The sequence below is a fragment of the Lapillicoccus jejuensis genome, assembly GCF_006715055.1.
Lineage (GTDB): Bacteria > Actinomycetota > Actinomycetes > Actinomycetales > Dermatophilaceae > Lapillicoccus > Lapillicoccus jejuensis.
On sequence record NZ_VFMN01000001.1, the window covers coordinates 4048697 to 4275019 of the forward strand.

The 226323-nt window shown below is 74.1% G+C and carries 213 protein-coding genes, 3 tRNA genes, 1 other RNA gene and 6 pseudogenes (2 of these 223 only partly in view); 97 read left to right on the forward strand and 126 right to left on the reverse strand.

Translation table 11 applies throughout. The features are described from left to right. The 4 genes in view from FB458_RS18740 to FB458_RS18755 are tightly spaced (at most 6 nt apart) and all read right to left on the reverse strand, a layout consistent with a single transcriptional unit that may run on beyond the window. Positions 1–757, reverse strand: partial view of an ROK family glucokinase gene (locus FB458_RS18740; protein ID WP_141849836.1) — the 5' portion only. Its footprint begins 242 nt before the window's first position; the window shows 757 of its 999 coding nt (coding positions 1–757); it begins with the start codon at positions 755–757; its stop codon lies beyond the left edge, outside the window. Beyond that, a complete protein-coding gene (locus FB458_RS21480; protein WP_170185751.1) occupies positions 754–1215 on the reverse strand; it encodes a hypothetical protein in 462 nt (153 codons plus the stop codon). The genes FB458_RS18740 and FB458_RS21480 overlap by 4 nt, the downstream gene beginning before the upstream one ends. Then, complete coding sequence (locus tag FB458_RS18750) at positions 1208–2455, reverse strand: ArsA family ATPase (protein ID WP_141849838.1); 1248 nt, start codon at positions 2453–2455, stop codon at positions 1208–1210. Before FB458_RS18750 ends, FB458_RS21480 begins: the two co-directional genes overlap by 8 nt. 6 nt (positions 2456–2461) lie before the next feature. Next, positions 2462–2905 carry an SRPBCC family protein gene (locus tag FB458_RS18755; protein WP_141849839.1) on the reverse strand — a complete coding sequence of 148 codons (444 nt, stop codon included), beginning with the start codon at positions 2903–2905 and terminating at the stop codon, positions 2462–2464. Positions 2906–3013: 108 nt separating this feature from the next. On the opposite strand from FB458_RS18755, the gene FB458_RS18760 reads away from it, so the two are divergent. Then, positions 3014–4813 (forward strand): AMP-dependent synthetase/ligase, encoded by a 1800-nt coding sequence (locus FB458_RS18760; RefSeq protein ID WP_141849840.1) that lies wholly within the window; start codon positions 3014–3016, stop codon positions 4811–4813. Here FB458_RS18760 and FB458_RS18765 read toward each other — a convergent pair. From FB458_RS18765 to FB458_RS18775, 3 genes are read right to left on the reverse strand one after another with little or no spacing between them, the layout of a single operon-like run. Continuing rightward, positions 4792–5325 (reverse strand): NUDIX hydrolase, encoded by a 534-nt coding sequence (locus FB458_RS18765; RefSeq protein ID WP_141849841.1) that lies wholly within the window; start codon positions 5323–5325, stop codon positions 4792–4794. The genes FB458_RS18760 and FB458_RS18765 overlap by 22 nt on opposite strands. Further along, a complete protein-coding gene (locus FB458_RS21485; protein ID WP_170185752.1) occupies positions 5322–6641 on the reverse strand; it encodes a hypothetical protein in 1320 nt (439 codons plus the stop codon). Before FB458_RS21485 ends, FB458_RS18765 begins: the two co-directional genes overlap by 4 nt. A 37-nt stretch (positions 6642–6678) precedes the next feature. Continuing rightward, positions 6679–6930, reverse strand: coding sequence for a hypothetical protein (locus FB458_RS18775; protein ID WP_211356093.1), 252 nt, complete (start codon positions 6928–6930; stop codon positions 6679–6681). A gap of 175 nt (positions 6931–7105) precedes the next feature. Here FB458_RS18775 and FB458_RS18780 point away from each other — a divergent pair, with 175 nt between their 5' ends. Continuing rightward, positions 7106–8848 (forward strand): DEDD exonuclease domain-containing protein, encoded by a 1743-nt coding sequence (locus FB458_RS18780; protein ID WP_141849842.1) that lies wholly within the window; start codon positions 7106–7108, stop codon positions 8846–8848. A 9-nt stretch (positions 8849–8857) separates the two neighbouring features. After that, complete coding sequence (locus FB458_RS18785) at positions 8858–9145, forward strand: Lrp/AsnC family transcriptional regulator (protein WP_141849843.1); 288 nt, start codon at positions 8858–8860, stop codon at positions 9143–9145. 3 nt (positions 9146–9148) lie between these two features. Here the strand turns inward: FB458_RS18785 and trpD are convergent, their stop codons facing one another. Both trpD and FB458_RS18795 read right to left on the reverse strand, forming a co-directional pair. After that, positions 9149–10204 (reverse strand): anthranilate phosphoribosyltransferase, encoded by a 1056-nt coding sequence (gene trpD, locus FB458_RS18790; protein WP_141849844.1) that lies wholly within the window; start codon positions 10202–10204, stop codon positions 9149–9151. Between the two features lie 7 nt (positions 10205–10211). Then, the gene (locus tag FB458_RS18795) at positions 10212–10688 is read right to left on the reverse strand and encodes a response regulator (RefSeq protein WP_246061375.1); all 477 of its coding nucleotides are present in this window, start codon (positions 10686–10688) and stop codon (positions 10212–10214) included. A gap of 183 nt (positions 10689–10871) precedes the next feature. Here FB458_RS18795 and ctaE point away from each other — a divergent pair, with 183 nt between their 5' ends. From ctaE to qcrB, 4 genes are all read left to right on the forward strand, one after another. Then, entirely contained in the window at positions 10872–11504 is a 633-nt protein-coding gene (ctaE, locus tag FB458_RS18800) for an aa3-type cytochrome oxidase subunit III (RefSeq protein ID WP_484177335.1), read from the forward strand. A gap of 10 nt (positions 11505–11514) precedes the next feature. Beyond that, the gene (gene qcrC, locus FB458_RS18805) at positions 11515–12300 is read left to right on the forward strand and encodes a cytochrome bc1 complex diheme cytochrome c subunit (protein ID WP_141849845.1); all 786 of its coding nucleotides are present in this window, start codon (positions 11515–11517) and stop codon (positions 12298–12300) included. A gap of 106 nt (positions 12301–12406) precedes the next feature. After that, the gene (qcrA, locus tag FB458_RS18810) at positions 12407–13495 is read left to right on the forward strand and encodes a cytochrome bc1 complex Rieske iron-sulfur subunit (protein ID WP_141849846.1); all 1089 of its coding nucleotides are present in this window, start codon (positions 12407–12409) and stop codon (positions 13493–13495) included. Continuing rightward, positions 13495–15258, forward strand: a complete 1764-nt coding sequence (qcrB, locus tag FB458_RS18815) for a cytochrome bc1 complex cytochrome b subunit (RefSeq protein WP_141849847.1) — start codon at positions 13495–13497, stop codon at positions 15256–15258. Before qcrA ends, qcrB begins: the two co-directional genes overlap by 1 nt. Positions 15259–15563: 305 nt before the next feature. On the opposite strand, the gene FB458_RS18820 is transcribed toward qcrB, so the two are convergent. Beyond that, positions 15564–16400, reverse strand: a complete 837-nt coding sequence (locus FB458_RS18820) for an inositol monophosphatase family protein (protein WP_141849848.1) — start codon at positions 16398–16400, stop codon at positions 15564–15566. Positions 16401–16469: 69 nt separating this feature from the next. On the opposite strand from FB458_RS18820, the gene FB458_RS18825 reads away from it, so the two are divergent. Both FB458_RS18825 and FB458_RS18830 read left to right on the forward strand, forming a co-directional pair. Beyond that, the gene (locus FB458_RS18825; protein WP_425460859.1) at positions 16470–16829 is read left to right on the forward strand and encodes a metallopeptidase family protein; all 360 of its coding nucleotides are present in this window, start codon (positions 16470–16472) and stop codon (positions 16827–16829) included. 59 nt (positions 16830–16888) lie between these two features. Continuing rightward, positions 16889–17323, forward strand: coding sequence for a DMP19 family protein (locus FB458_RS18830; RefSeq protein WP_141849849.1), 435 nt, complete (start codon positions 16889–16891; stop codon positions 17321–17323). Positions 17324–17464: 141 nt separating this feature from the next. Here the strand turns inward: FB458_RS18830 and ctaF are convergent, their stop codons facing one another. The 3 genes from ctaF to ctaC are packed head-to-tail and all read right to left on the reverse strand — an operon-like array spanning position 17465 to position 20531. Continuing rightward, the gene (gene ctaF, locus FB458_RS18835) at positions 17465–17875 is read right to left on the reverse strand and encodes an aa3-type cytochrome oxidase subunit IV (RefSeq protein WP_141849850.1); all 411 of its coding nucleotides are present in this window, start codon (positions 17873–17875) and stop codon (positions 17465–17467) included. Next, positions 17872–19614 (reverse strand): aa3-type cytochrome oxidase subunit I, encoded by a 1743-nt coding sequence (ctaD, locus tag FB458_RS18840; RefSeq protein WP_141849851.1) that lies wholly within the window; start codon positions 19612–19614, stop codon positions 17872–17874. The genes ctaF and ctaD overlap by 4 nt, the downstream gene beginning before the upstream one ends. Then, entirely contained in the window at positions 19614–20531 is a 918-nt protein-coding gene (gene ctaC, locus FB458_RS18845) for an aa3-type cytochrome oxidase subunit II (protein ID WP_425460860.1), read from the reverse strand. Before ctaC ends, ctaD begins: the two co-directional genes overlap by 1 nt. A gap of 98 nt (positions 20532–20629) precedes the next feature. Between ctaC and FB458_RS18850 the strand changes: the two genes are divergently transcribed. Together FB458_RS18850 and FB458_RS18855 are read left to right on the forward strand one after the other, a co-directional pair. Beyond that, complete coding sequence (locus FB458_RS18850) at positions 20630–21844, forward strand: aminotransferase class V-fold PLP-dependent enzyme (protein ID WP_141849852.1); 1215 nt, start codon at positions 20630–20632, stop codon at positions 21842–21844. Beyond that, on the forward strand, positions 21841–22092 hold the full coding sequence (locus FB458_RS18855; RefSeq protein ID WP_246061379.1) for a sulfurtransferase TusA family protein: 252 nt from the start codon (positions 21841–21843) through the stop codon (positions 22090–22092). Before FB458_RS18850 ends, FB458_RS18855 begins: the two co-directional genes overlap by 4 nt. Before the next feature lie 3 nt (positions 22093–22095). Here the strand turns inward: FB458_RS18855 and aat are convergent, their stop codons facing one another. The 5 genes from aat to FB458_RS18880 form a co-directional block, all read right to left on the reverse strand. Beyond that, positions 22096–22773: a leucyl/phenylalanyl-tRNA--protein transferase gene (gene aat / locus FB458_RS18860; RefSeq protein WP_141849853.1), complete on the reverse strand. Its 678-nt coding sequence runs from the start codon at positions 22771–22773 to the stop codon at positions 22096–22098. Positions 22774–22792: 19 nt separating this feature from the next. Further along, complete coding sequence (locus FB458_RS18865; RefSeq protein WP_141849854.1) at positions 22793–23779, reverse strand: carbohydrate kinase family protein; 987 nt, start codon at positions 23777–23779, stop codon at positions 22793–22795. 79 nt (positions 23780–23858) lie between these two features. Then, positions 23859–24230 carry an iron-sulfur cluster insertion protein ErpA gene (erpA, locus tag FB458_RS18870; RefSeq protein ID WP_141849855.1) on the reverse strand — a complete coding sequence of 124 codons (372 nt, stop codon included), beginning with the start codon at positions 24228–24230 and terminating at the stop codon, positions 23859–23861. 123 nt (positions 24231–24353) lie between these two features. Beyond that, complete coding sequence (locus FB458_RS18875; RefSeq protein WP_141849856.1) at positions 24354–25523, reverse strand: glycerate kinase family protein; 1170 nt, start codon at positions 25521–25523, stop codon at positions 24354–24356. 34 nt (positions 25524–25557) lie between these two features. Next, positions 25558–26742: an alpha/beta hydrolase gene (locus FB458_RS18880; RefSeq protein WP_141849857.1), complete on the reverse strand. Its 1185-nt coding sequence runs from the start codon at positions 26740–26742 to the stop codon at positions 25558–25560. Between the two features lie 80 nt (positions 26743–26822). Here FB458_RS18880 and nadA point away from each other — a divergent pair, with 80 nt between their 5' ends. Together nadA and FB458_RS18890 are read left to right on the forward strand one after the other, a co-directional pair. After that, entirely contained in the window at positions 26823–28037 is a 1215-nt protein-coding gene (gene nadA, locus FB458_RS18885) for a quinolinate synthase NadA (RefSeq protein WP_141849858.1), read from the forward strand. After that, positions 28030–28776: a metallophosphoesterase family protein gene (locus tag FB458_RS18890; protein ID WP_141849859.1), complete on the forward strand. Its 747-nt coding sequence runs from the start codon at positions 28030–28032 to the stop codon at positions 28774–28776. Before nadA ends, FB458_RS18890 begins: the two co-directional genes overlap by 8 nt. 28 nt (positions 28777–28804) lie before the next feature. Here FB458_RS18890 and FB458_RS18895 read toward each other — a convergent pair whose 3' ends face one another. Together FB458_RS18895 and FB458_RS18900 are read right to left on the reverse strand one after the other, a co-directional pair. Further along, a complete protein-coding gene (locus FB458_RS18895; RefSeq protein ID WP_141849860.1) occupies positions 28805–30046 on the reverse strand; it encodes a saccharopine dehydrogenase family protein in 1242 nt (413 codons plus the stop codon). Beyond that, complete coding sequence (locus tag FB458_RS18900; protein WP_281286116.1) at positions 30039–31436, reverse strand: dipeptidase; 1398 nt, start codon at positions 31434–31436, stop codon at positions 30039–30041. Before FB458_RS18900 ends, FB458_RS18895 begins: the two co-directional genes overlap by 8 nt. A gap of 111 nt (positions 31437–31547) precedes the next feature. On the opposite strand from FB458_RS18900, the gene FB458_RS18905 reads away from it, so the two are divergent. Both FB458_RS18905 and FB458_RS18910 read left to right on the forward strand, forming a co-directional pair. Then, positions 31548–32126, forward strand: a complete 579-nt coding sequence (locus tag FB458_RS18905; RefSeq protein ID WP_141849861.1) for a DUF3043 domain-containing protein — start codon at positions 31548–31550, stop codon at positions 32124–32126. An 18-nt stretch (positions 32127–32144) separates the two neighbouring features. After that, complete coding sequence (locus FB458_RS18910; protein WP_141849862.1) at positions 32145–32750, forward strand: hypothetical protein; 606 nt, start codon at positions 32145–32147, stop codon at positions 32748–32750. A gap of 6 nt (positions 32751–32756) precedes the next feature. Here the strand turns inward: FB458_RS18910 and FB458_RS18915 are convergent, their stop codons facing one another. The 5 genes from FB458_RS18915 to gcvT form a co-directional block, all read right to left on the reverse strand. Then, a complete protein-coding gene (locus FB458_RS18915; protein ID WP_141849863.1) occupies positions 32757–34094 on the reverse strand; it encodes a serine hydrolase domain-containing protein in 1338 nt (445 codons plus the stop codon). Positions 34095–34144: 50 nt separating this feature from the next. Beyond that, the gene (locus FB458_RS18920) at positions 34145–35653 is read right to left on the reverse strand and encodes a DHA2 family efflux MFS transporter permease subunit (protein ID WP_211356094.1); all 1509 of its coding nucleotides are present in this window, start codon (positions 35651–35653) and stop codon (positions 34145–34147) included. Between the two features lie 84 nt (positions 35654–35737). Further along, on the reverse strand, positions 35738–36211 hold the full coding sequence (locus tag FB458_RS18925) for a hypothetical protein (protein WP_141849864.1): 474 nt from the start codon (positions 36209–36211) through the stop codon (positions 35738–35740). An 8-nt stretch (positions 36212–36219) separates the two neighbouring features. Then, positions 36220–36429 carry a hypothetical protein gene (locus tag FB458_RS18930; protein WP_141849865.1) on the reverse strand — a complete coding sequence of 70 codons (210 nt, stop codon included), beginning with the start codon at positions 36427–36429 and terminating at the stop codon, positions 36220–36222. A gap of 31 nt (positions 36430–36460) precedes the next feature. After that, positions 36461–37570, reverse strand: coding sequence for a glycine cleavage system aminomethyltransferase GcvT (gene gcvT / locus FB458_RS18935; protein WP_141849866.1), 1110 nt, complete (start codon positions 37568–37570; stop codon positions 36461–36463). Between the two features lie 55 nt (positions 37571–37625). Between gcvT and FB458_RS18940 the strand changes: the two genes are divergently transcribed. Together FB458_RS18940 and FB458_RS18945 are read left to right on the forward strand one after the other, a co-directional pair. Next, on the forward strand, positions 37626–39206 hold the full coding sequence (locus FB458_RS18940) for a leucyl aminopeptidase (protein WP_141849867.1): 1581 nt from the start codon (positions 37626–37628) through the stop codon (positions 39204–39206). A 135-nt stretch (positions 39207–39341) separates the two neighbouring features. After that, a complete protein-coding gene (locus FB458_RS18945) occupies positions 39342–40007 on the forward strand; it encodes a response regulator transcription factor (protein ID WP_141849868.1) in 666 nt (221 codons plus the stop codon). Positions 40008–40078: 71 nt separating this feature from the next. Here FB458_RS18945 and FB458_RS18950 read toward each other — a convergent pair whose 3' ends face one another. The 4 genes from FB458_RS18950 to FB458_RS18965 form a co-directional block, all read right to left on the reverse strand. After that, the gene (locus FB458_RS18950; protein ID WP_141849869.1) at positions 40079–40279 is read right to left on the reverse strand and encodes a DUF5302 domain-containing protein; all 201 of its coding nucleotides are present in this window, start codon (positions 40277–40279) and stop codon (positions 40079–40081) included. Positions 40280–40281: 2 nt separating this feature from the next. Next, positions 40282–40626 carry a hypothetical protein gene (locus FB458_RS18955; protein ID WP_141849870.1) on the reverse strand — a complete coding sequence of 115 codons (345 nt, stop codon included), beginning with the start codon at positions 40624–40626 and terminating at the stop codon, positions 40282–40284. A gap of 28 nt (positions 40627–40654) precedes the next feature. Continuing rightward, positions 40655–40867 carry a hypothetical protein gene (locus tag FB458_RS18960; RefSeq protein WP_141849871.1) on the reverse strand — a complete coding sequence of 71 codons (213 nt, stop codon included), beginning with the start codon at positions 40865–40867 and terminating at the stop codon, positions 40655–40657. Between the two features lie 150 nt (positions 40868–41017). Then, complete coding sequence (locus tag FB458_RS18965; RefSeq protein WP_141849872.1) at positions 41018–41395, reverse strand: hypothetical protein; 378 nt, start codon at positions 41393–41395, stop codon at positions 41018–41020. Positions 41396–41475: 80 nt separating this feature from the next. On the opposite strand from FB458_RS18965, the gene FB458_RS18970 reads away from it, so the two are divergent. From FB458_RS18970 to FB458_RS18985, 4 genes are all read left to right on the forward strand, one after another. Next, positions 41476–41775: a hypothetical protein gene (locus tag FB458_RS18970; protein ID WP_141849873.1), complete on the forward strand. Its 300-nt coding sequence runs from the start codon at positions 41476–41478 to the stop codon at positions 41773–41775. A 135-nt stretch (positions 41776–41910) separates the two neighbouring features. Then, the gene (gene lpdA / locus FB458_RS18975) at positions 41911–43290 is read left to right on the forward strand and encodes a dihydrolipoyl dehydrogenase (RefSeq protein ID WP_141849874.1); all 1380 of its coding nucleotides are present in this window, start codon (positions 41911–41913) and stop codon (positions 43288–43290) included. A 154-nt stretch (positions 43291–43444) separates the two neighbouring features. Then, complete coding sequence (gene sucB / locus FB458_RS18980; protein ID WP_141849875.1) at positions 43445–45394, forward strand: 2-oxoglutarate dehydrogenase, E2 component, dihydrolipoamide succinyltransferase; 1950 nt, start codon at positions 43445–43447, stop codon at positions 45392–45394. A gap of 32 nt (positions 45395–45426) precedes the next feature. Then, complete coding sequence (locus tag FB458_RS18985) at positions 45427–46326, forward strand: TIGR01777 family oxidoreductase (protein ID WP_141849876.1); 900 nt, start codon at positions 45427–45429, stop codon at positions 46324–46326. Between the two features lie 69 nt (positions 46327–46395). Here FB458_RS18985 and FB458_RS18990 read toward each other — a convergent pair whose 3' ends face one another. Together FB458_RS18990 and FB458_RS18995 are read right to left on the reverse strand one after the other, a co-directional pair. Further along, positions 46396–46899 carry a hypothetical protein gene (locus tag FB458_RS18990; protein ID WP_141849877.1) on the reverse strand — a complete coding sequence of 168 codons (504 nt, stop codon included), beginning with the start codon at positions 46897–46899 and terminating at the stop codon, positions 46396–46398. Between the two features lie 93 nt (positions 46900–46992). Further along, positions 46993–47769 (reverse strand): hypothetical protein, encoded by a 777-nt coding sequence (locus FB458_RS18995; RefSeq protein WP_141849878.1) that lies wholly within the window; start codon positions 47767–47769, stop codon positions 46993–46995. Between the two features lie 191 nt (positions 47770–47960). Here FB458_RS18995 and lipB point away from each other — a divergent pair, with 191 nt between their 5' ends. The 3 genes from lipB to FB458_RS19010 are packed head-to-tail and all read left to right on the forward strand — an operon-like array spanning position 47961 to position 50448. Next, positions 47961–48683, forward strand: coding sequence for a lipoyl(octanoyl) transferase LipB (gene lipB, locus FB458_RS19000; RefSeq protein WP_141849879.1), 723 nt, complete (start codon positions 47961–47963; stop codon positions 48681–48683). After that, on the forward strand, positions 48680–49702 hold the full coding sequence (gene lipA / locus FB458_RS19005) for a lipoyl synthase (RefSeq protein ID WP_141849880.1): 1023 nt from the start codon (positions 48680–48682) through the stop codon (positions 49700–49702). The genes lipB and lipA overlap by 4 nt, the downstream gene beginning before the upstream one ends. 5 nt (positions 49703–49707) lie before the next feature. Beyond that, the gene (locus FB458_RS19010; protein WP_141849881.1) at positions 49708–50448 is read left to right on the forward strand and encodes a DUF4191 domain-containing protein; all 741 of its coding nucleotides are present in this window, start codon (positions 49708–49710) and stop codon (positions 50446–50448) included. A gap of 107 nt (positions 50449–50555) precedes the next feature. Here the strand turns inward: FB458_RS19010 and FB458_RS19015 are convergent, their stop codons facing one another. From FB458_RS19015 to FB458_RS19025, 3 genes are all read right to left on the reverse strand, one after another. Further along, the gene (locus FB458_RS19015) at positions 50556–52685 is read right to left on the reverse strand and encodes a SpoIID/LytB domain-containing protein (protein WP_141849882.1); all 2130 of its coding nucleotides are present in this window, start codon (positions 52683–52685) and stop codon (positions 50556–50558) included. Between the two features lie 156 nt (positions 52686–52841). Next, positions 52842–53711, reverse strand: a complete 870-nt coding sequence (locus FB458_RS19020; RefSeq protein ID WP_141849883.1) for a hypothetical protein — start codon at positions 53709–53711, stop codon at positions 52842–52844. After that, on the reverse strand, positions 53708–54214 hold the full coding sequence (locus FB458_RS19025) for an RDD family protein (protein ID WP_246061381.1): 507 nt from the start codon (positions 54212–54214) through the stop codon (positions 53708–53710). The genes FB458_RS19020 and FB458_RS19025 overlap by 4 nt, the downstream gene beginning before the upstream one ends. Positions 54215–54467: 253 nt before the next feature. Here FB458_RS19025 and glnA point away from each other — a divergent pair, with 253 nt between their 5' ends. Further along, positions 54468–55892, forward strand: a complete 1425-nt coding sequence (gene glnA / locus FB458_RS19030; protein WP_141849885.1) for a type I glutamate--ammonia ligase — start codon at positions 54468–54470, stop codon at positions 55890–55892. A gap of 175 nt (positions 55893–56067) precedes the next feature. Here glnA and FB458_RS21680 read toward each other — a convergent pair whose 3' ends face one another. Further along, a complete protein-coding gene (locus FB458_RS21680; RefSeq protein WP_211356095.1) occupies positions 56068–56334 on the reverse strand; it encodes a hypothetical protein in 267 nt (88 codons plus the stop codon). A gap of 28 nt (positions 56335–56362) precedes the next feature. Beyond that, positions 56363–57019, reverse strand: a complete 657-nt coding sequence (locus FB458_RS19035; protein WP_211356096.1) for a helix-turn-helix domain-containing protein — start codon at positions 57017–57019, stop codon at positions 56363–56365. Between the two features lie 1856 nt (positions 57020–58875). Between FB458_RS19035 and FB458_RS22290 the strand changes: the two genes are divergently transcribed. Next, the gene (locus FB458_RS22290; RefSeq protein WP_425460879.1) at positions 58876–60183 is read left to right on the forward strand and encodes a toprim domain-containing protein; all 1308 of its coding nucleotides are present in this window, start codon (positions 58876–58878) and stop codon (positions 60181–60183) included. Positions 60184–60192: 9 nt separating this feature from the next. Here the strand turns inward: FB458_RS22290 and FB458_RS19045 are convergent. Next, a pseudogene (locus tag FB458_RS19045) lies at positions 60193–61474 on the reverse strand (IS256 family transposase). Positions 61475–61832: 358 nt separating this feature from the next. On the opposite strand from FB458_RS19045, the gene FB458_RS21490 reads away from it, so the two are divergent. Continuing rightward, positions 61833–61970, forward strand: a complete 138-nt coding sequence (locus tag FB458_RS21490) for a hypothetical protein (RefSeq protein ID WP_170185753.1) — start codon at positions 61833–61835, stop codon at positions 61968–61970. Positions 61971–62355: 385 nt separating this feature from the next. Further along, entirely contained in the window at positions 62356–63429 is a 1074-nt protein-coding gene (locus FB458_RS19050; RefSeq protein ID WP_141849886.1) for a sodium:calcium antiporter, read from the forward strand. 96 nt (positions 63430–63525) lie between these two features. Here the strand turns inward: FB458_RS19050 and FB458_RS19055 are convergent, their stop codons facing one another. From FB458_RS19055 to FB458_RS19080, 5 genes and pseudogenes are all read right to left on the reverse strand, one after another. Continuing rightward, a complete protein-coding gene (locus FB458_RS19055; RefSeq protein ID WP_170185754.1) occupies positions 63526–64107 on the reverse strand; it encodes a MarR family winged helix-turn-helix transcriptional regulator in 582 nt (193 codons plus the stop codon). Positions 64108–64197: 90 nt separating this feature from the next. Continuing rightward, a pseudogene (locus tag FB458_RS19060) lies at positions 64198–65484 on the reverse strand (IS256 family transposase). Between the two features lie 199 nt (positions 65485–65683). Continuing rightward, entirely contained in the window at positions 65684–66256 is a 573-nt protein-coding gene (locus FB458_RS19065) for an O-methyltransferase (RefSeq protein ID WP_141849888.1), read from the reverse strand. 359 nt (positions 66257–66615) lie between these two features. Next, positions 66616–67632, reverse strand: coding sequence for an alpha/beta hydrolase (locus FB458_RS19075; RefSeq protein WP_342778072.1), 1017 nt, complete (start codon positions 67630–67632; stop codon positions 66616–66618). Further along, complete coding sequence (locus tag FB458_RS19080) at positions 67629–68525, reverse strand: LysR family transcriptional regulator (RefSeq protein WP_170185756.1); 897 nt, start codon at positions 68523–68525, stop codon at positions 67629–67631. The genes FB458_RS19075 and FB458_RS19080 overlap by 4 nt, the downstream gene beginning before the upstream one ends. A 366-nt stretch (positions 68526–68891) precedes the next feature. On the opposite strand from FB458_RS19080, the pseudogene FB458_RS19085 reads away from it, so the two are divergent. After that, a pseudogene (locus FB458_RS19085) lies at positions 68892–69119 on the forward strand (IS1634 family transposase); the annotation flags it as partial. Between the two features lie 138 nt (positions 69120–69257). Continuing rightward, positions 69258–69791, forward strand: a complete 534-nt coding sequence (locus FB458_RS19090; protein ID WP_141849891.1) for a cytochrome P450 family protein — start codon at positions 69258–69260, stop codon at positions 69789–69791. 47 nt (positions 69792–69838) lie between these two features. Here the strand turns inward: FB458_RS19090 and FB458_RS21495 are convergent, their stop codons facing one another. Then, the gene (locus tag FB458_RS21495) at positions 69839–71050 is read right to left on the reverse strand and encodes a cytochrome P450 family protein (protein WP_170185757.1); all 1212 of its coding nucleotides are present in this window, start codon (positions 71048–71050) and stop codon (positions 69839–69841) included. A gap of 755 nt (positions 71051–71805) precedes the next feature. Between FB458_RS21495 and FB458_RS19100 the strand changes: the two genes are divergently transcribed. After that, entirely contained in the window at positions 71806–72165 is a 360-nt protein-coding gene (locus FB458_RS19100; RefSeq protein WP_170185758.1) for an ANTAR domain-containing response regulator, read from the forward strand. A 383-nt stretch (positions 72166–72548) separates the two neighbouring features. On the opposite strand, the pseudogene istB reads toward FB458_RS19100, so the two are convergent. The 5 genes and pseudogenes from istB to FB458_RS19125 form a co-directional block, all read right to left on the reverse strand. Next, positions 72549–73359 (reverse strand): annotated as a pseudogene (istB, locus tag FB458_RS19105) (IS21-like element helper ATPase IstB). Further along, positions 73359–74607: pseudogene (gene istA / locus FB458_RS19110) on the reverse strand (IS21 family transposase). Before istA ends, istB begins: the two co-directional pseudogenes overlap by 1 nt. 99 nt (positions 74608–74706) lie before the next feature. After that, entirely contained in the window at positions 74707–75873 is a 1167-nt protein-coding gene (locus FB458_RS19115) for a beta-carotene 15,15'-dioxygenase, Brp/Blh family (protein WP_141849893.1), read from the reverse strand. Positions 75874–76077: 204 nt separating this feature from the next. After that, positions 76078–76986 carry a bacteriorhodopsin gene (locus FB458_RS19120; protein ID WP_170185759.1) on the reverse strand — a complete coding sequence of 303 codons (909 nt, stop codon included), beginning with the start codon at positions 76984–76986 and terminating at the stop codon, positions 76078–76080. Between the two features lie 212 nt (positions 76987–77198). Beyond that, positions 77199–77774: a MarR family winged helix-turn-helix transcriptional regulator gene (locus FB458_RS19125; protein ID WP_141849895.1), complete on the reverse strand. Its 576-nt coding sequence runs from the start codon at positions 77772–77774 to the stop codon at positions 77199–77201. Positions 77775–78213: 439 nt separating this feature from the next. Between FB458_RS19125 and FB458_RS19135 the strand changes: the two genes are divergently transcribed. The 5 genes from FB458_RS19135 to FB458_RS19155 are packed head-to-tail and all read left to right on the forward strand — an operon-like array spanning position 78214 to position 84126. Next, positions 78214–80031: a thiamine pyrophosphate-requiring protein gene (locus FB458_RS19135; RefSeq protein ID WP_141849896.1), complete on the forward strand. Its 1818-nt coding sequence runs from the start codon at positions 78214–78216 to the stop codon at positions 80029–80031. Positions 80032–80083: 52 nt separating this feature from the next. Next, complete coding sequence (locus FB458_RS19140) at positions 80084–80593, forward strand: hypothetical protein (protein ID WP_211356097.1); 510 nt, start codon at positions 80084–80086, stop codon at positions 80591–80593. After that, positions 80590–81315: a gluconate 2-dehydrogenase subunit 3 family protein gene (locus FB458_RS19145; protein WP_141849897.1), complete on the forward strand. Its 726-nt coding sequence runs from the start codon at positions 80590–80592 to the stop codon at positions 81313–81315. The genes FB458_RS19140 and FB458_RS19145 overlap by 4 nt, the downstream gene beginning before the upstream one ends. Before the next feature lie 4 nt (positions 81316–81319). Beyond that, complete coding sequence (locus FB458_RS19150) at positions 81320–83029, forward strand: GMC family oxidoreductase (RefSeq protein ID WP_246061383.1); 1710 nt, start codon at positions 81320–81322, stop codon at positions 83027–83029. 50 nt (positions 83030–83079) lie between these two features. Further along, entirely contained in the window at positions 83080–84126 is a 1047-nt protein-coding gene (locus FB458_RS19155; protein ID WP_211356098.1) for an enolase C-terminal domain-like protein, read from the forward strand. 138 nt (positions 84127–84264) lie between these two features. On the opposite strand, the gene FB458_RS19160 is transcribed toward FB458_RS19155, so the two are convergent. From FB458_RS19160 to FB458_RS19170, 3 genes are read right to left on the reverse strand one after another with little or no spacing between them, the layout of a single operon-like run. Then, positions 84265–86037, reverse strand: a complete 1773-nt coding sequence (locus FB458_RS19160) for a glycoside hydrolase family 15 protein (protein ID WP_141849899.1) — start codon at positions 86035–86037, stop codon at positions 84265–84267. Beyond that, a complete protein-coding gene (locus FB458_RS19165) occupies positions 86034–86495 on the reverse strand; it encodes a hypothetical protein (protein WP_141849900.1) in 462 nt (153 codons plus the stop codon). Before FB458_RS19165 ends, FB458_RS19160 begins: the two co-directional genes overlap by 4 nt. A gap of 59 nt (positions 86496–86554) precedes the next feature. Beyond that, positions 86555–87577: an SDR family oxidoreductase gene (locus tag FB458_RS19170; RefSeq protein WP_141849901.1), complete on the reverse strand. Its 1023-nt coding sequence runs from the start codon at positions 87575–87577 to the stop codon at positions 86555–86557. 26 nt (positions 87578–87603) lie between these two features. Between FB458_RS19170 and FB458_RS19175 the strand changes: the two are divergent. The 6 genes and pseudogenes from FB458_RS19175 to FB458_RS19205 all read left to right on the forward strand — a co-directional run bounded on the left by FB458_RS19175 (position 87604) and on the right by FB458_RS19205 (position 92890). Continuing rightward, positions 87604–88775: pseudogene (locus FB458_RS19175) on the forward strand (IS3 family transposase). 324 nt (positions 88776–89099) lie between these two features. Continuing rightward, complete coding sequence (locus tag FB458_RS19185) at positions 89100–90260, forward strand: tyrosine-type recombinase/integrase (RefSeq protein WP_141849903.1); 1161 nt, start codon at positions 89100–89102, stop codon at positions 90258–90260. A gap of 251 nt (positions 90261–90511) precedes the next feature. Beyond that, entirely contained in the window at positions 90512–90832 is a 321-nt protein-coding gene (locus FB458_RS19190) for a hypothetical protein (protein WP_141849904.1), read from the forward strand. Beyond that, positions 90829–92262, forward strand: a complete 1434-nt coding sequence (locus FB458_RS19195; RefSeq protein WP_170185760.1) for a methyl-accepting chemotaxis protein — start codon at positions 90829–90831, stop codon at positions 92260–92262. The genes FB458_RS19190 and FB458_RS19195 overlap by 4 nt, the downstream gene beginning before the upstream one ends. Then, entirely contained in the window at positions 92259–92489 is a 231-nt protein-coding gene (locus FB458_RS19200; RefSeq protein WP_141849906.1) for a methyl-accepting chemotaxis protein, read from the forward strand. The genes FB458_RS19195 and FB458_RS19200 overlap by 4 nt, the downstream gene beginning before the upstream one ends. Positions 92490–92563: 74 nt before the next feature. Beyond that, positions 92564–92890, forward strand: coding sequence for a hypothetical protein (locus FB458_RS19205; protein WP_211356099.1), 327 nt, complete (start codon positions 92564–92566; stop codon positions 92888–92890). A gap of 47 nt (positions 92891–92937) precedes the next feature. Here the strand turns inward: FB458_RS19205 and FB458_RS19210 are convergent, their stop codons facing one another. The 8 genes from FB458_RS19210 to FB458_RS19245 form a co-directional block, all read right to left on the reverse strand. Beyond that, positions 92938–93246, reverse strand: coding sequence for a WhiB family transcriptional regulator (locus tag FB458_RS19210; protein WP_141849907.1), 309 nt, complete (start codon positions 93244–93246; stop codon positions 92938–92940). Then, entirely contained in the window at positions 93243–93539 is a 297-nt protein-coding gene (locus FB458_RS19215; RefSeq protein ID WP_246061384.1) for a WhiB family transcriptional regulator, read from the reverse strand. Before FB458_RS19215 ends, FB458_RS19210 begins: the two co-directional genes overlap by 4 nt. Positions 93540–93983: 444 nt before the next feature. Further along, positions 93984–94589, reverse strand: a complete 606-nt coding sequence (locus tag FB458_RS19220; RefSeq protein WP_141849909.1) for a DUF4126 domain-containing protein — start codon at positions 94587–94589, stop codon at positions 93984–93986. 25 nt (positions 94590–94614) lie between these two features. Further along, complete coding sequence (locus FB458_RS19225; RefSeq protein WP_170185761.1) at positions 94615–95871, reverse strand: MFS transporter; 1257 nt, start codon at positions 95869–95871, stop codon at positions 94615–94617. A gap of 82 nt (positions 95872–95953) precedes the next feature. Then, a complete protein-coding gene (locus FB458_RS19230) occupies positions 95954–98977 on the reverse strand; it encodes a bifunctional [glutamine synthetase] adenylyltransferase/[glutamine synthetase]-adenylyl-L-tyrosine phosphorylase (RefSeq protein ID WP_141849911.1) in 3024 nt (1007 codons plus the stop codon). Beyond that, positions 98974–100311, reverse strand: a complete 1338-nt coding sequence (locus FB458_RS19235; RefSeq protein WP_141849912.1) for a glutamine synthetase family protein — start codon at positions 100309–100311, stop codon at positions 98974–98976. The genes FB458_RS19230 and FB458_RS19235 overlap by 4 nt, the downstream gene beginning before the upstream one ends. A 4-nt stretch (positions 100312–100315) precedes the next feature. After that, positions 100316–101911 (reverse strand): phytoene desaturase family protein, encoded by a 1596-nt coding sequence (locus tag FB458_RS19240; RefSeq protein WP_141849913.1) that lies wholly within the window; start codon positions 101909–101911, stop codon positions 100316–100318. A 73-nt stretch (positions 101912–101984) separates the two neighbouring features. Continuing rightward, on the reverse strand, positions 101985–104219 hold the full coding sequence (locus FB458_RS19245; protein ID WP_246061385.1) for an immune inhibitor A domain-containing protein: 2235 nt from the start codon (positions 104217–104219) through the stop codon (positions 101985–101987). A gap of 384 nt (positions 104220–104603) precedes the next feature. On the opposite strand from FB458_RS19245, the gene panB reads away from it, so the two are divergent. After that, complete coding sequence (gene panB, locus FB458_RS19250) at positions 104604–105497, forward strand: 3-methyl-2-oxobutanoate hydroxymethyltransferase (RefSeq protein WP_141849914.1); 894 nt, start codon at positions 104604–104606, stop codon at positions 105495–105497. Here panB and FB458_RS19255 read toward each other — a convergent pair. Genes FB458_RS19255 through FB458_RS19275 form a run of 5 tightly spaced genes read right to left on the reverse strand, consistent with a single transcriptional unit; the run spans position 105487 to position 110934 of the window. Then, positions 105487–106875 carry a dipeptidase gene (locus tag FB458_RS19255; protein ID WP_141849915.1) on the reverse strand — a complete coding sequence of 463 codons (1389 nt, stop codon included), beginning with the start codon at positions 106873–106875 and terminating at the stop codon, positions 105487–105489. The two genes, panB and FB458_RS19255, sit on opposite strands and share 11 nt — an antisense overlap. Continuing rightward, positions 106872–107594, reverse strand: coding sequence for an esterase family protein (locus FB458_RS19260; RefSeq protein WP_141849916.1), 723 nt, complete (start codon positions 107592–107594; stop codon positions 106872–106874). Before FB458_RS19260 ends, FB458_RS19255 begins: the two co-directional genes overlap by 4 nt. Before the next feature lie 3 nt (positions 107595–107597). Beyond that, the gene (locus tag FB458_RS19265; protein ID WP_141849917.1) at positions 107598–108761 is read right to left on the reverse strand and encodes an alpha/beta hydrolase; all 1164 of its coding nucleotides are present in this window, start codon (positions 108759–108761) and stop codon (positions 107598–107600) included. After that, positions 108758–109708: a type 1 glutamine amidotransferase family protein gene (locus tag FB458_RS19270; RefSeq protein ID WP_141849918.1), complete on the reverse strand. Its 951-nt coding sequence runs from the start codon at positions 109706–109708 to the stop codon at positions 108758–108760. The genes FB458_RS19265 and FB458_RS19270 overlap by 4 nt, the downstream gene beginning before the upstream one ends. 8 nt (positions 109709–109716) lie before the next feature. Next, positions 109717–110934 (reverse strand): ATP-grasp domain-containing protein, encoded by a 1218-nt coding sequence (locus FB458_RS19275; RefSeq protein WP_141849919.1) that lies wholly within the window; start codon positions 110932–110934, stop codon positions 109717–109719. 153 nt (positions 110935–111087) lie between these two features. Between FB458_RS19275 and FB458_RS19280 the strand changes: the two genes are divergently transcribed. Both FB458_RS19280 and FB458_RS19285 read left to right on the forward strand, forming a co-directional pair. Next, the gene (locus FB458_RS19280) at positions 111088–112551 is read left to right on the forward strand and encodes a hypothetical protein (RefSeq protein ID WP_141849920.1); all 1464 of its coding nucleotides are present in this window, start codon (positions 111088–111090) and stop codon (positions 112549–112551) included. Between the two features lie 210 nt (positions 112552–112761). Then, positions 112762–114228 carry a hypothetical protein gene (locus FB458_RS19285; protein WP_141849921.1) on the forward strand — a complete coding sequence of 489 codons (1467 nt, stop codon included), beginning with the start codon at positions 112762–112764 and terminating at the stop codon, positions 114226–114228. 6 nt (positions 114229–114234) lie between these two features. On the opposite strand, the gene FB458_RS19290 is transcribed toward FB458_RS19285, so the two are convergent. After that, entirely contained in the window at positions 114235–114447 is a 213-nt protein-coding gene (locus tag FB458_RS19290; protein ID WP_141849922.1) for a methionine aminopeptidase, read from the reverse strand. 203 nt (positions 114448–114650) lie between these two features. On the opposite strand from FB458_RS19290, the gene ppgK reads away from it, so the two are divergent. Continuing rightward, entirely contained in the window at positions 114651–115436 is a 786-nt protein-coding gene (gene ppgK, locus FB458_RS19295; RefSeq protein ID WP_141849923.1) for a polyphosphate--glucose phosphotransferase, read from the forward strand. Positions 115437–115457: 21 nt separating this feature from the next. Here ppgK and FB458_RS19300 read toward each other — a convergent pair whose 3' ends face one another. Then, entirely contained in the window at positions 115458–116120 is a 663-nt protein-coding gene (locus tag FB458_RS19300; RefSeq protein WP_141849924.1) for an MBL fold metallo-hydrolase, read from the reverse strand. Positions 116121–116182: 62 nt separating this feature from the next. Between FB458_RS19300 and FB458_RS19305 the strand changes: the two genes are divergently transcribed. Continuing rightward, the gene (locus FB458_RS19305) at positions 116183–117187 is read left to right on the forward strand and encodes a molybdopterin-dependent oxidoreductase (protein ID WP_141849925.1); all 1005 of its coding nucleotides are present in this window, start codon (positions 116183–116185) and stop codon (positions 117185–117187) included. A 70-nt stretch (positions 117188–117257) separates the two neighbouring features. Here FB458_RS19305 and FB458_RS19310 read toward each other — a convergent pair whose 3' ends face one another. Next, complete coding sequence (locus tag FB458_RS19310; protein ID WP_141849926.1) at positions 117258–118208, reverse strand: LysR family transcriptional regulator; 951 nt, start codon at positions 118206–118208, stop codon at positions 117258–117260. A gap of 147 nt (positions 118209–118355) precedes the next feature. On the opposite strand from FB458_RS19310, the gene FB458_RS19315 reads away from it, so the two are divergent. Then, positions 118356–119501 (forward strand): PrpF domain-containing protein, encoded by a 1146-nt coding sequence (locus FB458_RS19315; protein ID WP_141849927.1) that lies wholly within the window; start codon positions 118356–118358, stop codon positions 119499–119501. Positions 119502–119571: 70 nt separating this feature from the next. Further along, positions 119572–120882, forward strand: coding sequence for a C4-dicarboxylate transporter DctA (dctA, locus tag FB458_RS19320; protein WP_141849928.1), 1311 nt, complete (start codon positions 119572–119574; stop codon positions 120880–120882). 29 nt (positions 120883–120911) lie between these two features. Here dctA and FB458_RS19325 read toward each other — a convergent pair whose 3' ends face one another. From FB458_RS19325 to rnpB, 3 genes are all read right to left on the reverse strand, one after another. Beyond that, positions 120912–121190, reverse strand: coding sequence for a hypothetical protein (locus tag FB458_RS19325; RefSeq protein ID WP_141849929.1), 279 nt, complete (start codon positions 121188–121190; stop codon positions 120912–120914). Between the two features lie 788 nt (positions 121191–121978). Then, complete coding sequence (locus FB458_RS19330) at positions 121979–122266, reverse strand: hypothetical protein (RefSeq protein ID WP_141849930.1); 288 nt, start codon at positions 122264–122266, stop codon at positions 121979–121981. Between the two features lie 442 nt (positions 122267–122708). Beyond that, positions 122709–123100: RNase P RNA component class A (gene rnpB, locus FB458_RS19335), an RNA gene on the reverse strand. A gap of 51 nt (positions 123101–123151) precedes the next feature. Here rnpB and FB458_RS19340 point away from each other — a divergent pair. Continuing rightward, a complete protein-coding gene (locus tag FB458_RS19340; protein WP_141849931.1) occupies positions 123152–123925 on the forward strand; it encodes a fructosamine kinase family protein in 774 nt (257 codons plus the stop codon). Between the two features lie 4 nt (positions 123926–123929). Here FB458_RS19340 and FB458_RS19345 read toward each other — a convergent pair whose 3' ends face one another. Continuing rightward, positions 123930–125393: an RNB domain-containing ribonuclease gene (locus FB458_RS19345; RefSeq protein ID WP_141849932.1), complete on the reverse strand. Its 1464-nt coding sequence runs from the start codon at positions 125391–125393 to the stop codon at positions 123930–123932. A 38-nt stretch (positions 125394–125431) separates the two neighbouring features. On the opposite strand from FB458_RS19345, the gene FB458_RS19350 reads away from it, so the two are divergent. Together FB458_RS19350 and FB458_RS19355 are read left to right on the forward strand one after the other, a co-directional pair. Next, positions 125432–126178 carry a YaaA family protein gene (locus FB458_RS19350; RefSeq protein ID WP_141849933.1) on the forward strand — a complete coding sequence of 249 codons (747 nt, stop codon included), beginning with the start codon at positions 125432–125434 and terminating at the stop codon, positions 126176–126178. Further along, the gene (locus tag FB458_RS19355; protein ID WP_246061386.1) at positions 126172–127272 is read left to right on the forward strand and encodes an SLC13 family permease; all 1101 of its coding nucleotides are present in this window, start codon (positions 126172–126174) and stop codon (positions 127270–127272) included. Before FB458_RS19350 ends, FB458_RS19355 begins: the two co-directional genes overlap by 7 nt. 59 nt (positions 127273–127331) lie before the next feature. Here FB458_RS19355 and FB458_RS19360 read toward each other — a convergent pair whose 3' ends face one another. The 7 genes from FB458_RS19360 to FB458_RS19390 all read right to left on the reverse strand — a co-directional run bounded on the left by FB458_RS19360 (position 127332) and on the right by FB458_RS19390 (position 134772). Next, a complete protein-coding gene (locus tag FB458_RS19360; RefSeq protein WP_141849934.1) occupies positions 127332–128012 on the reverse strand; it encodes an HNH endonuclease signature motif containing protein in 681 nt (226 codons plus the stop codon). Positions 128013–128110: 98 nt separating this feature from the next. Then, complete coding sequence (locus FB458_RS19365) at positions 128111–130066, reverse strand: DUF222 domain-containing protein (RefSeq protein ID WP_141849935.1); 1956 nt, start codon at positions 130064–130066, stop codon at positions 128111–128113. 325 nt (positions 130067–130391) lie between these two features. Next, positions 130392–131588 (reverse strand): O-succinylhomoserine sulfhydrylase, encoded by a 1197-nt coding sequence (locus FB458_RS19370; protein WP_141849936.1) that lies wholly within the window; start codon positions 131586–131588, stop codon positions 130392–130394. Beyond that, the gene (locus FB458_RS19375; RefSeq protein ID WP_141849937.1) at positions 131588–132001 is read right to left on the reverse strand and encodes a rhodanese-like domain-containing protein; all 414 of its coding nucleotides are present in this window, start codon (positions 131999–132001) and stop codon (positions 131588–131590) included. The genes FB458_RS19370 and FB458_RS19375 overlap by 1 nt, the downstream gene beginning before the upstream one ends. Positions 132002–132061: 60 nt before the next feature. Then, entirely contained in the window at positions 132062–132808 is a 747-nt protein-coding gene (locus tag FB458_RS19380) for a zinc ribbon domain-containing protein (protein ID WP_141849938.1), read from the reverse strand. Between the two features lie 8 nt (positions 132809–132816). Next, positions 132817–133695 (reverse strand): Nif3-like dinuclear metal center hexameric protein, encoded by an 879-nt coding sequence (locus tag FB458_RS19385; RefSeq protein ID WP_141849939.1) that lies wholly within the window; start codon positions 133693–133695, stop codon positions 132817–132819. 33 nt (positions 133696–133728) lie between these two features. After that, positions 133729–134772, reverse strand: a complete 1044-nt coding sequence (locus tag FB458_RS19390) for a DNA topoisomerase IB (protein ID WP_141849940.1) — start codon at positions 134770–134772, stop codon at positions 133729–133731. 115 nt (positions 134773–134887) lie between these two features. Between FB458_RS19390 and FB458_RS22110 the strand changes: the two genes are divergently transcribed. Both FB458_RS22110 and FB458_RS19400 read left to right on the forward strand, forming a co-directional pair. Next, positions 134888–135178: a BatC protein gene (locus tag FB458_RS22110; RefSeq protein WP_211356100.1), complete on the forward strand. Its 291-nt coding sequence runs from the start codon at positions 134888–134890 to the stop codon at positions 135176–135178. After that, the gene (locus FB458_RS19400) at positions 135179–136456 is read left to right on the forward strand and encodes a cupin domain-containing protein (RefSeq protein WP_141849942.1); all 1278 of its coding nucleotides are present in this window, start codon (positions 135179–135181) and stop codon (positions 136454–136456) included. It abuts the gene before it with no gap. A gap of 6 nt (positions 136457–136462) precedes the next feature. Here FB458_RS19400 and FB458_RS19405 read toward each other — a convergent pair whose 3' ends face one another. Next, complete coding sequence (locus FB458_RS19405; protein ID WP_141849943.1) at positions 136463–137260, reverse strand: PIG-L deacetylase family protein; 798 nt, start codon at positions 137258–137260, stop codon at positions 136463–136465. Between the two features lie 220 nt (positions 137261–137480). Here FB458_RS19405 and FB458_RS19410 point away from each other — a divergent pair, with 220 nt between their 5' ends. After that, a complete protein-coding gene (locus tag FB458_RS19410) occupies positions 137481–138206 on the forward strand; it encodes a cobalamin B12-binding domain-containing protein (RefSeq protein WP_141849944.1) in 726 nt (241 codons plus the stop codon). Positions 138207–138249: 43 nt separating this feature from the next. Here the strand turns inward: FB458_RS19410 and FB458_RS19415 are convergent, their stop codons facing one another. Continuing rightward, on the reverse strand, positions 138250–139641 hold the full coding sequence (locus FB458_RS19415; RefSeq protein WP_246061394.1) for a glucose-6-phosphate dehydrogenase: 1392 nt from the start codon (positions 139639–139641) through the stop codon (positions 138250–138252). Between the two features lie 94 nt (positions 139642–139735). Between FB458_RS19415 and FB458_RS19420 the strand changes: the two genes are divergently transcribed. Genes FB458_RS19420 through FB458_RS19430 form a run of 3 tightly spaced genes read left to right on the forward strand, consistent with a single transcriptional unit; the run spans position 139736 to position 143907 of the window. Continuing rightward, positions 139736–141277 carry a GGDEF domain-containing protein gene (locus tag FB458_RS19420; protein ID WP_141849945.1) on the forward strand — a complete coding sequence of 514 codons (1542 nt, stop codon included), beginning with the start codon at positions 139736–139738 and terminating at the stop codon, positions 141275–141277. A gap of 18 nt (positions 141278–141295) precedes the next feature. Next, the gene (locus FB458_RS19425; protein WP_141849946.1) at positions 141296–142318 is read left to right on the forward strand and encodes an aldo/keto reductase; all 1023 of its coding nucleotides are present in this window, start codon (positions 141296–141298) and stop codon (positions 142316–142318) included. A gap of 26 nt (positions 142319–142344) precedes the next feature. Further along, the gene (locus tag FB458_RS19430; RefSeq protein ID WP_141849947.1) at positions 142345–143907 is read left to right on the forward strand and encodes a GGDEF domain-containing protein; all 1563 of its coding nucleotides are present in this window, start codon (positions 142345–142347) and stop codon (positions 143905–143907) included. Positions 143908–143951: 44 nt separating this feature from the next. Here the strand turns inward: FB458_RS19430 and FB458_RS19435 are convergent. The 3 genes from FB458_RS19435 to FB458_RS19445 form a co-directional block, all read right to left on the reverse strand. Continuing rightward, positions 143952–144024 (reverse strand) — tRNA-Val (locus tag FB458_RS19435). Continuing rightward, positions 144015–144596: a peroxiredoxin gene (locus FB458_RS19440; RefSeq protein WP_342778073.1), complete on the reverse strand. Its 582-nt coding sequence runs from the start codon at positions 144594–144596 to the stop codon at positions 144015–144017. Before FB458_RS19440 ends, FB458_RS19435 begins: the two co-directional genes overlap by 10 nt. Next, positions 144593–145021, reverse strand: coding sequence for a DUF3052 domain-containing protein (locus FB458_RS19445; RefSeq protein WP_141849948.1), 429 nt, complete (start codon positions 145019–145021; stop codon positions 144593–144595). The genes FB458_RS19440 and FB458_RS19445 overlap by 4 nt, the downstream gene beginning before the upstream one ends. A gap of 125 nt (positions 145022–145146) precedes the next feature. On the opposite strand from FB458_RS19445, the gene fdhD reads away from it, so the two are divergent. Together fdhD and aceE are read left to right on the forward strand one after the other, a co-directional pair. Continuing rightward, the gene (gene fdhD, locus FB458_RS19450; RefSeq protein ID WP_141849949.1) at positions 145147–146013 is read left to right on the forward strand and encodes a formate dehydrogenase accessory sulfurtransferase FdhD; all 867 of its coding nucleotides are present in this window, start codon (positions 145147–145149) and stop codon (positions 146011–146013) included. A gap of 91 nt (positions 146014–146104) precedes the next feature. Further along, on the forward strand, positions 146105–148870 hold the full coding sequence (gene aceE / locus FB458_RS19455) for a pyruvate dehydrogenase (acetyl-transferring), homodimeric type (RefSeq protein WP_141849950.1): 2766 nt from the start codon (positions 146105–146107) through the stop codon (positions 148868–148870). An 88-nt stretch (positions 148871–148958) separates the two neighbouring features. Here aceE and FB458_RS19460 read toward each other — a convergent pair whose 3' ends face one another. Next, positions 148959–150104: a glycerophosphodiester phosphodiesterase gene (locus FB458_RS19460; RefSeq protein WP_141849951.1), complete on the reverse strand. Its 1146-nt coding sequence runs from the start codon at positions 150102–150104 to the stop codon at positions 148959–148961. Between the two features lie 151 nt (positions 150105–150255). On the opposite strand from FB458_RS19460, the gene FB458_RS21970 reads away from it, so the two are divergent. Genes FB458_RS21970 through FB458_RS19495 form a run of 7 tightly spaced genes read left to right on the forward strand, consistent with a single transcriptional unit; the run spans position 150256 to position 159218 of the window. Then, on the forward strand, positions 150256–153345 hold the full coding sequence (locus FB458_RS21970) for an FtsX-like permease family protein (RefSeq protein WP_141849952.1): 3090 nt from the start codon (positions 150256–150258) through the stop codon (positions 153343–153345). Between the two features lie 11 nt (positions 153346–153356). Continuing rightward, positions 153357–154247 carry an ABC transporter ATP-binding protein gene (locus tag FB458_RS21975; RefSeq protein WP_141849953.1) on the forward strand — a complete coding sequence of 297 codons (891 nt, stop codon included), beginning with the start codon at positions 153357–153359 and terminating at the stop codon, positions 154245–154247. Next, the gene (locus FB458_RS19475) at positions 154240–154917 is read left to right on the forward strand and encodes an ABC transporter ATP-binding protein (RefSeq protein ID WP_141849954.1); all 678 of its coding nucleotides are present in this window, start codon (positions 154240–154242) and stop codon (positions 154915–154917) included. The genes FB458_RS21975 and FB458_RS19475 overlap by 8 nt, the downstream gene beginning before the upstream one ends. A 10-nt stretch (positions 154918–154927) precedes the next feature. Continuing rightward, complete coding sequence (argG, locus tag FB458_RS19480; RefSeq protein ID WP_141849955.1) at positions 154928–156361, forward strand: argininosuccinate synthase; 1434 nt, start codon at positions 154928–154930, stop codon at positions 156359–156361. Then, positions 156345–157898, forward strand: coding sequence for an amidohydrolase (locus FB458_RS19485; RefSeq protein ID WP_141849956.1), 1554 nt, complete (start codon positions 156345–156347; stop codon positions 157896–157898). The genes argG and FB458_RS19485 overlap by 17 nt, the downstream gene beginning before the upstream one ends. Positions 157899–157947: 49 nt before the next feature. Then, entirely contained in the window at positions 157948–158778 is an 831-nt protein-coding gene (locus FB458_RS19490; RefSeq protein ID WP_141849957.1) for a hypothetical protein, read from the forward strand. Further along, positions 158775–159218, forward strand: a complete 444-nt coding sequence (locus tag FB458_RS19495) for a LemA family protein (protein WP_141849958.1) — start codon at positions 158775–158777, stop codon at positions 159216–159218. Before FB458_RS19490 ends, FB458_RS19495 begins: the two co-directional genes overlap by 4 nt. Positions 159219–159251: 33 nt before the next feature. On the opposite strand, the gene FB458_RS19500 is transcribed toward FB458_RS19495, so the two are convergent. After that, positions 159252–159608 carry a hypothetical protein gene (locus FB458_RS19500; protein WP_141849959.1) on the reverse strand — a complete coding sequence of 119 codons (357 nt, stop codon included), beginning with the start codon at positions 159606–159608 and terminating at the stop codon, positions 159252–159254. A gap of 68 nt (positions 159609–159676) precedes the next feature. On the opposite strand from FB458_RS19500, the gene FB458_RS19505 reads away from it, so the two are divergent. The 6 genes from FB458_RS19505 to FB458_RS19530 all read left to right on the forward strand — a co-directional run bounded on the left by FB458_RS19505 (position 159677) and on the right by FB458_RS19530 (position 165386). After that, on the forward strand, positions 159677–161041 hold the full coding sequence (locus tag FB458_RS19505; protein WP_246061395.1) for a PucR family transcriptional regulator: 1365 nt from the start codon (positions 159677–159679) through the stop codon (positions 161039–161041). Between the two features lie 3 nt (positions 161042–161044). Then, entirely contained in the window at positions 161045–161962 is a 918-nt protein-coding gene (locus tag FB458_RS19510; protein ID WP_141849960.1) for an ACP S-malonyltransferase, read from the forward strand. Positions 161963–161993: 31 nt separating this feature from the next. Beyond that, positions 161994–163037 (forward strand): beta-ketoacyl-ACP synthase III, encoded by a 1044-nt coding sequence (locus FB458_RS19515; protein ID WP_141849961.1) that lies wholly within the window; start codon positions 161994–161996, stop codon positions 163035–163037. 90 nt (positions 163038–163127) lie between these two features. Then, positions 163128–163376 carry an acyl carrier protein gene (locus FB458_RS19520; RefSeq protein WP_141849962.1) on the forward strand — a complete coding sequence of 83 codons (249 nt, stop codon included), beginning with the start codon at positions 163128–163130 and terminating at the stop codon, positions 163374–163376. A 115-nt stretch (positions 163377–163491) separates the two neighbouring features. Beyond that, entirely contained in the window at positions 163492–164760 is a 1269-nt protein-coding gene (locus tag FB458_RS19525; RefSeq protein ID WP_141849963.1) for a beta-ketoacyl-[acyl-carrier-protein] synthase family protein, read from the forward strand. A gap of 5 nt (positions 164761–164765) precedes the next feature. Further along, complete coding sequence (locus tag FB458_RS19530) at positions 164766–165386, forward strand: ribonuclease H family protein (protein WP_141849964.1); 621 nt, start codon at positions 164766–164768, stop codon at positions 165384–165386. Position 165387: 1 nt separating this feature from the next. On the opposite strand, the gene FB458_RS19535 is transcribed toward FB458_RS19530, so the two are convergent. The 5 genes from FB458_RS19535 to FB458_RS19555 all read right to left on the reverse strand — a co-directional run bounded on the left by FB458_RS19535 (position 165388) and on the right by FB458_RS19555 (position 171319). Further along, complete coding sequence (locus tag FB458_RS19535; RefSeq protein WP_141849965.1) at positions 165388–165897, reverse strand: DUF3145 domain-containing protein; 510 nt, start codon at positions 165895–165897, stop codon at positions 165388–165390. Positions 165898–166096: 199 nt separating this feature from the next. Then, a complete protein-coding gene (locus FB458_RS19540; protein WP_141849966.1) occupies positions 166097–167539 on the reverse strand; it encodes a right-handed parallel beta-helix repeat-containing protein in 1443 nt (480 codons plus the stop codon). A 1-nt stretch (position 167540) separates the two neighbouring features. After that, positions 167541–168941 carry a right-handed parallel beta-helix repeat-containing protein gene (locus FB458_RS19545; RefSeq protein ID WP_141849967.1) on the reverse strand — a complete coding sequence of 467 codons (1401 nt, stop codon included), beginning with the start codon at positions 168939–168941 and terminating at the stop codon, positions 167541–167543. A 338-nt stretch (positions 168942–169279) separates the two neighbouring features. Continuing rightward, positions 169280–169353 (reverse strand) — tRNA-Ile (locus tag FB458_RS19550). A 40-nt stretch (positions 169354–169393) separates the two neighbouring features. Beyond that, positions 169394–171319 (reverse strand): glycoside hydrolase family 15 protein, encoded by a 1926-nt coding sequence (locus FB458_RS19555; protein WP_141849968.1) that lies wholly within the window; start codon positions 171317–171319, stop codon positions 169394–169396. A 231-nt stretch (positions 171320–171550) separates the two neighbouring features. Between FB458_RS19555 and FB458_RS19560 the strand changes: the two genes are divergently transcribed. The 5 genes from FB458_RS19560 to FB458_RS19580 all read left to right on the forward strand — a co-directional run bounded on the left by FB458_RS19560 (position 171551) and on the right by FB458_RS19580 (position 175250). Continuing rightward, positions 171551–172279, forward strand: a complete 729-nt coding sequence (locus tag FB458_RS19560; protein WP_141850723.1) for an amino acid ABC transporter ATP-binding protein — start codon at positions 171551–171553, stop codon at positions 172277–172279. Positions 172280–172347: 68 nt separating this feature from the next. Next, positions 172348–173202, forward strand: coding sequence for a glutamate ABC transporter substrate-binding protein (locus FB458_RS19565; RefSeq protein WP_141849969.1), 855 nt, complete (start codon positions 172348–172350; stop codon positions 173200–173202). A 30-nt stretch (positions 173203–173232) separates the two neighbouring features. After that, complete coding sequence (locus tag FB458_RS19570) at positions 173233–173895, forward strand: amino acid ABC transporter permease (protein ID WP_141849970.1); 663 nt, start codon at positions 173233–173235, stop codon at positions 173893–173895. Beyond that, positions 173892–174812, forward strand: a complete 921-nt coding sequence (locus FB458_RS19575; protein ID WP_141849971.1) for an amino acid ABC transporter permease — start codon at positions 173892–173894, stop codon at positions 174810–174812. The genes FB458_RS19570 and FB458_RS19575 overlap by 4 nt, the downstream gene beginning before the upstream one ends. A gap of 24 nt (positions 174813–174836) precedes the next feature. Beyond that, positions 174837–175250 carry a histone-like nucleoid-structuring protein Lsr2 gene (locus FB458_RS19580; protein ID WP_141849972.1) on the forward strand — a complete coding sequence of 138 codons (414 nt, stop codon included), beginning with the start codon at positions 174837–174839 and terminating at the stop codon, positions 175248–175250. A gap of 72 nt (positions 175251–175322) precedes the next feature. On the opposite strand, the gene FB458_RS19585 is transcribed toward FB458_RS19580, so the two are convergent. The 4 genes from FB458_RS19585 to FB458_RS19600 all read right to left on the reverse strand — a co-directional run bounded on the left by FB458_RS19585 (position 175323) and on the right by FB458_RS19600 (position 178761). After that, a tRNA-Asn gene (locus FB458_RS19585) sits at positions 175323–175395 on the reverse strand. A gap of 85 nt (positions 175396–175480) precedes the next feature. Next, the gene (locus FB458_RS19590) at positions 175481–176074 is read right to left on the reverse strand and encodes a hypothetical protein (protein ID WP_246061397.1); all 594 of its coding nucleotides are present in this window, start codon (positions 176072–176074) and stop codon (positions 175481–175483) included. A 2-nt stretch (positions 176075–176076) separates the two neighbouring features. Continuing rightward, entirely contained in the window at positions 176077–178032 is a 1956-nt protein-coding gene (dnaG, locus tag FB458_RS19595; protein ID WP_141849973.1) for a DNA primase, read from the reverse strand. Positions 178033–178131: 99 nt separating this feature from the next. Then, positions 178132–178761 carry a TetR/AcrR family transcriptional regulator gene (locus FB458_RS19600; RefSeq protein ID WP_141849974.1) on the reverse strand — a complete coding sequence of 210 codons (630 nt, stop codon included), beginning with the start codon at positions 178759–178761 and terminating at the stop codon, positions 178132–178134. A gap of 128 nt (positions 178762–178889) precedes the next feature. Here FB458_RS19600 and FB458_RS19605 point away from each other — a divergent pair, with 128 nt between their 5' ends. Beyond that, positions 178890–180386: an MFS transporter gene (locus tag FB458_RS19605; RefSeq protein ID WP_141849975.1), complete on the forward strand. Its 1497-nt coding sequence runs from the start codon at positions 178890–178892 to the stop codon at positions 180384–180386. Positions 180387–180429: 43 nt separating this feature from the next. After that, entirely contained in the window at positions 180430–181362 is a 933-nt protein-coding gene (locus FB458_RS19610; protein ID WP_246061405.1) for a 5,10-methylenetetrahydrofolate reductase, read from the forward strand. A 1-nt stretch (position 181363) separates the two neighbouring features. On the opposite strand, the gene FB458_RS19615 is transcribed toward FB458_RS19610, so the two are convergent. From FB458_RS19615 to FB458_RS19670, 12 genes are all read right to left on the reverse strand, one after another. Beyond that, entirely contained in the window at positions 181364–182026 is a 663-nt protein-coding gene (locus FB458_RS19615; protein WP_141849976.1) for an N-acetyltransferase, read from the reverse strand. A 1-nt stretch (position 182027) separates the two neighbouring features. Continuing rightward, complete coding sequence (locus tag FB458_RS19620; RefSeq protein WP_141849977.1) at positions 182028–183311, reverse strand: deoxyguanosinetriphosphate triphosphohydrolase; 1284 nt, start codon at positions 183309–183311, stop codon at positions 182028–182030. Between the two features lie 98 nt (positions 183312–183409). Beyond that, a complete protein-coding gene (locus tag FB458_RS19625) occupies positions 183410–183949 on the reverse strand; it encodes a DUF3806 domain-containing protein (RefSeq protein WP_141849978.1) in 540 nt (179 codons plus the stop codon). Positions 183950–183954: 5 nt separating this feature from the next. Then, entirely contained in the window at positions 183955–185163 is a 1209-nt protein-coding gene (locus FB458_RS19630; protein ID WP_141849979.1) for a PQQ-dependent sugar dehydrogenase, read from the reverse strand. After that, entirely contained in the window at positions 185160–185831 is a 672-nt protein-coding gene (locus tag FB458_RS19635; protein ID WP_141849980.1) for a YdeI/OmpD-associated family protein, read from the reverse strand. Before FB458_RS19635 ends, FB458_RS19630 begins: the two co-directional genes overlap by 4 nt. Before the next feature lie 15 nt (positions 185832–185846). Further along, positions 185847–187019 carry a tRNA dihydrouridine synthase DusB gene (dusB, locus tag FB458_RS19640; RefSeq protein WP_141849981.1) on the reverse strand — a complete coding sequence of 391 codons (1173 nt, stop codon included), beginning with the start codon at positions 187017–187019 and terminating at the stop codon, positions 185847–185849. Continuing rightward, complete coding sequence (locus FB458_RS19645) at positions 187016–187780, reverse strand: alpha/beta fold hydrolase (protein WP_246061407.1); 765 nt, start codon at positions 187778–187780, stop codon at positions 187016–187018. Before FB458_RS19645 ends, dusB begins: the two co-directional genes overlap by 4 nt. Positions 187781–187784: 4 nt before the next feature. Further along, entirely contained in the window at positions 187785–188393 is a 609-nt protein-coding gene (locus FB458_RS19650) for a response regulator transcription factor (protein WP_141849982.1), read from the reverse strand. Then, positions 188390–189667, reverse strand: a complete 1278-nt coding sequence (locus FB458_RS19655) for a sensor histidine kinase (RefSeq protein ID WP_211356101.1) — start codon at positions 189665–189667, stop codon at positions 188390–188392. The genes FB458_RS19650 and FB458_RS19655 overlap by 4 nt, the downstream gene beginning before the upstream one ends. A 22-nt stretch (positions 189668–189689) precedes the next feature. After that, positions 189690–190499: an ABC transporter permease gene (locus FB458_RS19660; protein ID WP_141849983.1), complete on the reverse strand. Its 810-nt coding sequence runs from the start codon at positions 190497–190499 to the stop codon at positions 189690–189692. Further along, positions 190496–191464, reverse strand: coding sequence for an ABC transporter ATP-binding protein (locus tag FB458_RS19665; RefSeq protein ID WP_141849984.1), 969 nt, complete (start codon positions 191462–191464; stop codon positions 190496–190498). Before FB458_RS19665 ends, FB458_RS19660 begins: the two co-directional genes overlap by 4 nt. A 106-nt stretch (positions 191465–191570) precedes the next feature. Further along, the gene (locus FB458_RS19670) at positions 191571–192977 is read right to left on the reverse strand and encodes a glycine--tRNA ligase (RefSeq protein ID WP_141849985.1); all 1407 of its coding nucleotides are present in this window, start codon (positions 192975–192977) and stop codon (positions 191571–191573) included. 93 nt (positions 192978–193070) lie between these two features. Here FB458_RS19670 and FB458_RS19675 point away from each other — a divergent pair, with 93 nt between their 5' ends. The 6 genes from FB458_RS19675 to FB458_RS19700 all read left to right on the forward strand — a co-directional run bounded on the left by FB458_RS19675 (position 193071) and on the right by FB458_RS19700 (position 197733). After that, entirely contained in the window at positions 193071–193406 is a 336-nt protein-coding gene (locus FB458_RS19675) for a DUF6703 family protein (protein WP_141849986.1), read from the forward strand. Between the two features lie 47 nt (positions 193407–193453). Next, positions 193454–194395 (forward strand): metal ABC transporter substrate-binding protein, encoded by a 942-nt coding sequence (locus FB458_RS19680; RefSeq protein WP_141849987.1) that lies wholly within the window; start codon positions 193454–193456, stop codon positions 194393–194395. Next, positions 194392–195231 carry a metal ABC transporter ATP-binding protein gene (locus FB458_RS19685; RefSeq protein WP_141849988.1) on the forward strand — a complete coding sequence of 280 codons (840 nt, stop codon included), beginning with the start codon at positions 194392–194394 and terminating at the stop codon, positions 195229–195231. Before FB458_RS19680 ends, FB458_RS19685 begins: the two co-directional genes overlap by 4 nt. After that, a complete protein-coding gene (locus tag FB458_RS19690) occupies positions 195224–196234 on the forward strand; it encodes a metal ABC transporter permease (protein WP_141849989.1) in 1011 nt (336 codons plus the stop codon). Before FB458_RS19685 ends, FB458_RS19690 begins: the two co-directional genes overlap by 8 nt. Next, complete coding sequence (locus FB458_RS19695; RefSeq protein ID WP_141849990.1) at positions 196231–196629, forward strand: Fur family transcriptional regulator; 399 nt, start codon at positions 196231–196233, stop codon at positions 196627–196629. The genes FB458_RS19690 and FB458_RS19695 overlap by 4 nt, the downstream gene beginning before the upstream one ends. A 114-nt stretch (positions 196630–196743) precedes the next feature. Continuing rightward, on the forward strand, positions 196744–197733 hold the full coding sequence (locus tag FB458_RS19700) for a helix-turn-helix domain-containing protein (RefSeq protein WP_141849991.1): 990 nt from the start codon (positions 196744–196746) through the stop codon (positions 197731–197733). 1 nt (position 197734) lies between these two features. Here the strand turns inward: FB458_RS19700 and FB458_RS19705 are convergent, their stop codons facing one another. The 3 genes from FB458_RS19705 to recO are packed head-to-tail and all read right to left on the reverse strand — an operon-like array spanning position 197735 to position 200868. Beyond that, positions 197735–199258 carry a dihydrolipoyl dehydrogenase family protein gene (locus FB458_RS19705; protein WP_141849992.1) on the reverse strand — a complete coding sequence of 508 codons (1524 nt, stop codon included), beginning with the start codon at positions 199256–199258 and terminating at the stop codon, positions 197735–197737. Between the two features lie 9 nt (positions 199259–199267). Continuing rightward, positions 199268–200086 carry an isoprenyl transferase gene (locus FB458_RS19710; RefSeq protein WP_141849993.1) on the reverse strand — a complete coding sequence of 273 codons (819 nt, stop codon included), beginning with the start codon at positions 200084–200086 and terminating at the stop codon, positions 199268–199270. Further along, positions 200083–200868: a DNA repair protein RecO gene (recO, locus tag FB458_RS19715; RefSeq protein ID WP_141849994.1), complete on the reverse strand. Its 786-nt coding sequence runs from the start codon at positions 200866–200868 to the stop codon at positions 200083–200085. Before recO ends, FB458_RS19710 begins: the two co-directional genes overlap by 4 nt. A gap of 98 nt (positions 200869–200966) precedes the next feature. Here recO and FB458_RS19720 point away from each other — a divergent pair, with 98 nt between their 5' ends. After that, positions 200967–201599, forward strand: a complete 633-nt coding sequence (locus FB458_RS19720) for an alpha-ketoglutarate-dependent dioxygenase AlkB (RefSeq protein WP_141849995.1) — start codon at positions 200967–200969, stop codon at positions 201597–201599. 22 nt (positions 201600–201621) lie between these two features. On the opposite strand, the gene FB458_RS19725 is transcribed toward FB458_RS19720, so the two are convergent. Next, positions 201622–202287 carry a response regulator transcription factor gene (locus tag FB458_RS19725; RefSeq protein WP_211356102.1) on the reverse strand — a complete coding sequence of 222 codons (666 nt, stop codon included), beginning with the start codon at positions 202285–202287 and terminating at the stop codon, positions 201622–201624. A 132-nt stretch (positions 202288–202419) separates the two neighbouring features. Between FB458_RS19725 and FB458_RS21500 the strand changes: the two genes are divergently transcribed. Next, positions 202420–202791 carry a hypothetical protein gene (locus FB458_RS21500; protein ID WP_170185763.1) on the forward strand — a complete coding sequence of 124 codons (372 nt, stop codon included), beginning with the start codon at positions 202420–202422 and terminating at the stop codon, positions 202789–202791. Between the two features lie 19 nt (positions 202792–202810). Here FB458_RS21500 and FB458_RS19730 read toward each other — a convergent pair whose 3' ends face one another. The 6 genes from FB458_RS19730 to FB458_RS19755 form a co-directional block, all read right to left on the reverse strand. After that, complete coding sequence (locus FB458_RS19730; RefSeq protein WP_141849996.1) at positions 202811–204118, reverse strand: sensor histidine kinase; 1308 nt, start codon at positions 204116–204118, stop codon at positions 202811–202813. A gap of 43 nt (positions 204119–204161) precedes the next feature. Beyond that, entirely contained in the window at positions 204162–204734 is a 573-nt protein-coding gene (locus tag FB458_RS21505) for a DUF2231 domain-containing protein (RefSeq protein WP_170185764.1), read from the reverse strand. Between the two features lie 10 nt (positions 204735–204744). Further along, a complete protein-coding gene (locus tag FB458_RS19740) occupies positions 204745–205125 on the reverse strand; it encodes a DUF2200 domain-containing protein (RefSeq protein WP_141849997.1) in 381 nt (126 codons plus the stop codon). Position 205126: 1 nt separating this feature from the next. Next, complete coding sequence (locus FB458_RS19745; RefSeq protein WP_141849998.1) at positions 205127–206167, reverse strand: lactonase family protein; 1041 nt, start codon at positions 206165–206167, stop codon at positions 205127–205129. After that, complete coding sequence (leuA, locus tag FB458_RS19750) at positions 206164–207918, reverse strand: 2-isopropylmalate synthase (RefSeq protein ID WP_141850729.1); 1755 nt, start codon at positions 207916–207918, stop codon at positions 206164–206166. The genes FB458_RS19745 and leuA overlap by 4 nt, the downstream gene beginning before the upstream one ends. A gap of 142 nt (positions 207919–208060) precedes the next feature. Continuing rightward, the gene (locus FB458_RS19755; protein ID WP_141849999.1) at positions 208061–209542 is read right to left on the reverse strand and encodes a serine hydrolase domain-containing protein; all 1482 of its coding nucleotides are present in this window, start codon (positions 209540–209542) and stop codon (positions 208061–208063) included. 38 nt (positions 209543–209580) lie between these two features. Here FB458_RS19755 and FB458_RS21690 point away from each other — a divergent pair, with 38 nt between their 5' ends. The 4 genes from FB458_RS21690 to FB458_RS19775 are packed head-to-tail and all read left to right on the forward strand — an operon-like array spanning position 209581 to position 213225. After that, on the forward strand, positions 209581–210333 hold the full coding sequence (locus FB458_RS21690; protein ID WP_211356103.1) for a DUF1707 SHOCT-like domain-containing protein: 753 nt from the start codon (positions 209581–209583) through the stop codon (positions 210331–210333). A 46-nt stretch (positions 210334–210379) separates the two neighbouring features. Then, entirely contained in the window at positions 210380–211501 is a 1122-nt protein-coding gene (locus tag FB458_RS19765) for a M4 family metallopeptidase (protein ID WP_141850000.1), read from the forward strand. A gap of 31 nt (positions 211502–211532) precedes the next feature. Further along, the gene (locus tag FB458_RS19770; RefSeq protein WP_141850001.1) at positions 211533–212807 is read left to right on the forward strand and encodes an MFS transporter; all 1275 of its coding nucleotides are present in this window, start codon (positions 211533–211535) and stop codon (positions 212805–212807) included. A 25-nt stretch (positions 212808–212832) separates the two neighbouring features. After that, a complete protein-coding gene (locus FB458_RS19775) occupies positions 212833–213225 on the forward strand; it encodes a DUF1304 domain-containing protein (protein WP_141850002.1) in 393 nt (130 codons plus the stop codon). A gap of 31 nt (positions 213226–213256) precedes the next feature. Here the strand turns inward: FB458_RS19775 and FB458_RS21510 are convergent, their stop codons facing one another. From FB458_RS21510 to FB458_RS19815, 7 genes are all read right to left on the reverse strand, one after another. Continuing rightward, on the reverse strand, positions 213257–214123 hold the full coding sequence (locus FB458_RS21510) for a hypothetical protein (RefSeq protein WP_170185765.1): 867 nt from the start codon (positions 214121–214123) through the stop codon (positions 213257–213259). 93 nt (positions 214124–214216) lie between these two features. Continuing rightward, on the reverse strand, positions 214217–215143 hold the full coding sequence (gene era, locus FB458_RS19790) for a GTPase Era (RefSeq protein ID WP_141850005.1): 927 nt from the start codon (positions 215141–215143) through the stop codon (positions 214217–214219). Further along, entirely contained in the window at positions 215133–216458 is a 1326-nt protein-coding gene (locus FB458_RS19795) for a hemolysin family protein (protein WP_141850006.1), read from the reverse strand. Before FB458_RS19795 ends, era begins: the two co-directional genes overlap by 11 nt. Before the next feature lie 11 nt (positions 216459–216469). Next, a complete protein-coding gene (gene ybeY, locus FB458_RS19800; protein WP_141850007.1) occupies positions 216470–216946 on the reverse strand; it encodes an rRNA maturation RNase YbeY in 477 nt (158 codons plus the stop codon). A 20-nt stretch (positions 216947–216966) separates the two neighbouring features. Beyond that, positions 216967–218052 (reverse strand): PhoH family protein, encoded by a 1086-nt coding sequence (locus FB458_RS19805; protein ID WP_141850008.1) that lies wholly within the window; start codon positions 218050–218052, stop codon positions 216967–216969. Positions 218053–218071: 19 nt separating this feature from the next. Next, a complete protein-coding gene (locus FB458_RS19810) occupies positions 218072–218434 on the reverse strand; it encodes a histidine triad nucleotide-binding protein (RefSeq protein ID WP_141850009.1) in 363 nt (120 codons plus the stop codon). A 20-nt stretch (positions 218435–218454) separates the two neighbouring features. Then, entirely contained in the window at positions 218455–219327 is an 873-nt protein-coding gene (locus FB458_RS19815; RefSeq protein WP_141850010.1) for an oxidoreductase, read from the reverse strand. A 112-nt stretch (positions 219328–219439) separates the two neighbouring features. Here FB458_RS19815 and FB458_RS19820 point away from each other — a divergent pair, with 112 nt between their 5' ends. The 3 genes from FB458_RS19820 to FB458_RS19830 are packed head-to-tail and all read left to right on the forward strand — an operon-like array spanning position 219440 to position 221922. Next, positions 219440–220270, forward strand: coding sequence for a helix-turn-helix domain-containing protein (locus FB458_RS19820; protein ID WP_246061408.1), 831 nt, complete (start codon positions 219440–219442; stop codon positions 220268–220270). Positions 220271–220327: 57 nt separating this feature from the next. Beyond that, positions 220328–220873: an RNA polymerase sigma factor gene (locus FB458_RS19825; protein WP_141850012.1), complete on the forward strand. Its 546-nt coding sequence runs from the start codon at positions 220328–220330 to the stop codon at positions 220871–220873. Next, on the forward strand, positions 220870–221922 hold the full coding sequence (locus FB458_RS19830) for a Gmad2 immunoglobulin-like domain-containing protein (RefSeq protein WP_141850013.1): 1053 nt from the start codon (positions 220870–220872) through the stop codon (positions 221920–221922). Before FB458_RS19825 ends, FB458_RS19830 begins: the two co-directional genes overlap by 4 nt. Positions 221923–221938: 16 nt before the next feature. On the opposite strand, the gene FB458_RS19835 is transcribed toward FB458_RS19830, so the two are convergent. From FB458_RS19835 to hrcA, 3 genes are read right to left on the reverse strand one after another with little or no spacing between them, the layout of a single operon-like run. Beyond that, the gene (locus tag FB458_RS19835) at positions 221939–222685 is read right to left on the reverse strand and encodes a 16S rRNA (uracil(1498)-N(3))-methyltransferase (protein ID WP_141850014.1); all 747 of its coding nucleotides are present in this window, start codon (positions 222683–222685) and stop codon (positions 221939–221941) included. A 21-nt stretch (positions 222686–222706) separates the two neighbouring features. Beyond that, a complete protein-coding gene (gene dnaJ, locus FB458_RS19840; protein ID WP_141850015.1) occupies positions 222707–223840 on the reverse strand; it encodes a molecular chaperone DnaJ in 1134 nt (377 codons plus the stop codon). Between the two features lie 46 nt (positions 223841–223886). Next, a complete protein-coding gene (hrcA, locus tag FB458_RS19845) occupies positions 223887–224921 on the reverse strand; it encodes a heat-inducible transcriptional repressor HrcA (protein ID WP_141850016.1) in 1035 nt (344 codons plus the stop codon). Between the two features lie 159 nt (positions 224922–225080). Between hrcA and FB458_RS19850 the strand changes: the two genes are divergently transcribed. Together FB458_RS19850 and FB458_RS19855 are read left to right on the forward strand one after the other, a co-directional pair. Then, entirely contained in the window at positions 225081–225983 is a 903-nt protein-coding gene (locus tag FB458_RS19850) for a DUF3097 domain-containing protein (protein WP_211356105.1), read from the forward strand. A 120-nt stretch (positions 225984–226103) separates the two neighbouring features. Then, positions 226104–226323 carry the 5' portion of a DUF4870 domain-containing protein gene (locus tag FB458_RS19855; RefSeq protein ID WP_141850017.1) on the forward strand. Its footprint extends 188 nt past the window's final position, so the window shows 220 of its 408 coding nt (coding positions 1–220); it begins with the start codon at positions 226104–226106; its stop codon lies beyond the right edge, outside the window.

Sequence of the window (226323 nt, forward strand, 5' to 3'; positions counted from 1 at the left end):
CGAGCCAGTGGCCGATCTCGGCGAGCAGCTCGACGGCGGTGGGGTCCCCGGCCTGCGCGGCCGCGGTGATCCCCGGCCCGGTGAGGGCGGAGGGGTCGCCGCCGACGCCGGCCAGCAGGTCGTTGGCCACGGGCGAGCGGGCGGCGATGAGGCCGCGCGCCTCGCGCACGAGCGCGTTGCCGCTGGCGTACTGCTCCCAGCAGCCGCGGTTGCCGCACTCGCAGCGCAGGCCGTTGGGCACGACCTGCATGTGCCCGAACTCGCCGGCGATGCCGTAGCGACCGCGCTGCACCCGGCCGTCGATGACGATGCCGCCGCCGATGCCCGTGCCGAGGTTGACGATCATCGTGTGCGTCTCGCCGCGCGCGGCGCCGAACTTCCACTCCGCCCACGCCGCGGCGTTGGCGTCGTTGTCGACGGTGATCGGGACGTTGACCCGGCGGGCGAGGTTCTCCTGCAACGGCTCGTGGCGCCACGACAGGTGCGGGGCGAAGACGACGGTGCGCCGGTCGGCCGCGACGAACCCGGCGGCGCCGATGCCGACCGCCACCACCCGCTCGCGCCCGACCGCGGCGAACAGCTCCTCGACGACGGCGACGATCGTGTCCTCGACGACGTCCGGCGAGGTCGAGCGGTGCGGGGTGTCGCGGCGGGCGCGGCGCGAGACGGTGCCGTCGGCGGCGACGACGCCACCCGCGACCTTGGTCCCGCCGATGTCGATGCCGATGGCGAGGTCGGCGCCGGGCGCGCTGGTCATCGGGTGGGCTCCTCGTGGTCGTCGTCGTGGTCGTCGTCGTGCTCGTCGTCGTGCTCGTCGAGGGGGATGTCCTCGACGTCGGGGCCGGGCCGCGGCGGTGGCGCGGCCTGCTCGGTCCGGCGCGAGGCGGCCACCTCGCGCAGCGACTCGGTGAGCATCGCCGCGAGGTCCGCGAGCCGGTCGACGGTCTCGGGACGCACCGAGCGCGCGACCCGCAGCAGCTGGCACACCGGGCACAGGTGGCAGACGCTCGCCGGGTCGGCCGCCGCGGCGGCGTCGTGGGGACCGTCGTGGGTCGCCTCCGGGGGCGGGTCGCCCTCCGGGTCGCCATCCTGGTGGCCCGGAGGGGCGTCGTACGGCGGCCCGGGGCGGGCGGGGTCGGTGCCCGCGCCCCCGAGGAGGGCGTCGAGCAGCCGCGCGGTCTCCTCGGCCACGCTGCCGACGCCGCCCTCAGCCACGCGTGCCGCCCGCTGCGGCCAGGCTCGCCGGCCAGGCCCCCGGGGTCGGGGTGAAGCGCACCCGCAACGTGCCGTCGCGCACGGCCGCACCGCGCACCGTGCACCGGGTGAGGACGGCGGGTAGCGCGAGGACCCGGCGGTGCCCGCCGACGGAGACGAGCAGCTCGGCGTCGCGGCGCTTGAGGTCGACGTCGCCGCGGTCGGCCAGCGGCAGGTCGAGCGAGAGGACGAACTCCTCCCCCATCCGCTTGACGGCCAGGCCGTGGCGCGGGACGGGCGAGAGCAGCGCCTGCGGGTCGACCCCGCCGGCCGCGGCGAGCTCGGCGAGGGCGTCCGGACCGACGGGCTCGCGGGCGAGGTACGGCGTCGTCGTGACGGGCACCCCGGCGAACGACTCCGCCACCTCGCGCAGCCCCTCCTGCTGGGCGGCGTTCCACCCCGCCAGCCACGGGTCGGGCGCGCCACCCGTCCGGGCGGCGCGCTGCGCGTCCGGCAGGAGCCGGTTGACGACGACCCCGTCGACCGCGACGCCGTACAGCGACAACGAGGTCCAGGTGCGGCGCGACTCGGCGACGACCACCCGCTCGGGCGTCGTCACGAGGCGGACCGAGGCCTGCTGCCCGGTGAGCAGCCGCTGCACCTCGCGCATCCGCTGGAGCCACCCGCGCACCGTCTCGACGACCTCGGGACCGGGCAGCGGGACCCCGGCGGCCGCCGTCGCCGCCGGTCGCAGGGTGCGCAGCAGCCCCCGCTGCGCGGGCAGCAGCCGCTCGAGGTGCCACGCGAGCGCCTCGGGCAGCGCGAGCAGCCGCAGCGTCTCGGCCGTCGGCGCGCAGTCGACGACGACCAGGTCGTGCTCGCCCGATCCGGCGTGCTCGTGCAGCGCGAGGAGCGCGGCGACCTCGTCGGCGCCGGGCAGGGCGGTCAGCTCGTCGGCGACGACCGGGTCGACCCCGACGCTGTCGAGGACGCGCAGCAGGTAGTCCTGCACGAGCCGCCAGGACGGGTCCAGGGTGCGGCCGGCGCTCGCGTGCAGCGCCCGCAGCCGCGGCTCGACGTCGACCGGCCCGGTGGCCGGCGCGTCCGGCAGCGGCACCCCCAGCGCGTCGCCGAGCGAGTGCGCCGCGTCGGTCGACAGCACGAGCGTGCGCAGCCCCGCGCGGGCGGCGGCCACCGCGGTGGCGGCGGCGGTCGTCGTCTTGCCGACGCCGCCCTTGCCCGTGAAGAGGACGATGCGCACCGGCGGTCAGGCCTCGACGTGCTTCTTGAGCTCCTTGAGGGCCGTCTCGACGATGACCTTCTCCGCCTTGCGCTTGAGCATCCCGAGCATGGGGATGTTGAGGTCGACCGCGAGCCGGTAGGTGACCCGGGTGCCGGCGTCGTCGGCGTCGAGGGTGTAGGAGCCGTTCATGCTCTTGAGGACCGTGGCGCGCACGAGCTGCCAGGAGACGACGCCGGTGCCGTCCTCGGCGACCTCCCAGTCGTAGTCGAGGACGTAGGTGTCCTTGATGACGCCCGCGTCGAGGACGAACTCGACCTGGTCGGCCCACCCGTCGCCCTCCTCGGACAGGACGGTGACCTTCTTGACGTCGCCGGCCCACGACGGGTACGCCGGGAAGTCGGCGATCGCGTCGAGGACGCGGCCGGGGTCGGCCGCGATCTGGATCGAGGACTCGGTGCGGTCGGCCATGCGGGGAAGGCTACCCGGCCGCCGGCGACGATCCGGGGGCGGACCTTACCCATCGGTACAGTGGCCCCGCCCCACCTCGCCGTTCCCGTCCCGCAGGAAGAAGACCTCGTGCCCGACACCGTCGTCGCCCCGCTCGCGCCCCCGACCACGGAAGGCAACCTCGCGCTGACGGTCGTGCGCAACGCCACCGAGCAGCCGCACGCCGTGGTCTTCGCGCAGCGGGCGGGCGAGGGCTGGGCCGACGTCACGGCGGCGCAGTTCCGCCGCGACGTCGACGCGCTGGCCAAGGGCCTCGTCGCCGCGGGTGTCGGGGTGGGCGACCGCGTGGGCCTGATGTCGCGCACCCGTTACGAGTGGACGCTCGTCGACTACGCGGTGTGGACCGCCGGGGCGGTGACGGTGCCGATCTACGAGACGTCCTCGCCGGACCAGGTCGCGTGGATCCTCCAGGACTCCGGCGCCCGCGCGGTCGTCGTCGAGACCGAGCAGCACGCGGCGGCGGTCGCGCAGGTGCGCGACCGGGTCGAGGGCCTGCAGGACGTGTGGTCCATCGACGGCGGCGGCCTCGACGAGCTCGTCGCCGCCGGCCGCGAGGTGCCCGACGACGACCTCGAGGCGCGGCGGCGCAGCACCGACCGGACCTCGCTGGCGACGATCATCTACACCTCGGGGACGACCGGGCGCCCGAAGGGGTGCGAGCTGACCCACGGCAACTTCAAGGACCTGGCCGAGAACGCGCAGCGCAAGCTCGAGCAGGTCGTCGAGGCCGAGGGCGCCTCGACGCTGCTCTTCCTGCCGCTGGCGCACGTCTTCGCCCGCTTCATCCAGGTGCTGTGCGTCGAGGCCGGCGCGCGGATGGGGCACTCGGCCGACATCAAGACGCTGCTGCCGGACTTCGCCAGCTTCCGGCCGACCTTCATCCTCGCCGTCCCGCGGGTGTTCGAGAAGGTCTACAACTCGGCCGAGCAGACGGCGACCGGCGACGGCAAGGGGGCGATCTTCGCCCGCGCCGCGGCGACGGCGATCGCGTGGAGCGAGGCGCAGGACACCGGTGGCCCGGGGCTGCTGCTGCGGGGGCAGCACAAGGTCTTCGACCTGCTCGTCTACGGGAAGCTGCGGGCGGCGCTCGGCGGCCGGGTGCAGTACGCCGTCTCGGGCGGCGCCCCGCTCGGCACCCGTCTCGGCCACTTCTTCCGCGGCATCGGGGTCGTCGTCCTCGAGGGCTACGGCCTCACCGAGACGACCGCGCCGGCGACGGTCAACACCCCGGAGCGGGTCAAGATCGGCACGGTCGGCCGCCCGCTGCCGGGCGTGGGCATCCGGATCGCCGACGACGGCGAGGTGCTCATTCAGGGCGTCAACGTCTTCGCCCGCTACCACGACAACCCGGAGGCGACCGCGGACGCGGTGCGCGACGGGTGGTTCCATACCGGCGACCTCGGCGAGGTCGACGCCGACGGCTTCCTGCGGATCACGGGGCGCAAGAAGGAGATCCTCGTGACGGCGGGCGGCAAGAACGTTGCGCCGGCGGTGCTCGAGGACCGGCTGCGCGCCCACCCCCTCGTCTCCCAGTGCATGGTCGTCGGCGACGGCAAGCCGTTCATCGCGGCGCTCGTCACCCTCGACGAGGAGATGCTGCCGAGCTGGGCCAAGAACCACGGCAAGCCCGGGCTGAGCCTCGACGCCGCCCGCACCGACCCGGACGTCCGCGCCGAGATCGGGCAGGCCGTGGCCGACGCGAACACGGCGGTGAGCAAGGCCGAGTCGATCCGCAAGTTCGTCATCCTCCCGGGCGACTTCACCGAGGAGAGCGGGCACCTCACGCCGTCGCTCAAGCTCAAGCGCAACCTCGTCATGCGCGACTTCGGCGACGAGGTCGAGGAGCTCTACGCGGGCGGGCGCGACTGACCGGTCGCGCTCGCGCGGACCGCCCGCCACCGCGCGACGACCTCGGCGACCGCGTCCGGGGCGGGGAACACCGGCTCACCCAACGCGGCGAGCCCGTCCAGCGGGACCCAGCGCACCTCGAGGGTGGCCGCTCGCTCGACGTCGTCCACGCCGAGGAAGCGCGGCGTGGTCCGGGGCACGACGGCCACCCAGACGTCCTGGTGCTGCTCGATGACGACGCCGTCGAAGGGGAACGCGACGTCGTGGGGCAGGAACGGCCCGTCCACCTCGGCCGTGTCGAGGTCGAGACCGACCTCCTCGCGCGCCTCGCGGACGGCGGCCTCCCGCGGCCCCTCCCCCGCGTCGACGCCGCCACCGACGGTGAACCAGTACGGCGCCTCGGGTCGGCGCGGGTCGCAGCCGCGGATGAGCAGGACGTGGGTGAGGTCCTCGTCGAGGAGCAGCAGGCGGGCGGCGCGGCGTCGTACCACCGGGGTGGGCGGGTCGTGGGGCGTCCCTGCGGCGGTGGTCATCCGGCCGACCGTCGCACGTCGGCGGCCCACGCGGCGACGAACGCGTCCTGGGTCTGGGCGAGGACCCGCGGGAAGGCGGTGCGGACGACCGCCTGCGGCTGCGCGGCGGTGGCGGCGTCGACCGCGAGCCCGCCGGCGACCGCGCGGTAGAAGGCGACGAGCCGGTCCTGGCCGTGCTGCTCGGCGAGGAAACGCACGGCCAGCCAGGCCGCGTTGTAGACCGGGCCGATGGCGTCGCGCGTGGGGTCGAAGGCGCCGTCGTCGGGCAGCGCCGGGGCCGTCCCCGCCCTCACCTGGGCGAGGTACGGCGCCGCGACGACGCTCGGGGCGAGCCGCACCGTGGAGTAGCCGACGTAGTCCGCGAAGCCCTCCGACAGCCAGGTCGGCACCGTCCGCGTCGTCGAGCCGCGGACCGTGACGTGGGTCAGCTCGTGGGTGAGCACGACCCGACGGCCGTCGGGGGTCAGGCCGTCGAACGCGGTCGGGTTGACGTAGACCCGGTCCGTCGCCGCCGGCTGCCCCGCCACGAGGGGGCCGTCGGTCACGGCCGCCACCTGGTCCAGACCCGCGGCGTCGTCGCGCTGCAGCTGGGCGACGAGGCCGGCGGTGTCGGCGGGCGCGACGACGACGGCGGGCCGGGCCGAGCCCCAGACGGCCGCGATCCGGCTGTGGGCGGCGTCGGCGAGCGCGAGGTACTCGCGCAGCCGGGCCTCGGGGGCGCTGCCGACGACGAGGGTCGAGGGCGAGCGCAGCACCGTGAGCGGGCTGAGGTCCCACGGCTGCGCCGGCCCCGCCGACGCGACGTCCGCGAGCCGCCACCCCTCGGGGGTCCGCGTGACGACGTACGACGTCGGCACGCTGCGCAGCCCGGTGTCGTAGCCGGTGAGGCGGTAGCGCAGGTCGACCTGGACGACGACGGCGTCGGCGCCGTACGCGGCCCGCTGGCCGCTGGTCAGCGGCGGGCCGAGCTCGACCGACCCCGCCCCGTAGTCGCCGACCGGCAACCGGCGCATCCGGTCGAACAGCGCCGCCTGGGCCGCCGCGAAGGGCCGGGTGAGGTCGGCGACGGAGGCCAGCCAGGCCCGCTCGTCGCCGGCGGCGAGGGCGGCGCCACGCTGCCGGACGAGGGCGGCGACGGCGGCGCGCTGCTCGTCGGCGAGGCGGGTCGGCTCGGCGCTGCTGTCGGCCGCGGACGCCGTCCTCCCGGACCCGGGGACCGTCGCCGTCCCGCTCGTGCAGCCGCCGGCGACGAGGGCCAGGAGCAGGACGAGGGCCGCGAGGGGCGCCGTCCGTCGTCCCGTGCCCCGCCCCGTCACGCCGGGATCGTACGGCGGCGCGCTGGGGCTCCCGCGCTCAGCCGACCGCGCGGCGGCCCGGGTCGCGCTGACGGCGGGCGGTGAGCGTCGCCGCGTACCCCGCGTCGACGAGGCCCGCACGGACGAACACGTCGACGGCGCGCCGTTCGGCGTCGTCGAGCGGCAGCTCGTCCGGCGCCAGACCCGCCGCGGGCGGCGGGCCGAGCGCGGTGACGACGCACTCGTCGCACCGCACGTGCCGGACGGGACAGGTGTCGCAGTCGATGACCAGGGGGGTCGCAGCGCGCACGTCGCCTCCTTCTTCGGGTGGTTCCCGGGTCCCCGGGTGGGGTGGCGACGACGCTAGGGGCGACCACCGACAGCCCTCCCCGACAGCCCTCCCCCGGCACCCCGACAGACCCCGGACCCGCGGCGACCGGGCGCGCCTGAGCGGCCCTGTCGGTGGCCCCGTCTACCGTCGCGGCATGCAGGTGGTCCAGGGCACGCTCGACGAGCTGGGGACGTCGTTGGCCGACGTCACCTTCGTCGTCGTCGACCTCGAGACCACGGGCGGCAGCGCCTCCGCGTCGGCGATCACCGAGGTGGGTGCGGTCAAGGTCCGCGGCGGCGAGGTGCTCGGCGAGTTCCAGACCCTCGTGCGCCCGAGCGAGCCGATCCCCGCCTTCATCCAGGTGCTCACCGGGATCACCGACGCGATGGTCGCCGGGGCGCCGCGCATCGAGTCGGTCCTGCCGGCCTTCCTCGAGTTCGCCCGCGACAGCGTGCTGGTCGCGCACAACGCCGGGTTCGACATCTCCTTCCTCAAGGCCGCCGCGGCGGCGACCGGCCACGAGTGGCCGGGGTTCCGGGTCGTCGACACGGTCCACCTGGCCCGGCAGCTGGTGAGCCGCGACGAGTGCCGCAACCACAAGCTCTCCTCGCTCGCGGTCCTCTTCGGCGCGACCACGACCCCCGACCACCGGGCGCTGCACGACGCCCGCGCGACCGTCGACGTCCTGCACGGGCTGCTCGAGCGGGTGGGCAACCTCGGGGTCCACACCCTCGAGGAGCTGCGCAGCTACACCTCGCGGGTCACCCCGGCCCAGCGCCGCAAGCGGTTCCTCGCCGACGCGCTCCCCAGCGCGCCCGGGGTCTACGTCTTCCAGGACGCCGCCGGCCGCCCGCTCTACGTCGGCACGTCGCGCGACATCCGGACCCGGGCCCGCAGCTACTTCACCGCCTCCGAGCAGCGCACCCGCATGGCCGAGATGGTGGGGCTGGCGACGAGCATCCGGCCCATCGTGTGCCCGACGACGCTCGAGGCCCAGGTGCGCGAGCTGCGCCTCATCGCGGCCTACAAGCCCCGTTACAACCGCCGCTCGCGCTTCCCGGAGAAGGCCCTGTGGGTCAAGCTCACCGTCGAGCCGTTCCCGCGGCTGTCGATCGTGCGGCAGGTCCTCGCCGACGGCGCGCGCTACGTCGGCCCCTTCCGCACCCGGCTCGCGGCCGAGGCCGCGGTCGCGGCCGTGCACGAGGTCGTGCCGTTGCGCCAGTGCACGGCACGGCTGGGGTTGCGCGGCACCGGCTCGGAGTGCGCCCTCGCCGGCATGGGCCGGTGCGGCGCCCCGTGCTCCGGGCGGCAGAGCGTCGAGGAGTACGCGCAGGTCGTCGAGGAGGCCGCCGGTCTGCTCACCGGCGACGCGCGGCCCGTCACGGGGCGGCTGCGACGGCGGATGGGCGAGCTGTCCGCCCAGGAGCGCTACGAGGACGCCGGCACCGTCCGCGACCGGCTGCTGCACCTCGTGCGGGGGGCCGCCCGGGCGCAGCGGATCGCACCCCTGGCCGCCAGTCCCGAGCTGGTCGCCGCGCGGCGCGCCGAGCGCGGCGGCTGGGAGCTGGTCTGCGTGCGTCACGGGCGCCTCGCCGGCACCGGCGTCAGCCCCGCAGGCGCCGACCCCCTCCCGTACGTCGCCACGCTGCGCGCCACCGCGGAGGTCGTGCAGGCCCCCGTCGGGCCCGTCCCGGCCGCGTCCGCCGAGGAGACCGAGCTGGTGCTGCGCTGGCTCGAGGAGCCCGGCACCCGGATCGTCGAGCTCGACGGCACCTGGTCGTGCCCGGTGGGCGGGGCCGCGGGCCTGCGGGCGGTGCTCGAGCCCGCCGCCCGCGGCGACGTCGTCCCGTTCGACGACGACCCGGCTCCGGCACCCGCCCAGCGCGCCACCGCCTAGGCTGACGGCGTGATCACCGCCATCGTCCTCATCTCGTGCGACGTCGACCGGATCCCGGAGGTGGCGCAGGAGATCGCCGACCTCGAGGGCGTCACCGAGGTCTACTCGGTGACCGGTGGGGCCGACCTCATCGCGATGATCCGGGTGCGTCAGCACGAGGCCCTGGCCGACGTCATCGCCGACCGCCTCAGCAAGGTCGAGGGCGTCGTCGGCACCGAGACGCACATCGCCTTCCGCACCTACTCGCGGCACGACCTCGAGGCGGCCTTCAGCCTCGGCCTCGAGGGCGGCGACTGACCGCTAGGAGCGGGTGACGTCGACCCAGCGCTGCAGGAGGGTCGCCGCCGCCCCCGAGTCGACCGCGTGCTCGGCGCGGTCCATGCCCGCGCGGACGTCCGCGTGCAGGTCCTCGTCGCGGTCGCCGCGGTCCTCGCCGGTCAGCGCGAGGGCCAGCCCGGCGTTGAGGACGACCGCGTCGCGCACCGGTCCGCGGGCGCCGGCGAAGACCTCGCGCACGACCTGGGCGTTGTGGGCCGCGTCGCCCCCGCGCAGCGCGTCGGTCGGGCTGACCGGCAGCCCGAGGCGGGCCGGGTCCAGACGGGCCTCGCGGACCGTGCCACCGCGCACCCACCACACGGACGACGTCGTCTCGAGCGTCAGCTCGTCGAGGCCGTCGTCCCCGCGGAACACCGCGGCGTCGCGCCCCCGTTCGGCGAAGACGCCGGCGACGACCGGGGCCATCCGGCGGTCGGCGACCCCGACGGCGGCGTACGTGGGCTGGGCGGGGTTGGTGAGCGGGCCGAGGAAGTTGAAGGCCGTGCCGATGCCGAGCGCCCCGCGGGCCTCGGCCGCGTGCCGGAAGGACGGGTGGAACACCTGCGCGAAGCAGAAGGTGATCCCCGCCTCCCGGGCGACCTGCGCGACCCGGGCGACCGGCAGCCGCAGGTCGACGCCGAGGGCCTCGAGGACGTCGGCGGAGCCGGAGGACGACGACGCCGCGCGGTTGCCGTGCTTGACGACCGTGACGCCCGCCGCCGCGCAGACCATCGCCGCGGTGGTCGAGATGTTGACGGTGTGCCGGCGGTCCCCGCCGGTGCCGACGATGTCGAGGCTGGGGCCGGGCACCTCGATGCGGTGCGCGTGCTCGAGCATCGTGGCGGCGATGCCGCGCATCTCCTCGGTGCTCTCGCCCTTGGTGCGCAGCCCCATGAGGAAGCCCGCGACCTGGGCGGAGCTGGCCTCGCCGGACATGATGCGGTCCATCACCCACGCGGCCGCGTCGGCGTCGAGGTCCTCCCGTGCGACGAGGGTGGCGAAGACGTCGGGCCAGGTACGGGGCGAGCCGGCCGTCGTCACCCCGCGGTCACCCGCGCCGGACGGCGGACCGGCGCGCCAGCTCGGCCACGGCGCGGCACAGGGCGACCGGGTCGAGCGGGTGCGGCACGGCGAGGTCGGCCTGCGACCACGCCGCGAGCCAGCCGTCCTGGGGGCGACCGGTGAGGACGAGGACGGGCGGGCAGTCGAAGATCTCGTTCTTCAGCTGCTTGGTCAGCCCCAGCCCACCGATGGGCGAGGACTCCCCGTCGAGGACGAGGACGTCGAGCCCGCCCTCCTCGACGGCCTCGACGACGGCGGCCGGGGTGGCGACCTCGCGCCAGCCCACGACCTCCACGTCCTTGGCCGGCCGCCGGCCGACCCCCACCCGGACGGCGTCGCGGGTCGCCACGTCGTCGCTGAAGAGCAGGACCCGCACCTGGACCGGGCCGGCGGCGCCGGCCGTCGCCGCGGGGGTGCCGGAGGGGACCTCGGAGGACGTCGGGGAGACCGGGGCTGCAGCCATGGCGGCGATGCTACCGGTGGGGGGACCCACCCTCATGGGCGGCTCCGAGGCGGGACCGAGGAGACGAACAGGTCACGACCCGACGATGGGCGGGGGGTCGCCTCCTCGCTGTCGGACCGAGGAGGCATACTTCTGGGCGTGGCGACAGCAGCAGCGACTACGAGCTCCCCCCCGCACGGAGGAGTGTCCCGACCCGACATGGTGTCGGTCGGCACCATCGTCTGGCTCTCCAGCGAGCTGATGTTCTTCGCGGGGCTCTTCGCGATGTACTTCCAGATCCGTTCGCTCTCGCCCGAGCTGTGGGCCGAGCACACCGCCAAGCTCAACGTGCCGTTCGCCTCGGTCAACTGCGCCGTGCTGGTCATCTCCTCCGTGTGGTGCCAGCTGGGCGTCTGGAAGGCCGAGGCCGGCCAGCCCAAGCGCACCGGCAAGCTGTGGCAGGTCGGCTTCCTCGACGGCCTGCGCCGCTCCGGCGGCAGCAAGCCCTCGTGGGGCATGCGCGAGTGGTACGTCGTCACCTACCTCTTCGGCGCCTTCTTCATCGCCGGGCAGGTCTTCGAGTACGCCGAGCTGACCTCGGAGAACATCACGCTCTCCTCCGACCGTTACGGCTCGGTCTTCTACCTCACCACCGGCTTCCACGGCATGCACGTGACCGGCGGTCTCATCGCCTTCCTGCTCATCATCGGGCGCACCTTCACGACCAAGCGGTACAGCCACGCGCAGGCCCTCGGGGCCGTCGTGACCTCGTACTACTGGCACTTCGTCGACGTCGTGTGGATCGCGCTGTTCGCCACGATCTACCTGCTCAAGTGAGGACCGACTCGTGAACGCTCTGGCCGCCCGTCGCCGCCACCCCGCCGCGATCGCCATCCTCCTGCTGCTCGGCCTCGTCGCCGTCGGCGGTGCCTACTCGCTGCTCGCCCCCCGTCAGGCCGACGCCTCCGTCGTCGCCGCCGGCGACCTGAGCAAGGGCAAGGCCCTGTTCCTGGCCAACTGCGCCACCTGCCACGGCATGAACGCGCAGGGCTCGAGCGCCGGACCGACGCTCGTCGGCGTCGGCGCCGCGTCGGTCGACTTCCAGGTCGGCACCGGCCGCATGCCGCTCGCCGGACCCAACGTCCAGGCCCAGCGCAACGACAACGTCAAGTTCTCGCAGGAGGAGATCCAGGACATGGCGGCGTACGTCGCCTCCCTGGCCCCCGGCCCAGCCGTCCCGAACTCGGAGTACACCGAGGGGCAGAACGCGGACGTCGCCCGCGGTGGCGAGCTCTTCCGGGTCAACTGCGCGATGTGCCACAACTACGCCGGGTCCGGCGGTGCCTTGACCCGCGGCAAGTACGCGCCGTCGCTCAAGGGCGTCGAGGGCAAGTACATCTACGAGGCGATGGTCACGGGCCCGCAGTCGATGCCGGTCTTCAACGACGCCAACATCTCCCCGGAGAACAAGAACGACATCATCGCCTACCTGCAGGCCACGCAGGAGGAGCAGAAGGTCGGCGGCATGGACCTGGGCAACCTAGGTCCGGTGTCCGAGGGCCTGTTCATCTGGGTCTTCGGCCTCGGCATCATGCTCGGCTGCGCGTTCTGGCTCGGCCAGAAGGCGGCGTGAGCACCGTCCCCGCGCCGGTGACGAAGACCACCGCGCTCCTGCGGCTGCCCTGGGCCGCACCTTTTGGCACACTGGTAGGCAACGACTCGACGGGATCGAGCACTTCATGAACGAACACAGCACCAGCGACGCGTCCACCGACGTCGTGCGCCTGGACGAGGGCCACCACGAGGGCACCGGCGGTCTTCCGGAGCGTTTCGAGAACCCCGGTCTGCCGCCGCACGTCCACCGCCTGTCCGACGACAGCGAGGGTGGCGCCAAGCGCGCCGAGCGCCAGGTCGCCACGATGTTCGGCCTGTCGATGCTGGCCACCCTGCTCTTCATCGTGGCCTACTTCGCCATCGACCGGACCGCCTCGATCTACCTTCCGGGCATCGGCAAGGCCAACGCCCTCAACGTCAGCCTCGGCGTGACGATGGGCCTGTCCCTCTTCCTCATCGGCGCCGGCGCCGTGCACTGGGCCAAGACGCTCATGCCCGACACCGAGATCGTCGAGGAGCGGCACGTCCAGCGCTCCGACGACGCGACCCGCGACAAGGCCGTCGGCATCGTCCTCGAGGGCGGGGAGAAGGCCCAGCTGGGCCGTCGCCCGCTCATCAAGGCCTCGATGAGTGGGGCGCTGGGGCTGTTCGCCCTCCCCTTCGTCGTCCAGGTCGCCGGCTCGCTCGGCAACCCGACGACGGCCCTGTCGGGGCTGCGCTCCACGCTGTGGGACGCCGCCACCGCCCAGAAGCCGATGCGCCTGGTCCGCGACCCCGAGGGGACGCCGGTCAAGGCCGAGGACGTCACGATCGGCTCGGTGTTCCACATCCTCCCGGAGAACATCAAGGACTCCGAGCACGTGCTCGAGGACAAGGGCAAGGCCGCGGTCCTGCTCATGCGTCTCGACCCGTCGCAGTTCATGCCCGGCCACGCCGGCGACAAGTCCCAGTCCTGGGGCTACCAGGGCATCATCGCCTACTCCAAGATCTGCACCCACGTGGGCTGCCCCGTGGGTCTGTACGAGCAGCAGACGCACCACCTGCTCTGCCCGTGCCACCAGTCGACGTTCGACGCCACCAACGACATGAACGTCATCTTCGGTCCGGCCAAGAGGCCGCTGCCGCAGCTGAAGATCACCGTCGACGACGAGGGCTACCTCGTCGCCCCGCAGGGCTTCCAGGAGCCCGTCGGACCGAGTTTCTGGGAGCGCTGATGACCACCACAGCAGACCCGCGGACCGCAGCGTCGCTGCGCGAGGGCGACCAGGGCCCGAGCGACACCGTCGTCAGCGACGGTGCGCGCAAGGCCGGAGGGGTCGCCGGTTGGCTGGACGACCGCACGGGAGCCGCCAAGCTGGGCGCCTTCCTGCTCAAGAAGGTCTTCCCCGACCACTGGTCGTTCATGCTGGGCGAGATCGCGATGTACTCGATGATCATCTGCCTGCTGTCCGGCACCTTCCTCACCTTCTGGTACGTGCCGAGCGCGGGTCAGGTCGTGTACGACGGGTCGTACCTGCCGCTGCAGGGGGTGACCGTCTCCGACGCCTACCGCTCGACGCTCGACATCTCGTTCGACATCCGCGGTGGTCTGCTCATCCGGCAGATCCACCACTGGGCCGCGCTCATGTTCATCGTCGCGGTGACCGTGCACATGTTCCGGGTGTTCTTCACCGGGGCGTTCCGCAAGCCGCGCGAGATCAACTGGGTCATCGGCACGATCCTGTCGATGCTCTCCCTCATCGAGGGCTTCGCCGGCTACTCCCTTCCGGACGACCTGCTCTCCGGCACCGGCCTGCGGGCCGCCGAGGGGTTCATGCAGTCGATCCCGATCGTGGGCAGCTACATCGCCTACATGGTCTTCGACGGACCGTTCCCCGGCGAGGCGATCATCCCGCGCCTGTACTCCGTCCACATCCTGCTGCTGCCGGCGATCCTCGTCGGTCTGTTCACCGCCCACATCCTGCTCGTGCTCATCCACAAGCACACGCAGTACCCGGGGCCTGGCCGGACGCAGAACAACGTCGTGGGCTACCCGCTCATGCCGGTCTACATGGCCAAGGCCGGTGGCTTCTTCTTCATGGTCTTCGGGGTCATCGCGCTCATCGCCGCGCTGGTGACGATCAACCCGATCTGGGCCTACGGCCCGTACGACCCCTCCCCCGTCACCGCCGGCTCCCAGCCGGACTGGTACATGGGCTTCGCTGACGGCGCCCTGCGCCTCATCCCGGGGTGGTTCGAGTTCGTGGCCTTCGACCGCACGTGGAGCATGAACGTCTTCGTCGGCGCCATCCTGCTCATCCCGGTGCTGTTCGGCATCGCGGGCGCGTACCCCTTCATCGAGTCGTGGGTCACCGGTGACCAGCGCGAGCACCACCTCCTCGACCGCCCGCGCAACGCCCCGACCCGCACGGGTCTCGGCGTCATGGCGATCAGCTTCTACCTCATCCTCTTCTTCGCCTCCGGCAACGACCTCATGGCGATCAAGCTGCACCTGTCGATCAACGACCTGACCAACATCTTCCGGGTCAGCCTGCTCGTGGTGCCGCCGCTCGCCTTCTGGGTGACCAAGCGGATCTGCCTCAGCCTGCAGCGCCACGACCGCGAGACGGTCCTGCACGGTCGGGAGAGCGGCACGATCATCCGCACCCCCGAGGGCCGGTTCTTCGAGAAGCACGACGAGCTGGACCCGTTCGAGCGCTGGACCCTCGTCCAGCACGACGCCGTCCACCCGCTCGCCCTCGAGTCCGGCACCGACGGCAACGGCGTCGCCAGCCCGGCGGCGCGCAAGGACCGCCTGCGCGCCAAGCTGTCCCACTTCTACTTCAAGGACGTGGTCCAGCCCGTCACGCCGGCCGAGCTGGCCGCCGCGCACGCCCACGGCGAGCACGAGGCCCTGCCGAGCGCCGAGCCGGAGCGCGAGGCGCTCCCGGCCAGCGAGCGCGAGGTCGTCAAGCGGCAGCGCGAGGAGAACCTCTGATCGCCTGCTGAGCAGCCTCGGGAAGGCCCCGGAGTCCTCACGGACCCCGGGGCCTTCCCGCGTCCCCGTCCACGCGCAGCGTCCGCATCGGTGGGCCACTGGTGTCCCATTGCTGCGGACGTCCCGCCTCACCCACCACCGCTGCGCCCGCGCTTCCGAGGCACCGGTGCCGACGCAGGACACCCGGACGTCAGAGAACGTGGTAGCCGCAGCCGCCGACTCCTCGGACGTACGACGCCACGACCTGGCCAGCGTCCGAGACGGCGGCTGTCCCCGCCGCCAGGATCTCGGACGCTGCCGGCGGGTCAGGACGACGTCAGGGCGGCGCTGAGCTCCTCCACGGCCGTCGGGGAGCCGGCGAGGTGCCAGCGGCGGCCACGGTGCTCCAGGACGTGCGTGCGACCACCGGCACCGAGGACGAGGGCGTGGCCGGGATACCAGTCCCAGTCGAGGACGGAGTGCTGCGCCCACACCCCGAGGCGGCCGGTCGCCACCGAGGCCAGGTCGACCGACGACGAGCCGAGCATGCGCACGGTGGCCACCCGCGAGGTCATGGCCAACCACGGCTCACGCAGGTCGTCCCGGTGGATCGCCGTCGGGTGCAGGTAGGTGCCGAATCCGCAGTGCGCGGCGGGCCGGTCCTCGACCCGGTCCACCGGCCGCCCGTCGAGCGTCGTGGGCAGGTCGGGACCACCCAGCCAGGTCTCTCCTGACACCGGCTGGTGCACGGCCCCCAGGACGGCCGCCCCGTCGGCCCCGCGCAGGGCCAGGGCGCTGCACCAGTAGCCGGCGCCGGAGTAGAAGTTGTACGTCCCGTCCACGGGGTCGACGACCCACGTGCGGCCGGAGCGGCTGGCGCGCGAGGCCCCCTCCTCCCCCACGAGCCCGTCGTCCGGCCGGGCACGGGCCAGGGCGCGCGTGACGAAGGCCTCCGCCGCGCGGTCGGCGGCCGTGACGATGTCGGAGACCGACGTCTTGCGCTCGGCCTCCAGGCCGCCCGCCCGCAGGTCCGCCGCGAGCCGTCCGGCCCGCTGCACGAGCGCGACGGCGAGGTCGGCGTCCGGGAGACCCGGGTCCACCCCCTGCACGAGGTCGCTGAGGTCGGGCAGGTCGTCGGCGGCGCGCGCACTCGTCTCGCTCACCCCGCGAGCCTAGGACCGTCAGGGTGCCCGTCCGGACCCGGCCCGATCCCCGCGTGCGAGAGTGGCCCGGTGGATCACCTGCGCCTCAGCGACGCCGAGTTCGAGGACGCGGTGGGCGACGCCCTCGACCTCATCCCCGACGAGCTGGCGCGGCTCATGCGCAACGTCGCCGTCCTCGTCGAGGACGAGCCGTCGTCGGACGACCCCGAGCTGCTCGGCCTGTACGAGGGCACGCCGCTCACCGCGCGCGACTCCTGGTGGGACGCCGGCTCCATGCCCGACCGGATTACCGTCTACCAGGGGCCTCTGCAGCGGATGTGCACGACGCGGGACGAGCTGCTCGACGAGATCGCCGTCACCGTCGTCCACGAGGTCGCCCACCACTTCGGCATCGACGACGACCGCCTGCACGAGCTCGGCTGGGGCTGACGGCCGCCTGAGCCACCGTCTACTCGCGACGGAGCACCCTGGCGATAGCCTCTGCGGCCATGACGGGTGACCCCTGGGCGGTGTACGAGCGTCTGTCTCAGCGTGACGGTTCACGGCTGACCCCCGACGAACGACGGCTGGTGGCTCTCGCCGCGGCACGCGCCGAGGTCAACAACGGCGGGTTACACCAGTACTTCGTCAACTCGTCCGGCGACCTCGTCATCGACGCGATCGATGCTGCACGGTGCGCAGGTGTTCCGAAGCTGGAGGCGCTCCTTCGTCGCGCTGTGGAGATCCTCGACCTCGAGGACCCAGGTGATCGATCGCGTCGTCAGGACCGCCTCATCGACCACATGGACGACGAGGCTTTCTCCGCGCTCGACGAGGCGTACTACGCGCTGGAGGTCGAGGTCGACCTCGACCAGGCGATGGCGCGGCTCGCAGCTGCCTGTGAGGTCGACCCTGGGTCACCCGTGACGCACAGCCGCCGGTGACGGCGAACGGCGTCGGGGGCGTCGTACGTCCGCACCGCCGTGGCACCGGTGCCTGCGCCGTGCGGACGCGAGGGCCTGGACGACGCGGACGGCGCCCGCCCCCTCGAGGGGGCGGGCGCCGTCGTGCGGGCAGGTGTCGCGTCAGTTCGCGTACTCGCCCTTGAAGTGCTCGAAGGTCCAGCCGCAGATCGACACGATGCCGATACCCATGCCGATGATGACGATCCACCAGCCCACGGCGAGGCCGAGGAAGATGACCGCGGCCGACAGGCCGAGCCACAGCGGCCACCACGAATACGGGGTGAAGAAGCCGTAGTCGCCCTCGTGGTCGGCGATCTCTCCGGCCGGGTTGTCCTCGGGACGGTCGGAGAACTGCCGCGCGGTCACCCGCAGGTAGAAGTAGATGAGCAGCGACAGCAGGGCCGTGAGGATCAGCGCGATGAAGCCGACGAGGTCGTCGCCGCCGTACGCGTGCTCCCAGAAGTAGTAGATCGGGCCCAGCGGGATGAAGAAGATGCCCAGGTACAGGAACATCTTGTACTCGACCTTCATCGGGTCACGTTCTCCTCACCGAGGTCGGCCGCCCCCATGACCGAGATCAGCGTGCCGGGGTCGGGCGCGGGCCCGTCCACCGGGGCGTGCTCGGGGTGGTGCAGGTCGAACGCGGGGCGCTCGGACCGGATCCGGGGCATGGTGTCGAAGTTGTGCCGCGGCGGCGGGCACGAGGTGGCCCACTCCAGCGAGCCGCCGTACCCCCAGGGGTCGTCGGTCTCGACCATCGGGGCGTACCGCCACGTCTTCCACACGTTGTAGAGGAAGGGCAGCGTCGACGCGCCGAGGACGAAGGCGCCCACGGTGGAGACGATGTTGAGGGCCTGGAACCCCTCCTGCGGCATGTAGTCGGCGTACCGGCGGGCCATGCCGTCGATGCCGAGCAGGTGCTGCACGAGGAACGTCGTGTGGAAGCCGATGAAGAGCATCCAGAAGTGCAGCTTGCCCAGCTTCTCGTCGAGCATCCGCCCGGTGAGCTTCGGCCACCAGAAGTAGAAGCCGGAGAACATCGCGAACACGACCGTGCCGAACACCGTGTAGTGGAAGTGCGCGACGACGAAGTACGAGTCGGACAGATGGAAGTCCAGCGCCGGCGAGGACAGGATGACGCCGGTCAGCCCGCCGAAGAGGAACGTGACGATGAAGCCGATGGCCCAGACGATCGGGGTCTCGAAGGTCAGCGACCCGCCCCACATCGTGCCGATCCAGTTGAAGAACTTCACGCCCGTCGGGACCGCGATGAGCATCGTCATGATCGCGAAGAACGGCAGCAGCACCTGGCCGGTGACGTACATGTGGTGGGCCCACACCGACACCGAGAGCGCCGCGATCGCGATGGTCGCGAAGACCAGCGTCTTGTAGCCGAAGAGCGGCTTGCGCGAGAAGACCGGGATGACCTCGGAGATGATCCCGAAGAACGGCAGCGCGATGATGTAGACCTCGGGGTGGCCGAAGAACCAGAACAGGTGCTGCCAGAGCATCACCCCACCGGACTCCGGCTCGAAGACGTGTGCCCCGAACCGCCGGTCCGCGCCGAGCGCGAACAGCGCCGCCGCGAGCACCGGGAAGGCGATGATCACCAGCAGGGACGTGATGAGCACCGTCCAGGTGAACAGCGGCATCCGGAACATCGTCATGCCCGGCGCACGCATGCAGATGATCGTCGTGATGAAGTTGACGGCGCCGAGGATGGTGCCGAAACCACCGAGCGCGAGACCGAAGACCCACAGGTCGCCGCCGACACCGGGGCTGTACGTGCTGTCCGAGAGCGGCGCGTAGGCGAACCACCCGAACGCGGCCGCCCCGGACGGGGTCAGCAGGCTGCCGCCGGCGATGAGGCCGCCGAAGAGGTACAGCCAGTAGGCGAACATGTTCAGCCGCGGGAACGCCACGTCGGGCGCGCCGATCTGCAGCGGCATGATCGCGTTGGCGAACCCGGCGAACAGCGGCGTCGCGAAGAGCAGCAGCATGATCGTGCCGTGCATCGTGAACAGCTGGTTGTACTGCTCCGGGTTGTCCACGATCTGCAGGCCCGGCGCCGCGAGCTCGGCGCGGATGAGCAGCGCCATGATCCCGCCGACGAGGAACCAGATGAACGAGGTGATGAAGTAGAGGTTGCCGATGACCTTGTGGTCGGTCGTGGTGATCCACTTGACCACGGTCTGGCCCGGCAGCACCCGGGGGCGGGAGCGGACCCGCTCACCCGTCGAGTACTGGGCGGTGGGGATCGTCGTCGCCATCAGTTGCTCCCGCTCGGGGTGGGGATGAGGTCCTGGTCCTTGGGGTTGACCTGCTCGCGGTTGAGCGTGTTGGGCAGCTGGCCCGACTGGCCGAGGTCGCGCAGCTTCTGCATCTGCGAGTCGTACTCGTTCTGGGAGACGACCTTGACGACGAAGAGCATCTGCGAGTGGTACGCCCCGCAGAGCTCGGCGCACTTGCCCTGGAAGGTGCCCTCCTGGGTGGGCACGACCTGGAAGCGGTTTGTCCGCCCCGGAAGCATGTCCATCTTTTGGAGGAAGGCCGGCACCCAGAACGAGTGGATGACGTCGCGCGCGTTGAGGATGAACTCGACCCGCTTGTTCACCGGCAGGTACAGCACCGGCATCGCGTTCTCCGGGGCCCCCGTGCTCGGGTTCAGCTCGGTCTGCACACCCGACTCGTAGGTGTTCGCCGTGACGTAGTTGAAGTCCCAGCTCCACTGCTTGGCCACGACGTTGACCTGGATGTCGGGCTTCTTCGAGACGTCGATGAGCGCCGACTCGTCGCGCGCCGTGTAGTAGAAGAGCACCGCGACCATGAAGACGGGCAAGATCGTGTAGAGCATCTCGATCGGCACGTTGTAACGCAGCTGGGGCGGCAGGCCGACCTCGTCCTTCTTGCGCCGGTACCGCACCATCACGTAGATGGTCAGGCCCCAGACGATGGCGCCCACGACGAGCGCGGCGATCCACGTCCCGATCCACAGGGACGTCACGCGGCCCGTCTCGGAGGTCACCTGACCGCCGTTCGACCCCTCGGGGAGCCAGCCGCTGGAGGCGCTGCCCGTGCTGCTGGCGCAGCCGCCCAGGAGGACCAGCCCCGCGAGGACCATGCCCGCCGCGACCAGCCGCCGCCACGGCCGGCCGAGCTTCTCGTCGTGCCTACGCAAGGGGTGCACCTTCCGACATCACTGCGTGTTTCTTACCCCGGACACAGTACCTTCCTCGCTCGTCCATCGGTCGGTGGGGGCGGCGCGGCGACGGTTACGGTTCGGTGGTGCCGCCGACCGACCACCGCCCGCACGACGGGTCACCCGAGCGGGTCCTCCTCGACGCCACGCCCGGCCCCCTCCACCCGGCCGCCCGGGAGACCCTGCTCGCCGCCCTCGACGCCGGCTGGGCGGACCCTCGTCGCCGCCACCGCGAGGGCCGTACGGCGCGCCGGCTGCTCGACACCGCGCGCGAGGTCCTCGCCGGTGGTCTCGGGGTCCGACCCCCCGAGCTGAGCCTGCTCCCGGGCGGCCCACCGGCCCTCACCGCCGGTCTCGAGGGGCTGCGGCACGCCCGCCGCCGGTCCGGGACCCGGGTCGTGCTCTCCGCCGTCGAGCACTCCGCGCTGCTCGCCCCCGCCCGGGCGCACGCCGCGGCCGCGGGCGACCCCGACCTCGTCGCCGAGGTCCCCGTCGACCGGGCGGGCCGGGTCGACCTGGCCGCCTGGGCGGCCGCCGTCGCCCACCCGGGCACCGCCGCCGCGGCCCTGCAGGCCGCCAACCAGGAGGTCGGCACCCGGCAGCCGCTGGCCCCGGCCCGCGCGGCGGGGGCGTCGTACGGCGTCCCCCTGCTCGTCGACGCCACCGCCTGCCTCGGGCGCGACGCGCCACCCCCCGCCGGGGCGTACGACGTCCTCGTCGGCGACGCCCGCTCGTGGGGCGGACCCACCGGGGTGGGGCTGCTCGTCGTCCCGGAGCGGACCCGGTGGCGCCGTCCCGGTCCGCCGACCGACGTCGAGCACGGGCGCACCGACGTCGAGCCGTCGCTGCCCCTCGTCCTCGCCGCCGCCGAGGCGTGGCGGCAGGCCGAGCACGACCGCGCCGCGGAGGCCGCCGCCGCGGCCGCGCTCGTCGACCGGATCCGGGCCGCCGCGGCCGCCGTGCCCGACGTCGAGGTCGTCGGCGACCCCGTCGACCGGCTCCCCCACGTCGTGACCTTCAGCGCCCTGCTCGTCGACGGCGAGGTCCTCGTCGACGAGCTCGACCGCGCCGGCGTCGCCGTGGCGTCCGGGTCGGCCTGCACCGCCTCGACGCTCGAGCCCAGCCACGTCCTCGTCGCGATGGGCGTCCTCACCCACGGCAACGTCCGGGTCACCCTGCCCCTCGCCGCCACGCTCCCCGGCGGCGACGCCGAGCGCGAGCGGGGCGTCGACGCGTTCTGCGCGCTGCTCCCCCGGGTCGTCGACGCGGTCCGCGAGCGCCTCGGGACGCGCTCGCTGTGAGCGCCGACGCCGCTGTGGGTCCCGACGCCGAGGTCGACGCGCGCGGCCAGCGCTGCCCGCTGCCGGTCATCCGCCTGGCCCGCGCCGCCGCCGACCTCGGCCCCGGCGCGCTCGTCCGGGTCCTCGCCACCGACCCCGCCGCCGCGACCGACGTCCCCGCCTTCTGCCGGATGCGCGGCCACGCCCTCGTGGCGACGCAGGACGCGGGGGACGGGGCGACGGCGTACGACGTGCGGGTGGGGGGCTGACCCTCAGCGCCAGGGTGCGGGCAGCGGCGCGGTCAGCGCGTCCGCGAGCAGCGCGAGGTACTCCCCCCGCGGCACCTCGGTGACCCCGAGCGACGCGAGGTGGTCCGTGCGCCACTGCACGTCGACCAGCCGGCGCGGGTCGCCGTCGGCGCGCAGCAGCTCGACGAGCGCCACGAGGGCGACCTTGGAGGCGTCGGTCGCGCGGTGGAACATCGACTCGCCGGCGAAGAGCCCGCCGACGGCGACGCCGTACAGCCCGCCGACGAGCGCACCACCCGGCTCCCACACCTCGACGCTGTGCGCCCAGCCGAGCGCGTGCAGCCGCCCGTACGCCGCCGCGACCTCCCGGGTGATCCACCGGCCCGTCCGCGACGGGTCGGCGCAGGCGGCGACGACGTCGCCGAAGGCGGTGTCCACCCGGACCTCGAACCGTCGCTCCGCCTTGCGCAGCGACCGGCTCACCCGCAGGTCGGGCAGCCGCAGCACCCCGCGCGGGTCCGGCGACCACCAGCCCATCGGCGGGCGGCCCTGGCGCCCCAGCCCCATGGGGAAGACCCCGCCGGCGTAGGCCGCGAGCAGCGTCCCGGGCTCGAGGTCGGCGCCGGTGCCGACGAGGTCGTCCTGCGGCTGGGCGCGGGTCAGGTCGAAGTGCCAGCGGGACGGCGGCGGGACGACCGGCACGGGGCGGACGAGGTCGTCGTCAGGGACGCGGGCAGCGCACGACGGGCGCGATGTCGGCGGCGGACGCGGCGCCGTACGACTCCTCGAGCCGGGCGAGCAGGTCGGCCTGACCGAGGTGGTACTCCTGCGTGCCGACCGTCTCGATGACGTAGGTCGCGAGCATCGAGCCGAGCTCGGCGCAGCGCACGAGGTCGAGGTCGCCGGCCAGGCCGACGAGGAACCCGGCGCGGAAGGCGTCGCCGACGCCGGTCGGGTCGGCCTTGCGGACCTCGCGGGCCACCGGCACCGAGAGCACGTCCTCGCCCTTGCGGTGGATGGTCACGCCGTCGCTGCCGCGGGTGATGACGCGGGTGCCGACCCGCTCCTCGATCTCCGCGGCCGTCCAGCCGGTCTTCTGCTCGGTGAGGTGGGCCTCGTACTCGTTGGTGAAGAGGTACGTCGCCCCGTCGACCAGCCGCCGGATCGTCTCGCCGTCGGCGAAGGCCAGCTGCTGCGAGGGGTCGGCGACGAACGGGATACCGCGCGAGCGGCACTCCTGGGTGTGTCGCAGCATCGCCTCCGGGTCGTTGGCGCCGACGAGGACGAGGTCCAGGCCGCCGACGCGGGCGGCGACCGGACCGAGCTCGATCTGGCGGGCCTCGGACATCGCGCCGGCGTAGAACGTCGCGATCTGGGCCATGTCGTCGTCGGTGGTGCACACGAACCGGGCCGTGTGCCGGCTCTCCGAGACGTGCACCGACGCGCAGTCGACGCCGTGCCGCTCGAGCCAGCTGCGGTAGTCGGCGAAGTCCTCGCCCACCGCGCCCACGAGCAGCGGCTGCGCGCCCAGACCGGCCATCCCGAAGGCGATGTTGGCCGCCACCCCGCCGCGGCGGATCTCGAGGTCCTCGGCGAGGAAGGACAGCGAGATCTTGTCCAGCTGCTCGACGACGAGGGAGTCGGCGAACCGACCTCGGAAGGTCATCAGGTGGTCGGTCGCGATGGACCCGGTGACGGCGATCTTCACCCCGTGAACCTACCCGAGACGCGCGACGGGCCCGGCCACCGCGAGGTGGTCGGGCCCGTCGGGACGGTCCGGGTACGACTCAGCTGAAGCTGTCGCCGCAGGCGCAGGAGCTGCCCGCGTTGGGGTTGTCGATCGTGAAGCCCTGCTTCTCGATGGTGTCGGCGAAGTCGATGGTCGCGCCCTCGAGGTAGGGGGCGGACATCCGGTCGACGACGACCTCGACGCCGTCGTAGTCCTTGACGAGGTCGCCGTCGAGGGTGCGCTCGTCGAAGTACAGCTGGTAGATCAGGCCCGAGCAGCCGCCGGGCTGGACGCCGACGCGCAGTCGCAGGTCGTCGCGGCCCTCCTGCTCGAGCAGGCTCTTGACCTTGGCGGCGGCGACGTCGGTGACCTGCACACCGTGGGTGGCGGTCTCGGGGGTGCTCGTCGCGGTCTGGTCCTGGACGCTCATGCGGTGTTCCTCACGTCTGGGGTGTGGAGGTCGGTCGTGGTGCTCAACCTCGCGGGGACGGGATGTGTTCCCCCGTCCCCAGCAGGATACGTCGCCCCGGGGACGGCCCCACCCGGTGTCCGCTCAGGACCCGGGCGACCAGGTGCCGGCGACCCGCGCGGCGCGAACGGTGAGCGAGCGGGCGGGGTCGGCGAGGGTGGCGGCGAGGTCGCGGGGCCGCTCGGCGACGGCGTACGTGCCCGAGAGGCCAGCGGCCATCGCCTCGCGCCGCCCGACCGACACCTGGCCGGCGAGGACGATCGAGGGCACGCCGGCCGCGAGCGCGGCCTGCGCCACGTGCGAGACGACGCGCCCGCGCAGGCTGCGCCAGCCGAACGACCCCTCCCCCGTGACGACGAGGTCGGCGGCCGCCACCCGGGCCGGCAGCCCGAGCTCGTCGGCGACGAGCGCGGCCCCGTCGGCGTACCGCGCCCCGAGCACGTGCAGGGCCCAGCCGACGCCGCCGCCGGCCCCGGCCCCGGGCGCCTTCTCGGGTCGCAGCGCGGCGCCCGTCAGCAGGTCGGTGCGCGCCGGCCGCGCCCGGCGCACGAGGTCGGCGAGGTGCCCGAAGGCGCGCTCGAGCTCCTGCGCCTGCGCGGGGGTCGCCCCCCGCTCCTCGGCCTCCGTCGCGCTCGTGCCCTGCAACCCGAGCAGCGGCAGGTCGGCGGCGGTGGCGAGGACCAGCTCGGTGCCCGCGAGCCGTCGTACGGCGTCGTCGAGGCCGCCGAGGTCGTCCGCGGTCACGTCGCCGAGGGCGAGGCCGCCTCGGCCCAGCCGCTCGGGGCGACCGGCCCCGAGCGCCGCGAGCAGGCCCGCCCCCGCGTCGTGCACGGCACTGGCCCCCACGCCGACGACGACCCGGCGGGCGCCGGTGTCGACCGCGGCGGCGAGCAGGTCGCCCACCCCGGCCGACGAGAGCAGGTCGGGCCGGCGGTGCCCCGCCCCCACGAGGTGCGGACCGAGCGCCTGGGCGGTCTCGACCCAGGCCGTGCGCGGCCGCCCCGGCGCCTCGTCGACGACGAGGACGGCGGCGGGCACGGGGGTGCCGAGGGGGTCGCGGACGGTGAGGGCGAGCAGCTCCCCGCCGAGCGCGGCGGTGAGCACGTCGAGCAGGCCCTCGCCCCCGTCGGACAGCGGCAGGACGTCGACCTCGTCGTGGGCCGCCCCGGCGAGCCAGCCGGTCCGCATCGCCTCCCCCGCCTCGGTGGCGCTGAGGGTGCCGGCGAAGCGGTCGGGGGCGAGGAGCACGCGCACGTCGTCATCGTCGCACCCCGGGACCGGGCCGGGGTCAGGAGGACGTGGGCCCGGCCGTCGGTGACGGGGACCCGCCGCCGGCCCACCCGGGGACCGTCGCGGCGAGCCAGGCGAGCGCCGTCGGCAGCGCGTCGAGCCACACCGACATCCGGTGCCCGGAGTCGCCCTGGACGACCGACGTGACCGACAGCGGGGCCCGGGCGGCGGCGAGGAACCGCCGGGTGGTGGGGTACGACGTCCCGTCCGAGCGGCTCGTGAAGACCCACATCGCGACCGGCGGCGGGCGCGTGGCCGCCAGAGCCTCGAGGTCGTAGCCCGCGGCGGCGGCGCTGCTCGGCGCGAACGGCGCGTACGACGGGTCGAAGAGGGGCTGGAAGTAGCCGCCGAGGACGAGGGCGCTGCCGAAGGTCGACGGGTGGCGCATCGTCAGCACGGCCGCGCACCAGCCGCCCATCGAGTAGCCCAGCGTCGTCCAGGAGGCCCGGTCGGTCCGCAGCCGCAGGTGCGCCTCGAGGAAGGACGGCACGTCCTGCGCGAGGAAGGTCTCGACGGCGGGCCGGCCGTGACCGCCGTCGACGCACTCGGTGTCGCGACCGGTGGGGATCTCCAGCTGCGGGGAGGCGATGACCGCGCGCGCCAGGGTGCCGGAGGCCGTGAGGCCGTCGACGATGGCCGGCATGCTCGTCGAGTCGAACCACGTGGTCGGCGTCGCCGGGTAGCCCGCGAGGGCGTATACCACCGGGTAGGAGCGCCCGGCGGTCGCCGGCTGCTCGTAGTCCGCGGGCAGGAGGACGGCGACGCGGCCGGTGAGGCCCGAGGCGGCCCCGTGGACGGTGAAGAGCTGGCGCCGGCGGCCCGGGTCGGGCAGGGCGGGTCGGCGCAGGTCGACCGTCGTCGGGGTGCCCGAGGGCGTGGCGCCGGGGACCGGGTCGCGCAGCGCCTGGCCGGGCGCCGCCCCGGCGGCGGCCTGGTCGACGGCGCCCGAGCGGCCGAGCAGGTCCGACCAGCTGGCGTAGAAGCCGTACTGGTCGTTGAGGGCGACCCCGGCGACGAGGAGCACGAGGGCGGCGACGAGCAGGTGCAGCCCCAGGCGGGCCGTGAACCCGCGCAGGGTGCGCCGGGTGCGCGACGACAGCAGCGCCGCGGCGAGCAGGCCGACGACGGCGAGGGCGACGGCGAGCCCGAGGACGAGGGGGCTGTCGATGGCGAGGGGACCCACGGCGCGGACCGTACGGCGCCGCGTCAGGCCCCGGCTGCGGCGGTGCTGCACGCCCGCTGGGACGGCCTACGATCCTGGGCGTGACCTCGGCACCGTCCCGGCCCCGTCCCTCGCTGCTGCCCCTGCTCCCGCTCGGGCAGGGCCACGACCTCGCCTCGGAGCGCGGGGTGGAGTGCCCCGGCGACCTGCCCCCGACGTCCGACGCGTCGCTCGTCGAGCGGGCCCGGCGGGCCAAGGCGGCGCTCGGGGACCGCGTCTTCGTCCTCGGCCACCACTACCAGCGCGACGAGGTCATCGACTTCGCCGACGTCACCGGGGACAGCTTCAAGCTGGCCCAGCAGGCGGCCGCGCGGCCGCAGGCGCCGTACGTCGTCTTCTGCGGGGTGCACTTCATGGCCGAGTCGGCCGACATCCTCACCGCCGACGACCAGCAGGTCGTCCTGCCCGACCTCGCCGCCGGCTGCTCGATGGCCGACATGGCGGCGACGGCGCAGGTGGAGGACGCCTGGGACGACCTCGCCGAGCTGCTCGGCGAGGACGCGCTCGCGTCGGTGACGCCGGTGACGTACATGAACTCCTCGGCCGCCATCAAGGCCTTCACCGGCCGGCACGAGGGGACCATCTGCACCTCGAGCAACGCGGCGACGGCGCTGCGGTGGGCCTTCGAGCGCACCGGCGGCGTCGACGGCCCGGGCAAGGTGCTCTTCCTGCCCGACCAGCACCTGGGGCGCAACACGTGGGTGCGCGACCTCGGCGGGTCGCTCGACGACTGCGTCGTCTGGGACCCGCACCGCCCCATGGGCGGCCTGACCCGCGAGCAGGTGCGGGCGGCCCGGATGATCCTGTGGCGCGGGCACTGCTCGGTGCACGGCCGCTTCACCACCGAGGCCGTCGAGCAGGCGCGCGCCGAGATCCCCGGGGTGCGGGTCATCGTCCACCCCGAGTGCCGGTACGACGTCTGCGAGCTCGCCGACGAGATCGGTTCGACCGAGAGGATCATCGCCACGATCGCCGCGGCCCCGGCCGGGACGTCGTGGGTCGTCGGGACCGAGCTCAACCTCGTGAACCGTCTCCGGCAGATGTTTCCCGAGCAGCGGATCGCCTTCCTGGAGAAGAACGTCTGCTACTGCTCGACGATGAACCGGATCGACCTGCCGCACCTGGTCTGGGCGCTCGAGTCGCTCGTCGAGGGCCGCGTGGTCAACCGGATCCAGGTCGACCCCGACGTCGCGCACTGGGCGCGGGTCGCGCTGAGTCGCATGCTGTCGTTGCCGGGGCCCACCTCGCGTGACTGACCGACTGGCCGTCATCTCCGACGTCCACGGCAACCTCACGGCGCTGCGGGCGGTCCTCGACGACGTCGCGGCGCGGGGGGTGACCCGGGTGGTCAGCCTCGGCGACACCGTCGGCAAGGGCCCGCGCGGCTCGGCCTGCGTCGCCCTCACCCGGGCCTCGTGCGAGGCGGCCGTGCACGGCAACTGGGAGGCCTTCCTGCTCATGCTCGAGCAGGAGCCGACCGGGGAGGCCCGCTGGTGGCTCGACGAGCTGACCGAGGACGACCGGGCCTGGTCGCGGGCGCTGCCCTTCCACCACGACCTGCGGCTCAGCGGCCGGCTCGTGCGGCTCGTCCACGCCAACACCGACGACGTCTTCCACCGGTTGCACGGCGACCACACGTGGGACGACTTCCGTGCCGCCTTCGTGCCCGCCGGCGCCACGGCAGGGCTCGAGCCCCCCGACGTCGTGGGCTACGGCGACATCCACGGCACCTACCTGCAGTCCGACGAGAACCGCACCCTGTTCAACGTCGGCAGCGTCGGCAACCCGCTGGACGGGCAGACCGCGTCGTACGCCCTGCTCGAGGGGGTGCCGGGGTCGACGTCCTGGAGCGACCCGTTCTCGGTCGCCTTCTGTCGCGTCGAGTACGACGTCGAGGCCGAGCTCGCGGTCGCCGCGGCCAGCGGCATGCCGCAGCAGGCCCAGTGGGCCACCGAGCTGCGCACCGGGGTCTACCGCGGGGCGCACGAGGGCTGAACGGCGCTGCCGCCGTGGGGCGCTCGCGTCAGTCGGTGTCGACCGTCATCGTGAAGCCGCGGGTGCGCAGCCGCTCGACGAGCGTCGCCCCGAGGGCCACCGCGGGGGTCAGCACTCCCCCGCCGCTCGCCGGCGGGTCGAGGGCCAGCGCGAGGGTCGACTCGGCGAGCATGACCGACGTCGCGGCGTAGCCGGGGTCGCCCTTCGCGGCGACGACGGCGGTGTAGCGCCGCCCGGTGTCGGTCGTGGTGCGCGCCTCGACCCGGAACCGCCCGGCGGCGCGGGCCCGCTCGTCGGGGCCCTCACCCGGGTCGGGCAGGAGCCGGTCGACGAGGCTGCGGCTGGCGCCGTGGCCCATCGCCGCCATCGTGGCGCCGAGGCCCGCGGTCACGCCGTACGCCGTCAGGCGGGCCTTGGTGCCGGTGCCGAAGGCCATCGCCTCGCGGTAGCGGAAGTGCTCGCCGTAGGCGTGCCCCAGCAGCGCGTCGCTGCGGCGCACGATGCGGGTGTTGTACGGCGCCATGACGAACGGCGCCGTCCACTGCCCGGTCCGGTCGTCGCGGTACGGCGTCATGAGGTCCCGGTGCGCCTTCGCGGCCTCGCCCCGCGGTTCCGCGGAGCGGTCGGGGCTGAGGGCGAACGGGTCGAGGACGACCCGGCGGCGCTCCCGGTCCTCGGCGACGGCCTCGAGCTGGGCGCGCATCGAGTCGATGGTGCCGCCGGAGAAGCCGCCGCGCAGGCGGGTGACGAGCAGCGTGGTGTCGCGCAGGCCCCCGGCCCCGTCGATGCGGGCGCGGCGGTGCAGCATCCACACGGCGAGGTCGCTCGGGACCGAGTCGAAGCCGCACGAGGTGACGATCCGTGCCCCCGAGGCCACGGCGGCCTCGTGGCAGGTGTCGACGAGGTCGCGGACGTAGAGCACCTCGCCGGTGAGGTCGGCGTAGTGCGTGCCCGCCAGGGCGCACGCGGTGGCGAGCGGCGTGCCGTAGCGCGCGTAGGGCCCGACGGTGGTGACGACGACGCGCGTCGAGAGGGCCAGCGCCCCGACCTGGTCCTCGCGGCCGGCGTCGGCGACGACGAGCGGCCAGCTCCGCGCCCGCTCGGGCAGGCCCGCCCGGACCGCCTCGAGCCGCTCGCGGCTGCGGCCGGCGAGCGCGACCTTGAGGCCGTCGGGGGCGTGCTCAGCCAGGTCGGCGGCCAGCAGCCGCCCGACGAAGCCGGTGGCGCCGTAGACGACGACGTCGTGCTCGCGCGGGTGCCCCTCAGCCACGGGTGGTCCCGAGGGCCCCGAGCCGGGCCAGCAGCAGCGCCTCGGCCTGGCAGACCCGCTCGAACTCGCCGAGGTGCAGCGACTCGTCGGCGCCGTGGGCGCGGCTGTCGGGGTCCTCGACCCCGGTGACGAGGATGCCGGCGTCGGGGAACTTCGCGGCGAAGTGGGCGACGAACGGGATCGAGCCGCCGACGCCGATGTCGACCGGCTGCACGCCCCACGCGTCGGCGAACGCGGCCCGGGCCTGGTCGTAGACGGGGCCGTCGGCGTCGGCGGAGAAGCCGGGGCCCTCGTCGTCGAGGGTGACCTCGAGCCGGGCGCCCCACGGGACGTGCCGCTCGAGGTGGTCGCGCAGCAGGCGGTAGGCGTCCTGGGGGTCCTCGTCCGGGGCGATCCGCATCGACACCTTGGCCGAGGCGGTCGGGACGAGGGTGTTGGAGGCGGTCTCGACGCTGGGGGCGTTGAACCCGATCGTCGTCGCCGACGGCTTGGTCCACAGCCGGTCGAGGATCGGGCCGGTGCCGATCGTGCTCACCCCGTCGAGCAGGCCGGACTCGGCGCGCAGCCGGTCCTCGTCGTAGTCGAGCGGGGCGGCGGAGCCGGCCTTGAGACCGGCGACCGCGAGGTCGCCCTGCTCGTCGTGCAGGGTGGCGAGCAGCCGGATGAGCGTTGTCACGGCGTCGGGGACGGCGCCGCCGAACATGCCCGAGTGGACGCCGTGGTCGAGCGTCGTCACCCGGACGACGACGCGGATCATGCCGCGCAGGGTCGTCGTGAGGGCCGGCTCGCCGATGTCCCAGTTGCCGGAGTCGGCGAGCACGATGGCGTCGGCGCGCAGCCGCTCGCCGTGCTTGTCGAGGATGGTCAGGAGGGAGTCGCTGCCGACCTCCTCCTCGCCCTCGACGAAGACGGTGACGCCGACGGGCAGCGACCCGTCGTGGGCGCGCAGCGCGGCGACGTGGGCCATGACCCCGGCCTTGTCGTCGGCGGCGCCGCGTCCGTAGAGCCGCCCGTCGCGCTCGGTCGGCTCGAAAGGCGGCGAGGCCCAGTCCTCGTCGCGGCCGGGCGGCTGCACGTCGTGGTGGGCGTAGAGCATGACGGTCGGCGAGCCCTCGGGGCCGTCGGCGTGGGCGATGACGGCCGGGCGGCCGCCCTCGCGGACGATCTCGACGTCGAGGCCCTCGGCGGCGAGCAGCGCGGCCACGGCCTCGGCGCTCGCGTCGACGTGGGCCTGGTCGAAGGAGCCGAGCGAGACGCTGGGGATGCGCACCAGCGCCTCGAGGTCGGCCCGCACGGCCGGCATGAGCGCGGTGACGCGCTCCTTGACGGCGGCGATCTCGGCGGGGCTCAGCACGTCGTGCGTCGGGCGAGTGGTCACGTCGTCGGTCACGGGGCTCGACCCTACCGGCGCGGCGCGCCCGGCCCCGGGGGTGGGGCCGGGCGGGCGCGTGGGCGTGGCCGGGCGTACGGGGCGTCGTACGGGAGACCGTAGGCTGACCCCGTGTTCGGCCGGAAGAAGACCCTCCAGGACGACCTGCAGCAGCAGGCGTCCGACGCGCGCCCCGGGGCGAAGAACCGACCCACGCCCAAGCGGCGCGACCAGGAGGCGCTCAACCGCCGTCCGCTGGTCGTCACCGACCGCAAGCGGGCGCGCTCGGTGGACCGGGAGAAGCGACGCGAGGCCTACGCCAAGCAGCGACAGGCCATGGTCACCGGCGACGACGCCCACCTGCCCCCGCGCGACAAGGGTCCGGAGCGGCGCTACATCCGCGACTACGTCGACGCCCGCTGGAGCGTCGGCGAGATCCTCCTCCCGGTCATGCTGCTCGTCCTGCTGCTCTCGCTCGTCCCGGCCGTCGCGGCCCGGCTCACGACGTTCGTCCTCGTCTACGGCCTGCTCGCCGTCGCCGTCGTCGACTCGGTCGTCATGTGGCGGCGCGTGAAGAAGAAGCTGGTCGCGAAGTTCGGCGCCGACAAGGTCCCCACCGGCGCGGCGATGTACACCGTCATGCGCTCGTTCCAGCTGCGCCCGACCCGGATGCCGAAGCCGCAGGTCAAGCGGGGTCAGTTCCCCTCCTGACCGCTAGGGTCCGGCCCCATGGCGCTGACCCCGGAGGACTTCCACGCCCGCGCGCTCGCCGCGGCCGACGCCGACGGGCGGCTGACCGTCGGGCGGATGACCGAGTGGGACGTCAGCCCGTTCGAGCGCGAGGGCCTGCGGGTCAGCCCGCTGCGCCCGCCCGAGCTGCCCGAGCCGGAGCGCCACGGCGAGGACCCGGCCGACTGCCGGTCCTGCCGGCGACGCGACGACGGGATCTGGCGCGACGAGCACTGGAGGCTCGGCCGGCTCGGCGGCGTCGGCGTCCCGCTCGCGCTCATGCTGCACACGCGTGACCACCACGACCTCGCCGACCTGCCGGACGAGCGCGCCGCCGAGCACGGGGTCCTGCTCACCCACCTCGCGCGACACGTGGAGGCGCTGCCCGGCGTCGCCCGCGCCCACGTCGCCCGGTGGGGCGACGGGAGCGCGCACCTGCACACCTGGGTCTTCGCCCGCCCCGAGGGACAGCGACAGCTGCTCGGCTCGTGGCTCGTCGTGTGGGACGACCTGCTCCCGCCCTATCCCGAGGACGTGGGGCAGGCCGACGCCGAGCGGGTCGCCGACGCGCTCGTGGCGTCGTACGGCGGCGCCCGCACCGCCTGAGCGGTCCTACAGGTCGGCGAACGCGAGCGGGGCGCGGGTGACGGCGTACGTCGCGAAGTAGAGCTTGCGCAGGTCGCCCTCCTCGTCGCGGACGATCTCGAGCAGCTCGCCGCGCTCGCGGCCCTCGACGGCCCGGAAGGCGACGTCCGACTCGCGCACGAACCGGGTCTCGCCGAGCGGACCGCCGCCGGGCACGACCATCCACAGGTCGCCCTCGCGGACCTCGAGCCGCAGCTCCTCGCCCTCGCTCCACCAGATGCCGAGCAGCTCCTCGAGGTCCTCGTCGCGGCGCTCGGGGACCCACGGCTCGGGCAGGGCGGGCAGGGCGTCGAGGACGGCGACGGCGAGGTCGGCGGCGAGGGTGCTCGGCTCGGCGCGTGAGGAGCCGTTGGCCGACACGACGGCGCCGACCTTGTCGGCACGGTGGACCTTGAGGCCGGTGAGGAAGCCCGGCATGGCCCCGCCGTGGCCGACGAGCAGCCGCTCTCCGCGCCGGGTGGTGTCGAAGCCGAGGCCGTAGGCCCGCGTCCACGCGTCGGTGTCGACCATGATCAGCGGCCGGCACATCTCGGCCACGGTCTCCGGGGCGAGGACGGCCGGGTCGGGGTCGGCGACGAAGGCGGCGTAGCGGGCCAGGTCGGCGATCGTGGACCACAGACCGCCCAGCGGCGCGGTCGCCTTGAGGTCGAAGACCGGCTCCTGCGTCGCCGTCCCGGCGAACGGGTGCACCTGGTAGCCGATCGCGCGGTCCTTGGCCGGCGTCAGCCCGGTACGGGACATCCCGAGCGGCTTGAGGATCCGCTGCGTGACGACCTTCTCCCACGGACCCTCGACCTCCTCGACGACCTGGCCGAGCAGGGCGTAGGCGAGGTTGGAGTAGTGGAAGGCGACGTGGGGCCCGAGCACCCGCTCGGCCTCGTCGAGCTCGCGGCGCAGCCGCGCGGCGTCCGGCGCCTCGAGGCTCTCCCACAGGTAGCCCGCCGGCTCGCGCTGCAGACCGGAGGCGTGGGCGAGCATCTGCCGCACCGTGACCGGGGCGTGCTTCGTGCGCGGCAGCCAGGTGCCGAGCGGGGCGTCGAGGTCGAGCTTGCCCTCGTCGCGCAGCATGAGGACGAGCAGCGCGGTGAAGGTCTTGGTGATCGAGCCGATCATGAACTGGGTGTCGTCGGTCCCCGGCTTGGCCGGGTCGAGCCGGGCCGAGCCGACGTGCGTCGACCACACCAGCCGGCCCTCGCGGACCACCCCCGCGGACACCCCCGGCACCCGCCACTCGCGCTGGGCCGACCGGACCCGGCGCTCGAGGTCGCGGACGAGGGGCTCGGGCAGCGCGGGAGCGGACGACATGGTCCCGATCGTAGGGTGACCCGGCACGGCCTCCCGACGACCCCTGCGGCTCAGGCGGGAGCGTCCTGCAGCGCCACGGGCTCGACCGGCGCGGCGGGCTCCGCCGGGCCGCCACCGTGCGCTCCGCCGAGCGGCCGCGCCGGCACGACGACGGCGAGCGCGACGACGAGGACGCTGACCGCCGCCCCGACCGCGAAGCCCCACTGGACGCCGCCGCCGAGCGCGTCGACCGGCGACGCGCCGGCGGCGGCCAGGCTCGCCGACCGCGCCGACAGCACGGTGACGACGACGGCGGTGCCGATGGCCGCGGCGACCTGCTGCAGCGTGCCGAGGACGGCACTGCCGTGGGAGTACAGCGACGAGGGCAGCGCGGACAGGCCCACGGTGAAGAGCGGGGTGAAGAGGAAGGCCAGCCCGAGGCTCATGACGACGTGCAGCCCCACGACCCACCAGGCGGGGGTCTGGGCGTCGACCCGGGAGAGCCCGATCAGGGCCACCAGCAGCGCCACCGACCCCGGGACGACGAGGGGGCGCGCGCCGTACCGGTCGAAGAGCGACCCGACCGCCGGGCCGAGGACGCCCATCGCCACGCCGCCCGGCATCATCATCAGCCCGGTCTGCAGGACGCCGTACCCGTGCACGTTCTGCAGGTAGAGCGGCAGGGTGATCATCGCGCCCATCATGGCCATGAACGAGACGCACATGACGACGAGCGGGACGGTGAAGGCGCGGTAGCGCAGCGTGCGCAGGTCGAGCAGCGGGCCGCCGCGTCGCTGCAACGACACCTGCCGCCACCCGAAGAGGCCGAGGGCGACGAGACCGACCGCGACGGCGACCCCCGGCGGCACCACCCCGGCGTCGGAGCCGTCGGCCCCGAGCTGGCTCAGGCCGTAGACGAAGGCGCCGAACCCCAGCGCGGTCTGCGCGACCGAGAGCGCGTCGATGCGGCTGACCCGGGGCTCCCCCACGTCGACGAGCAGCCGCAGGCCGACGACGAGCATGGCGGCCGCGACGGGCAGGGTGACGGCGAAGACGAGGCGCCACGAGCCGAGCTGGAGGATGAGCCCGGACACGGCCGGGCCGAGCGCCGGCGCGACGGCCATGGCCAGCGTGACGTTGCCCATGACCTTGCCGCGGTGCTGCGGCGCGACGATCGTCATGAGGGTCGTCATGAGCAGCGGCAGCATGACCGCGGTGCCGCTCGCCTGGACGACACGGGCGAGCAGGAGGACGGGGAAGGCCCACGCCGCGGTCGCGAGCGCCGTGCCGGCGAGGAACAGCCCCATGGCGAGCGTGAACACCGTCCGGGTGCGGACCCGCTGCAGGAACCACCCCGTCACCGGGATGACGACGGCCATCGAGAGCATGAACGCTGTCGAGAGCCACTGGGCGTCGCGCGCCGAGACGGCGAAGTGCGCCATCAGCCGCGGGATCGCGTTGACCATGATCGTCTCGTTGAGGATGACGACGAAGGTCGCGGCGACGAGGATGCTGAGGATCGAGCGCACCCGGGCGGGGCTCACCGGCTCGGCGGTCGTCGGGGTCGGGTGGGCGGCCACAGGTCGTCCTCCGGTGCTCGTGGGTGGTGGTGCTCGTCTCGGTCGGCACGAGGCTAGGGGCCCCCACCGACACCGGTCGAACCCTTAACGCCCGGACCCCTCCGAGCCTTCCGAGCCTTCTGAGCCTTCCGGACCGTCCGTTCCCTCCGCACCGGCCGGGACGTCGTCCCAGCCCAGCCGCAGCCGCAGCAGCTGGTCGAGCGCGACCGACTCGCCGTCCCGGCCGCCGCGTCCGGTCTGCAGTTGCGGCGGGACGGGGTCGAGGGCCACCCGGCGCCACCGGCCGAAGCGCTGCGGGGCGACGACGAGCTGGTAGTAGCCGCCGTCCTCGGAGACCGCGAGCGCCTTGTCGGCCCGCAGGTACCACCCGCGGACGCCGGTGCGGTAGCGCCCGGACCCCGACCACGGCCGCGCGGTCAGCTCCTGGCTCGGCACACCGAGCTCGCGCACCCGCGCGACGAACGCGTCGAGCAGCACCTGCGCGCGCCTGGCCTCCGCGGCCTCCGCGGCCGCCTGCGCGCGCACGTGGTACGCCGCCGCGTCCCCCGGCTCTGTCATCCCGACCGCTACTGCGTCGGGTGCAGGCTCATCGGCCCGTAGACCACGGCGCCGTCCTCGTGCAGCGTCACCGCGTCGACCCCGGCGTCGAGCAGCCCGCGCCACTCCTCGCCGAGCCACGACTCGGCCTCGCTCTGCGTCGGGAAGACCTGCCCGCCGAGATCGGACCCGGCCGGTGCGCCCTGCGCGTCCAGCAGCGCCCACGTCCAGTCGCTCATGCCGTCAGGCTCTCACGCAGCGTCGTGGAGGTCACGAGGTGCGGGTCTGCACCTGGACGAACGGCGGCTTCGTCACGACGGCGGGGACCTCGCGGCCGCGCACGTCGACGACGACCCGGTCGCCCTCGGCGACGGTCGGCGGCAGCAGCGCGAGCGCGATGCCCTGGCGACGCGTCGGCGAGAACGTCCCCGACGTCACCTCGCCCGCGGGGACCCCGTCGACGACGACGGGGCAGTGGGCGCGCGGGATCCCGCGGCCCTCGACGACGAGCCCCCACGACACCCGCCGCGGTCCGGCCGCCTTCTCGGCGACGAGCGCGTCGCGGCCCCAGAAGGCCTCCTTCTTCCACCCCACGGCCCAGCCCGCGCGCGCCTGCACAGGCGTGATGTCGAGCGAGAAGTCCTGGCCGTGCAGCGGGTAGCCCATCTCGGTGCGCAGGGTGTCCCGCGCCCCGAGCCCGCACGGCAGACCGCCGTACGGCGCCGCGGCCTGCAGCAGCGCGTCCCACAGCGCCGCCGCGCCGTCCCACGCCGGGAGGAGCTCGTAGCCCTTCTCGCCCGTGTAGCCGGTGCGGCAGACGATGAGCGGCGCGCCCTGCCAGTCGACCTCGGCGAAGGACATGTAGTCGTGCGTCGTCGGCAGACCGAGCGCCGCGAGGACCTCCTCGCTGCGCGGCCCCTGGACGGCGAGGACGCCGTACGAGCGGTGCAGGTCCTCCACCTGCAGACCGTCGGGCAGCGCGGCGGCGACGCGGCGCACGACCTCGGCGGTGTTGGCGGCGTTGGGGATGAGGAAGACGTCCTCCTCGCTGCGCACGTAGGCGATGAGGTCGTCGACGACGCCGCCGGTCTCGTCGCAGCACAGCGTGTACTGCGCCCGGCCCGGCCCGATCCGGCGCAGGTCGTTGGTGAAGAACGTGTTGACGACGTCGACGGCGCCGGGCCCCGTGACCCGCGCCTTGCCGAGGTGGCTGACGTCGAAGACGCCGACGCCCTCGCGGACGGCGGTGTGCTCGCGCACGACCCCGCCGCCGGGGTACTCGATCGGCATCTCCCAGCCGCCGAAGTCGGCCAGCTTCGCCCCGAGGGCGACGTGGCGGTCGTGCAGGGGGGAACGCAGCAGCGCGGCGGGCTCGGCCATGGCGACAACCTAGTCGGCTCCGCCTCCGGTCCGGCCCGCGGTTAGGTTGAGGACCATGCCCGCGACCCGGACCACCCGCTCGTCCCGTCCGTCCCGCCGCCGCACCCCGGCGCCCGCGCTGCCGACCTCACCGTCGGTCCCGGTCACCGCCGGCGAGAGGGCGCCCGCCACCGCGAAGGCCGACGCCCTCCTCGTGCCGCTGCGCCCGGGACCCGACGGACCGACGCCGTACGGCGCCCTGCCCCTGCCGGACGAGGTGGTCGCCCACCTGCGCACCGCGGCGGTCGCGCTCGGCGCCACCGGCCGCGCCGAGGAGCTGACCCGGGTGCCCGCCGTCCCCGGCGTCACCGCCCCGGTCGTGGTCCTCGTCGGCCTCGGCGAGCGCCCCTCGCCCGAGACGGTCCGGCGCGCGGTCGGCGCGGCCGTCCGCCCGCTGTCCGGCAAGGACGCCGTCGCGGTCCTCGCCCCGACACCGGACCTGGCCGGCGCCGCCGCCGAGGGCGCCCTGCTCGGCGCCTACACCGTGCCGCGGCTGACGAGCGGCTCCGCGCCGCAGCCGGTCAAGGAGGTCGCGCTGCTGACCGCCGGCGCCCGCAGCACCGTCGTGCGGGCCGTGGTCGCCCGCGCCGAGGCGCTCGCCGAGGGGGTGCGCTGGTGCCGCGACCTGGTCAACACCCCACCGAACCTGCTCTACCCGCGGACCTTCGCCGAGACCGTGGCCGAGCGGTTCGCCGGCACCGGCGTCGAGGTCGAGGTGCTCGACGACGAGGCCCTGCGCGCCGGGGGGTTCGGCGGCATCGTCGGCGTCGGCCAGGGCTCGTCCCGGCCGCCGCGGATCGTCCGGCTCCGCCACGCCCCGGCCGCCGGCCGCGGCCGGAGGAAGGCCGACGGGGACCGGGTGGCGCTGGTGGGCAAGGGGATCACGTTCGACTCCGGTGGCCTGTCGATCAAGCCGCGCACCTCGATGCCGGACATGAAGAGCGACATGTCGGGGGCGGCCGCCGTCGCCGGCACGGTCCTGGCCGCCGCCCGGCTCGACCTGCCGGTCGCCGTCACCGGCTACCTCGCGCTCGCCGAGAACATGCCCGGCGGCAACGCCCAGCGGGCCTCCGACGTCGTGACGATGCGCGGCGGCACGACGGTCGAGGTCATCGATCCCGACGCCGAGGGCCGGATGGTCCTCGCCGACGCGATGGTCCTCGCCGGCGAGCACGGCGCCGACCTCATGGTCGACGTCGCGACGCTGACCGGCGTGCAGGCCTCGGCCCTGGAGCGGATCGGTGCGGTCATGGCCAACGACGCCGCCTTCCGCGAGCGGGTGCTCGCCGCCGCGGACGCCGCCGGCGAGGAGATGTGGCCGATGCCGCTGCCCGACCACCTGCGCCCCTCGCTCGACTCCCCCGTCGCCGACCTCAAGCACAAGGGCGGCAACCTCGGCGGCATGCTCACCGCCGGCCTGTTCCTCCAGGAGTTCGTCCCCGGTCGCGGCGACGGCGAGCCCGGCATCCCGTGGGCGCACCTCGACATCGCCGGACCGGCCTTCGGCCCGGGCGCCTGGGGCTGCACCCCCGAGGGCGGGACGGGGTACGCCGTCCGCACCCTCCTCGCGCTGCTGGAGGACGTCGCCGCCCGCTGAGCCGGGCCCGGACCGTCGGCCGGACCGTGTTGCGCAGGGGTCACCTGCCGTCAACCGGCCCTGGCGGGGACCCCCGACGCGTCATACTGCGAACGACTCGCAGAGCGGTCGACCGACGGGGGGGGTGGGACAGGGGTGGACGAGCTCGCGCGACCGGCGCGCGGCGCGACCAGGGTGCTCGTCGTCGACGACCACCGGATGATGGCCGACGCCATCGCCCTCGCGGTGGCCGGGCAGCCCGACCTCGAGTGCGTCGGGATCGCCGTCGACCTGGCGTCGGCCCTCGACGAGGTCGAGCGGTCGGCGCCCGACGTCGTCGTCATGGACCTGCGGCTCGGGCGCGACGACGGCCTCGAGGCCACCACCCGGGTGCTGGCCCAGCGGCCCGGGCTGCGCGTCGTCGTCCTCACCGCCTACGTCAACGCGGGCCTGCTGCTGCGGGTCGCCGACGCCGGCGGGGTGGCGCTGCTGCCGAAGGACGGCGTGCTCGACGACCTCCTCACCGCCATCCGCACCGCCGGCCCGGGACGCTTCTTCGCCCCCGCCGAGCTGCTGCGCACGATGGCGCGCGCCGCCTCCGACGTCGAGGACACCCGGCGGATGCTCACCCCGCGCGAGCTGGACGTCCTCGCCCTGCTCGCCCGGGGGTACGACGCCACGACCGCCGCCCGGGCGCTCGGCATCTCGGTCCAGACGTGCCGCAGCTACATCAAGAGCATCCTCGCCAAGCTGCAGACGCACACCCAGCTCGAGGCCGTCGTCGCGGCGCTCCGGCTGGGGCTGGTCCACCTCGACGCCTGAGCGAGGCCACCCCGGGTCGGGGTGGGGGTCGGGTCGGCTCGGGGTCGGGTCGGCTCGGGGTCGGCTCGGGCTCAGCCGCCGGACTTGCGGCGGAACATCTGCTGGCCCTTGGCCGGCCCGTGCGAGTCGTGGATGGCCCCCGACTCACCGCCGTCGGAGACGTCCTTGCCGCCGTGCGCCTTCTTGGCGTCTAGGGCGGCGCGGAACTTCGCCTTCATCTCCTCCGACGGGCCCGCCTTGGCCTTCTTCGCTGCCTTCGGCTTCTCGGCCATCGTCATCCACCCTTCTTGCGCTGCCTGGTGTTCCACTCGCGCATCCGGCCGGGGTAGCCGGTGAGCAGGACGTCGTACACGGGGATGCCGAGCGACTGGGCCAGCTCGAAAGCGGCCTTGCGCGACCCCACCGCGCGCCGCGTCCACTCGCCGTCCGTGGCGATGAGGATGAGGCTCTCGGCGCTGACGTTGGTCGCCGGCTCGACGTACCCTTCCACGCCACGGCGGGTGTCCGCGAACTCTTTGAGGTGCGCCTTGACCGCGGCGCGGTCGACCGCCATCTGCGGGCCGTCGGTGCGTCGGGGGTCACCGGTGGTCCGCCGGCGGAGCCGGTCGAGCAATCCCATGTCGTGAAGATATACGTGCCACGCGCCGCTACAGTTCCGCCATGCGGGTCAGGGGGACCACGCCGGCGGGAGCCGGCACGCGGCTGGGCGCGCCGATCCAGCTGGCGGCGTTCAGCGCCGCCGTGGCGCTCGTGGCCGGGCTGGCCACCGTGATGGCGACCGACCGCGACCCGACCGCGGCCACCACGGCGGCGGCCCGCGCGACGGCCGGGTCCGCCGGATCGACCAGCGGGTCCGCCACCCGGGTCGCGCTCGACCCCGCCTGCCTCGCCACCGGGGACTCCCCGACGGGCGCCCGCGTGCCCGACCACGACCCCTACGGCACCTCGCTCACCGAGTACGGCGAGCACGCGCGGGTCGCCCGCCTGTACGGCGTCAACGCCGGTCACCTCTACCCGCTGGACGGGCTCACCGGTGTGCGGCCCTGCGACGAGCAGCTGTGGCGGGTGGCCGAGACGGTGGGTGGGGCGACGCTGGCCTCGCAGGTCGACCAGCTGCTCCTCGTCCAGGACGCCGACGCCGCGCTGACCGACACCACCGACACGTCGCAGGCGGACGGCGCGGTCCTCGGCGAGGTCACGCCGCTGCTGCTGTGGCCGCAGACCGCGTCCCAGCACCGGGTCGTCGACGCCGCGCACTGGCGGCTCACCCTCGCGCCGTACGGCGTCGACACCGAGACGGTCACCGGCACGGTCGCGCACGAGATGGGGCACGTGCTCTCGGTCGGGTCGGGGCAGGTCGACCAGACGCCCCCCGCCGGCTGCTTCACGTGGGTCCTCTACAGCGGGTGCGCGCGGGCGGGCGGGATCGTCGACCGGTGGCTGAGCGCCCAGTGGCCCGACCCGCTAAATGGGCGACTGGGACAAGACCGTGGGCCGGGCCGACCTCGGGACGCAGGAGGGTCAGCGGGTGCTCGAGCGCTTCCTCGACGCGCACCCCGACACGTTCGTCGACGACTACGCCGCCACCGACCCCACCGAGGACTTCGCCGAGACCTTCGCGGTCTGGTGCGCCCTCGGGGAGGACGGGGCGGACGGCTCGCACCCGGTCGACCAGCGCCTGCACGACATCGCCTCCGACCCGTCCGTGACGAGCGTCGCGGGGCCCGGCTGCGCGCGGATCCGGCAGGGGCTCGCCGACGCGTCCTGACCTGTCGACGGCGCCGCGCACCCGCAGTGGGAGGATGTGCGCCGCAGGCCCGGCGACGACGCGACCCGTCGTGCGCGGGCACGTCCCGACCCCGCCCGCGACCGGGTGCGGTCCCGTCCGAGGGAGACCCCCACGATGCCCGCTGATGAGCAGACCCCGTACGACGTCGTCGTCCTCGGAGGGGGCAGCGGCGGCTACGCCTGCGCGCTGCGCGCGGTGCAGCTCGGCCTCAGCGTCGCGCTGGTCGAGCAGGACCTGCTCGGCGGCACGTGCCTGCACCGCGGCTGCATCCCGACCAAGGCGATGCTGCACGCCGCCGAGGTCGCCGACGCCACCCGCGAGAGCGAGCGCTTCGGGGTCCGCGCGAGCCTCGAGGGCATCGACATGGCCGGCGTCAACTCCTACAAGGACGGCGTCGTCGCCCGGCTGCACAAGGGTCTGCAGGGGCTGGTCAGGGCCGGCGGGGTCGAGTACGTCCAGGGGCGCGGCCGGCTCGTCGCGCCGGACACCGTGCAGGTCGGGGACCGCCGCGTCGTCGGCCGGCACGTCGTCCTCGCGACCGGCTCGTACGCCCGCACGCTGCCCGGGCTCGAGATCGGCGGACCGGTGATGACGAGCGAGGAGGCCCTGCGCCTCGACCACGTCCCGGGCCGGGTCGTCGTCCTCGGCGGCGGGGTCATCGGGGTCGAGTTCGCCTCCGTGATGCGCTCGTTCGGCTCCGAGGTCACGGTCGTCGAGGCGCTGCCGCGGCTGGTCGCCGCCGAGGACGAGGCGTGCAGCAAGCAGCTGGAGCGCGCCTTCCGCAAGCGCGGCATCACCGTGCGCACCGGCGCGCGGTTCGCGTCGGCGACGCCGTCGGGTGACGGCGTCACCGTCGCGCTCGAGGACGGCACGACCCTCGAGGCCGACCTCCTGCTGGTCGCCGTCGGCCGCGGCCCGGCGACCGCCGACCAGGGCTACGAGGAGGTCGGCGTCGCCCTGGACCGCGGCTTCGTCACGACCGACGAGCGGCTGCGCACGAACGTCCCCGGCGTCTTCGCCGTCGGCGACATCGTCCCGGGCCTGCAGCTGGCGCACCGCGGCTTCGCCCAGGGCATCTTCGTCGCCGAGGAGATCGCCGGGCTCTCCCCCGCCGTCATCGACGAGGAGGGCATCCCCCGGGTCACCTACTGCGACCCCGAGGTCGCCTCGGTCGGCCTCACCGAGGCCGCGGCCCGCGAGCGGTACGGCGACGTGCAGGCGGTCGAGTACAACCTCGGGGGCAACGGCAAGTCGCAGATCCTCGGGACGCAGGGCTTCGTCAAGCTCGTCCGGCGGACCGACGGGCCGGTCGTGGGGGTGCACCTGGTCGGGGCCCGGATGGGCGAGCAGATCGGCGAGGCGCAGCTCGTCGTGAACTGGGAGGCGTTCCCCGAGGACGTGGCCGCCCTCGTGCACGCCCACCCCACCCAGAACGAGGCGCTCGGCGAGGCGCACCTCGCCCTCGCCGGCAAGCCGCTGCACGGGCACGCCTGACCGCTCGGCCGACCCGGCGACCGCTCGCGGCGTGTCCGGGCCGGGCCGGGACGACACGCGCCCGGCAAACGTGACAGGCTCGGACCCGACGCCGTGCGCGGCCCTGCTGCGCCGACCACGCCGAAGCCGCTGAACCCGAAGGAGACCCCCTCTCATGTCCGAACGCGTGACCATGCCGGCCCTCGGTGAGTCCGTCACCGAGGGCACCGTCACCCGCTGGCTGAAGAACGTCGGCGACGAGGTCGCCGTCGACGAGCCGCTCCTCGAGGTCTCGACGGACAAGGTCGACACCGAGATCCCCTCGCCCGTGGCGGGCACGCTGCAGGAGATCCTCGCGCAGGAGGACGACACCGTCCCCGTCGGCGCGGACCTCGCGGTCATCGGCGACGGCCCCGCGGGCGACGGCGCGGGCTCGGGCGGGGACGCGCAGCCGGAGCCGGCGCAGGACCAGCAGCAGGACCAGCAGCAGGACCAGCAGCAGGACGAGGAGCCGCCGCTCGCGACGGCCACCCCGTCGACGGACCAGCCGATCGACGAGCAGACCTCCGAGCCGGAGGCGAGCGGGTCGGGTGGCTCCGGCGGCTCGGGCTCGTCCGGTGGCTCGGGCGGTGGGCAGACGGTCGTCATGCCGGCGCTCGGCGAGTCGGTCACCGAGGGCACGGTCACCCGCTGGCTGAAGTCCGAGGGCGACCAGGTCGAGGTCGACGAGCCGCTCCTCGAGGTCTCCACGGACAAGGTCGACACCGAGATCCCCTCGCCCTTCGCGGGCACGCTGAGCAAGATCCTCGTCGCCGAGGACGACACCGTGCCGGTCGGCGGCGAGCTGGCCGTCATCGGCGGCGAGTCGGGCGGCGCTGAGCAGGCCCCCGCACAGGAGGCCCCGAAGCAGGAGGCCCCGAAGCAGGAGGCCCCGAAGCAGGAGGCCCCGAAGCAGGAGGCCCCGAAGCAGGAGGCCCCCACGCAGGAGGCTCCGAAGGCGGAGCCGCCGGCGACCGGACAGGCCCCCGAGTCCCCCGCCCCCCAGGGCAGCGCCGGCCCGGAGAGCGACGCGTCCGCCACCGCCCCGCAGGCCCCCGCCTCGACCTCGAGCGCGCCCGCGGCCCCCGCCCAGGGCGGATCGGACGACGACGGGTCGCCGTACGTCACCCCGCTCGTGCGCAAGCTCGCGGCCCAGCACGGCGTGGACCTGTCCTCGCTGACCGGCACCGGCATCGGCGGACGGATCCGCAAGCAGGACGTGCTGGAGGCGGCAGAGAAGGCGAAGGCCCCCGAGCCGGCCCCCGCGGCACCGACCCCCGCTCCGGCGCAGTCGTCGCCCGCCTCCCCGGCCCCGCCGGCGGCGTCCGCGGCCGCCTCGCCCGCCGCGGGCGGGTCGAGCAGCGTCGGGGTCTCGCCGAAGCGCGGCACGACCGAGAAGATGTCGCGGCTGCGCAAGGTCATCGCCCAGCGGATGGTCGAGTCCCTGCAGGTCTCGGCCCAGCTGACGACCGTCGTCGAGGTCGACCTGACGAAGATCGCCCGCATCCGCGCCCGGGCCAAGGGCGAGTTCGAGGCCCGCGAGGGCGTCAAGCTCAGCTACCTGCCCTTCCTCGCGCTGGCGGCGATCGAGGCGCTCAAGGTGCACCCGGTCGTCAACGCGAGCGTCGAGGGCGACGAGATCCGCTACCACGCGGCCGAGCACCTCGGCGTGGCCGTCGACACCGACAAGGGCCTCATCGTCCCGGTGGTCAAGAACGCCGGCGACCTCAACATCGCGGGCATCGCCCGGGCCATCGCCGACCTGGCCGAGCGGACCCGCACCAACAAGATCCTCCCCGACGAGCTGTCCGGCGGGACGTTCACCATCACCAACACCGGCAGCCGCGGGGCGCTGTTCGACACCCCGATCATCAACCAGCCGCAGGTCGCCATCCTCGGCACCGGTGCGCTGGTCAAGCGGCCCGTCGTCGTCACCGACGCCGACGGTGGCGAGACGATCGCCATCCGCTCGATGATGTACCTGGCCCTCTCCTACGACCACCGGATCGTCGACGGCGCCGACGCCGCCCGCTTCCTCGAGACGATGAAGAGGCGGCTGGAGGAGGGCGACTTCCAGGCCCTCTGACGGGTCGCCACCGACCCGAGGGGAACACCAGCATGAGCGGACAGCGCGTCGTCGTGACCGGGGCCAGCGGCCTCATCGGCGGCGCGCTGTCCGCGTCCCTGCGCGAGCGCGGCGACGACGTCGTGCACCTCGTGCGGCGCCCGCCGCGCACCACCGGCGAGGTGCAGTGGGACCCCGACTCGCGGAACCTCGACCCGCAGGTCCTCGACGGGGTCGACGCGGTCGTCCACCTCGCCGGCGCCGGCGTCGGCGACAAGCGGTGGACGCCGTCGTACCAGCAGACCATCCTGCGCTCGCGGGTCGACTCGACCACGGCGGTGGCCGGCGCGGTCGCCGCGCACGGTGACCGGGTCCGGCTGGTCAGCGGGGCGGCGGTCGGCATCTACGGCAGCGACCGGGGCGACGAGGTCCTCACCGAGACCAGCGAGTCGGGTCACGGCTTCCTCGCCGACGTCGTGCGCGCGTGGGAGGCCGCGACGGCTCCAGCCGTCGAGGCGGGCGCGGCGGTCGCCACCATCCGCACAGGCCTCGTCATGGGCCCGGAGTCGCAGGCCTTCGCCCCCCTGGTGAAGCTCGGCCGGTTCGGCCTGGCCGGGCCGCTCGGCTCGGGTCGGCAGTGGTGGCCCTGGATCACGCTCACCGACGAGGTGCGGGCCATCGAGCACCTCATCGACCACCCCGAGGTCACCGGCCCGGTCAACCTCGTCGGACCCGACCCGCAGCGGCAGGGCGACGTCGCCAAGGAGATCGGCCGCCAGCTGCACCGCCCGGCCGTGCTGCCCGCCCCGACCTTCGCGCTGCGCCTCGTCCTCGGCGGGTTCGCCGACGACGTCGTCGGCAGCCAGCGCGCGCTGCCCGAGGTGCTCACCGGCTCCGGCTTCGAGTTCCGCCACGCCACGCTGACCGCCGCCGTCGCCGACCTGCTGTCCTGACGCAGAGCGGCAGCGCGCGGGAGGCGACCGGCCCGGTCGTCCCCCGCGCGCCCCGTCCCCCGCCCGGCCTCAGATCGGCGCCTTGGTGCAGAAGACGTCGAAGTCGATCGTCACCCCGGACGGTGCCCCGCCCGGCCACAGCAGGGTCCAGAAGTACTCGCCGTAGTTGGTGTCCCAGCGCGGGCCCTCGCCGACGATCTTCACGCCGGCCTGGCCGACGCCGTTGACCGACCACCCGCCGGCCCGGGGGACGAAGCCGACCCCGCAGCCGTAGTGGAAGAAGACACCACCCGACCCGGCGGGCAGCGCGTAGGTGAACTTGCCCTGCCAGCCGTTGCGTCCGGCGACGGCGGGTGAGGCGGCGGCCTGACGCACCTGGGGGGACCCGGCGGCCTGGGCCCCGGTCTGGGCGACGGTGAGCAGCCCCCCGACGGAGACGGCCGCGACGGCGAGCGCCGCCAGGCCGGCGCGCCGGGCGCGCCGACGTCGGTCGGGCGGCGCCGGGACGGTCGGGGTGGTCGCGGTGGACGGGTCGACCCGGTCGGTGTCGGCGTGCGGTGCGGGAGCGGTCATGGTCGTGCCTCCTCGTGCGGTGGTGCCGGGAAGCGCCCGGCGGACCTCAGGAGGACCGGCGGCCCGCGCCGCAGATACCTGCTCCTGCGCGGCTCAGCCGGAGCCGGTCACCTCCGCCAGCCGCCACCCGGTCGTGCCGCGCTCGAGCACGTAGCGCCACGCGGTGCCGTCCGAGCCGGCCTGCGGCGTGCGGGTCCCGTCCGCCCCCACCAGCTCGTACGCCGACCGCGCGACCCGGGCCCGCAGCACCAGCCGGTCACCCGTCCGGCTCAGGACGACGACCTCGTGCGCGGCGAATCCGAGACCGTCGTACGCCTGGCGCGCGGCCAGCAGCCGGCGCAGGAGGGCGGCGTCGGCCGTCTGCACGCTGGACCCGACGCGCTCGGCCCGGGTCAGCAGCGCGGGGTCGCGCGCCCGCAGGGCGGCCGCCCGCGCGTCGAGCAGCCCCTGCAGCACCCGCCCGGGCGAGGCGCCTCCCTGGGTGTCCGGAGGGACCCCGGCGACGACCGCCCGGCCCGGCGCCTCCGTGCTCGCCGCGGCCGGCACCGCGACCGGCGCCCCCGCTCCCGCGGCGTCACCGGGCGCCGGCCGGGAGGCGCCCGACGGACCCCACCACGAGGCGAGCACGAGCAGCAGGCCGGACAGCACGGCCGTGGACACCACGAGGACGGCCAGCCGCCCCCGCGCGGTGCGCGGGGCGCCCGGGCCACCGGTGCGGCCGGCGCCGCGGCGCCACCGGTCCTGCTCGCGCCGCTCCCGCCGGGTGAGCGGCCGCAGCGGCGGCGGCGCCGCCCGGCGGGCCGTGCGCGCCTCCAGGACCGGCCTCTCCTCGTGCGCCCCCGGTCCGCCGGCCGACGTCGGTGCCGTCATCGCCCCTCCCACCCCTCCACCCGCCTGCGGGCTCTCCTGCCGTCCATGCTGGCAGCAGCGCACCGACCGCCGCGGGCGTCATCCACAGGCTCCCCTCCACCCCGTGGCCCATCGCCGGGTGGGGCGCCGGGTCGGGCGCCGGGGTGGGGGACGCGTCGGGGGACGTCGGTGCCGCGGCGTAGCCTGGACGCATGCGGTTCGAGCACCTCGGTTTCGCGCCCGACGTCGTGGACTACCACGTCGCCTGGGAGCACCAGCGAGCCGTGCACGCCCGGGTCGTGGCCGGCGAGCTGCCCGACACCGTCCTGCTCCTGGAGCACGCGGCGGTCTACACGGCGGGCAAGCGGACCGAGCCGCACGAGCGACCGTGGGACGGCACCCCCGTCGTCGACGTCGACCGGGGCGGCAAGATCACGTGGCACGGACCGGGCCAGCTCGTCGGGTACCCCATCGTGCGGCTGCCCGCGCCCATCGACGTCGTCGCCCACGTCCGCACGCTCGAGGAGATGATGATCCGCGTCTGCGCCGACCTCGGCGTCACCGCCGGTCGCCGTCCGGGCGACAGCGGCACCTGGGTCCTCGCCGACGGGCGCGGCCCGGACCGGAAGATCGGCGCCATCGGCATCCGGGTGAGCCGTCAGGTGACGATGCACGGCTTCGCGCTCAACGCCGATCCCGACCTGTCGTGGGCCGACGTCATCGTGCCCTGCGGCATCGCCGACGCGGGCGTGACCTCGCTCTCGCGCGAGCTGGGCCGCGACGTCACCGTCGCCGAGCTCCGCCCGCTCGTCGAGCGCCACCTCGCCGACCTGCTCGACCCCTACGCCGCGGAGGTGGCTCGCCGTACGGCGTCGCGCCCCGCCACCCCCGGCTCCCCCGCCTCCACCCCCGTCCCGACCGGAGTGTCCGCATGACCATCGCCCCCGAGGGCCGCCGCCTGCTGCGCGTCGAGGCCCGCAACAACGAGACCCCGATCGAGCGCAAGCCGGAGTGGATCCGCACGACCGCCAAGATGGGGCCGGCCTACACCGAGCTGCACTCGATGGTGAAGTCGGAGGGGCTGCACACGGTCTGCCAGGAGGCGGGCTGCCCCAACATCTTCGAGTGCTGGGAGGACAAGGAGGCGACGTTCCTCATCGGCGGCGACACCTGCACCCGCCGGTGCGACTTCTGCGACATCGCCTCCGGCCGCCCCCAGCCGCTCGACCCGGGCGAGCCGCTCAAGGTCGCCGAGTCGGTGCGGCGGATGGGGCTGCGCTACTCGACCGTCACCGGCGTCGCCCGCGACGACCAGCCCGACGGCGCCGCCTCGCTCTACGCCGAGACCATCCGCCAGATCCACGCGCTCAACCCGAACACCGGGGTCGAGATCCTCCCGCCCGACTTCGGCGCCAAGCCCGAGCTCGTCGGGCAGGTGTTCGACGCGCGGCCCGAGGTCTTCGCCCACAACCTCGAGACGGTGCCGCGGATCTTCAAGCAGATCCGCCCCGCCTTCACCTACGAGAAGTCGCTGCGCGTGCTGTCGATGGCCCGCGAGGCCGAGCTGGTGACCAAGAGCAACCTCATCCTCGGCATGGGCGAGACCGACACGGAGATCGAGGAGGCCATCCGCGACCTGCACGGGGCGGGCTGCGACATCCTCACGATCACGCAGTACCTGCGCCCGTCGACGCTGCACCACCCGGTCGACCGCTGGGTCAAGCCGGAGGAGTTCGTGCACTGGTCGCAGCTGGCCGAGGAGATCGGCTTCAAGGGCGTCATGGCCGGGCCGCTCGTCCGCTCGTCGTACCGCGCGGGTCGTCTGTGGGCGACCGCGATGCGGCGCTGGGGCCGGCCGATCCCGGAGCACCTGGCCCACCTGGCGGAGGCGGCGCAGTCGCCGGCGCGGCAGGAGGCCGCGTCGCTGGTGGCCGCCCGCGCGGCCGTATCCTGACCCCCATGGCCAAGGACGCGAAGGACCCGCAGGACGCCGGCACGGCGAAGAAGCCCGGACGGTTCGCCCAGCTGCGGCAGATCTTCGACGCCGCCCGCCAGGTCGACCCGAGGATCACCTGGTGGATGCTCGGGGCCTTCCTCGTCACGGTCGCCGTCGTCACCGGCATCGGCGCCCTGCTCGGCCACTGGCTCTACGCGCTCTTCCTCGGCATCCTCTTCGGCCTGCTCGCCGCCCTGGTGACGATGAGCCGGCGGGCCGAGAAGGCGGCGTACCGGCAGATCGAGGGTCAGGTGGGCGCGGCGTCGGCGGCCCTCACCTCGCTGCGCCGCGGCTGGTTCTACGACCGCGAGCCGGTCGCCGCCGACGCGCAGAAGCCGGGGGACCTGTCCGGCGCCGCGCTGGTCTACCGCGCGACCGGGCGCCCCGGCATCGTCCTCGTCGGCGAGGGGCCGCGGGCCCGCGTCGCCAAGCTGCTCGCCGCCGAGCGCAAGCGCGTCGAGCGCGTCGCGCCGGGCGTGCCCGTCACCCTCGTGCGGGTCGGTGACGGCGACGACGAGATCCCGCTGACCAAGCTGGTCGGTCGGGTCCAGCGCCTCAAGCCGGTCCTCACCAAGGACGAGGTGTCGGTCGTCAACAAGCGCCTCAAGGCGCTCGGCGGCATGCGCCCGCCGCTGCCGAAGGGCGTCGACCCCTCGCGTGCGGCCAAGCAGCGCATGGACCGCCGCGCCCTGCGCGGTCGCTGACACCGAGGTCGACCCGGGCTCGCCCCGGGCTCGACCTACCCGCCACACAGCGACGGCCCGCCGCCCCCTCACGGGGTGCGGCGGGCCGTGTGCTCGTGCAGGACCGCTCAGCCGAGGAGCGGCGTGAAACCGGGGTAGGACGCCGCCGCGATCGGCGTCGCCACGTGCAGGTCGAAGGCCGAGTAGCCCGACGACCCGGTGAGGGTGTGCACCTCGACCCGGCCCGACCCGGTCCCGGAGACCGGGACGAAGGCGAGGTCGGGGGTCGAGGAGCCCGACGGCAGCAGGAGGAAGCGGGCGCTGGTCGACGAGGTGTAGCCGAGCGGCAGCACGCGGTGCTCACCCCAGCCGCCCCAGCCGCTGGCGGCGGTCATCCGGTGCAGCTCGGTCTGGCCGGAGCCGGTGGGCGCGCCCTGCGCGACCCACACGAGGTCGCCGGTGCCGGGGACGACGAGGAAGGTCGAGGCCCGGAGCGCCACCCCCGCCGAGAGCGCGGTCGCCGCGTGGACGGTCCACCCGGTGTAGCCGGTGCCCACGCCGAGGCAGTGCAGCTCGGTGCGACGCGAGGCGGTGCCGCCGACGACGACGAGGCAGACGTCACCGGGGTTGGCCCCCGCGACGACCGTGATGGACGCGTCCGCGGTGAACGCGGGGAACGGGGTGACGGCCCGGGTCGGCGTCCGGTAGCCGGAGGCCGAGGTGAAGGTCGTCACCTCCATCCGACCGGTCGAGGACCCGGAGGTGCGCACGGCGATGAGGTCGGGGTGCGTCCCGTCCGTACGACGCCCCGGCAGGAAGCGCCACTGCGTCAGGTCGATGCCGCCGAGGGCGGCGGTGACGACGGGACCGGCCTGGACGTACGACGACGAGCCGAGCACCGTGCGCAGCCCGACGGCGTACCCCGCCCCGCCCGACCACGAGACGCCGAGGATGTCGGGCCGCTGACCGGAGGTGGTGAAGTAGGTCGAGCGCAGCCCGAGGGCGGCCTGCAGGGTGTCGCCGCTGACGGTGACCGAGCCGGCCGTGCCGCGCACCGAGGCGGAGGTGATGCGTCCGCCCCACGTGCCGGCGCCGTCGCGGCTGAGCACCTGCAGTCCCTGGAAGGTCCCGATCGAGGGCCACCGGGCCTGCATCGTCGAGGCGCTCACCGTCGTCGACCACGAGTCGTTCGGGTTGGCGGCGGTGGCGTCCCACGGGTCCGGCTGGGCGACGAGGTACGGCGTCCCGCCGGCCGAGTTCCAGCCGCCCGTCGAGGCGCTGAACTGGGTGAAGGCGGGCTGCCCCTGGTAGCGCAGGGCGCTGCCGGCCGTCGCCGCGATGGCGGCGTCGGTCGAGCCGTAGTAGCCGCGCGCCTGGTAGACCTGGCAGGCCGTGGAGTCGCAGATGTCGTAGGCCGAGGACTGCGGGTGGGCCATCTGCCAGGCGGCGTACGACCGGGCCGCGACGGCCTGCGCGCCGAGGGCGGCGCCCGGCCAGGAGGCCGGGGACTCGTGCGGGACGACGCCGCGCAGGTACTGCTCCATGGGGATCGCCGCGACCGGCACGACCCGGCCGGACAGGACGACCCCGCGCAGCTCGCCGGGGATCGCGCCGACCCGGCCGCTGACCGTGCCCCAGGCGTTGACGACGCCCGTCGAGGCGTTGGTGATGTTGACCTGCGGGGAGGCCGGGCCCCAGGCGGTCCACGCGCCCTTGGCGCTGAGGTACTTCAGCTGCGCGTAGCCGGAGCCGACGGAGGCGACGACGAACGCCGAGACCGCCGAGCCGTCGGCCGCGGTGGTCGGCAGGCCCATGAGGGTGGTGTGGGCGGCGCCGTAGGTCACGCGCAGGCCGGCCGCGGCGCCGAAGGCGACCTGGCCGAGGTCGCTGCTGACGTTGACCCGGATCGTCGGGTTGCCGATCGGGGTCAACGTGGTGCCGGGGTAGTAGTGGGTGACGATCTGCTGCCAGGTCACCCCCTGCGTGGCGGCGCCGTACGCGCCCCACTGGGACATGCCGTGGCCGTGGCCGAAGCCCTTGCCGGTGACGGTGATCGAGGGGGCGGCGGTGGCCGTCGCGACGGCGGTCGGCGCGGCGGCGGGCAGGGCACCGGGGGTGGCCGCGGGGAGGGCGGCCGCGGCGCCGGAGGCGGCGGGCAGGACGGTGAGCAGGCTGGCGCAGAGGAGGGCCGCGGTGCCGACGACGGGACGTCGTGGGGACGGCATGCGACGGCCCGTGCGCGTGGGGAGGGCGGGCATGCGGCACACCCTGTCACAGGACTCCCTCGCGCAACATGGGGCGAGGGCACCACATCTGGCGCGGCACCGTGCGACACGCCGGTGATGGCGTCGGAATTGTCCGTTCGGACGAGGTCTGTCCCATCCGGCCGGCCCCCCGTCGCAGGCCGGCGGCGTTCAGGCCCGGGCGAGCCCCACGAGGTGGGCGGCGAGCGCCTCGAGCACTCGGGGGTGCTCCCCCACGTCGGGGGCGACGGCGTCGACCGCGGCGACGACGCCGATGCCGTCGTGGTCGACGAGGCGCACCCGCACCACGTCGACCCGGGCGGGGGCCACCTGCAGCGCCGCGAGCGCGGCGCGCAGGTCGGCCGAGCGGTCCCCGTCCTCGGCCCGACCCGCGTCGGCCGGCGCCACCAGCGCTCCGCCGACGAGCACGAGCGAGCGCGGCGAGGTGGCCCGGGGCTGGACGACGACGTCCGCCGTGGCGGCGAGCAGGGCCGCGTGCTCGAGGACGGCCGGGTCGTCGCGGCGGCCGGTCAGCGCGGCCGGCGGCGACCCGCCGCCGGGCCCGTCCCCCCCGCCCTCGTCCTCGGCCCCGGTGGCCACGGCCGAGGAGACGACGAGCTCCTCCCACGGGCACTCGGCCAGCTGGTCGAGGACGTCGTCCGACGCGGCCGGGACGACGCGGGTCGGCAGCACCGGCACGCCGCGGGAGCCGAGCTCGGTGAGGTGGCCGCGGTGCACGGCCCAGCGCAGGAGGTCGGCGGGGTTGGCCAGCCGGGTCACCCGCTCGGCGGCGGCCCAGGCGAGCAGGTCGGCGAGGTGCCCGGCCTCCCCCAGCGGGGGGCGCAGGACGAGGACGCCGTACGACGCCGCGTCGGCGGCCGCGAGCGCGGCGGACGGGTCGGCGTCGGGGTCCCACCCGAGACGCCCGACGCTCGCGCCCGCCGCCTCGAGGGCGGCCTCGAGGGGGTCGGGGGCGTCGACGGCGTGCGCGGCGGTGACGAGCCCGACGCGCGGCGCGGCCCCGGGAGCCGTCGTGGTCACCGGCCACCGCCGTCCGCGCCGTCCGCGCCGTCGGGGGCGCTCGCGCGGCCGCCGGTGCGCAGCAGCATCGTCCCGGCGGCCTTGTCGTGCAGGCCGCGTCCGTCGCGGTCCCAGACCAGGGCCGGCACCGCGATGCACAGCAGGACCGAGCGCACGACGACCGGCAGCAGGCCCGGGCGGCCCCCGTCGAGCCGGCGGAGCTGGAGGCCGACGAGCCGCTGACCGAAGGTCGAGCCGAGCGTGGCGAGCAGCACGACGTTCTCGACGAGCAGGACGAGCAGCGGACGCAGCCCGTCGCTGCCGTCCCCGTCGCCGTAGCGGAAGCCGAGCACGAGGCTCGCGACGAGCAGGCACATCGCCCAGTCGACGAGCAGCGCGACGAGTCGCCGGCCGAAGCGGCCGAGCGAGCCGGGTCCCTCGCGGGGCAGCCCGAGCCGGGCCCCCGCGTAGTCGTCCGGCCCCGTGCTCGTGCGCGCCCGGGGTCCGTCCAGCCACGACCCCACGTCTCGACGGTCCACCATCTCGGCCTCCGGTCTCTGGTCGGTCTCGGGTCGGGTCGGTCCGCGGGTCGGTCCGCGGGTCGGTCGTGCCCGTGCGCTCCCGCGCGAACCACGGAAACATGTGGGCCGTCCCCGTTACACCGCGGAAACACCGGGGTGATGGTCGGGAAACCGGGTCTCGCTAGGGTCCTGCACGAAGTATGAACGGCCCGCGACCTTCCCGTCCCCGCGGGGCCGTCCCACACCAGGAGGTTGGATGTTCAGCACGCCGGAAGAGGTCCTCGGGTTCATCAAGAACGAGGACGTGAAGTTCGTCGACATCCGGTTCTGCGACCTGCCGGGCATCATGCAGCACTTCAACGTGCCGGCCCAGAGCGTCGACGTCGACTTCTTCACCAACGGTCAGGCGTTCGACGGCAGCTCGATCCGCGGGTTCCAGGCCATCCACGAGTCCGACATGAAGCTCATCCCGGACGTCAAGTCCGCGTTCGTCGACCCGTTCCGCGCCGAGAAGACGCTGGTGATGAACTTCTCCATCGTCGACCCGTTCACCGACGAGCCCTACAGCCGCGACCCGCGCAACATCGCGGCCAAGGCGGAGGCGTACCTGAAGTCGACCGGCATCGCCGACACCGCGTACTTCGGCGCCGAGGCGGAGTTCTACGTCTTCGACGACGTCCGCTTCCAGACGACGCAGAACTCCGGCTTCTACTACATCGACTCCGAGGAGGCGGCCTGGAACTCGGGCCGCGTCGAGGAGGGCGGCAACCAGGGCTACAAGACCCGCTACAAGGGTGGCTACTTCCCCGTCTCCCCCTCGGACCGCTTCGCCGACCTGCGCGACCGGATCTGCCTCAACCTCGACGAGGTCGGTCTCGACGTCGAGCGCGCCCACCACGAGGTCGGCACCGCGGGCCAGCAGGAGATCAACTACAAGTTCTCCACGCTGCTCGGCGCCGGCGACGACATGATGAAGTTCAAGTACATCGTCAAGAACACGGTGTTCGAGGTCGGCAAGACGGCCACCTTCATGCCGAAGCCGCTCTTCGGCGACAACGGCTCGGGCATGCACACCCACCAGTCGCTGTGGAAGAACGGCGAGCCGCTGTTCTACGCCGAGTCGGGGTACGGCGGCCTGTCCGACCTGGCCCGCTGGTACATCGGCGGTCTGCTGCGCCACGCCCCCTCGCTCCTGGCCTTCACCAACCCGACGGTCAACTCGTACCACCGGCTCGTGCCCGGGTACGAGGCGCCGGTCAACCTCGTCTACTCGGCCCGCAACCGCTCGGCCTGCGTGCGCATCCCGATCGCCGGGACCTCGCCGAAGGCCAAGCGCATCGAGTTCCGCATCCCGGACCCGAGCAGCAACCCGTACCTGTCCTTCGCCGCCCAGCTGATGGCCGGCCTCGACGGCATCAAGAACCGCATCGAGCCCCCGGAGCCGGTCGACAAGGACCTCTACGAGCTGCCGCCGGAGGAGCACGCCAACATCGCCCAGGTCCCCGGGTCGCTCCCGGCCGTCCTCGACGCCCTCGAGGCCGACCACGAGTTCCTCACCCAGGGTGACGTCTTCACCTCGGACCTCATCGAGACCTGGATCGACTACAAGCGGGCCAACGAGGTGGACCCGATCCGCTTCCGCCCGCACCCGCACGAGTTCGAGATGTACTACGACATCTAATGGCCGGGTGTCGGTGACCTGCATCAAGTGACCGAAACGCCGCCTGACCTGCGTAAACGTCTCTCGACGTTTGCCAGCGTCAGGCGGCGTTTCGCGTCAGTGTGTGCCATCGATGTGCCATCGTTGCGTTAGGCGACCATTTTTGTCAGGACATGACTCGCCGATCCATTCACCGTCACGTCAGAGCCGACGGCCCGCGGTAGTAGTCCCGGCCGAGGCGGACCCGGTTGACCCACCCCACCGCGGGCGGGATCGGCGGCAGCGGGAGCATGCCTGCCCGGTCGGCGTCGAGCAGGTCGACGGGGCGGGCCCGGGTCGTGCGGACTATCCGGGTGTTCGCCTTGGTCAGCCAGTCGGTCAGCTGGGTGTTGAAGTCGGCCGGCGACGCGAAGGTGCGCCCGGGCATGAAGGAGGTCTCGAGGTAGCCGTTGCGGCGTTCCACGATGCCCTAAGACTCCGGATCATGTTGATCAGCACGGCTTGAGCCGCACCAGCGTCGTGGCCAGGGTGCCGGTGAACTCGCCGACGCCGTCGGCGTGCCGCTTCCCCCGGCCGATGCCGGACTCGTTGTCCCAGATCAGTCGGCGAGGAACGCGACCCAGGCCCTCGATCAGGGTCCGCATGCCTAGCAGCAGGTCCTCGGTGCGCCGCGTCGGCAGCATCCGCGCGAGTGTGAACCGGGAGTGGGCGCACGTCATCACCAGGACCGGCAGCAGCGAGCTCGCCCCGTCCTCGAGAGCGATCTTCTTCGGCGGGAACCACAGGTCGCACTGGGCGGCGTCGCCGGCCAGCCACGTCAGCCGGTCCGTCGGGTCCACCAGCCGGTGCTCCGGCCGCAGCCGGCGCACATGCTCGCGGAACCACGTGATCGACCCGGTCCACCCGACTCGCTCCGCGATCACCGTGGCCGGCATGTCCGGCGTGGCCGCGAGCAGCTGACGCACCGCCGGTTCGAACGGAGTGAACGCTGTCGGCACGGCCGGGCGGCCGTACTTCGGCGGCCCGGCCGATGCGACCGCCCGCGCCACCGTCGACCGTCCCACGCCCAGGTCCCGCGCGACCTGCCGCTGCGGCAGCCCGTCCGCGACCAGCCGCCGGATCAGAGCCCAGTCCTCCACCGAGATCACCCACCCAATCTGTCGGGGTGGCCTCATTTTCGACCGTCGCTATGGCCTCGTTTTCGACCGTCGCCGACACACGTCGGCAACGCGGCACTCACGTCATCCGCGCCGTGGCTCAATCGAACGTTCTGTGACATGTTCGACCCGGCACACATCGGACGTAGCGGTTATCGTGATGAGTGAGTCAGGGTTTCACTCTGGCTCCAAGGTCGGGGCCTCGCCCCCGCTCGCGCCGCACCCACCCCCACGGCGCCAGAGGCGTGGGCGCCTGGGCTCGAGGCCCCGCCCTTGACGCCTCGGCCACGCACTCCCTTGTGGCGACGGGTGCAGCGAGGCCGGCGGCTGCCGACCCCTCGGTAGCCGCCGGCCCTCGCGAATGTCGGCCCTCCCCGGCGACATCCGTGCGCCTCCCCCGAGGCGCCTGCTTTGAAGATAGCCCTCCGGGGTGCGCCGTGGAGGAGCGCAGGGCAATAGTGCCTTTCTCCGGTTTGCGACATCACTACGAGACAGCGGGAAGGACCTGAGGACTGCTGCTGGGGTGGGCTGTCATTCTCAACCCACCCCAGCAGGAGTCCGCCGTCGGTCCGCCGCGCCCCATTGCACGACCATGACCGACCGGACTCACCTACCCCCGCAGCGTTGGTGACCGCATCCTCCTCCACATTGGCCGCATCACGACAGTCTTGTTCCGCAAGGCAAAGGGTTATAGGCTGCCGATCGATGGCGCTCCGCACTGCCCTCCCGAGCCCTGCGGGGCGCCACACCCCGAGATGGGGGTTGCGGTCGTGCAGCAGGGTCACTGACCGCTATTGCGGGTGTCGGCGACAGGCTCCGTCGACTCACACCCCAGCCCCACTCCGAGCGACGGGTCCAAGAGCGACACTGGCTGCCCACAACTCGTGTCGCAAACACGCCTGAGACAGAACGACGTTCTGACTCGGGGTAGACACATGTAAGCGCTTAGACTCGTCACGGTCCAAGCCTCCCCCCGGCTGGGCCAGCGACCGGAGCTTCGCCCTCGAGCGAGCGTCCAACCCCAGACCGCTCACTCGGTCCGGCTTGAGGCACCAGTCGCCGCGCGGGCACACCCGTGCACCGGGGGCTGGCGCACCCTCCCAGATCCGCCGGCCCCCGGTTCCTCCCCGGGCCATCCTCGTCGGCCTTCGCTGCTCCCCAGCATGTGCCAAGGCCATCCGGACGCTCCGCACAGTACGCCCTGTCAACGGCTACAAGCCACCACCCTGTGGGGTGTGCTCGAGGATCCATCTCGACAGGCCGACCGACCCCGCCAGAGGTTTACTGGTCTAGGCGAGCCTGTCCCTCGCCACCAGACAGTCCGGGCCTCGCCTGACGCCGACTCCCGTCCCCAGCGAGCCGGGCGCATCCCCCGAAGCGAGGCCCTGACTGCCTCCCCATCGCCCTGCCGATCTCCGCGAATGCCGCCAGGTCCGCAAGGAGCGTGCCTAAGGTCACGAGCAGGCGCCCGCGGCCCCGTCCCCCGACCGTCGCGGGCGCCGCACACCCCCGCCGCCTCGAAGCGGAGACGAGTCGGCCCACTTCGGCCGCGAGGGGTCGCGCAGCTCAGGTCGGGGTCGTGGGACGGACGCAGCACGAGACGAATCGGCGAATCCGCACCCGACCCTCGTGCGAAAGCCGGCGGTCCTTGGCAGCGGCTCCCAGCCCTGACGAGTGAGCGCGGCGTAGAAGTCGCCATCGCTGGCGAACGTCTGAACGAGCTCACCACGGGCAAACGTTGACGGTGCATCCTGATCCCACACCTCGATGAGCGTCGTGGAGGAACGCACCTGCCGACTGAACCGGCGCCAGACGGCCTGGCCAAGCAGGCCTCTACTGGCCGACTCATCGACGTCTTTCGCGACCGCCTCGTCCTGCCCATCCAGGCCGCCATCCCACGCCACCTCCAACACCTAGGCTCCTCGCAGCCGCAGGTCGTCGGGTTCGTCGGCCGGCGCCACCCCGAGCACGACCGGCTCGAGTCGGGCACCGACGGCGCGATCAAGGCCGGACCGAAGTACCTCAACACCGGCGAGACCGTCCTGTTCGCCAAGGGCGACCAGCTCTACGGCCTCGCCGAGCACGCCGATCGCCTGGCCGGCGGCGCCACGCCGGTCATCGTCGAAGGACCCATCGACGCCCTCGCTGTCACCCTGGCCAGCCCCGGCAGCTCCGGCCAACAGGGACACGTGGGTCTGGCGCAGCTCGGAACCGCGCTGACCGACACCCAGACCGACTCGCTGCTGCCCTACCTACAGACCAACGCCCACCAGAACGGCACGACACCGGTCGTAGCTACCGACGCGGACCGCGCCGGCCAGGCCGCAGCCGCCAAGGACTACTGGATCCTCACCGCCCGCGGCGCCGACCCAACCCACCTCAACCTTCCCGCCGGTCACGACCCCGCCAGCCTCCTGCGCGCCGAAGGCACAGCTGCTCTCGCCGACCGGCTCACACACTCGACCCGGCCTCTGGCGGGAATCCTCATCGAGGAACGACTCAACACTCTCCCCCCGGCCGAGGCGCTGCCGCAGGCGGCTGCTGTCATCGCCGCCAGCCACCCCACCACTTGGCGCCGCCGCGCCACCGTCGTTGCGGACCGGCTCCACATGCCCGTCACCGTCGCCGTTACAGAGCTCGTCACCCACGCAGGCCGCTGGGACAGCGACCGGCACCAGGCCCTCCAGACGCAGCTGCAGCACACGCGGGACCTCGCCACGCGCCCGGCTGAACCGAGGGAGCTGCCGGCGACGCACCTGTGGCACCACTGGCACGGCAGGTCGACCCCGCCCTCGTCCGCAACGCGGCGTGGCCCCAACTGGCCCAACCGTGCGCCGACGCCGCCTCCGCCGGCTACGACATCCCGACCTTACTCCAAGAGGTTCGTGCCCCAGAGCCCCTCGAAACCCAAAGTCTCAGCCGGGACCGGCGCACCCGGCTCGTCGCCGACGTCGACCCCGCCCCGGCCGCATACCTCCCCGCACTCCAAACCCACCCCCAGAGGCCTCAAAGCCCAGGCCGCGGTCCGCTCACGAACCAGCCTCGCCGGGCACGGCCGCCGTCGCCGAGCTCGGCCTCAACGGCACGGGACATCACCCCCGACCGATAGCGATGACTTATTCACGAGGTGTCTGTCCGACGAACGGTGTAACTGACGTTCATGGTTAGAGGTTCTCGGCGGCCGGCATGTGGTCGGCGAAGGTGATGGTGAAGGCGTTCAGGGCCGGCTTCCAGCGAGTGACCCATCGTGCCTGGCCGGTGCCCTTGGGTCCAGGGACCGGGTGATCAGGTACAGCGTCTTGAGCCCGGCCTGCTCGGTCGGGAAGTGGCCCTTGGTCGTCACGGCCCGCCGGTAGCGGGCGTTCAGCGACTCGATCGCGTTCGTCGGACAGAGGACCTTGCGGATCTCGAGGTCGTAGTCGAGGAACGGGATGAACTCCTCCCACGCGGAGCGCCGCAGCTGCGGGACCACGGGTAGGCCTTGCCCCACTTCTCCTCTAGGTACTCCAGCGCCTCGAGCGCAGCGGCCGCGCTGACGGCGGTGTAGATCGGTTTCCGGTCGATCGCGAGCTGGGGCCAGTACCGCTTGGAGGCGTACCGGAACGTCCCGCGGATCAGGTGGATGATGCAGGCTTGGACGATCGCCTGCGGGAACACCGCGTTGACGGAGTCCGGCAGACCTTTCAGGCCGTCACAGACGACGAAGAAGACGTCGCGGACGCCGCGGTTCTTCAGGTCGGCCAGGACACTCATCCAGAACTTCGCGGACTCTCCGCCGCCATGTCCGGCCCACAGGCCGAGGACGTCGCGGTGGCCGTCCAGGTCGACCCCGATCGCGGCGTAGAACGGCTGGTTGCCGACCTGCCCGTCGCGGACCTTCACACAGATCGCATCGATGAACACCGCCGCGTACACGGGCAGCAGCGGCCCGGAAGTCCAGGCCTGCATGTCCTCGAGCACGCGGTCGGTGATCCGCGAGACGGTGTCCTTCGACACCGACGCCCCGTACACCTCGGCGAAGTGGGCGCTGATCTCACCGGTGGTCAACCCCTTGGCGTACAGCGAGATCACGACCTTGTCGACGTCCGTGAGGCGGCGCTGCCGCTTCGCGACGATGACCGGGTCGAAGGTGCCGTCCCGGTCCCGCGGGACGACGATCTCCACCTCGCCGGCGTTGTCCGTGAGGACCGTCTTCGTGCGGACCCCGTTGCGGGAGTTGCCGTGGTTTCGACCTTCGACGGCGTGTTTCTCGTAGCCGAGGTGCTCGTTCATTTCCTCGTCGAGCGCGGTCTCGAGGACGGTCTTGGTCAACGCCTTGAGCAGCCCGCCCGGGCCGGTCAAGGCGATTCCGCCGCCGCGGGCGGACTTGACCAGCTCGCGGGCCGCGGCCAGCTCCTGCTGCGAGGGCGAGGTGCCCTTCCTCGCCGCGTCCTTCGGTGGGCTCACGTCCACCAGTGTCCCGACGTCCTCGTCCTTCTTGGCGGACCTCTCGCTGGCGCTCTCGGTGGTGTCGATGCCTCGGTCATCATCAGACCCTTCTCGCTGACTCCGTCAGCGCGTTGGGCCAGTTACACCGTTCGCAGGACAGTCCCGCCCGTGTCCTCACGGACGACGCCGTCCAGGGGGCCCCCTCGACCAGGGGCGAAGCTACCTGCTGACCGGGACGCAGCCGCCGTCCTTCCCGCAGGTCGCCGCAGTCCTCACCGAGGAGCTCGGGCGGCGGGTGCGCTACCTCCACGTCCCGGGTCCGCTGGTTTACCTCGGGGCGCGCGCCAAGGGCGTCGCCCATCCCGAGGCTCGCGGGATGGCCGACCAGTTCGCGGTGGTCGTCCGACGCGGACTCGACGGCGTCCGCGTCTACTCCCCGGACCTGGAGGACCTGATCGAACGCCCTGCGATCGACCTGAAAACCTATGTGCGGACGGCACCCGGGCCCGGTTGACCTGAACGCCTGCAAGGCGTGTGGCGCCATGCGTCAACATCAACGCCCTGTGGCGAGATCTGTACTTCGTCTTCCCTCGATGAGGCTTCACGAACCAGCGCACCCGTGCGCAGCGAAGTGGGCCGGGAATGACGCAGCCTGGGTCCGCGTCGACAGTCCTGTCATCCCGGTTCGGGCGTCGACCTGTCTGTTCAGGGATGGCTGGCATCGCCCCGGGCAGGGTAAGCAAGAGTCAGCATCCTGTGTAGAACACCCGCCAGCGCGTCGCCTGCCGCGGCCACGTGCCGGTCACCGCGGTCTCGTCACCTACTTTGGGCGACGTTCACGTGGCGCCGGGCACGCCGGTGGCGGGCACGGCGGCACCCACGTATGAAGGAAGGTCCACATGCAGACCCTGGGGCTCCCCGTCCTGCTCATCATCTTTGGCGGGGCGGCGGCCGCCATCTGGGCGGCAGGAGTGCAGCTCTCGCGGTACACCGATGTGCTGTCCCAGCGCCTTCACCTTGGCTCGGCGCTTGGTGGTCTCATCCTGCTCGCGATTGCGACGAACCTGCCGGAGATCGCCATTGTGGCTACTGCGTCGATCAGTGGCCATGTGGGGGTCGCGGTGGGCAATATCCTGGGGGGTATCGCCATCCAGACGGTCGTCCTGGTCATTCTCGACGCGGTCGGCGTGCGTGGCGCGCGCCCGTTGACCTACCGCGCCGCGTCCCTGGTGCTCGTTCTCGAGGCATTGCTCGTCGTGGCGGTGCTCGGGGTCGTCATCGCTTCGACGCAGCTACCCCAGGACCTCGTGCGCTGGCGGCTTGCCCCGGGCTCCCTCCTTATCGCGGTGTTGTGGATCGTCGGGCTTGTCCTGCTGAGCCGCGCCAGCCGTGCGCTGCCCTGGCACGAGCAGGGCGAACCTCCGGACGGGCAGCGGCACCCGCGAGGGCACCGCCGAACGCAGACCGAGCAGCAGGCCAGTCAAAGCGGGGTGTCCACGACCCGCGCTGCACTGATCTTCACCACTGCTGCGGTGGTCACTCTCGTCGCGGGCGTGGTCTTGGAGCGCAGTGGGGACGCGGTCGCGACCCAGGTCCACCTGTCCGGGGTGCTGTTCGGCGCCACGGTCCTCGCCGCGGCGACCTCGTTGCCCGAGGTGTCAACTGGCCTGACCTCGGTGAAGGCCGAGGACTTCCAGCTCGCCGTCAGCGACATCTTCGGCGGTAATGCCTTTTTGCCGGTGCTGTTCGTCCTCGCGACGCTCCTGTCCGGGCAAAGCGTCCTGCCGCACGCTCGCGATACCGACATCTACCTCACGGCAATGGCCGTCGTGCTCACTCTTATCTACGCCGCCGGTCTGCTGTTCCGGCCGCACCGTCGGATAGCGAGGATGGGGATCGACTCCCTCGTCGTCCTGGTGCTGTACCTGGTCGGGCTTGCTGGCCTCTTCGCGATCGCCGGCTCGACCAGCTGAGCCAGCACCAGGCCTTCGACGCCGTCGCATCGTGGGCATGAAGGACACTGGGCATCAGGCTTTGCCGCCGACTGCGCGACCTCACACCGCTGAGGTTCACCGGGTACGTCGCGGACGGTCGGCTAGGGGCGTGAGCTGTGTGAGGTGAGCGCTGCAACGATCCAGAAGTTCGATCCACTGGTCGATAGCGTCCGCAAGATGGGCTGCTTCGTGGGCCGAGAGGCTGCACGTGGCCTGGTCCAGCAAGGACAAACAGTCGACGACTGCGCCGGCGCGAGGGCCGTCGAGAACGACCAAGGTTTTTCTGCGGTCGTGGTCGTGACGGGCCCGCGTGACATAACCCTTCTTCTCCAGGCGATCTGCGATGCCGGTGATGACGCTCGACCCCATGCATGTCGCGTCCGCGACCCGCCCAACAGTCAACGGCCCCTGCGTTGCCAGGAGCATCAGCACGTGCACCTCGGTCAGCGGACAACCTAAGTTAAGGGCCACCGCGAGCTGGTACCTGCTCAGGCGCACGTCCATGCGATGGAAGGATCCGAAGGGACCCTTCGGTGCGGCCCTCGCGGATGCGCTCGTCATCGACGGTGCCGCCTCAGCCTCATCCTCAGCCTCCGGCGCCCGCGGCGCCTTGACGCCACCCTCGATGAGTCCAGGCGCATGAACGGGTTCGATCACCGCTCCAGCATGACGTGCCGCAGGAGGCGCAGCCATTTCGATGGGTCAAGTCCCTTGAGGTGGTGTAGCGGCGCGTGATCATGCTGGGTGTCAGGCAGTGAGGGCGGGCATCACCTCGGCCTCAATCTCGCTGCTGGTGGTGTCGATCGTGGTGAGTCGGCAGCGGTGGAGGACCTCGAGGCCGAGGTAGCGGCGGCCCTCGGCCCACTCGTCGGTCTGCTCGGCGAGGACGGCGCCGACGAGGCGGGCGACGGCCTCGCGGTTGGGGAAGATGGCGACTGAGTCGGTGCGGCGTCGGATCTCTCGGTTGAGGCGCTCGGCCGGGTTGTTGGACCAGATCTGGGTCCACACGTCCTTGGGGAAGCCGGTGAAGGCCAGGATGTCGGCTTGGGCCGCGTCCAGGTGCTGGTGGACCTCGGGCAGCTTGCCGTCGACGTAGTCGAGCAACCGGTCGAACTGGGCGTGCACCGCGGCCCGGCCGGGCTGGTCGTATCGCCAGGGCACGCTGTGCAGCATCGCTTTCACGGCCGGCCACATGCTCTTCGGGGTGACGCCCATGAGATTGGCGGCGTAGTGGGTGCGGCACCGCTGCCAGCTGGCCCCGGGTAGGTTCGCTGCGACCGCTTCGACCAGGCCGGCGTGGGCGTCGCTGGTGACGAGCTTGACCCCGCCCAGGCCGCGGGCGACGAGGTCGGCGAAGAACTCGTTCCTGCTATCATCACGCCGCGCCGGTCTAGGCTGTCGCGACACGCATGCCGAGGACCTCGCGGTGGCCGTCGCCGTGTAGATGGGGGTGACGCCGGTCGCGACGAGGACGACGGCGTTGACGACGCGGCCGCCCTCGCGGACCTTCATGGTCAGAGCGTCAGCGGCGAGGAACGTGAACGGGCCAGCGGTGTCGAGTGGCCGGTGACGGAACTGCTCGACGTGCTCGTCGAGGTCGGCGGCCATCCGCGAGACCTGCGACTTGGACAGTGAGTCGATCCCGAGGGTCTTGACCACCTTGTCCATCCGTCGGGTGCTCACTCCGGCGAGGTAGCAGTCCGCGACCACCGTGATCAGCGCGGTCTCGGCCCGCTTGCGCCGCTCGAGGAGCCACTCGGGGAAGTAGGTTCCTTTGCGCAGCTTGGGGATCGCGACGTCGAGGGTCCCGACGCGGGTGTCATGTCATCAGCAGGTCGCGGTGCCGATACCCGTTGCGCTGCGCGGCACGAGTGGTCGAAGGGCGCCCGTACTCGGCTCCGACAACAGCGTCGGCGTCCGCGGACAGCAGCGCGTTGATGATGGTCGAAGCAGCGACCGCATCAGGTCGGGGCTGGCTTCGGACAGGGCCTCGCCGAGCACGCCGGCAGGGTCGACAATGTGGGCAGCGGTCACCGTGATGGTCCGTTCGAGAGATCTGTGGAAGGTGAACTCGAAGGATCACGCGGTGACCGCGCCCACGTCCACGACCATCTCGACGTCGACGACGGGGTCTGCCACCACGCGCTACCCCACTATCGGGGACTCAACTTTTCGATGCCTCTGAAACCCCGACGTGCCGGTGATGGGCTGCTGCCTTGCGTCAGTTCGTCCATCAGCGGCGGCGGGCCACGGCCAGATCCTCGACGAACGCGGCGTGCCATGCCGGATTGATCGACAGGTCGGCACGGAACCCGCCGCCGAAGAGGTCGAGGTTGGTGGCCACCAGTGTGCCGTCGGGGGCCAGTCGGGTTGCGATCGTGGGGAGCAGGTCGGGCGGCGGCGCGTAGCCGTCGAAGAACGCGAGGTCGTATGTCGAATCCAGCTCGGGCATCAGGTCAGCGAACTCCCCTTGGCGCACCGTGACCACTCCCCATGGAGCGGCCTGCGCGATCATGTCGCGGGCCAGCTGGACATGCACCGGGTCGGCTTCGAGGGTGTCGACCCGCGCTCCACCAGCAGCCCACCAGCAGGCGGTGTAGCCGAGGGCGGTGCCCAGTTCGAGCACGCGGATGGGGCGCAGAGCGTCCCTGAGAGCACCGAGGATGCTGCCATCCTGGTAGGGGTAGGCCCAGCATCCGTGCTGTGCACGGTGTTGATCGGTGGCGTCGTGGATCCACCGGTAGGGGTCGGTGCGGTCCCGCTGGGTGAGGCCGCCGACAAGGTCGCTGAGCGGCGGCCGGCTCATCGCGTCGCACCGCGCGGGCGCGGCAGCGGCCGGTGTCCCGGACGGCGGCGGCCAGCTATGGCCTTGGAGCCTGCGTGAGGGTCAACCCTGACGCGTGGTCGCCGCGCGGAGCTGGCCTGCCCCAGACGTCGGCCGCGACAACGTCGACGGGGGCAACGGGGGCAACCAGGGCAACGGCGGCAACCAGGGCAACGGCGGCGGCGGTCGGGAACGTGGTCAATCCCGCCCGGGGGTGTGGAAGCTTACCGCCGGGCACGCCGGGCACGCCGGGCACGCCGGGCACGCCGGGCACGCCGGGCACGCCGGCACGCCGGGCACGCCGGGCACGCCGGGTATGAGGCCCACGAGGGGTGGCGTCCTCACTGATGTTGTTGGAACCAGGCCGCGGCCAAGGCGGCGGCGCTGTCGATGACGACCGGGTCGTCGTAGTACTGGAAGTGCGTGGTGCCTCCCTGCCAGACCAGGTGCTTGTCGATGCCTGGCACGGCGGCGAAGTGGCGTCGGGCGGAGTCGGGGCCATCGCTGAGGTCGGCGTGCACCATCAGCAGCGGTGTCTGCAGGTCTGCGGCGGCGGACATCGACTCGAACTCGAGGTACGGCACGTCACTCATCAAGGCGTATCGGTTCTCCCACAGGCCGCGGTCGGCCCACCCGTGGTACCAGTCCCAGATCATTCGCCATGGCAGGGCCACGTCCGTGCGCTCGGGGTCGACGATCGGCCCGTAGTCGACCTCACCGGTGCGCTCGTACCGGGCCAGGGCCTGCGCGCCGCGTGCGTGCCGAATCTGCAGGTGGTCGCGGACCTCGCTGCGGCTGATGTGCCCGTTCGCGAGGGTCTCGCCGCCGGCCAGGTCGATGTCGTTGTCGGCGTCACGGTAATGGCCGCTGATGGCCGCGATGGCCGTGACTCGTGGGTCGTCCACCGCCAGCCGCAGCATCTCCGACGCTCCTTCGCAGACCCCGAGCACGGCCAGACGGGCCGCATCGACCTCGGGCCGGGACTGCAGGAAGTCCAACGCAGCACGGGCGTCCGCGACCTTGGCCAGCGGCACCTCGTGCCGGCGCGGCAGCCCGTCGCTGGCGCCGTGGGTGGCCGCATCGAAGGCCAGGGCCACCAGCCCCTGGGAGGCCAGCCGGGTGGCGTACTGCACCGGCGCCTGCTCCTTGACGTAGCAGTACGGACCGAGGACGGGGACCGCCGGGGTCGGTGCCTCAATGTCTAACGGTACGTAGAGATTGCCGCGCAACGTCGTATCGCCGCTGGGAAAGCTGACGGCCTCGACGCGGTACCGCCCGCGATGGCTTGGTTGTGTCGGAGTCACCGCACCATGGAACGCCCCCGCGGCGACCCTAGTCCAAGACCAGCTGCCGATCACGATTGGCTATCGGCGCGGGCCTCGGCGACCTGGAGGCGCAGTGTTTCGAGCATCCCGTCGGGAATGGCGGCCGTCCCAGGTCGGCGGACGGCGACCAGGACAAGCTCGTCGGCGGGCGCGTCAGTCGGCCGCGTCGTCAAGCCGGGGCCGACCCGCGACCACGGCGAGGCGAACGTCAGCCCGATCCCCGCCTCGACCAGCGCGAGCTGCCCGGACAGCGTCGTCGCTTCGGCGACGACGCTCACCGCCAGGCCGCGGACCCGGAACCGGTCGATCATGTCCTCGCGGTACTGCCGTGACGCCGACGGCATCACCCAGGTACGGGCGGCCAGCGCGGCCCACGGCAGCTGCGCGTGGGCGGCGAGCTCGTCGTCGTCGCGCAGGGCCACAAGGACAGGACGAGTGTCCAGCACGTCGACCTGGAGACCGTCGAGCGACGTCGGATCCGCCGGGCTATAGCAGAACACCACGTCGAGCTCACCGCCGTGCAACCGCTGCGCCAAGAGGGAGAGAGACCCCTCAGCGAGCTCGACGCCGGCGACGTCGGCCTTCCAGGACGCGACGAGTAGCGGCGCGAGCCGGTCGGTGAGCGAGGACAACAGCCCGACCCGCAGGCGCCGCGGGCCGTGGTGCCGAACGCGGAATTTCGAGACGGCCTCGTCCAGGCCACGCAGCGCAGGGCCCGCCGACTTCACCAGGTCCCGCCCCGCCGCGGTGAGCTCCACCCGGCCAGGGCGACGGTGGAACAGCACGCACCCCAGGTCTCGTTCCAGCCGCGACACCTGCTGACTGACCGACGGCTGCGAGATCCGCAGCCGCTGCGCCGCACGACCGAAATGCAAGGTGTCGGCAACCGCCAGGAACACCCGCAGGCGATGAGGACTGATCTCCACCTGATCAGTGTCGCGCGCCCCGATCACCGGACACCGCCGGCCACGAGGCGCCGACCAGAGACGTCGTCCCCCCACCCTCGGGACGGCGTTCTCAGCCGTCAGCACGCGGGACTGGGCAGGAGGAGCGGTGGGCCTCGAGAGCGGGCCTCGGCCGCTTCCTGACCGAGGCCCCATCTCCCGCGCCAGGACCCCACCAACCGGTGATTCATAGCTGAGGTGATGTCGGCTTGGCTCTCGGGAAGCCAGCCGCCACCAGCATGAAGGACCTGCGCTGTCAGCTTCAACCGTCGAACGGCCACATGCCGACAGTGCGTGGACCGACACCCTCCTCACGGTTCATCCACGTCGAGAAGGCACCCGGAGAACCTCGACGAGGCGGCGTTGGCCCGGACGCGACGACTGGTCGGGCTCAAAGGCTACGTCTCGAACTTCCCCGTCACGCTCATGCCCGCCGCTGAGGTGCTGGCCAGCTATCACGAGCTGTGGCACGTCGAGGCGTCGTTCCGGATGAGCAAGACCGACCTGGGGGCGCGGCCGATTTTCCACCACACCCGCGACGCGATCGAGGCGCACCTGACCATCGTCATCGCCGCCTCAGGTTGACATTCTCAACCTCTTCGTCCCGGCATTGAAAGGATTGTCGCGACATTCGCTCAGCCCGATTCGAGGCCGCCTGTTTCGGGGGCCACTACCCGGGCGTTTGTGAGCCTGAGCCCCGGGTAGCGAGCGACCATGCCGTTCGCGCCTCGTGCCGCCGCCCGCGCCGCCCGCGCCGCCCACCGCGCCGTGCGCACGGACTTTGCCCTCCTCCTCGCGGTCCGCGGCTACGAGGGGATGGCCGCGGCCTGGCGGCACGATCCGGAGGCGACGGCGCTGCCGATGCGCTTCCTCGGGAAGCCGGCGGCCCTCGTGCGCGGTGCCGACGGTGCTCGCACCTTTTACGACACCAACCTCTTCGCCCGCACCGGCGCCGTGCCAGCGATTATCGCGCGGCCGCTCTTCGGCCGCGGAGCAGTGCACGGCCTCGACGGCGACCCGCACCGGTTCCGCAAGGCAGTGTTCCTCGAGGTGCTCAACCACTCATCCGTCGCAGCCCTCGCGCAGGTGACCGCCGCCCAGTGGCGTCGTACGGTCTCCTCCTGGGAAGCCGGTTCTCGGCATGACGTCTTCACGGAGGCGGTGGCCGCCCTCGGCCGAGGCGCGTTCGAATGGAGCGGTTCAGCGGTGCGCCCCGACGACGTCGACGCGTGGTCTGTCGCCGGGTGATCCGGCCGCGCACACTCCCGACGCCAACTATCCCCGAGCGCCCGAGGTCATACCTGCGGCGAAAGGCTCCCAGGCGCTTTCCAGGTCGTGTGCACGCCTGCGGTCAGGAGGACGCCGTCGGTGGGGGCGGGCCGCACCCAGGTGGCCCGGATCCGCGCGCGGGCGGAGGCCGACAGCTCGCCGTACCGCTCGCTCCCCGTCGTGGGCGGGGGGACCTTATGGAACGCCTCGACGAGGACGGTGCGCCCCGCCGCGTCGAGGTGCGGCAGTAGGGCGGGCAGCTCGACGTCGGTCTGGGCCCGGAAGTGCGACTCGGCCGTCTCGGCGAGGAGACCGGCCTGGACGAGGTCGACGCCGTCGGCGGGGCTGACCGTCTGCAGCTGCTCGGTCTGCTGCTGCAGCAGCGCGCACTCGGCCAGGCTCGCCTCGACCGCCCGGCGGGCGCCCTCGTCGCCGGTAACGAGCGGGAACAGCTCGTGGTGCAGCGCGTCGTGGACGGCGAGCAGCCACAGGGCCGGCGCGAGCGGGTCGGTGGGCGCCGGGTCGCGCTGCAACCTGTCGAGCGCTTCGAGGACGCGGCGGTGGTCGGCGGCGACGGCGTCGAGCACGGTGGCGTCGTCGGGTGCTCCCCCGCGCCGCGGGTCGGGGTGCCGGTCCACGTGCGGGTCCGTGCGGTGGTCGTGACGGGGGTCGGGCTGCGGGGGCGGCACGGTCTCCTCCGGGAGGGTCGTCACGGCGACGCCGGTCGGCGCCTCCGTGTCCAGGTGGGGGTCGGGGTAGGGGCCGGGGTGGGGGTCTGCGGTGGCCTGCCCCAGAGGTCGGCGCACCCGCAGCCGTGGGCCGTTCCTCGGGCGGGTTGGCATGGTCCGCAGCCCGTAGCCGGCCGGACCGTCGAGGTCGGCCTCAAGGTCGGCCAGCGTGCGGACGGCGTCGGCCAGCAGCAGGACGGTGACCGGCTCGCCGGGGCAGCGGTGCCCGTGGGCCGGGTCGCCGCCCCCCTGGGGTACGAGGTCGAAGAGGCCGGGGGCGTGCTCGCGGAAGCGGTCCGGGTCGAGCACGCCGGGGCGCGGGTAGCGGCTCGGCAGGTGGTCGGTCCCGTAGACGTCAAGGACGAGCCGTTCCCCCCGGTGCAGCGTCGGGCCGTCGGGGCCGAGCCGTACGTCGCGCCGGGCGATCGCGGCGAGCGCGGGGACGAAGGGGCACAGCCGGCGCAGCTCATGGGCCAGCGGGCCGATGGCCGAACGCTCCGTCTGGTTCACGATCGTCAGGACCGGCTCGACGTCGAGAGTAGCGTCTACAGGCCCTTGAGCAGGTGCACCGCCCCCGGCCTGCTGGTCACGACGCGGACACCGACCTGGCCGGAAAGATGACAAGCCCACGCCTCGAAGGCGGCCGTCTTCTCGTGCTGGCCCTGGAAAAACTGCGGGTCGTGTCGGCGAACGAGTCGTGGGGCGTGCCTCTGGACCCCGACGTGGCGGGAGTGGGCTGCTGACTTGCATCAGTTCGTCCATCAGCGGCGGCGGGCCACGGCCAAGTCCTCAACGACGCGGCGTGCCATGCCGGATCGGTCGACAGCTTCAACCGTCGAACGGCCACACGTCGACAGTGGATAAGGAACCGACCCCCCGTGGATGCAGACGATGGTGACCGGGTCATCCGAACCGGCGTGACCGAGGCACAGCGGTCCTTACGCCGGGCGGTACTGACGCCGGCGGTGGCCACTTCTGTCGGCGGCGGCCGGTTCAGCAGGGGCGGTAGAGCGCGTAAGACGGGGATGACGGGGGTGACGGCGATGACTGGGGTGATGGGGATGACCCGGTCCGGCGATCGACCGCACAGGTGGCGCCTCCTCAGCCGCAATCACTATCGTGGGCGGAAAACGGAATCCGCCTGTGTCGAGCAGTGGGCACCTGGTCTTGCGGATCTGGGCCTGAGCTGAGGAGCAATGACCCGTTCATCTTCATCGCGTTCTCGCCGGCGACAGCTCGCGCACATCCCTTTATCGTCGGCCACCGTGGAATCGTTGAGCACGCCGGCACAAGGGGTAGACCCGGGATCTACGGTCGCCTCCGGGTCGACCGGTCTGCCCCACCCAGCCGAACCCCCGCTCAAGAGCCGCGCAGAGCTGGAAAACGAGAACGCTGGGCTGAAGATCGCGCTGACGACCAACCGTCAGATCGGGGCGGCGGTAGGGATCCTCATGGTGCAGCGTGGCCTGTGTTACGACGAGGCGTTCGCCGAACTACGGCAGGCGAGCCAGCGCACCAACCGGCCTCTACGCGAACTGGCTGAGGAGCTGGTCTCCACGGGAGTGCTGGACGACCGTCGTGGAGCCGGTCGCTCCTGGGGTCCGGCGGGGCCACCTGCGCCGTGAGCCCCAGCACGGCACCTCACGCCCCCAGCACGGCACCCCACGCCCCCAGCGGGTACCTTCACCCACCTCACACACCACCCATGGTTCACGCGGGACGCGGCAGCGAGATGCTGCTCACGACGAGCGCCGCCGTGGCCCTGCTGCGAGCCTGACGACCGACCCGGTCAAGCCACAGGTCATGCCCCGGTTATGCCCCGGTTATGCCCCGGTTAGGCCCTAGGTCATGTACCAGGTCATGCCCCAGTCGTGCGCCAGCGCCTAGGAACGAAGGACGGCGTCAAGCCCAGGTGGGCCCGGGTGACCAAAACCCGGTGAGCCTGTCGACAACGGGCGAATGTGAGGCCGTTCCGACGTTCGAAAACGAGGCCACCTGTTCGTGTTGCTTAGTGTGCCGCGTCTTGGGTCTTGATGCTCGGCAGGGTGTCGATGCCGCGGTTGCGGAGGCGGTAGCTGGCGCCCTTGAGGGTCAGGACGTCGGCGTGGTGCACGACGCGGTCGATCATGGCGGCGGCGACGACCTGGTCGCCGAAAACGCCGCCCCAGCCGCTGAAGGGCAGGTTGCTGGTCAGGATCAGCGACGCGTGTTCGTAGCGGCTGCTGACGAGCTGGAAGAAGAGGTTCGCGGCGTCCTGCTCGAAGGGGAGGTAACCGACCTCGTCGACGATGATCAGGCCGTAGCGGCGCAGCCGGGCCAGCTCGTTCGCGAGCCGGCCGATGCGGTGTGCGTCGCCAAGGCGGGTGACCCAGTCGGTGGCCGTGGCGAACAGGACGCGGTGGCCGTGGTGCGCGGCCACGATGCCGAGACCGGTGGCCAGGTGGATCTTGCCGGTGCCGGGAGGGCCGAGCAGGACCACGTTGCGGGCCTCGGTCAGGAACGCCCCGGACGCCAGGGACCCGACCTGTTGCCGGACGCTGGGTTGCGCGTCCCAGTCAAACTCCTCGAGGGTCTTGCGGGCCGAGAACCCGGCGGCCCGGATCCGCAGCTGCGCCGGAGGCGTTGCGGGCGGCGACCTCTCGCTCGAGCACCGCAGCGAGGTACTCCTCGTGGGTCCACCCGGCGTCACGGGCGTGGTCCGCGAGCCGGCCCGCCGCTTCAAGGATCCGAGGGGCCTTGAGCGCCGAGGCCAGATAGGTGAGCTGCTTGACCGCCTCTGGTTGGGAGCTGGCCTGAGCGATGGTCTTGGCTGCAGGCATCACGCCACCTGCCCGTCGCTGACGTCCGCCAAGCCGAACGCGCGGTCGTACTCGGCCAAGTCCCGCACCAGCTCATCGCCTGACTCGAGCGAGTCGCGGGGGTCGGCCGCCCGGGGTCGCTGGTACTGCTCCCGCAACGCCTTTGCGGCGGCCACATGGGCGGGGTCGGTGACGGTCCGTCCCCGCGCCCACGCACGGTCGTGGGAGGCGACCAGCCGTCCCTCGTGGGTGACGGTGACCTGGTCGAGATCGGCGCGGACGTCGACGAAACGGCCGATGGCGCCGGGGTCGACGGAGTAGTCGCTGGAGTCGACCCGCACGTAGTAGTCCCGGCCGAGGCGGACCCGGTTGACCCACCCCACCGCGGGCGGGATCGGCGGCAGCGGGAGCATGCCTGCCCGGTCGGCGTCGAGCAGGTCGACGGGGCGGGCCCGGGTCGTGCGGACTATCCGGGTGTTCGCCTTGGTCAGCCAGTCGGTCAGCTGGGTGTTGAAGTCGGCCGGCGACGCGAAGGTGCGCCCGGGCATGAAGGAGGTCTCGAGGTAGCCGTTGCGGCGTTCCACGATGCCCTAAGACTCCGGATCATGTTGATCAGCACGGCTTGAGCCGCACCAGCGTCGTGGCCAGGGTGCCGGTGAACTCGCCGACGCCGTCGGCGTGCCGCTTCCCCCGGCCGATGCCGGACTCGTTGTCCCAGATCAGTCGGCGAGGAACGCGACCCAGGCCCTCGATCAGGGTCCGCATGCCTAGCAGCAGGTCCTCGGTGCGCCGCGTCGGCAGCATCCGCGCGAGTGTGAACCGGGAGTGGGCGCACGTCATCACCAGGACCGGCAGCAGCGAGCTCGCCCCGTCCTCGAGAGCGATCTTCTTCGGCGGGAACCACAGGTCGCACTGGGCGGCGTCGCCGGCCAGCCACGTCAGCCGGTCCGTCGGGTCCACCAGCCGGTGCTCCGGCCGCAGCCGGCGCACATGCTCGCGGAACCACGTGATCGACCCGGTCCACCCGACTCGCTCCGCGATCACCGTGGCCGGCATGTCCGGCGTGGCCGCGAGCAGCTGACGCACCGCCGGTTCGAACGGAGTGAACGCTGTCGGCACGGCCGGGCGGCCGTACTTCGGCGGCCCGGCCGATGCGACCGCCCGCGCCACCGTCGACCGTCCCACGCCCAGGTCCCGCGCGACCTGCCGCTGCGGCAGCCCGTCCGCGACCAGCCGCCGGATCAGAGCCCAGTCCTCCACCGAGATCACCCACCCAATCTGTCGGGGTGGCCTCATTTTCGACCGTCGCTATGGCCTCGTTTTCGACCGTCGCCGACAGAGACCGTAACGTTGGCGCCCTGAGTGCGGTCACGTCACGCGATCCCGACGGTCCCGACGGTCCCGACGGCCAAGACGGCGGGAGCGGCCGCGGATGGTGCGGATATCCATCCAGGCCACGATGATCAGGTGCGGCACGGTCAGGGCGAGAAGGCCCGCCACCACGGGACCAACCAGCCCCTGGTGCTGGTAGGCGATGACGTACACGATGACGATCATGGTAAGCGCGACCAGGCTGGGAAGAGTGGCCTGTCGCACAAACCGGATGATGGGCTGGACTAGTCGTCCTGCAGCCAGGTCACGGCCGTTGGCGGGATCTACCGCGATCATGCGGGCGGTGTGTCGTAGGCCGTGCCAGGCGCCGAAGTACACCCCGAATGCCACCATGGGCGGCGCGACGGCAAACAGTGCACCCAGGAGCGGCGCCTCGAGGGCGGCAAGCCAGCGGCGGCGGCGAGCCGCGATGAGCGTCGAAACGGCCGTGGCACACAGCGCTGCGATGAAGAACGCCTCACGTGTTGACGGGCGGGGCGGCGTGAGGTGCGGCGCGATTGTCGTCAACGCAGGGTCTGCCTGAACCGGCCAGAAAAGCAGGGGCCCGGTGACGACGAACGCTCCGTGCGAGACCACGTCGCACATCACGACGACCAAGGCCGCGGCAGTGGCAAACCTGCGCCGCCACCCGCTACACCGCCCGTGCCGACCTCTAGGGCCAGCCCCATCTGCAGCAGCCCCAGCCATCACGTCGCCAAGGCCAAAGTGCAGGACCGAAAGGACCAAAAGAATAGGCAGGAGCAGAGAACCGACTTCCCGCAGGCCCCACCATGTGGTGACCGCTACAGCGAGGTACCCGGCCAGCAGAAGTCCGAGCAAGACATGGGGCATCCAACACGACCACGTCCGTGGCAACAGAGTCCGTCGCAACAGAGTCCGCCACGGCGGCGAGCCACCAGATCGCCGGCCGTCGCGCCGATCGAGCGGGACGCTCGCTGTGACGGTGGCCGTGGCTGCGTCGGCGGGCGGGTTATTCCCCAGCTTGCCAGGTGTGGCCGTCCAGAACGGTACGAGGTGGTCGACCGCGCCGTGCGGCAGACCAAGCAAGAACCCCACCACGAGGATCTCCGGGGCCACCGCCGCGACGCCATGAGGAGCCGCCGCCGCGATCACCACGGTCGCGGCGACGGCCCCGACCGACACCAGCTGGACCCGAGCTGCCAAACCCCGTCGGACCCAGACCCGGACCCCGGCCCGGGACTTACGTCGCCGGGGCGCGAAGAGCGCTACGCGTCCGATCATCTCTAGGCCGCCTGTTGTTCGCTCGTCCGGTGGTCCCGGGGTCCGGTGGTCCGGTGGTCCGGAGGTCCGGTGGTCCGGAGGTCCGGAGGTCCGGAGGTCCGGAGGTCAGGTGCGGGGCTGCTTGCCTCGACGCGGCGGGAGGGAGTCGGCCGTCGGGTGGGGCGTATCCGTGGCCGCTTCCACGACCCGTTCGGCGGACATGGATGCGGCGGTGACCAGCACGGGCTGGGCTCCGGCGGCCAGCTTGACCGAGGACACCCAGATGTCCTCGGGGTGGGCACCCTCCCCGGTGTTCATGTCGTCGGCGGTGCGCACCTTGGCGACCTTGTGGATCATGGCTCCGAAACCGGCCTTGGCCGCGATGTCGGCAGCGCAGAACCCAACCTGGATGATCGTGGTCGCGGTGCCACCGGAGGTCCAGTTGTGGATGCCGTAGGCGATGGGGTACCACACCCACACCAACAACAGCAGGAACACCGCGTTGCGGTATCCAAGGTAGGCGACCGGGCTCATCCCCTCGTGAGAGGCGCGCAGCACCCCCAGCAGGACGACGTACAACAGCGCGAAGAAGACAGTCGAGATGATGCCCCACAGCAGCATCGCCGAGGAGCTGGTGCCGTTGCCGATGACGCCCGCCCCCAGGTAGCCGGTAAAGATCATCAAGAACGCGGCCGACATGGCGACGAGCCGGGTCTGACGGGCGCGGCCGCCGGTCAGGGTGGAGACAGCCAGAGCTTCGACCATGAGCAGCGGGACCGTGACGGACCAGTCCATGTACCGCGGCAGGTAGCTGTTGACCGACTCCGCTGTCGGCACGTATTGGCCACCGCTCAGCTGATAGCCGGAGTCGAACTTCAACGCCAGGAACACGTAAGACAAGAACGCGACCCCGCAGATGCACATCGAGGCATACAGGGCAGGCCGGTACCGCGAGGACACCTCGCCGGCCGAGACCCACGTCTTCACAAACTGGGCGAACAGGGCGAGACCGGCGACGACCAGCGAGTAGAACACCAGCTGATACTGCGGTTGGCTGAGCGACACGTTCCACGGGGCGGTCACATCAAGAGGGACAGACACCTTGTACTCCAAGAGGGGAAGGAACACTGACATTCCACTAATACCCTCACTACACAAACTTTGCACCCTGCAAACACTGATGACGAGCCCACCCGCATCCCCGGGACGAAGATCCCGGGCAACGATCGGGACAGCGGCTCCGCGCGTCAGCCAGGCTCGCCACCCCAGGCCTGCCACCCCAAAGCGGACGGGTCGGCCACGTTGGGGACACCCGGCCCGAGGGCACCGCTGGCGTTGGCGAAGGCACGTAGGCTGCGTGCCAGTTCCTTGCGGGCCGTGGGGCTCATGCTGGCGAGGATCGGTGCGATGGCCTGGCGACGGGCCTGCGTGACCTGATCGACGATGTGGCGTCCTGACGGGGTCAACGCCACCCGCAGGACGCGCCGGTCCTCGGTGTTCTCCTGCCGGGTCAGCAGGCCTTTGCGGACCAGCCGGTCACACATCCGGCTCGCGCGAGTGATGTGTAGACCCATGAGCCGTGCGAGGTCTCCAAGGCTGGCGACGTCACGAGAGGCCAGGAGGACCAGGATGCGCAGCTGCACCAGATTGACCTCACTGGCGACCGCCGTCACCGACAGCGCGGAGATCGCGACCAGAGAGCGACACGCAGCCAGGACGGCCTCGACGTCCTGGGCAACCGGGTCAGCACTGGCCTGTGCGTCCTGACTCGGGGCGTCGGCCTGACCAGCGCGGCCCCTGCCTGGCGGGACCTCCGTGGGCATCGCGTGACGCGACCCCACCCGGGATCCCACCCGGGACCCCTGCCCTGACCCCTGCCCTGACCCCTGCCGCGGAGTCTGCCCTGGCCCCTGCCGTGACGTCGGTGGAGACGTCGGTGGAGACGTCGGCGGGGACGTCGGCGGGGACGTCGGCGGGGGCTGTCGCCGGGGTTTCTGCTTCTCACGCAGGGATTTTGCGGAGGCTGCCGACGAGGTGGTTCCTGCTGGGGCGTCACGGCGTCGCGTCGGCATGGCGGCAGCGTAGACGGATCATGGCCGACCCGTGGCGATGTCGGTGGTGATCGGCCAGCGTCATTTTCGACGAGGAACCATTGCGTGGCGCAACGGTTGCGTGTAGACCGGAACAGGTCGGGTTCCTCCTGCGGCGCGACTCTGCGCCGCGGGACCGACGCGGGGGCGTATCGGATCGAGAGGACAGGCCATGGCCGACACGGTCGCCGATTTCCTGCTGCACCGGCTGCGTCAGTGGGGGGTGAGGCAGGTCTTCGGGTATCCCGGTGACGGGATCAACGGGCTGCTGGCCGCGTGGGGCCGCGCCGACGACGACCCGCAGTTCGTCCAGGCGCGGCATGAGGAGATGGCGGCCTTCGAGGCCGTCGGGTTCGCCAAGTTCTCCGGTCAGGTCGGTGTGTGTGTCGCGACGAGCGGGCCGGGGGCGGTGCACCTGCTCAACGGCCTGTACGACGCCAAGCTCGACCACGTCCCGGTCGTCGCGATCGTGGGCCAGACGGAGCGTTCGGCCATGGGCGGGTCGTACCAGCAGGAGATCGACCTGCTGACGCTGTTCAAGGACGTGTGCAGCGACTACGTGCAGATGTGCACCGTGCCGCAGCAGCTGCCCAACCTGCTCGACCGGGCAATCCGCGTGGCCGCCTCGGAGCATGCACCGACGTGCATCATCGTCCCCTCTGACGTCCTCGAGCTGACCTACGAGGCCCCGGGTCACGAGTTCAAACAGGTCCCCTCGAGCATCGGCGCGACGAGCGCCACCGTCCGGCCCGACGACGACGCCGTGGCGCGGGCGGCCGAGATCCTCAACGCGGGTGAGAAGGTCGCCCTTCTTGTCGGACAGGGCGCCCGGGGCTGCGTCGAGGAGCTGACCCAGGTCGCCGACCTGCTCGGCGCCGGCGCCGCCAAGGCGCTGCTGGGCAAGGACGTGCTGTCCGACGACCTGCCCTGGGTGACCGGCTCCATCGGCCTGCTGGGCACCACCGCGTCGTACCACCTGATGATGGACTGCGACACCCTGCTGACGGTCGGGTCCAACTTCCCGTACACCCAGTTCCTGCCGCCCCTGGACCAGGCCCGTGCCATCCAGATCGACCGGTCGGCCAAGTGGATCGGGATGCGCTACCCCTACGAGCTCAACCTCGTCGGGGACGCCAAGGTGACGCTCCAGGCCCTCATCCCGCTGCTGCGACGCAAGGACGACCGCAGCTGGCGCGAAGGGGTTGAGTCGAACGTCGCGGACTGGTGGTCGACGATCGAGCGACAGGCCACGATCGGCGCCGACCCCGTCAACCCGCTGACCATCTTCCACGAGCTGTCCACCCGTATGCCGACCAATGCGATCATCGCCGCCGACTCCGGCAGCGCCGCCAACTGGTACGCCCGGGTCCTGCGCTTCCGCGGTGACGTGCGCGGCTCCCTGTCCGGCACGCTGGCCACGATGGGCCCCGGCGTCCCCTACGCCATCGGGGCCAAATGGGCCCACCCCGACCGACCGACCATCGCCTTCGTCGGCGACGGCGCCATGCAGATGAACGGGCTCGCCGAGCTCATCACGATCAAGCACTACTGGCAGCAGTGGGCCGATCCCCGACTGGTCGTGGCGGTCCTGCACAACAACGACCTCAACCAGGTGACGTGGGAGATGCGGGCGATGGAGGGCGCGCCGAAGTTCGCCCCGTCGCAGACCCTGCCCGACGTCGACTACGCCGCCTTTGCCCGCTCCCTCGGGCTCGCCGGCGTCACCGTCACCGACGCCGCCGGTCTCGGACCGGCCTGGGACGCAGCCCTGTCGGCGGACCGCCCCACCGTCATCGACGTCCACTGCGACCCCAACGTCCCGCCCATCCCGCCGCACGCGACGGCCGACCAGGTCACGTCGCTGGCCGGCGCTGTGCTGCACGGCGATGAAGACGCCTGGAGCTTCGCCCGCCAGGGCCTGAAACAGAAGGTCCAGCAATACCTGCCCGACCTCCCCCACCTGCCCCACAGCCGACGGAAGGAGTCCTGAGGTGCCCACCTCTTTGCCCGCTGCCTTCGGTGCGCCCGCCGGCCTCGAGCACATGGCCGACACCGTCATCGAGACGGTCGTGGCGGACATCCGCTCCGGTCGCTTCGAACGCACACTCGCGGCCCTGACGGCCGCGGGCGCCGCGGTCACCGCAGCGGAGATCTACCTTTCGCACGACGGCGCCAGCTTCGGCAACAAGCTCATGTGGTGGCCGATCGCGGTCGTCCCCACCGCCATCCCGGCCGGGATCGCCGCCGTGGTGTCGCCCCGCGCGGCTCACACCGTGCTGCCCCTGGCCTCGGCAGCCATCGTCGTCAACGGCCTGCAGGGGACCTACCTGCACTGGCGCGGTATCCGGCAACGCCCAGGAGGTCTGACCCGCTACAACCTCGAGGCCGGGCCCCCACCGTTCGCGCCGCTGCTGGCCTCTCTCGTCGGCGGGATGGGCCTGCTCGCCGCGGTCCTGCGGCGTGAGTCGTTCACGACCGGCCGCGCACCGACGTCAGGCCCCCTGCGGATTCTCGCCGCCCTGCCGGTCCTGCCGCACCGGTGGCGGCGGTGACGTACCGCAGCCCTCGCCAGCGCGCTGTCACACCGCAGGCCCGTGGCCGGTTCGGCGACTTCGACGTGCTCTCCAGCGTGGGCCAGTGGGACGACGTCACCGCCGGTGTGGTCCTCGGCCGTCTCGCACTTCCGGGCGAGCTGGCGTTCTTCACCCCTGGCGAGGTGGCGATCGCCGCGCCGCTGCTTGACCTGCTGCTCGCTCAGGACGGCGAACCGCGGATCCCCGTCCTCGCCCTGATCGACCAGCGCCTCGCCGTCGGCGAGACCGACGGCTGGCACTACGACGACCTGCCGGAGGACGCGCAGGCCTGGCGCGCCACCCTGAGCGCCCTCGACGACGACGCCCGGTCCGGCCCGACCGGTCGGCCCTTCGCCGAGCTCCCCTCCCCCGCCCAGGCCGTCCTCGTCCAGAGCGTCCATGACCTCGCGAACACGGTGCACCCGGACCCGGGCCAACCAGGCCGATGGCACGAGTGGCCCGCCCAGCAGGTCTGGAGCCTATGGACCCGCTACGCCTGCACCGCGTTCTACTCCCACCCGTGGGCGTGGAACGAGATCGGGTTCCCGGGGCCGGCCTACCCGCGCGGCTACCTGCATGCCGGCGTCGGAGACCGTGAACGGTGGGAGCGGGCCGACCGCGTGGACCGCGACCCCACCACGTTCGCGCAGCGCGTCGAGGCCGCTCGTCGCGAGCATGACCGGCTGCGTGGAGGTGGGTGACCCCGTGAGACCCGCGAACGTCCTCGGCATCGGGACCCGCACCGACGAGCGTGCGGTGCGCAGCCGCAACGACTCGGCGTGGCTGCTGCCCACCGACGGCTCTCGCACCAACCATCGGCTGCGCGAGGACATGCGCCGCTTCGACGACGAGGACGAGGTCGACCTCGTCGTCGTCGGTGCCGGAGCAGGCGGATCGGTGCTCACCCAGCGACTGGCACGCGCCGGCTGGCGCGTGGTGTGCCTCGACGCGGGACCGTTCTGGGACCCCGACCGGGACTGGGTCAGCGACGAACGCGGCTCCCACACGCTCTATTGGACCGAACCCCGCCAGATCGGCGGGTCCGACCCGGTCCCGCTGGGTTCGAACAACTCCGGTCGCGGGGTCGGTGGGTCGATGGTGCACTACGCCGGCTACACCCCCCGGTTCCACCCCTCCGACTTTCGTACCATGTCGCAGGACGGCGTCGGCGCCGACTGGCCCTTCGGGTACGAGGAGCTGAGGCCCTTCTACGAGGCGATCGAGCACGAGCTGCCCGTCGCCGGGCAGGACTGGCCCTGGGGTGACCCGCACACCTACCCCCACCACCCGCACCCGGTCGGTGGGAACGGCGAGATCTTCCTTCGCGGGGCCAAGGCGGCCGGCATCGAGGCCCGGGTCGGGCCGGTCGCCATCGCCAACGGACGCTTCGGCCACCGGCCCCACTGCATCTACCGGGGCTTCTGCCTGCAGGGGTGCAAGGTCAACGCCAAAGCCAGCCCGCTCATCACCCACGTCCCCGACGCCCTCGCCCACGGGGCCGAGATCCGCCCCGACAGCCACGTCACTCGGGTGCTCGTCGACGACCGCACGGGCACGGACCCCGTCGCCACCGGCGTGGAGTACCTAGGCGCCGGGCGGCTACATCGCCAACGGGCCCGCGCCGTGGCCGTCTGCGGCTACTCCATCGAAACACCGCGGCTGCTGCTGCTCTCCGCGACCAGCCGATTTCCCCGCGGGCTGGGTAACGACCACGATCAGGTCGGGCGCTACCTCATGGTCCAAGGCGCGCCTCAGACCGCCGGCCGGTTCGAGGACGAGATCCGGATGTACAAGGCCCCACCACCTGAGGTGTCGTCCGAGCAGTTCTACGAGACCGACCCGACCAAGCCCTACCGCCGCGGCTGGTCGATCCAGACCGTCAGCCCGCTGCCCATCACGTGGGCCGAGCACGTCGCGGCGCAGGGGCACTGGGGGGCCCCGCTGCGCGAGTACATGCGCGACTACGTCCACTGGGCCACGCTCGGCGCCCTGTGCGAGTACCTGCCACAGCCCGATAACCGCGTCACCCTTGCCGATGAGAAGGATCGGCACGGGTTGCCGGTCGCGCACTTCGCGTACTCGCAGTGCGAGAACGACCGGCTACTCACCAAGGCCGCCACCGCGTCCATGGAGGCCGTCCTGCGGGCGGCCGGCGCCAGTGAGGTCATGACGATCGACCGGTACGCCCACCTCGTCGGAGGTGCGCGGCTTGCGGCCCGAGCCGAGGACGGGGTCGTGGACGCGGACCACCGCGTCTTCGGCGTCCCCAACCTCTACGTCGTCGACGGCAGCACCCTGCCGACGCAAGGTTCGGCGAACCCCGCCCTGACCGTCATGGCCCTCGCCGCCCGCGCGGCTGACCGGCTCACCCGGCGCGCCCGACGTGGCCTCACGGAACACCAGACACGCTCGTGACGTGGGACAACAGGTCGGGTGGACCGCCCATCGCCCGTGTCCGAACACTGGTGCGCACCTTCCCCACCCCCGAGCCGGAGGCCGACGGAACCTTGGAGTGGTCGGCGACCACCGCCGTCGTCGTCCTGCTCGAGGCCGGCGACCACATCGGACTCGGCCTGACCTACTCCTCCCCCGCAGCCGAGGCGGTGATCCAGCACCACCTCGCCGACATCGTGCGCGGATCTGACGCACTGGCCGTCGCCGCGGACTGGGAGGCGATGCACCGGGCGGGGCGCAACCTGGGCACCCGGGGCCTGTTCGCCCACGCCCTGTCGGCCGTGGACATCGCCCGCTGGGACCTCGCCGCGCGCGTGCTCGGCACCAACGTCGCGGCACTGGCCGGCGGCGCCATCCGCGGCAGCATCCCGTTCTACGGTTCGGGCGGGTTCACCACCCTCGACGACACCCAGCTCGCCGACCAGGTCGACAGCTGGCTGCGGGACGGGGCGACGCGCGTCAAGATCAAGATCGGCGAGTCGTGGGGGACCCGGATCGACCGTGACCTGTCCCGCGTACATCGGCTCGCCGCCCTCGTCGGCCCCGGGGTGGCGATGATGGTCGACGCGAACGGCGGCTACTCCCCCGGCCAAGCCCGCCGCGTGGGGTTAGCTCTTGACGACCTCGGCGTCGACTGGTTCGAAGAGCCGGTCAGCAGCGACGCCGTCTCCTCCCTTAACCTCGTCCGACTCAGTGTGCGCTGCGACGTCACCGCCGGCGAGTACGCCGCGGACCTGTACGACATCGCCGCTCTCCTGCCGGTCGTCGACTGCCTCCAGCTGGACGCGACCCGCTGTGGCGGCTACACAGGATTTTTGCGCGGCGCCGCGCTGGCCGCATCATCAGGCCTGCAGGTCTCGGCGCACTGTGCCCCGGCAGTGCACGCGCCGATCGCCACTGCCGTGCCGAACCTGCGCCACGTCGAGTACTTCGTCGACCACGCCCGACTCGAGCCGCAGCTGATGGACGGCGTCGCGACCGCCGCCGACGGCGTCCTCACCCCGTCGGCGGGGAACGGTCACGGCCTGACCCTACGGCGGCCGGCAGCCACGCCCTGACGCGCGCGTGGTATCCCGGATCAGGCGCTCGGCCGGGGGTGGAATGCCCGAGGGGTGCCGCTCGGGGGTTTCCAACGCTCGGGCTGCCGGTGAGAGAGCCGGTCAGAGTGCCGGTCACGGCGCAGGTCACGGCGCAGGTCACGGCGCGCCGGCCGCTCGCCCCCGTCCCGTGCGCCCCAGACGAAGACCGCATTCGATCAGCAGGGCGTGGACGAACCCCTGTGGCAGGTTCGCTCGCATCTGCCGCTGCCGCACGTCGAACTCTTCGGACAGTAGCCCGGCCGGCCCTGCGGCTGCGCGCTGGCGCTCGAACCATCGGAAGGCCTCCACCTCGTCACCGGCCGCTAGCTGGGCGAGCGACATCGCGAACCCGCACAGCAAGAACGCGCCTTCGGCCTGCCCTAGGGGCTCCTGGTCGGCGGCGTAACGGTAGACGTAGCCGTCCTGGACCAGCTGGTCGGTGACCGCCGCCAGCGTGGCGACGGAGCGTTGGTCGTCGGCGGGCAGCGCGCCGCGCACCACGGCCATGAGCAGGGCCGCGTCCACACCCGGCCGGTCGGGAGCCTGACGCCACGAACCGTCCGCGTTGAGGCAACGCGTCGACGTCTCAGCCAGGATGCCGTCCGCAAGGGTCAGCAGCCGAGGCGCGTCGCTCGTGGCGACGTGCCCCGCCACCGCCCGCAAACCGGCCACGCAGGCCAGCCGTGAGTGGGTCCACCAGTCGTCGACCAGCTCCCACACTCCCGCGTCCGGCTCGCGCCACCGCTGCTCGACAAGGTCGGTGAGCACAGAGACGGCCTGTACGTCCTCGCTGCCCAGGTGGTCATGCCGACCTGACGCGGCGTACAGCTGCATCAGCTCACCACACATGTCGAGCTGGAACTGGCCGCGCACCCAGTTGCCGACCACGACCTGGCCACCGGGGTAACCGGGCAGGTCGAGTGTCTCCTCGTGCGGCGGCAGGCGCCCGTCGAGCCGGTACGCCGGCGCGAGCAGGGGTCCGTGCTCGAGAACCTTCGCGGTGGTGAAGGCGACGGCCTCGTCCAGCAGCGGATCAGGACCTGACACCGCGACGGCCTGACCGGCGTACGCCTGGTCACGCAACCACACGTAGCGGTAGTCGTAGTTACGGCCTGCCGCCGCCCGCTCCGGCAACCCCACGGTCGCGGCGGCCACCATCCCACCGCCCGGCGCGGTGAGCCCACGCAGCCCGGCGTACCCGTGGCGCGTGTCCCGTGGCGCCGCGCTGTCCTGATGCGCCGGGACCGTGTCACGCCACCACCGCTGCGTCGCCGACCACAGATGCTGCGCCGGGACAGGCTCGGGCGGGGGACGGTCCGACAGCTCGAGCACCAGGTCGTGACGGCCACCGGCGGGCACCTCGAGCCGCAGCCGCAGCGACCCGTCCCGCGTGCGTCGTGCGTGAGCGGCGCCCTGCCAGCGCACGTGCAGGGCGCCGCAGCGCCATGTCCAAGCCGCCGCCCCGTCGCGCTCTGGCCTGCCCAACGAAGGCGACGCGCGACCGAAGTCAGGAGCCACGTCGAGGACGACGTCGACGACGACCCGGTGCTCGCCCGCCTCCACCCGACGCAGCAGCGTGACCCGATGTGGATCCGCGGGCGTGGCCAGCGCCTCGCGACACTCGATGCGCGTGCTCGTGGTCGTCCACCGGCTGCGCCACACCAACGTGCCCGGCTCGTAGTACCCACCCCACACGAAGGGGTCGCGCGGGGTCACCGCGTAGACCCCAGGCCCGCCGAGGAGGTCGGCGAACACGGCGCCCGAGTCCCAGGCCGGCGCGCACAGCCAGGCGATCTCACCTCGCGGCCCGATCAGCGCCCCACGGTGGCCGTCAGCGAGAAACGCGTACTGCCGCAGGGTGTGCGGGGGAAACGTGGGTCGCGCGCTCATGACGGTGCCGCCACGGGTGTGGACGGCTGGTCGTGGAGCGGCGCCCAGGCCCATACCGAGGCCCATACCGAGGCCCATGCCGAGGCCCAGTGCGCCGCCCACAGCGAGGCCGGAGACGGCGAGGCCAGAGACGGCGAGGCCGGCGACGACGAGGCCCGGCGCAGCGAGGCCAGGAGCAGGGAGGCACTCGCCGCCGCGACGAGCGCGGACACGGTTGCCGGGCCACGGCGTCGGCGGTCGACGGCGGCCAGTCCCACCATCGACAGCGCATGCAGGACCTCGACGAGGACCGCTGCGCTTCGTCCGGTGTCGGGTCGCAGCAGGTACAGCGCGCCCTGGGCCACCTCACGGGCGCCGAGCACGCGGACGGCGGTGCGATCCACCGGGTCCGGGGTCGACCCGGACACCGCGCGCCACACGCGCGCTCCCTTGAACACCAAGACCGCGCCCCAGACCACGCTGCCGACGTCAACGGCCCGCCCCCATCCCCGGGGACCGACTGGTCGGGCCGCGGCCATCACTGCCCACGGACGTTCGGACGGCCCGCCGTTCGGCGCCGCAGGGCGAACAGGCTCATCACCGCCCCGAGCAGGGCCGTGCCCAGCGGGGCGTAGTGGTGGGAGACCCACTGCTGGGCGCTGCGTTCGTGCGCCTGCGCGCCGAAGTCGCGGCCGGAGCGGCCGTCGGCCGGGTCCCACAAGTTGACCGGGCCGGCTGAAGCATCCTGACCGGTCTGCTGCGACGAAAAGCCGGTCCGCGCCAGGTACCAGTCCAGCAGCCCAGGGACCAGCGCGTTGGCGGCCAGCGTCGCGGCCGTGCTGGCCCCCTCCCAGTACTCCCGACGCCGCGGATGCGCCGCCGCGTACACCACAGCGCGGGCCGCGACCTCGGGCTGGTAGATCGGCGGGACCGGCTGCGGCTGCTTGGGCAGCCGGTTGAGAACCCACGAGAACTGCGGGGTGTTGACCGCCGGCATCTGCACCATCGTCACGCGGACCGGGCTGCGCTCATGCAACAGCTCGCAGCGCAGCGACTCGTGGAATCCCTGCAGCGCATGCTTGGCGCCGCAGTACGCCGTCTGCAGGGGGATGCCCCGGTAGGCCAGCGCCGACCCCACGTGCACAATCACGCCACGCCCCCGCTGCTTCATCCGCGGCAGGACCGCCATCGTCGACCACACGTAACCCAGATACGACACCTCCGTGGCACGCCGGTACTCCCGCGGGGTGATGTCGTCAAACCGCGCAAACACGGACGAGAAGGCGACGTTGACCCAGACGTCGATCGGCCCCAGCTCGGCCTCCACCCGGTCCACCGCCGCCCGCACACCCTCCGGGTCCGCCACATCGACCGGGACCGTGAGGGCCTCCACCCCCAAGGACCGCACCTCCCGCGCCGCCGCGTCCAAACCGGCCTCACCACGAGCCAGCAACGCCACCCGGTCCCCCCGCCGAGCGAACTCCACCGCGGTGGCCCGACCGATACCACCGCTGGCCCGGGACTGCTGACGGTTTGGTTGACATCTGATCTGTGGCGACATCGGTCGCCGCTGGAAGGATGTCGAGCATGCCTGCTGCACACCCCAAGGAGTTCCGCGACGACGTCGTCGCGGTCGCTCGCCGCGGTGACGCCCCGATCGCCGAAGTCGCCAAGGACTTCGGGATCAGCGAATCCTGCCTACGCAATTGGCTGAAGACCGCGGACGTCGAGGACGGTGTCCGTCCGGGCATGACCCGGCAGGATTCTGACGAGCTGCGCGAGCTCAAACGTCGAAACCGGTTGCTCGAACAGGAGAACGAGGTCCTGCGCCGAGCGGCGGCCTACCTCTCCCAAGCGAACCTGAGGCTGGGTCACCACCCAAAATGAGGTACCCGCTGGTCCTTGATCTCGCTGCTGACGGGATCCCCGTAGCGGTGACCTGCCGGGTTCGGAAGTTCTCGCGTCAAGCCTTCTATGCCTGGTGCCGGGCACCGGTCAGCGATCACGATCTCGTCGACGCCTACGCCACGAACGCCGCGTTCGACGTCCACGCCGACGACCCCGGCTTTGGGTACCGCTTCATCGCGGATGAGCTCGACGACGCCGGGCACGCCGTCTCGGAGCGGCGGGTGTGGCGGCTGTGCTCGCAGGCCGGAATCGTCTCCCTCCACGCCCGCAAACGGGGAAAGTCCCGCCGGCCAGGGCCACCGGTGCACGACGACCTCGTCGAACGTGACTTCACCGCCGAGCACCCCAACCGGTTGTGGCTGACCGACATCACCGAGCACTCCACCCGTGAGGGCAAGCTCTACCTGTGCGCGGTCAAGGACGCCTGGTCGCGCCGGATCGTCGGCTATGCCATCGACGACCGGATGACCTCCCACCTCGCCGTCGACGCCCTGACCATGGCCGTCACCCGCCGCGGCGGGGACCAGGCCGTGGCCGGCTGCGTGGTCCACAGCGACCGAGGGTCCCAATTCCGGTCGCGGCGATTCGTCCACGAACTCGAGCGTCGTCACCTGCTCGGGTCGATGGGACGCGTCGCCTCCAGCGCCGACAACGCCGCGATGGAGAGCTTCTTCGCGCTCCTACAGAAGAACGTCCTCGACAGCCGCCGCTGGACCACCCGCCATGAGCTACGCCTGGCGATCGTCACCTGGATCGAGAGGACCTACCACCGCCGACGTCGACAACGCCCCCTCGGCAAGCTCACGCCCATCGAGTTTGAGACCATCTACGCAGCCGCTCACGCGGCCTGAACCACCACACCCCGAGTGTCAACCGGATCGTCAGCAGTCCCCTCCCTTGCTGGGAGTAGATGAGGTGTCACAGCTGCTCGGCATACCAAAGGCCACGTTGTACAAGTGGCACTCTCTGAGTACTCGTCAAGTACCGCAGGGGCCACGCGCCTTCCGAGTAGGGCGATACTTGCGTTACACGTTGGACGACGTGAGGGCGTACATCGTGCTGTGTCAGGGGAACAGCGCGTGACCTTGGCCAGCTTTGCTCATACGCTGACTGGGAGGTCCAGTCTGGCCGAGTCTTACCAGGTGGGCGCGGGTGGCACGTGAGGTGGCGTGGCGATGGCGAGTGTGACCAGCAGGGTAGGGCGAGACGGCAAAGCCCGCTACGACGTCCGGTTTCGCGATCCCAACGGTGTTCAGCGCAAGCGGTCGTTTGCTCGCAAGCGCGACGCGGTGGACTATGCGGCGTCGGTGGGGACGGACAAGCTCAGAGGCGCGTACGTCGACCGCAACGCGGGGCGCGAGACGTTCCGCACCTTCGCTGACCGGTGGCTCGCCGCGCAAATGTTCGCTCCCTCAACTCGAACCCGTGTGGCGTCCGACTTGCGCAATCACATCTACCCCACCCTGGGCGATAAGCCTCTATCGGCAATCAAGCCGAGCACGGTGCAGGCGTGGGCCCGTTCGTTGTCCTCGTTGGCACCGAACACCCAGCACCAGATCTTCGGCTACGTCGGCACGATCCTGTCCGCGGCAGTCGACGACCAGTTGGTGACACGGAATGCGGCTCGTACGCCTTCGGTTCGGCGACCGCGCAAGGATAAGACCAGGATCAGGCCCTGGCCCAGGGAGCGTGTTCCTGTGCTGGCTCAGGCACTCCCGGACCGGTACGCGGTGGTCGTGGCCATCGGGGCTGGCTTGGGACTGCGGCAGGGTGAGATCTTCGGCCTGGCCTTCGAGGACGTCGACTTCCTGAGGCGAGAAGTCACCGTGCGACGCCAGGTGCAGCTTGCCGACTCCCAGCTGGTGTTCGCGCCGCCGAAGTATGGCAAGGAACGGACCATCCCCCTCGCCCCCCACGTCGCCGACGCCTTGGCCGCCCACGTGGCCCGGATCCCACCACTGCAGTGCACATTGCCTTGGGTCGAGCCTGCCGGTCGGCTCGAAGCGGCCTCGCTGATCTGCTCGACTCGTGAGCACAAGCCCATCAACCGCAACTACTTCAACACGGTGTGGCGGAAGGCGCTCATCCGCATCGGCGTGACCCCGACTCGCCAGGACGGCTGCCACGCACTACGGCACCTCTTCGCCTCGGTTCTGCTCGACGCCGGAGAGTCCATCAAGGTGGTCTCCGAGTACCTGGGCCACAGCGACCCGGGTTTCACACTGCGGACGTATACGCACGTCATGCCGGACACTCGGGCGCGGTCGCTGCGCGCCATCGATGCAGTGTTCGCCACGAACAGTGCCATGGATGTGCCATCCGACCGTCTCGCGTAGACATCGATGCAGGTCAGAGGCCCCAAGACGGTGGATCGATGCTGTACTACGACATCTGAGCCGGCGCGCGGTACGGCGCCCCTCGCGGAGGCCGCGACCCCACCAGGGTCGCGGCCTTCGTCGTCTCCGCCCCGACCTGGGAGGCCCGACCTGGGAGTCCCCTGGACGCTTCGACGAAATGGGTCGCACCCGCAACCATCGCCCCCTACATTTCGGGCGGCCGATCACCGTCGTCGAAAAGAGCACCACCCATGCGCGTCCGCGCCCTCGACGCCGCCCTCGCGGTGGCCACCGCCTCGAGCGGTCTCCTGGCGGCCACCGGCCCCGCCTCCGACTCCCCCACCGCCGCGACCAGCGCCATGACCGTGGAGGGCGCCGACGGCGCGTTCCTGCTGGGCGCCCGCCAGAGCCTGGTGTCCACCGGCGCCCGTACAGCCCGGAGTCAGGTCGGACGTCCGGCGAACATCTCAGGTGTCGAGCGGATGCGCCGATGGCTCGGGCGGAGCGCGCCGTCGGCTCCACCGGGCGCCCCGACCCTGGCCGCCCTCCCACGAGAGGACCTCTCCCGGTGACCCTGACCCCCTCGACCCACCCGTCCGGCACGCGCGGCTCGCGAGCCGCCCGCTGGTACGGCGACCGCAGCCTGCGCACCAAGGTCATCGCCGCCGTCGGCGTCGTGGGTCTGCTGACCGTCGTCCTGTCGGTCGTGGCCGGCCTGGGCTTCCGGGCGCAGCAGGAGCAGACCGGGGAGGTCGCCGAGGACGTCGTCCTCGTGCACGACGCCATGCAGGCGAAGTTCCGCACCGCCGACTTCGCGGGCTGGCAGACGGGCTACGCCTTCGACGTCAACCGCGGCGTCAAGGACGCGGCGTCCGACACGGTCGGGCAGCGCGCGGAGTTCGTCCGGTCCACCACGGCGTTCCACGACGACCTGCGCCGACTCGACGTGCCCGAGCTGACCCCCGCCGACCGGGCCCTCCTGCAGGACGCGACGACGCAGTTCGCCCGGTTCCTCGCCATCGACGACCGCATCGTGTCGGGCTACCGCCGCGGCACCGCTGCCGACGTGCGGGCCTCCAACGACCTGGCCAGCGGCGCCTCGCTCGACGTCTTCGGCAAGCTCGCCACGGACACCGACCGGCTCGCGACGTCGGTCAGCACGCACAGCTCCGCCACCGCGACGCAGGCGCACGACGTCGCCGGCCGGTACGCGGTCGTCATCCCGCTGGTCGGGGGCCTCGGCCTGCTCGTGGCGCTCGGCGCCGCCGCGGCCATCGCGGCCTCGGTCACCCGGCCCGTGCGCCGGGTGCTCGCCGTGCTCGACCGGGTCGCCGAGGGCGACCTCACGGTCTCCGCCGGCGTGACGACCCGCGACGAGGTCGGCCGGATGGCCACGGCCCTCGACGTCGTCACCTCGTCGCTGCGCGGGACGATCACGGCCGCCGCGACCTCGGCCCACGCGGTCGCCCAGGCCAGCACGGTGCTCGCCTCGACCTCCGACGAGATCGCCGTCGCCCTGGAGCAGACCTCGACGCAGGCCGGGCTCGTCGCGAGCGCCGCGGAGCAGGTGTCCTCCAGCGTGCAGACGGTCGCGGCCGGGTCCGAGGAGATGGGCTCCTCCATCCTCGAGATCGCGCGCAGCGCCTCCGAGGCCGCCCAGGTCGCCGCGCAGGCGGTGGCCGCCGCCGCGACCACGACCGCCACGGTGAGCAAGCTCGGCGACTCCTCGTCCGAGATCGGCGCCGTCATCAAGACCATCACCGCGATCGCCGAGCAGACCAACCTCCTCGCCCTCAACGCGACGATCGAGGCGGCGCGCGCCGGTGACGCCGGCAAGGGGTTCTCCGTCGTCGCCCACGAGGTGAAGGACCTGGCCCAGGAGACGGCCAAGGCCACCCAGGACATCTCCCTGCGGGTCCAGGCCACCCAGGCCGACACGAGGGGGCGGTCAGCGCCATCGGCGAGATCTCCGACGTCATCGCCCGGATCAGCGACCACGTGACGACCATCGCCGCGGCGGTGGAGGAGCAGAGCGCGACGAGCGCCGAGATCGGGCGCTACGTGGGCGAGGCGGCGCCCGGCAGCCACGGCATCGCCACCACGGTCGGCGGCGTCGCCACCGCGGTGCGGTCGTCGACCGACCGCGTCGGCGAGACCCGGCGCGCGGCCACCGAGCTGGCCCGCATGTCGAGCGAGCTGTCCGAGCAGGTCGGTCGCTTCCGCTACTGAGCCGGGACGTCCCGCGCACGCCGCGGCCGGCGGATCATTCCCCTGATCGAACACCCGTTCGATATCCTGGGGTGGTGGTCGACGTCCCCCGCCGTGCGCTCGCCCGGCCGCGCAGCCTGGCCCCGGAGCAGTTCGCGGCCGAGGCCATCACCCGCGCGACCGGGCGGATCCCGGTGCGGGCCTGGGTGCTCTGGGAGACCGGCACCGAGGAGCTCCTCGACGCGGTGGCGACGGCCTGGACCTCGCGCGCCGTGCTCGTCGCCTGGGGCGCCCCGCCGCACCAGCACGAGGCCTGGGTGTGGGCCGGGGCCGTGACCCGGGTCGCGCCACCCGCGACCCCGTCCGCACCCCGGCCCGGACAGCGGAACGCCCCGGTCGAGGGGCGGCGACCGGGGCGGTGACGCGCTCCGCTGGGGTGTGCGGTCGGGGCGCGCGGAGGAGGGGAGGTCTAGCCGGCGATCCCGAGGAGGATCGCCTCGCGCTCGGCGGGGGTGGTGCCACCCCAGACGCCGTGCGTCTCGGGCACCCGCAGGGCGTGGCCGAGGCAGTCGCGGACCACGGGACAGCCGCCGCAGATGTCGCGGGCGGCCTGGAGCGCGTCGCGGGGCTCACCCCACGCGCGCCGTCCCCCCGGTGCGGCATCGTCGTCGGCCGCCTCGAAGACCGCGGCGGACTCGGGGCCGGCGCAGGCGGCGAGCTCGCGCCAGTCGTCCTGCGCGGCCTGTCGCCACGCGGTGAGCGACCCGACGACGCTCACGCTGCGGTCCCGGTGGCGGCCGCCGGACGCAGCAGCAGGCGCTGGCGCTCGGCGGCGGTGGTGCCACCCCAGATGCCGTAGTTCTCCGGGACGGCCAGCGCGTGCTCGAGGCACTCGCGGATGACGGGGCACCCGGAGCACAGCTCCTTGGCGTCGCGGGTGCGGCTGACGCGGCGCTTCTGCGTCTGGTCGCGGTCGTCGGTGAAGAACTTCTCCGAGTCCATGCCGCGGCAGTGGCCGGCCTCCTGCCAGGAGTAGGCCTCGAGACGTGCCGGCGGGAGCTGGAGACTCACCCGTGCAGTCATGTCGATCTCCGTTCAAGTGGTGCGGACCCGGGCGCTCCCTGCCGGGTGTGACTTGAACTTACGCCAAACTTGCGCAGGAAGCCAGTCCCTTGCGCAAGTTTCTTGGTGGATGCGCGATGACATCGCGCACGATTGGTCCTACGGGCGAGGCACTATCCCGATATCGCTGTCGCACAACGGAATTCGGCTCCGTCACGGATGGCGCAGCTCGTCGCTGGGGCACGAGATCCCCCATCGGACATGTCGGGAACGACCGTGGAACGAGCAGACGCGACACCGAGGCACCCGCGCGACGCGCACCGAACCGGTGCAGAACCGGTGCAGAACCCGCGCACCGAACCTGTGCAGATCCCAGGATCCCTGTGAACTTGCGCAACGAGGTCGGGGTGAACCTGCGCAGTGAACCCGCGCAGCGAACCTGCGCAGGCGGGGTCAGTCGCGGGGCGTCACCCCGGCCCGGGCGCGCCGCCGACGACGGCGTCGCCGCGCGGACCGCAGCCGCCGGGCCAGCAGGACCAGCCCGACGAGCAGGACGACGACGAGCACCGGGGCCAGGATCGCCACGAGCGACAGACCGACCGACGCGACGTCCTCGATCGTGGACACGACCGGGGCCCCGACCCCCGCCGTACCGGCGTTGACCACCGGCCGGGCCGCCGTCTTCCCGGTGTGCACGAGGGCGGCGACGACGACGCCGAGCAGGACGGCGACCCAGGAGTGCTCCTGCATCCACGCGGAGTGGTCGAGCCGGTCGGCCGCGGCGGTGGCGCTGGCCACGAGCCCGCCCACGGCCGGGCGGACGGCCGTCTGGACCGCGTCGTTGACGCTGTCGACGACGGGGACCTTGTCGAGGACGACCTCGGCCGCGAGCAGGACCGCGCCCACGCCGATCGCCCACCAGCTGGACATCCAGCCGTACCCGGCCGGCAGCGCGACGAGGTCGGTGAACCGGGCCAGCAGCGCCAGCGCGAGGAAGGGGATCCAGGGGTTGAGCCCGGCGGCCGCGGACAGACCCATCCCGGTGAGGACCGCGATCATCGACGGAGTCTAGGTCGAGCCGGCCTCAGGGCGCCCCGTCGAACGCCTCGGTCACCGCGTCGAGGATCCTCTGCCGGGGCCACGTGCCCGCGAGCAGCACCGTGGCCCCCAGCCCGACGACGGCGGCCATGGTCACCGCCGCGGGCGCGGTGGTGACCTCGGTGAGCCAGCCCACGAGCAGGTAGACCGCGCCGGTCAGCCCGACGGACAGCGCCCCGACCAGCCCGAAGATCGTCGCGCGCCGCGCGGGCGGGCTGAGGACGGCGAAGCTCGTCTGCAGCGGCAGCATGAAGGCCTGCAGGCAGCCGCTGACGAACCACAGCCCCCACACGACGGCGTACGGCGGTGTGAAGGCCGTGAAGAGCAGCGGCACCGGCATGAGCAGCGCCATGGGGACGAGCCGGCGATGGGCGACCTGCGGGGCCCACCGGCTGACGACGACGATGCCGAGGGCGGCGCCGGCGATGGGCGCGGCCATGAGCAGGCCACCGCCCGGACCGCCGCGCGCGTAGGCGATGGCGGCCGCCTCGGGGGCGACGATCCCGAGCACCGCCGCGAGCGAGAGCAGCGTCAGCCGGGCCAGCACGGTGTCGTGCCGCACGGTGCGCACGCCCACGAGGAGGCGGCCGAAGGCGCCGCCGTGGTGCTCGTCGTCGACGCGCGGCGAGCCGCGCGGGACGACCGCGAGGACGACCGCGGCGACGACGAGGAACGTGAGCAGGTCGAGCAGGAGGCTGGTCGGCACCCCCACGAGCGCGATGAACACGGCGCCGAGCGCGAGCCCCACGGCCTGGTTGGTCTGGTCGAGCAGCTCGCTCAACCCCATGACGCGCACGAACTGCCGCCGGTCGGGGACGAGCTCGACCCACATCACCCGCGACGCCGACGCGGCCGGGCCACCGGCGAGCTGCAGCAGCGCCATCGCCCCGAGGAGCAGCGGCAGCGGCGCGACGGTGTCGACGGCGGCGATGAGCACGACGACGAGCAGGGCGCGCACCAGGGCCATGACGGCGAGGACCGAGCGGTGGTGGAACCGGTCGGCGAGCGGGCTGAGCAGCGTGCTGCCGAGGATGGTCGGGACGTAGCTCACGGCGAGCGTCGTCGCGGTCGCGAGCGGGGAGTGGGTCCGGGTGAAGACGACGGACGCGACGGCGAGGCGGGCGACGTAGTCGCCCCAGGTCGACAGCGCCGTCGCGAGGAGGATCGGCAGGACCCCCGGCACCCGCACGACCTCGCGCCACGAGGGCACGGCGGTCTGCTCGACCCGGTCGACCTCCCCCACCGTCATCCCTTCTCCGGGCCCCCTGCCGGGACCGTTCCGTGCTCACCGTCCACCCCGCACCGCCGTCCGAGCGGTGCCGGGGTCAGTCGGCGTAGAAGCTCTGCTCCATGACCGTGCGACACCGTCGGGCGGCGCGCAGGTAGTCATCTTCCAGGGTCGTGCCCTCTCCCGCACCCCGACCCACGATGCGACCCACCCCGTCGGCGTCGCGCAGGTCGCTCGGCACGGACTCGACCGGGCGACCCCGCCACAGCACGGAGGCCCGACGCAGACCGGTCGCGAGCTCCCACGCCGCCCGCAGGTCGTCGGCGGCCGCGGGCGTCAGCAGCCCGGCGCCCCGGGCCGCCTCGAGCGCCTCGACCGTGTCGGTCGTGCGCAGCCCCTCGACCCGGCCGGCGTGCCGCAGCTGGAGCAGCTGGACGGTCCACTCGACGTCGGTGATCCCGCCCAGCCCGAGCTTGAGGTGGGTCCGGCGGTCCGCTCCCCGCGGCAGCCGCTCGGCCTCCACCCGCGCCTTCATCAGCCGGATGTCGCGCACCTGCGCGGCGCTCACGCCGTCGGCGCGGTGGCGCAGCGGGTCGATCACGGCGAGGACGTCGCGGGCGAGGTCCGGGTCGCCGGCCACCGGCCGGGCCCGCAGGAGCGCCTGGAGCTCCCAGGTCTGCGCCCACCGGTGGAAGTAGGCCTCGTACGACGCCAGCGACCGCACCAGCGGCCCCGCCTTGCCCTCCGGTCGCAGGTCCGCGTCGACCCCGAGGGCCGGGTCGGGGCCGGCCTCGCCGAGGTAGCGGCGCAGGTCCTGCACGACGTGCAGCGCCCGGGCCTGCGCGTCCTCGTCGGCGACGCCCTCGTGGGCCCGGTGCACGACGACGACGTCGGCGTCGCTGGCGTAGCCCATCCCCCGGCCGCCGAGGCTGCCCATCCCGATGACGACGAGGTCGGTACCGAGCGGGCCGCCCACCTTGTCCTCGACGTGCCGCACGACCGCCTCGAGCGAGACCTGGAGCGTGGCCTCGGCGAGGTCGGTGAGCGCGTGCCCCACCTGCTCGACGTCGAGCAGGCCGTTGAGGTGCGCGAAGGCGATCCGCAGCAGCTCGTGCCGGCGGATGCCGCGCACCGCGAGGACCGCCGCGTCCGGCTCGCTCTTGCGCCCCGCGGCGCTGCGCATCGTCAGGCCGAGCTGCTCGACCGTGCGGGGCACCAGGCCGCGGTCGTCGCCGAGGATGGCGACGCTCTCGGGCGAGCGCGCGAGCAGGTCGGCGACGTAGCGGCTGCGGCCGAGGACCCGGGCCAGCCGCTCGGCGGCACGGCCCTCGTCGCGCAGCATCTTGAGGTACCACGGGATCGTGCCGAGGTCCTCGCTCACCCGGCGGAAGGCGAGCAGGCCGGCGTCGGGGTCGGCCTCGTCGGCCAGCCAGCCGAGCATCACCGGCAGCAGCGCGCGCTGGATCGCCGCCCGGCGCGAGACGCCGGTGGTGAGCGCCTCGATGTGCCGCAGCGCCCCGGCGGGGTCGAGGAAGCCGAGCGCGTTGAGCCGCTCGCGGGCCTGCTCGGGGGTCAGCGTCCCGTCGACGGTGCGCATCCGCGCCGCGGCCGCCAGCAGCGGACGGTAGAACAGCCGCTCGTGCAGCCGGCGCACCTCCCGCGACCGGGAGGCGCGCAGCTCGACGACGCCCTTGGCCGCGTCGGAGCGCAGCCCCACCGAGCGGCCGAGCCGGCGCAGGTCGGTCTCGCTCGTCGGCATGAGGTGCGTCCGCCGCAGGTGGTGCAGCTGGATGCGGTGCTCGAGGGTCCGCAGCACCCGGTAGGCCTCGTCGAGGGTCGCCGCGTCGTCGCGGCCGACGTACCCGCCCTTGGCCAGCGAGGAGAGCGCCTCGAGCGTCGTCGCCGACCGCAGCGAGGGGTCGGTGCGCCCGTGCACGAGCTGGAGCAGCTGGACGGCGAACTCGACGTCGCGCAGCCCGCCCCGGCCCAGCTTGAGCTGCCGCTCGGCCTCGGCCTTCGGGACGTGCTCCTCGACGCGGCGGCGCATGGCCCGGACGTCCTCGACGAAGTTCGGTCGGGCCGAGGCCTCCCAGACCAGCGGCCGGATGGCGTCGAGGTAGCGCCGGGCCACCTCCCGGTCGCCGGCGCTCGGGTAGGCCTTGAGCAGGGCCTGGAACTCCCACGTCTTGGCCCAGCGCTCGTAGTAGGCGCGGTGGCTCGCGACGGTGCGCACGAGCGGACCCTGCTTGCCCTCGGGACGCAGCGCGGCGTCGACGGGCCACAGCGTGCCCTCGGCGGTGACCGCCGAGCAGGCCCGGACCAGCCCGGCCGCGAGCGCGGCACCGACCTGGACGGCCCGCTCCTCCCCCACCCCGTCGGCGGGCTCGACGACGAAGACGACGTCGACGTCGGAGACGTAGTTGAGCTCTCCCCCACCGGTCTTGCCCATGCCGATGACCGCCAGCCGGCAGTCCGCGTGACCGTCGCCGTACTCCTCGCGCGAGATCGCGAGGGCCGCCTCGAGGGCCGCCTCGGCCAGCCAGGCCAGCCACTCGGCGACGGTCGGCAGGGCGGCGACCGGGTCGGGCGAGGTGAGGTCGAGCGCGGTGACGGCGAGCAGCCGCCGGCGGTAGGCGACCCGCAGGGCGTCGTACGGCGACCGGTCGCCGCGGCCGGCGGGCGAGACGGCCTCGAGCAGCGCCTGCCGCAGCCCCTCCGCCGTCGGTGGCTCGGCCTCGGAGACGTCGCGCCAGTGCTCGGGGTGGTGGGCCAGGTGGTCGACGAGCGCGGTGGAGCCGCCGAGGACGGCGACGAGGCGGTCGCGGGCGGGCCCGCGGCGCCGCAGCGTCGCGACGACCTCGCGGCGCTCGACGTCCTCGGCCTCGCCGGGCGAGGACGGGATGTCGCGCAGCGCCTCGAGGACGCGGACCAGGCCGAGGAGGGCGAGGTCGGGCTCCGCCGCGCGGCTCAGCGCCTCGACGAGCCCGTCCTCGAAGACCTCGTCCATCGGGTCGAGGAGTCCGGCGAGGACCGGCTCCCGCAGCAGCCGCTCGGAGCGCTCGGGGTCGGCGAACCCGAGCCGCGCGAGCTGGGCCCCGGGGCTGCTGACGCGCGGCGTCACAGGCTGGGCAGGTAGCGGTCGAGCTCGAACTGCGTGACCTGGTGGCGGTAGTCGAGCCACTCCTTGCGCTTGTTGCGCAGGAAGAAGTCGAAGACGTGCTCGCCGAGGGTCTCGGCGACGAGGTCGGACCGCTCCATGACCTCGAGGGCCCGCCCCAGCGAGCTCGGCAGCGGGTCGACGCCCATGGCCAGCCGTTCCGCGTCGGTGAGGCCCCACACGTCGTCCTCGGTCTCCGGCGGCAGCTCGTACTCCTCCTCGATCCCCTTGAGGCCGGCACGCAGCAGCACGGCGAAGGCGAGGTAGGGGTTGGCGGCCGGGTCGAGCGAGCGGACCTCGACGCGGCTGCTCTGGCCCTTGTTGGGCTTGTACATGGGGATCCGCACCATGGCCGAGCGGTTGTTGTGCCCCCAGGTCAGGTGCGCCGGCGCCTCGCCGCCGCCCCACAGCCGCTTGTAGGAGTTGACCCACTGGTTGGTCACGGCGGTGATCTCGGCGCCGTGCCGCAGCAGGCCGGCGATGAACTGCCGGCCCACCGTGCTGAGGCTGTACGGCGCCCCGGCCTCGTAGAAGGCGTTGGTGTCGCCCTCGAAGAGGCTGAGGTGCGTGTGCATCCCCGAGCCGGGGTGCCCGCTGAACGGCTTCGGCATGAAGGTCGCGACGATCCCCTGCTCGAGCGCGACCTCCTTGACGACGGTGCGGAAGGTCATGATGTTGTCGGCCGTCGACAACGCGTCGGCGTAGCGCAGGTCGATCTCGTTCTGCCCGGGCGCGCCCTCGTGGTGCGAGAACTCGACCGAGATGCCCATGCTCTCGAGCATCGTGATCGCCGCGCGGCGGAAGTCGTGGCCGGTGCCGTGGGGGACGTGGTCGAAGTAGCCGGCGTCGTCGACCGGGACGGGCTGCGCGCCGGGGACGTGCGGGTGGCGCAGCAGGAAGAACTCGATCTCCGGGTGGGTGTAGAAGGTGAAGCCCATCTCGCCGGCCTTGGTCAGCGCGCGCTGCAGCACGTGCCGCGGGTCGGCCGGCGCGGGCGACCCGTCGGGCATGAGCAGGTCGCAGAACATCCGCGCCGTGCCGGGGTTCTCACCGCGCCACGGCAGGACCTGGAAGGTCGACGGGTCGGGCTTGGCCAGCATGTCCGCCTCGTAGACCCGCGACAGGCCCTCGATGACCGAGCCGTCGAAGCCGATGCCCTCGGAGAAGGCCCCCTCGAGCTCGGCCGGCGCCACCGCGACCGACTTGAGGGTGCCGAGCACGTCGGTGAACCAGAGCCGCACGAAGCGGATGTCGCGCTCCTCGATGGTGCGCAGCACGAACTCTTCCTGACGGTCCATGGCGTCATCCTGCCGTATCGCCGAGGACCGCCATCGCGGCGTTGTGCCCACCGATCCCGGAGACCCCGCCGCCGCGCCGGGCGCCGGCGCCGGCGAGGACGACGCGCTCGTACGGCGTCCCCACCCCCCAGGTGCCGACCTCGTCGGCCCGCTCCGCCCAGGGCCAGCTCAGAGGACCGTGGAAGATGTGCCCGCCCGGCAGGGACAGGTCGGCCTCGAGGTCGACGGGGGTGCGCACCTCGAGGGCGGGCCGGCCGTCGGCGTCGCGCAGCAGCAGCGGCTCGACGGGCTCGCCGAGGACGCCGTCGAGGGCGGCGAGGACGGCCCGCAGCGCCTCGTCGCGGCGACCCTCGGGGTCGGCCGCGAACAGCCGGGCCGGCATGTGCAGCCCGAAGAGGGTGATCGTCTGCGCGTCGGTGGCGGCGAGGTCCGGACCGAGGATCGAGCGGTCGGACAGGGTGTGGCAGTAGATCTCGCACGGGCCGGCGGGCACCCCGCCCGCGGCGGCGACGTCGTACGCGCGCTGGAGCTGGGTCATCGTCTCGGCGACGTGGAACGTGCCGGAGAAGGCGGCGACCGGGTCGACACCGGGGTCGGCCAGGCGGGGCAGCCGGGAGAGGAGCAGGTTGACCTTGAGCTGGGCCCCCTCGGGCGCCGGGCCGGTCGAGACCGGGGCCGCGCCGGTCGCGGCGAGCAGCCGGTCGAGGACGGCCGGCGCGCAGCCCGCGAGCACCCGACCGCGGGCCGAGCGGCCCCCGCCGTCCTGCTCCCAGGTCACCTCGCCGTCCGGGTCCACCGCCGTCACCCGCGCGCCGGTCACGAGGTCCGCGCCGGCCGCCGACGCCGCCCGGGCCAGGGCCCCGGTCACCGCGCCCATCCCGCCGACGGGCACGTCCCAGTCGCCCGTGCCGCCGCCGACCAGGTGGTAGAGGAAGCAGACGTTCTGCTGCAGACCGGGGTCGTCGAGGTCGGCGAAGGTGCCGATGAGCCCGTCGGTCGCGACGACGCCCCGGACGAGGTCGTCGCGGAAGGTCTCGCGCAGCAGCGCGCCGAGCGGGCGCCCGGCGAGGGTGTCGAGCCACGCGACGAGGTCGTCCCGGCCACCCTCGCCGACGAGGGCGCGCAGCCCGTCCAGGTCGCGCAGCGGCTCGAGCACCGTCGGCCACAGCCGTCGCGCCAGCTCGGTCGTCCTCCCGTAGAACTCTTCCCACGCATCGAACTCGCTGTCGCCGCCGGTGACGGCGCGGAACGAGGCCCGGGTCGCCTCGCGGTCCCCGGTGTCGACGAGCAGCCCGCGCCGCGGGTCGCCGGGCACCGGGGTGTAGCTGGAGTAGCGGCGTCGCACGAGGCGCACGTCGAGCTCGAGGTCGGTGACGACCTGCCGCGGCAGGAGCGAGACGAGGTAGGAGTAGCGCGACAGGCGGGCGTCGAGGCCGTCGAAGGCCTGCGCCGAGACGGCCGCCCCGCCGACGTGGTCGGCCTGCTCGAGGAGCAGGACGCGCCGCCCGGCGCGGGCGAGGTAGGCCGCGGCGGTCAGGCCGTTGTGGCCCCCACCCACGACGACGTCGTCGTACCGGTCCTTCGGGGCGTCGCTGCTCACGCCCGGGAGCCTACGGCGAAGCCCCCGGGACCGTGGGGTCCCGGGGGCTCCGTACGCCGATCGGCTCAGACCGTCACTTGGCGCCCTGCTGCGCGAAACGCACCTGGAGCCACATGTCCTGGCCGCTGACCGAGGTGCGGGCGACGGTGATCTTCGTGCCCGTCCCGGCCACCTTGACCGACCCACCCGGGTTGGCCGCGTCCCAGTAGCGCTCCGGGTCGGTGTCGTTGAACGTCGGGATGCCCGGGCGGGCCCCCAGCGTCTTGGCGACGCCGTTGTGGTGGAACGTCACCGCGTCGGTCTGCTCGAGGCCGAAGGTGGCGTCGAACGGCTGGCGACGGTTGCCCAGCTTGAAGCCGTCGGAGAAGACGACGGACTTCGGACGGGCGTCGACCGGGAGGACGAGGCCACCACCGGGGTGCTTCGAGGTGTTGTTGTCGGTGAACTCACCGTCGACGTACCAGACCAGCAGGCCGTTCTGGTAGGGGAAGCGCTCGACCCAGTCGGGACGGGTGCTCCACCCGAAGTTGTACGGGCCCGTCTGCAGCGTCTTGTCGTAGCCGCTGTAGACCCGGTTCTCCGCGAGGTAGAAGTGCTCGACCTGCTTGGAGGTGCTGCCGCCCATCCGGGTGAAGCCGACGGCGGTCCAGCCGTTGGTGCCCGACTCGACGTCGTCGCTGAGGACGGTGGTGCCGTCGACGACGACCTTGAGGTCGTCGAGGAACGGGCCGTCCTCGTGGACGCCGCCGTCGGTGTTGTAGCGGAAGCGGAACTGGATGTCCTTGCCGGCCCAGGCGCCGAGGTCCCAGGTCCTCTCGGCCCAGGCCGCGGTCCCGTCCATCGCCGGGCCGACCTGGTCCCAGGTGGCCCCGCCGTCGGCCGAGGCCTCGGCGTACAGGAAGTCGTAGTCCTTCTCGGTGTCGAGCTGGAGCCACGCCGAGACCGAGGCGCTCCTGGCGCCCGTGAGGTCGATGTCGCGGGTCAGCGTCGAGTTGAGGTTGTCGGCCGAGCCGCCCCACCACTCGGAGGTGCCCGAGTGCGGCGTGTTGTAGCTCGTCGTCACGGTCTTCTTCGGCAGCGTGACCATGAGGGCCTGCGGCGTGGTCGCGCCGTCCCGGTCGGCCGGGCCGATCTTCACGTCGCGGTCGTAGCCGTGCTGGACGGTCTGGTAGTCGAGCCAACCGAGCTGCATCTTCTCCCACGGGCCCATGTAGCCCGGGGTGGTGCCGATCGAGTCGACGCCCTTGTTGAGCCACGAGCCGGCCGACATCAGCGTCCAGAAGCCGGTGCCGTTGTCACCGCCCTGGGTGTCGTAGAGGTCCGGCAGGCCGAGGTCGTGACCGAACTCGTGCGTGAAGACGCCGAGGCCGCCGTTCTCCGGCTCGGTCGTGTAGTCGCCGATCCAGATGCCGGTGTCACCGATCTGCACGCCACCGAGCTTGTTGCCCTCGGGGCCGGTGCGACCCTGGCCGTTGGAGTACGCGTACCAGCGGTGCGACCAGATGGCGTCGGTGCCCTGCTTGCCGCCGCCGGCCTCCTCGCCCTCACCGGCGTGGATCGCCTGGAAGTGGTCGATGTAGCCGTCGGGTCGGTTGTAGACCCCGTCGCCCTTGCTGTCGTAGCGGTCGACCTGGTCGAACTGCTGCAGGTACGCCTTGATCTCGGCCGTCGTCTTGCCCTTGGCCTTCTCGGCCGCGAACCACGCCTGGGCGGTGTCGTTGATGTAGGACCAGTAGCCGTCCGACTGCGGCACGGTGTTGCTGCCGTAGCGGGCCTCGTTGTAGGGGACGGTCACCCAGTCGGAGACGTCGCCCTTGGCGAGGAACCGTCCGTTGGACTGCTTGGCGTAGAAGTCCTTGAAGGACTGCCCGGTGTCGCCGAACATCATGTTCTCGTAGTGCGCCCGGTCGAAGTTCTTCGTCCAGTACGTCGAGTTGTCGTCGGTCGCGCCGCCGTCCCAGCGGCGGTCCGGCGCGGCGATCTGGTTGTGCACCGGGCCGGGCGCGGAGCTCTGGCCCGTCATCGTCTTGTCGCCGAAGTCGGTGAGGACGGTGAAGATCGCCTCCTCCCGGTCGACCGGGTAGGACACGTAGCGGTCCTGGGTCTGCTTGCCCTGGGCGTCCTTGCCGCCCTTGAGCGCGATGACGCGGTCGCCGCCGCGCGTGGTCAGCTTGGCCTCACCCGTGGCGAGCTTCTTGACCGCCTCGGCGCGGACCGCCGCCTGCTTCTCGGCCAGCGGGTTGGGCAGGTTGTCGCTGCGTGCGGTGGAGCTCGCCGCGTCGGGGTCCGCCGCCGCCGGTGCGCTCACTGCCGGAGCCTGCAGCGTCGCGAAGGCGACCGCCGTCACGGCGACGCCCGACACCACCCTCCAGTGCCAGTTGCTCAATGTTCCTCCATGTCAGGGATGTCCCGAAGTCCCGCAAGGGTTCCGGCCCGTGTGCTGTCGCGCCGCCGGTGTGGGCGCGCAACGGAACCTAGGCGGGAAACCGTTCGATGGAAAGAAATTTGACGACCTAGTGTCATTCTTTACTCATTTTTTACTCAGGCCGCATTCAGGATCGGCGCGTTGCAGATCACCTCAGAACCGGGCGACGTGTCGTGCCGACCGGTCGTCGGACGACGAATTCCTGAGGTCCCCCTGGGAGGTCACCGGCACGTCCCCCCGACCGGGGCGGCTCACTAGGCTGACGGCGTGCCGCCGCAGCCCTCCGACACCCCGCCCGCCGAGCCGGAGGCGGCGCCGTACGGCGTCGTTCGCGAGGCCGGCTACCCCACGGCGGCGACCGGCGGTCGGGTGCGCACCACCCACCTGCGCCGGTGGAAGCAGGAGGGCCGGCGCTGGGCGATGCTCACCGCCTACGACCGCTTCTCGGCCGAGGTCTTCGACGAGGCCGGCATCCCCGTCCTGCTCGTCGGCGACTCGGCCGCGAACGTCGTCTACGGGATGGCGAGCACGGTCCCGGTGACCGTCGACGAGCTGCTGCCCCTCGTGCGCGCGGTGAGCCGGTGCGCCCCGCGGGCCCTCGTCGTCGCCGACCTGCCCTTCGGCTCGTACGGCGCCTCGCCCGAGCAGGGCGCGGCCACCGCCACCCGCTTCCTCAAGGAGGGTCTGGCCCACGCGGTCAAGCTCGAGGGCGGGGCCGACATGGCGCCGACCGTCGCGCTGCTGGTGCGGCTCGGGATCCCGGTCATGGCCCACCTCGGCTTCACCCCGCAGAGCGAGCACGCGCTCGGCGGCTACCGGGTCCAGGGCCGCGGCGACGGCGCGGACCGGCTGCTCGCCGACGCCCGCGCCCTGCAGGACGCGGGCGCCTTCGCCGTCGTGCTCGAGATGGTGCCCGCGAGCGTCGCGGCGCGGGTCACCGAGTCGCTGGAGATCCCCACGGTCGGGATCGGCGCCGGGGCGGGCTGCGACGCGCAGGTGCTGGTGTGGCAGGACATGGCCGGGCTCGGCGGCCCCGGCGGGCCGCGCTTCGTCAAGCGGTACGCCGACCTGCGCACGCCGCTGCTGCAGGCCGCGCGCGACTACGCCACCGAGGTCGCCGAGGGCACCTTCCCCGGCCCGGAGCACACCTTCAGCGAGTGACGCCCGCCGCCGCGTCCTGGGCCGCCTCCTCGGTCCCGCCCAGCCGCCGCAGGAACAGCGCCTCGGCGAGCGCGGCCCGCCGCAGCTCGTCGGGGTGGACCGACTCGCCCGGCGAGTGGATCCGGCAGGCCGGCTCCTCGACCCCGCAGACGAGCACCTCCGCGCCGGGCAGGACCTCGGCGAGCGCGGTGGTCAGCGGGATGGAGCCGCCCTGCCCGGCGTGCACGGCGTCGACGCCGTAGGCCTCGCGCATCGCGTCCTCGAGCGCCCGCAGCGCCGGCCCGTCGGTCCGGGCGGCGAAGGGCCGCCCCAGGGTCATCGGCTGCACCTGCACCTGCGCCCCCCAGGGCGCGCGCCGCTCCAGGTGCGCGACGAGCAGCCGCTGCGCGGCGGCCGCGTCGGTGCCGGGCGGCACGCGCAGGTTGACGACCGCCCGCGCCTGGCCCTGGATCGCGGCGGTGACGCCGGCGACGGGCGGCGCGTCGAGGGCGAGCACCGTGGCGACCGGCCGCGCCCACACCAGGTCGGCCGGCTCGCCGCGCCCGAGCAGGCCGACCCCGGGCAGGACGCCGGCGTCGGCGCGGAACCGCGCGACGTCGTACGGCGCCCCGTCCCAGCGCCCGTCGGCGTCGAGGCCGTCGACCGTCGTCTCGCCGTCGTCGTCGCGCAGGGTGCCCAGCAGCCGCACCATGGCGGCCAGCGCGTCGGGGGCCGGGCCGCCGAGGGCACCGGAGTGCACCGGGCCGGCGAGGGTGCGCAGGGTGACCAGGACGCTGCCGGTGCCCCGCAGGCTGGTCGTCACCGTCGGCGTCCCGAGGGCGACGTTGCCGGCGTCGGCGACGACGACGACGTCGGCCGCGAAGAGCGACGGGTCGGCGGCGAGCAGCCGCTCCAGCCCTCCCGTCGAGGCCTCCTCCGAGCCCTCGCACACGACGCGCAGGCCCACGGGGACGCCGCCCGGATCCGCCTCGCGCAGCGCGCGCAGGGCGGTGAGGTGCATGACGAGGTTGCCCTTGCAGTCGGCCGATCCCCGCCCGTACCAACGCCCGTCGTGCTCGGTGAGGGTCCACGGGTCGTCGCGCCAGTCGTCGAGGTCACCCGGCGGCTGGACGTCGTAGTGGCTGTAGAGCAGCACGGTCGGCGCGCCGGGAGGGCCCGCGACCGACCCGACGACGGCGGCGCTCCCGTCGTCGGTCGGCACCGTGCGGGCGTCGTCGACGCCGACCTCGCGCAGGAGCGCGACGACCGCGGCGGCCGCCTCGGCGCACGCCTCGGCGTGCTGCCCGTCGTGCACCGACGCCCACGCGACGAGGGCGGCGAGGTCCTCGCGGGCGCGGCCCATCAGCCCGGCCACGACGCCGGCCAGGTCCTCGCTCACAGCAGCTGCGGCAGGTAGGTCGGCAGCATCTCCCGCCAGGTCGGCCAGTCGTGGTCCCGGTGCGGGCCCCAGTCGTCGACGCGGTTGGGGATCCCCTTCTCCCCCAGCACGTTCGCCAGCCGCCACGACTCGCCGATGTCCTCCCACCGGCCGGTGCCGGCGGCGAGGAGCAGGAACCGCGAGCGCAGCACGTCGAGGTCCTCCCCGTGCAGGCCGGGGAGGAACTGCAGCGGCGAGGCGTAGTACAGGTCGTCGTTCGACTCGCCGAGGAAGGCCTGCAGGTCGTAGGTGCCGCTCATGCCGAGCGCGGCGCGGAAGTGCCGGGGGAAGCGGGCGACCATGGCGACGGCGTTGAACGCGCCGATCGACGCGCCGGCGGTGACGAGGTCGACGGGGCCGCCGCAGTCCATGTGGACGGCCGGCACCACCTCGTGCTCGACGGCCCGGTGGAAGGCGTTGAAGAGCCACATCCGGTGCGCCGGGTCTCCCTCGCGCCGGGCCAGCGCACGACCGGCGAGGCTGTCGACGCTGTAGACCTTGACCGCGCCGGCCTCGACGAGGTGGCCGATGCTGTCGAGCAGGCCCATCCGCTCGACCTCCTCGGCGTCGCCGCCGGCCGTGGGGAAGAGCAGCAGGGGCGTCCCGTAGTGGCCCCACCGGGCCAGCGTGAGGTCCTGGTAGAGGCGCGGGGACCACCAGCGCTCGACGGCCTTGTCCATGGCCTACTCGTACACGAACTTCTGCTCACCCGGGTAGACCCAGGTCAGCGCGTCGCGCAGCCGGTCGCGCCAGTTCTCCCAGTTGTGCCCGTCGCGGGCCTCGGCGTAGCGCACCTGCGTGCCGACGTCGCGGAAGGTCTGCACCATCGAGCGGTTCGGGGTGATGAGCGGCTCGTAGACGCCGCAGGTCTGGTGGATCCGCTCGACGACCCGCCGTGGGCGGGCGCGGTAGGCGTTGACGAACCTCACGACGGGGTCGAAGGCGGGTCCGCCGCCGTGGTCGTCGCCGATGTCGGTGAAGACCATCGAGGCGGACTGCAGCACGAGCGCCCCGAACTCGCCCGGGTAGCGCACGGCGGTCGACAGCGAGGCGATCCCGCCGAAGCTGCTGCCGAGCAGCGTGCGGGCCCGCGGCGCGTCGACGAGCGGCAGCTGCTCGCCGAGGAAGGGGACGAGCTCGCGGGCGACGAACCGGGCGTGCGGCGCGTGGTTCGCGTACTCGACGAGGCGGTCCCCCGGCGGGACGAAGGCGACGACGAGCGACTCGACCTCGTCGCGGTGCACGAGGTTGTCCAGGACGGTGCGGGCGGCGGCGTAGTCGAGGTAGTCGTAGCCGTCGTGGACGACGAGCAGCGGGTAGCGCCGGGTGCGCCGGAAGCGTGCCGGCAGGTAGACGGCCAGCTCCTGCTCGCGGCGCAGCGCCCGGCTGCGCAGCCGCATCCCGACGACCTCGCCGGGACGGGCCTCGGGGTCGGGACGGGTCCAGTCCGGGACGACGTACCCCGTCGCGGCGCAGACCGAGCTGGCGCCGAAGGGGCCGTGCGCGACGCGGGGGTTGAGCGGGTCCTGGAGGTACTCCTCGCGGTGCCCGCCGCGGACCGTCTCGTACTGGTACTCCACGCGCGAGCCCTCGGGCAGCTCGATGCTCACCCACCACAGGTCGGTGCGCGGCATGCGCTTGAGCCGCAACGGGTCCGGCAGCCCGACGACGCGGTGCCGGACCATGACCTCGTCGGCCTCGCCCCGCCACACGAAGGTCGCGAAGCGGCCCTCCACGACGGGGACGGTGCGCCGGGCGAGGAAGCGGTCGACCGACGCGACGGGGTCGGCGCCGGCGGCGACGCGCTCGCGCAGCCGGTTGACCGCGAGCTTGCGGGGGCGGCTCACGCGGCCTCCCCGACGACGCCCACGGCGCCCTCCGGGGTAAGCACCCGGGTGCCCGGGGGCAGGGCCCCGTCCCCCGCCACCTCGACGCGGGCGCCGTCGTCGAGCAGGACGCACGTCGCGTCGGCGAACCGGCGCACGAGGGTGGCCACCCGCTCGGGGTCGTCGAGCCGTAGCCGGCGCCGGGCGTGGGGCAGGACGACGAGGCCCGGCGCCCGCCGCAGCCCGCGGTCCCAGACCTGCGCCCCGGCGAAGCCGACCGGGTCCTGGTCGCCGACCCGGTCCTGGAAGAGGACGACGCGCTCGGTCATCGCCATCGCCCCGCCGGACCACGCGACGACGTGCTGCTCGGGGCGCGGCCGCACCCGGAACAGCCGCAGCAGCCGGACCAGCTCGCCGACGTGGCCGCCGGCCACCGCGAGGACCGGGGCGTCGGCGAGCAGCCGCTCGACCTCCTCCTGGTGGCGGCGCAGGACGTCGCTGCGCTCGAGCACCCCGCTCGCGACGAGCTCGCCGTAGAGCTGGCCGACGGCGTCGAGGAACCACGTGTCGAGGTCGCGCAGCGCCCGGACGGCGTCGGCGACCCCGGAGGAGCGCACGTCGGGTCGGGCCGCGGCGCGCCGGAGGTCGTCCAGGGCGTCGAGCGCGTGCGCGAGCCGCCGCTCGTACAGGGCGGAGAGCTCGTGCTGGGCGGTGCGCAGGACGACCACCGCCTCGGCGAGCGCGGGGTCCGCCTCGACGACCTCGGCCGCGCGGGCGAACAGGCGCAGCATGCTCCCTCGACCGCCGAGCACCTCCTGGAGCTCGCCGTCGTCGGCCTCGCGCTCCTGCCAGCCGGCGTTGACGACGGCGACCGGGCCGTCGGGGGCGACCTGCTGGACGACGGTGCCGGCGGTGAGCAGGAAGCGCTGCGGGCCGAGCAGGACGGTGCGGCCCGGGGTGGGGGTCACGGGTCGGCTCAACCGGCGTGGACGCGCACGGTGCGGCCCACGTCGTCGAGCATCCCGCGCAGGGCGTCGTAGTCGGGGTGGCGCAGCCGCATCCACGCGTTGGCCATGTATCCCGCCTCGACCGGCTGGGTGGGCGTGCCGGGGTGGGGCAGGTGCTCGTCGAGCAGCCACTCGCCGTAGCGGGCGCGGACCTCGTCGACGCCGCTGTAGCCGTGGACGACGCCGTCGGCCTCGGGCCGCAGCGCGACGATGCCCGCGGCGCAGCGCCGCGACAGGGCGCGGTCGGGCGCGCCGTGGACGAGGACGTGCGCCCACTCGCGGTAGACGTCGACGTCGTTGGCGGCGGAGTAGAGGTCCCAGGCCCCGACCCCCGGCGGGCGGCAGCCGATCTCGCTGAAGCGCAGGCCCTTCTCGCCGAGGAACCACTCCATGTGGGTCGCCGACGTCGTGATGCCGAGGGCGGCGATGACCTTCGCGCCGAGCTCGCGCACCTCGCCGTAGAAGGGGGCGGTGTCGATCCGGTTGGTCGTGAGGAACTGCGGGCTGATCCACCGCTCCCGCATCGCCTCGAGGACGTTCGGGTAGTAGTGCGTGGCCCAGTCGTGGACGACGTGCCCGTCGTGGGCGATGGTGTCGTAGAAGCCCTCGTGGCCCTCGACGAACTCCTCCACGGCGATCGACCCGGCGTCGCCGAAGGCGACCATGGCCGCCTCGAGCTCGGCGTCCGACCCGACCCGGACGGTGCCCTGCGCACCGGCCCCGGCGCGCGGCTTGAGCACGAGCGGGTAGCCGGTGGCGGCGGCGAAGGCGCGCACCTCGTCCGGTGTCGACGCGGCCGTGGACGCCGCCGTCGGGACGCCCGCCTCGCGCAGCGCCTGCTTCATCGACGGCTTGTCGCGGCACAGCCAGGTCGTGCGCACCGACGTCCCCGGGATGCCGCGCCGCTCGCGCACCGCCGCCGCCGTCAGCTGGTGGCTCTCGATGGTCGACTCCAGCCGGTCGACCCACAGCCGCTCCTGCGCCCACGCGACGGCCGCGTCCAGCTGCGTCTCGTCGGTGACGTTCGCCACGCGGTAGTACCCGCGCATCCACGAGCGCAGCTCGTCGTCGAGGTGCTCCTGCGGGGACTCGCCGACCCCTATCACGGTCGCCCCGACCTCGGCCAGCGCCCGGACGAAACGTCGCTGGTTGGCGGGGAACGCCGGCTCGACGAAGACGAAGTTCACCCGAACGACCCTAGTGCGGCCCGGGGGGCGCTTTCTACGCTCGCCGCGGACCACGGTCCCCTCCCCTCCCTCCCCTGCACGTCACCCTCACCTCCTCTGCCTCGGAGCCTGCCCATGCCCCGCCCCACGTCACTGCCCGCTGCCCTCCACCGGGTGCCGACCTCCCTGCGGCGGCTCGCCGGGGTCGGCGTGCTCGCCGCCGCCCTCGTCGCGGGCGGCGCCGTCGCCGCCCCGGCCGCCCCGGTCGCCCCGGTCGCCCCGGCGGCCGTGACGACGGCCGTCCCCGACGGGTCCTACGTGCCGCTCACCCCGGTCCGGCTCGTCGACACCCGCAGCGGTCTCGGCACCCCGAGGGCGCGCCTGGACGGCGGGCGGACGATCACCCCGACCCTCGCCGGCCGGGGCGGTCTGCCCGCCGCCGCGTCGGTCGGCGCCGTCGTCGTCAACCTCACCGTCGTCGGCGCGACCGCCCCCACCTACGTCACCCTCTTCCCCTCCGACGGTGCGCGGCCCGGCACCTCGTCGACCAACGTCGCCGGGCCCGCGCCCGTCGCGACGTCGGCGACCGTGCGGCTGTCCGCCGCCGGCGCGCTGGCCGTCTACAACGCCGCGGGCAGCCTCGACGTGATCGTCGACGTCGTCGGCTACTACGCGCAGAGCACGCCGACGACGCCGTACGGCGGCCTGACGACCCTCACGCCGTACCGCAAGCTCGACTCGCGCACCGCCGCCCCCGGCGAGTGCTCGGGACCCTTCACGAACGACGCCGGCTGCTGGCTCAGCTTCGACTACCTCGACGACCAGGGGAACACCGCCCCGATCAACGACCAGGTCACGGCCTACGTCGTCAACGTCACCGCGACGGGCGCCACCGGCGACGGCTACGTCGTCGCCTGGGACGGGAACGACGTGACGAGCACCCCCGGAGTCTCGACCCTCAACTTCCGCGCGGGCACGACGGTGGCCAACCTCGCGGTGGTCCCGCGCGGCACCAACGACCAGCCGAGCAGCCGCTTCCACGGCAAGCCGTGGATCTACCTGCGCACGCGCCTCCCCGGCGGCGGCGGGGTCCAGGTCGTCGTGGACGTCGTCGGTCTGATGACCCGTCGGGGCGCGCCCGGCGCGGACGACGCACGCTTCGTCCCGCTCACCGCACCCACCCGCGTCGTCGACAGCCGGGTCACGGCGCTCGGCGGGCCGACGCCGTTCGGCCCCGCCGAGACGCGCCCGCAGAGCGGCGCCCCCGTCGTCGACGCCCGCACCAGCGCCCTCGCCGGCAGCCTCACCCTCGTGCGGCCGACCGCGTCGACGTACCTCACCGTCTTCCCCTCCCCGGGCGTCCGCCCGCAGGCGAGCGCGGTCAACGCGGCCGCCGGCGCGGTCGTCACCAACGGCGCCCTCGTCGCCCTGGCGTACCCGCCGCGGGCCCCGTCGGCGACGACGTCGTTCGCGCTCTACAACGCGTCCGGCAGCACGCACGTCGTGCTCGACGTCACGGGGACCTTCGAGGTGGCCGCCACGACCGCGGCCCGGGCGGTCGCCGGCGGGGCCGCCCCGGCCCACGCCGACGGCGCCACCGACGGGGGGTCGGCCCTCGGGGCACCGGCGTCGCGCTGAGCACCCCCGCGCCGGTCGGTCCCGCTCGAGCGCCGTCCGGTCGGCGCGCCTCGTCCGCACGACGGAGTCGGGGCGAACCGCCGGACGGCGGCGACGGGATCACCTATGGTGGCGGAGCCCGGCACCCGCCGCACGTGCTCGCGAGGCGCTCGTGCCGGGCCCGACCGGGCGCGACCGTGCCCGGCCCCGCGACCGAAGGCCGCCGTACCGATGCCCGTGACCCCCGCCGCGCCCCGCCGCGCCCGCTCCGCCCGACGCGCCGCCCTGGCCGCCCTCGCGGCCACCGTCGTCGCCGGCGTGGTCGGTGCGGCACCCGCCCGGGCCATGGTCGACGTCGCCGACGGGACGACCGGGGCCACCGCCACCACCGGCTCCGCCCCCGCCGGGAGCGCGCTCGCGGCGGCGCCGGGCACCGCCGTGGCGGCCGCCACCGCCGGGGACGGCTCGTTCGTCCCCGTCCCCGCGGCCCGGATCGTCGACACCCGCACCGGTCTCGGTGCGCCGCGCGCCAAGGTCGGCCCCGGCGGCACCGTGACGACGAAGGTCACCGGCCGCGCCGGCGTCCCGGCGACCGGCGTCAGCGCGGTCGTCGTCAACCTCACGGTCACCAACGTCACCGCCCCCGGCTACGTCTCGCTCTACCCCGCCGGGGTCCCCCGCCCGACCGCCTCCTCGATCAACTTCCCCGCCGGCTACACGGGGGCGAACCTCGTCACCGTCCGGGTCCCCGACTCGGGCACCCTCGCGGGCTCGCTGGCCGCCTACAACCTCTCGGGCTCGCTCGACCTCGTCCTCGACGTCGTCGGCTACTACTCCTCGGCCACGACGACGTACGGCGGCTACTCCCCCGTGCCGCCGCAGCGGGCCTACGACACCCGGACCGACATCGAGCGCAGCAGCTTCCCCATGGAGCACCGCGAGTTCCGCGAGATCGGCTGGGACTTCGGAGCCCTCGACGGCGAGGTCACGGCGCTGGCGGTCAACATCACCGTCGCCAGGGCGAGCGCCGGCGGCTACGTCACCGCGTGGAGCGGCAGCGGGACCAAGCCCGGCACGTCGTCGGTCAACTTCCGGCCGGGCGTCGACGTCGCCAACTTCGCCATCGTGCAGCGCGGCACCGTCACCGCCCCGGGCGGTGCGCAGGTGCCCTCGGCGCGCTTCGACCTGTGGTCCCTCGGCGGCAACGCCGCCGTCATCGTCGACCTCGTCGGCGCCTACACGACCAAGGGCCACGGGGACGACGCGCGCTTCGTCCCGCTCAGCTCGCCGACGCGCATCCTCGACACGCGGGTGTCCGGTCAGGGCGCACCGGCCATCACGCAGGGCCAGACCCGGGCGTTCTCCGCCCGCTCCGTGGCGACGAGCAGCACCCTGGCGCTGGCCGCCAACCTCACCCTCGTCAACCCGGGCGACTCGACCTACCTCACGGCCTGGCCGTCCGGTGGCCCCAGGCCGACGGTCAGCTCGGTCAACGGCAACGCTCACGCGGTCGTCGCCAACGGCGCGCTCATCGGCCTCAGCTCCCCGACGGCGACCGCCCCGACCCTGCCGAGCGCCTACAACCTCTACAACTACCGCAACACGGCCAACGCGGTGCTCGACGTCGCCGGCCTGTTCGTCACGCCGCCGGCGCCGACCACGGGGTCGATCGCCGCGCCGTCGCGCGTCGGGGGCTGAGCGCCCTCAGTCCTCGAGGTCCTCGTCCGTGATCCCGGCGCCGCCGCGGGCGTTCCAGTCGCGGTCCTCGGCGTCCCACTGCTCGGTGCGCTCGCGCGCGCTCTGCAGGGCGCGGGAGGCCTCGTCCTGGCTGGCGTAGGGACCCATGACGTGGGCGCCCTGGCTCTTGGTCTCGTCGGTCTCGACCTGGCCGCTGTCGACGTTGTACCAGTACTGCACGGGGGCTCCTCGGGGACGCGGGCGGACGGGACGCCGGGGCACCGGCGCCACCGCGACTCCACCGCATCGCGGCGGGGCGCGCAAGTGTCGCCCCACCGGCGCGGGACGGTCCCGGGCTGCAAGGATGGGCCCGCCCCGGCGGGGCGCGGGCACGGACCCGGGGCGCGGTCAGGCGCCCGGGCGCGGAGACGGAGGCGGAGCAGATGAGCAAGAAGCACGGTCACCCGCTCGGGATCGATGTGGGCGGCAGCGGGATCAAGGGCGCGCCGGTCGACCTGGACCAGGGCGCGTTCGCGGCCAAGCGGCTGAAGATCCTCACCCCGAAGCCGGCGACCCCGGAGGCCGTCATCGAGGTCATCGGGCAGATCGTCGAGCACTTCGCCGACGAGGTCGGTGACGCCCCGATCGGGGTGACCGTGCCCGCCGTCGTCACGCACGGCACGGTGCGCTCCGCCGCCAACATCGACCGGACCTGGATCGACTTCGACGGCGAGCGGGCGATGGAGAAGGCCCTCGGCCGTGACGTCACCCTCGTCAACGACGCCGACGCCGCGGGGTACGCCGAGCTGCACTACGGCGCCGCCTCGAAGGAGGACGGCCTGGTCATCCTCACCACGCTCGGCACCGGCATCGGCAGTGCGCTGCTCTACGACAACATGCTCGTGCCGAACAGCGAGCTGGGGCACCTCGAGATCGACGGGTACGACGCCGAGAAGCGCGCCGCCTCCTCGATCAAGGACATCGAGGGGCTGACCTACCCGCAGTACGCCGAGCGCCTGCAGCGCTACTACGAGGTCGTCGAGGCGCTCTTCTCCCCCGACCTGTTCGTCGTCGGCGGCGGGGTCTCCAAGGACGCGGCGGAGTTCCTGCCGCTGCTCAAGCTGCGCACCCCGATCATCCCCGCCGTCCTGCAGAACAAGGCGGGCATCATCGGCGCCGCGCGGCTGGCCGCCGAGGCGGCCGGCACCTGGCTGCCCGCGAAGGACTGACCGCAGGACCGTCCGGCGCCGTCACACCTCGTGGGCGGCGCCGTCGGACAGGTCGAGCACCCGCAGCCCGCCGCCCTCGCGCGCCCCGAAGCGGGACACGTGGTCGAGGTAGAGCCCGACGCCCACGTCGGACAGCAGCGCCTGGTGGATCGGCGTGATGGTCGCCGGCGCGACCCGGCGGACGAAGTCGATCGTCTCGGCCACCTTGGCCCACGGCGCGCTGAGCGGCACGGCGAGGACGTCGACCTGCCCCGGCTCGCCATCGTACGCGTCGCCCGGGTGGTAGAGGCTGGGCTCGTCCGCAGCGCGCAGCACGACCCCGACGTTGGTGCAGCGCGGGACGCCGTCGTGGTTGACCGCGTGCAGCTCGCCGACGGCGTGCACCGTCGCGCCGGCGACGGCGTGCGCGTCGCCCCCGACGAGGGTGCGCACGGGCCCGTGGCCGTGCTCCTCGAGCAGGGCGGCGCTCTGCGGGTCGGCGAGCAGCACCGCGTCCGGGTTGGCCGAGAGGAGCGCGGGCAGCCGGTCGAGGTCGAGGTGGTCGGCGTGCTGGTGGGTCACGACGACGGCGTCGAGGCCGCTCAGGTCGTCCAGCCCGGTGCAGAAGGTGCCGGGGTCGACCAGGACGCGCGCCCCGCCCGTCTCGACGAGCAGGCCGGCGTGTCCGAGGTGGGTGAGTCGCATGACCCCACGCTAGGCGCAGCGGGTCGTCCGTGCGGGGGGCCGGGGCGACGTACGGTGGCGGGATGGGCCGCTGGAGCAACCTCGCGCTGGCCTGGCTCGTGCCGCTGGCGGTGCTCACCGGGTTCGTCACCTTCGCGGTGGGCGACGCCGGCGCGCTGCCGGCGGCGGTGCTGCACGGCGCGACCGCCCTCGCGGTCCTCGCGCTGGTGCCGTGGAAGTCGGCCGTCGTCCGGCGCGGCCTGCGCCGCGCCCGCCCGGGGCGCAGCACCTCGCTCGTCCTCACGGCGCTGACCCTGCTCGCGCTCGCGACCGGCGTCCTGCACGTGCTCGGCGTCCTCGGCGACGGGCTGCCCGTCACGGTCATGCAGGCGCACGTCGGCGCCGGGCTGGTGGCCGTCGCGTTCGTCGTCGCCCACGCCCACGACCGGCGGGTGCGCGCCCGCCGCGAGGACGCGCTGTCGCGGCGCGGCGCCCTGCGCGTCGGTGGCGTGCTGCTGGCCGGCGCCGCCGGGAGCGCGGCCCTGCTCACCGGCGGGGCCGGGGTGGCGGCCGCCGGCACCCGGCGGTCGACCGGGTCGTTCCGGCTCGACCCGGACACGCCGCAGGCGCTGCCCGCTACGACGTGGCTGCTCGACACCGTGCCGGCGGTGGACGAGGCGACGTGGCGGCTCACGGTGGTCGCCGGCGGCCGCGAGCGCGCCTGGTCGGTGGCCGACCTCGCGCCGTACGACGACGCGGTGACCGCGGTGCTGGACTGCACGAGCGGGTGGTGGAGCCGGCAGACCTGGCAGGGGGTGCGGCTGGCCCGGCTGCTCCCGCCGGGGACGAGCACGTCGAGCGGGACGGTGCTCGTCACCAGCGTCACCGGCTACTCCCGCCGGCTGCCGCTCACCGACGACCTGCTCCTCGCCCGCCGGGTGGGGGGACGGGACCTCGCCCCCGGCACCGGCTGGCCGGCACGGCTCGTCGTCCCGGGCCGCCGGGGCCACCACTGGGTCAAGTGGGTGCAGCGGGTCGAGGTCGTCGACGGCCCGTGGTGGGCCCAGACGCCGCTGCCCTGGCGCTGAGGCACGCTCCACCCGGCGGACCGCCCCCGGCGGGATGCCGCCAAAGTGCGGCGCGGCCGCGGTCCCTCACCTAGCGTGGCGCCTGCGTGCCGGCCGGGGATCCCCGAGTCAACCGGTCGGCACGCCCCACCCGCGCGACCTCGCGGCAGACGACGACCGCTTCCTGCGCCGCGGGGCTGAGCCGGGAGTGCGCGAGCCAGGCGAGCACGACCCGCCGCGCGGGCGCGGCGGTGAGCGGCACGGCGACGACGTCCGGGCGCAGGGCGCTCAGCGCGAGCCGGGGCGCCAGGGCGATCCCGATGCCGGCGGCGACCATGCCCTGGGTCTCCTGGTAGTCGTTGGCGGCGAAGGCCACCTGCGGCTCGAAGCCCGCCGAGCGGCACACCCGGCGCAGGACGTCGGCGACCGGGTGCTCGTCGCGGACCACCCACTGCTGGTCGCGCAGGCCGTCCACGCGGACCGAGCGACGGCCGGCGAGCGGGTGGTCGCGCGGGACGAGCAGCAGGGTCGGGTCGCTCGTCAGGGTGGCGACGCCCAGGTCGGGATCGTCGATGCGCTGCCACGGGTAGTCCCACAGCAGGGTGAGCTCGACGGCGCGCCGCTTGACCGCGTCGACGAGGCCGTCACGGCGGGCGCTGACGACCGTGACGTCGACGTCGGGGTGGCGGGCCCGGAAGGCGAGCACGACGTCGGGGACGAGCGAGGCGCCGACGGTGGGGAAGGTGCCGAGGCGCAGCTTGCCCCGGCGCAGCCCGGCGAACTCGTCCATCTCCGCCCGCGCCGCGTCGAGGGTGCGGTCGAGGTCGTCGGCGTAGCGCAGCAGCGCCTGACCGGCCTCGGTGAGCACGACCCCGCGCGGGTGGCGCTCGACGAGCGGGACGCCGACCTCGTGCTCGAGCTTCGAGACCTGTTGCGAGACAGCGGAGGTCGTGAAGGACAGCCGCGCCGCGGCGGCCCCGAGCGAGCCGGCGCGCGCCACCTCGCGCAGGACGTGCAGTCGTCGCAGGTCGAGGCCGGCCATGGGGCAGGACCCTACCCTGACTTAAGCAGAAGTCGACCGAGGTCGACATTCCTGTGATTGTGCTGAAGTCGGGGCGACGCCATCGTGGGACGGGTCAGGCACCGCGGCCCTCACCGCGGCGCACCCAGCGGGTGGAGGGAGTGGGCCGTGCAGCTGCGAGGCCACTGGTACCGGGGCGGCACGAGCAAGTGCTGGCTCTTCGACGCCGACGAGGTGGCGCGGCACGCGCCGACCCGCGACGCCGTACGGCGGCTGCTGGCCGACGCCTTCGGCGCCTCGGACGCCCGGCAGCTCGACGGCGTCGGCGGGGGCACGTCGACGACGTCCAAGGCCGCCGTCGTCTCCCCCACGCCCAGCGGGCCGGCCGACCTGGACTACCTCTTCGCGCAGGTCGGCATCGGCGACCCGACCGTCGAGCTCGGCTCCAACTGCGGCAACTGCGCCACCGCCATCGCCCTGTACGCCGTCCAGCACGGCCTGGTCCCGCTCGGCGAGGTCGTCACCCGGGTGCGGATGCGCAACCTCAACACCGGCGCCGTCCTCACGGGCACGGTGGCGACGCCGCGCCGCCGCGCGCCCCTCTCGGGGTCGGCCACGGTGCCCGGCAGCGCGGCCCCGGGCGTGCCCGTCCGGCTCTCGTTCCACGCCCCGTGGGGCGGCACGACGGGCGTGACGCTGCCGACGGGGCAGTCGGCGCAGGACCTGGCCGTCGGGGGCCGCACCCTCCCCGCGACGATGGTCGACGCCGGCGCCCCCGCCGTCCTCGTGCCCGCCGCCGCGGCCGGGGTCGACCTGTCCGTCATGCAGGGTCCGATGAGCGCCGAGCTCCCCCTGCTGCTCCAGGTCCGCGCCGCCGCCGGCCTGGCGATGGGCCTGCGCGGCCCCGCGGACCCGCCGCAGCACGCCGTACCGAAGGTCGGTGTCGTCGCTCCCCCGCAGCGGTACGTCGCCGCGGACGGCTCGGTCGTCGAGGCGGCCGACCACGACCTGCGGGTGCGGATGGTCTCCATGCTCGCCCCGCACCCCGCCATCGGGCTCACCTCGGCCGTCGCCGTCGCCGTGGCCGCCGCCCGGCCGGGCTCGGTCGTCGCGCGGGAGCGGGGCCGGACCGCGGCGTCGTCCGCGACCCGGCTGCGGCTCGGCACCCCCGCCGGGGTCGTCGCCACCGAGGTCGTCACCGACGCCGACGGCCGGGTCGTCGAGGTCGTCCTCGACCGCGCCGCCCGGCATCTGGCCACCGCCGACATCGAGGTGGCCGCGGACGCCGCGGCCGCCCTCGCCCGCACCGCCTGACCCGCGCCGTTCGCCCCATCCCACCCCGCGCCCTGTCATCGTGGACGGGCCGACCCAGGAGAGCTGTTCGATGAAGATCAAGACCATCCTCGGGCACCTGTACGTCCAGGTCCTGCTCGCCGTGGCCCTCGGCGTCCTCGTGGGGTCCCTGTGGCCCGACCTCGGCGCCCAGCTCAAGCCGCTCGGCGACGCCTTCGTCGCCCTGGTGACGTTCATGATCGCGCCGATCGTGTTCTGCACCATCGTCTCCGGCATCACCTCGATGAAGGACACGACGAAGGTCGGCCCGACCCTGCTGCGGTCGCTCGGCCTGTTCTACGTCCTCACCGCGCTCGCCCTCGCGCTCGGGCTGGGCTCGGTCCTGCTCCTCCACCCCGGGTCCGGGATGCACGTCGACCCCGCCCACCTCGACCCGCGCGTCGCGGCGAAGTACGCGAGCCAGGTCCACGACAACACCGTCGTCGGTTTCCTCATGAGCATCATCCCGACGTCCTTCGTGGGCGCCTTCGCCGACGGCGAGGTGCTGCCCGTGCTGTTCCTCGCCCTGCTGTGCGGCTTCGCGTTCGCCAGGCTGGGGACGCAGGGCCAGGTCGCCCTCGACGTCGTGAACAGCCTGGGGAGGATGTTCTTCACCGTCTTCGGCTTCCTCATGCGGGTCGCCCCGATCGGCGCGTTCGGCGCGATGGCCTTCACCGTCGGCAAGTACGGCGCGCACTCGATCGGCAACCTCGGTCTGCTCATCCTCAGCTTCTACGCGGCGTGCCTCGCGTTCGTCGTCATCGGCCTCGGGACGCTGGCCCGGCTCACCGGCGTCAGCCTGTGGCGGGTCCTGCGCTACTTCCGCGACGAGATCCTCGTCGTGCTGGCGACGTCGTCCAGCGAGCCGGTCCTCCCGCGGCTGATGGAAAAGCTCGAGCGGCTCGGCTGCGACCGCGGCGTCGTCGGTCTCGTCGTCCCGACCGGCTACTCGTTCAACCTCACCGGCACCGCCGTCTACCTCACGCTGGCGTCGATGTTCATCGCCCAAGCCACCGACACCCACCTCGGGTGGCAGCAGATCCTCCTCATGCTCGGCATGATGCTGCTGACCTCCAAGGGCGCGGCCGGGGTGACCGGCAGCGGGTTCGTCGCCCTCGTCGCCACCCTCAGCGTCATGCCGACCCTGCCGCTCGCCGGGGTCGCGCTCATCGTCGGCATCGACCGGTTCATGAGCGAGGCGCGGGCCCTGACGAGCACGGTGTGCAACATCGTCTGCTGCCTCGCGGTCGCCCGGTGGCAGAAGGCGCTCGACCTGTCGGTGCTGCGCGCCGAGCTGCAGCAGGGGTACGTCGCCCCGGCCGTCGAGCCGCGCGTCCTCGTCGCCCCGGTGCCGACGCACTGAGGCACCGGCACCCCTCGTCGTCCCCGGTCTCAGTCGAGGTCGGGGACGACGTGCAGGTGGCGCAGCCGGCGCCCGGTGGGCGGCTCGGGGAGCACGACCGCCGGCGGCTGGTGGACGCGGGTCGGCGGGTCCCACGGCGCGCGGCGGGTGACGGAGACGCGGACCGGGACCCGGATGTGGCCGCGCTGGATGGCGACCCCGATCACCGACGGCGTGACGCCGTACCGCTGGGCGATCCGCCGCCGCGACCAGCCGCGGCGGAGCAGCTCGCCCGCTTCGCGGTAGTTGATGGGGGGTTCGACCGGCATAAGGACGAGTGAAGCATGACCGAACGGATGATGCAGGCGGTTCGGTGGTTCTGCGCTCGCCCTGTCGTCGTCCTGTCGTCGTCATGTCGTGGTCGGGGGATGAGCCGGTCGGTACGCCGGGCTCCGCTCCCCCACCGGGCAGCCGTCGTCCCCGGCATCGCCAGCTGGCGGTCCACGACGACGACGTGGACCTGCACCCGGTCGGCCGTCAGCGCGCGCCCCTCCCCCGGGCCGCGGCCCGGCGCCGGCGATCAGCCAGACCAGACCCTGCAGGTGCGGCGCCATCGCCTCCGCGATCGCGCTCACCTGGGCGACGGTCAGCGGCGTCACCGGCCGCGGCTCGACCTTGGGCAGCCGAGTCCGCACGCACGGGCTGCGCGGGATCAGCTGGTCGTCGACGGCCGCGGCGAACACCGCACGGACGTAGACGCAGAGCACTCGCCGCGCGGCGGGCCCGAGCGACGTCGCGCCGGACACGAGGTTCTGCACGTCGGTCGGGGTCGACCGGTCGCTGTGCGAGCTCGCCGAGCTGACCGGCCTCACCCAGACCGCGATCCGCCGCGCCCTCGACCAGGCCGGCGTCCCCCGCCGAGGCCGCGGCGCCCAGGTCGTGCACGACCGACTCGACACCGGGGGCAGGCACGCTCCCCATTGAGCACCCACCCCCGGCCCATCCACCGGGCTCTTCACTTCGACCTCACTGCCCCGGAACGAGCCGAGGCGTCGAGACCGGACCGTCTCAACGTACGCGCACGGCCGCCCCACCGATAGGGGCGTTGCGACCGCAGCTACTCAGGTCCCGGGAAGGCGTCCTCCTCGAACCACACGATGACTCGTCGTTGGGCCTCTGGCTCGAGCCGGTCGGCGATCGAGTCCGCGACTTGCCCCGTGCGCACTCCCTTCACGGCACAGACGTGAATGTGCACTGCGTCTGGCAGCACCCGGATGCCTGCCACCCGGCGCGACGGCAGGTAGGTCGCGATCTCACCGAAGGTGCCTGGGTAGAGGCTGACGACGCCAGGGACGCCGAGCGCCAAGTCGCGCAGGCGTTCGGCAAGGTCGTCCGCCTGATCCATCTCTGCGTACTATCCAGTCGGGTCGGTGGTCAAGCCCTTCCTGGCAGGTACGTAGCCTCGACGTCAGGGCTCAGCGCGCGAGCTACCGCCTCTGCGACTGGACCCCCGGCGCCGGCCCGGTCGAGGCGTGGCTGACCCGATGGGCCGAGCACGGCTGGGTGCCCGAGTGGCCCCCGCCGAACGCCGGCGTCGAGGTCGTGGTCGGCGGCGCGCGTCGGGTCGTCCGCTGGGCCATGGTCCGGACAGGCACCTTCGCCGACTCCGGGGCCGATCAGCGCGCCGATCAGCGCGCCGATCCTGGTCCCGATCTGGTCCCTCCCAGCTCGACCAGGTCCCTCCTCGGTCCCTCCACCGACCGACACGAACTGACGCCGACTGACATGGATTCCGAGCACCAACGAGCAGGTCAGAGCCCCGAGGGGCCTGCCTGAGCGTGGTTCGGGGGATGAGCCGGTCGGTACGCCGGGTTCTGTCCCGCGTCCCGTCGCCGGGAGCGCGGTGGCGACCATCCATCTCGACCGGCCATCGCTGACCGGTTCCAGCGTCCTACCCGCAGGCTCGGGCGGGCCGCCCTCGAACGCCTGCTGTCTGGACTTGCTCCAGGTGGGGTTTACCGAGCCGCCCCCGTCACCGGGGGCGCTGGTGGTCTCTTACACCACCGTTTCACCCTTACCGCCGGACCTCGCGGTCCGGAGGCGGTCTGTTCTCTGTGGCACTGTCCCGCGGATCACTCCGGGTGGCTGTTGGCCACCACCTCGCCCTGTGGAGCCCGGACGTTCCTCGGCAGGCCCGCCCCTCGCGGGACGGTCCTGACGCGGCCGCCTGACCGGCTCATCCGCGGCCCAGTCTAGGGGGACGGGCCGGGCGGCAGGTTACGGTGCACCCGTGCCGGCGCCCACCTTCCGCAAGGCGCACTCCGCCGCGCCCCCGGGCTACTTCCGGTGGGAGGCCGCCGGTCTGCGCTGGCTCGCCGCGGCCCACGACGGCGTGCCGGTCGTGCGGGTGCTGCGCGCCGACGACCGCGGGCTCGACCTCGAGCGGCTGACCCCGGGCCACGCAGGCCTCCCGGCCGCCGAGGAGCTGGGTCGGCGCCTCGCCGCCACCCACGCCGCCGGCGCCCCGCGGTGGGGCGCCCCGCCCGTCGGCTGGTCCGGGGACGGGTGGTACGGCCCGCTCGCCGAGACGCTGCCGCTGGGGCTCGCCCCGGCCGCGACCTGGGGCGAGCTCGTCGCCGACCAGCGCGTGCTTCCGCTGCTGGCCGAGGGCCGCCGCCGCGGGGTGTACGACGACGCCGACGCCCGCCTCCTCGAGCGGCTCGCCGACCGGCTGCGCGACGGTCTCGCCGCGACCGACGACACCCCGGCGCGGCTGCACGGCGACCTGTGGTCGGGCAACGTCGTGTGGACCTCCGGCGGGGCCGTGCTCGTCGACCCCGCGGCGCACGGCGGGCACCGGGAGGCGGACCTGGCGATGCTGGCGCTGTTCGGGGCGCCGTACCTCGAGCGGGTGCTCGCCGCCTACGACGAGGCGGTCCCGCTGGCCGACGGCTGGCGCGAGCGGGTCACCCTGCACCAGCTGCACCCGCTCATGCTGCACGCGTGCGTGTTCGGCGGGGCGTACGTCGAGCAGAGCCTCGAGGTCGCGCGCGCCTGGGCGTGAGGGGTCAGGACGTGACCTCGAGGGCGACCTTCCCGGTGGTGACGTCGGCGCCGGTGCAGCGCACGGTGACCCGGTCGCCGAGGTCGGCGCGGCCCGCCGGGTCGGCGGCGTCGCCGAGGATCGCCGGGTCGCTCAGCTGGACGACGACGCGGCCCTCCTTGCGGTCGACCACGGAGGCCGGAAAGGTCTGTCCCACCCGCGGGCCCATGACGGCCGCCTCGACCGCGTCGGTGCAGGCCCGCTCGACCGCCGACGCGCGCTGGTCGGCGCCGCGCATGATGCCGGGCAGCTCGGGCAGCGCCTCGCGCACCCAGGCCGGGACCTCCTCGCCGGCGGCGAGCGCCGCGCAGACGACGAGACCGAAACGGTCGACCAGGCGGCGCAGCGGCGCGGTGACGTGCGCGTACGGCGCCGCGACGGCCGCGTGCTCCTGCTGCGTCGGGAGCTCCCCGTCGAACGGGGTGTACCCGGCGCCGCGGAACAGGCTCGTCGCCTCGTGGACGAGGGCCAGGTGGCGGGGGTCGGCGAGGTCGAGGCGCCGCAGCAGCTCACCGTACGGGAGGTCGGTGGGCCAGTCGGCGCCCAGCGCCGCGGCCTGGCGGCGGAAGCGGGCCAGGGCGGCGCCGTCGGGGGCCGGCATGGTGCGCAGCAGGCCGACGCGGCCGTCGAGCATGATCCGCGCCGCGACCATGCCGGTCATGAGGCTGAGCTGGGCGTTCCAGTCCTCGGCGGGGACGGGCGGGCGGAAGGTGACGGTGTAACCGCCGTCGTCGCGCTGGTCGACCTGCTGCTCGGGCAGCGGGAGGCTGGCGCCGCCGCGGGCGCGCTCGAGGGCGATCCGCCGCTCCCCCACCTGCTTGAGCAGGACGAGCCGCTCGTCGGCGGTGCCCGCGTCGACGTCGTGCTGGACCTGGGCGTAGTCGAGCCGGTCGGTGCTGCGGACCCGGGCGCGGTACAGGTCGTGAGCGGTGACCTCGCCGGTGGCGTCGAGGCGCAGGTCCCAGACGAAGGCGGAGCGCACCTGCCCCGGCAGCAGGCTCGCGGCGTCCTCGCTGAGCCGCGGCGGGTGCAGCGGGGCGCGCTCGTCGGGGCAGTAGACGGTCGTCCCGCGGCGGCGGGCCTCGACGTCGATGGCCCCGCCGGGGCGGACGACGGCGGGGACGTCGGCGATGGCGTAGCGCACCCGGTGGCCGTCGCCGTCGCGCTCGATGTGCAGGGCCTGGTCGAGGTCCATCGAGCCCGGCGGGTCGATGGTGCAGAACGGGACCGCGGTCTCGTCGCGGTCGGGCAGCGCGACGTGGGCGGCCGCGTCGTCGGCCTCGGCGAGGACCTCCGGCGGGAAGGCCTCGGGGACGTGCTGCTCGGCGCGGACGGCGGCGAAGCGGGCCACCAGCGCGGCCACGTCCTCGACGTCGACGGTCGCCGGGACCGGGGTCGTGGTGCGGTACCGCCAGACGCGCGAGGCCATGACGGCACTCTAGGTCGGCCCCACTACTGTTGCCGCTCGTGCTCGTCCTCCTGCCGCCCTCGGAGGGCAAGACCGCAGCGCGCCGGGGCAAGCCGCTCGACCTCGCGTCGCTCTCCTTCCCCGAGCTGACGGGCACCCGGTCCGCGGTCCTCGAGGCCCTCGCGCAGGTCAGCGCGCGGCCGGACGCCCTCTCGGCGCTCGGGGTGCCCCCGGGGCTGGCGGCGGAGGTCGAGCGCAACACCCGGCTCGCGACGGAGCCGACGGCCACGGCCGGCACGGTCTACAGCGGGGTCCTGTACGACGCCCTCGACCTGGCCTGCCTCGACACGGCCGCCCGCCGTCGCGCGGGTCGGTGGCTCGTCGTGGTCTCGGGGCTCTTCGGGGCGCTGCGGGTGGGCGACCGGATCCCGGCGTACCGGCTGTCGATGGCCGCCCGGCTGCCCGGGGTGGGACCGTTGGCGGGCGCGTGGCGCGAGCCCCTGGCGCAGGTGCTGCCCGCCGCGGCGGGCCGGGGCGTCGTCGTCGACTGCCGCAGCTCGACGTACGTCTCCGCGTGGACGCCGCAGGGGCCGCTGGCGCGGCGCTGGGTCGCCGTGAAGGTGCCGGGGGCGACGCACCAGGCCAAGCACATCCGCGGGCTCGTCGCCCGGCACCTGCTGGAGGCGGGTGTCGACGTACGGACGCCCGGGACACTGGCGCAGGTCGTCGGGCAGGCTTTCGACGTGCGCATGCAGGAGCCGGTCCGGGCCGGGCAGCCGTGGGTCCTCGAGGTGGGTCGGTGCTGAGCGGGGCCGAGCTGTCCGACCTCGCGGGGCGCGTCGTCCCGGTGCTCGGGTTCCTCGTCGCCATCACGGTCGTCGCCGAGATCGCCGACCTCGCCGGGGTGTTCGACGTCGCCGCGCACTGGGCGGCGCGCGCCGGGCGGGGGCGGGTGTGGGTGCTGTGGCTGCTGGTCGTCGGGCTCGCCTGCGTGGCGACCATCGTCCTCAGCCTCGACACCACGGCGGTGCTGCTGACCCCGGTCGCGGTCACCGTCGCGCGCCAGGTCGGGGTCCCGCCGCTGCCGTTCGCGATGGCGACGCTGTGGCTGGCCAACACCGGGTCGCTGCTGCTGCCCGTCTCGAACCTCACCAACCTCCTCGCCCTGCACCGGCTCGACGTCCTGGGGGTGGGGCACTCGGGGTACCTGCGCACGGCGTGGGCTCCCGCTCTGGCCGCCATCGTCGCGACGGTGCTCGTGCTCGCCGTGCGGCACCGACGCGCCCTCACCGGCCGGTACGACGCCCCGTCCGCGCCGGAGCCGCACGACCGGGTGCTGCTCGTCGTCGCGGGGGCGTGCTGCGTGCTGCTCGGGCCGGCCTTCGTCGCCGGTCTGACGCCGTGGATACCGTCGACGATCGCGGCGGTCGTGCTGGTCATCACCACGATGGTGCGGGACCGCTCGCTGCTGCGGCGGGTGTCCGTGCCCTGGAAGATGGTCATCGGGGTGAGCGTGCTGTTCCTCGTCGTGCAGCTCGCCCTCGACCACGGGCTGAAGGACCTGCTGGCCCACCTGGTCGGGACCGGGAACGGGGCCGGCGCGCTGTTCCGGGTCGGGGCCGTGGGCGCGCTCGCCGCGAACCTCGTCAACAACCTGCCGGCGTACCTGGCGCTGGAGTCGGTCTCGTCCGACACGGTGGGTCGGCTCTTCGCGCTGCTCATCGGCGTCAACGTCGGTCCCCTCGTCACGGTGTGGGCGTCGCTCGCGACGCTGCTGTGGCGGCAGCGGTGCCGGTCGGCCGGGCTGGAGGTGAAGGCGGCGTACCTCGCGCGGGAGGGTCTGCTGTGCGCGGTCGTCGCCGTCGGCGCCGCGGTCGGCGCGCTCGTCCTCGTCGCCTGAGGTCAGGGGCACGGTCGCCGAGTCCCCGTCTCCCGAGTCCCCGTCTCCCGGCTCGTGCGTCAGGCGGCGCGGTCGGTGGGTCGGTCGGGGTGGGTGTCGTAGGTGTGGCCCAGGGGTGAGGTCCAGGTGCAGGTGCCGTCGGGGTGCAGGTCGTACCGCCAGGGGGTGTGGGTCTTGAGGCGGTGGTGGCCGGTGCAGAGGGCGGCGAGGTTGGTGGCGGTGGTGGGTCCGGTCGGGTAGGGCTGGACGTGGTCGAGCTGGCAGCGGGTGGCGGTGGTGGTGCAGCCGGGGAAGCGGCAGTGGCCGTCGCGGGCGCGGACGGCGCGGGCCAGGGCGGCGCCGGGTCGGTAGGTGGTGGGGTCGTGGGTGGTCAGGGTGTCGGTGTCGGGGTGGCAGCCGTGCAGGCGCAGGCGGGTGTCGGGGTCGGCGAGGAGCCGGACGATGGCGTCGGGCAGCAGGACCCCGACGCGGGGGTGCTCGACCCCGATCACCCACGGCAGCAGCGAGGACGGATCTGCCGTCGGTGGCCGAGGGGCGGACGCCGTCGGGGGCGCCGGTGTCGCCAGGTGGTGCGGGTCGGGCTCCGTCCCCGGGGAGGTGGGACGGTCATCGACCAGCTGCAGGTGACGTCGGGCTCGGATGACGGGCATGCCGTGGACGAGGACGAGGTGCTCCTCGGGCTCCAGGAACGGGCTGTGGCGCAGCACCGCCTGGACGCGGGCGACCAGGTCGCTGCGCACGTGGTGCAGGCGGTCCGGCGCGCGGTCAGCAACGGGCTCAGCGACCAGCTCGACCGGGCAACCCCCTTTCTCGGCGACACGCTCGGCGTCCGGCTCGGTCAGGCAGTCCACACTGTCGGCGTCCGGCTCCACGAGCGGCACGGCAGCCGGATCGACCGGGCGATCCAACGGCTCGGAGACCGGCTCGGAGACCGGCTCGCAGACCGGCTCGGAGACCGGCTCAACCGGTCGATCTTCGTTCTCGATGATCGGCTCGGCGTCCGGCTCGGCGTCCGGCTCGGCGTCCGGCTCGGCGCGGCGTCCGGCTCGGCGTCCGGCTCGGCGTCCGGCTCGGCGTCCGGCTCGGCGTCCGGCTCGGCGTCCGGCTCGGCGTCCGGCTCGGCGTCCGGCTCGGCGTCCGGCTCGGCGTCCGGCTCGGCGTCCGGCTCGGCGTCCGGCTCGGCGTCCGGCTCGGCGTCCGGCTCGGCGTCCGGCTCGGCGTCCGGCTCGGCGTCCGGCTCGGCGTCCGGCTCGGCGTCCGGCTCGGCGTCCGGCTCGGCGTCCGGCTCGGCGTCCGGCTCGGCGTCCGGCTCGGCGTCCGGCTCGGCGTCCGGCTCGGCGTCCGGCTCGGCGTCCGGCTCGGCGTCCGGCTCGGCGTCCGGCTCGGCGTCCGGCTCGGCGTCCGGCTCGGCGTCCGGCTCGGCGTCCGGCTCGGCGTCCGGCTCGGCGTCCGGCTCGGCGTCCGGCTCGGCGTCCGGCTCGGCGTCCGGCTCGGCGTCCGGCTCGGCGTCCGGCTCGGCGTCCGGCTCGGCGTCCGGCTCGGCGTCCGGCTCGGCGTCCGGCTCGGCGTCCGGCTCGGCGTCCGGCTCGGCGTCCGGCTCGGCGTCCGGCTCGGCGTCCGGCTCGGCGTCCGGCTCGGCGTCCGGCTCGGCGTCCGGCTCGGCGTCCGGCTCGGCGTCCGGCTCGGCGTCCGGTTGGGCGTCCGGCTCGGCGGTGGGCCACTCCGTGAGCGGCAGTGTGAGGTCGACGGTGGTGGTGACCGTGGCCTGGCCCAGGACCAGCGCCACGAGCGCGTCGGCCCGAGCGGCTTCGACACCGCGCCGACGCGGACGGGTCCCGTCGTCCGCCTCCGCCCGCGGCCCGTCGTCTCCCACCTGGTCTCCCACCTGGTCGGGGTCGCGGAGCCGGGACGAGGCGGCGGTCTCGTCGGCGCGCAGGATCTCATCCGCCAGCGCGTCGATCACCGCCCACATCGCCAACGAGTCCTCGCTTCGCAGCACCGCCGACCACGACGACACCCCCGGCTCCAGCCCGGCCCGCACCCGCACGTGCCGGCCCTCGAGCGCCGCCGCCGTGTGCCGGCGCAGACCGTCCGGGTCGACGTCCGCGGCGACCTGAGCGACCCGCTGCCGCAGCGCCGGCGTGGCCAGGTCCGGCAGCCGCCGCCGGTAGCGCCGCTTCCCCAGCCCCGGGTGCACCGCGACCAGGTCGAACTCCCCCCGCTTGTTCACCGCGACCAGCTGCGCCTGCCCGGCCACCACCCGCGCATGGTGCCCCGACAGCCGCCCGGCCCGGGCCAACGCGAACGTCTCCGGCAACGACCCGACCAGCATCCGCGCGTCCTCGAGCACGCCCTCGGTCGCCCGGGGCGACAGCTGCAGCACCGGCAGCAACGTCGCCGCCGTGTCCTCGTGCGCGGACAGCGCTCCCCGCAGCCGCTGCGGAGCGCCGTCCAGCCCCCGCTCGCGCCGGTCCGCCGCCCACTGCTCCTCCAGCGCCTCGACCGCCTCCTCGTCCCGCCGCGCGAGCGCCTCGATCGCCGCGACCTGCGCCGCGTCGACCACCGCCGACAACCGTCGGCACAGCTCCACCACCGCCACCGCCGACAACCGTCGGCACAGCTCCACCACCGCCACCGCCTCCCCCGACGGCAGCGCCAGGAGCTCCCTGTCGCCCAACGCGCCGAGACCGGCCGCCACCGACCACGGGGATAGCGCACCGTCGGCGACGTCCTGAGCCATGGTCGAGAAGGCGGCGCGCTCGTCAGCGCACTGCTCGCGCTCCTTGCGTGTCACCGCCTCCAGCATGGTTCCTCCGTCGCTAGTTCGAACTGGTGTTCGAATTCTACGCGCTGGAGACGTTCCGGACAAGGGTGCGACGCAGCCCTGGGGACAACGCCTTCGACGGCGCGCTCACCGCCAGGCGGCCATCCGTCTGCTCGATGTGGGCCGCGAACAGCCCCACCTCAGTACAGCGATCTGCGCGCTCCGGGCGATGCGTCCGCACCGACCAGGCATCCGCACCGACCAGGCACCGGTGCCGCGTCCGTGCGGACGCAACCCACCGCGACGCGTCGTCCGTCCGCACCGACCAGGCACCGGTGCCGCGTCGGTGCGGACGTCAGACCGCGCGCAGCGCGCGCTCGAGGTCGTCGACGAGGTCCTGCGGGTCCTCCAGCCCGACGGACACCCGGATCGTCCCGTCGGTGATCCCGACGGCCGCGCGGGCCTCCGGGGACAACCGCCGGTGCGTCGTCGTCGCGGGGTGGGTGACCATCGACTTGGCGTCGCCGAGGTTGTTGGAGATGTCGATGACCTCCAGCGCGTTCATGAAGCGGAACGCCTCCGCCTTGCCGCCGTCGAGGAAGAACGTCACGACCGTCCCTCCCCCGGTCATCTGCGCCCGGGCCAGCTCGTGCTGCGGGTGAGACGGCAGCCACGGGTAGAGCACCCGCGTCACCGCCGGGTGCGCCTCGAGCGCCTCGGCCACCCGCAACGCCGCGGCGGCCTGCCGCTCGACGCGCAGCGACAGCGTCTCCAGACCCTTGACCAGGGTCCACGCGCTGAACGGCGACATCGACGGCCCGGTGTGCCGCATGAGGTTCTTCACCGGTCCCCCGACGAAGTCCGCCGGCCCGAGCACCGCCCCGCCGAGCACCCGCCCCTGGCCGTCGATGTGCTTCGTCGCCGAGTAGACGACGATGTCCGCGCCCTGCTCCATCGGCCGGCTGAACACCGGCGTCCCGAAGACGTTGTCGACGACCACCTTCGCGCCGGCCGCGTGCGCGAGCCGCGACACCGCCGCGACGTCGACGAGCTCCTGCATCGGGTTGCTCGGCGTCTCGAAGAACACCGCGGTCGTCGGCTCGGCCAGCGCCGCGCGCCACTGCTCGAGGTCGGACCCGTCGACGAGGACGGTCTCGACCCCCCAGCGCGGCAGGATCTCGTCGACGATGACGAAGCACGAGCCGAAGAGCGCCCGGGACGACACCAGTCGGTCGCCCTTCCCGAGCAGCGCCGCGAGCGCGACGAAGACCGCCGCCATCCCGGACGCCGTCGCGTAGCAGGCCTCGGCGCCCTCGAGCAGCCGCAGCCGCTCCTCGAACATCGCGACGGTCGGGTTGCCGTACCGGCTGTAGACGAACCGGTCGACCTCCTCCGTGAACGCCGCCTCGGCGTCCTCGGCGGTCGCGTAGACGAACCCGCTGGTGAGGAAGAGCGCCTCGGAGGTCTCCTCGAAGCCGCTGCGGGTCAGCCCGCCGCGCACCGCCAGCGTGTCGGGCCGCAGCCCCCGTACGGCGTCGTCGGCGCCGGCCATCAGCCCTGCCTCCAGGGCAGCCCGGCGACCTTCCAGCCCGACACGGTGCGGTGCCCGGCCGGGTCGTGCGGCCCCTCGAAGCCCTCGAGCACGTTGTACGACGCCGCGAACCCGGCCGCCGTCGCCGCCTCCGCCGCCGCGACCGACCGCACCCCGGAGCGGCACAGGAAGTAGAGCGGCGCGTCCTCGCCGACCCCGGCCGCCCGCAGCTCGTCGAGGAAGGACGGGTTCGGTGCCCCGTCCGGGAAGCGCACCCACTCGACCGTGACGACCGGCTTGCCGACGTCGCCGAGGTCGGGCAGACCGACGTACGTCCACTCGGCCCGGGTCCGGACGTCGACGAGGACGGCCTGCGGATCGGACCGGAGGGCGTCGTACGCCTCCTGCGGGGTCACGTCACCGGCGTAGCTCATGCCCTCGAGGATAGGGACGCCGTCCGGCACCCGAGACGACGAGTCCGCGCCGTGGACGCGTCAGGCCGGCAGGCCGCTCTCGGCGGTGCGGACCATGATCCGCCCGCACTCCTCGCACCGCACGACGTCGTCGGCCGCCGCCCCGGCGATCCGGTTGAGGTCGACCTGGTTGAGCTCGAGCCGACAGCCGCCGCACCGGCGCTGGGTCAGCTCGGCGGCCCCGACGCCGCCGCTGGAGCGGCGCACCTTCTCGTAGAGGGCGACGAGGTCGTCCGGCAGCTCCGGCGCGATCCCCGCCCGGCGCTCCTGCACCTGCTGCTCCTCGGCGGCCAGCGTGCCGAGGGCGGCGTCGCGCGCCTGCTCCAGCTCCGTGAGCGAGCCGGTGAGGTCGGCGCGGGACGCCTCGAGGACGGCGGCCCGCGAGGCCAGCTCCTCGGCCCGCTCCATCACCTCCAGCTCCTCGTCCTCGAGCTCGCTCTGCCGGCGGCCGAGCGACTCCAGCTCGTGCTGGAGCGCCTGCAGGTCCTTGGCGGTCCCGGTCCCGGCGTCGAGCCGCGCCTGGTTGCGGGCGGCGCGGTCGCGGACGAGTTGCACGTCGGCCTCCGCCTTCTCGACCTCGCGCTGGACGTCGCTGACGGCCGCCTTCGCCGCGGCCAGGTCGAGGTCGAGGTCCTCCCCCTTGGCCTTCAGCAGGGCGATGTCCTTCAGCTGCGGCAGGGTCGCCCGGGCGTGCGCGATCTGGTCGAGCCGGGTGTCGACGGCCTGCAGGTCGAGCAGCCTGCGCTGGAGGGCGGGGTCGGCCTTCACACCGGTCCTTACGTGTCGAGTGCGGCGTCGTCGCAGGCCGCGTTGGCCCCGACGACGAAGGTCCACGGCTCGGTCCGCAGGCGGGAGACGTGGGTCTCGACCCTATCCCCCAGCTCGGCCCGCAGCTGCCGCTCCGCCTGCTCCAGCCACACCGACTCGCTGGCCCAGTGGCCGGCGTCGACGAGGAACGGCCGGCCGCCGCGGGTCTGCTCGCGCTCCTCCAGCACCGGGTGGTGACGCAGGTCGGCGGTGACGTAGACGTCGGCCCCACTGCGTCGCACCACCTCGAAGCGGTCGTCGCCCGACCCGCCGACGACGGCGACCCGCCGTACCTCGGCGTCCGGGTCACCGCTGACCCGTAGCCCGCCGACCGTCGCCGGCAGCGCCGCCGCGAGCGCCTCGACGAAGGCCCGGAGCGTCACGGGGGAGGCCAGCTCGCCGACGCGTCCCAGCACGAGCGGCTCGCGCTCGGTCCACGGCTCGAGCGGCTGCGGGTCGAGCACCCCGCACGCCCGGGCCAGGGCGTCGCAGACCCCCGGCTCGGCGACGTCGGCGCTCGTGTGGGCGCAGTAGAGCGCGAGGTCGCCGACGACCGCCCGGGTCACCGTCTCCCCCTTCGCGCTCGCGGTGGCGACCGAGTGGATCCCGCGCAGCAGCAACGGGTGGTGGGTCAGCAGCAGGTCGGCGCCGGCCTCGACGGCCTCGGCCACGACGGCCAGCGTCGGGTCGACGGCGAGGTGCACCCGGCGCACCGGCTGGGCCAGGTCGCCGGTCACGAGCCCGACGGCGTCCCACGACTGCGCGGTCGACGGCGGCCACAGCCGCTCGACGACCTCCACGACCTCACCGAGGGTGTACGCCGCCCCGTCGGCCCCTGTCCCGTTCACGTCTCCGACCCTGCCACACCGGACCGACAGCGCTCAGCGCACGCCCCGCTCGAGCAGCCGCAGCACCGACCGCTCGAGCGCCGACCGCCCCCGGGTCGCCGCGAGCTCGCCCCGCTCGAGCCGGGCGATGTCGGCCTTGGTGAGGTTGCGCCGTAGGGCCGCCTGGATGGTCCGGCCGACGGCGAAGGCGTCGAGCACCCCGGGGTCGACGTACGACGCCCGGGCGACGGACACGGTGTTGCCGAGGTGCTCGGCGACCATGGCGATCGCCTCGCGCTCGGCCTTGCGGCGCTCCCGCTCCGAGACCGGCGGCGGCGTGACCCGGGCGAGGGCGGCGGCCGCGGTCACCGTGGCCGCCCAGGTCCGCAGGTCCTTGACGGTGAAGTCCTCGCCCGCGAGCCGCTTGAAGCCCTCGTTGATGTCGGAGCCGTGCAGGTCGTGCCAGCCGCCGGCGTCCTCCCACCGCATGAGGTGCTCGCCCGGCTGCTGCTTGCGCTTGAGCGAGCGCACCAGTGCGGCGAGCGGTGGGTCGGTGAGGTCGGCCTCGCGGTGCTGGCCCGACTTGGCCGGGTAGGAGAACCGGACGACCTCGCCGGACACCCGCACGTGCTCGGGCAGCAGCGTCGCGATGCCGTGCGAGCCGTTGGTCTCCTCGTACTCCTCCCCACCGGTGCGGAACATCCCGGCGTCGAGCATCCGCAGCGCCCCCGCGACGACGCGCTGCTTGGTCAGCCCGCGCCCGCGCAGGTCGCGGGTCACCGACGCCCGCACCTCGGGCAGCTCGCGGGCGAGGCGCCGTACCCGCTCGTGCTTGGCCTGGTCGCGCTGCTCGCGCCAGGCCTGGTGGTAGAGGTACTGCCGCCGGCCCTTGACGTCCGTCCCCACGGCCTGGATGTGGCCGTTGGGGTGCGGGCTGATCCACACCTCCTGCCAGGCGGGCGGCACGACGAGCGCGCTGATGCGCTCCTTGGTCGCCGGGTCGACGAGGGTGCCGTCGACGCCGACGTACGAGAAGCCCTTGCCGCGCCGCACGCGAGAGATGCCCGGTCCGTGGGGGTCGCTGCGCCGCAGTCGCATGCCCGCGTCCTACCCCGCGCGGAGCGGACGGGAAACGCCGCGTGGGGAACCCACCGGCTGGGTACGGGCGGGTCGGCACACCCGTGCCGCCACTTCGATGACGAGGAGAGCCGCGATGACCGACATCACCGACCCGATGGACGAAGGCACCGCCGACGGCGGGGCGAACCCGGCCGGCCACGACGGCGGCGCCGACGGCGGCGCGGGCGAGGGCACCGCGGACGGCGGGGCGAACCCGGCCGGCCACGACGGCGGCGCCGACGGCGGCGCGGGCGAGGGCACCGCGGACGGCGGGGCCAACCCGGCCGGCCACGACGGCGGCGCCGACGGCGGCGCGGGCGAGGGCACCGCGGACGGCGGGGCCAACCCGGCCGGCCACGACGGCGGCGCCGACGGCGGCGCCTGAGTGTCCGCTCCCACGAGCACCGGGGTGTCCGTCCGTCAGGGCGGGCACCCCGCGCTCGAGCGCCTGCTGTCGGTGCCCGTCGACGAGTTCGCGACCCGCTGCTGGGGTCGCGAGCCGCTGCTGTCCACGGCGGCCGAGCGCGGCGCCGCGGGGCGGGGCGACACCTTCCTCGACCTGCTCAGCCCCGCTGCGGTCGACGAGCTGGTCTCGCAGCGCGGGCTGCGCACCCCGTTCCTGAGGGTCGCGCGGGGCGGGACGACGTACGCCGACCGGCAGTTCACCGACGGCGGCGGCGTGGGCGCCGCGATCGCCGACCAGGTCAGCGACGACAAGCTGCTCCACCTCTTCGCCGAGGGCGCGACCCTCGTCCTGCAGGGCCTGCACCGCTCCTGGCCCGCCGTCACCGCCTTCTCCCAGCAGCTGGCCGAGGACCTCGGCCACCCGGTGCAGGCCAACGCGTACGTCACCCCGCCGCAGAGCACGGGGTTCAGCGACCACTACGACGTCCACGACGTCTTCGTCCTGCAGGTGTCGGGCGAGAAGCGCTGGCGCATCCACGCGCCCGTGCACCCGCTCCCCCACCGCGACGAGCCGTGGACCGACCACAAGGCCGCCGTCGAGGCCGCGGCCACGACCCCCCCGGTCATCGAGGCGACCCTGCGCCCCGGCGACTGCCTCTACCTCCCGCGCGGCTACCTGCACGCCGCCACTGCGCTCGGTGGGGTGAGCACGCACCTCACCCTCGGCGTGCACGCCTGGACCGGCCGGCACCTCGCCGACGAGCTCGTCGCCCAGGCCGTACGACGCGCCGCCACCGGCCGCGCCCTGCGCGAGCCCCTGCCGCTCGCCGTCGACCTCGGCGACGCCGACGAGCTGCGCCCGCACGTCGAGCAGGTGCGCGACGAGCTGGTCGAGACGCTGCGGACGATGTCGGGCGCCGACCTCGCCGCGGCGCTGGCCCGCACCGTGCGCCGGACCCAGCGGGCGGCCCCGGTCGGACCGCTCGCGCAGACCGAGGCGGCGCGCGCGCTGGCCGACGACGCGGTCCCGGGCCACGACGCGCCCATCGCGCTCGCGCTCCGTGCCCACCTCCAGGCGCGTCTCGTCACCGCCGAGAACGGCCTGCGGCTGGTCAGCCGCGCGGCGCCCGTCGACCTGTCCGACGCCGAGGTCGACGCCGTACGGCGGCTCCTGGCCGAGCGGGTCGCCGACGTCGGGTCGCTGGGGCGGGACCTCGCCCGCCGCCTGCTGCTCGCCGGGGTCGTCGTCCCCGGCTGAGGACTCCTAGGCGGCGGCCGGGTCGAGGAACCAGCCCGTGACCATGCCCTCGGGACGGCCCGGCTCGAGGTAGAACTCCTCGCCGAAGGCGATGGCGAAGACGGCCGGGGGCATCTGCAGCATCATCGCGACGTCGGTCTGGCTGGCGTGGCAGGCCAGCGCCTCCCGCTTGCGGGGGACGTCGTCGCCCAGCTCGAGACGCCAGTGCAGCTCGGCCTCGGGCGTGCCCATCGGGTTGCCGTCGTCGCCGGCCCCGTCGGGGTCGAAGCCGTCCATCCCGGCCTCGACGGCCATCGCGTGCAGCGCGCGCATCCGGTCGCGGTTCATCGTCGCCTCGAGGTAGCGCGGCGCGCGCCGCGCGAGCTCGGCGGCCCGCTTCGTCACCCGGTGGACCATGACGTGGTCGGGGTGGCCGTAGCCGCCGTGCCAGTCGTACCCGACGACGACGTCGGCGTCCTCCTCGTCGAGGACGTCGGCGAGGCGCCGCGCGGCCTGCTCGAGGTCGGCCCGGGCGAAGGCCCCGTCGGCGGCGTTCTGCTCCCAGCCCGTCATGCCGGAGTCGGCGTACCCCAGCCACACCAGCCGGGCCGCGCCGGTCACGCGCGCCGACGCCTCGGCCTCCGCGCGCCGTCGCTGGACGACGGTCTCGCCCGGGGCCAGGTCGTCCGGGACGGCGCCGTGGTCGCCGTTGGTCGCGTAGACGACGACGACGCGGTGCCCCTCCCGGGTCGCCCGCAGCATCGCGCCGGCGGTGCCGCTGCCCTCGTCGTCGGGGTGGGCGTGGACGAAGACCAGAGTGCTCACCACCCGATCATGTCAGTGACCGCCGACACCCCCTCCCCGTTCGCCCCCCCTCCGACCGGCGGGTTGTGTAGCGCCCACCCAGAGGGGTATGTCCCCGGTACGGAGTCAGATGGTCTCCCGGGTGGCCCCTGTCCGAGCTCCGGCGGTTTCAGCACGCGAGACCGCCGGAGTGCCCGGGCCGGAGGCGGCGGATCTCACGCCGGGATGAGAGACTGCACCGGTGAGCGATGTTGTGCAGGGCAACGGTCGCGGGGACGACACCGTGGCCGACGACGGCATCGACTGGGACGACCACGCCGGCCGCGGCCTGGAGATCGTCACCCGTCTGCACGCCCTGCTCGACGTCGACGACACGCCGTCCGCCGGGCGGCTCGTCGACGAGGTCCTCTCGCGCATGGAGCTCGCCGACGCCGTCTCGTCGGTGCTCATGCCGTTCCTGCGGCACGTCGGCGCCCGGTGGGAGAGCGGCCAGCTCAGCGTCGCCCAGGAGCACTGGGCGAGCCAGCTGGTGCGCAACCGGCTCGCCGGCCTCTGGGACCGGGTGAGCGTGACCGACGGCCCGGTCGCGCTCGTCGCCTGCCCTCCCGGTGAGCGGCACGACATCGCCCCCCTCGCCTTCTGCGTCCTGCTCGCACACGCCGGCTGGCAGGCCCGCTTCTACGGCGCCGACACCCCGCTGCCGGACCTCGCCGCCGTCGCCGCGCGGGTGCGGCCCGACGTCGTCGTCCTCGCCGCGTCGCGCCGCTCGGCCTTCCTCGCCCGCGCGCAGGAGGTGCGGCGGCTCGCGCTCGACCACACCGTCGCCATCGCCGGCAGCGGCGCCAGCGCGCAGGTGGCCGCCGAGCTGGACGCCCACTGGCTCGGGCACGACGTCGCGGACGGCGTCGCCGAGGCCTCCCGGCTCGTGCGTCGGGCCGACGCGGCCCGCCCCGGCGCCGCGAGCTAGGCCCGCGGCGCCCGGCTCCCCTCAGCCCTCGTCAGCCCCCTCGTCAGCCCTCGTCGGCGAGCCAGCCGACGTCGCCCGTGAGGGCCCGCGCGGCCGCCGGTCCCGTGCTCCCCGGCGCGTACGGCGTCGGGTCGGGCATCTGCTCGAGCACCCGCGCCACGGCACCCCACGCGGCGTCGAGCCCGGCGCTGCTCGTGAAGAGCGAGCGGTCGCCCTCGACGACGTCGTGCAGCAGGGCGACGTACGGCGGCAGCGCGGCGCCCTCGGCGACCTGACCCAGGTCGAGCACCGTGCGGGTGCGGGTGAGCGAGAGGTCGGGGCCCGGCTCCTTGACGACGAACCGCGCCTCGATCGCCCCGGACCCCTTGAGCGAGAACTGCAGGACGCCCTGCCCGGGGATGTGGGTCAGCGGCCCCTCCGGCTTGCGCATGACGAGGCTGACGACCTGCGCGTCGGTGCCGAGCATCTTGCCGCTGCGCAGGACGAAGGGCACCCCCCGCCACCGGTCGGTGTCGACCCACAGCCGCACGGCGGCGAAGGTGTCGGTGCGCGAGTCGTCGGGGACGTCGTCGAGGTCGCGGTAGCCCTCGTACTGGCCGAGGACGAGCTCCTCGGGGTCGAGCGGGCGGAACGCCGCCAGCACCGACTCGCGCGCGTCCTGCAGGTCCTCGGCGCGCATGCTGGCCGGCGGCTCCATGGCCACCTCGGCGGCGACCTGGAAGAGGTGGGTGACGATCATGTCCTTGAACGCCCCTGTGGCGTCGTAGAACTCGGCGCGGTCCGCCACGTCGAGCTTCTCCGGGACGTCGATCTGCACCTGCTCCACGGCGTCCGCGCACCAGCTGCGCCCGACGAGCTGGTTGCCGAAGCGCAGCACGTGCAGGTTCTGCGTCGCTTCCTTTCCGAGGAAGTGGTCGATCCGGTAGACCTGTTCCTCGTCCATCGTCGAGTGCACGAGCTCGTCGAGCTCGTGGAAGCTCTCGGGCGAGGTGCCGAAGGGCTTCTCGTAGACCACGCGCGAGCCCTCGACGAGGTCGTGCTCGGCGAGGCCCTCGGTGACCTTGCGGAAGGCGCTGGGCGGGATGGCGAGGTAGTGCACGTAGCGCGCCTCGCCCAGGTCGGCCTCCGCCTCGTGGAGGACGTCGAGCAGGCTGCCGGGGTCGCTCTTCTCGAACCCGCCGCCGGCGAAGCGCAGGTGGGTGGTGAAGTCGTCCCACTCCGGGCCGGAGGGGTCGCCACCGCCGAACTCGGTGAGGACCTCCTTGACGTGCTGGTGGAAGTCCTCGTGGGAGACGTCACCGCGGCCGTTGCCGACCAGCCGCCACCGGTCGGGCATCAGCCCGCGGGTGTGCAGCTCGTGGAAGGCCGGGATGACCATCCGCTTGGCCAGGTCGCCGGTGGCACCGAACAGGACGAAGACGAGGGCGTCGCTCACGGACCGACCCGTACCCCGTCCGCGTGATCCTGCACCGCGCGACCGGGACGAAGGTCCCTCGACAAATGACCGTTTTGTCCGTTGTACTACGGGAATGACTCCGCGCCCCTCACCCGCGGGGACGACGCGCAGCCCGACCGTGCCCGTCTCCACCCCGCCACCGGCCGTCCTCGTCGCGCTCGCCCTGTCGGCCGTGACCGCGCTGGCCCTGCTGGTGCGGCTGGAGCCCGGCGGGCCGGTCGTCGCGCGGTTGGTCGACGACCTGGCGCAGGCCGTGGCCGCGACCGCGGCCGCCGTGTGCTGCGGGCGCCGGGCCCACCGCTCGACCCGGGCCACGGCCCCGACGTGGTGGTGCTACGCCGCCGCGACCGGTGCGTGGGCGATCGGGCAGTACGCGTGGACCTACCACGAGGCGGTGGCCCGGGGACCGGGCCGCTTCCCGTCGCTGTCGGACGTCTGCTTCCTGCTCTTCCCCCTCCTCGGCGCCGCGGGGCTGCTGCGGTGGCCGCTCGCCGACGGCCGCGACCCCCTGCGCCGGCGGGCCCTGCTGGACGGGGTCCTCGTCGCGGCAGCCCTCTTCGTCGTGGCCTGGAGCGTGAGCGCGGGCGGCCCGACGGGCGCCGGTGCGGACCTGCTGGCCTCCGGGGCGGCGCTCGTCGCACCCGGTGCGGACCTCGTCCACCTCAGCCTCGCGGTGGCCGTGCTCTCGCACACCCGACGCGGACGGTCTGGGCTCGGGGTGCTCGTCGCGGCCCTCGTGGGCCTGTGGGCCACCGACTGGGCGTTCGCGCTGCTGGTCACCACCGGACGGAACGGGACCGGGTCGCTGGTCGACCTCGGGTGGCTCGCCACGATGCTGCTCGTCGCCGCGGCCGCGGCGCGCACCGCGACGGATCGCCCCCCGCGCGCCGACGAGCCGCCGATGGCCTCGACGGGCTGCGCCCTGCTGCCCTACGCGGCGGCCACCGTCGGGCTGGCCGTCGCCCTCGGCGACCGGCTCGCCGGTCGCGACGACCGGGTGACGACCGCGGCGGCGGCCGTCGTCGTCGCCGCGCTCCTGGTCCGCCAGCTGCTCGCCGTCCTCGACCACCGCACCCTCCTGCGCCGGGTCCTCGCGGCCCGGGACGAGCTGGAGCACCGGGCCCTGCACGACCCGCTGACCGGGCTCGCCAACCGCTCGCTCCTCGACCGTCGGCTGCGGGAGGGGCTGGGTCACCACCGCCGCGACCGGCGGGGGCTCTGCCTGCTCTACGTCGACCTCGACGACTTCAAGGAGGTCAACGACGACCACGGCCACGAGGCCGGCGACCTCGTCCTGCAGCAGGTCGCCGTACGGCTGCGCGAGGCCGTGCGGTCGACGGACACCGTCGCCCGCCTCGGCGGGGACGAGTTCGCCGTCCTGCTCGTGGAGGCCGACGACCCGTCCGAGGTGGCCGGCCGCATCGCCACCGCCCTCGCCGAGCCGGTCCTCGTCGGAGCGACCCGGGTGTCCCTCGGGGCGAGCATCGGCAGCACCATCGTCACCGCGGACGAGCCGACGCCGACCGCGCAGACGCTGCTGCGGCGGGCGGACCGGGCGATGTACGACGTCAAGCGCGCCGTCCGCCGGGTCGCCGCCACCGCCTCGCTCGGGTAGCCGGTGTTGACTGGACGGGTGCGCTACGTCGAGTCCGTCCCCACCGCGAAGCCGATCAGCGTCATCGGCCTCGGCACCTGGCAGTTCGGCTCGCGCGAGTGGGGGTACGGCGACGCCTACGCCGACACCCGCGCGCGGGCCATCGTCCGGCGCGCCCTCGAGCTCGGCGTCACGCTCGTCGACACCGCCGAGGCCTACGCCTTCGGGCGCAGCGAGCGCATCCTCGGCGAGGCCCTCGGGGAGGACCGCGAGCGCGCCTACGTCGCGACCAAGATCCTCCCCGTGCTGCCCACCGCCCCGGTCGTGCAGCAGCGCGCGGTGGCGAGCGCGGCACGGCTCGGCGTGCAGCGGATCGACCTCTACCAGGTGCACCAGCCGAACCCGGTCGTCCACGACGGCACGACGATGCGCGGGATGGCCGCGCTGCAGCGGGTCGGGCTCGTGGGCGACGTCGGCGTCTCGAACTACTCCCTGGCCCGGTGGCAGCAGGCCGAGGGCGCCCTCGGCGGACGGGTCCTCAGCAACCAGGTGCAGTACTCGCTCGTCGACCGCCGCCCGGAGCGCGAGCTGCTCCCCTGGGCCCGGGCCGCCGGCCGGCTCGTCATCGCCTACAGCCCCCTCGGCCAGGGGCTGCTCTCCGGCCGGTACGACGCCACCCACCGCCCGGGCAACGGGGTGCGCCGCTACAACCCGATGTTCCTCCCGGAGAACCTCGAGCGGGCGCAGCCGCTGGTGCGGGTGCTGCGCGAGGTCGCCGACGCCCACGACGTCACCCCCAGCCAGGTCGCCCTCGCCTGGGTGGTGCACGACCCGCACGTCGTCGCCATCCCCGGGGCGAGCAGCGTCGAGCAGCTCGAGGCCAACGCGGCGGCCGCGGACCTGCGGCTGCCCGAGGACGAGGTGACCGAGCTCGGGCGCGCCTCGGACCGCCTCGACCTGCTCACCGGCGGGGCGACGCTGCGGCCGATGCTGCGCACCCTCCTCCGACGGGACTCAACGACTCGTCCGTTCAGTCACTTTCGCCCCGATATACACGTTTGACGTCGGATGTGCTCTTCACTAGGGGGATGACACAGCGCAGCATGCGCGCGGGAGCGGTGACCGGGCTCGTCCTGCTCGTCTTCGTGGCCCTCGTGCGGCTGCAGCCCGGCGGCCCCGACGTCGCCCGGGCCGTCGACGACCTCGCCCAGGTCGTCGCCGCGCTGCTCGCCGCCGCCGCCTGCGCCGTGCGCGCGTGCCGCTCGAGCGAGCGGGAGTCCAACTCCTGGGGCTGGCTCGCGGCGGCCTGCCTGGCCTGGGGGCTCGGCGAGTGCCTGTGGGCCTGGTACGAGCTCGTGCTGCGCCGGGACACCCCGTTCCCGTCCCCCGCCGACGCCGGTTTCCTGCTCTTCCCCGTGCTGGCCGCCGTCGGCCTGCTGAGCTGGCCGTCGGCCGTCCTGCACGGCACGACCCGGTGGCGGACCCTGCTCGACGGCGCGCTGGTGGCCGGCGCCCTGCTCATCCTCAGCTGGGGCACCGCGCTCGGCACCACCGTGCGCGCCGACGGCACCGGCAGCTTCGGCTACGCCGTCTCGCTCAGCTACCCGCTCGGCGACCTCGTGCTGCTCACCCTCGCTCTCGTCATCCTCTCGCACGCCCGGCACGCGCGGGCCGGCCTCGGGCTCGTCGTCCTCGGCCTCGTGCTGCTGTGCGTGGCCGACAGCGGCTTCGCCTACCTCACGGCGGTCGACGGCTACACCACCGGGTCGTGGGTCGACGCGGGGTGGGTCGGCGGCTTCCTGCTGCTGGCCGCCGCGGCCCACCTGCACACGGCGCCCGGCCGGGAGGTGCTGCGTCCCGGCCCGGCGCGGATGGAGTCCACCCCGCGCGCCCTGCTGCCCTACGTCCCGGCCGGCGTCGGCCTCAGCGTCGCGCTCGCCGGGCAGTTCGGCGGGCGCCGCGACCCGGTGACCCTCGGGGCGGCGACGGTCGTCATCGCCGCGCTGCTGGCCCGTCAGCTGCTCGCCGTGCTCGACAACCGCGCCCTGCTCGTCCAGGTCCTCGCGGCCCAGCACGAGCTGGAGCACCAGGCGTTCCACGACCCACTCACCGGGCTGGCCAACCGCGCGCTCTTCGGCGAGCGGCTGCGGCACGGCCTCGAGCTGCACCGGCGCGACCACCGGGCGCTCAGCCTGCTCTACGTCGACCTGGACAACTTCAAGGGCGTCAACGACACCCTCGGCCACGACGCCGGCGACCTCGTCCTGCAGGACGTGGCCGTGCGGCTGCAGGCCGTCACCCGCACCGGGGACACCGTCGCCCGGCTGGGCGGCGACGAGTTCGCCGTCCTCCTCGAGGACGGCGGCAACCCGCACGACGTCGCGTCGCGGATCGTCGACGCCTTCCACGAGCCGGTCCCCTTCGGGTCGGCGTACGTGCCGATCGGGGCGAGCATCGGCATCGCCGCCGTCGGCCACGACGAGGAGACGCCCTCGATGGAGGCGCTGCTCCAGCGCGCCGACCACGCGATGTACGACGCCAAGCGCGCCGGCAAGGCGGCCGCCCCCACCCGCGGCGAGCACGTCCCGCACGCCGGCGCCCGGCACGCCGTCGCCGCGCTCACCGCGCGCGTGCGCTGGACGGTCGGCTGACGCGCGGCGTCGGCGCGGCGTCGATCAGCCGTCAGGGGGTCGGGTGGGCCCGGCCGGGATCGAACCGACGACAGCCGCGGTGTAAACGCGGTGCTCTACCAGCTGAGCTACAGGCCCGCGGCCCGCGCGGGCAGGCCGGCGGACAGTGTGGCAGACCCGCCGGTGGACGCGGGCGCCGAGTCCCCGGCCGCCTCGGCCCGCATCACCGTCACCGCCTCGCGCAGGCCCCCGAAGTCGCGCTGGCGGCCGGCCTCGTTGACCTGCGTCCAGCGCACGACCCCGTCCCGGCCGACGAGGAACGTGCCCCGGACTGCGAAGCCGGTGGTGGGGGCGAAGACGCCGTACGAGCGGGCGACCGCGCCGTGCGGCCAGAAGTCCGACAGGAGCGGGAAGAAGTAGCCCTCGAGGTCGGCCCAGACCCGCAGCGAGTAGATCGAGTCGCAGGAGACGGTGACGACCGTGAGGTCGTCGGCCTCGAAGTCGCCCAGCCGGTCGCGGATCTCGCGCAGCTCGCTCGTGCAGATCCCGGAGAACGCGAAGGGGTAGAACACGACGACGACCGCCCGGTCCGCGAGCAGGTCGGCGAGCCGCGTCGGCGTGCCGTGCTGGTCGACGAGGGTGAAGTCGGGCGCGCGCTCCCCGACGGCCAGGGGCTCGACGCCCTCGGGCAGGAACGCGGTTCCGGTCACCGCCGGGCCCCCTTGGGCGAGACGAGGCGGACGGCGAGCCAGTCGGGCGAGACGTTGGCGACACCGGCGGTGTGCAGCCCGGCGGTGACGGCGGACTCCTCGACGTCGCTGGCCTGCACGGCGCCCTCGCGGTCGGCCCGCGGGGTGAGCAGGACGATGAAGCCCTCGTCGGCCAGGTTGGTCAGGCAGTCCACGAGGGTGTCGACGAGGTCGCCGTCTCCGTCGCGGAACCACAGCAGGACGGCCTCGGCGACGTCGCCGTAGTCCTCGTCCTCGAGGTCGCTGCCGACGACGTCCTCGACCGCGTAGCGCAGGTCGTTGTCGGCGTCCTCGTCCCAGCCGAGCTCCTGCACCACCTGGCCGGGGGCGAAGCCGAGCCGCCGCAGCCCGGCGTCGAGCGGGGCCGCCTCGGCGGTCGGGGTCACGACGCCCTCCTCAGGGGTCCGGTCTACGGCTGGTGCGGTCACGGGGAGCCTGTTCCCCGTGCGGGACACGGTAGTCGACGCCACCGACGCCTCGCAGTCGTCGGGGGGCCACCTACAGTGACGGGATGGGACGCGTGACGAGCCGGACCCGGGCGGTGCGGGTCGAGGTCGCCGCGCAGGGCCCGGCGCAGCACCGCGACCGGGTCGAGACCCTGGCGGTCGAGGCGCCGATGCAGGTCCGGGTCGACGGGGAGCCGCTGTCGGTGACGATGCGCACCCCCGGTGACGACTTCGACCTCACCATCGGCTTCCTGCTGTCCGAGGGCGTCATCACCGGCGCGCAGGACGTGCGCACCCTCATGCACTGCCAGGACGAGGACGAGAGCGGCTCCCCCACCTTCAACGTCGTCGACGTCGCCCTCGCCGACGGGGTGGCACGCCCGGGCGCCGCGTCCGCGCGCCGGACGGTCACCTCGAGCGCGTGCGGGGTGTGCGGGACCGCGAGCATCGACGCCGTGCGCACCACCGGCCGGTACGACGTCGCCGCCGACCCGGTGCGCGTCGACCCGCAGGTCGTCGCCGCGCTGCCCGACGCGCTGCGGGCGCAGCAGAAGGTCTTCGAGCGCACCGGCGCCGTCCACGCGGCCGGGCTGTTCACCGCGGACGGCGAGGTGCTCTGCGTGCGCGAGGACGTCGGGCGCCACAACGCCGTCGACAAGGTCCTGGGCTGGGCCGCCCGCGAGGGACGGCTGCCGCTCACCGGGCACCTGCTCGCCGTCAGCAGCCGCGCGGGGTTCGAGCTGGTCCAGAAGGCGTACGTCGCCGGGGTGCCGGTGCTCGCCGCCGTGTCGGCCCCGACCTCGCTGGCCGTCGACCTCGCCGCCGACACCGGGCTGACGCTGCTCGGCTTCGTCCGGCCCCCGCGGCTGACCGTCTACGCCGGCGCGCACCGGGTCGCGGGTCCGCCGGGGGTCTCAGGGACCGGTCAGTAGCCCCGCCGGTTGTGACCGGGGGCACCTGCGGGTGGAGGATGGCTGGGAGAAGCCCTCGGCCCACCCATGGCCGACACGAAAGGACTGCGACGTGGCTGCACCGGACGCCTCCGGACCCATCCTCAACGGCATCCCCACCCAGCTCCCGGACACCGACCCCGAGGAGACCGCGGAGTGGCTCGAGTCGCTCGACGCCGTCCTCGACGAGTCGGGACGCACGCGGGCGCGCTACATCATGCTCAAGCTGCTCGAGCGGGCGCGCGAGATGCAGGTCGGGGTGCCGTCGCTGACGGCGACCGACTACATCAACACCATCGGCCCCGAGCAGGAGCCGTGGTTCCCCGGTGACGAGGAGGTCGAGCGCGAGTACCGCCGCTGGCTGCGGTGGAACGCCGCGATCATGGTCCACCGGGCGCAGGCGCCCGGCGTCGGCGTCGGGGGTCACATCTCGACGTACGCCTCCGCCGCGACGCTCTACGAGGTCGGGCTCAACCACTTCTTCCGCGGCCACGACCACCCGGGCGGCGGCGACCAGGTCTTCTTCCAGGGCCACGCCTCCCCCGGCATGTACGCCCGCGCCTACCTCGAGGGCCGCCTCGAGGAGGCCGACCTCGACGGCTTCCGCCAGGAGAAGAGCCACCTCGTCGACGGCCGCATCCGCGCGCTGCCGTCCTACCCGCACCCGCGCCTCGCGCCGGAGTTCTGGCAGTTCCCGACGGTGTCGATGGGCATCGGCCCGATGAACGCGATCTACCAGGCGCAGTTCAACAAGTACCTGCACGGGCGCGGGATCAAGGACACCAGCCAGCAGCACGTGTGGGCCTTCCTCGGCGACGGCGAGATGGACGAGCCGGAGTCGCGCGGCCTGCTGCAGCTGGCGGCCAGCGAGGAGCTCGACAACCTCACCTTCGTCGTCAACTGCAACCTGCAGCGCCTCGACGGCCCGGTCCGCGGCAACGGCAAGATCGTCCAGGAGCTCGAGGCGTTCTTCCGCGGCGCGGGCTGGAACGTCATCAAGGTCGTCTGGGGCCGCGGGTGGGACCCGCTGCTCGCCGCCGACCGCGACGGCGCGCTCATCCACGTGATGAACTCGACGAGCGACGGCGACTACCAGACCTTCCGGGCCAACGACGGCGCCTACGTGCGCGAGCACTTCTTCGGCCGCGACCCGCGCACCCGCAAGATGGTCGAGTCGTGGTCCGACGAGGACGTCTGGTGGAAGCTCAAGCGCGGTGGCCACGACTACCGCAAGGTCTACGCCGCCTACAAGGCCGCGACGGAGCACACCGGCCAGCCGACGGTGATCCTCGCCAAGACGATCAAGGGCTACGGCCTGGGCAAGCACTTCGCGGGCCGCAACGCGACCCACCAGATGAAGAAGCTGACCCTCGACGACCTCAAGACGTTCCGCGACGAGCTGCGCATCCCCATCTCCGACGCCCAGCTCGAGGCCGACCCGTACCACCCCCCGTACTACCACCCGGGCGACGACCACCCGGCGATCCAGTACCTGCGCGAGCGCCGCGCCGCCCTCGGTGGCGGCGTCCCCTCGCGCCGGGTCCAGCACGAGAGCCTCAAGCTGCCGGGCGACGACGCCTACGCCCAGCTGAAGAAGGGCTCGGGCAAGCAGGAGATCGCCACGACGATGGCGTTCGTCCGGCTGCTCAAGGACCTCATGCGGGACAAGGAGTTCGGCAAGCGCGTCGTGCCGATCATCCCCGACGAGGCGCGCACCTTCGGGATGGACTCGTTCTTCCCGACGGCGAAGATCTACAACCCGCACGGGCAGAACTACACCCCGGTCGACGCCGAGCTCATGCTGGCCTACCGCGAGTCGACGTCGGGCCAGATCCTCCACCTCGGCATCAACGAGGCCGGGTCGGTCGCCGCCTTCACCGCCGCCGGGTCGTCGTACGCGACGCACGGTGAGCCGATGGTGCCGGTCTACGTCTTCTACTCGATGTTCGGGTTCCAGCGCACCGGCGACAGCATCTGGGCGGCCGCCGACCAGATGGCCCGCGGCTTCCTCATCGGCGCCACCGCCGGCCGGACGACGCTCACCGGTGAGGGCCTGCAGCACGCCGACGGCCACTCGCCGCTGCTCGCCTCGACCAACCCGGCCGTCGTCGCCTACGACCCGGCCTACGGCTACGAGATCGCGCACATCGTCCAGGACGGCCTGCGGCGGATGTACGGCGACCAGCCCGAGAACGTCATCTACTACCTCACCGTCTACAACGAGCCCATCGTCCAGCCCAAGGAGCCGGAGCACGTCGACCGCGAGGGCATCCTGCGCGGGATGCACCTGCTCAAGCCGGCGGACACCGACGGCTGGGAGCACCAGCCGGCCCGGGCGCAGCTGCTCGCCTCCGGCGTCGGGGTGGCGTGGGCGCTCGAGGCGCAGGAGCTGCTGGCCAAGGACTTCGGCGTCGCCGCCGACGTCTGGTCGGTGACGTCGTGGAGCGAGCTGCGCCGCGACGGGCTCGCCTGCGACGAGGCCGAGTTCCTCACCCCGGACGCGCCGGCGCGCACCCCGTGGGTGACGGCCAAGCTGCAGGACGCCCCCGGCCCGGTGCTCGCGGTGTCGGACTACATGCGCGCGGTGCAGGACCAGATCGCGCCGTACGTGCCGGGCGACTTCGTCTCGCTCGGCGCCGACGGGTTCGGCTTCTCCGACACCCGCGCCGCCGCCCGCCGCTTCTTCCACATCGACGGGCCCTCGCTCGCCGTGCGGACGCTGCAGCAGCTGGCCAAGCGCGGCGAGGTCCCGGCCGACTGGGCGGCCAAGGCCGCCGGGATGTACCGGCTCGACGACGTCACCGCCGGCACCTCCGGCAACGCGGGCGGCGACGCCTGAGCCGCACCACCGGCACGCCGTACGACGACGCGACCCCCGCCCGGGCTCCGGGCGGGGGTCGCGTCGTGCATGGATGCTTCCGGAGCAGCTACTTCCCGGCGAGGAACTGCTGGCGCGCGACGAGGCAGATGTCGGGCTGGTCGCAGAACAGCCCGTCGACCCCGACGCGCAGGAACGCGACGTCCTCGTCGATCGCCCTCCCGTAGTCGCTCGGCACGGTGCCGACCTGCAGGTCGGTGGGCAGGAAGACGTTCTCCGCGCGGAAGGTGTACGGCGTGACGGTCAGCCCGAACCGGTGCGCGCGGGCGACGAGGCCGGTGTCCTGGCCGAGCGAGCCGTCGGCGGTGCGGGCGATGACCTGGTTCTTGTCGGGGCCGATCGACTGGACGGTCTGCGCGAGCGTGGCCATCCCGCGGGGGGAGAGCAGCTGGGCGTAGGTCTTCGTGTCGCCGAACCCCTTGCCCGTGGTGCTCGTGAGGAGGACCTCCTTGGCCCGGAACCGGTAGAGGCTGCGCAGCAGCTGCAGGTTGTTCAGCTCGAAGGACTGCACGACGATCGGCGCGGTCGGCCGGTCCAGCCCGTACTTCCGTACGAGGGTGACCAGGCCGGGCTCGAGCGGGAGGCCCAGGGCACGGAAGTAGGTGGGGTGCTTGGTCTCCGGGATGATCCCGATGGTGCGGTGCAGCTCCTGCTCGAGCCGGGCGCGCAGCGCGAACACCTCGTCGAGCGTGGGGATCGGGAACAGGCCGTCGTACAGCGTGTTGTGCTGGCGGTACTGCGGGAGCCGCTCCTTCGCGCGCAGGGTGCGCAGCTCGGCGAGGGTGAAGTCCTCGGTGAACCAGCCGGTCGTCGCGACGCCGTCGAGCTGCTTGGTCGTGCGCCGCGTGGCGAACTCGGGGTGGTCGGCGACGTCGGTCGTCCCCGAGATCTCCGGCTCGTGGCGCACGACGAGGACGCCGTCCTTCGTCGACACGACGTCGGGCTCGATGAGGTCCGCGCCCATCCGGGCCGCGAGCTCGTACGACGCGAGGGTGTGCTCGGGGCGGTAGCCGGACGCCCCGCGGTGGCCGATGACGAGGGGTGAGCCGAGGGGGGCCCTCGCGGCCGGGGTGACCGTCGCCGCCCCGGCGGGCGCGGCGTGGACGGTGGTGGAGGTGAGCAGCGGCAGGGTGAGGCCGGCGCCGACCGCGAGGGTGAGCGCGGCCCGCAGGAGCCGTCGGGTGGGGTGGGTCATGCCTGAGACTCTCCTGGGTCGGGCCTGGGCGCCAGGTGGACGCGAGATGAGCGTCGGGCGGCGACCCGGCGAACGGCGGGACGTGGCAGGGTGGGCCCCGTCCCCGGGCGGTCGCCGGGGACGTGCGACAGCGGGAAGGGGGGCGCGCGAGGTGTGGGCTGCGATCCGCTACCGGCGTGCCCAGGCCCTCGGGTTGGCGCTGCTCACCGCCCTCGTCACGGCGAGCGCGGTCTTCGCGGCGCTCTACGAGCGCGCGCTCGAGCAGTCGCTGCTGCGCGAGGGCCTGCTGCGCCAGGGCGTCGCCGCCACCGCCGTCACCCTCGACAGCCAGTCCAGCGTCGCCGCGAACCCCTCACCCACCCAGGTCCGCTCGCTCTTCCCGACCTCGCTGGCCGGGCTCTTCGACGGCGGGAGCGACCTGTGGACCGGGCACGTCTCGGTGGACGGGCGCAGCGGCACCGCGTCGGTCGCGGTGTACGGCCCGCAGGACACCTGCCGCGGGCTGCGGCTCGTCACCGGTCGCTGCCCGTCGGCCGCCTTCGAGGTCCTCGTCAGCGCCGACGAGGCCCGCCTGCAGGGCTACCGGACCGGCCAGCGGATCAGCGCCCCCGAGGAGGTCCCGACGGTCGGGCGGGGTCCCGGCTTCGCGGCGCCCTTCACCGTCGTCGGCACCTACACCCAGCTCGACGACCCCGGCCACTGGCTGGGGATCGGGCTCACCGGCCGCGCCGGTCGGACCGACGGCACCCCGGCCGACAACCCCCTCATGGACGCGTGGGTGACGCCGGAGGCGACGTTCGCCACCGGCTGGCTCTCGCCGCGCCTCACCGTCGCCTACCTGCTCGACCGGGACCGGGTCGACCTGGCCTCGCTGCCCCGGGTGGCGCCGGAGGTCGCCCGCGCGAGCGCGGTGGCCACGGCGTCCACGCCGCCGGTGCTGCTGACGACCCGCGTCGACGACCTCGCCGCGTCGGTCGCCGAGGGGCAGCGCCAGGCCCGGGTCATCGTCCCGCTCGTCGTCGGCCAGCTCGTGCTGCTCGCCGTCGTCGTGCTCGGGCTGGTCGCCGCCTCGGCGGTCGAGCAGCGCCGCCCCGAGGTCGCCCTGGTCCGGCTGCGCGGGGAGGGTGGGCGCGGCGCCGCCCGTCGGCTGCTCGCCGAGCTCGGCACGGTGGCGGCCCTCGGCGTGCCGCTCGGTGTGCTGGCCGCGTTCGCGCTGGACGAGGTGGCCCGCCGGACCTGGCTCACCCCCGGGGTGCCCTTCGAGGTGCCGTGGACGGTCTGGCCGGCGGCCGCGGGCTCGCTGCTCGTCGCCGTCCTCGCGCTCGCCGTCGTCGTCCGGCCCACCGTCCGCGAGCCGGTCGCGACGCTGCTGCGCCGGGTGCCGCCGCGGCGGCGCGGATGGGCCGTCGGGCTCACGGACGCCGTCGTCGTCACGGTCGCCGTGGCCGGGGTCGCCTCGGTCGTCACCGGCAACGTCTCCGGCCCCCTCGTCCTGCTCACCCCCACCCTGCTGGCCCTGGCCGCGGGGCTGCTCCTCGCGCACGTCCTCGTCCCCGCCGCCGCCGCGCTCGGCGCCGCGTTCGTGCGCCGGGGCCGGGTCGCGGGCGCGGTGACGGCGCTGCAGGTGGCCCGTCGGCCCGCCGTACGGCGCGTCGTCACGATCATCACCGTCGCCACCGCCCTCGCCGTGTTCGCCGCCGACGCCGTCGTCGTCGGCCAGCGCAACCGCACCGACCGGGCCCAGGTCGAGGTGGGCGCCACCCGCACCCTCGCCACCGACGCGAGCCGGCTGTCCCCCCTGCTGGCCGCCGTGCGCGCCGCCGACCCCTCCGGCCGCCACGCCACCGCCGTCGTCGTCGTCCCCCAGGGCGACCCGGACGCGGTGACGACGATGGCCGTGCAGCCGGCGTCGTTCGTCCGGGTGGCCCGCTTCCCGCGCACCCCCGGGGCCTTCGACTGGGCCGACGTGTCGCGGCCGCTGCCCGCCCAGCCGACGCTGGTCGGCCGGCGGCTCGCCGTCACCGTCGACCACGTCGCCCTCTCCGCGATCGGGGCGCAGGACCCGTCCGGCTCCCAGCCGGTCGACCCGGCCGGCCTCGGGCTCGACCTGTCGGCGACCGTGCTCTACCCGGGCAACGCCCCGGTGACCGCCGACCTCGGGACGGTGCCCGTCGCCGGCCCCGGACCGGTCACCCTCGCCACCGACCTCGGCTGCGCGGGGACGTGCCGGTTGGCCGGCTTCGTGCTCCAGCCGAGCCGGACCGCCCCGCTCGTGCTGTCCGGCCGCCTCACCGTCGCGTCGGTGACGATGGACGGCACACCGGTCGACCTCGGTGCGGCGTCCGGCTGGGTGGGGTCGGGCACGCCCGACCCGGACACCCGCGCGTCGTACGCCGCCCCGCAGGGCCCCGACGGCGGCGCCGGCCTGGGGATGCAGCTGTCCACCGACGGCGACCAGGTGCGGGTCGACACCGAGGCCGCCGGTGCCCCCGTCCCGGCGCTGCTGCTCGGCGGGCTGCCCCCGGGCTCCACCGGGCAGCAGTTCACCGCCGCCGGTCTCGACGGGCTGACGACCGGCATGGTCCGCGCCGCCGACGTCCCCTACGCCCCCGGTGGCGGGGCCCACGAGGCGCTGGTCGACCTCGACCGGCTCGCCGCCCGCACCGACCAGGTCTCCGCGCCAGGCACCGCGTCGGTGTGGGTGACCGACGCGGCCACCGAGCAGCGCGTGCGGGCCGCGCTCGCCGCCCGCGGGGTCGCCGTGACCGGCACCGAGGACCTCGCCGACCGGCAGGCCCTGTACGACGCCTCGGCGTCGGCGTGGGGGCTGCAGATGGCGCTCGTCATCGGCGTCGTCGCGCTGCTCGTCGCCGGCCTCGTCCTCGTCCTCGTCGCCGCCGCGTCGGCGCGGACCCGCTCGCGCGACCTCGGCGCGCTGCGGCTCGCCGGGGTGCCCGCGCGGACCCTCGCCGTCGTCGCCCCGGCCGAGCAGGTCACCGTCGTCCTCGTCGGGGTCGTGGCGGGTCTGCTCTGCGGGCTCGTCGGGGCCCACCTGGCCGTGCCCCTCGTGCCGTTCTTCACCGTGCCCTCGACGGTCCTGCCGGTCGACACGGCCGTCGCCGTCCTCCCGGTGCTGCTCGTCACCGCCGGCGGGCTGCTCCTGCTGCTGCTCGTCGGGCTCGGCGTCGCCTCCCGGCAGGTGCGCGCGGCGACGGTCGACCGGGTCCGGGACCAGCTGTGAGGGGGGCCACGGTGCGCGAGGGTCCGCAGGCCCCGTCGGAGCGTCGCGGGGGCCTCGCGGTCACGACCCGCGGGCTCGTGCACATCTACCGCTCCGAGGGGCACGACGTCGCGGCGCTCTCCGGGGTCGACCTCACGGTGCGCGAGGGCGAGGTCGTCGGGCTGCTCGGGCCCTCCGGGGCGGGCAAGTCGACGCTGCTCACCCTCTTCGGCGGCCTGCTGCGACCCAGCGCGGGCACGCTGCACGTCGGCCCGCACGACCTCGGCCGGCTCGACGAGGCCGCCCTCGACCGCTACCGCGCGACCGAGGTCGGCGTCGTCCTGCAGGGCGCCGCCCGCAACCTGCTGCCCTACCTCACCGCCCGGCAGAACGTCGAGCTCGCGCAGCGCGCCGCCCGCGCCGCCGGTCGCGTGCTGCCCCCGGCGGCCGAGGTGCTCGCGCTCGTCGGGCTGCGCCGCCGTGCGAGCACCCCGCTGGAGCGGCTCACCCCTGGCCAGCTCCAGCTCACCGCGCTCGCCGTCGCCGTCGCCGCCCACCCCGGGCTGCTGCTCGGCGACGAGCCGACCAGCCAGCTCGACCACGGCGCGCGCGACGAGGTCCTCGACGCCATCCGCGAGGTCAACCGCCAGGTCGGCACGACCGTCGTCATCGTCACCCACGACGCCGAGGTCGCGGCCCGGCTGCCGCGCACGGTGACCATCCGCGACGGCCGGGTCGGCGGCGAGGGCCGCAGCGGCGAGGAGTACGCCGTCGTCGCGGCCGACGGCTCCCTCCCGCTGCCGCCGCCGGCGTTGCTGGCCCTCCCGCCCGGCACGCTCGTGCGGGTGCACGAGGACGAGGACGGGTGGCGGCTGCAGGCCGCCGACCACCCGGTCGAGCACGAGGAGGAGCCCGGTGGCTGAGGCGCCCGCAGAGCCCGCGCAGGTCGCGGTCCGGGGGCTGCGGGTCGCGTACGGCGGGGTCGTGGCCCTCGACGGCGTCGACCTCGACGCCCGCGCCGGGCAGGTCCTGGCCGTCACCGGCCCGTCGGGGGCGGGGAAGTCGACGCTGCTGTGGGCGCTCGCCGGGGCCGCGCGCCCGGCCGCCGGCACGGTGACGGTGGACGGCGAGCCGGTCGCGGACCGCGACGCCGCCGTCGCCCGCGGGGTGGGGATCGTGCCGCAGGGCAACGGCCTGGCCACCGTCCTCACCGCGCGCGAGAACGTCCTGCTCCCGCTGCTGGCGACCGGCGTCGCCGCGGACGACGCGGGGCGTCGTACGGACGCGGTGCTCGACGCCGTCGGCCTCGGGGAGTCCGGCGGCCACCTCGTCGAGGAGCTCTCCGGCGGGCAGCAGCAACGGGTCGCCGTCGCGCGCGGGCTCGCTGCCCGCTCGCGCGTCCTGCTCGCCGACGAACCGACCTCCGAGCTCGACCACATCAACCGCGAGCGCGTCCTCGCGCTGCTGCGCGCCGAGGCCGACCGGGGCGCCGTCGTCGTCATGGCCACCCACGACCCGGAGGCCGCCGAGCAGGCCGACGGGGAGGTCCGGCTCGACGAGGGGCGGCTCACGGTGGTGCGCTCCCCGCAATAGGCTGTCGGCCGTGTCCAAGGTCCTCACCTCCCTGCCCGTCGGCGAGCGCGTCGGCATCGCCTTCTCCGGAGGGCTCGACACCTCCGTCGCCGTCGCGTGGATGCGCGACAAGGGCGCGGTGCCGTGCACCTACACGGCCGACCTCGGCCAGTACGACGAGCCCGACATCGCCGGCGTCCCCGGCCGCGCGGCGCAGTACGGCGCCGAGCTGTCCCGGCTCGTCGACTGCAAGCCGGCGCTCGTCGAGGAGGGGCTGTCGGCCATCGCCTGCGGCGCGTTCCACGTCCGCTCGGGCGGGAGGACGTACTTCAACACGACCCCGCTCGGGCGCGTCGTCACCGGCACGCTGCTCGTGCGCGCGATGCACGAGGACGGCGTCTCGATCTGGGGCGACGGGTCGACGTACAAGGGCAACGACATCGAGCGGTTCTACCGCTACGGCCTGCTGGCCAACCCGGGGCTGCGCATCTACAAGCCGTGGCTCGACGCCGACTTCGTCACCGAGCTCGGCGGGCGCAAGGAGATGAGCGAGTGGCTCGTCGCCCACGACCTGCCCTACCGCGACTCGACCGAGAAGGCGTACTCCACCGACGCCAACATGCTCGGCGCCACCCACGAGGCCAAGACCCTCGAGCACCTCGACGTCTCGCTCGAGACGGTCGAGCCGATCATGGGCGTGCGCTACTGGGACCCGGCCGTCGAGATCGCGACCGAGGACGTGACGATCGGCTTCGAGCAGGGCCGGCCGGTCTCGATCGACGGGCGCACCTTCGACTCCGACGTCGCCCTCGTCCACGAGGCCAACGTCGTCGGTGGCCGCCACGGCCTCGGCATGAGCGACCAGATCGAGAACCGGATCATCGAGGCCAAGAGCCGTGGCATCTACGAGGCGCCGGCCATGGCGCTGCTGCACGTCGCCTACGAGCGGCTGCTCAACGCGATCCACAACGAGGACACCCTGGCGACCTACCACGCCGAGGGCCGCCGGCTCGGTCGCCTGCTGTACGAAGGCCGCTGGCTCGACCCGCAGTCGCTCATGCTCCGCGAGTCGCTGCAGCGCTGGGTCGCCTCCGCGGTCACCGGGACGGTGACGCTGCGGCTGCGCCGCGGGGAGGACTACACGGTGCTCGACACGACCGGCCCGCACTTCAGCTACCACCCGGACAAGCTGTCGATGGAGCGCACCGAGGACGCCGCCTTCGGCCCGGTCGACCGGATCGGCCAGCTGACGATGCGCAACCTCGACATCGCCGACACCCGCTCCAAGCTCGAGCTGTACGCCGCCCAGGGGCAGCTGACCGGCGGGCACACCGCCGAGCTCGTCGGCGAGCTCCAGCAGGGCGGCGCGGCCTCGATCGCGGCGGGTGCCACCAGCGACCCGGAGACCGCCGAGGCCGTCGACGAGGCCCAGGAGCGCAGCTCCTTCGATGCCGGCACCGACTGACGCGGGGGCGCCGCTGCTCCTGCGGTCGGCCTGGCTCGTGCCGGTGGGGGCGCCCGTCGCCACCTCGGAACCGGTCGACGTGCTCGTCGAGGGCGGGCGCGTCACCGCCGTCGGGGTCGGGCTGCGCGCCCCGGCCACCGGCCGGGTCGTCGAGGCGGACGGTCGGTGGCTGCTGCCCGGGCTGTGGGACCACCACGTCCACCTCGACCAGTGGGCGCGGACCGCGGCGCGGCTCGACGTGTCGGGCACCGGGTCGCCGTACGACGTCCTGGAGAAGGTGGCCGCCGCGCTCCCCCGGCACCCGGCGGGCCAGGCGCTCGTCGGCTACGGCTACCGCTCCGGCGGCTGGGACGTCGCCCCGTCGACGGCCGCGCTCGACGCGGTCGCCGGCGAGCGGCTCGTCGTCCTCGTCGCGGGCGACGGCCACAACGGCTGGCTGTCCTCGGCGGCGCAGCGCTTCCTCGGGCTCGCCCCGTGCGCCGGCGCGCTCGACGAGGACGACTGGTTCGCCGTGTGGTCGCGGCTGGCCGAGCTCCCCGGCGCGGGTGAGGAGGCCCGGCGGGGGCTCGTCGCGGCGGTCGAGGACGCGGCGGCGCGCGGGGTCGTCGGGATCGTCGACATGGAGCTGGGCACCTCCCCCGAGGAGTGGGTCGCGCGCGTCGAGTCCGGCGTCGACCGGCTGCGGGTGCGCACGTCGGTCTACCGCGAGCACCTGCCGGCCGCCTACGCCCGCGGCCTGCGGACCGGCGACCCGGCGCCCGGTGGGCGGGGCCTGGTGACGATGGGACCGTTCAAGATCATCAGCGACGGCAGCCTGGCCACCCGCACGGCGCACTGCCACGAGCCGTACCCGGCGCGCCCCGGCGGTGAGCCGGGCGGCGGCGCCCACCCGGCGGCGCCGTACGGCAAGCAGAACGTCGACGGCGGCGATCTCACCGCGCTGCTGCGCGAGGTGACCGACCACGGGCTGCGCGCCGCGGTGCACGTCATCGGCGACGCCGCCGCGCAGATCGCGCTCGACGCCTTCGCCGCGTCGGGGGCGCGCGGGTCGCTCGAGCACGCGCAGCTGCTGCCCCCCGGGGCGGCCGCCGCGATGGCGCGGCTCGGGCTCGTCGCGAGCGTGCAGCCGGCGCACCTGCTCGACGACCGCGACCTCACGACGGCGATCTGGCCGGGGCGCGAGGACCGCTGCTTCATGCTGCGCACGCTGCTCGACGCCGGGGTCACCCTCGCGCTCGGCTCGGACGCCCCGGTCGCCCGGCTCGACCCGTGGCTGGCCATGGCCGCCGCGGTGCACCGCACCGCCGACGCCCGCGAGCCGTGGGTCCCGGCCGAGCAGCTCACCGCGGCCGAGGCGCTCGCCGCGAGCACCGACGGGGCGGGGACGGTCGGCGTGGGCTCGCGCGGCGACCTCGTCCTCGTCGACGCGGACCCGCTCGCCGGCGAGGACCCGGCCACCTCCGCCGCGGTGCTGCGCGGCACGCGGGTGGCGCTCACCGTGGTCGGCGGGCGCGTCACGCACGACGCGACGGGGTGAGCGCGCCGAAACGCACCGCGACGGGCACGTCGTACGGCATCCTCCCGACATGGACCAGCCCTTCGACCCCGGTGGCCTCGACCCGAGCGGTTCCGGCCTGCCCGGGTCGGGGATGCCCGGACCGGGCCTGTTCATCGGGCTGTTCGTCGTCCTCACCGTGGTCGCCGCCGTGGTCGCCGTCGTGTCCGCGAAGCGGCGCCGGCAGCAGCTCGAGCAGCGCGCCGCCTGGGCCGCCGAGCGCGGCTGGCGCTTCGAGGCCGACGCTCAGCCGCTCGTCGACGCCTGGGGCGGCGAGCCCTTCGGGCGCGGGCTGCGCCGCCGCGCGCAGGCGCACGTCACGGGCGGCTACCGGGGCGTGCCCTTCTCGGCGTTCGAGTACCGCTACGAGACCGAGAGCCACGGGACCGACAGCGAGGGGCGGCCGACGACGACGCGGCACGTGCACCGGTTCGACGTCGCCGTGCTGCGGCTCGGGTCGCGGCTGCCCGACCTCGAGCTGGCGCCGGAGACCGCGTTCTCCCGGGTCGTCGACGCGGTCACCGGCCGCGACATCGCGCTGGAGTGGGAGCGCTTCAACCGGTCCTACCGGCTGACCTGCGCGGACCGGAAGCTCGCCATGGACCTGTTCTCCCCCCGGACGATGGAGCACCTGCTCACACACGGGCCGGTGCGGCTGCGGATCACCCGCGGTGACGCGCTCGTCTGGCGGCCGACCCGCACCGAGACCGTGACGCCGTGGGGGCCCGGCGACCCGGCCGTGCCGCTCGAGTCGTCGTCCGCGCCGCTCGACGTCGTCCTCACCCTGCTGCGCGGCGTGCCGGACTTCGTCTGGCAGGACCGCGGCGGGCTGCCCCCGGCGCTGGCGGGCGCCCGCTGGTGACCGCAGCGCTTCTCGCCGCTCTGCTCGTGGTCGCGGGGCTGGCGTGGCTGGGGGCGCACCGGCGGTTCGTCCGGCAGCGCCAGCACGTCGCCGAGTCGGCCCGCGACGTCGACGTCGAGCTGCGCCGCCGGCACGACCTCGTGCCCGCGCTGGTGCGGGTCGTCGAGGCGCACGCCGCGCACGAGCGGGCGCTGCTGACTCTGCTGGTCGCCGAGCAGGGGGCGCTGGCCGGGCCGGTCGACCGGGTCGGCGAGACCAACCCGGCGCTGGCCGCCGACGCCGCGTTCGCCGAGCTGCGCCGCCGGCTGCACGACACCGAGGAGCGGCTCGCGGCCGCCCGTCGGGTCCACGCCGACAACGTCCGGGCGTACGACGACCGGGTCCGCACCTTCCCGACGAGCCTCGTCGCGCGGGTGGGCGGGTTCGGCGCGGTCGGCTGAGCGCGCCCCGGCCGAGCGACCGCGGGCCCGCCGTCAGCGATCGCGACAGGCGCGCATCCGTTGGAAAGCCGGGTTCTCCAGGTCGTCGGGGAAGATCGGGTCGAACCCGTGCAGCCACGTCCACATGACCCGGTTCTCGCCGTTGCCCGGGGCGTGGGCGAGCCCGGGCTGGGGCGTCTCGAGGGCGACGGCGGCCAGGCGGTCGCGCCCCGCACGGCGGTGCGCCTCGTCGACGACGTCGAGGACATCGCCGATGACGCCGAACGTCTCGCGCGGCCACTCGGTCAGCGGTCCGTCGGTCTCGGTGATGAGCACGACCCGGTGCAGCGGGCGCCGCTCGGCGCTGGCCAGCGGGCGGGTGTCGGTGATGATCTCGAGGTCCCCCTGCATGAGAGCGGACCATAGCGAACGAGCCGCGCACCCGCCCCTTGTCGGCGTCGTACAAATACACTCGGGCCGTGACGTCGGCGAGCGCCCCGCAGACCCGTCTGGGGACGGCGACCCGGCGCCGGCTCGAGGGCGGTGCGGGCGCGCTGACGGCGGCGGCCCTGCGCCGGATGGAGGCCGACCACGGGTGGTACCGCGCGCTCGGCGCCGAGGACCGCTCGTGGCTGACCCTCGTCGTCCAGGCTGCCGTGTCCTCGTTCCTCACCTGGCTCCAGGACGACGCCGTCGGGGACGCGAGCCCGCGCGACCCGGTGATGCGCGAGGTCTTCGCCGAGGCCCCGCGCGAGCTGACCCGGGCGATCAACCTGGCGCAGACCCTCGAGCTCGTCCGGACCGTCGTCGACGTCGTCGAGCACGAGGTGGCGTCGTACGCCGGCCGCACCGACGAGCGCACGCTGCGCGAGGCGGTGCTGCGCTACTCGCGCGAGGTCGCCTTCGGCGCCGCCGAGGTGTACGCCGCCGCCGCGGAGTCGCGCGGCGCGTGGGACGCCCGGCTCGAGGCGCTCGTCGTCGACGCCGTCGTCCGCGGCGAGGCCGACGACTCGATGCAGAGCCGCGCCACCGCGCTCGGCTGGGGGTCGGTGCAGGGCGTCGCGGTCGTCGCAGGTTCCCCCGCCCGGGACGTCGGCGCCGCGGCCGCGGTCGACGCCGTACGGCGGGCCGCCGCCCGGGAGGGGGTCGAGGCGCTCGCCGCGCTGCAGCGCCGCCGGCTCGTCGTCATCCTCGGGGGGCTGCGGCCCCCGGCCACGGCCGGGCCGGAGGGGACGGCGGCGCGGCCGGCGACCGTCGTCGCCGCGCTGGCCGAGCACTTCGGCGAGGGTCCGGTCGTCCTCGGGCCGACCGTGCCCCACCTGTTCGCCGCGGGCCGCTCGGCGCGGGCCGCCCTCAGCGGGCTGGCCGCCGTGGCGGCCTGGCCCGCGGCGCCGCGCCCCGTGCTCGCCGACGACCTGCTGCCCGAGCGGGTCCTCGGCGGCGACGGGCCGGCGCGCCGCACCCTGGTCAACCGCGTCCACCACCCGCTCGCGCAGCACCCGGCGCTGCTGGCGACGGCGACCGAGTTCCTCGAGCAGGGTCGCTCGCTGGAGGCGACGGCCCGGGCTCTCTACGTCCACCCCAACACGGTGCGGTACCGGCTGGGGCGGGTCGCGGCGCTCGTCGGGTACGACCTCACGACCCCCCGGGAGGCCCTCGCCGTGCAGGTCGCCCTGGCCGTGGGCCGGCTGGCCGAGCCCGAGCCGCGGCCGTGGCGCAGCGGTGTGACCCCGCGCGGCGCCGCCGGCCCACCGACGACGCGTTTGGAGGATTCCTCCAACGGTCACCCGGAAGATTCGTGGGCTTCGGTGCCGCCGGACGAGGGGCCGACCGGCGAGGCTTGATCCGTGCTCGCCATCGTCTGCCCCGGCCAGGGCTCCCAGACCCCCGGCTTCCTCACCCCGTGGCTCGAGCTGGACGGGCTGCGCGACCGGCTCGCCGGCTGGTCCGACGCCCTCGGCACCGACCTCGTCGCCCACGGCACGACGTCGGACGCCGAGACGATCAAGGACACCGCCGTCGCCCAGCCGCTCATCGTCGCCGCCGGGCTGCTCACCGCGGACGCGCTGGGAGCGAGCGACCGCGCCGGGGTGCTCGCCGGCCACTCGGTCGGCGAGTTCACCGCCGCCGCCCTCGCCGGGGTGCTCACCGAGCAGGACGCCGTCCGGCTCGTCGGTGTCCGCGGCCGCGCGATGGCGCAGGCCAGCGCGCTCACCCCGACCGGCATGAGCGCCGTCCTCGGCGGCGACCCCGACGAGGTCGCGGCCGCCCTCGAGCGGCACGGCCTCACGCCGGCCAACGCCAACGGCGCCGGCCAGACCGTCGCCGCCGGCACCATGGGGCAGCTCGCGGCGCTGGCCGCCGACCCGCCGACCCGGGCACGGGTGATCCCGCTGTCGGTCGCCGGCGCGTTCCACACCCACCACATGGCCCCCGCCGTCGACGCCCTGCGCGACGCCGCCGCCGAGGTCACCCCGGCCGACCCGCGCACGACCCTGCTCTCCAACCGCGACGGCGCCGCCGTCGGGAGCGGCAGCGACGCGCTCGAGCGACTGGTCTCGCAGGTGAGCAACCCGGTCCGCTGGGACCTCACCATGGCGACCCTGCTCGAGCTCGGCGTCACCGGCCTGCTCGAGCTGGCCCCCGCAGGCACCCTCACCGGCATCGCCAAGCGCGCCATGAAGGGCGTCGAGCTCGTCGCCCTCAAGACCCCCGACGACCTCGACGCCGCGCGCGCCCTCGTCGCCGCCCACGCGGGCTCCTGAGCCCGACCCCATCACCGAGGACGGACCGACCATGACCGAGACCGCCACCCCGCGCACCCCGCGCGCCCCCAAGGGCACCGGCGTCCTCGCCGGCTCCGACGGCGCCCGCCACGCCCGGATCCTCGGCGTCGGCGGCTACCGCCCGGAGCGGGTCGTGCCGAACTCCGAGCTCGTCGAGCGGATCGACTCCTCCGACGAGTGGATCCGCGAGCGCTCCGGCATCGTCACCCGGCGGTTCGCCGCCCGCGACGAGTCGGTCGTCGACATGGCCGAGCACGCCGCCCGTGACGCGCTCGCCGCCGCCGGGATCGACCCCTCCCAGCTCGGCGCCGTGGTCGTCGCCTCGGTCACCCACCTCATGGTCACCCCGGGAGCCGCGCCGATGCTCGCCGACCGGCTCGGCGTGCAGTGCGCCGCGTTCGACATCTCGGCCGCCTGCGCCGGCTACTGCTACGGCATCTCGGTCGCCAGCGACATGGTCCGCGGCGGCAGCGCCGAGTACGTCCTCGTCGTCGGGGTCGAGAAGCTCTCGGACTTCACCGACTTCGACGACCGCGGCAGCGCGTTCATCTTCGGCGACGGGGCGGGCGCGGCGGTCGTCGGCCCGAGCGACACCCCCGGCATCGGCCCGACGGTGTGGGGGTCGGCCGGCGACAAGTGGCAGGCCATCCAGCAGCGCGACCCGTTCGTCGACGGCGACGGCGCGCCGCTGCAGGACCGCCCGGTCCTCACGATGGCCGGGCAGACGGTCTTCCGCTGGGCCGTGTGGGGCATGGCCCCCGTCGCGCGCGAGGCGATCGAGAAGGCCGGCATCACCATCGACGACCTCGACGCCTTCATCCCGCACCAGGCGAACATGCGGATCATCGACGCGATGATCAAGCAGCTCGGTCTGCCGGCGGACATCCCCGTGGCCCGCGACATCGCAGAGACGGCGAACACGTCGGCCGCCTCCATCCCGCTCGCCACCGAGCGGATGCTGCGCGAGGGCGTGGCGCCGCACGGCGGCCTGGCCCTGCAGATCGGCTTCGGCGCCGGCCTGGTCTACGCGGCCCAGGTCGTCGTCCTGCCGTAGGGTCGCGACGACCCCCACCCAACCCCCGCGCCCCGCGCGGGTCCGGCCGGGACACCCCCGGCGGACACCACGAAACCCAAGGAGTGCCCCATGGCGCAGAGCGAGCAGGAGATCCTCGAGGGTCTGGCCGAGATCGTCAACGAGGAGACCGGCATCGACACCGACGAGGTGCAGCCGGCCAAGTCCTTCACCGACGACCTCGACATCGACTCGCTGTCGATGATGACCATCGTCGTCAACGCCGAGGAGAAGTTCGGCGTGCGCATCCCCGACGACGAGGTCAAGAACCTCAAGACCGTGCAGGACGCCGTCAGCTTCATCGCCAACGCGCAGGGCTGAGCCCCGCACGACGCCGTACGACGCCGTACGACGGGCCGTCCCGGACCCACGGGGCGGCCCGTCGCGCGTGCCGGGTGACTCGCCGGTAGCCCGTCGCCCGCCCTAGGCTGCCCGCATGAGCGCGACGTCCTCCCTCCCGCCCGAGCAGCGCATCGTCGTCACCGGTGTCGGCGCCACGACCCCGCTGGGGGGCACCGCTCCCGAGACCTGGGAGGGCGTGCTGGCCGGGCGCTCCGGCATCACCCCCCTCGAGATGGACTGGGTGAGCAAGTACGAGCTCCCCGTCACCTTCGCCGGGCAGCTCGCCGTCAAGCCGTCCGAGGTGCTCGCCAAGGTCGAGACCCGAAGGCTCGACCCGACGTCGCAGTACGCCCTCATCGCCGCCCGCGAGGCGTGGGCCGACGCCGGCGCCCCCGAGGTCGACCCGGAGCGGCTCGCCGTCGCGGTCGGCTCCGGCATCGGCGGCGTGTGGACGCTGCTCGACGCCTGGGACACGCTGCGCGAGAAGGGCCCCCGCCGGGTCTACCCGCTCGCCGTGCCCATGCTCATGCCCAACGGCCCGGCCGCCGCGGTCTCGCTCGACCTCAAGGCCCGCGCCGGCGCGCACACCCCGGTCAGCGCCTGCGCCTCAGGCGCCGAGGCGATGGCCCTCGGCGCGTCGATGCTGCGCTCCGGCCGCGCCGACATGGTCGTCGCCGGCGGCACCGAGGCGGCCATCCACGCGCTGCCCATCGCCGGCTTCGCCGCGATGCAGGCCCTGTCGACCCGCAACGACGAGCCCACGCTCGCCTCCCGCCCGTACGACGTCGCCCGCGACGGCTTCGTCCTCGCCGAGGGCGCCGCGGTCGTCGTCCTCGAGACCCTCGCCCACGCGCAGGCCCGCGGCGCCACCGTGTACGCCGAGCTCGCGGGGGTCGGCATGTCCGCCGACGCCCACCACGTCACCGCCCCCGAGCCCGAGGGCGCCGGCGCGAGCCGCGCCATCCTCGAGGCGCTCGAGCAGGCCGGGATGCAGCCGGGCGAGCTGTCGGCGATCAACGCCCACGCCACCTCGACCCCGGTCGGCGACGTGGCCGAGGCCAACGCGATCCGCCGCGCCCTCGGCGACGCCGCCACCTCGGTCCCCGTCAGCGCGACGAAGTCGATGACCGGTCACCTGCTCGGCGCCGCCGGGTCCCTCGAGGCCGTCCTGTCGATCTACTCCGTGCGCGACCGGCTCGCCCCGGCGACGATCAACATCGACGAGCTCGACGAGCAGATCCCGCTCGACGTCGTCCGCGGCGAGCACCGCCCGCTCGGTGACGGCGACGCCCCGGTCAGCGTCCTGGACAACTCGTTCGGCTTCGGCGGCCACAACGTGGCGCTGCTCTTCCGCACCGTCTGAGGACCATGCCCTTCCCCGCCAAGTACGCCGGCACCTGCAAGGTCTGCTCCCGCCCCATCGCCGTCGGCGAGCCCATCACGTCCGCGAGCTCGGGGAAGGGCTACGTCCACGAGGGCTGCGCCCAGGGGGCGCTCGACCTCGGGCTCGGTGAGCGCAGCACCCCGACCGCCGCCGCCCCAGCAGCACCGGCGACGGTCGACGGCGACGTCCTGCGGGTGTGGACCGACGGCGCCTGCTCGGGCAACCCCGGCCCCGGCGGCTGGGCGTGGGCGACCCAGGACGGCCGGCAGGGCAGCGGCGGCGCCGCGCACACGACGAACCAGCGCATGGAGATCCAGGCCGCGTCCGAGGCGGTGCGGACCCTGACCCAGCGCCCGATCCTCGTCGTCAGCGACTCGACGTACGTCGTCAACTGCTTCCGCAACCGCTGGTGGCAGGGCTGGCTGGCCAAGGGCTGGGTCAACGCGAGCAAGAAGCCGGTCGCCAACCGCGACCTGTGGGAGCCGCTCATCGCCGAGTACCAGCGCGGCGGCATCGACTTCACCTGGGTCAAGGGGCACAGCGGCGACCCGATGAACGACCTCGTCGACCAGCTCGCCGTCGAGGCCGGCCGCGCCCAGCGCTGACTCAGCCGACCTTGTGCAGCCAGCGCACCGGCGCGCCGTCGCCGGCGTGCCGGAACGGCTCGAGCTCGTCGTCCCAGTCGGTCCCGAGGACTTCGTCGAGCGCCTCGGCGAGCGCTCGTGGGTCGTGACCCGCGGCCCGCAGCGCCTCGCGCAGCCGGTCCTCCGGGACGACGACGTCGCCGCTGGCGGCGGTCCAGGCGTGGTGGATACCCAGGCGGGGGGTGTGCGACCAGCGCGAGCCGTCGACACCGGGCGAGGGCTCCTCGGTGACCTCGTAGCGCAGGTCGTCCCAGCCGCGCAGCGCGCTGGCGAGACGGGCGCCGGTGCCGGGCGCCCCGGTCCAGCTGAGCTCGGCCCGCACCAGGCGCGCCGCAGCCGGCTGCGGGGTCCAGTCGAGCTGGACCCGCGAGCCGAGGACCGACTCGAGCGCCCACCCGATGTGCGGGCACAGCGCGGTCGGGGCGGAGTGCACGAACACCACGCCCCGGCTGACCGATGCGGTCGGCGACATCCTGGACCTCCTGGGTGTGCGAGGGACGTCTTCCCCACGACCCGTGCACCGGTGGCCCTGCTGCGCCGTCCCGCCGCGAGGCGGGACCCTTATGTCGTTGTGGTCCCAGTCTGCCTCATCCGCCCCGACGACACCAGGGGCACCACCGGGACCGAGGTCCCGATGGTGCCCCTGGGGCGTCGTACGGCGGTCCGCCGCCTCAGCAGCCGGCGAGGCTGGCCGTCACGGTGTCCCCCGGCGGGGTGGACGAGCCGTCCCAGGTGTTGCCGGCGCTGGCCCAGTAGCCGAGGACGTTCCGGTTCAGCTGCACCGTGCCGACCTGGTCGGCGGTGAACGTGCCGCCGCCCATCGCCCCGACCTGGACGCCCACCGGGGCGCCCTGGACGAGGTTGCAGCTCGTGGTCGTGTCGAACGAGCTGGTGTCGCGCGAGGGGACCGTCAGCTTGCTGTCCTCCATGCGGTAGCTGAAGGCGGCGACCCGAGCGTTGCGGGCGAGGTTGTTGCGCCACACGTTGCCCCAGCCGGACATCTGCTCGTTGAAGGCGATGTCGACCGACGCGACCCGGTTCTCCGCGAGGAGGTTCCACGAGGCGTCCTGGTCGGTGGTGATGCCGCGACCATTGGCCGGCAGGTCCCGCACGATGTTGCCGACGACGGCGTTGTAGTCCGAGCCGTTGCCGAGGCGGATGCCTTCCTGCATGTAGTGGCTGTACGTCGACGCGGCCACCCGGGTGACGAGGTTGCCGGTGACGACGTTGCCGTTGGAGTAGTTCGCCAGCCAGATGCCCGGGCCGGTCCCGCAGGCGACGTCCTTGACGACGTTGCCGCTGAGGACCGAGTAGGACACCAGCCGGCCGAAGATGCCCTTACGGGTGACGAGGTTGTCGATGAGCTGGACGTCGGTCGAGACCCCGAGCGACTGCCCGAGGGTGGACTCGAACCAGTGCTCCTGGCCGCGGGCGGCGACCGCGTCACGGGATGCGGTCCCTGGCGCCGAACGGCGGGTGCGCCAGTCGCCGAGGCGGATCGCCCTGGCCTGCCAGTTCTGGACGGCGTCGGCGTTCTGCGAGGCGATCTTCAGGCCGCCGTCGATGACCAGACCCTGGAGCACGACGTGGCTGGCCCCGCCGGTGACGGACACCGTGCGGTCCTCGTCCGGCCCGCCGGCGCCGCAGGAGCGCATGTGCAGGCTCGCCGTGAGGGTGACCCCCCCGGTGGCCGGGGCCACGACGACCGGGTGCGCCTGGGTGCCGGACACCGAGACGGTGAACGGGCCGGTGTAGGTGCCCTTGGCGAGCGAGATCCGGTCGCCCGGGCGGGCGGCCTTGAGCGCGGCGGTGAGGCCGGCGCTCGTCGAGACCGGCACCACCCGCAGCGGCGGGGTGGCGGGGTCGGCGTACCCCGTGGCCCCGGTCGTGCCGGCCTGGGAGGCCGGGGGAACGGCGCCCACGCGGGCGACGGGGGCGGTGACCTGGTCGACGGTGTCGACCCAGGTGGCCGAGCCGGGGCCGGTGGCCGTGGGCGCGCCGGCCGGAGCCGGGGCGGCCGCCGGGGCGGAGGTGGCGCCCGCGAGGGCGCCACCGGTGGTCAGCGCGAGCAGCGCGGCGCCGGTCAGCAGCCGTCGGGACAGGTGGGTGCGCACGTCAGCAGCCGTTCAGGTCGGGCTGGGTGACGCCCGTCTTCGGGGCGGTCGGGGCGCCGTTCCAGGTGTTGCCGGCGGAGCCGAAGTAGGCCGAGACCCGCTTGTTGACGCTGAAGCTGCGGAAGTCGTTGTGGGCGAAGGTGCCCTTGCCGATGCCGCCGGCGGCCCAGTCGACCGCCGCGTTGCGCGAGACGTTGCAGGTCATGCTCGAGGACCACGAGCTGCTGTTGAGCGAGGGCTGGTCGAACCGGCCGTCCTGCATGCGGATCGAGAAGCCGGCCGTGGTCGCGCCGTCGACGACGTTGTGGGTCCACGTGTTGCCCCAGGCGGACATCTGCTCGTTGAAGCCGATGTCGACCTTGCTGGCGGTGTTGTTGGCGAAGAGGTTGAAGGACGCGTCCTGGTCGGTGGTGAAGGCGCGGCCGCCGACGGCGAGGTCGTGGACGACGTTGCCCGTGACGGCGTTGTAGTCCGAGCCGTTGCCGAGGCGGATGCCCTCCTGCATGAAGTGCTTGACCGTCGAGGCGGCGACGTCGGCGATGTCGTTGCCGGAGATCACCGAACCGGCGGAGTAGTTCGAGAGCCAGATGGCCGGGCCCGTGCCGCAGTGGATGCCCGAGAAGGTGTTGCCGGAGAAGACGCTGTAGGACAGGCCGCGGGCGAAGACGCCCTTGCCGGTCAGGGTCGAGCCGACGATCTGCACGTCGGTGGCCGGCACGACCGGCTTGCCGAGCATCGTCGAGAAGTAGGCGCCGAGGGTGCGCTGGGCCACCGGGTCGAACGCCGCGGAGCCGGGCACGTCGCGGCGGTCGAGGTAGTCGCCGTTGGCGATGGCCGCCGACTGCCACTGCTGGACCGCGTCGTAGTTCGCGCCGGAGACGCGGGCGCCGTTGACGATCGAGAGGTTGCGGAAGACGACGTGGCTGGCGGTGATCGTCAGCGTGCGGTCCTGGTCCGGGCCGAGGGCGCCGCAGGTCGGCATCGGCACGTCGGAGGTGAGGGTGACGCTCGCTCCCGCGGCGGGCTCGACGACGACCGGGTTGGCCAGCGTGCCGCCGAAGCGGACGTCGAACGGGCCGGTGTAGGTGCCGGAGGCGAGGCGCAGGTGGTCGCCGGGCTTGGCCGCCTTGAGCGCCGCGACGAGGCCGTCGGTCGTGCTGACCGGGACGACGCGCAGGGGGGCCGTCGTGGGGTCGCCGTACCCCGGGGCGCCGGTGCGGGCCACCAGCGAGCTCGGGTCGGAGACGACCGGGCCGCCGCCGGCGGTGCCGGCCGCCTGGGCGGGCAGGGCGCCGAGGCCGAGGCCGGTGACCGCGAGGCCCAGGGTCAGGGCGAGCGCGCCGCGCACGGAGCGGCGGGTGGCGTCGGCGGGACGGAGGCGCGAAGGGGTGCAGGAGCGCATGGGAGGTCCTTGGGAGGGAGGCGTCGCGGGTGGGGCCGTCGACGGCGGAGGAGGAGGGATCGCCGTCGGGTGGGCGCGCGGGGGCGACCGTCCGACGACGGGTACGGCGACGCGGGCGTCCTTCAGGGACGGGGACCGCGCGAGGTGGAGCAGCCGGCCCGTCGGGAGTGGGGAACCGTCGGGGTCGGTCGGTCACCGCGGTGGGGAGGCGGTGGACCTGTGTGGCGGCTTGGGAAGCCGTATGTGCAGATTAGCCCACAAAACGGACATCACGCTACGGTCTCGGACCGGAAGTTTGTCGCGCTGGGGTCGTGTCGTCCCGCGATATTCTTCCGCGGTAGGGCGACTGGGGCTTGAACCCAGGACCGACGGATTATGAGTCCGCTGCTCTGACCGGCTGAGCTACCGCCCCGCGGCCCGTGAGGGCCGGCGCGAGCCTACGCGACGGATGATCAGCCGAAGCGGCGGGCGTCGGCCTCGGCCATCTCGGCTCGCTCCTCGTCGCGGATGCAGTGGAGCACCGCGTTGATGAGCGCGAGGTGGGTGAAGGCCTGCGGGAAGTTGCCCAGGTGCGAGCCGTCGTGCGGGTCGATCTCCTCGGCGAACAGCTCGAGCGGGCCGGAGAACGACAGGAGCCTGGCGCACAGCTCGCGGGCCCGGTCGACCTCGCCGATCTCCGAGAGCGCCGAGACGAGCCAGAACGAGCAGATGGTGAAGGAGCCCTCCTCCCCCGTGAACCCGTCGTCGGTCTCCTCGGTGCGGTAGCGCAGCACGAAGCCGTCGACGGTCAGCTCGTCGGCGATCGCGAGCACCGTCGCGCGGATCCGCGGGTCGTCCGGCGGGAGGAAGCGCACGAGCGGCGCGAGGAGCAGCGACGCGTCGAGCGCGCTCGACCCGTAGGACTGGGTGAGGACACCGCGCGCGTCGAGGCCGTGCTCGAGGATATCGGCCTTGATCTCCTCGGCCGCCGCCTCCCAGCGGGCCGCCTCCCCCGGCTGCCCGATCATCGACGCGAGCCGCGCGCCGCGGTCGACCGCGACCCAGCACATGATCTTGCTGGAGACGAAGTGCCGCGGCTCGCCGCGGACCTCCCAGATGCCGGCGTCCGGCTCGCGCCACGCCTTGAGCGCGGCCCCGACCTGGTTGGCGAGGATCGGCCAGATCCGGCTGTCGAGGTGGTCGGCCGCGCGCGAGTGCAGGTAGACGCTGTCGAGCAGCGCGCCCCAGACGTCGTGCTGCTGCTGCGTGCTCGCGGCGTTGCCGACCCGGACCGGGCGGCTGTTGGCGTAGCCCGGCAGGTGGTCGAGCTCGGACTCGGGCAGGTCCCGCTCGCCGCCGACGCCGTACATCACCTGCAGGTCGCTGTCCCGCTCGGCGATGTCGGCGATGAAGGAGAAGAAGTCGACGGCCTCCCAGTCGAACCCGAGCGAGTACATCGCCCACAGCGCGAAGCTCGCGTCGCGGATCCAGGTGTAGCGGTAGTCGTAGTTGCGCTCCCCGCCGAGGGTCTCGGGCAGCGACGTCGTCGCCGCGGCGGCGATCGCGCCGGTCGGCGAGTAGGTCAGCCCCTTGAGGGTGAGCGCGCTGCGCTGGAGCTGGCTGCGCCACGGGTGGTCGGGGAAGTGGCCGCGGGCCAGCCAGTGCTGCCAGTGGTGCGCGGTCCACACCAGCCGACGGTAGGCGTCGGCGTAGTCCTCGGGCGGCTCCTTGCTCCCCCACGACAGCGCGACGAAGCGCTCGTCACCCTCGCGCAGCAGGGTCCGCGCGCTGGCCTGCCCGCCCTCGAAGCCGAGCCGCAGGTCGGTCGTCAGCGTCAGCTCGGGCATCCCCTCGACGGCCGCCGCGCACCGGGCCTGGTGGTAGACGCCGTCGGTGTACTCCCAGTGCACCCGCTCGCGGCCGTAGTCGAGCACCGGCTCGCACTCGACGACCACCTGGACGTCGCCGGAGACGCAGCGGATGGTGCGCAGCAGCACGTGCTCGGCGTCGTAGTCGGTCGGCGTGCGCCGGTGGGTGTGAGACAGCTCGTGCTCGTGCCGCCACGGCCCGATGAGCAGGACGTCGCGCACGACGAGCCAACCGCTCGCCGTGCCCCAGCTCGTCTCGAGGATCATCGTGCCGGGCAGGTAGCGCCGGGCCGCGGGGACGAGCATGTCCGCCGGGGCGACGCGGAAGTGGCCGGCGTGGCCACCGAGCACGGCGCCGAAGACGCTCGGGCTGTCGAAGCGCGGCAGGCACATCCAGTCGACCGACCCTCCGGGCGCGACGAGCGCGGTCACCTCGCCGTCGCTGAGGAAGCCGTAGTCGGCGATGGGGACGGTGCGTGAGCTGCCGAGCGTCACCCCGTCGCGGCGGGGGCCGCGGCTACCGGGCGTCATCCCCCGATCCTCTCCCAGCCGCGGCGGCGAGGCGGGGGCGCCACACCGCCTCGCGTACGGCGGCTCTCCGCCACGCCCGCAGGACCAGGCTCGCCCTCGCGTCGGCCGCAGGACGGGCACCCAAAACCTGGGTGCAACCTGACGGTGACCTGCCAGCAGCATGAGAACGGGTAGGTTGCCCGCATGGACGCGACCACCCCGACGACGCCCGGCGGCGACGAGCGCGCCGTGATGGTCGACATCCGCGGCGTCAACAAGCACTTCGGCGACCTGCACGTCCTCAAGGACGTCGACCTGCAGGTCGGCCGCGGCGAGGTCGTCGTCGTCCTCGGGCCGTCGGGCTCGGGCAAGTCGACGCTGTGCCGCACGGTCAACCGGCTCGAGACCTTCGAGTCCGGGTCCATCACCATCGACGGGCAGGCGCTGCCCGAGGAGGGCAAGGCCCTCGCCCAGCTGCGCGCCGATGTGGGGATGGTCTTCCAAAGCTTCAACCTCTTCGCCCACAAGACGATCCTCGAGAACGTCACGCTCGGCCCCACGAAGGTGCGCGGGCGGGGCAAGGCCGACGCCGAGCGCCGCGCCACCGAGCTGCTCGAACGCGTCGGCGTGGGCGAGCAGGCCGGGAAGTACCCGGCGCAGCTGTCCGGTGGGCAGCAGCAGCGCGTGGCCATCGCCCGCTCGCTGGCCATGGAGCCCAAGGTCATGCTCTTCGACGAGCCCACCTCCGCACTCGACCCCGAGATGGTCGGCGAGGTCCTCGACGTCATGGACGAGCTCGCCCGCGGCGGCATGACGATGATCGTCGTCACCCACGAGATGGGCTTCGCGCGCCGCGCGGCCAACCGGGTCGTCTTCATGGCCGACGGGCAGATCGTCGAGACCGCCGAGCCCGAGGCCTTCTTCTCGGCGCCCCGCAGCGAGCGCGCCAAAGACTTCCTGGGCAAGATCCTGCCGCACTGAATCACTCACTCCCCGCACGAAACCGACCGCACGAGAACCCGATACGAGTCCGACATGAGGAGCACACGATGACGACGCGACGCACCCGAACGATGGGCGCCCTCGCCCTCACCACCGTCCTGGTCGCCGGGCTGGCCGCCTGCAGCGACAGCGCCGCGCCGAGCGGCGGGAGCGGCGGCACCGCCGGCGGTGGTGGCGGCGAGTTCAAGGTCGGCATCAAGTTCGACCAGCCGGGCATCGGCCTCAAGCAGGGGTCGTCGTACGCCGGCCTCGACGTCGACGTCGCGACCTACGTCGCCAAGAAGCTGGGGTACGACGCGCCGACCTTCGTCCAGGCGCCGTCGGCCCAGCGCGAGTCGCTCATCTCGACCGGCCAGGTCCAGATGGTCGTCGCCAGCTACTCGATCACCGACGCGCGCAAGCAGAAGGTGTCCTTCGCCGGCCCGTACTTCATCGCCGGCCAGGACCTGCTCGTGCGGTCCGACGACTCGGCGATCACCGGACCCGACGCGCTCGGCGGCAAGACGCTGTGCTCGGTGACGGGCTCGACGTCGGCGCAGAAGATCAAGGACCAGTACCCCGACGTCCAGCTGCAGAACTTCGGCACCTACTCCGAGTGCGTCACCGCCCTCGCGGCCGGGAGCATCGACGCGGTGACGACCGACAACACGATCCTCGCCGGCTTCGCCGCGCAGGACCAGTACAAGGGCAAGCTCAAGGTCGTGGGCAAGACCTTCAGCACCGAGAGGTACGGCATCGGCCTCAAGAAGGGCGACACCGCCCTGTGCACGAAGATCAACGAGGCGCTGACGACGATGGTCTCGGACGGCACGTGGAAGAAGGCGGTCGACGACAACCTCGGCCCGGCCAACTTCCAGATCGACAGCGCCGTCAACCCGCCGAAGCCCGACGCCTGCTCCTGAGGTCGGGGCCGGACGAGGAGGCGCGGTCGCGTGATCGAGCTGCTGCAGAAGTACGACGTCCTGGGGGCGTTCGTCACGACCATCGAGCTGTCGGCCCTCGGGGCCGTCGGCGCGCTGGTCATTGGGACCGTCGTCGCCGTCATGCGGGTGTCCCCCGTGGCGACGCTGCGGCTGCTGGGGACGTCCTACGTCAACGTCTTCCGCAACACGCCCCTGACCCTGCTCGTCGTCTTCAGCGTGCTGGGGATGACCTACCTGCTGGGGCTGCAGCTCTCCCCCGACGTCGCGACCAACGCCTTCCGCTGGGCCGCCATCATGCTCGCGATCTACCACGCCGCCTTCGTCTGCGAGGCCATCCGCTCCGGGTTCAACACGGTGCCGGCCGGTCAGTCGGAGGCGGCGCGCTCGATCGGCCTGACCTTCGGCCAGGGCATGCGCGAGGTGATCCTGCCGCAGGCCTTCCGCGGGGCGGTCGCGCCGCTCGGCTCGACCCTCATCGCGCTCATCAAGAACTCCACCGTCGCCGCGGTCGTCGGCGTCAACGAGTCGGCCAACCTCATGAGCGTGATGATCGAGAACGAGACCGCCGGCATCGCCGTCTTCGCGATCTTCGCGGCCGGGTTCGTGATCCTCACCCTGCCGCTCGGGCTGTGGTTCACGAGCCTCTCGCGGCGGCTGGCGGTGCAGCGATGAGCACCTCCGCGCTGTACGACGCCCCGGGCCCCCGGGCCCGGGCCCGGCACCGCCTGTTCTCGGCGCTGGGCATCCTCGTCTTCCTGGGCATCCTCTTCCTGGTCGTGCGCAAGCTCCAGTCCGCCGGCCAGCTGCAGGGCTACATGTGGCAGCCGTTCCTCGTCGACCGGGCCGTCTGGCGCGACTACCTGCTGCCGGGGCTCATCGGGACCTTCAAGGCCGCGGCCATCTCGATCGTGCTGGCCGGCGTGCTCGGGCTGCTGCTCGGGGTCGGGCGGCTCTCGCGCGTCGCCCCGGTGCGCTGGGTGAGCAGCGTCGTCGTCGAGTTCTTCCGCTCGGTGCCGGTGCTCATCATGATGCTGGCCAGCTACGGCATCTACTCCCGCAGCGGGGTCGTCGCACCGGACACCGCGCCGCTCGCCGGCGTGGTCACCGGCCTGACGCTCTACAACGGCTCGGTGATCGCCGAGCTGGTCCGCTCCGGCGTGCACTCGCTGCCCAAGGGCCAGCGCGAGGCCGGTGCGTCGATCGGCCTGAGCGAGGGCCAGACGCTGCGGATCGTCCTGCTCCCCCAGGCCCTCACGGCGATGCTCCCGGCCCTGGTCGGCCAGCTCGTCGTCGTGCTCAAGGACACCGCGCTGGGCTACCAGATCACCTACCAGGAGCTGCTCTTCTGGTCCAAGACGCTCGGGTCCGCCTTCGCCAACCCGGTGGCGGCGTACGTCGTCGCGGCGGTGATCTTCATCGTCGTCAACTACCTGCTCACCCTGCTGGCCGGTCGTCTCGAGCGGCGCCTGCGCTCGCGCGGCGGCCGGGGCGCCCCCGGTGCCCCGGCGTCCGCCGGCACCCCGGGGGCGGGGGCGGCGGGCACCCCCGCCGCGCAGCCCGCCACGCCGTCCGGAGCGGGCGTCGCCTGACCCGCGAGTGCCTAGGCTGGGGGCATGGCACGACGCGAAATCGTCACCCTCACCGACGACCTCGACGGCAGCGAGGGCGCGCACACGGTGACCTTCTCGCTCGAGGGGACGACCTGGCAGGTCGACCTCGGCGAGCGCAACCGGGAGGCGCTGAAGAACGCCCTCAAGCCCTTCGTCGACGCGGCCCGCGAGGTCGCGTCGGGCACGGTGCGCGAGGTCGCCCCCCGGCCGGCGCGCACCGAGCTCGGTGAGGCCCCGGACCACTCCCCCGACCTCGCCGGCTGGGCCAGCGCGAAGCGGACCAGCGTGCCGGCGCGCGGCGAGAGCCGCGCCCGCCTCATCCGCGCCTGGTCGGCCGAGCAGGGCCACCCGCTGCCGTCGCGCGGGCGCATCCCGCGCGAGGTCGTCGCGGCGTACGACGCCGCCACCCGCGGCTGAGCCCTCGTCGCAGCAGACAGCACGAGCAGCAGACAGCACGAAGGGCCCAGGTCGACGACCTGGGCCCTGCTGCTCCCCCGGTTGGACTCGAACCAACAACCTGCCGATTAACAGTCGGCTGCTCTGCCAATTGAGCTACAGGGGAATGCGGTTCGCGCGGCCGCGAGGGGCCGCGCGTGCCGGGCAACAGTAGCAAAGGTGACGGGCCCGAGAGAAAACGGGCCCCCGGGTCACCGGCCTGCGCCGCCGGGGGGCATCCCCACCTGCTCGCGCAGCCGCGCCAGCGCCTCGTCGGCGGCCGCCCGCGTCTCCGCGTCCTCCCGGGTCGAGCGCCCGAGCACGACCTGCTCGAGCAGCTCGCCGGTCGCGAGGTCCTGGCGGACCACCGCCCGGCCGGTACGACGCCCCGTCAGCCGCAGCTCCTCGGTGAGGACCACGCTCGCCTGCACGCGCTCGCGCAGGACCTGCAGGAACAGCGCCTCCTCCCCCAGCCCCCACTGCCCGGGCCGCGACCCGTCGGCCCAGGTGACCGTCAGCCGGCTGCTCTCGCGCTGCCACGACCCGGTGTCGACGGTGTGCCAGGGCCGCGACCAGGTCACGGCGAGCTCGCCGGACTCGGCGACCGCGCCGGGGTCGACGAGGCTGAGGTGGGTGGCCCCGGCGACGAGCCAGACGCCGGTCTCCACGTCGCGCGCGGCGGCGAGCACCTTCTCGCCCGACGGTCCCTCGACGGCGCGACGGACCTCCGGGGGGACGGTCGCCGAGCGACCCGGCTCGCGCGCGGCCGGCGCGCCCCGTCGCGTGAACGGCAGCCTGAACGGCATCCTCACTCCTCCTCGAGGGACAGCAGGTCGGCCCGCTCGCGCTGCAGCCGGGACAGCTCGACGCTCAGCTCGCGGCTGCGGGCCGGGTCCCCGTCGCCGGTCGCGTCGAGCCGGCGCAGGGCGCTCAGCGCGTCGGAGATCCGGCGGGTCAGGGTCATCTCGCGCAACCGCAGGACGAGCGAGCCGGCGTACCGCCGGGACGGCTGACCCGTGGTGCGGTCCATCGTCACCGGCAGCGGCGCGACGGCGAGCTCGGGGACGAGCCCGCGGACGGCGAGCGGCGCGGCCTGGGCGACCGCGTCGGTCCAGCCCGCGGACGTCAGGCCGGCCGGCAGCAGACCGGCGCCGACGACGCCGTCGAAGACCGCGCGGTGGGCCGGCGCCGTGAACGAGGAGGGGTCGAGCTCGCCGAGCTCGCCCGCGTCGAGCAGGCCGGGGAACTGCAGGACGACCTGGAGCAGCTGCCGCTCGAGCAGCACGACGGGGTCGGCGAGGTCGGGGCGCGGCACCGCCCCGGCCACCTCGTCGGCCGTGGGCTCCAGCGCCGCGTCGACGTCCGCCGCCGGCCCCCGCTCGCGGGTGGTGGCCTCGGGGGCGCTCGCGGCCCGGGCGGCGGCCTTGCCGGCCCGCGCGACCTCGGCACCGACCTGCTCGACCTCGAGGCCGAGGAGCCCGGACAGGACGCGGGTGTACTCCGGGCGCAGCGACCGGTCGCGGATCGAGGCGACGATGGGGGCGGCGGCCCGCAGGGCCTGCACCCGCCCCTCCGCGGTCTCGAGGTCGTAGCGGCGCAGCGTCGTGCGCACCGCGAACTCGAACATCGGCACGGCGTCCTCGACGAGACCCCGTACGGCGATCGCCCCGCCGGACTGGCGCAGCTCGCACGGGTCCTGGCCGCTGTCGGCGACGGCGACGAAGGACTGGCTGGCCCAGCGCTGGTCCTCGCCGAAGGCCCGCATGGCCGCCCTCTGCCCGGCGGCGTCGCCGTCGAAGGTGAAGACGACCCGGGCCGGGGAGACATCGGCCTCGTCGCGCATGATGCGGCGCAGCAGCTTGATGTGGTCGACCCCGAACGACGTCCCGCACGTGGCCACGGCGCCCTCGACCCCGGACAGGTGGCAGGCCATGACGTCGGTGTAGCCCTCGACGACGACGGCGGTCCGGTCCCGGGAGATCGCCTTCTTGGCCAGGTCGAGGCCGTAGAGGACGGTCGACTTCTTGTAGATCGGGGTCTCGGACGTGTTGAGGTACTTCGCCTCGATGCGGTCGTCCTCGAAGATCCGCCGGGCGCCGAAGCCGACGGTGTCGCCGGTGATGTCGCGGATCGGCCAGACCAGCCGCCCGCGGAAGCGGTCGTAGAGCCCGCGCTGTCCGCGGCCGGCGAGGCCGCCGGTGACCAGCTCGTCGTCGGTGAAGCCCTTGCCGCGCAGGTGCCGCACGAGGTCCTCGCCGCCGCGGGGGGCGAACCCGACCCCGAACTGCCGGGCCGCGTCCCCGTCGAAGCCGCGCTCGCGCAGGAAGTCGCGCCCCGTGCGCGCGACGTGGTTGCCCGGGTCGAGCAGGAGCGTGGAGTAGTACTCCTCCGCGACGCGGTGCGCCTCGAGCAGCCGGGTACGGCGCCCGAGCCCTCCCTCCTCGCGCGGCCCGCCGCCCTCCTCGTAGCGCAGCTCGACGCCGGCCTTCTGCGCGAGCCTCTCGACGGCCTCGGCGAAGGTGAGGTGGTCGAGCTTCTGGACGAAGGAGATGACGTCGCCGCCCTCGCCGCACCCGAAGCAGTGGTACGCCCCGACGGCGGGGCGCACGTAGAACGACGCCGACTTCTCGTCGTGGAAGGGGCACAGCCCCTTGAGCGAGCCGGTGCCGCCCGAGGTCAGGGTCACGTGCTCGCGGACGACGTCCTCGATGTTCGAGCGCTCCTTGACGAGGGTGACGTCCTCCGCCTTGATCCGGCCGGCCACACCCACCTCGCTCCCGGTCCGCTCGTCGCCCGCCACGCGTCGGCCGGCGAGTGCCCCGAGTCTAGGTGGTCACGCCGACAGGCCCGACGGCACCGACGCTCAGCGGGCGCGCAGGGCGTCGACGGCGAGAGCGACGACCTTGTCGCGCGAGGCCTCGTCGGGGAAGGTCACCCCGGCCACGCCGGAGACGAGCCGGATGACCTCCTCGATGGCGACGTCGGGCCGCGCCGAGCCGTCCGCCTGGGCCCGGGCGAGCAGCGGCGCCCCGGCCGCGTGGATCGCCGTACGGCACTGGGAGAAGACGGGGGAGGCCATCGGGTCGCGGTTGAGGCCCTCGACGAGGGCGCGCTTGGTGCCGACGTAGGCGAGGAAGCGGTGCAGCCAGTGCACCAGCCCCTCCCACGGCGGCTCGGCCAGCGCGTCGCGGGCGGCGGCCACCATGGCCTGCACCTCGCCGACGTACACCGCCTCGATGAGGTCGTCGCGCGTCGGGAAGTTGCGGTAGAGCGTGCCGATGCCGACACCGGCGCGCTTGGCGACCTCCTCGAGCGGGGCGGCGCTGCCGGACTCGGCGAAGGCCGCGCGGGCCGCCTCGAGCAGCGCGTCGAAGTTGCGCGCGGCGTCCGAGCGCTTGGGCCGCTCCACCCCCGGCTCGACGACGACGGCGTCGAGGGCCGCGAGCGCGGTGCTGTCGTCCGGCGCGACGGTGGGGGTGGTGGGTGCGGGCACGGGGACCTCTGTCGGGACACGATGGGGGACTTGCGAAGCGGAGGCTCCCTCCGCTACGTTGGTCTAACCGGAGGCAACCTCCGATCGGAGACGACCTCCACTATAGATGAACCTGTCGAAGGACACCCATGTTCCCCGTCACCCCCCGCTCCGGCTCCACTACTCGCCCCACCGCCCGCCCGTCGCTCGGTCTCGCCGCGGTCGCGCTCGCCGTGGCCGCGTACTCGACCCTCCAGTCGCTGCTCGTCCCCGTCCTGCCCCTCATCCAGGCCGACCTGCGCACGACCCCCGAGGCGACGACCTGGACGCTGACCGCCTGGCTCGTCACCGCCGCCGTCGCCACCCCGGTCATGGGCCGGCTCGGCGACCTGCACGGCAAGCGCCGCGTCCTGCTCGTCTCGCTCGCCGCCGTCGCGCTCGGCTGCCTCCTGGCGGCCGTCGCCCCGAGTGTCGGCGTCCTCATCGCCGCCCGCGTCGTCCAGGGCCTCGGGGGCGGGATCTTCCCGCTCGCGTACGCCGTCGTGCGCGACGTCCTGCCGCCCCGCCGCGTCCCCACCGCGATCGGCGCCGTCTCCGCCGTCCTCGCGGTCGGGTCCGGCATCGGCACCGTCCTGGCCGGCCCGCTCTCGGCGGCCGTCGGCTGGCGCGGCCTCTTCCTCGTGCCGCTCGTCCTGCTGCTCGCCGGCGCGGCCCTCACCTGGGTCGCGGTCCCCGCGACGGCCCCGCGCACGGCCGGCCGCCTCTCCCCCGTCCCCGGCCTGCTGCTCGCCGGCGCGCTCGTCGCGCTGCTGCTGCCGGTCAGCTCCGGGTCCCGCTGGGGCTGGACCTCCTCGGGCGTGCTCGGCCTGCTCGCGCTCTCGGCGCTCCTGCTCATCGCCTGGGCCCGCACCGAGCTGCGCTCGGCCACCCCGCTCGTCGACATGCGGATGATGCGCCGCCGCCCCGTGTGGACGGCCAACCTCGCCGCCCTGCTCATGGGCACCGCGATGTTCGGCGTCTTCGCCTTCCTGCCGCGCTTCGTCCAGACCCCGACCTCGACCGGGTACGGCTTCGGCGCCACCATCGCGGGCTCCGGCGCGGTCATGCTGCCGATGGTCGGCGCGATGGCGGTCACCGGCTTCCTCAGCGGCCCGCTCACCCGGGTGCTGCCCAGCCGCGGGCAGCTGGTCGCCGGCACCGCGCTCATCGCGGTCGCGATCCTCGCCATGGCCGGCCTGCACGCCCACGCGTGGGAGCTCGCCGTCGCCGGCGGCGTCATGGGCCTCGGTCTCGGTGTCGCGTACGCCGCCCTCACCGGCCTCGTCGTGGCCGCGGTCACCCCGGGCGAGACCGGCGTCGCGACGGGCATGAACACCAACCTGCGCACGATCGGCGGCGCCGTCGGCAGCGCCGTCACCGGCGCGCTCGTCTTCGGCCACGTCGACAGCCGGGGCCTGCCGCTCGAGGGCGGCTACACCGCCGCCTTCCTCGTCCTCGGGCTGGTCGCCGTCGCCGCGACGCTCGCCGGCCTCGCCGTGCGGCCCGCCACCGCGGTGGCCGCGCCGGCCGAGCCCGGCACGACGCCGTACGGCGACCCGGAGGCCGACGCGGACGCCCGCCGCGACGAGCCGGTGCTCGCCGCCTGAGCCGGCGCACGGACGAGCGACGGTCATCCCTAGGGTGGGGCGCGTGAGCGCCCCACCCCGCCCGTCGTTCCCGGACCTCGTCGCGGCCGGTGAGGGCGGGATGCTGCTCTTCGGGCTCACCCCGCCACGGCAGGAGGCGGGCGCCGACCGCGCCGCCGAGGTGGCCGCGGCCACCTTGGCCCGGCTGGCCCCGCTCGACGTCGACGGCCTCGTGCTCTACGACCTCGACGACGAGGCCGACCGCAACCCCGACGAGCGCCCGTTCCCCTACGCGCCGACGATGGACCCGGCCCGGTTCGCCGCCGAGCACCTCACCGCCTGGGACAAGCCGCTGGTCGTCTACCGGTGCGTCGGCAAGTACGCCGAGGACGAGCTCGGCGGGTGGCTCGAGGGGACCGACCCGACCCGCACGGCGAGCGTCTTCGTCGGCCCGTCGAGCGGCGACAAGGCGGTCCGCACGACGCTGCGCGAGGCCTACGCGCTGCGCCGGGAGGCGGCGCCCGGGGTGCCGCTCGGCGCCGTGACCATCCCCGAGCGGCACCGCCAGTCGCGGACCGAGCACGAGCGGATGCTGCGCAAGCAGGAGCGGGGCGTCGACTTCTTCGTCTCCCAGGTCGTCTACGACACCGACGGCTCGAAGAGCCTCGTCTCCGACTACGTCGTCGCCTGCGAGGAACGCGGCCTGGCCCCGCGGCCGCTGGTCTTCACGCTCTCGCTGTGCGGGTCGCTGCGGACGCTGGCCTTCCTGCAGTGGCTCGGCGTCCGGGTGCCGCCGTGGGTCGAGAACGCCCTCTCCCGCAGCGACGACCCCCTGGCCGAGTCGTTCGACCACTGCCTGGAGACGGCGCAGGCCCTCGCGACCTACTGCGCCCGGGTCGGCCAGCCGGTCGGCTTCAACGTCGAGAGCGTCTCCGTCCGCCGCGCCGAGATCGAGGCCACCGTCGAGCTGGCCCGGCAGGTCCGCGCGCTGGTCTGACTCACCGCTGCGGGCGCCACACCTGCACGGACGCGACGGGCACGAACCCGGCGGCGAGGAAGACCTTGAGCGCCCGGGTGTTGCCCGGGGCGGTGCTGGCCAGGACCGGCTCCCCCACCGGGACCAGCCGGCGCACCTGGCTCGCCAACCAGACCGCGTGACCGGGTCGGCGGCCTCCGGCGTCGACCTCGAGACCGAGCTCCCAGAGCCCGCCGATCCCGCGGCCGAGGCTCACCACCGCGTGGACGTCGCCGCCCGGGCCCGCATCGGGCGGGACACCGTACGCCGTCACGTCGGTGCGGAAGCGGCGCGCGTGCGCCACCCGCGGGTGGTCGTCGAGGTCGGGCCGGGGCACGAGGCCGCTCGGGCCTCCGCGGCCGCCGGCGGCGAGGACCGCGTCGAGGCAGTCGACCTGTCCCGTCCCGGCGAGGGCGGCGACGAGGCGTGGGTCGTGGGCGCCGCCGATGCCGTCGGCGCCCAGCGTCGCGAGCCGGGCGGCGGGGACGTCGTCGCCGACGGCGAGGTACGCGTGGCCGGTGAGCGCGACGACCCCCTCGACGCCGGGCCGCCAGGGCGGGACGCGTTCCCAGCCGCCGTCGTCGAGCGGGAACCGGCCGTCGGCCGCGGCGCGCAGCACCCGGCCGACCACGTGCTCGGCCGTCACGTCAGCCCGCCCAGGCGCGCGCGAGCTCGGTCGCGCTGCGGTCGGTGAGCGAGGCGACCTGGTCGACGACGACCCGCAGCCGCCCCGCGTCGTCGGCGGCCGCGTCGTGGTCCGCCCGCAGGTCGGGGTCGAGCCGGGTCGGGTCGGCCCGGTAGGCCTCGACGAGGGCGACCACCGTGTCGCGCTGCTCGGCCATCACCGCCAGCCGCTCGTCGGCGTACATCACCCAGTGCGCGGCGACCGCCTTGAGGACCGAGCACTCGGCGCGCACCTCGTCGGGCACGACGAGGTCGGCGGCGTAGCGGGTGAGCGGGCCCTCGCCGTGCTTGGCCCGCGTGGGACGCAGCGCCCCCACGACGAACCGCCCGACGAGCTTGCTCGTCAGGTGCTTGAGGGCGGCGAGGTCGGCCCGGCTGCCGGTGAACGCGGTCGGCACGACCCCGGTCGCGACGAGCCGGGCGCGCGCCTCCTCGAGCTGCTCCAGCTCTAACCCGGGCGCGTAGAGGTCGCGGGCGAGGACGAGGACCGGCGCCATGTCGCGCGCCGAGTGCAGGACCCGCGGGTCGAGCCGGCCCGAGGCGATGGCGTCCTCGACGTCGTGGACGGAGTAGGCGACGTCGTCGGACCAGTCCATGACCTCGGCCTCGAGGCACCGGGCCCCGTCCGGGACCCCGGCGCGGAACCACCGGTAGACCGGCAGGTCGTCGTCGTACACCCCGAACTTGCCGCTGCCGCCGACGCCCAGGGCCGCAGTGGCCTGCTCGCGGCGCCACGGGTACTTCGTCGCCGCGTCGAGGCTGGCGCGGGTGAGGTTGAGCCCGGCGGAGCGGCCGTCGGGGTGGGACCGCTTGGCCTCGAGCCGGGTGAGGACGCGCAGCGTCTGCGCGTTGCCCTCGAACCCCCCGACGTCGCGGGCGACCGCGTCGAGGGCCTGCTCGCCGTTGTGCCCGAAGGGCGGGTGACCGAGGTCGTGGGCCAGGCACGCCGTGTCGACGACGTCGGCGTCGCACCCGAGCCACTGCCCGAACTCGCGCCCGATCTGGGCCACCTCGAGGCTGTGCGTCAGGCGCGTGCGGACGAAGTCGCTGCTGCCCGGCTGGACCACCTGGGTCTTGGCGGACAGCCGTCGCAGCGACGCGGAGTGCACGAGCCGGCCGCGGTCGCGGGCGAAGTCGTCCCGGTCGGCGCGCTGACGCGAGCGGTCCTCGGGCACCCACCGCTCGCGGTCGCGCGCGGTGTAGCCCGGGCGCTCGCCCGTGCTCCCGCCCTGCTCGACCTCGCTCACGTCCCTACCGTACGGCGCCCCACCGACGCCGGCCCCGCGGTGTCGAGCCGGTGTCGAGCCGGTGTCGGGCCGGTGTCGGGCCGGTGTCGGGCCGGTGCTCAGTCCGGGCGGCGGGACTCGCGCACCCGCAGCAGGTGCGCGACGACGCCCGGCAGCCAGCCGGTCTCGCCCGCCATCCACCGCGCCCCGACGAGGTTGGCGGGGACGACGGCGAAGTCGTCGCGCTGCTGGGCCACGGCGAGGTCGGTGCCGAAGGCGTCGCGCACGAGCGCCCACTCCAGGTCGCTGTGCCGCACGAGGTGCTCGCCGACGCCGACCACCCACGGTTCGCGGGCCGCGTCCTCGTCACCGCGCTTGCGGGCCGGGGTCGCCTGCCACTCCTGCGTCGCCCGGTCCAGACCGGCCCCGAGCGAGGTCACGTCGTCGACGTCGACCCCGAGGTCGGCGAGGGCGGCCAGCCCGGCCTCGACGCGGGCGCGCTCGGCGTCCCCGACGTCGCGGATCCGCACCCGCAGCGGGACCTCGGGGTCGTACTCCGGGGCGTCGTCCGATCCGTCGGGACCGTTCGCCGGCCCGTCGTCCGGGACGCCCGCGGCGGCGGGGCCGGACCGCTTGTCCTTGCGCGAGAACCAGGCCACGGGCGTCACCCTACGGGGGCGACGCGCAGCAGGCGGTCCCCCTCGCCGTTGCTCGTCGTGACGTAGAGGGCGCCGTCCGGTCCGGTGCGGGCCGCCCGCAGCCGCCCGTACGGCCCGTCGGTCTCGCTCGGCACGGTGACGTCCTGCAGCGCCCCGTCCGCGGTGAGCCGCAGCAGGACGAGCTTGGCGCCCTTGAGCGCGGTGACGGCGAGCGCGCCGTCGTACGGACCCCACTGCGGCCCGGTGAGGAAGGCGAGCCCGCACACGGCCTGGGTCGTCGCGCCCGTCGTCCACACGGCCGGGACGGCGTCGGGGAAGCGCGCGGTGTCGGTCATCGGCACCGACTCGTCGTAGCCGCCGACGGTCCCGCCCTGCGACGGGTCCCAGCCGTAGTTGCCGCCGGGGCGGATCCGGTTGACCTCGTCGTCCTGGCTGGGGCCGTGCTCGGCCGTCCACACCTCGGCGGCGCCGTCGGCGCCCGCCCGGACGGCGACGCCCTGGATGTTGCGGTGGCCGGAGGAGGTGACGTAGCGCTGGCGGGGGTCCGCCGCGGCGGCGTACGGGTTGGTCGGCCACGGCGCGCCGGTCCTCAGGTCGAGCCGCAGCGTCTTGCCGCCCAGGCTGGTGAGGTCCTGCGGCAGCGACCCCTGCGCGGTGTCGCCGGTGCCGACGACGAGCGAGCCGTCCGGCATCAGCGTCGGCCGGCAGCCGGAGTGCCGCCCGGTCGAGATCGGCAGCCCGGTCAGCAGGTCGCGGGTGCGGGTCGCCGACGCCCCGTCGTCGGCGAGCCGCCAGGTGACGAGCCGGACGTCGACCGGCTGCCCGCCCTCGGCGTGGGTCTGGCAGGTCGTGAAGGCGCGGCTGGTGGCGAAGTCGGGGTGCACGACGAGCCCCATCAGCCCGCCCTCGGACCGCACGAACAGGTCGCCGAGGTCGGCGCGGACGTCGCTCGCCGTGGCCCCGGCGCGCAGGCCGGAGACGAGGGTGATCCGCCCCGGGCGCTGGGTGACCAGCGCGCGGCCGTCGGGGAGGAAGCCGACGTCCCAGCCGTGCTCGAGCCCACCGACCACCTCCTCCACGGCCAGCCGCGGCACACCGTCCGCCGGCGCGGCGGGCGCCGACGGCGAGGTGGGCACCGGCGGCGCCGAGGTGCACGCGGACAGGGCGGCGGCGAGCAGGAGGGTGAGGGCGGCGGCGAGCGGTCTCGGCGTCATCCCCCAGTCTCGCCCGACGCGGCCTGCGCCGCAGCCGCCGCCGCGCGAGCGAGCCAGGCGGGCGTCGTCCCGTAGCGCTGGCTCGGGATGAGCCGCCCGGCCGCGCAGTCGGCGACGAGCTGGCCCATCCGCTTGTCGTTGGTGGTCGGCTGCCGGGCGCCGGTCACCCAGGCCGTGGCGATCTTCCGGTAGCCGGCCGTCGCCGCGTCCCAGAACGCGGTGGCGGCGGGGTCGGCGGCGAGCTGCTGCGCGTAGGCGGGCGGCAGCTCGAGGCCCTCCCGCTCGAAGCTGTAGGTCCCGGTGCGGTCCTCGCGGCGCCGCGCGAACGCGGCGAGCCCGGCGGGTCGCATCCGTCCCTCGGCGGTCAGCCGCTCGACGTGGGCGACGTTGACCCGCGACCACGTGCTGCTGCTCTTGCGCGGTGTCCACCGCTGCCGGCGGGAGTCCTCGTCGATCCCCTCGGCCCTCGAGTCGATCCAGCCGTAGCACAGCGCCTCCGGCACCGCCTCGTCCCAGGTCAGCCCACGGGGCTCGACGTGCCGCTTGCTCAGCCCCATCCACAGCTCGGTGGCGGTGGCGTGGTGCTCCTCGAGCCAGGCCCGGAAGTCCTCGGGTCCGTCGAAGAAGACCGCCGGTCGCTCCGGCGTCCCGCCCACCCGGCTGCCCATGCCGTACGGAGCCGCTCAGCCGCCGGAGACCGACAGCTCGGCCTGGGCGACGACCTCGCGCTGCGCCGCGCTCAGCTCGCGGCTGTCGAGCCAGCCGTCGGGCAGCGCCACCCGGCGCGGCGAGCCGGCCCGCCCGCGCGGCCCCTCCGCCGGGTCGCCCGGCCAGGGCTGGTCGCGATCGAGGACGGACAGCAGCGCGTCGAGGTCGGCGAGGGTGTCGACGAGGGCGAGGCCGTTGCGCAGGCTCGACCCGGCCGGGAAGCCCTTGAGGTACCACGCGACGTGCTTGCGGATGTCGCGGCAGGCGCGGCCCTCGTCGTCGTAGAACTCGGTGAGGAACTCCGCGTGCCGGCGCAGGGTGTCGGCGACCTCGCCGAGGGTCGGGGTGACCCGCGCGCCGGAGCCGGCGAACGCGGCGGCGAGGTCGGCGAACAGCCACGGCCGCCCGAGGCAGCCGCGGCCGACGACGACCCCGTCGCAGCCGGTCTCGGCGACCATCCGCAGCGCGTCCTCGGCGGACCAGACGTCGCCGTTGCCGAGGACGGGGATGCTCGTCACCGTCTCCTTGAGCCGGCGGATCGCGGACCAGTCGGCGTGGCCGGAGTAGGCCTGGGCGGCGGTCCGGCCGTGCAGCGCGACGGCGGCGACGCCCTCGGCCTCGGCGGCGAGGCCGGCCTCGAGGTAGGTCTCGTGGGTGTCGTCGATGCCGATCCGCATCTTCACCGTGACGGGGACGTCGCCGCGGGCGCCCTCCTCGACGACGGCGCCGACGATGGACCGGAACAGCTCGCGCTTCCACGGCAGCGCCGACCCGCCGCCCTTGCGGGTGACCTTGGGGACGGGGCAGCCGAAGTTGAGGTCGATGTGGTCGGCGCGGTCCTCGGCGACGAGGATCCGCGCGGCGGCGCGGGCGGTGGCCGGGTCGACCGAGTAGAGCTGGATCGAGCGCGGCACCTCCTCGGGGCCGGTCTCGATGAGCCGCATCGTCTCCTCGTTGCGCTCGACGAGCGCGCGCGTCGTGATCATCTCCGACACGTAGAGGCTGTCGCGGCCGTGCTCGCGGCACAGCCGGCGGAAGGCGCGGTTGGTGATGCCGGCCATCGGTGCGAGGACGACGGGCGAGCCGACGACGTGGCGGCCGATGCGCAGCGGCTCGCGGACGGGGGCGTCGAGGACGGTGGTGGTCATGGCGCGCCCATCGTCTCATCCCGGCCGCGGACCGATGCCTCCGCGACCTCGCGGACGAGGTCGGCGAGGGCCTGCGGCTGGTCGAAGCCGACGGCGTGGCCTGCGCCGGGGATCCGCACGACGCGCCCGTCGCGGGCGGCGCGCGCGAACCGGTGGGCGTCGACCCCGAGCTGGTCCCAGCGCCCGCCGGCGACGACGACGGGGCAGGTCACCTCGCGCAGCTGGTGCGGCCGGCAGCGGGCCATCACCTCGAGCCACGCGTCGCCGGTCACCGTGAAGTAGTAGCCGCCGGCGATGGCCTCCTCGACGACGTCGCCGTACAGGCGCCGCAGCACGCGGTCGTTGACCCGGGTCATCCGCCGGGCCCCCACCGCGTCGGTCACCCGGGCGACGAGCCGGTACGCCGCCGCGCCCGGCCCGACGGGGACGGCGGCGCTGCCGAGCAGGAGGAGGCCGTCGAGGCGGCGGGGGAAGGCGGCGGCGTACGCCATCGCGGCGTAGCCCCCGAGCGAGTGCCCCACGAGCACGACGGGGGCGGCCGGGTCGCCGCGCTCGACCGCCTCGGCGATCGCGCCGACGGCGCGACGCAGGGTGAACGGCTCCGCGACGCGGGCCCCGTGCCCGGGCAGGTCGGGCAGCACGAGGTCGAGGTCGGCGTCCTCGAGCAGCCGCACCTGCGGGGACCACTGGGTGTGCGAGAGCCGGCTGCCGTGCACGAGCACCACCCGCGGGCGCGGGCGGCCGGCGGACGGGTCGGTCACCGGGTCAGAGCCAGCCGTTCTCGTCGGCGATCCGCACGGCGTCCGCGCGGTTGCGCGCCGAGGTCTTGCCGATCGCCGCGGACAGGTGGTTGCGCACCGTGCCCTCGGAGAGGAACACGCCGCGGGCGATGTCGGCGACGCTGCCGCCGTCGCGGGCCGCGCGCAGCACCTCGCTCTCGCGGACGGTGAGCGGCGACTCGCCGACGGTGAGGCTGTCGGCGGCCAGGGCCGGGTCGACGACCCGCAGCCCCGAGTGCACCCGGCGGACGGCGTCCGCCAGCTGCCGGGCCGGGGTGTCCTTGACGACGAACCCGCTGGCCCCCGCCTGCAGCGCCCGGCGCAGGAAGCCCGGACGGCCGAAGGTCGTGACGATGAGCACCTTGACGCCGGGCGCGGCGGTGCGCAGGGCCCGGGTGGCCTCGATGCCGTCCATCCCCGGCATCTCGACGTCGAGCAGGGCGACGTCCGGGGTGGTCCGCCGGGCGGCCTCGACGACCTCGTCGCCGCGGCCCACCTCGGCGACGACCTCGAGGTCGTTCTCGAGGTCGAGCAGGGTGGCGAGGGCGCCGCGGACGAGGGCCTGGTCGTCGGCGAGCAGCAGGCGGATGCTCACGACGTGGCCGCCCTCGGGCCGGGGGCCGAGCCCGACCGGGCGGGGCGCCCGGCCGCGACGCCCTGCTCGGCCCGCTCCCCCGCCCCCGGCACCTGGACGACGAGGACGTAGCCGCCGTCGGTGGGCGAGTGGACGACGACCCGGGCGCCGGCGGCGGCGGCCCGCTCGCGCAGGCCGACCAGGCCGTTCCCCCCGTCGGCGGCCGCACCGGCGCAACCGCGACCGTCGTCGGCGATGCTCACCCGGTCCGGGGCCACGGTGACGGTGCACGTCCGGGCGGCGCTGTGCCGGACGACGTTGGTCACGCCCTCGCGGACGGTCCACGCGAACAGCTCGCGCCACTCCGTCGGCACCTCGTCGGTGCTGCCGGGCAGGTGCGCCTCGATCTCGGCGGCCTCGAGCGCCGCCCGGGCTCGGGTGATCTCGCCCGGGAGGCTGAGGTCGCGGTAGCCCTCGACGGTGCGGCGGGTGTCGGCGAGCGCGTCGCGCGAGAGCCGCTCGAGGTCGGCGAGCTCGCGGCGGGCCCGGGCGACGCCCTCGGGGCTGCCGCCCTCGAGCAGCCGCCCCGCGAGCTCGGCCTTGACCGTGATGACGGTGAGCGAGTGACCGAGGATGTCGTGCAGGTCGCGCGCCATCCGGGCCCGCTCCTGACCGACGAGGAGCTGGGCGTTCTCGTCCTTGGCGGCCACGAGGTCCATGCTGCGACCCATCGCCTGCGCGATGCCCCACACCGCGAACGAGGCGAGGAAGACCGACAGCCCGATGCCGTCGGAGGCGCTCCACCCGGGGACGGTGCGCACGAGCAGCTCGGTGCCCGCCGCCAGGGCGACGGCCTGGCCGGCTCCCACCCACATCGGGAAGAGGAAGATCCCCGCGACCGCGACGTAGACGTAGCAGGCGGTCCCGCTCGGCGGGACGAGGAGGAGCACGCCCGTCGCGAGGGCCATGAGCAGCAGGTAGAACCCGACGGCGCTCGCCGTCACGCGTCCCTGCCGCCTCGTCTGCGAGGCGTGGTGCCGACGCAGGAGGAACAGGCTGAGGTACGTCGCCACGAAGACCAGGAGGCCGGCGATCCCGGCGGTCGCGCGCAGGGCGCCGTACCGCAGGGCGTCGCCGCCGACGGGGACGAGGAACACCGTCCACACCCCGGCCCCGAAGAGGGCCCACGCGTTGAACCGCCGCCCGAAGCGCTCGTCGGGGCTCAGCTGGGCGGTGCGGCGCCGGCGGGCGCGTGCCGCCCACCAGAGCCGTCCGTCGTCGTCCGTGCTGCTCACGCGGGTGACCTTAGCCGCCGGCTCAGACGCGGGCCGTGTCGCGGCGCATCCGCCAGGCGGCGCCGCCGGCGAAGACGAGCAGCCACACCGCGATGTTGAGCAGCCACCACCACTGGACCGGGTCGCCGGTCAGCGGCGCCCGGGCGACCTTGGCGATGCCGTAGAGCGGGGTGAAGCGGGCGATGACCTCGAAGGTCGACCCGCTCTGCAGCGGCACGAACAGGCCGCCGAGGAAGGACAGCAGCGCCAGGCCGGGGCCGATGAACTGCATGACGTTCTCGCTCGGGACGAGGTAGCCGATGAACAGGCCGAAGGCGGCGAAGACGAGCGAGCCGGCCCAGGACAGCAGCGCCGTGGCCACGATGATCCCGACCGAGTCGACGTGCGCCCCGGTGGCCAGTCCCGTCGCGAAGACCACGGCGGTGGCGACCGCGCCGGTGACCATCGCGACGAGGATCTTGGCGACGACGTACGCCGCCGGGGTGAGCGGGGTCAGGCGCAGCTGCCGGCTCCAGCCCTGGGCCCGCTCGGTGGCGACGGCCGCTCCGGCCCCGGCGGTGGCGATCATCGCGCCGTAGACGGCCATCGAGATCATCACGTAGGCGGTGACGTTGCCGTGGCCGGCGGTCTGGTTGCTGTAGTCCTGGCCCTTGCCGAAGAGCAGGTAGAACACGACCGGCATGACGATCGTGAAGACGACCTGGCGGCGGTTGCGCAGCACCCGGCGCAGCTCGATGCGCAGCAGCGTGCCGTTGAGCCCGCCGAGGCGGGGGACGGCGCGCGCCGGCGCGACGGCGAGGGTGCCGCTCGTGGAGGGGGTGGCGGTGGTCATGCGGGGCTCCCGGTGGTCTGGGGGACGCGGGCGTCGGCGGCGGGGCCGGCGGCGTCGTCCTGGTGGTCGGAGGTGAGCGCGATGAACGCGTCCTCGATGCCGCGGGCGGCGATCTCGAGGTCACGGGCGTCGGTGCGGGTGAGCAGCCAGCGGGCCACGGCGTCGGTGTCGGTGCTGTGCACGAGGACGCTGTCGCCGCGGATCTCGATGCCGTCGGCGCCCGGCAGGTCGGTGAGCATCGCCTCGCTCGCGCCGGGCAGGGTGGCCCGGACGGTGCGGCCGGCGGCCATCGCCTTGATCTGCGCGGCGGTCCCGTCGGCGACGACGACGCCCTTGCGCACGAGGACGATCCGGTCGGCGTAGGCGTCGGCCTCCTCGAGGTAGTGCGTGGCGAAGAGGATGGTGCGGCCGCGGCCGGCGTCCTGGCGGATGGCCGACCAGAAGTCGCGCCGGCCCTCGACGTCCATGCCCGTCGTCGGCTCGTCGAGGACGAGCAGCTCGGGGTCGCTGAGCAGCGCCATGGCGAAGCGCAGCCGCTGCTGCTGCCCGCCCGAGCACTTGTCGACCCGGCGGCCGGCGATCTCGGTGATGCCGGCGCGGCGCATGACGGCGTCGACGCTGCTCGTGTGGGTGAAGAGCGAGCCGGTCAGCTCGAGGGTCTCGCGGACGGTGAGGTCCTTGAGCAGGCCGGCGGTCTGCATGACGGCGGCGACGAGGCCGTGCGCGACGGCGTCGCGCGGCTCGCGGCCGAGGACGCGCACAGAGCCGGCGGTCGGGGTGGACAGGCCGAGGACCATGTCGACGGTCGTCGTCTTGCCGGCGCCGTTGGGGCCGAGGAAGGCGACGATCTCACCCTGCTCGACCGTGAGGTCGAGACCGCGGACGGCGTGCACGGGGCCGAAGTCCTTGCGCAGGCCGCGCAGCTCGATGGCGGGGGCGCCCTGGCGGGTGCTGGTGGAGGTCATGGCTCCACCCTCGTCCCCGGGGTCGCGGCGGGCGTCGGTCGCTCGTCACGACCCCGGGGTGAGGTCTGTCATGGGTGGCGCGTGGTGACCGACCCGGGGGTCGCGGTCAGCAGCCGGGCAGGCGCTGGGCGAGCCAGCCCTCGACCTGGTCGAGCCCGACCCTCTCCTGGGACATGGTGTCGCGGGAACGCACCGTGACGGCCTGGTCCTCGAGGGTGTCGAAGTCGACGGTGAGGCAGTACGGCGTGCCGATCTCGTCGTGGCGGCTGTAGCGCTTGCCGATCGAGCCGGCGTCGTCGAACTCGACGTTCCAGTTCCGGCGCAACGCGGTCGCGAGGTCGCGGGCCTTGGGCGAGAGGTCGGCGTTGCGGCTCAGCGGGAGGATGGCCGCCTTGACCGGCGCGAGGCGCGGGTCGAGGCGCAGGACGACGCGCTTGCGCACCCCGCCCTTGGTGTCGGGGGCCTCGTCCTCGGCGTAGGCGTCGACGAGGAAGGTCATGAGCGAGCGCGAGAGGCCCGCCGCCGGCTCGATGACGTAGGGCGTGTAGCGCTCCCCCGAGGCCTGGTCGAAGTACGACAGGTCGGTGCCGGAGTGCTCGCTGTGGGTGCGCAGGTCGAAGTCGGTGCGGTTGGCGATGCCCTCGAGCTCGCCCCACTCGGAGCCGGCGAAGCGGAAGCGGTACTCGATGTCGACGGTGCGCTTCGAGTAGTGCGACAGCTTCTCCTTCGGGTGCTCGAAGTGGCGCAGGTTGTCGGCCTTGATGCCGAGGTCGACGTACCACTGGGTGCGCGTGTCGATCCAGGTCTGGTGCCAGGCCTCGTCCTCGCCGGGCTTGACGAAGAACTCCATCTCCATCTGCTCGAACTCGCGGGTGCGGAAGATGAAGTTGCCCGGGGTGATCTCGTTGCGGAACGACTTGCCGATCTGGGCGATGCCGAACGGCGGCTTCATCCGGGCGCTCTGCTGGACGTTGAGGAAGTTGAGGAAGATGCCCTGCGCGGTCTCCGGGCGCAGGTAGTGCAGGCCGGACTCGTCCTCGACGACGCCGAGGAAGGTCTTGAGCAGGCCGGAGAACTGACGCGGCTCGGTCCACCGGCCGCGGGTGCCGCAGTTGGTGCAGACGATCTCGGTGAGCGGGATGTCGTCGGGGTCGACGGCGTCGCCCTTCTTGGCGCGCTTCTCGGCCTCGGCCTCCTGCAGGTGGTCGCCGCGGTAGCGCTTGTGGCAGGAGAGGCACTCGACGAGCGGGTCGGAGAAGGTCGCGACGTGGCCCGAGGCCACCCACGTCTCGCGCGGCAGGATGATCGAGGAGTCCAGGCCGACGACGTCGTCGCGCTGCTGGACCATCGAGCGCCACCACTGGCGCTTGATGTTGTCCTTGAGCTCGACGCCGAGCGGGCCGTAGTCCCAGGCCGACCGCGTGCCGCCGTAGATCTCCCCCGACGGGAAGACGAAGCCCCTGCGCTTGCAGAGGCTGACGACGGTGTCGACGATGCTGGTCTCCTTGGCCATGCGGGCAAGGCTATCCGCAGTGCGACCCCCTCCCCGCACCGGTTTGCGGGCCGTCGACGGGCCCCCGGCAACCGGCTGGCTACCCTTCACCCCGTGAGTCACCCCACCAGCCCGCCCCCCACGGACGGTCCGAGCGGCCCTCCCGCGCTGCCGCTGCGCTCGCGGGTGGAGCACGCCGTGCACCCGTGGCTGGAGCGGCTCAACCGGGTGCCCCGGCTCGCCCTCGGGGCGCTCGTCCTGGTCCTGCTCGTCGTCGGCGTCGTCGTCCCCCACGTCGGGTGGGTGGCCACGGCGCTCGTGGCCCTCTTCGTCGCCGGCCTGGTCTGGGTGACCTGGCCGCAGTGCCGCCCCCCGGAGCGGCTGATGCGGCTGGCCGTGCTCGGGGTCGTCGTGGCCATGACCGTCGTGCAGGCGGTCCCGCGCGGCTGAGCCGGGCGCGTTTTGACAATCATTCTCATTCTCGGCACGATGGCGGCATGTCCCGCCGCCTGACCGCCCCCGCCCTGCTCCTCGGCCTCGGCCTCGCCGCGACGACGGCCCTGTCCGCCTGCTCGGGCACCGGGTCGTCGTCCTCCGCCGCCGCGAGGGCGGACGGGAGGCTGGCCGTCGTTGCCTCGTTCTACCCGCTCCAGTACGCCGTCCAGCAGATCGGCGGCGAGCACGTCACCGTCACCAGCCTCACCAAGCCCGGGGCCGAGCCGCACGACGTCGAGCTGACCCCGCAGGACGTCGCGTCGGTCTCGACCGCCTCGCTCGTCGTCTACGAGAAGAGCTTCCAGCCGGCCGTCGACGAGGCCGTCGCCCAGGAGGGCCAGGGCCACGCGTTCGACGTGGCCCCGACCGCCGACCTCACCCTGGCCGCGCCCGCCGAGGACGGCGAGGCCCCCGCCGCGGGGGCCAAGGACCCGCACTTCTGGCTCGACCCGCAGCGGTACGCCGCCGTCGCGAAGGCCCTCGGGGCGCGGCTCGCCGAGCTCGACCCGGCGCACGCGGCGTCGTACGGGAGCGCGACGAGCGCCTTCGTCGCGAAGCTGAGCGCCCTCGACACCGCCTTCCGCGAGGGCACGAGGACCTGCGAGCGGCGACAGCTCGTCACCAGCCACGCCGCCTTCGGCTACCTGTCCCAGCGGTACGGCTTCACGCAGGTGCCGATCACCGGCCTCGACCCCGAGGTCGAGCCGTCGGCGCAGGACCTCGCCCGGGTCGCCGACTTCGTCCGGGCCAACGAGGTGACGACGATCTACGCCGAGACCCTCGTCGAGCCGAAGTTCGCCGACACCGTCGCCCGCTCCACCGGCGCGACCGTCGCGACCCTGGACCCGCTGGAGGGGCTGACCTCCGCCTCGAAGGGGTCGGACTACCTTGAGGTCATGCGCTCGAACCTCACCGCGCTGCGCGCGGGCCAGAGCTGCTCGTGAGCCCGACGGACCCCGCTCCCGTCCTGCGGCTGCGGGACGCCGCCTTCGGGTACGGCGACCGCCCCGTCGTCGCGCACGTCGACCTCACCGTCTCCCCCGGCGAGGTCGTCGCCGTGCTCGGGCCCAACGGCTCGGGCAAGTCGACCATCGTCCGCGGGGTCCTCGGGCTGACCGACCACCTCGGCGGCGACGTCGAGCTGTTCGGGGTGCCGCGCCGGGAGTTCCGCCAGCACACCCGGGTCGGCTACGTGCCCCAGCGGCACACCCTGTCCGCCTCGGTGCGGGCCACCGTGCGCGAGATCGTCGCCACCGGCCGGCTGGGGCACCAGGGCCTGCTCGCCCGGCTCTCGCGCACCGACAAGCAGGTCGTCGACCGGGCCCTGGACACGGTCGGGCTGGCCGACCGGTGGGCGGCCGACGTCTCGACCCTCTCCGGTGGGCAGCAGCGGCGCGTGCTCATCGCGCGCGCCCTGGCCTCCGAGCCCGACGTCCTGCTCATGGACGAGCCCACGGCCGGGGTCGACGCCGCCAACCAGCACGTCCTCGCCGACGTGCTGGACCGCCTCGCCGCCGGCGGGACGACCATGCTGCTCGTCACCCACGAGCTCGAGGCGTTCCGCGACGTCGTCACCCACGTCGTCGTCGTCGACCTCGGCCGGGTGACCTGGCAGGGGCCGGCGGCCGAGTTCCACCGCGACCCCGGCGCCGTCCTGCACGAGCACCACAGCCACCACCACGACGGCGAGGACGAGCACCACGGCCCGCCCGCGGGCCGCGCCGTCGTCCCGTCGGGCCCGCTCGACCGCGCCCCGCGCCGGGAGGCCCGCCGTGCTTGACCTGCTCGCCTACGACTTCATGCAGCGGGCCCTGCTGGCGGCCGTGCTCGTGGGCCTCGTCGCCCCGCTCGTCGGGATCTTCCTCGTCCAGCGACGCCTCTCGCTCATCGGCGACGGGATGGGGCACGTGGCCCTCGCCGGCGTCGCCGTCGGCCTGCTGACGAACACCAGCCCGGTCTGGGCGGCGCTGGTCCTCGCCGTCGTCGCGGCGGTCGTCGTCGAGCTGATCCGGGCCGGTGGCCGCACCAGCGGCGACGTCGCCCTCGCGCTGATCTTCTACGGCGGCATCGCCCTCGGCGTCGTCGTCATCGGCAAGGCCCCCGGCGGCACCCCGGCCAACCTCACGGCCTACCTCTTCGGCGCCATCACGACGGTGCGACCCGAGGACCTGTGGGTCTTCGCCGTGCTCGGCCTCGTCGTCCTCGTCGGCACCTGGGCGCTGCGGCCGCGGCTGTTCGCCGTCGCCAACGACGAGGAGTACGCGCGGGCGAGCGGGATGCCGGTCCTCGCCGTCAACCTCGTGCTCGGCGTCCTCACCGCGGTCACCGTCGTCGTCTCGATGCGGATCGTCGGGCTGCTGCTCATCAGCGCGCTGATGATCGTGCCCAACGCCGCCGCCCAGCTGCTCGCCCGCAGCTTCGCCGGCGCGATGCGCTGGGCCTCGCTCATCGGCCTGCTCTGCGCGGTCGGCGGCGTCGTCGTCTCCTACGAGGCCGACACCCCGTCGGGCGGCACGATCGTCCTGCTCGCCATCGCGACCTACCTCGTCGTCGCCGTCGGCGCCGCGGTCGTGCACCGGGCGCGCGGGCGCCACCACCGGGCGGCGTCCCGGCACGCGCACGAGCACGGCCTCGACTGCGGGCACCCGGCGGTCGCCCACGGCGACCACGTCGACTACCTGCACGACGGCCACCGGCACGCCCCGCACGAGGGCCACTACGACGAGCACGGGGACCGGCGGCCCGACCCGGACCGCCGCCCCGAGCAGGAGGTGTCCCGATGACGACCACGCCCCGCCGACCGACCCGCCAGCAGGCCCTCGTCGCCGACGCCCTCGCCGGCGGCGGCGAGTTCACCTCGGCCCAGGACCTGCACGCGCGGCTGCGCGCCGACGGCAGCACCGTGGGCCTGGCGACGGTCTACCGGACCCTGCAGAACCTCGCGGCCGACGGCGCCGTCGACGTGCTGCGCACCGACGACGGCGAGGCGGTCTACCGCCGGTGCAGCCGCGGCCACCACCACCACCTCGTGTGCCGGCACTGCGGGCGCACCGTCGAGGTCGAGGGGCCGGCGGTCGAGCGCTGGGCGGCCGCGGTCAGCGCCGAGCACGGGTTCACCGACCCCGAGCACACGGTCGAGATCGTCGGGACCTGCTCGGACTGCACCGCCCGGGCGTAGCCTGGGAGGCGTCCGACAGTTCCGCGGGCCCCGTCGACGACGATCGGTCCGCCCGGTTCCACCTCGCCCGCCCACCCGGGCCCCGTCCCGTCCCTGCTCGCCGTGCGAGGTGCGGTGGTGCTCAGCGTCCTCGGGCTCGACGACCTCGAGAACCGGCTCTACGAGCGGTTGCTCGACGTCTCGTCCGCCTCGGCCGACCGGCTCGCGCCGGACGTGGGGGCCGACGTGGCCGAGGTGGTGCTCGCCCTCGCGGGTCTCGAGGCGCGGGGCCTCGTCGCGCGCTCGAGCCGGCACCCCGACCAGGTGACCGCGGCGCCCCCCGACGTCGGCCTCGGCTCGCTCATCGCCGAGCGGCAGGCGGCGCTGCGCCGCGCCCAGCAGGCCGTGCCGGCGCTGGTGCAGCGCTACCGCCAGGCGGTCGGCGGCCGCGACGGGAGCGACGTCGTCGACGTCGTCCTCGGCGCCGAGGCCGTGGCCCAGCGTGCCGTCCAGCTGCAGCACGGGGCGCGTCGGGAGGTCCTCACGCTGCTGCCCGGCGACCCGCCCGCAGCGGTCCAGGACGCGCTGGACCGCGAGCGCGCCGTCCCGCGGGGGGTGGAGCACCGGCTCGTCGTCGCGCGCGCCGTGCTCGAGCAGCCCGGGCTGCTGGAGCGGCTCACCGACCCGGCGGGCCGGCCGGAGCAGGTGCGGGTCGCCACGCACCTGCCGCTGCGCCTGCTCGTCACCGACCGCGCCCTGGCCCTCGTGCCGCTGTCGTCGGGGTCGGGCTCCGGTGGGACGGCGGACGGGGCCGGGGCCCTGCTCGTGCGCCCGAGCGGGCTGCTCGACGCCCTCGTCGCGCTCTTCGACCTCGTCTGGCAGCGGGGGCACCGGGTCGTCGGCGCGCGCGACGGCGGGGCCCAGCTCGCCTCGACCCCGTTGGACGCGCTCGACCTGCGCATCCTCACGCTGCTGCTCTCCGGGCTGACCGACCAGAGCATCGGCAAGCAGCTGGGCCTGTCGCTGCGGACCGTGCAGCGCCGGGCCCGGGCGCTCATGGACGCCACCGGGGTCTCGACGCGGCTCCAGCTCGGGTACGAGGTCGCCCGCCGCGGCTGGGTCTGAGTCAGGACGCCGTACGGCGGGTCTCCAGCAGCCGCAGCCACACCTCGCTCACGGTGGGGTACGACGGCACGGCGTGCCACAGGTCGGCCAGCGTCACCTTCCCCACGATCGCGACGGTCGCCGAGTGCAGCAGCTCGGCGCTGCCCTCCCCGACGAAGGTCGCGCCGACGAGGAGGTCCGTGGCCCGGTCGACGACGAGCTTGGCCCGGCCGGTGTAGTCGTCGCGCAGCAGCGACGCCCCCGCGACCGCGGCGAGGTCGTACTCGACCGTCTCGACGTCGACCCCCGCGTCGCGGGCGGCCGCCTCGGTGAGGCCGACGCTCGCGACCTCGGGGCTGGTGAAGGTCACCGACGGGACCGCGCGGGCGCTCGCCACGTCCCGGTACTCCCGGCCGACCGCGCGCTCCCCCCGGGCCCGCGCCGCGATGACCGCCCCGGCGATCCGGCCCTGGTACTTGCCCATGTGGGTGAGCAGGGCGCGGCCGTTGACGTCGCCGACGGCGTACAGCCACTGCCCGGTCACGCCCTGGACCTGCAGACGGTCGTCGACGGGGACGTAGCCGCGGTTCCCGGCGACCGCGTCGGCGAGGCCGACCGCCTCGAGGCCGAGGTCCGCGGTGTTCGGCGTGCGCCCGGTGGCGACGACGACCTCGTCGGCGGTGACCGACCCGCGCCGGCCGAGGTGCACCGTGACCGGCCCGCCGGCGATGTGCCCGATCCCCTTGTCGCGCGGGGACTCCCGCGTCACCCGGGTGACCTCGCGACCGAGCAGGACACGAGCGCCGCGGGCCTCGAGGGCCTCACGGACCAGCTCGCCGGCGAACGGCTCGGCCCGCCCGAGGAGGTGGTCGCCGCGCTCGACCAGGGTGAGCTCCTCGACGCCGAGGCCGAGCAGCCAGGTCGCCGCCTCGCAGGCGACGACCCCGCCGCCGAGGACGACGACGCGCTTCGGGACCTGGTGCAGGTTGGTGACGTCCCGCGAGGTCCACGGCAGCGCCTCGGCGAGGCCGGGGACGTCGGGGACGGTGGCCCGCGTGCCGGTCGCGAGGACGACCGCCTCGCGCGCGGTGACCGTGCGCGTCGACCCCTCGGCGTCGGTGACCTCGACGGTGCGCGGGCCGGCCAGGCGGGCGGTGCCGCGCAGGACGTCGATGCCCGCGCCGTTGGCCCAGCGGACCTGCCCGCTGTCGTCGAGGTGGGAGGTGAAGGTGTCGCGCCGGCCGAGGACGGCGCCGACGTCGAGACCCCGCTTGCTCAGCCGGCCGGCGAGCCCGGGCAGACCGCGGGCGACCTCGGCGACCTGGACGCTGCGCAGCAGCGCCTTGCTCGGCATGCAGGCCCAGTAGGAGCACTCCCCGCCGACGAGCTCGCTCTCGACGATGACCGCGGTCCGGTCGGTGCCGCGGACGGCGTAGTCAGCCGCGTTCTCCCCGGCCGGTCCGCCTCCGAGGACGACGACGTCCCAGGTGTCCCGCTCCTGCTGTCCCCGCTGCCCCTGACCACGTCGCTGCTGTCCGCTCGGCATGCGTGCAGCCTAGGCGCCGGGCCGGTCCGGTGGGGTCGACGGGGCGTCGACCGCGCCGCCGTACCGGCGGTCGCGGGCGGCGTAGGTCTCCACGGCCTGCCACAGGTGGCGGCGGTCGTAGTCGGGCCACAAGGTGTCCTGGAACACCATCTCGGCGTAGACCGACTGCCACGGCAGGAAGTTCGAGGTCCGCTGCTCCCCCGAGGAGCGCACGAAGAGGTCGACGTCGGGCATCGTCGGCACGTCGAGGTAGCGCGCGACCGTCCGCTCGTCGACCGACGACGCCTTGAGCCGCCCGGCGGCGACGTCCTGCGCGATGCGGCGCGCCGCGTCGCCGATCTCGGCCCGGCCGCCGTAGTTGACGCAGAAGTACAGCTGCAGGCCGGTGTTGTGCCGCGTCAGCTCCTGCGCGACCTCGAGCTCCTTGACCACCGAGCGCCACAGCCGGGGCGCCCGCCCGACCCAGTGCATCCGCACGCCCCAGGCGTGCAGCTGGTCGCGGCGCCGGCGGATGACGTCGCGGTTGAAGCCCATGAGGAAGCGCACCTCGTCGGGCGACCTGCGCCAGTTCTCGGTCGAGAAGGCGTAGGCCGACAGGTGCCCGATGCCGAGCTCCACCGCCCCCGCGACGACGTCGAGCAGCGAGGCCTCCCCGGCCTCGTGGCCCTTGGTGCGCGACAGGCCGCGGGCGTTGGCCCACCGCCCGTTGCCGTCCATGATGAGGGCGACGTGCCGCGGGACGAGGTCGGCCGGCACCGGCGGCGGCGTCGCCCCGCTCGGGTGCGGGAAGGGGCGCTCGTACGGTCCGGGGCGCGGCCCCGCGCTCACGCGCGCGCCTCGAGCGGGAGCACCGCGGCGGGGCTCGGCGCGATCGGTCGGGAGGTCTCGCGGTCGAGGTGGCGCAGCGAGCGGACCCCGCGCTCGAGGTGCCACTGGAGGAACGCCGTGACGAGACCGCTGCCCTCGCGCCGGGTGCGCGGCTCGCTGGCGTCGGCGACCGCCCAGTCGCCCGACAGCAGCGAGGAGAGCAGCCGCAGCGTCTCGTCCGCGGGGGCGCTCGACCCACCGGGCCGGCAGACGAGGCAGACGGTGCCGCCGGCCGCGACGTTGAACCAGCGGTGCGGTCCCGGCGCCCCGCACCGGGCGCAGTCGTGGAAGCTCGGCGCCCACCCGGCCACCGCGAGGGCGCGCAGCAGGTAGGCGTCGAGGACGAGGACCGGGTCGTGCTCGCCCCCGGCGAGCGAGCGCAGCGCGCCGGCGAGCAGCAGGTGCTGCTGCGGCGCGGGCTCGTGCTCCTGCGTGAGGCGCTCGGCCGTCTCGACCATCACCGTCGCCGCGGTGTAGGCCGCGTAGTCGCGGCAGATCGCGTCGCCGTACGACGCGAGGGTGACCGCCTGGGTGACGGTGTCGAGGTTCCTGCCCTCGTGGCACTGCAGGTCGACGACCATGAACGGCTCGAGCCGCGCACCGAAGCGCGACCGGGTCCGGCGCACGCCCTTGGCCACCGCCCGGACCTGCCCGCGCTCGCGGGTCAGCAGGGTGATGATCCGGTCGGCCTCGGCGAGCTGGTGGGTCCGCAGGACGACCGCCTCGTCTCGGTAGAGCGGCACCGGCTCATTCTCCACTCCCACGCGCCCGGCGGCCGCATCCGGCCGGGCGGCGCGTCGACCGCTCGAACACCTGTACGACGTCGTGCTACCGTCGACCCATGTCCTTCGCGCTGCAGGGCTCGCTGCTCGACCTCGCCGAGGAGAGCTCGTTCGGCGCCGTCGGCGACGGGCTGGAGCGGACCGTCCTCACCGACGGTGCCTGGGTCGACGTGCGCCGCGGCTGGCTGCGGGGCGCGGACCCGCTGCTCGAGGCGCTGCTGCGCGACGTGCCGTGGCACGCCGAGCGGCGCCGGATGTACGACAGCGTCGTCGACGTGCCTCGGCTGACGAAGTTCTACGCCGCCGACGAGGCGCTGCCCCACCCGCTGCTCGTCGAGGCCCGGGAGCGGCTCTCGGACCACTACGAGCCCGAGCTGGGCGAGCGGTTCGCCACCGCCGGGCTGTGCTGCTACCGCGACGGCCGCGACAGCGTCGCCTGGCACGGCGACCGGGTCGGCCGCTCCCGCGAGGAGGACACCATGGTCGCGATCCTCTCGCTCGGTTCGCCCCGGCCGCTGCTGCTGCGCCCCCGTGACGGCGGCGCGACCGCGCTGCGGCTGCCGCTCGGGCACGGCGACCTCGTCGTCATGGGCGGCTCGTGCCAGCGCACGTGGGACCACGCGATCCCCAAGACCACCCAGGCGGTCGGGCCGCGGGTCTCGGTGCAGCTCCGCGTCCTCGGGGTCCGCTGACGGCGCGCGGGGGTCACGCGGGTCAGCGGTCGCCGAGGCTGTAGCCGACGCCGCGCACCGTCCGCACGAGCCGGCGGTCGACCTTGCGGCGCAGGTAGTGCACGTAGGTGTCGACGACCCCCGGGTCCTCCGCCCCCTCGAAGACGGTGGCCAGCAGCTCGTCGCGGGTGAACACCCGCGTGGGGAACCGCGCCAGCTGGGTGGCGAGCAGGTGCTCTCGCTCGGACAGCTCGACCCGGCTGCCGTCGGGGCGGCGCACCTCGCGCGCCGACAGCGACAGGCTCCCACCGGGGACCTCGAGCCGCTCGGCCCGCTCCTCGTGCCGGCGCCGTAGCGAGCGCAGCCGGGCCAGCAGCTCCTCGACGTCGAACGGCTTGACGAGGTAGTCCTCGGCGCCGGCGTCGAGGCCGTCGACGCGGTCGCTCGCCGTCCCGAGGGCCGACAGCACGAGCACCGGGACGAACCGGCCGCGTCGGCGCAGCCGGGCCAGCAGGTCCAGGCCCTCGACGGCGGGCAACCCGCGGTCGAGGACGGCGACGTCGTACTCCCGCGTGAGGCCGAGGTGCAGACCGCGGTGCCCGTCGCGGGCGACCTCGACGACGTACCCCTCCCCCGTGAGCAGCTCCTCGAGCATCGCGACCAGCTCGGCGTCGTCCTCGACGAGCAGCAGCCGGGGGGCGGGGAGCATGGCTCCAGGGTAGGCAGCCCCGCCGGCGCCCGCGCGTCGCCGGGCCCGTTCCTTGGAGATCCTGAGCAGGTCATGGGGACGGGTCAGGTCGCTCCCACCGGACGCCGAGCGGCCTCCCCGAGGCTGGGAGCCATGAGCGTCTCCCCGCTGCCCCGTTCCCTGCGCCTGACCCGGCAGGTGACGCGCGGCGTGCTCCTCGCCGCGACCGCCGGCACCGGTGCGCTCGGCGTCCACCTCGCCGGCGCCCACCACGTCCGTACGGAGCCCCCGACCCCCGCGACGACCGCCCCCACCCCCGCGCCCACCACCCCCGCGCCCACCACGCCCGCCCCCACGTCGTCGGCGCCACCGGCGTCGCCCCGCATGACCGCCCCGACCACGCGGACGACCGCGCCCGTGGCGCCGCGGACGGCCGCACCGGCGGCGCCCCGCTTCACCCCGGTGGCCCCGGTCGCCCCTGCGGCGGGGGCGGGCACCGGGGGCGGGACGACCTCCGGCTCCTGAGGGCGGGCCCGGCGCGAGGTCAGCGCGCGAGCGGCAGCCGCAGCTCGAAGGACGCGCCCGCCCCACCGTCGGGGCGCTCCCCCGCGTGCACCTCTCCGCCGTGCGCGTCGACGACCTCGGCGACGAGCGCCAGACCGATGCCGTGGTGCGGGCGCGCGCCGTCCGCCGTGCCGGTGCCGCCCGGGCCGCCCGGCCGCGACGGCCGGGCCTGGTGGAAGCGGGCGAAGAGCCGCTGCCGCTCGGCGGGCTCGGGCGGCAGGCCCGGCCCGTCGTCGACGACCCGGACGACGGCGTGCCGCCCGCTGCCCTCGAGGACGACGTCGACGCGGGAGGTCGCGTGGTCGACGGCGCCGTCGACGAGCGCCAGGACGGCGCGGCGCAGGGCGCTCGGCACCCCGTCGACGACGCAGGCGCCCGGGTCGGCCCCGCGCAGGACGAGGTGCACCCCCAGCGTCGCCGCGTGCGGCCGGGCGGCGTCGACCACCCCCTCGACGACGGGGGCGAGGTCGACGCGCTCGCCGGCCCGCTCACCGGCGGGCCGGGCGGCCAGCAGCAGGTCGTCGAGGATCCCGGACAGCACCCCGACGTCGCGGACCAGGCCGTCGACGTCGCGGGTCGTCGCGAGGTCGACCTCCTGCCGGCGCAGCCGCCGCGCCAGCAGCTGGGCGCGGGTGCTGATGAGGGTGAGCGGGGTGCGCAGCTCGTGGCTGGCGTCGGCGACGAACCGGCGCTGCAGCTCGATCGTCGAGACCAGCGGCGCGGCCGCCCGGCGGGCGACGAGCGCGGCCCCCAGCGCCGCGAGCACGGCGCCGATCGCCACCGCGACGGCCAGCGAGGTGAGCAGCCGCTCGCCCACCTCCTCCGCCTGCGTGCGGTCGACGACGGCCTGGACGACGAGGTCGCCCTGGCGCTCGGTGCGCACGACGTACGAGCGCGAGCGGCCCGAGCCCTCCTCGTCGAGGTCGACGTCCGCCTCGCGCGGCGGCCCGCCCGCGGCGACCGACGCGAGCGCGGCCGTGTCGGGCAGACCCGCGGGCAGGTCGGGGGTCGAGCGCAGCCGGCCGTCGGCGTCGCGCACGACGACGTACGTGCCCATCGGCACCTCGGAGGGGTCGGCCGAGCGGGCCGCGGTCTGCCGCAGCTGGTCCGCGGTCGCCGCCCCGTCGGCCCGCTGGAAGACCAGCGCGACCGCGGCCGCCGCCGCGACGACGGCGGCCAGGACGACGGCCCCGGACAGCACCGCGAGGCGGCGCACGACACGGCGTACGGCGTCCAGCTCGGCCCGCCGCCCGCCCGCGGGCTCCGGGCGCTGCGCGGCCTGGCTCACCGGGCCCACGATAGGCCGCGGGGGCCGGCGGGCGCCGGAGGCGTCAGCGGCCGTCGCCGTCCCCGCCGCCGTGGCGGGTGGGCGTGGTCGCGGCGGCCTGCGACCAGGCGGCCTGCGCACCGGAGTGCCCGATCCGCACCACCTGCTGGGCCGTGCCGACGCCGGCGACGACGGCGAGGACCGCGGTGACGACGACCAGCCAGCGCGGCAACGCACCCGTGCCGGTCCAGCCCGAGACGTGGTCGCCGAGCCGGCCCAGCGGGTCGGTCGCGGCGCCGTGGGCCAGCACCCGCTCGCGCCGCCACACGACCGTCGTCGCGACGGCCGCGACGCCGAGCAGCAGCACCCAGGGGGTGAGCGAGTCGCCGAGGGCCACGTGCTCGCGCACGAGCTCGGTCGAGGGCACCCGGCGCTGCAGCGACTCACCGGACTGCGTCGACAGCGGGGTGAGGACGACGGCGGCCGCGGCGAGCACCAGCGGCAGCCACCCGGCCCAGTCGCGGAAGCGCGGCCAGAGCCCCGCCAGCAGCACCGCGAGGGTGGCCAGCGGGACGACGACCACGGTGGCGTGGACGATCAGCGGGTGCAGGGGCAGGCCGAAGGCGACGTCGAGCACGCCCCCACGGTCACGGCTGAGTCTTGGAGGATTCTTGGGACGGGGCCGGCTCGCGCAGGACCGTGGCCATCGGCCGGCCCTTCGCCAGCTCGTCGACGAGCTTGTCGAGGATGCGGATCCGGCGCATGAGCGGGTCCTCCACCTCTTGCACCCGGACCCCGCACACCGACCCGGTGACGAGGTCGGCGGACGGGTTGAGGTGCGCGGCGGCGAAGAACCCCTCGAACGTCGTCCCCTCGTCCAGGTGCCGCTCGAGCGTCCCCTGGTCGAACCCGGTGAGCCACCGGACGACCTCGTCGACCTCGGCGCGGGTGCGCCCCTTGCGCTCGGCCTTGGCGACGTAGGCGGGGTACACCGCCGCGACGCTCGTCGTGAACAGGCGATGGGTCATCTCACGCCAGCGGGGCCAGGCAGGTCGGCGAGGGCCACCGCACGACGCTCGGCCGCCCGTCCTCGGGGTCGATCCGCACGACGATGTCCGAGCGCTCGGCGGCGACGAGCAGCTCGCCGTCCGGGCCCCACGTGATCGCCCGCGGCCAGTGCCCCGAGCAGTCGAGGATCGTGTCGCGGCGCAGCAGCCCGGTCTCGACGTCGAAGACGGCGATGGTGTCGTCGCCGCGGTTGGAGACCAGGACGCGCGACCCGTCGTCGGTGACGAGGATCGAGGCGGCGAGGTTGTCCAGCCGCAGGTGCGGCGCCCGGGTGGACACCGACGAGCGCGGGGTCAGCCGGGCCCCGTCGACGTCGCAGGTGACGACGGTCGAGGTCAGCTCGCAGGCCACCCACGCGGTCGCCCCGTCCGGGCTGAGGGCCAGGTGCCGCGGCCCGCTCCCCGGCGACAGCCGCGACCGCGCGACCTCGGTGAGGCGACCGTCGGGCGACAGCTCGTAGCCGACGACGGCGTCGAGACCGAGGTCGCAGACGAGGACGTGGCCGGTCGGGGTGACGACGCACTGGTGCGCGTGCGGCCCGTCCTGTCGCTCGGCGTTGGGGCCGGTCGGGCCCTCGTGCCGCACGAGGTCGGTGCGCTCCCCCAGGCTGCCGTCCTCGGCGACCGGGAGCACCGCGACCGACCCGTCGCCGTAGTTGGCCACGAGCAGGTGCCGTCCGTCGGCGGTGAGGGCGAGGTGGCACGGCGACGACCCGCCGCTGGCCCGCTCCTCGCCGAGCGCGGGCCACGGCCCGTCGCCGTCGGGGGCGACCCGCCAGGCGGCGACCGCCCCGTCCTCGCGCTCGAGGGCGGCGTACACGACGTCGGCGGACGGGCCGACGAGCACCCACGACGGGTTCTGCGCCTCGGCGACGACGGCGGCCCGCACGGGCCGCCCGCCCTCGAGGTGCAGGACGCCGACGCCCTGCCCGGGCCCGTCGGTGTAGCCGCCGACGACGTAGCGGGAGCACGCCGTACGGTGCCCCGTGGGTCCGACGCTCACTCCGCTCCCCCGTCGTGGCCCTCGTGCTCGTCACGCAGGGCGCGGTTGACCGCCGAGACGATCGCCTTGAGCGAGGCCAGGACGATCGAGGAGTCGAGCCCGACGCCCCACAGGACGCGGTCGCCGACGGCGCACTCGACGTACGCCGCCGCGCGGGCGTCGCCACCGGCGGACAGGGCGTGCTCGGCGTAGTCGAGGACCCGGACGTCGACCCCGACCGACCCCATCGCGGCGCAGAAGGCCGCGATCGGGCCGTTGCCCGAGCCCTCGACGGTCACCGGGGCGCCGCCGTCGGTCAGCTCGACCGACAGCGTCGTCGCGCCCTCCGCGGCCGAGTCGGAGTGCACCGCGCCGAGCGCGAACCGGCCCCAGGGCGCCGTCCCGGAGGGGAGGTACTCGTCCTCGAAGGTGCGCCACAGCGCGGCCGGGGCGACCTCGCCACCGTGCTCGTCGGTGCCGCGCTGGACGACGGCGGAGAACTCGATCTGCAGCCGGCGCGGCAGGTCCAGCTGGTGCTCCGACTTGAGCACGTAGGCCACGCCGCCCTTGCCGGACTGGCTGTTGACGCGGACCACGGCCTCGTAGGAGCGCCCGATGTCGTGCGGGTCGATCGGCAGGTAGGGCACGCCCCACACGAGCTGGTCGATCTGCTTGCCCGTCGCGGCCGACTGCCGCTCCATGTCCTCGAAGCCCTTCTTGATGGCGTCCTGGTGCGAGCCGGAGAACGCGGTGTAGACCAGGTCGCCGCCCCACGGGTGGCGCTCGTGCACGGGCAGCTGGTTGCAGTACTCCACGGTGCTGCGGATCGTCGCCATGTCGGAGAAGTCGACCTGCGGGTCGATGCCCTGGGAGAAGAGGTTCATCCCGAGGGTGACGAGGTCGACGTTGCCCGTCCGCTCGCCGTTGCCGAAGAGGCAGCCCTCGATGCGGTCGGCGCCGGCGAGGTAGCCGAGCTCGGCGGCGGCGACGCCGGTGCCGCGGTCGTTGTGCGGGTGCAGGGACAGCACGATCGAGTCGCGCCGGTCGAGGTGGCGGTGCATCCACTCGATCGAGTCGGCGTAGACGTTGGGCGTCGCCATCTCCACCGTCGCGGGGAGGTTGACGATCATCCTGTGGTCCGGCGTCGGGTCGATGACCTCGATGACCGCGTTGCAGATGCGCGCGGCGAAGTCGAGCTCGGTCCCGGTGTAGGACTCCGGCGAGTACTCGTAGTAGACGTCGGTGTCGGGGATGGTCTCCTCGAGCTTCTTCACGAGCCGCGCGCCCTGGACGGCGATGTCGATGATGCCGTCCTGGTCGAGGCCGAAGACGACCCGCCGCTGGAGCACCGACGTGCTGTTGTAGAAGTGCACGATCGCCTGCTTGGCGCCCCGGATCGCGTCGAAGGTCCGCTCGATGAGGTGGTCGCGGCACTGGGTCAGCACCTGGATCGTCACGTCGTCGGGGATGTGCCCACCGTCGACGAGCTCGCGGCAGAAGTCGAAGTCGGTCTGGCTCGCCGACGGGAAGCCGACCTCGATCTCCTTGTAGCCCAGGCGGACCAGGAGCTGGAACATCCGCAGCTTGCGCTCGGCGTTCATCGGGTCGATGAGGGCCTGGTTGCCGTCGCGCAGGTCGACCGCGCACCAGCGCGGGGCCCGGGTGACGACCTTGGTCGGCCAGGTGCGGTCCGGCAGGTCGACGCGGATCTGGTCCTGGAACGGGACGTACTTGCCGACCGGCATCGGGCTGGGCTGCTGGGGGTGGATCATCGCGGGCTCGTCGCTCTCGTCGCTCTCGGTGGTGGTCCGGCCGGGCACCACGCACTCCGCGACGAGGGGGGCCGGGTCAGGCCTCGTCGCGGCGGCGAAGGAGGAGGAGCGTGCTCAGCACCGAACCACCGTAGCACCGGGCTCACCGCGGGCCCCGGAGCCCGTCCGCGTCGTGGACGTGCGCAGGGTCGTGCGCGGCGACCTGCGCGGCGACGTGCGCGAGCAGCCGCGCGCCGGCGAGCGGAGTGACGTTCCACGCTCCCGCCAGCTCACCGGTCCCCTTGCCCACCAACCGGATCCGGTGCGGGGTCTCGGCCAGGACGAGGTCGACCTCCACCGTCTCCGCGTCGGTGCGTCCGCCCCGGACGAGCAGCCCGGCCGGCCCGTCGCCCCAGGTGTCCCCCGGGCAGAGCAGGCTCAGGGCCGCGGCTCCGGCGCCCTGCTCGGCGGGCAGCTCCAGCAGCAGCCTCAGCCGGGCGCCGTCCGCCGACGCCGTCAGCCGCGTGCCCTCGGCGAAGGGCGCCAGCGGCCCGGCGTCCGGGGCGACGTACGAGGCCTCGTACGACGTCCCCCCGGGCGGGAGCACCGGACCGACGACGGGGAGGGCGAGCGCGGCGAGGCGGTCGGCGAGCCGCTCCTGCGCGGCGGCCTCCGCGTCCTCGTCGACCCGGTCGAGCGCGGGCAGCAGCCGCTCCCACAGGACGTCGAGGACGCCCTGCATGTCCTCCGTCGCCGCGGTCGTCGCGACGACGAGGTCGGCCTCCGGGACGACGAGGCAGAACTGCCCGTAGGCGCCGTCGCCGCGGTAGCCGTGCCGCGAGCGCCAGACCTGGTAGCCGTAGCCCTGGCGCCAGTCCGGCCCGCGCGTCGGGTCGGTGTCGTTCGCGACGTGCTCCCGCGTCATGAGCGCGACCCAGCCCTCGGGCAGCACCCGGCGGCCCTCCCACACCCCGTCCTGGAGCAGCAGCAGCCCGAGCCGGGCGACGTCCTCGGTGCGCTGGTGCAGACCGGTGAACCCCAGCTCGTGGCCCTGCCCGTCCCCGTGCCAGTGGCCGGGACCGATGCCGAGCGGCTCGAGCAGCCGGGGCGTGAGGTACTCGAGCAGCCCTGTGCCGCAGCGCTCCTGGACGACCAGCCCGGCGAGGTAGGTGCACGTGTTGTGGTAGGTGTGGAGCGTCCCGACCGGCTCGTCCGGCGGGATCCGCAGGAAGCCGCGGGCGAGGTCGTCGGGGTCGGTGCCCCACGCGGTGTCGAGGGTGTCCTCGCGGTGGCCGGTCGACATCGACAGCACGTCGTGCAGGGTGAGCGCGGCCACCCGCGGGTCGACGCCCTCGGGCGGCACGTGCGCGGGGAGCAGGTCGACGACCCGCTCGTCGAGCCGGCACAGCCCCTCGGCGACGGCGAGGCCGACCGCGCAGGACGTGAAGGTCTTCGAGAGCGAGTAGAGCAGGTGGGGGGTGGCGGCGTCGTACGGGCTCCACCAGCCCTCGACGGCGACCGCGCCGCGACGCAGCACCATGAGCGAGTGCAGCTCGAGCCCGCGCTCCTGCCACCCGTCGAGGACCTCGAGGACGGCGGCGGCGGGGACGCCGACCCGGGCGGAGGGGACGCGCGGCAGGCTCACGTCACCCGAACCTACCCCGAGCCGCCTACGCTGGCGGCGTGAGCGGGCACGGGACGGGCGGCGACGGGGGGATGCTGCGCGTCGGTCACCGCGAGCGGCAGGCGACGGTGGTGACGCTGCGCGACGCGGCGGCCCAGGGCCGGCTGGACCCGGGCGAGCTCGCCGAGCGCACCCAGGCCGCGCTGGCCGCCCGCACGTACGCCGACCTGGCCCGGCTGGTCGCGGACCTGCCCCCGGTCCCCGGTCCGGACGGGCGGATGGCCTACCGCCCGTCGACCGTCGGGACCTCCCCGCAGGACCGGCTGGTCTTCGCGGCGGGCGTGAGCAGCCACCACCAGCGCGGGGTGTGGGACGTGCCGCCGTACCTGCGGGTGAGCGCCGGCCTCGCATCGGTCAAGGTCGACTTCCTCCTCGCCCGCTGCCCGTACGACGTCGTCGACGTCCAGGTCCAGGGCGGCGCCGGCTCGGTGACCCTCGTCGTGCCGCCCGGGTGGGCCGCCGACGTCAGCCGGGTCGGCAAGGGCTGGGGCAGCGTCTCGTCCGACGTGCCGGCCGTGCCCGCCGCCGGGTTCCCGCTGCTGCTCGTGCACGGGCAGAACGCGCTCGGCTCGGTGAAGGTCCGCGGCGGCGGGCGGATGGAGCGACGGTGGGCCGAGAAGGCGCTGCGCCGCTCCCCGGCGGTCCCGCCACCCCCCTCCTCGACGCCGCCCGCGCCACCCGCACCGCCGGCACCGCCGGCACCCGCACCCGGCCCGCAGGACGCGAGCCCGCAGGAGTGGGACCGCCGCTGAGCCGCCTCGGTTGTGGCTGTCGGTGGTCGGGTGGAGGCTCCCCTGCATGCGATGCCACATCCTGCCGCCGTACCTGCTCGCCCGCCTGACCGAGGTCGAGGAGGACGAGGTCGTGCAGACGGCCCAGCGCACCCTCGAGCACGACCAGGGGTTCCGGCTGCGTCGCGAGACCTTCACCGAGCGCGGCCGCGGCGACCACCGCCCGCTGCTGCCCGGGGCGCCGCCGCAGGCCGGTGAGGCGCTGCGCCGCCCACCGACGCCCACCGCCCCCGCGCCCGCCCCCACGACGGTCGCGGTCCGCCGCGAGATCCACGACGCGCAGGGCACGACGACCCTGCCGGGCGAGCTGGTCCGCGCCGAGGGCGCGCCGGCCACCGACGACGTCTCGGCCACCGAGGCGTACGACGGCCTCGGCGACACCTGGACGCTCTACCACTCGGCCTTCGGCCGGGACTCGCTCGACGGCAAGGGGCTGCTGCTCGTCGCGACCGTGCACTACGACCAGCGCTACGACAACGCGTTCTGGGACGGCGAGCAGATGGTGTTCGGCGACGGCGACGGGACGTACTTCACCCGGTTCACCGCCGCCAAGGACGTCATCGGCCACGAGCTGACCCACGGCGTCACCCAGTTCACCGCCGGCCTGACCTACGTCGCGCAGTCGGGCGCGCTCAACGAGTCGGTCTCGGACTGCTTCGGCTCGATGGTCAAGCAGCAGGCGCTCGGCCAGGACGTCACGCAGGCCGACTGGCTCATCGGCCAGGGCCTGTTCACCGACCGGGTGCAGGGCGTCGCGCTGCGCTCGATGAAGGCCCCCGGCACGGCGTACGACGACCCGCACCTCGGCAAGGACCCGCAGCCCGCCGACATGGACGGGTACGACGACCTCCCCCACGACCAGGCCCACGACAACGGTGGGGTGCACACGAACTCCGGCATCCCCAACCGCGCCTTCTACCTCGCCTGCACCGGGATCGGCGGCAACAGCTGGGAGGGCGCCGGACCGGTCTGGTACGACGTGCTCACCGGCGGGAGGCTGGCCAAGGACGCCCAGTTCGCCGACTTCGCCCGGCTGACCGTCGAGGCGGCCGGCGCGCGCTTCGGCGCGGGCAGCCGGGAGGAGTCGGCCGTGCAGGAGGCGTGGACGACGGTCAAGGTCCTCACCTGACACGACGGGCGGGCGGTGGTAGAACGGCCAGATGGTTGGCCGACGCAACGAGCCGCTCACCCGGGACCAGCGCAGCGCGTTCCTCGCCGCGTACCTCGGCTGGGCGATGGACGCCTTCGACTACTTCCTCGTGGTCCTCGTCTACACCCAGATCGCCAAGGACTTCGGCAAGAGCCTCAGCGAGATGGCCTTCATCACGACGATGACCCTCGTCATGCGGCCGGTGGGGGCGTTCCTCTTCGGGCTGTGGGCCGACCGCAGGGGCCGGCGGGTGCCGCTGCTCGCCTGCGTGTCGTTCTACAGCGTCGTCGGTTTCCTCTGCGCGTTCGCCCCGAGCTTCGGGGTGCTCATCGCGCTGCGGATGCTCTACGGCATCGGGATGGGCGGCGAGTGGGGTCTGGGCGCCGCGCTGGCCATGGAGAAGATCCCGGCCCACCGGCGCGGGTTCTTCTCGGGGATCCTCCAGGGCGGCTACTCGATGGGCTACCTGCTGGCCTCGCTCGCCTTCCTCGTCCTGCAGTCGTGGCTCGGCCTGTCCTGGCGGTGGATGTTCGCCCTGTCCATCGTGCCCGCGCTCATCACCCTGCTCATCCGGACCCGGGTCGAGGAGTCGCAGGTCTGGGAGGCCGCGCAGGAGCGGGTGCGCCAGACCCGGACCAGCGTCCGCGAGCTCCTCGCGCGCCCGCCGGTGTGGCGCCGGTTCCTCTTCCTCGTCCTGCTCATGACGGTGTTCAACTGGGCCAGCCACGGGACTCAGGACGTCTACCCCACGTTCCTCAAGGCCCACGAGGACCAGGGCGCCGGGCTCGCCGCGAGCACGGCGACGTGGATCGCGGTGGTCTACAACGTCGGCGCCATCATCGGCGGCGCGGTCGCCGGCACGCTGTCGGAGCGCTACGGCCGCAAGGCGGTCATCGTCACCTGCGCGGTCCTCGGCCTGCCGGTCGTGCCGCTCTTCGCCTACTCGACGTCGGTGGGGATGCTCGTCCTCGGCTCGTTCCTCATGCAGGTCATGGTCCAGGGCGCCTGGGGCGTCATCCCGGCCCACCTCACCGAGCTGTCCCCCGACGAGATCCGCGGCTTCTACCCGGGCGTCACCTACCAGCTGGGCAACCTGCTGGCGGCGTTCAACCTGGCCATCCAGGAGTCGCTCGCCGGGGCGCACGGCTACCCGTTCGCACTCGCCGCGACGATCGTGCCCGTCTTCGTCCTCATGGTCGTGCTGACCCTGCTGGGTCGCGAGCGCCGCGGGATCGCGTTCGGCAGCAAGGACTCGAGCCTCGTCGGCGCCGCGACGCCCACCTGAGCCGACCCGCTGCTACGGTCGGCCCGTGCAGACCGTCGCCCTCGCGGCCGCCACCCTCGCGGGGTTGCTGCACGTCGTCATCTTCCTGCTCGAGTCGCTCCTGTGGCGCCGGCCCGCGACGTGGCGCCGGTTCGCCGTCGCGGACCAGGCAACGGCCGACACCCTCGCGCCGATGGCCTACAACCAGGGCTTCTACAACCTCTTCCTCGCCCTCGGCGCGCTCGCCGGCGTCGTCGGCGTCGCGACCGGTCACCGTCGCGCGGGGTGGGCCCTGCTGTTCTTCTGCTGCGGCGCGATGCTGGTCGCCGCGCTCGTGCTGGTGACCTCGGGCCGGCGCTACCGGCGCGCCGCCACGACCCAGGGCCTGCTCCCGCTGGTCGCCGTGCTCGCCGCCGCGGTCACCGTCACGACGACCTGACCCGAGCACGGCGACCGGCCGGGGACGACGGTCAGCCGATCGTCTGCAGGACGAGGGTGTCGTCGTCGAGGCGGAAGGTCGGGGAGCTGCCGGGGCCGACGACCTGCGCCTCGACCTGGACGGTGTGCGTCCCGGCCGTCAGCCCGGGCGCGTAGCGGTCGATCGAGTGCGCCTCCCAGGTCGAGCTCGCGTCCGCGTCGTCGAACGCCGCCCCGGTGCCGGAGCCACCCTGCATCTCGACCCCGTCGACGGTGATCCGGACGGAGCACCAGCTCGCTCCCGTGCAGAACGACTCGGCCGCGAAGCGGGCGACGAGGTTCGCCCCGGCGGGCACCGTGTAGGTGGTCGACCCGACGGTCTGCCAGGTCGAGCCGGTGCTCGTGGAGAACGTGGTGAGGTCGACGAACTTCCCGGCCGAGGTGGGTCCGGCCGGCCCCTGGGGTCCCTGCGGGCCCGACGCCCCGGTCGCCCCGGTCGCGCCGGTCGCACCCGCCGGGCCCTGCGGCCCGGTCGCGCCCTTGGCGGCGAGGACCGCCCAGTTGGCCGTGTTCGTCACCGGCACACCGGTGTTGGGCAGCAGGGCGACGTACGTCGAGCCGCCCTTGGTCACGGCGTCGTCGACCCGGTAGCTCGTCGTCGTGCTCCAGGTGCCCCGGAAGCTCAGGCCCCGCCCGTTCCAGGCGAGCGGGGTGGTGCCCGACGGGCAGGTCTCGCCGGCCTGCTGGTCGATGACCTGCAGCGTCCTCGGTGCGGCGCTCTTGTAGCAGGCCGAGATGACGCCGGTGGCGCTGTTCGGGACGGACGCGAACGCCCCGGTGGCGACGCACGAGACGGCGACGGCACCGGCGGCGACCATCCCGAGCGCGCGGCCCGAGCGGAGGGATGAGGGCAGGGACATGGTGGCTCCTGGGGCGGGGTGGGCCGGCCCCCGACGGGTCGGCCCTCACCTGACGGAGCGGGACACCCGTCCCTGGATACGACGGCGGGTGGGTCAGAACCCCAGCCGCTGCAGCTGCTTGGGGTCGCGCTGCCAGTCCTTGGCCACCTTGACGTGCAGGTCGAGGTAGACCTTCTGCCCGAGCAGCTTCTCGATGCCGGCGCGGGCGGTCGAGCCGACCTCCTTCAGCCGCGACCCGCCGCGGCCGATGATGATCGCCTTCTGGCTGTCGCGCTCGACGAAGACGTTGACCCGCACGTCGAGCATCGGGTCGCCCTCCGGGCGGTCCTCGCGCGGGACCATCTCCTCGACGACGACGGCCAGCGAGTGGGGCAGCTCGTCGCGCACGCCCTCGAGCGCGGCCTCGCGCACCAGCTCGGCGACCATGACGAGCTGCGGCTCGTCGGTGAGGACCCCGTCGGGGTAGAGCTGCGGCGAGAGCGGCAGGTGGCGCATGAGGACCTGGAGCACGACGTCGACCTGGTCGCCCCGGGTGGCCGAGCAGGGCACGATCTCGGCCCACGAGCCGAGCTGGTCGACGGCCATGAGGTGCTCGGCGAGCCGGCGCCGGTCGACCCGGTCGGACTTGGTCACGACGGCGACGACGGGGGTCCGCTTGGCCTGCTGGAGCTCGGCGAGCTCGCGCGCGATGAAGGTGTCGCCGGGACCGATCCTCTGGTCGGCGGGCAGGCAGAAACCGACGACGTCGACGTCGAGCAGGGTCTCGCGCACGAGGTCGTTGAGCCGCTCCCCCAGCAGGGTCCGCGGCCGGTGCAGCCCGGGGGTGTCGACGAGCACGAGCTGCGCGGCGTCGCTCGTCGCGATGCCGCGGATGACGTGCCGGGTGGTCTGCGGCTTGCTCGAGGTGATGGCGACCTTGTCGCCGACGAGCGCGTTGGTCAGCGTCGACTTGCCGGCGTTCGGCCGCCCGACGAGGGCGGCGAACCCGGCCCGGTACGGCGCCCCGTCCTCAGTGCTCACGCAGTGCCTCCTCGGTGTGGTGGGACTCGCCGTCCCGGGCGCGTGGGTCGCTCCCGTCGGCGGCCACGAGCCGCCGTACGACGACCGACGCCAGCCGGTGCCGGCGGCCCGCCATCTTCTCACCCACGAGCTCCAGCCCGGCCACCTCGCCGCGGGTCCCGACGATGGGGACGCGCCCGACCGCCTTGGACAGCAGCCCGCCGACGGTGTCGACCTCGTCCTCCTCGATCTCGACGTCGAAGAGCTCGGCGAGGTCGTCGATGGCCATCGTCGCGGGCACCCGGGTCCAGCCGTCGGGGAGCACCTCGACGCCCGGCGCCTCACGGTCGTACTCGTCGGCGATCTCCCCGACGATCTCCTCGAGGATGTCCTCGATGGTGACGATGCCGGCCGTGCCGCCGTACTCGTCGACGACGACGGAGAAGTGGGTCTGGTCGCGCTGCATCTCGCGCAGCAGGTCGTCGACCGGCTTGCTCTCGGGGACGAAGTGCAGCGGACGCATCTCGCGCTCGACCGGCAGGTGCCCGGTCTCGGCGTCGGCGGTCGTGCGCCGGGCGACGTCCTTGAAGTAGAGCAGTCCGAGGACGTCGTCGCTGTCCTCGCCGACGACGGGGATCCGCGAGAAGCCGGAGCGCAGGAAGAGCGACATGGCCTGCCGCAGCGTCTTGTCGTGGGCGATGGTCACCATGTCGGTGCGCGGCACCATGACCTCGCGCGCCATCGTGTCACCGAGCTCGAAGACGGAGTGGATCATTGCCCGCTCGTCGGCCTCGATGACCGAGGAGTCGCTGGCCTGGTCGAGCAGGTCGCGCAGCTCCGCCTCGGTCTGGAACGGCCCTTCGCGGTAGCCCTCGCCCGGCGTCACCGCGTTGCCCAGGGCGACGAGCACCCGCGCCACGGGCCCGAGGACGCGCCGCAGCCCGACGGCGAACGGCGCCGCCCACAGCGCGACCGAGTCGAAGTGCTGCCGACCGAGGGTGCGCGGCGAGACCCCGGTGATGACGAAGGACACGACGGCCATGACGGCGATGGAGACGAGCAGGCCGACCGTCGTCGAGTCGGTCGTCTGCAGGACGGCCACGGTGATGAGGACGGCGCTGGCCGCCTCCGCGACGACGCGCAGGAAGGCGAGGACGGCGAGGTACGCGGGCGAGTCGTCGATCACCCGCATGAGCGAGGCCGACCCGGCCCGGCCCTCGTCGAGCAGCTCCTCTGCCCGCACCCGCGACATCCGGAAGAGCGCCGCCTCGCAGGCCGACAGGCAGAAGGCGACGACGACGGCGAGGAGCGCGAACCCCACGAGCTGCGGGAGCACGCCCAGGCCCCTCAGGAGGTGGGCCGGCCGCGGCCGGCGAGGAAGGTGAGCAGCAGCTGGCGCTGGAGCTCGAACATCTCCTTCTCCTCCTCCGGCTCGGCGTGGTCGTAGCCGAGCAGGTGCAGGATCCCGTGCGTCGTCAGCAGGAGGAGCTCCTCCTCGGTGGTGTGGCCGGCCTCGCGCGCCTGGGCGGCGGCGACCGACGGGCACAGGACGACGTCGCCGAGGACACCCTCCTCGGGGTCCTCGTCGTCGTTGCCGGGGCGCAGCTCGTCCATCGGGAAGGACATGACGTCGGTCGGGCCCGGCAGGTCCATCCACTGCACGTGCAGGGTCTCCATGGCCGGCTCGTCGACGAGGGTGATGGCCAGCTCGGCCTGCGGGTGCACCCGCATCTCGCGCAGCACGTAGCGGGCCAGGTCGACCAGCTCGACCTCGAGCCCGTCCTGGACCGGCTGGTCGGTCTCGTTGAGGACCTCGATGCTCATCGCTTCACCGCGCGCCCGGGTCAGCGTCGCTCGGCGGCGCGGGCGGCGGCCCGGCGCTGCTCGCGGTTGCCGGCGGCCGCCTCGCGGGCGTCGTACGCGTCGACGATCGCGCTGACCAGCCGGTGCCGGACGACGTCGACCGAGGTCAGCTCGGAGAAGTGGATGTCGTCGACCCCGTCGAGGACGTCGCGGACCTGGCGCAGGCCCGATGTCGTGCCGCTCGGCAGGTCGACCTGGCTGATGTCGCCGGTGACGACCATCTTCGAGCCGAACCCGAGGCGGGTGAGGAACATCTTCATCTGCTCGGGCGAGGTGTTCTGCGCCTCGTCGAGGATGATGAACGCGTCGTTGAGGCTGCGACCGCGCATGTAGGCCAGCGGGGCGACCTCGATCGTGCCGGCCGCCATCAGCCGCGGGATCGACTCCGGGTCGACCATGTCGTGCAGGGCGTCGTACAGCGGGCGCAGGTAGGGGTCGATCTTGTCGTTGAGCGTGCCGGGCAGGAAGCCGAGCCGCTCCCCCGCCTCGACCGCCGGGCGGGTGAGAATGATCCGGTTGACCTGCTTGGCCTGCAGCGCGGCGACCGCCTTGGCCATGGCCAGGTAGGTCTTGCCGGTGCCGGCCGGGCCGATCCCGAAGACGATCGTGTGCGCGTCGATCGCGTCGACGTACCGCTTCTGGTTGAGCGTCTTCGGGCGGATCGTGCGCCCGCGGCTGGAGACGATGTTCATCGTCAGCACGTCGGCGGGGCGCTCGCGCTCCTGGTCGCGCAGCATGGCGATCGAGCGCTCGACGGCGTCCCGGTTGAGCGGCTGACCGGCGTCGATGATGACGAGCAGCTCGTCGAGCAGCCGCTCCACCAGCGCCACCTCGCCGCGGTCGCCGGTGAGGTGCAGCTCGTTGCCGCGCACGTGCACGTCGACGCGCGGGAAGGCCCGCTCCATCGTGCGCAGCAGCTCGTCGCGGGGGCCGAGCAGCGTGACCATCGCCACCGAGGGCGGGATGGTCACCGTGTGGGTCGGCGTGTGGGTCGGCGTGCGGGTCGGCGTCGTGGCCGGGGCGGGTGTGGTCGCGGGTGGGACCGGCTGGTCGGAGGCGTCAGTCATCTCGCGCCCAGTCTACGGCTCACCCGGGCGGCCACCCGAGGTCGCGGCCGCCCAGCAGGTGCAGGTGGGCGTGGAAGACGGTCTGGTGGGCCCGGGACCCGGTGTTGGCGACCAGCCGGTACCCCTCGTCGGCGACGGCCGTGCCGTCGTGCCGCTCCTCCTCGGCCACGGACCGCGCGAGCGAGACGGCGTCGGCGAGCTCCCCGGGGTACTCGGCCAGCTCGGCGAGGTTCGCCACGTGCCGGCGCGGGATGACGAGCACGTGCGTCGGCGCCTGCGGGGTGATGTCGCGGAAGGCGAGGGACAGCCCCGTCTCCCGCACGACGTCGGCGGGAACCTCGCCGGCGAGGATCCGGCAGAACAGGCAGTCGTCGTCGGCCATGGCGCCACTGTAGGCGCCCCTCAGCCGCCGAGGGCGTCGAGCTCGGCGACCTCATCGGCGGGCAGCGGCTCCAGTGCGGCGGCGACGTTCGCCTCGAGGTGCGCCACCGACGACGTCCCGGGGATGAGCAGGACGTTCGGCGAGCGCTGCAGCAACCAGGCCAGCGCCACCCCGAGGGGGCTGCGGCCCAGCCGCGCGGCCACCGCGTCGAGCGCGTCGGTCTGCACCGGCGAGAACCCGCCCAGCGGGAAGAACGGGACGAAGGCGATCCCCTGCCGCGCGGTGAGGTCGACGAGGGCGTCGTCCTCGCGGCGCGCGAGGTTGTAGAGGTTCTGCACGCACACGACCGGGGCGATCTGCTGCGCCTCGGCGAGCTGCTCCGCGGTCGCCGCGCTGAGCCCGAGGTGGCGCACGAGGCCCTCGCGCTGCAGCTCCGCGAGCGCACCGAACGGCTCCGCGAGCGAGCCCCCGGCCGGGTCGCTGCCGTGGTCCCCCTGCCCGCGCAGGCGCAGGTTGACGACGTCGAGCACGTCCAGCCCGAGCGTGTCGAGGTTGCGGTGCACCTGCTCGCGCAGCTGCTCGGGGCGCAGCGCGGTGGGCCAGCCGCCGTCGGCGTCGCGCACCGCCCCCACCTTGGTGACGACGTGCACCCCGTCGGGGTACGGCGCCAGGGCCTCCCGGATCAGCTCGTTGGCCACGTCGGGCCCGTAGAACGCGGCCGTGTCGAGGTGGGTGATGCCGAGCTCGACGGCGCGGCGCAGGACGCGGACGGCCTCGTCGCGGTCCCGCGGCGGGCCGAGGACACCCGGCCCGGCGAGCTGCATGGCGCCGTACCCGATGCGGGTGAGGTGCAGGTCGTCGGCGAGGCGGTAGGTGGTGTGCGGATCGGTCATGGGTCCACCCTGCGCCGGCCCGCGGCGGCGGGGCAGTCCCCCGCCGCTCCTGGGACCGGCAGGACCAGGATCGCGCCCGTACGGCGCCCCGCCCGGCCCCTACCGTGGGCGGGTGAGCACCCCCAGCCCGCTCGGCGACCACCTGCGCGCCCGCCGCGCCCTCGTCGACCCGCAGGACGTCGGGCTGCCCGGCGGCGGCCGACGGCGCACCCCCGGCCTGCGGCGCGAGGAGGTCGCGATGCTCGCCGGGATCAGTGCCGACTACTACCTGCGCCTCGAGCAGGGCCGCGACCGCCACCCCTCGGCGCAGGTCCTCGACGCCCTGGCCCGGGTGCTGCGGCTCGACGCCAGCGGCACGGAGTACCTGCACGGGCTGGCCGGCGGGCCGACCCGCACGACCCGCCGTCGCGACCGCCCCGTGCCGGTCGGCATCCGGCAGCTGCTCGAGTCGGTCAACCTGCCCGCCTTCGTCGAGAGCCGCCGCTTCGACGTCCTCGCGACCAACGAGCTCGCCGCGGCGCTGCTCGGGCTCCGGGTCGGGACCAACCGGCTGCGCACCTTCTTCCTCGAGGAGGCCGACCGCTCGCTGTTCGTCGAGTGGGACCGGCAGGCGGTCTCCTTCGTCGCGGGGTTCCGCGCGTCGGTCGGCACCTCGGACGACCCCGAGGTGGCGCGGCTCGTCGGCGACCTCTCGCTGCGCTCGGAGACCTTCCGGCGGCTCTGGGCCCGGCACGACGTCGTCCCGCTCGCCGGCGGGGTGAGCCTGCTGCAGCACCCGCTCGTCGGGCGGCTCGAGCTGCGGCGCGAGAAGCTGCCGCTCGCCGACACCGACGGTCAGATCCTCGCGATCTACCACCCGGAGCGCGACTCCTCCTCGGCCTCCGTGGAGGGGCTCGCGCTGCTCGCGTCCCTCACCAGCAGCGGCGGGGTCGCCACCGGCTGAGCCGCGTGTCAACCGCCGAGGGCGCTCGCGCGTCGTGACGTCGTGAGAACGTCAGTCGTGGCCGAGCGGCGGCACCGGAGCCTACCCGCGGCGTCGGACGACGCGTTCGCGGACCTGTACGCCGCGCACTGGGCCGGGCTGGTCCGGCTGGCCTGGCTGCTCGTCCACGACCAGGCCCGCGCGCAGGACGTCGTCCAGGACGTCTTCGTCGCCAGCTGGGACCGTCTCGCCGAGCTGCGCGAGCGCGGCACGGCCCTGGCCTACCTGCGTCGCGGCGTCGTCAACCGGTGCACCTCGGCGCACCGCCGGCGCGGCACCGAGGACCGCTGGCTGCGGACCGCCGCCGGCGGGGAGGACGACCCGGCGACCCGGACCGTCCCCAGCGCGGAGGACCTCGCCGTCCTCCGCGAGGAGGGCGGTGCCCTCCTCCTCGCCCTCGCCCGGCTGCCCCGCCGGCAGCACGAGGTCGTCGTCCTGCGATACGCGAGCGACCTGTCCGAGGCCCAGGTCGCCGAGCTCCTCGGCATCTCCGCCGGCGCCGTCAAGTCCCACGCGCACCGCGGTCTCGCGGCGCTGCGCGACGTGCTGGGAGGCACCCGATGAGCACCCGACGCGAAGACCGCCCCCTCGACGGCCCCCTCGACGCTGACGAGCTGGCCTCCCTGGAGGGGGCCGCGCGCAGGTCGCTCGGCGCGGCGACGGACGGGCTCACCCCGCAGGACCGGTACGACGACATCCGCGCCGCCGCGCTCCGGTCCCGCCGCGGCCGACCCGGGTGGGTCTGGCCGCTCGCCTCGGCCGCGGCCGCCGCCCTCGTCGCCGTCACCGCCTGGGGGCTGTCCCGTCCCGACGCCCCACCGCCGGTCGTCGGCGGCCCGACCTCCCGCCCCACGACGGCGAGCGCGACGGCCCCGTCCGCGACCACGGCGTTCCCGGCGTACTTCGTCGAGCAGGTGGCGGGGACGTCGTACGGGCTGGTGCGGGAGTTCGTGCCGTCGACCTCGACGGCGCGGCTCGGCACCGCCGACGGCGCGGCCGCTGCGGCGCGGCTGTCGATGACCGCGACGCCGGCGCACGCCACCGGGACGGTCGTCTCCGCGTGGACGCCGGGAACGACGCTCACGGTCACGCTGCAGGGCGGGGAGGCGGACGTGCTGCTCTCCCGCGCCGGACGGACCGGCCTGACCGCCGACCAGCAGCGGCTCGCCGTCCAACAGCTCGTGTGGGCGGTCACGGCGGGGCTGCAGCGCACCCTGCCGGTCGGCGTCGTCGTCGCGACCGGGGGGAACGTGTTCGAGTCCGTGCCGGCCGGGGTGTTCGAGCGACCGGCCCCCGACCAGGCCTACCGCGACGTCGCGCCGATCTGGGTGGACTCGCCGACCCAGGGGGCGTCGTACCCGAGCGGGGCGCCCGTGACCGTCACCGGGCGGTCGTGCACCGTCGAGGCGGCGGTGTCCTGGGTCCTGCAGCAGGGCGCGACGACGGTGCGGTCGGGGCACACCACGGCCTCGAGCGGCTGCCCGGTCCAGGGCGGCTGGTCGGTCGCGCTCGGCCCGCTGCCGGCGGGGGCGTACACCGTCCACGTCCGCGAGCTGTCCGCCGAGGACGGCGGCGTGCGCGGCGACCAGCAGGTGACGTTCACGGTGCGCTGACCCGGTCCGGGCCGGCTCAACGCCAGCGGCCGCGGGCGTTGAGGACCGCGAGCGCGGCCGGACCGGCGCTCGAGCTGCGCAGCACCTCCGGGCCGAGCCGGACCGCACAGGCCCCGGCGGCCTCGAACGCCGTCAGCTCGGCGGGCGTGATCCCGCCCTCGGGACCGACGAGCAGGACGACGTCGCCGGCCGCGGGGAGGTCCACCGTCGCCAGCGGCATCGTCGCGTCCTCGTGCAGGACCAGCGCCAGCGCCGCGCCCTCGACCCGCAGCCGGGCCCCGGCGGTCCGCACGACGGGCTCGACGAGCGGCACCCGGCCCCGGCGGGACTGCTTGGCCGCCGCGGTGACGACGGACTCCCAGCGCTCGCGACCGCGCTCCTCCTTGGCCCCGCGCCACTGGACGATCGAGCGCTCGGCCTGCCAGGGCACGACGACGTCGACGCCGAGCTCGGTCGCCGCCTCGACGGCCTGCTCGTCGCGGTCGCCCTTGGCCAGCGCCTGGACCAGGACGAACCGGGGCGCCGGCTCGGGGACGACCTCGAGCAGGGTGAGGCGGACGGCGAGACCGCCGTCCCGGCTGGCCTCGACGACCTCCCCGGTCCCCCGGCGGCCGGCGCCGTCGCTCACCAGCACGATCTCGCCCACGCCCAGCCGCACGACCTGGACGGCGTGCCGGGCCTCGGGACCGCTGACCCGCACGACGTCGCCGACGCCGGCGGCGCCCCAGTCGGCGGGGCTGAGCAGGAACAGGCGCTGGGTCACGGTGGCCCTCCGGTGGTCGGCTCAGTGGGCCCGGAACGCGTCCTTGAGCTTGCCGAGCAGCCCGCCCTTCTCGACCGAGCTGAGCCGGCCCTCGGGACGCTCCTCGCCGCGCAGGGCGGCGAGCTGGCGCAGCAGCGCCTCCTGCTCGGGGGTGACCCGGGTCGGGGTCTGCACGTTGAGGTGGACGACGAGGTCGCCTCGGCCGGAGCCGCGCAGGTGGGTGACGCCGAGCCCGCGCAGGGTCTGGGTGTCCCCCGCCTGCGCGCCGGCGACGACGTCGAGGTCCTTCATCCCGTCGAAGGTCTGCAGCTTGAGCGCGGTGCCGAGGGCGGCGGCCGTCATCGGCAGCTCGAGGGTGACGTGCAGGTCGTCCCCGCGCCGGACGTAGGTCTCGTGCGGCCGGACGGCGACCTCGACGTACAGGTCGCCGGCGGGGCCGGCACCGGGGCCGACCTCGCCCTCGCCGCGCAGCTGGATCCGGGTGCCGGTGTCGACCCCGGCGGGGACGCGCAGCGTGAGGGTGCGCCGGGTGCGCACGCGACCCTGGCCCGAGCACTCGAAGCACGGGTGCGGGATCGTCGTGCCGTAGCCCTGGCACGCCGAGCACGGGCGGCTCGTCATGACCTGGCCGAGGAAGCTGCGCTGCACCGACTGGACCTCGCCGCGGCCCTGGCAGACCGAGCACGTGACGACCGAGGTGCCCGGCTGCGTGCCCTCGCCGTGGCAGGTGCCGCAGGCGGCGGCGGTGTCGAGCGCGACCTCCTCGTCGGAGCCGAAGACGGCGGCGGCGAGGTCGATGTCGAGGCGGACGAGGGCGTCCTGACCACGCTGCTGGCGCGGCCGCGGGCCGCGTCCCGCCCCGCCGGTCGCGGCGCCCCCGAAGAAGGCGTCCATGACGTCGCTGAAGCTGAAACCCTGGCCGAACCCGTCGCCGCCCCCCGTGGCGAACGGGTCGGCGCCGAGGTCGTAGGCCTGCTTCTTCTGCGGGTCGGACAGGACGTCGTACGCCCGGGAGACCGTCTTGAACTGCTCCTCGGCGTCGGCGCCCTGGTTGACGTCCGGGTGCAGCTTCCGGGCCAGGCGTCGGTAGGCGCGCTTGATCTCCTCGGCGGAGGCGTCGCGCTGGAGACCGAGGTCCTGGTAGTAGTCGCTCACGGGTGGGAGGTCCTATCGGTGGTGCGTGTGGTTCGCGGGTGTCGGGTCAGGGGGCGAGCAGCTGGGAGACGTAGCGCGCGACGGCGCGCACGGCGGCCATCGTCGTCGGGTAGTCCATCCGGGTCGGGCCGAGGACGCCGAGCCCGGCGACGAGCTCGGACCCGGCGGCGTACCCGGTGGAGACGACCGACGTGCCCGTCAGGCCCTGGTGCTGGTTCTCGTGGCCGATGCGCACGGCGACGGTGTCGTGGTCCTCCCCGAGGGTACCCAGCAGCCGCAGCAGGACCACGTGCTCCTCGAGCGCCTCGAGGACCGGGCCGATGGTCTGGGGGAAGTCGGTGCGCAGCCGCGCGAGGTTGGAGGTGCCGGCGAGGACGACGCGCTCCTCCCGCTCCTCGGCCAGGGCGTCGTCGAGGGCTCCGGTCGCCGCGCGGACCAGGTCGCGCTGGGCCACCTCGAACCGCTCGGGCAGGGCGGTGAGCCGCGCCGCGGCCTCGGTGAGCGGACGGCCGGACGCCTCGGCGTTGATCTCGGTGCGCAGGCGGGCGACGACCGCCTCCCCGTCGGCCGTCGTGAGGTCGACGTCGCCGGTCTCGACCGTGCGCTGCTCGACCCGGCCGGTGTTGACGATGAGGACGACCAGGAGCCGGCTCGGCCCGAGCGGGACCAGCTCGACGTGGCGCACCGTGGACCGGGTCAGCGAGGGGTACTGCATGACGGCGACCGACCGGGTCAGCGAGGAGAGCAGCCGCACGGTGCGGTCGACGACGTCGTCGAGGTCGACGGCGCCCTCGAGGAAGCGGCTGATCGCCGTCCGCTCGGCGGGGCTCATCGGCTTGAGGGCGCTCAGCCGGTCGACGAAGAGGCGGTACCCGGCGTCGGTCGGCACGCGCCCGGCCGAGGTGTGCGGGGCGTGGATCAGCCCCTCCTCCTCGAGGACGGCCATGTCGTTGCGCACCGTCGCCGCGGAGACACCGAGGTGGTGTCGCTCGACGAGGGCCTTGCTCGCGACCGGCTCGGACGTCGCCACGTAGTCCTGCACGATGGCGCGCAGGACGGCGAGCCGTCGCTCCTCGCTCATGCCGCCTCCTGTCGCGTGCTGTCGCGTGCTGTCGCGCCCTGGTCCCGCGTCCTGGCACTCGTGCCGTCCGAGTGCCAATTCTACGCCGTCGACGGCGCCCCGCCGCAGCCCCGGCGGGTCGCCGACGTCCGGCGACCGCGGCCACCTAGCCTCGCCGGGGTGACTCCCCCTCCTCCACCCGCGACCCCGTACGGCGACCGGTACGGCGCCGACGTGCTCTCCGGCGACTGGAAGACGCCGAGGAACGGGCGCTCCACCGAGGTCGCCGCCGAGCCCGGCCTCGTCGTCGAGGACGTCGAGACCGGCTGGGTCGGCGCCGTCGTCCGCGTGGAGAAGGCCGGCGGGATCCACGTCGTCCACCTCGAGGACCGCCGCGGGCGCACCAAGGGCTTCTCGCTCGGGCCGGGGTTCCTCCTCGACGGGAAGCCGGTCGTCCTCACCCCGCCGGTGGCCGCCGCGCGCGAGCGGCTCGCCGCGGCCCGCCGTACGGAGTCGCGCACGGCGAGCGGGTCGGTCGCCGTCAGCGGGCAGCGGGCGCGGGTCGCCTCGGGCAGCCGGATCTTCGTCGAGGGGAGGCACGACGCCGAGCTGGTCGAGAAGGTGTGGGGCGACGACCTGCGGGTCGAGGGCGTCGTCGTGGAGATGCTCGACGGCGTCGACGACCTGGGCGCGGCCATCCGCGACTTCGGCCCCGGGCCCGGGCGGCGGATGGGCGTCCTCGTCGACCACCTCGTGCCCGGCTCGAAGGAGACCCGGCTCGTGCAGCAGGCGCTCGCGCTGCCGCAGGCCCGCGAGCACGTGCACGTCGTCGGGCACCCGTACGTCGACGTGTGGCAGTCGGTGCGGCCGGAGCGGCTGGGCTGGACGCAGTGGCCGGTCGTCCCGCGGACGATCGAGTGGAAGCACGGGATCTGCGAAGAGCTCGGCTGGCCGCACGCGACGCAGGCCGACGTGGCGCGGGCGTGGAAGCGGATCCTCGGGACGGTGCGGACCTACGCCGACCTCGAGCCGGCGCTGCTCGGTCGCGTCGAGGAGCTCATCGACTTCGTCACCGCCCCCTGAGGGTCGTCCCGGACGCGACCCTGACCGCACCCCGGACCGGGGTGTCGGACGGAACAGCGGCCGTCCGGCCGGCGTCACACTGCTGGCACCGTCCACCGACCCCTCGAACAGGAGCGCCCCATGTCCAGCGTCCCGCCCCCCGTCCCGCCGTACGGCGGCGCCCGACCGGCGATCAGCAGCGAGGAGCGCACGGCGAGCGTCCTCGCCCACCTGTCCGCGCTCATCGCCGCGATCGTCACCGCCGGCTGGCTCAGCTTCGTCGGCCCGCTCGTCATCTGGGCGATCTACAAGGACCGCAGCCCGATGGTCCGCCAGGCCGCCGCCGGCTCGTTCAACTTCA

Bases quoted from the DNA above. Each gene is read 5' to 3' on its own strand.
- FB458_RS22110 (WP_211356100.1), top strand. From the start codon at position 134,888: ATGACCGACATCACCGACCCGATGGACGAAGGCACCGCCGACGGCGGG.
- FB458_RS19515 (WP_141849961.1), top strand. From the start codon at position 161,994: ATGACCGAGACCGCCACCCCGCGCACCCCGCGCGCCCCCAAGGGCACC.
- FB458_RS19285 (WP_141849921.1), top strand. From the start codon at position 112,762: ATGCCCGTGACCCCCGCCGCGCCCCGCCGCGCCCGCTCCGCCCGACGC.
- FB458_RS19770 (WP_141850001.1), top strand. From the start codon at position 211,533: ATGGTTGGCCGACGCAACGAGCCGCTCACCCGGGACCAGCGCAGCGCG.
- gcvT (WP_141849866.1), bottom strand. From the start codon at position 37,570: ATGGCCGAGCCCGCCGCGCTGCTGCGTTCCCCCCTGCACGACCGCCAC.
- FB458_RS21510 (WP_170185765.1), bottom strand. From the start codon at position 214,123: ATGTCCCTGCCCTCATCCCTCCGCTCGGGCCGCGCGCTCGGGATGGTC.
- FB458_RS18930 (WP_141849865.1), bottom strand. From the start codon at position 36,429: ATGAGCGACTGGACGTGGGCGCTGCTGGACGCGCAGGGCGCACCGGCC.
- FB458_RS19555 (WP_141849968.1), bottom strand. From the start codon at position 171,319: ATGACGCCCGGTAGCCGCGGCCCCCGCCGCGACGGGGTGACGCTCGGC.
- FB458_RS19500 (WP_141849959.1), bottom strand. From the start codon at position 159,608: ATGCAGGGGGACCTCGAGATCATCACCGACACCCGCCCGCTGGCCAGC.
- dctA (WP_141849928.1), top strand. From the start codon at position 119,572: ATGAAGATCAAGACCATCCTCGGGCACCTGTACGTCCAGGTCCTGCTC.
- erpA (WP_141849855.1), bottom strand. From the start codon at position 24,230: ATGAGCGTCCAGGACCAGACCGCGACGAGCACCCCCGAGACCGCCACC.
- FB458_RS19430 (WP_141849947.1), top strand. From the start codon at position 142,345: ATGACACAGCGCAGCATGCGCGCGGGAGCGGTGACCGGGCTCGTCCTG.
- FB458_RS18990 (WP_141849877.1), bottom strand. From the start codon at position 46,899: ATGACCGCTCCCGCACCGCACGCCGACACCGACCGGGTCGACCCGTCC.
- FB458_RS19580 (WP_141849972.1), top strand. From the start codon at position 174,837: ATGGCACGACGCGAAATCGTCACCCTCACCGACGACCTCGACGGCAGC.
- FB458_RS19370 (WP_141849936.1), bottom strand. From the start codon at position 131,588: ATGGCCGGCGCCGACGACGCCGTACGGGGGCTGCGGCCCGACACGCTG.
- FB458_RS19260 (WP_141849916.1), bottom strand. From the start codon at position 107,594: ATGGACAAGGCCGTCGAGCGCTGGTGGTCCCCGCGCCTCTACCAGGAC.
- FB458_RS19220 (WP_141849909.1), bottom strand. From the start codon at position 94,589: ATGATCGCGGTCCTCACCGGGATGGGTCTGTCCGCGGCCGCCGGGCTC.
- sucB (WP_141849875.1), top strand. From the start codon at position 43,445: ATGTCCGAACGCGTGACCATGCCGGCCCTCGGTGAGTCCGTCACCGAG.
- FB458_RS18915 (WP_141849863.1), bottom strand. From the start codon at position 34,094: ATGTCGTCCGCTCCCGCGCTGCCCGAGCCCCTCGTCCGCGACCTCGAG.
- ybeY (WP_141850007.1), bottom strand. From the start codon at position 216,946: ATGAGCATCGAGGTCCTCAACGAGACCGACCAGCCGGTCCAGGACGGG.
- FB458_RS21500 (WP_170185763.1), top strand. From the start codon at position 202,420: ATGAGCGTCTCCCCGCTGCCCCGTTCCCTGCGCCTGACCCGGCAGGTG.
- FB458_RS19565 (WP_141849969.1), top strand. From the start codon at position 172,348: ATGACGACGCGACGCACCCGAACGATGGGCGCCCTCGCCCTCACCACC.
- glnA (WP_141849885.1), top strand. From the start codon at position 54,468: ATGTTCAGCACGCCGGAAGAGGTCCTCGGGTTCATCAAGAACGAGGAC.
- FB458_RS19490 (WP_141849957.1), top strand. From the start codon at position 157,948: ATGGACCAGCCCTTCGACCCCGGTGGCCTCGACCCGAGCGGTTCCGGC.
- FB458_RS19805 (WP_141850008.1), bottom strand. From the start codon at position 218,052: ATGACTGACGCCTCCGACCAGCCGGTCCCACCCGCGACCACACCCGCC.
- ppgK (WP_141849923.1), top strand. From the start codon at position 114,651: ATGAGCAAGAAGCACGGTCACCCGCTCGGGATCGATGTGGGCGGCAGC.
- qcrB (WP_141849847.1), top strand. From the start codon at position 13,495: ATGACCACCACAGCAGACCCGCGGACCGCAGCGTCGCTGCGCGAGGGC.
- lipA (WP_141849880.1), top strand. From the start codon at position 48,680: ATGACCATCGCCCCCGAGGGCCGCCGCCTGCTGCGCGTCGAGGCCCGC.
- FB458_RS18955 (WP_141849870.1), bottom strand. From the start codon at position 40,626: ATGGGATTGCTCGACCGGCTCCGCCGGCGGACCACCGGTGACCCCCGA.
- FB458_RS18985 (WP_141849876.1), top strand. From the start codon at position 45,427: ATGAGCGGACAGCGCGTCGTCGTGACCGGGGCCAGCGGCCTCATCGGC.
- FB458_RS18950 (WP_141849869.1), bottom strand. From the start codon at position 40,279: ATGGCCGAGAAGCCGAAGGCAGCGAAGAAGGCCAAGGCGGGCCCGTCG.
- FB458_RS19190 (WP_141849904.1), top strand. From the start codon at position 90,512: ATGCGCGTCCGCGCCCTCGACGCCGCCCTCGCGGTGGCCACCGCCTCG.
- FB458_RS19160 (WP_141849899.1), bottom strand. From the start codon at position 86,037: ATGAGCGCGCGACCCACGTTTCCCCCGCACACCCTGCGGCAGTACGCG.
- FB458_RS19390 (WP_141849940.1), bottom strand. From the start codon at position 134,772: ATGCGACTGCGGCGCAGCGACCCCCACGGACCGGGCATCTCTCGCGTG.
- FB458_RS19235 (WP_141849912.1), bottom strand. From the start codon at position 100,311: ATGGACCGTCAGGAAGAGTTCGTGCTGCGCACCATCGAGGAGCGCGAC.
- FB458_RS19050 (WP_141849886.1), top strand. From the start codon at position 62,356: ATGCAGACCCTGGGGCTCCCCGTCCTGCTCATCATCTTTGGCGGGGCG.
- FB458_RS19830 (WP_141850013.1), top strand. From the start codon at position 220,870: ATGAGCACCCGACGCGAAGACCGCCCCCTCGACGGCCCCCTCGACGCT.
- FB458_RS19720 (WP_141849995.1), top strand. From the start codon at position 200,967: ATGTCCTTCGCGCTGCAGGGCTCGCTGCTCGACCTCGCCGAGGAGAGC.
- FB458_RS19630 (WP_141849979.1), bottom strand. From the start codon at position 185,163: ATGACGCCGAGACCGCTCGCCGCCGCCCTCACCCTCCTGCTCGCCGCC.
- ctaF (WP_141849850.1), bottom strand. From the start codon at position 17,875: ATGAAGGTCGAGTACAAGATGTTCCTGTACCTGGGCATCTTCTTCATC.
- FB458_RS18780 (WP_141849842.1), top strand. From the start codon at position 7,106: ATGCAGGTGGTCCAGGGCACGCTCGACGAGCTGGGGACGTCGTTGGCC.
- FB458_RS19605 (WP_141849975.1), top strand. From the start codon at position 178,890: ATGTTCCCCGTCACCCCCCGCTCCGGCTCCACTACTCGCCCCACCGCC.
- FB458_RS18970 (WP_141849873.1), top strand. From the start codon at position 41,476: ATGGGCGACTGGGACAAGACCGTGGGCCGGGCCGACCTCGGGACGCAG.
- FB458_RS19185 (WP_141849903.1), top strand. From the start codon at position 89,100: ATGGCGAGTGTGACCAGCAGGGTAGGGCGAGACGGCAAAGCCCGCTAC.
- FB458_RS19765 (WP_141850000.1), top strand. From the start codon at position 210,380: ATGCGATGCCACATCCTGCCGCCGTACCTGCTCGCCCGCCTGACCGAG.
- FB458_RS18755 (WP_141849839.1), bottom strand. From the start codon at position 2,905: ATGGCCGACCGCACCGAGTCCTCGATCCAGATCGCGGCCGACCCCGGC.
- FB458_RS19530 (WP_141849964.1), top strand. From the start codon at position 164,766: ATGCCCTTCCCCGCCAAGTACGCCGGCACCTGCAAGGTCTGCTCCCGC.
- FB458_RS19325 (WP_141849929.1), bottom strand. From the start codon at position 121,190: ATGCCGGTCGAACCCCCCATCAACTACCGCGAAGCGGGCGAGCTGCTC.
- FB458_RS19535 (WP_141849965.1), bottom strand. From the start codon at position 165,897: ATGTCGCCGACCGCATCGGTCAGCCGGGGCGTGGTGTTCGTGCACTCC.
- ctaD (WP_141849851.1), bottom strand. From the start codon at position 19,614: ATGGCGACGACGATCCCCACCGCCCAGTACTCGACGGGTGAGCGGGTC.
- FB458_RS19660 (WP_141849983.1), bottom strand. From the start codon at position 190,499: ATGACCACCGCCACCCCCTCCACGAGCGGCACCCTCGCCGTCGCGCCG.
- FB458_RS19575 (WP_141849971.1), top strand. From the start codon at position 173,892: ATGAGCACCTCCGCGCTGTACGACGCCCCGGGCCCCCGGGCCCGGGCC.
- FB458_RS19670 (WP_141849985.1), bottom strand. From the start codon at position 192,977: ATGGCCAAGGAGACCAGCATCGTCGACACCGTCGTCAGCCTCTGCAAG.
- FB458_RS18795 (WP_246061375.1), bottom strand. From the start codon at position 10,688: ATGGCTGCAGCCCCGGTCTCCCCGACGTCCTCCGAGGTCCCCTCCGGC.
- FB458_RS19740 (WP_141849997.1), bottom strand. From the start codon at position 205,125: ATGACCCATCGCCTGTTCACGACGAGCGTCGCGGCGGTGTACCCCGCC.
- FB458_RS18765 (WP_141849841.1), bottom strand. From the start codon at position 5,325: ATGACCACCGCCGCAGGGACGCCCCACGACCCGCCCACCCCGGTGGTA.
- FB458_RS19065 (WP_141849888.1), bottom strand. From the start codon at position 66,256: ATGAGCCGGCCGCCGCTCAGCGACCTTGTCGGCGGCCTCACCCAGCGG.
- FB458_RS19680 (WP_141849987.1), top strand. From the start codon at position 193,454: ATGTCCCGCCGCCTGACCGCCCCCGCCCTGCTCCTCGGCCTCGGCCTC.
- FB458_RS19140 (WP_211356097.1), top strand. From the start codon at position 80,084: ATGGCCGACACCGTCATCGAGACGGTCGTGGCGGACATCCGCTCCGGT.
- FB458_RS19815 (WP_141850010.1), bottom strand. From the start codon at position 219,327: ATGACCGATCCGCACACCACCTACCGCCTCGCCGACGACCTGCACCTC.
- FB458_RS19810 (WP_141850009.1), bottom strand. From the start codon at position 218,434: ATGGCCGACGACGACTGCCTGTTCTGCCGGATCCTCGCCGGCGAGGTT.
- FB458_RS18995 (WP_141849878.1), bottom strand. From the start codon at position 47,769: ATGACGGCACCGACGTCGGCCGGCGGACCGGGGGCGCACGAGGAGAGG.
- FB458_RS19135 (WP_141849896.1), top strand. From the start codon at position 78,214: ATGGCCGACACGGTCGCCGATTTCCTGCTGCACCGGCTGCGTCAGTGG.
- FB458_RS19665 (WP_141849984.1), bottom strand. From the start codon at position 191,464: ATGACCTCCACCAGCACCCGCCAGGGCGCCCCCGCCATCGAGCTGCGC.
- FB458_RS19520 (WP_141849962.1), top strand. From the start codon at position 163,128: ATGGCGCAGAGCGAGCAGGAGATCCTCGAGGGTCTGGCCGAGATCGTC.
- FB458_RS19635 (WP_141849980.1), bottom strand. From the start codon at position 185,831: ATGGGCAGCCGGGTGGGCGGGACGCCGGAGCGACCGGCGGTCTTCTTC.
- lpdA (WP_141849874.1), top strand. From the start codon at position 41,911: ATGCCCGCTGATGAGCAGACCCCGTACGACGTCGTCGTCCTCGGAGGG.
- FB458_RS19725 (WP_211356102.1), bottom strand. From the start codon at position 202,287: ATGCTCCCCGCCCCCCGGCTGCTGCTCGTCGAGGACGACGCCGAGCTG.
- FB458_RS18925 (WP_141849864.1), bottom strand. From the start codon at position 36,211: ATGACAGAGCCGGGGGACGCGGCGGCGTACCACGTGCGCGCGCAGGCG.
- FB458_RS19705 (WP_141849992.1), bottom strand. From the start codon at position 199,258: ATGCCGAGCGGACAGCAGCGACGTGGTCAGGGGCAGCGGGGACAGCAG.
- lipB (WP_141849879.1), top strand. From the start codon at position 47,961: ATGCGGTTCGAGCACCTCGGTTTCGCGCCCGACGTCGTGGACTACCAC.
- FB458_RS19345 (WP_141849932.1), bottom strand. From the start codon at position 125,393: ATGGCCTCGCGCGTCTGGCGGTACCGCACCACGACCCCGGTCCCGGCG.
- FB458_RS18830 (WP_141849849.1), top strand. From the start codon at position 16,889: ATGACGGGTGACCCCTGGGCGGTGTACGAGCGTCTGTCTCAGCGTGAC.
- FB458_RS18940 (WP_141849867.1), top strand. From the start codon at position 37,626: ATGCCCGCGACCCGGACCACCCGCTCGTCCCGTCCGTCCCGCCGCCGC.
- FB458_RS19090 (WP_141849891.1), top strand. From the start codon at position 69,258: ATGCCGTTCGCGCCTCGTGCCGCCGCCCGCGCCGCCCGCGCCGCCCAC.
- FB458_RS19310 (WP_141849926.1), bottom strand. From the start codon at position 118,208: ATGGCCGGCCTCGACCTGCGACGACTGCACGTCCTGCGCGAGGTGGCG.
- FB458_RS19300 (WP_141849924.1), bottom strand. From the start codon at position 116,120: ATGCGACTCACCCACCTCGGACACGCCGGCCTGCTCGTCGAGACGGGC.
- FB458_RS19525 (WP_141849963.1), top strand. From the start codon at position 163,492: ATGAGCGCGACGTCCTCCCTCCCGCCCGAGCAGCGCATCGTCGTCACC.
- FB458_RS19695 (WP_141849990.1), top strand. From the start codon at position 196,231: ATGACGACCACGCCCCGCCGACCGACCCGCCAGCAGGCCCTCGTCGCC.
- FB458_RS19485 (WP_141849956.1), top strand. From the start codon at position 156,345: ATGCCGGCACCGACTGACGCGGGGGCGCCGCTGCTCCTGCGGTCGGCC.
- FB458_RS19305 (WP_141849925.1), top strand. From the start codon at position 116,183: ATGGGCCGCTGGAGCAACCTCGCGCTGGCCTGGCTCGTGCCGCTGGCG.
- leuA (WP_141850729.1), bottom strand. From the start codon at position 207,918: ATGATCCACCCCCAGCAGCCCAGCCCGATGCCGGTCGGCAAGTACGTC.
- FB458_RS19330 (WP_141849930.1), bottom strand. From the start codon at position 122,266: ATGGATCAGGCGGACGACCTTGCCGAACGCCTGCGCGACTTGGCGCTC.
- FB458_RS19170 (WP_141849901.1), bottom strand. From the start codon at position 87,577: ATGTCGCCACAGATCAGATGTCAACCAAACCGTCAGCAGTCCCGGGCC.
- FB458_RS21490 (WP_170185753.1), top strand. From the start codon at position 61,833: ATGGCCGACCAGTTCGCGGTGGTCGTCCGACGCGGACTCGACGGCGTC.
- FB458_RS19590 (WP_246061397.1), bottom strand. From the start codon at position 176,074: ATGCCGTTCAGGCTGCCGTTCACGCGACGGGGCGCGCCGGCCGCGCGC.
- dusB (WP_141849981.1), bottom strand. From the start codon at position 187,019: ATGACCACCACCGTCCTCGACGCCCCCGTCCGCGAGCCGCTGCGCATC.
- FB458_RS19010 (WP_141849881.1), top strand. From the start codon at position 49,708: ATGGCCAAGGACGCGAAGGACCCGCAGGACGCCGGCACGGCGAAGAAG.
- FB458_RS19015 (WP_141849882.1), bottom strand. From the start codon at position 52,685: ATGCCCGCCCTCCCCACGCGCACGGGCCGTCGCATGCCGTCCCCACGA.
- FB458_RS19125 (WP_141849895.1), bottom strand. From the start codon at position 77,774: ATGCCCACGGAGGTCCCGCCAGGCAGGGGCCGCGCTGGTCAGGCCGAC.
- FB458_RS19420 (WP_141849945.1), top strand. From the start codon at position 139,736: ATGACTCCGCGCCCCTCACCCGCGGGGACGACGCGCAGCCCGACCGTG.
- FB458_RS19545 (WP_141849967.1), bottom strand. From the start codon at position 168,941: ATGCGCTCCTGCACCCCTTCGCGCCTCCGTCCCGCCGACGCCACCCGC.
- FB458_RS19560 (WP_141850723.1), top strand. From the start codon at position 171,551: ATGGTCGACATCCGCGGCGTCAACAAGCACTTCGGCGACCTGCACGTC.
- FB458_RS19460 (WP_141849951.1), bottom strand. From the start codon at position 150,104: ATGACCCACCCCACCCGACGGCTCCTGCGGGCCGCGCTCACCCTCGCG.
- fdhD (WP_141849949.1), top strand. From the start codon at position 145,147: ATGGGACGCGTGACGAGCCGGACCCGGGCGGTGCGGGTCGAGGTCGCC.
- FB458_RS19375 (WP_141849937.1), bottom strand. From the start codon at position 132,001: ATGAGCTACGCCGGTGACGTGACCCCGCAGGAGGCGTACGACGCCCTC.
- qcrA (WP_141849846.1), top strand. From the start codon at position 12,407: ATGAACGAACACAGCACCAGCGACGCGTCCACCGACGTCGTGCGCCTG.
- FB458_RS18910 (WP_141849862.1), top strand. From the start codon at position 32,145: ATGGCGCTGACCCCGGAGGACTTCCACGCCCGCGCGCTCGCCGCGGCC.
- hrcA (WP_141850016.1), bottom strand. From the start codon at position 224,921: ATGAGCGAGGAGCGACGGCTCGCCGTCCTGCGCGCCATCGTGCAGGAC.